Raw genomic sequence first — 174,663 nt, 5'->3', positions numbered from 1 at the left:
CAACGGCTCGATCACCGCCCACGCTTGATCAGTCAGCTCATGACGACGCACCACGAACAGACCAACGACGCCACCACATTGCGGACACGACCTAGGGGGTGGGAGTTGGTAGGGGTGGGAGTTGGTAGGGGTGGGAGTTGGTAGCGGGGCCCGTGGAGGTCACCGCCGGGTGGGAGGAGGAGTGCCGGGGCGTTGGTCGAGGATGTTCAGTACGCCGGCTGCGTGGCCGTAGCTCCCGGACGAGGCGGGGCTCTCGGGCCGTGCGGCGGTCTGAGGCGGGGTGGTGGGCGGTCTGTAGAGGTAGCCCACACCGCGGGCCGAGACGATCGAGGCGCTCCCCAGCGCCGTGGCGTGGAGCTTGAGGCGGATCCTGGACATCGCGAGCGTCACCATCGTTCTGTCATGGCGGGCGTCGCCGCTTCCGACTGCTGCGAGCAGCGTGTCCATGGGCTGGACGGTTCCTCCGTTACGCACCAAACACATGCAGCAGCCGGCATTTCCTGGCGGTCAGGTGCAACGGCGTGCCCGCGACCAGGACTTCGTACTTGAGGGGGTCGAGGTAGAGCAGTCCGTCGTCGTACACCTGATCCGCGAGCCCTTTGGCCGAGCGATGGCGGTGCAGGACGCGGTCCATGCGCGCCAGCAGTTCCGGGGTGGCGCAGGGCTTGGCCAAGTAGTCGTCGGCTCCTGTGGTCAGGCCGATCACGCGCGTGTTGATGTCCGCACGCGCCGTCAGGATGATCACAGGGATGTCGCTGACCACCCGCAGCCGGCGTAGGACCTCGATGCCGTTGATGTCAGGCAGGCCGAGGTCGAGCAGTACCAGATCCGGTCGTTCGTCGAAGATCTCGCGCAGGCCGAGAAGCCCGCTCTCCTGGCCGCTCGTCCGGTAGCCCGACCTCTGGAGCACCACGGTTCACGGGGTGCCCGCTGCCGCTGACGTCGCGCGGCGGGACGACATGTGGATGAGCAGTAGTTTCAAACTACTCGACCCGCAGTAAGCGGAGCGGGCAACCGCATTGACGCCAAGCGGGCAGTACCAGTACCTTCACCGCCACCAAGGCACCCCGCGCGCTCTCCCACCACGACGTCCACCGCGAGGGATGAGCACCGTGGGCCTCTGCCGCAGGCCTCGCATATCTCAACTCGCGTCTCTCGCACCCCTCTTCGAGCCCTTCCGCGCCACGCATCCGGCTCTCCCTTCCACGGCAACGCGATCCGCGCGCTGCGCCACGAGCGATGCGTCCACGATCTGCGCCCCGGCTGCCGGGCTCAACGAAATGCAAGGAAGATAGCCGGACGGACCGGTGGCCCGGTTACGGATCAACGTCGCAGAGACCCCACCGCCAGTACGAGACCGGAAGGGCGCCGGCTAGTACCTCTCCTCGGCCTCTTGGTCGGCCGTTTCGTTGGCGCGGTCGATCTCGGGCATGTGCTCCTCCGCCCACGTCCGCAGGCCCGCGAGCGCGACTTCCAGGGACGAGCCGAGTCCGGTGAGTCGGTAGAAGACCCGTGGCGGTACGGCGGGTTCGACCCGGCGCGACACCAGTCCGTCGCGGGTCAGGCTGCGCAGCGTCACGGACAGCATCTTCTGCGAGACGCCCGGCATCCGGCGTCTCAGCTCGGCGAAGCGCACCTCGTCCGGTGCGGCGTAGGCGAGCGTCTTGACGGCCATGGACGTCCATTTCGTTCCGATGCGGTCCAGCAACTGGCGTGTCGGACACAGGGGATCGAAGAGATCGCCGCGTCTTCCGCGAGCGGCGGCCCCCGCCCTGGCTGTGGCTCCGGCCTCGGACCCTCGGGTGGTCACCTGGAGCTCACCTCCTTCCCTGAAAGTGCCGTCTAGGAAGCGGTATGACAGTTACCTATCGCCAAGTGGTCACCAATGGTAACCACTTGGAGGAGCTGCCGTGAGAGCTACCGTGCCCGCCACCACCGCACACCACCTGCGTCGCATCACGACGAACGGCGTCCAGCTCAATGTCGCCATCGCCGGGGACGGACCCACGGTCCTCCTGCTGCACGGCTTCCCGCACACCTGGCGGCTCTGGAGCCACATCATGGGCCCGCTGTCCGGGCGGTACCGGGTGATCGCCCCGGACCTGCGCGGCCTCGGCGCCAGTACACGTGCCGTCGAGGGTTACGACGCCGGAACCCTCGCCGCCGACGCCGAAGGGCTGCTCGACGCCCTCGACGAACCGTCGGCGGCGGTGGTCGGCATCGATGCGGGCACCGCCCCCGCCGTCCTGCTCGCGCTGCGCCGGCCCGCCCGCGTCCGGCGCCTCGTCGTGATGGAGGCGCTGCTCGGCCGGCTGCCCGGAGCGGAGCAGGCCCTCGCGGGCGGCGCCCCGTGGTGGTTCGGCTTTCATGCCGTGCCCGGTCTCGCCGAGAGCGTCCTGGCCGGCAACGAGGCCGCGTACATCGAGTGGTTCCTGGATTCGGGGACCCTCGGGCGCGGCATGCCCGACGACATTCGTGCGGCCTTCGTCCACGCGTACACCGGAACCGAGGCGCTGCGCTGCGCGTTCTCCTACTACCGGGCCCTGCCCACCAGCGCGCGGCAGATCCAGGAGGCCGTCGCAACTGCTCGGCTGACCATGCCCACCATGGCCGTCGGCTCCCATCCCGTCGGCACCGGGCTGGAGCGCCAACTCTGCCCCATCACCGATGACTTGGTCGCTCACCGCCTTGAGGACTGCGGCCACATCATCCCCCTCGACCGCCCCGACGCGTTGCTCGCGCTCCTGGCTCCCTTCCTCGCCGCCGATCTCCCGGCCCGTTGATCTTCCGGTCCGTTGATCTCCCGGCCCGCTGAAGTGACGGGGAGAGGGACGGGACAGGGACAAGGACTGGGACGGGGGCGAAGAAGCAACGTCGGCGGGGAGGGTGGGGGAGTTGGGCAGGTCGGTTACGCGTACGGGTCAGCTCGCGCCGCCTTGGCCCGCGCTGCCGATCGGGCCGACCTCGACCGAGGAGCCGCCGCCCTCCGTGACGGGCAGCGTGGCGGCGCCCGGCCACTCCAGGGAGAACGACTTCGTCTCGTTGGGCGGGGTCACCACAAGGCCGGTGATCTTGACGCCGGAACCGCCCGACTCGTTCATCGGGTAACTGATGTTGAACGACACCGACTTGCCGTTCTTGAGGGTCATCGGCTGGGCCTGCTGGCCCGAGCGCTTGGCGGACAGGTTCCCCTCGCTGGTCTTCAGGTCGATGCCCGCGTACGCGGCCAGCGTGCAGTCCGCCCCGCCGTTCTCGAACGTCACCGCGACCGAGCCCTTGTCGTCACCATCGATGGTCGTGTCTGACGCGGTGATGTTCAGGTCGTCGGTGTGGCAAGCACCGGACTTGGCGTTCGAACCGGAGCCGCTGCCCGCGCCCGCCGAGGCCTGGCCACCGGAGTCCTTCCCGGTGGAGTCCTGCCCGCCCGAACCCTTGCCGGCCGAGTCCTGGCCGCCGCCCTGGTCCGAACCGCCGCCCGACGAGGATCCGGCGCTCGCGGACGAGGCGTCGCCGTCCGCCGTCACGTCATCGCCGTTGCAGGCCGTGAGCGACAGGCTCGCGGCGACGGCCAGGGCGGCGAAGGTGGTGAGCTTACGAACACGCATCGGATTTCCTCAGTCTCAGTCTTGGTCGTCTTGGGGGTTGGGGGGTCTTGCCGTGGTCTGTGGGGTCTTGCCGTGGTCTTGCGTGGTTACTACTGGTCTTACGTGGTTGTTGCTGGTCTTACGTGGTCTCGGCGGGGCGCCGCCGCTCGGTCGGGCCGGTGCGAGTCGGTACGAGCGAGCGTTGCTGACCTGCAGGAGCGGTCCGGCCGGGAGGGCCGTTCCGCCCAACTCCCCACCAAGACATTCCTGTTACACGCACGGCCAGGCACGCCGAGCACCACCGTCGGCCCGCCACCAGCACCCCGCCCCTGCGCCCCGCCTCCGTCACACCTTCGCCGCACGCCCGCTCGGCCCCCGCCCGGCCTTGGAACACAGGGCTCGAACGCGGGTGCGACCCACCGTGCCTAGCGCACACCGCAAGCCCGCCCGGGACGACGGTTCCCGTGATGCGCGAGCCAGTTCCACACTCGTACGCGCTCGTCGCCCGCTGGGACAGACCCGTGACCCGGCGGATCTTGACCGTGACCGGCGGGGCGCTCTCCCCGTACCCCCATACCCCCGTGAGCGGTGATGGGTGAGCGATGAGTTCCGGCGCCGACTCGGGTCTGTCCTGGTATGACGCGCATCATCAAAGCCAATGACATCGCCCTGGGCACCGAGTCCTTCGGTGCCGAGGACGCGCCGCTCGTCCTGCTCGTGGGCGGGACCACGATGCTTTCGTGGCCCGACGCGCTCTGCGCGCGCCTCGCCGCCGGCGGGCGCCATGTGGTCCGCTACGACCTGCGCGACAGCGGGGAGTCGACGACCACGGGTCCGGAGGCGCCCGCCTACACGCTGCGGGACCTCGCAGCCGACGCGGCGGCCCTCGCGGACGCGCTCGGTGGGGCGCCCGCGCACCTCGCGGGGATCGGCGTCGGCGGGATGGTCGCCCAGGTGGCCGCGCTCGACCACCCGGACGCGTTCTCGGCGCTCACCCTGGTCGGTACCCGCGCGGTGGCCCCCGGCCCGCCCGACGACGACCTCCCCGACCATGACCAGGCGACGATGAGCAAGCTCTTCGCGCAGCCGATGCCCGACTGGGCCGACCGCGCGGCGGTCGCGGAGTTCACCGCCGCCGGGGCGGAACTCCTCGGCGACGACCCCGTCGACGCGCGCGCCACCGCCGCGCGCGTCTGGGACCGTACGCCCGGCACCGAACCCGCCGTACAGATGGCCAACCAGATGGGCATGGTGTTCTCCCGACTCGACTGCACGCCCCGATGGCGCGAGCGCCTGCCGGAGACCGACGTCCCCACACTCGTGGTGCACGGCCGCCGCAACCGATTCTTCCCCGTCGGCAACGGCGAGGCGATCGCGCGCGAGATCCCCGGCGCCCGGCTGCTCGTCCTCGAAGAGGCCGCCACGACGATCCCCGACGGGGCGATCGGCGAGGTCACCGAGGCGATGCTCGCGCTGGGTTAGCCCGTACGTTTCCCGTACGTAGGAGGCGCCCCTAGCTACCCGACCTCAGCACCGCCTGTCCTGTGCCATCGAAGGGGCCCTTACGGAACTCTGGCCCGCCTGGAGGAGGTGGATGTCACCGAGTCGGCTGAGGAAGAGATTGCCGCAGCCCAGGACGGGGTGGCCAAGAACATGAGCTGATAGGTGAGCAGAGGAGATACGGGCAAAACCGCCGCTTCTTCTCCCCCGAGCCTCCTACAGTGGTCTCATGAACATTCGCTGGGGTGGCTCGGTCTGGGAACTGATGCTGGTGAAGCGCGCGGTCGGGACAGCCCTGTCGAACTCGGTGAGCGGCGGGTACAGCACGCTCCTGCGCGACGGCGCCCGGAACTTGGTCGGCCACGCGGACCTGCTCGACGGGAGACGAGCCGTCGCCGGGCTTGCCGCGGTCTCCGCAGTAGCGGGCAGTGCGCTCACCGTCGCCACCATGAAGGTGACGCCGCACCTCAAGACGAAGTTCCGCTCCGCGGCCGAGGACACGGCAGAGCAGGCGGCAGAAGCCACCTCCGACACCCCTGTTGAGGAGCCGGAAGCTCTCCAGAGGCCGCGGCTGCGCGCTGTCTGACCATCGGGCGTATCTCCTCCAACGCCCTGATAGGGATGCCGGTAGCGATCAACCTTCGGTGACACACGCTCAAGGTTCGGTGACATGGGACACCGCCCCCCCCCAGCGAGGCCCCCCGTGACGCCGCGTCAGCCGGGCTGGAAGAACGCGAGCATCTTTCGCGCCGCGTCCGGCGCCATCAGCAATTCCTGTAGGGCCGCGGAGGTCCGGGCGGCGGCGCTGGTGCGGGCGAACATCTCGGCCTCGTACACCTTGACGGCGGCGGCGACGTCCCGGTGTGCGACCAGCGCGAGAGCGAGCTCGGCGCCGTCGAGCAGGGCCATGTTCGCGCCCTCCCCCACCGGCGGCATCAGGTGTGCGGCGTCGCCGAGCAGGGTGACGTCCAGCCTCGACGGCCAGGTCAGGCCGGCCGGAAGCGTGGTGATCGGCCGCGGTACGACCGTGTCGTCGCAGGCCGCGATGAGCGCGGTGAACCGCGGGTGCCAGCCGGGGAGCAGCTCGATCAGCCGCGCCCGCGCGGCGGCCGGGTCGTCGAACGGGATCGCGCTGGTGGCGAACCAGTCCTCGGCGGTCCCGTAGAAGCTGAGGCCGATCCGCACGCGGCCGTCACCGTTGCGCTGCGCCGCCAGGGACCGGCCGTCGCCGAGCACCCAGTAGTTGCCGCGCCCCACCATCGCCGCGAGGTCGGGGTGCGTGCGGTCGACGTCGGGGATGCCGATCTCGACCACGTTCTGGCCGATGTGGGCCGGGCGTGCGTCGGTAAGCAGCGTACGGACCCGGGACTGCGCGCCGTCCGCGCCGACCAGCAGGCCGTACGTCGCGCTGCTGCCGTCGGCGAAGTGCAGCACGCCGTTGTCGACGTCGGCGGAGGCGAACGCGTGCCCCCAGCGCACGGTGCCATCGGGAAGGGAGTCCAGGAGCAGGTCGCGCAGATCGGCGCGGTCGACTTCGGGGCGGTCGAGCGGGGCGTCGTCAGGTGTGTCCTCCTGGAGCAACAGCGTGCCGTCCGGCTCGAGGAGCCGCATGTCCTGGCCCTCGCCACGGGCGATCGCGTGGAACCGGTCGAGCAAACCGGCCTCGCGCAGGGCGCGTTGACCGGAGTGGATGTCGAGCATGCCGCCCTGGCCGCGCGCGTGACGCGACGTCTCGCGTTCGTACACGACGGCGTCGATGCCGTGTACGTGCAGCACACGGGCCAGGGCCAAGCCGCCGAGCCCGGCGCCGACGATGGCGATGGGGGTGGGGTTGCGGTTGGTCAGGGCTCGGGCGTTGGGGTTGGGGTCGGGATTCGGGGCAGGGCTGGACTCGCGCATGGTGTTCCCCCTCCTTGGCGCTGCGCTGCCGTACCGCCTCGATACGGCGTACAGCTCAATACACTGTATCGCTCGATGCTCTGTATGGTGGGCGCCATGTTGGTGTGGGAGAGGCCGGAACCGCCGTATCGACCCGCTCCGGCCCCGTTGGACCGCGAGCGCATCGTGCGGGCGGCGATCCGGTTGGCCGACGCGGACGGGCTCGACGCGGTGTCGGTGCGCAAGGTCGCGGCCGCGTTGGGTGTCGGGCCGATGCGGCTGTACGGGTACATCGACAGCAAGGAGGAGTTGCTCGACCTGATGGTCGACGCCATCCATGCGGAGATCCGGCCGGCCGGGAAGGGCAGGCGCGAGGTGCTCCGGTCCCTCGCGGAATCCACCCGGCAGGCCGTTCACGAGCACGAATGGCTCGCCGACCTGCTCGGCGGGCGACCGCAGCTAGGCCCGCACGCGCTGGCCAGGGGCGAGGCCGTGATGGCAGCGCTGGACGGCGTGGCGGTGGACGACGTCATGCCGGTGGTCACCGCTGTCGACGCGTACGTTATCGGCGCGGTGCGCCGCGAGATCGCCGAGCGTCGCGCCGAACGGGCGACCGGGATGGACGAGCGGCACTGGCAGTCCTCACTCGGGCCCTACCTGGAACGAACCTTCGCCACCGGCCGTTTCCCCGCCCTGTCCACGGTGGTCCGCGACGCCGCACACCTGGACGCCGACCACACCTTCCGCATGGGCCTCGACTTCCTGCTCGACGGCATCGAGGCCCGCGTCACGCGGTGACGTACGACGGCTGGCCCGGCAGCCGACCGGTCCTGGCCGACGCGGCTACGTGCCGCGTAGGCCCATTTCGGGGATCGTGGACGTCGACGTGGCGGAACGTAGGCGTGCGGTGGGCAGCGGGAGGAGTTGCGGATGGGGTCGGTTCGGGAACGAGGGGGCGCCGACGGGATGCGGGACGCCGTTCGTGCGCTGGTGGCCGTGCTCGATCCGGAGCAGGTGCGTGAGCTGTGCGCGGGGCCCGCTCGGCTCGACGCGCCCGAGCTGCGGGAGTGGACGTACCTGCCGGGGTCGCGGCCTGGTCTCTCGACCGAGGGGTTCACCGGGCCGCAGCGCGAGGCCGTCGACGCACTGCTGGTCGCGGCACAGGGCGCCGCCGGGGCCGAACTGGCCCGTGGGGCCATCGAAGTGGAACGCCACCGTCGCGCGTTGGCGGGCGGCACGGGCGGCGACCGCTACTGGCTGCGCCTGCTGGGCGACCCGGACGGCGACGCCCCCTGGAGCTGGCGGATGAACGGCCACCACCTCGCCGTACACGTACTCGTCACGCCCGCAGGCATCCGCGTGACCCCGCACTTCATCGGTGCGGAACCGGCCCGCATCGAGCAGGGCCCGCAGACCGGCCGCCGACTCCTCGGCCTGGAGGAGGACTTGGCCCGGGAACTGGTCACGGACCTGAGCGTCGGACGAGAGCGCGAAGCCGTCTTCGCCGCCGCACCTCCGGACGACATCCTGACCCGCGACGACCCGTTCGCCGACCCGGACCTGCTGCCGGCCGGCCTGTCCCACGGTGACATGACGCCCCATCAACAGTGGCTGCTCGAACGCCTGGTGCGGCGTTACCTCGACCGCGCGCCCGCCGCGTACGCCGAGGAGTGCTGGTCCGACACCCTCGCGCACGGGCTCGACGCCCTCTCCTTCGCCTGGGCCGGTGGCCGCGCACCCGGCGACCGTCACTATTACTGCGTCCGGGCCCCGGACTACCTCATCGAGTACGACAACACCCAGGACGGCGGCAACCACGCCCACTCGGTGTGGCGGCACATCCGCCACGACTGGGGCGCCGATCTGCTGCGCGCGCATTACGCCGAGCTGCACGGGTGACGCCGGCCGCGAACGCCGTGGGTGGGGGCGCCTTCTCGTCCAGGGAGGGCGCCCCCAGCGGCCCGCGTCACCACGCCACCACGCCACCGCGTCACCGCGTCACCGCGAGCTTCAGCCGGTCATCCATATCAGCGCTGCGCGCCCTGCCCCGCCGTCGGCAGATAGCGCGGTGCGCGCCAGGCCTTCAGGCGGTGTTCCACCACCGCCCCCAGGGACAGCAGATCGGCGTCTTGGCGGTTGCCCGCCATCATGAGCAGGCCGACCGGCAGTTCGTCCACGGTTCCCGCCGGGACCGAGAGGGACGGGTATCCGGCGACCGCCGCCGGGGTCGAGGACGGGATGACGTCGTTGTCGCCGCGCGCGCAATCGGTCGTCCACGCGGGCGGATTCGTGGGCGCGGCGATGGCGTCCAGGCGGTGAGCCGTCATGGTCTCGTCGATCGAACGGCGCGACAGGTCCTTCAACTCGGCGCGCATCGCACGGTACTTGGGGTCGGTGGTCGGCGGCGCGGCGAGGGCCTGCTCGAAGAGCTCCTGGCCCGCGAAGCAGGTCCGCTCCTCCGCGTGGGTGCGGTTGAACTCGATCAGCCCGGCGAGATCCTTGGGCCCCTTGCGCGATCCGAGGTAGGCGTCGATGTCCCGGTGGAACTCGCTGAGCAGCGCGGGGAATTCGAGTTCGGCGAGCCGCGCCTGGTACGGGGGCGTCACCTCGACGACCGTCGCCCCGGCCATGCGCAGCTTCTTCGCCGTACGGGTCATCACCGCGTCGACCTCGGGGCCGAGGGACGGCAGCCGCCACAGGCCGATGCGCTTGCCCCGCAGATCACCACCGAAGCCCGCCCCCATAGACGCCCCCGGACCGGCAACTCCGGTCACGCCAGCCCCGTCGGCTCGCGCGCTCTTGTCGCCGCTCAGCACCGCGAGCGTGAGCGCCGTGTCGATGACGTTGCGCGCCATGGGCCCGGCCGTGTCCTGTTCGGCGGAGATCGGCACCACGCCCGACTGGCTGACCAGGCCGAGGCTGGGCTTGTGGCCGACGACGCCGTTCATCCCGGCCGGGCACACGATGGAGCCGTCCGTCTCGGTGCCGATCGCCACCTGCGACAGCGACGCGGCGAGCGCGGCGGCGGAGCCGGCGGACGAACCGCACGGGTTGCGGTCCAGGACGTACGGATTGTTGGTCTGCCCGCCCACCGCCGACCAGCCCGAAGTCGGCTTCACGGCGCGGAAGTTGGCCCACTCGGACAGGTTGGTCTTGCCGAGGATCACCGCACCGGCCTCGCGCAGCCGGGTCACCAGCGGGGCGTCGCTGCGGGGCGGGCTCCCCGCGAGGGCGAGCGACCCGGCCGTCGTCGGCATGTCACGGGTGTCCACGTTGTCCTTGAGCAGGACGGGAATGCCGTCCAGCGGCCCGAGGGACTTGCCGCGCCGGTGCCGGACGTCGCTGGCGGCCGCCTCACGCAGGGCCGTCGGGCTCGTCCGCAGCACCGCGTGGATCTTGGGATCGATCTCCTTGATCCGTCGCAGATACGCCCGGGTCAGCGCCGCCGAGGTCAGCGAACCCTTTCCCATCCGCGCCTGCAGTTCCGGGATCGTCACGGTGTCGAGGTCGACGCCCGCCACCCGAGGTAAGCCGGTCGGCGGCGACGCGTCGTCGCCACCGTGCCCGGCGGCCCGCGCACCCGCGTTCGGTACGCCCGTCAGAAGGGACCCCGCGACGAGGGCGGCGGTCATCACAGCCATGCTCTTCTTGCCCATGCGTGTCAGCCGACTACACCGACCGCGTCCGGAGCAAGGGCGGCACGGGCACACTTGGGGGTCGCTCCGCGCGGGCGTGACGCGTGAGTGACATCGCCATGCCGTTAGGGTGATCGCTCGATGGCATCCACCAGACCCGGGCCGGACTCGGGAACCCAGGCCAGACTCGGAAGGGACAGCAGTGCGGGCTGAACCTCTGCCGATACGTGTCCCCGTCGGGGCCGGGTCCGCACGGTGGACCAGCCGCACGGCGCAGCGGCGGGTCCTGCTGGTGGTCCACAACGTCACCGCCGCGGGCCGCCTGCTGGACGTGCTGCCGCTGTTCCACGACGACTTCCGGGTGCAGCTCCTGGTCACCTCGACGGGGTCCTCCGCCTTTCAGGGCGGAATCGACGAGCTCTTCGCCGAGTTGGGGCTGCCCGTGCTGCCGTGGGAGCAGGCGCTCGCGACGCCGGTGGATCTCGCGGTCTCCGCCAGCTTCGGCGGCCAAATCGCTTCTCTCCAGGGCAAGTTGACGATTATCTCACATGGGGTGGGGTATACTAAGAAACTGCCCCAGCCGGGAGCCGGGAGCCGGGAGCCGGGAGCCGGGAGCCGGGAGCCGGGAGCCGGGAGCCGGGAGCCGGGAGCCGGGAGCCGGGAGCCGGGAGCCTACGTTCGGTCTCTCGGCGGAGTGGCTCCTCGCGGACGGCAAACCGTTCATGGACGGGCTCGTCCTGTCGCACCCGGAACAGCTGGAACGGCTGTGGCGCGTGTGCCCCGAGGCGGTCGACGTCTCCGTACTGGCCGGCGACCCCTGCTTCGACCGCATGCTCGCCGCGCGCCCCTACCGCGACCGCTTCCGGCGCGCCCTGGGCGTACGGCGAGGCCAGCGACTCATCGTCCTGAACTCCACCTGGAACCCCGAGGGATTCTTCGGCAGCGGCAGCGGCGACGGCGGCCGTAACGACAACAGCGGTGACCGTGACGACCTCTTCCCCGGCCTCCTCCCTCGCCTCACCGCCGAGTTGCCGGCCGACGACTACCGGTTCGCCGCCGTCCTGCACCCGAACATCTGGTACGGACACGGCCCCGGCCAGGTCCGCGCCTGGCTGGACCGGGCCCGCCGCGCCGGGCTGACCCTGATCGACCCGGCCCACGCGTGGCGGCAGGCCCTGCTGGCGGCCGACGCGGTGATCGGCGACTTCGGTGCCGTCTCCTACTACGCGGCCGCCCTGGGCCTCCCCGTATCACTGGCCGCCACCGGCGAGCAGCGCCTTGACCCCGAGACGCCGCTCGCCGCGTTCGTCCGGGACGCACCGCGGATCGATCCGCACGGCCCGTTGCGCGCACAGGTGGAACAGCTCTTCGCCGGACACCGTCGACTCGCCGCACCCACCAGCTCTGCCATGAACCCCACCACGTCCCCCGCCGCCCCGGCCGAGTTCGTCACCTCGTCCCCCGGCTCCTCGGCAGCGCTCCTGCGCCGTCACTTCTACGCGCTGATGGACCTCCCCGAGCCGGCCTCCCCCGCCCTGCTGGAACCGCTGCCCCTCCCCCCGTACGACCCGCCGCGCCGCACCGCTCCCCTCCGCGTGCTCACGCGGGTCGACGGCGCGGACGTCGTGATCGAGCGGTCCACCGAACTCGCCTACGACGCGGACGGCGACGTACACCTCGCCGTGCACGAGCAGACCCGGGACCCGGGCACCCTGGAGTCGGCCGACGTGATCGTGGGCGACGGTGCCCCGGACGACCCGCGTCTCGGCGGGCCGGAGGTGTGGGCGGCCGAGGTGCTGCAGCGGCACGCGCACTGCTCGGTAGCCGCGTACGTCGGCGGCCCGGACGTCTGCACCGTGCGCAGCCGGGAGCACGGCCTGTTCCAGCTGTCCGCGGGGCCGGGTGCGGACGCCGATCCGGCGGCGTACGCCTCGTCGCTGTACGCATGGCTGACGGCGGGCGGCAGCGTGCCACCGGGCGGCGTCACGCTCCGCGTGCGCGTGGCGGGCGGCATCCACCCGGTGACCGTGGACCCCTTCCCGGCCCCGTCCGACGGAGGGACAGGGCCTCTCCGACGGGGGCCTCTCCGACGGGACGTCTAGGAACTGTCCGGCCGATGCGGCCGTAGCCGTTCCCACTCGGCATCCGTGAGACCGTCGCGTTCCCCTCGCCGCCCAGGGGTCGCTCTCCCTACCGGCGCGCCAGCCAGGTCGCGATCTCCTCCACCACCGCGGGGTCCACGTGTCCTGGCCGCGCGTACTCGGCCGGGGTGGATCGGCCGCTGCCGGCAAAGAAGAGGTGGTTGGCGTCCTCGTGGATCCGGATCGTCACCTCGGGCCGGCCCGCCAAGGCGCGCTGCCAACCCGTCAGATCGTCGGCGACAGTCACCTGGTAGTCCCTGCCGCCCTGAAGGATCAGCATCGGACAGGCCAGTTGAGCGGCCGTGGTCACCGGGTCGTAGGCACGCAGATCGAGCCAGTATGCGGCGGAGAAGCCCAACGGGAGCAGCCTCGACGGAGTGTCAGGCGTGAGAGCGGGGTCCGCCACCGAGGCGGCCTGCCGGACCAGCGTCGACACCATCTCGTCCGCGCTCGGCCCCGGGGCGAGCTCCGCGAGGTGGCGGGCCACCCGGACGGCCGCCTCGTGCATCGGCTGGGTGTCCGCGGCCAGCATCACCAGTCCCGCGATCGACGGTTCGGCGGCGGCGATGCGGGGCGCCACCTTGCCGCCCATGCTGTGGCCGAGGAGGTGGATCCGGTCCGGCGCCACCTCGGGCTGCTGGCGGAGCAGTCGGACGGCGGCGAGCGCGTGGGGCAGGTACTCATCGGCCATCGTGAAGTCCGACGGCAGCCGATCCGGGTGCGCGAAGGTCACCTTGTCGAAGCGCAGCACGGCCACCTGCCGGGAGGCGAGTCCCCAGGCGAGGTCCTTCAGGGGCTTGTTCGGGCCGCTGCTCCCGTCCCGGTCGAATGCGCCGCCGCCGCCGAGCAGCACCACAGCGGGCCACGGTCCGCGGCCGGCGGGCAGGGTGAGCGTGCCGGGGACTGCGAGCGGCCCGTCACCGAGCAGAACGTCCCGCTCGGTGAAACGGTCCCCATCCGCGTAGTGCGGCGGCCGCCACTCGGCACCGCCGTGCGCATCGAGTCGCAATCCCTGCAGCAGACCGTCGTCGCCGACCGACGTGACCACGACGAATCTGCCGTCGATACAGGTCACTGGTATGCGCACGCGCACCGGGTCGGCCTCCCCGGCCTCGGTCACCGGCTCCCCGATCGCCGTGACGCCACCTTGTCCGGCAGCCTCGGCCGTCCAGGCGAGCCGTAGTGCCTCGGCGGAGACCGCGGCCCGCAGCGGGGGCGCGAACAGCCCCACCGATTCACTGAACCGCTCCGCCCGCAGCAGCGCGGCGAAGCGTCGTGCCACCTCCAGGGCCCCACCCTCATCTATTCTCATACTTGAGAAAGGTAGCAGCTATGAGAAGGTTGGGCATGGACTCCCTGGACCTGCTCGCCCACCCCATCCGGCTGCGGATCGTGCACGCGATGGGCGGTGGAAGGCTGCTGACGACCACTCAGCTCTGCGCGCGCATCCCGGAAGCCTCCAAAGCCACCGTCTACCGGCACATCGATCTCCTGGTGGGCGGCGGGCTCCTGGAGGTGGCCGACGAGCACAGGGTGCGCGGCGCGGTGCAACGGCGCTACCGGCTGCGGCAGGACCGGGCCGTGATCGGCCCCGACGTGGTCCGCACGCTCACCCCGGAGGACCACCGGCGGGCCTTCGCCACCGCGATGACCGCCCTGCTGGCCGAGTTCACCGCCTATATCGACCGTGACACGGCTGACCCCGTGGCCGACCAAGTGGGGTACCGCCAGCATGCACTCTGGCTCAGCCCGGGTGAACTGGAGGAACTGATCGGTGAGTTGCGCGCGGCCATCGCGCCGAAACTTGCCAACCGGCCGAGTCCCGAGCGCACGCAATACCTGCTCAGCCCGGTCCACTTCCCGATGGAAGCCCCTCAGTCGGGGCCTGAACGGCCGGCGGCAGACGCCGAGCACGGGACCGACACATGATCGGCCGGACAGCTCCTAGCCCGCACCCTCACAGCGCTGCCGCACCCCCGCGAGATACCGCAGGTGCGGAGTGGCTGCCGGGGTGAGCAGGGACTCCGCCTCGGTGATCTTCGTCAGCGCCTCGGTCCGCTCGCCCGACTCGACGAGCGTCTCGGCCAGATCCGTGAGCGCGCGGGCCTGGTTGTAAGCCTCACCCCGCTCCTTGAAGAACTCCGCCGCGGACTCCAGAAGGCGTCGCGCCTCCGCCGTCCGCCCCATGCCCCGCAGCGCACGCCCTTGATGGCGTTCGGCCAGCGCCAGGGCGCGCGGCACGTCTGCCGCGCCCTCCTGGCCGGCGTCGATCCGCCGGTAGATGCGTTCGGCCGCGACGAACCTCTCGTACGCGGGCTCGAACCGCCACGCGTAGAGGTTCAGCAGGCCCTGCAGTTCGACGGAGGACGCCTCGCCGCGCAGGTGGCCCGCCGCGCGCTCGCTCTCCACGGCGGCCTGCGCCGCGCGTCCTGCCTCCTCCCACCGCTTGAGCTCGCCCAGGCAGTGGCCGAGCTGGAAGTGGAGGCCCGCCGCCGTGCGGGAGCGCGGCTCGTGCTCGTCGGCGCACCGTGCCGCCGTGCGCAGCGCGGGCAGCACCTCGTCCCAGTGGCCCACCTTCAGCTGCAGCGGCCACAGGGCGCGGGCCAGCCGCAGCGCGGTCGTGACGTGCTGGTACTCCTCCGCCAGGGACACCGCGCGGACCAGGTTGCCCACCTCGGCCGCCAGCGCCGCGACGCCCTCGGCCTCGTCCCGGTACGGGGTTCCGGCCGGCGGTGCGGGCTCGGTGCGCCAGCTCTGGGGCAGCGCCGCGTGGGCCGCGTGCAGGGCACGGTTCAGGAGTGCGTCCAGTACGCGTGCCACGGCGGCGGAGCACTCGGGAACGCCGTGCTCCGGGGCCGCGGTGTCGGCCAAGTACCGCCCCACCTCCGGGCGGAAGCGGTAGCGGCCGTCGGACAGGGGCTCGACGAGCTGGAGGTCGGCGGCCGCCTGGAGCATGCGGTCCGCTTCCTCGGGCGGTACGTCGGCGGCCGCGGCCGCGAGGTGAGCGTCGACGGAGGTCCAGCCACCCAGTGCCGTCAGCCGGACGAGCCGAGCAGCCGTCGGGCCGAGCCGGTCGCAGGCCTGCCGGGCCGCGTGACGCACCGGGTCCGCTCCCGGACCCCCGCCCCGCAGCGCCGCCTCGGCCTCTTCCGCCTCCCGCGCCTCTTGCGCCTCCCGCGCTTCCTCGGCCAGCAGGCCCAGCGCCTCGGTCTTGAGCGCGAAGGCGTTGCCCGCGCAGTGCTCTAACAGCCGGGGCATGCGCGTCTTGGCGCGCTCGACGCCGTCCCGTCCGGCCACCTTCCGCAGCATCTGCACGGCGTAGCGGTCGGTCAGGGCGGGGACGGGTACGCGTTCGGCCTCCAGGGCGAAGGGCCGGCCGGACACGACCACCAACAGGAAGACGTCGGGCGTGGCCGGGACGAGGTGGCGGACCTGGGCCACGGACGAGGCGTGGTCGACGACGACCAGGGCCCGGCGGCCCGCGGTGAGCCGCCGGTAGAGCTCCTCGCGGCCCGAGGCGGTGGGCGGCGTCTGCTCGGAGGTGACGCCCATCTGCCTCAGCAGGAGCAGCAGTACGGTGGCGGGTTCCGGGCCGTGTCCGCCCGGCGCGTCCCGCAGGTCGACGTAGAACTGGCCGTCGGGGAAGTGGGCGTGGAGCTCGGCGCCCAGGCGCAGGGCCACCGCGGTGGTGCCGATGCCCGGCGCCCCGTGGAGCAGGGCGACGCGCGGCCGGCCGGCGGAGGGGCGGGTGGCCTCCCGTTTCAGCTGCCGCAGGACCTGCTGACGGTTGGTGAAGTTCCGTGTGGCGGGCGGCAGTCCGCGGGCCGGGGCCAGGGTCGGGCTCTGCTCCGGGGCGCTGCGGACGAGCAGGGCCCACTCCTCCGCCCGCCGGGGGTCGTCGCCCAACCGCGCGTGCACCTGGCCGGCCAACTCCTGCCATCCTTCGGGCCCCGTCGGCTGCGGCGCTTCCCGCCCCATGGTCCTGCGCGCCAACGCTCCGGTGGAGAGCAGCAGTTGTTTGCCCATCTCGCCCGCGGCGCCGTTCCCCGCGGCGGTGAGAAACGCGGTCAGCGCACTCAGCGCCACCACTTCCAGCACGTCGGCCCCTCCCCTGGTCACCGTTCCGACTTCGCCGGACTGTACCGCCGCGAACGAGGACCACGGAAACATTTGAGTCGGCGTCACATCGGGTGGGGGCGGGAGGGGGGAGCGGGTGCGTGCGTGCGTGCGGGGATTCGTTGGTGGGCGGACGGTCGCCGTTGGCCTCGATGGCGACGAGCGGCGTCACCGACGCGCCCCCATCCGTGGGCGACGCACCCTCACCCCCGTGGGCGACGCACCCCTCACCCGTGGATCAGCGGGCGGAATCCTCCCGCCGCCGACCTCACGCCGCTTCGTCGCGGCGGGTCTCCGTCGCCGGTCCCCGGCGGCCCAAACGTTCCTGCGAGGAGACGAGGCGCAGGTGGCGTCGATGGCGGCCGGAAGGTGGTGATCCATCTCCGTTCAACCGGTCCTCGACCCGGTCCATCCCGATCAGCAGCAGTCCCATGACCGGCAACAACAACAGCGCGACAACTAACATCTGCGGCAACCTCCCCGCGGCGTCCCTCTTCGGCTGCCCCGCTCGCCCGCCTTCACGGGTCCCGACATGTGAAGGTCCCGCAACGTCTCGACCCCCGCTGGACCCCGCCCGGCCGCACCGCACCCGTCCCCCTGAACGTCAACTCCGCGTCAACAGCGCCCCCTTGACATGACCCCGGGTCAAGGTTTCATCGCGGCCCGCGCGGACATGTGGTCCTCACCGCTGGCCGGCGCGGCACACCCACCGCCGACAAGCGACACGCACGACACAAACAACACACGCACCACACGCACCACACGAGACACGCGACGCACACACCGCACGAGACACGGATGCCGCTCGCGACGGAGAGGATCAGAGCGATGACCGACAGCCTCCAGGACGCCGGAACCCCGAACCGGGGCGTCTCCCCCGCCGACCTCGTCGGGTACGAGGTGGAAGCGAGCGACGGCTCGATCGGAGAAGTCGACCCCACCGCCGAGGAAGTGGCGCCCGACCACCTCGTCGTCGACACGGGCGGCGCGTTGCTGAGCAAAAAGGTCCTGCTCCCCCTCTGGGTCGTCGCGCAGGTCGACCACGGCAACCGGACCCTGCACGTGCCCCGTACGAAGGAGCACATCAAGGCCGCGCCACGCTTCGACAGGGACCTGCGCGTCACCGACCCCAGCTACCGGGCAGAGATCGACCGGCATTACCTCGACGAGCCCGGCGACCATCTCGACGAGCCCGGGGACTGACGCACCGGGTTCGGGGCGGGGTCGAGGCCGACACCTCCGATCATCCAAACCCCGGGCGGCGGATGCCTCCCTTTTTGGCCGATCACCCAAGCATCAGCAAGGCACCTATGCGTTCCGGCGCCGCAGATGCAAGATGGATGTCGTCGTTCGGGGTGCGGATGCCGTCGCCCCGGCCAGGCCCGGAAGGCGAGGTCCCCCATGGTCATGCGCACCCACGACGGCACCGTCGCAGCCGCCGGCACCGCAGGTGCCGGTATCGGGCCGGCCGCACCGGGTTCCGGTGCCCGGCGCCGCCCCGACGAGCGCATCGCGCACGTCATCGCGCAGGCCCTCGGTGACGCCCGCAGCGTCCTCAACGTCGGCGCGGGCACGGGCTCGTACGAGAACGCGGCGCACACGATCACCGCGGTCGAGCCCTCTCCGGCCATGCGCGCCCGCCGCCCCGCACGACTCGCCACCGCCGTCGACGCCGTGGCCGAGGACCTCCCCTTCGCCGACGGGCAGTTCGACGCGGCGATGACCCTCTTCAGCGTCCACCAGTGGGCCGACGTCGAGGCCGGGCTGCGCGAGATGCGCCGTGTGACGCGCGGCCCCGTCGCCGTACTGACCTGTGACCCCGCACGCGTGTGCGACTTCTGGCTCTACGAGTACGCACCGGACGTCCTGGAGACCGAGGCCCGCCACCACCCGCCCCTGGACCGGCTCGCGGCCGCACTCGGCGGCGACGTCACCGTGCAGCCGGTCCCGATCCCCCTGGACTGCACGGACGACTTCAACGAGGCGTACTACGGACGCCCCGAACTCCTCCTCGACCCCGCGGCCCGCCAGGCCTGCTCCGCCTGGAGCTTCATCGACGACCGGGCCCGCCAGGACTTCGACACCTCCTTGCGCCGGGCCCTCGGCTCGGGCGCGTGGGACGAGGCCTTCGGCCACCTCCGCGGCCGCGCGGCCTACGAGGGTTCACTGGTCCTGCTGTGCGCCACTCCATGAGCACCCGCCTCATGAGGTGGACGCTCATGAGGCGGGCGCAGGGCGGGACTTGACCCGTCAGCGCTCGTCGTGGCCGGCGTCGGACACGGTCGAGTGGACCGGTCTCGGGCGTTCGGGAGGATGCGCGGCGGTGCTGTCGTGGCCGTCCACGAGCCACGCGCCGACCAGCAGGCCCACGACGAGCAGGACCAGGTGCCGGTTCCTCTTCCACCACGAGGGCGTATTGGGCTTGGAAAGAACGTATTCAACACGCACGGGCTTCGACACAGTGTTCCTCCTTCACTTGTCGACGGGGCAGGGGTGGCAGGCCAATAGGGCTCTGTTAGAGGGGAGTTGGCGGGTGTGAACTCACGCCCCGGAGCGCGAATCCCCCGTAACCGCCTGCACTCAAGTGTGGAATACGAGCGGCGCCGGATTCCACCGGATTACCCGCCCGGGGCCGCCTTCCCTGCCTACGCTCCCCTCCATGGAGTCCACGGAGCACTCGCCGCACCACCCCGACCCCGCCGCGTCCCGCGACCGAACCGTCCCCGGCAATCCACTGCGACAACTCTCCCTGGAGCAGTTGCGGGAGCGTACGAGCATGAAGTGGCGGGCCTATCCGGCCGACGTCCTGCCGCTGTGGGTGGCGGAGATGGACGTGCCGCTCGCCGAGCCCGTGGCGCGGGCGATCCGGGAGGCGGTGGAGCGCGGGGACACGGGGTATCCGGCGGGGACCGGCTACGCCGAGGCCTTCGCGGAGTTCGCCGCGCGGCGCTGGGACTGGGACGGTCTGGACGTCGCCCGCACGGCGATCGTCCCCGATGTGATGCTCGGCGTCATGGAGATGCTGAAGCTGGTCTCCGGACCCGGTGACCCCGTCGTGGTCAACTGCCCTGTGTATCAGCCGTTCTACCTGTTCGTACGCAGCGACAACCGGCCGGTCGTCGAGGCACCCCTCAACGCGGAGGGCCGGATCGACTTCGCCGGCCTGAAGGATGCCTTCGGTGCGGCCGTCGCCCGTGGCGGACGCCCGGTGTATCTGCTCTGCAGCCCGCACAACCCCACCGGCACCGTGCACACCGCCGCCGAGCTCGCCGAAGTCGCCCGGTTGGCGCGGCAGTACGGCGTCCGCGTCGTGGTCGACGAGATCCACGCCCCGATCGTGGCCGAGGGCACCCGGTTCACCCCGTATCTGAGCATGCCGGGCGCCGAGGACGGCCTGGCGCTCCTGTCCGCGTCCAAGGCCTGGAATCTGGCCGGCCTCAAGGCGGCCATCGCCGTCGCGGGACCGGCGTCCGCGGACGACTTGGCCCGCCTCCCCGAGGAGGTCAGCCACGGCCCCAGCCACCTCGGCATCATCGCCCACACCGCGGCCCTGCGGGAGGGCGGCGCCTGGCTCGACGCGCTCCTGGCCGGAGTGGACGAGAACCGCCGCCTCCTGGGCGAACTGCTGCGTGAACACCTGCCCGCCGTACGACACCGCCCCGGCCAGGGCACCTATCTCGCCTGGCTGGACTGCCGCGGACTCGGCCTCGGCGACGATCCCACGGCCATCTTCCTGGAGCGGGGCCGCGTGGCCCTGAGCCCCGGCCCCGACTTCGGCACCGGCGGCGCCGGTTTTGCCCGCCTGAACCTGGCCACCTCCCCGGAACTCCTCACGGAGGCCGTCCAGCGCATGGCATCGGCCGCCCGGACGCAGCGCCCCTGAACCGTGGGACCCACTGCGGCCACGCGCGCGGGACGCGGGGCAAACCGGCTCACTCACCCCAAACGCGCCCCGCGGCCACCACCGTGCGCACCTTCCTCAACGCCTCCAGGTCCGCCAGCGGGTCGCCGTCGACGAGGAGCAGGTCGGCGCTGAGGCCGGGGGCGATGCGGCCGGTGACGTCGGCCAGGCCGAGGGTGCGGGCGGCGCGGTGGGTGGCCATGGCGAGGATGCGGGCGTTCGGGATGCCGATGTGGGCGTAGAAGGAGAGCGCGCCGGGCAAGCCGTCGAAGCCGGTGCGCTGGACGCCCGCGTCCGTGCCGAGGAGGAGGTTCGCCCCGGCGTCGGCCATCTGCCGGATCTGGTCGAACATGGTGGCCGCGCGTTCCTCGCCGAACACCTGCGGCAGCATCCGCCAGTGCGGCGAGACGGTGAGGCCGACCGCGATGTCCTCGTCGACGATGCGTCGCAGGACGTCGGCGCGGAGGTCGAAGCCGCTCTCCGTCATCCACGTGCAGTGCTCCAGGGTCTGCACCCCCGCCCGGACCGCCTCGGCGATGGCGTCCGCGCCGTGCGCGTGCGCGGCGACCGGGAGTCCGGCGGCGTGCGCCTCGTCGACCAGGGCGTGCAGCTCCTCGCGGGAGAACTGGCTCTGCCAACTGCGCGGGCCGTCCTTGGTCAGCCCTCCCCCGCTGGTCATGACCTTGATGACGGCGGCGCCCGCGTCGGCGTTGCGCCGCACCAGGTCGCGCACCTGCTGCTCACCGGCGACCTCGCCGCCGAGGAAGTGGCAGTGGCCGCCGGGCGGTGTCGCCGGGGTGCCGGCCGCGAGGATGCGCGGTCCTGCCCGTCGTCCGTCCGCGGTCTCGGCGGCGACGCGGAAGGCGAGGCCGTTTCGGTCGCCGAGATCACGGGCCGTCGTCACCCCGGCACGCAGCAACTCCTCGGCGCGGCCGCGCATCTGGTCGAGCAGGACCTCGTCGGTGTCGCGCAGGCCGGCCACCGGGTCGGTGGAGCCGTCGAAGATCAGGTGGACGTGCGAGTCGATGAGGCCCGGCATGAGCGTGCCGGTGTGGGCGATGTGCCTGACGCCCGGCTCCGCCACGCGACGGATCTCGTCGTGCGTGCCGACGGCCGCGATCTTCCCGCCGTCGATGAGCACGGCCCCGTTCTCCACGCACGCACCCATGTCCCAGCCGGAGCCGGTGTCCGTGCGCGCGCTTGTGCCCGCGCCTTCGCCCGTGCCCGTGTTCGTACCCGTACCTGTCAGGACTCGGTCCGCGGTGATCAGCATCCACTCATTCTCCCCGCCGGGGCAGGGAGGCAACCGGCAACCTCGGTCCGGGCCGTCGGCGTTATGGAGCACCGGCCTCGATGGTCTAAGATCAATCTTGCCTCCTCGCGCCGGGCTTCCGGCCAGGGGACCGGCGTTGGTCGTCCAAGGAAAGACGCCCCGCTTCCTGCGGGGAAATGCAGGTGCAAGGCCTGCCCAGCGCTCCACACGAGCCCTGGACTCCGTACGCGGAGTCCGGGGCTTCTTGTCTTCCCGCGCCGTCTTCCCGCGCACCTCCGGGTTCACGTCGCGGCGAGCGCGTCACGCCACCCCGTGCCGCGGGTCAAACAGGGGAACACGGACAAGAGAACCCGGGAACAAGGGAACAAGAGGTGGCAGCCCCGCCGCCGACCTGCACGAAGGAGCAGCCCCCATGGACAGTCCCACGCCCCCCGTGCACGGCGTCCCCCTCCAACTCCCGCACGGCCGCGGGCCGGGCTCCTCCCCCGCGGACGAGACCGAGGCCACCTCCGACTCCCCGTCGACCTGGGCCCTGCGGCGTACCGCGCTGCGCCGCACCCCCGTCGCGATGTGGGACGACGACGTGTCGGACTGGGCGGCGGCCCTGACGTACTACGCGATACTCGCCCTCCTCCCGGCCATGCTCGTCAGCGTCAGCCTCATCAGCCTGGTCAGCCCCGCCACCACTCAGGCGCTCATCGCCGAGGTCACCGACTGGGCGCCCGCGGAGTCGGGACGTTCCCTGCACTCGGCACTCAGCGAGATGGCCGACGCGCGCTCCGCGGCCCTCACCGTGGTGATCGCCGGAGGGGTCAGCGCGCTGTGGTCCGCCTCCAGTTACGCGGCCGTGTTCCGGCGCGCGCTGCACGCCATGCACGACGTCGAGGACACCCGGCCCGTCTGGCGCAAGGGCCACCGCGTACTGATGACCGCGGTGTCGCTGCTCGCGTTGCTGCTCGCCAGCGCGCTGCTGCTCGTCGTCAGCGGGCCCTTCGCCGAGAGCGTGGGGCAGCGCATCGGGCTCGGTGACGCGGGGCAGACCGCCTGGGCCGTCCTGAAATGGCCGGCCCTGGTCTGCCTCGTGCTGCTGCTCGTCCTCGTCCTGTTCCGGAACGCACCGCCCGAGGCCCGCGACTGGCACCACATCCTGCCCGGCGGGCTCCTCGCCGCAGTGCTCTGGCTGCTCTCCTCGGGTCTGTTCACGCTGTACGCCTCCTGGTTCGGCACCTACGGCAAGCTGTACGGCTCCCTCGCCGGCGTCGTCGTCTTCCTCGTCTGGTTGTGGGTGTCCAATCTGGCGCTGCTCGCCGGGGCGCAGTTCACGGTGGAGATGGACCGCGCGCGAGCCGCCGTGCGGTGAGCCTCGCCGCGCATGGGGCGTACCGCAGGCATCAGGTCGGCCCGCTCGGGTAACCGGAGCAAGAACCGGACCCTAGAGGCACGGAGTACGGAGTCGGCATGGGCACATCCCTGGAAGCACTGCTCGATCAGGTGCAGGAGCGCGGAGACTTCACCAGTCGTCAGGAGGCGGCGGGCGCCGTCGAGAACGTCCTGGCCATACTGGGCGCCCATCTGGTGGGCGACGACCGCACCGACCTCGCCCGTCTGCTCCCCGAACAGTGCGGTCCTGTGCTGGCCGAGGCCGAGCCCGCCAGCGAGCCGCTCACCCCCTTGGAGTTCGTCGACGCCGTGGCCGCGCGGACCGGCGACGACCCGGCCGAAGCACGCCGCGCCGTCACCGCCGTACTCGGCACGCTCGCCGGGACCGCGGACGACGCACTGCTGCGCCGCATCCTCACCCAGCTCCCGCCCGGGCACGCGGGCCTGTTCGGCCGCACCGAACCGACGTGACCCGGCCCGGCGGCCCTCCGGCGGTCATCGGACGACGCCGCCATCAACCGGCCGATGGGCATGGCCCTTCCTGGAGGCACTGATGGCACGAATACGTCGCTCCAAGTCAGCGCGTCCCACGACGGCGCGTCCCTATGGCTATGGCAGGCGTTCCGCGACGGGGCGTTCCAAGACCGCCGACGAGCGGCTCGACCGGACCCCACCTCCCCGGACGACGCCCTCGCGGGCCGCGCCCCTGTCGCCGCTGGCCCGGGTGGCGACCATGCTGGTGGCGTTCGCCGGCATGGTCGCGTTCGGCGTGGTGCTCGCCCGGCTGACGCTGGAGCCGTCGGCGGCCTCCGAGGCGCTGACCCACAGCAACTTCACCCCCGGTGACTCCATCGGCGACTATCTCTCGGAGCCCGCGTTCCGTGACACGGTCAAGCAGCTCGGCGGGAACATCCTGTTGGGCGTGCCCTTCGGGCTTCTGCTGCCCGTGGTGCTGCCGCGCACCCGTGGCCTCATCCGGGTGGGTCTGGCCACCGCGGTGACCATGGTGCTCGTCGAGCTGGCCCAAGGCGCGTTCGTGACCGGGCGCACCTTCGACATCGACGACGTCATCCTCAACACGGCGGGGGCCCTGCTCGGCTATCTGTTCCTGGGCCGGCGCCTCGGCCGTGCCGTCCACCCCCGCCGGCACCACTGGTGGCACCGCTTCACCCGGCGCGACACCGCGGGCGTCTGACCCCTCATCCGGTGTTCTCCTCATCCGGTCGGCTCCACGGCCGGGCAGGTCGCCCCGCGGGCCGGGACCTTCGACTCGATGAGGTAGTCGTCGACCGTCCGCTGGGCGCAGGGGCTGCTGCTGTAGGTGCCGTGGCCCCAGCCCTCGTAGGTGTGCAGGACGGCGTGGCGACCCAGTTGGCGGGCGACGGAGGTGGCCCAGCTGTAACCGGTCGCCGGATCGTGGATCGAGTTGGTCAGGAGTATGGGGCGGGTGTTCCGCACCTTCAGTCGGTGTTGCGGGTTGTCGGGCCGCGGTGCGCCGAGGCAGGCCGAGACGGACATCAGGGCCCGGGGGTATCGCATGTCCGGCGCCGTCCTGGCGACGCGGCGCAACCCCCGTGCGTACTCCTGGTAGTCGCGCACCGGGAGCCGCCAGTCCTGGCAGAAGATCTCGAACGGGTTGCTCCCCAGGCTGGGTTCGGCTCCCCTGCTCGCGGGCTTGTTCGGTCCCGTGCTCGCCGCCGCGCTCCGTTTCGGTCCCGCGCTCGCCGCCGCGCTCTGTCCCGTGCCCCCGGCCGTCCTCGTACCCTTGTTGCCGTTTCCGTCCTCGCTCAGGCCGTGCAGGAACTCCGCGAGCTTCCGCCACTCGGGGTCGTACAGCCGCTTCATCACCAGGACGTTGAGATCAAATGGCGCCAGCGCCGTGCCGTCCTCCGACAGGTCTCCGCGCTCGGCTCCGGCCAGAAGGTCGGTCCAGAGTGCCCGTACGTCCGAGCCGTGCAGTGCGCAGTCCTCGGACCGGTCGCACCACGCCACGAACTCGTCGAAGGAGTCCTGCAGCGTTGCCGCCTGGGTGGTGAGGAACTCGCGCGTGCCCAGGCTGTGGTCGACCACCGACTCCAGGACCAGGGCGCGGACCCGCTTCGGGTGCTGCTCCGCGTACTGCTCGCCGAGCAGCGTGCCGTACGAACTGCCGTGGAAGGTCAGGGTCCGCTCGCCCAGCGCCGCTCTGATCGCGTCGAGGTCCTTGACCATGCTGAGGGTGTCCACGTGGTCGAAGAGGCCGTGCTCGGTGTTCTTCCGGCAGTCCGCGCGCAGCTCGCGGTTGTACTTCACCGTGGCGTCGAAGGCGGCCTGGTCCTTGATGACCGTCGGCGGGCGGCGGTCGAGGAGCTGCTGCGAGCAGCGCACCGGGTTGCTCAGGCCCACCCCGCGCGGGTCGAAGCTGACGATGTCGAAGCGGCTGCGGAGTCTGTCGCTGAACCGGGTCATGTTGCCCTTGCCCACAATCCGCTCCACGCCCGAGTCCCCGGGTCCGCCGGGGCCGAACACCATGGAGCCGACCCGCGCACCGGGATCGGTGGCCGTGCGCCGGGCCAGCCGGAGATCGAACCGCTCCCCGTCCGGCTTCGCCCAGTTCACCGGCACCGACAGCGCGCCGCACTCCGCCGACGCGTCCTGCTCGCACGGCTGCCACGCGATGCGTGAGCCCGCACCCGCCGGCGGCCCCGGCACCGGCCCCACACCCGCTGCCCCGGCTGCCCCCGCTGCTGCCCCCGCACCCCCGATGCCGACCGCACCGACCATCACCGCGAGCGCCGCGCCCCAGACCAAAGACGGCCGTCCGCCACGTAACAGCGACCGCCGTCGTCGTCGCCGGCCGCGCCGCCACCCGTGACCGTGCCCCTCACTCGCCGCGTGACTCTCCACCACGGTGACCGCCCCCTCGCCTCGTCCGGTCTCGATCTTCGCCCGCCGCGGACGCCGACCGGTATCCGGCAAGACCCTGGAATGCCCCGTAGGGGTCTGGCCCCAACCCCCCGTACGGGCCCACCAGTTGTGCCGTACCGAGAGACGGCCGTCAGACCTTCAGCTCCCCGCTCAGCGCCCCGTGCATCTTGGCGCTGTGTTCGTTCAGGCCGATGATCTCGACGTTCTTCCCGCGCTGTGCGTACTTGCCGGTGATCGCGTCGAGTGCCGCGACCGAGGACGCGTCCCAGATGTGCGCCGAGGTCAGGTCGATGACGACCTTGTCGGGGTCGCCGGCGTAGTCGAAGCGGTGGACGAGGTCGTTGGAGGAGGCGAAGAAGAGCGCGCCGGTGACCGCGTACACGACCTGCGTGCCGTCGGGATCGACGACCGCCGTGACGTCGGCGAGGTGGGCGACGCGGCGGGCGAAGACGACCATCGCGGTGACCGTGCCGACGACGACGCCGATCGCGAGGTTGTGCGTGGCGACCACGACCGCGACGGTGATCACCATGACGGCGATCTCCCCGGCGGGCAGCCGCTTCAGGGTCTTCGGGGCGATGGAGTGCCAGTCGAAGGTCGCGAAGGACACCATCACCATCACGGCGACCAGGGCGGCCATCGGGATGTCCGAGACCACCGGGCCGAAGACGATGCAGAGCACCATCAGGAAGGAGCCCGCCAGGAACGTCGAGAGGCGGGTGCGGGCGCCGGACACCCGTACGTTGATCATCGTCTGGCCGATCATGGCGCAGCCGCCCATGCCGCCGAAGAAGCCGGTGACGATGTTGGCGATGCCCTGCCCGATGGACTCGCGGGTCTTGGAGGAGCGGGTGTCGGTGATGTCGTCGACGAGCTTCGCCGTCATCAGCGACTCCATCAGGCCGACCAGCGCCATCGCGAGGGCGTAGGGGGCGATGGTGGTGAGGGTGTCGAGCGTGAACGGCACGTCGGGCAGGCCCGGCACCGGCAGCGAGGACGGCAGGTCGCCCTTGTCGCCGACGGTCGGCACCGCGATCCCGGCGGCGAGCGTGATGGCGGTCAGGACGACGATGGAGACGAGCGGCGCCGGGACCACCTTCGTGACCTTCGGGAAGAAGACCATGAGCGCGAGCCCGCCGATGATCAGCGGATAGACGGGCCAGGGCACGTCGTGCGTCTCGGGGACCTGCGCCATGAAGATCAGGATCGCCAGGGCGTTGACGAAACCGACCATCACGCTGCGCGGGACGAACCGCATCAGCTTCGCGACGCCGAGCGCGCCGAGGACGATCTGGAAGACACCGGCCAGGATCACCGCGGCCACCAGGTAGCCCAGGCCATGCTCGCGGTTGAGCGGGGCGATGACCAGGGCGACGGCGCCGGTCGCGGCGGAGATCATGGCGCGGCGGCCGCCGACGATCGAGATCGTCACGGCCATCGTGAACGACGCGAAGAGGCCGATCGCGGGATCGACGTCGGCGATGATCGAGAACGAGATCGCCTCGGGGATCAGCGCGAGCGCGACCACCAGGCCGCCGAGGATCTCGGTGCGCCAGACCCTCGGGTCGTTCAGCCAGTCGGGGCGCAGCGCGCGCAGCCGCGCGGCCGGGGACAGTACGGAGGAGGACAAGAGAAGCGGAACCTGTCGTGCTCGGGCACGGCACCGGCGGTGGCGCCTGGACTCGGGGTCACCGGGGGGACGTGCGGAACAGTGCGGAAGACCGGGCGGCGATCCGCGGAGCCCGCTGCGGCGGGCGGAAGATCAGCGGCGGCGCGGTCCGCGGACGGGCGGGCGCACCGCTCACGAACAACAGATCTCGAAGCGGAGGGTCACGGCGGGCAGGCGGCGGCGCTCGGCGTCGGGGGCATGCGCACGCTCACTCCTGCAGGCGTCGGTCCTCGCCGGACACGGCCGGGAAGAGTACGGGGGCGGGGGCGGCGGCGACCCCGACACGACCGTCGGGCGCGGCATCGGGAAACGGAGTAACCGTCCCGATCATGGGCGCGGCATCACGCGATCCACCCCGACGATCACTTAGTCTACCTAACGTTACGGGAGGGATCATCGTCGGCCGGCCTCGGCCCCAGCGGGAGACGAGGCCGTTCGTGGCTTCGGCAACGGATACGGAAGGGCGTCCGCGTGAGCAGTGAGCACATGCAGATCGGCGAGGTCGCCGCACGGACCGAGCTGTCGTTGCGCACCATCCGGTACTACGAGGACACCGGTCTGGTCACCCCCTCCGCCTGTTCCCAGGGCGGTTTCCGGCTCTACACCGAGAGGGATGTCGCACGGCTGATGGTGGTCCGGCGCATGAAGCCGCTCGGTTTCACCCTCGACCAGATGCGGGACCTGCTGCACGCCGCCGACCGGCTCGACGCGCCCGAACCGCCGGAAGGCGCCGAGCTCGAGGCGCTCCTGGTACGCGTACGCCACTTCGAACAGCTCACCGCCGAGTGCGTCGCCGACCTGCGCAAACAGCTGGGCCGGGCCGAGGAGTTCGCCGGCACGCTGCGCGAGCGCCTCGAACGGGTGCCCTGCCCGACGCCCGCCTGACGTACCAGCCCGTAAAGGGCCACCTCACCATCGACCGCGTACGCCGCAGGGTCACGGCCGACCTCGTACGCCCAGGCTCACCGTCGACCGCGTACCAGCAGATAGAGGAAGTACGGCGTTCCGATCACCGCCGTCATCAGCCCGGCGCCGAGCTGTGCCGGTGCGATCACCGTCCGGCCCACCAGATCCGCCGCGCACACGAGGATCGCCCCGAGGAGCACCGCGACCGGCACCACCCGGACGTGACGGCGGCCCACCAGGGCCCTCGCCGCGTGCGGTGCGACGAGCCCGACGAAGCCGATCGTGCCGGCCGCGGCCACCGCCGTGGCGCTGAGCAGCACGCTGAGGACGAGGAAGCCGAGGCGGCCGCGGCTGAGCCGCAGGCCGAGCAGTTTCGGGGTGTCCTCGTCGAGCGACACGATGTCGAGTTCGGTGCGCCGCGCCACCGCGACGGCGAGGCCCGCGGCGAGGACGACGGCGAGGGGTGTCACGTCGGGCAGGGTCCGGCCGTAGGTGGAACCGGTGAGCCAGGTGAGCGCCTTCGTCGCGTTGAACGGGTCGGTGAGGATGATCAGCAGGCTGACGACGGCCGCCGACCCGGTGGCGACGCCGAAGCCGACGAGGACGAGCCGGTTCTGCCGGAACCCGCCACGGGCCGCGAGGCCGAAGACGATGAGCGCGGCAGCGGCGGCGCCCGCGAAGGCGCCGGCGGCGACGCTCCAGGAGCCGGCCAGGGGCACCGTCGTCACGAGCAGCACCGCGCCCACCGCGGCGCCGTTCGTCACGCCGAGGATCCCCGGGTCGGCGAGCGGATTGCGGGTCACCGCCTGGATGAGGGTGCCCGCGAGGGCGAGGGCGGCGCCCGCGAGCAGGGCGGCGAGGACGCGCGGGACGCGGGTGTCGAGGACGAACGAGACGGTTCGGCCGGCCCTTCCCTGCGCCCAGTTGACCACGTCGCCGAGGAGCAGCTTGCTGTCGCCGGTCAGCACGGCGGCGATCGTCAGGCCCACCAGTACCGTCACCAGGACGGCGGCCGTGACGACGAAGACCGTCCTGCTGCGGAGGCGCAGCCGCTCGGCCGGGGCGGCTCCTCCCGTGTCCCGCGCCCGCGCGGCCATGACGACGAGGAAGACGGCGCCGACCAGGCTGGTGACGACGCCGGTCGGTACGGCGACCGCGGTGTCCGAGGGCACGACGGCGCGCAGCAGCACGTCGGAGCCGAGCACCAGGGCCGCGCCGGTGAGGCCCGCGAACGGCAACCGCGCGCGGGACCGCGTGAACGCGCGGAACCTGCGGGCGAGCGGGCGTACGAGGGCGGGCGCGCACAGGCCCACGAAGCCGATGGGTCCGGCGAGGGTGACGGCGGCCGTCGAGAGCAGGGCGGCGAGGACGACAGCGAGGACGCGGGTGGCGCGGACCGGGACCCCGACACCGCGCGCGGCGTCGTCGCCGAGAGCGAGGGCGTCGACGCGGCGGGCCAGGACGATCAGCCCGGCCAGGCCCAGCAGGGCGACCGGCGCCATCTGCAGGACGCCGTCGAAGCCGTTCTGCGCGATGCCGCCCTGGTTCCACTTGTAGAGGCCCTCGGTCTGCTGCGGGAAGAGCAGCAGCAGGCCCTCGGTGACGGCGGTGAGCCCGAAGGTGAGGGCGCTGCCGGCGAGGACGAGGCGGACGGCGCCCGCGCCGGGACCGGAGAGCCCGAGGACGACGGCCGCCGCCCCGAGGCCGCCGGCGAACGCCACGCCCGATGAGGCGAGCACGGGCAGCGAGAGGCCGGTGGTGGCGGCCAGGCCGAGGGCGAGGTAGGAGCCCGCGTTGACGGCGAGGGTGTCGGGCGAGGCGAGGACGTTGCGGCTGACGGCCTGCAGCGCGGCGCCCGCCGTGCCGAGTACGGCGCCGACGAGCAGCCCCGCCGTCATGCGCGGCAGCCGGGAGGCGACGACGACGGACGCGTCGGCGGTGTCGGCCCGTCCGGTGAGCGCCTTCCACACCTGGGAGGGGCCGACGGCGGAGGCGGTGCCCTGGGTGATGTCGACTACGGCGAGGGCGGCGACGAGGAGGACGAGGGCGGCCGTCACCGCGGTCGCCCCCGTGCGGGACGCGGTGGCCGGCGGGCGGGCGGCGGTGGGGGTCGCGGTGACGGCCATGGGGTTACTTCTTCAGCGCCGCGACGACGGAGTCGACATACTGCTTCATCGACTCGGTGCCGCCGAACATCCAGATGCCGTCCGGCAGCCGGTGCACGTTGCCCTGCTTCACGAACGGCAGCGACGTCCACACCTTGTCCTTCTTCAGGACGCCGGAGAACGGGTTGCTGCCCTTGTCGCCGTCGTTGCCGATGTACGCGAACCGCACGTCGTCGTCGAGCTTGGTGAGGCCCTCGACGTCGGTGGCGCCGAGGCCGTACGCCTTGTCGCCCTTGACCTTCCAGTCGTTCTCGAGGCCGAGCTTCTCGTTGACGGCGCCGAGGAGCGAGCCGCTGGTGTACGGGCGGATCGAGGTCTGGTTGCCGGTCACGTACCCGTCGGCGAAGGCGAACTTCGTGCCGTCGTGTCCGGCGGCGGCGAGCTTCTTCCTGCCGTCGGCGAGCTTCGCCTCGAAGTCCTTCTTCAGCTGGCCGGCCCGCTCGGTGGTGCCGGTGGCCTTGGCGAGGAGGTCGAGGTTCTCGGTCATCTGGCCGATCGGGTCCTCGGCGTCGGCGGGACGCAGGTTGAGGACCGGGGCGATCCTGCGCATCTGCTTCACGGCCGCGGCGGGCAGGTCGGTGGTGGCGACGATGAGGTCGGGCTTGAGGGACGCGAGGGTGTCCATGCTCGGCTCGCCGCGGGTGCCGACGTCGGTGGGGTCGTTCGTCAACGGGGCCGCGGTGTCCCACGTCTTGTAGCCCTTGACGTCGGCGACGCCGGTCGGCTGGACGCCCAGGGATATCAGGCTCTCGACGGCGTTCCACTCGGTGCCGACGACCTTCTGGGCGGGCCCGTCGAGGTGCACCTTGGTGCCGGTGCCGTCGGTGAGGGTGAGGGAACCGGCGCTCTTCTTGGCGTCGTCGGCGGCGGGCTCGGTGGTTCCGCAGGCGGACAGGGCGAGGGCCGCGGCGGTGGTGGCCGCCGCGGTGAACAGGAGGCGTCTCATGAGGTGGCGCTGAGCCTTTCGCTTCGCGAGTGGTGGCGGCCGACGGCGCGGGTGCGCAGGCGGCCGGTGAGGGGGTCGGTGTCGACGTCGACGCGGATGCCGTACGTGTCGGTGAGCAGCTCCGGGGTCAGGACGTCCTCTGGTGTGCCGTGCGCGACGATCCGTCCCGCGCGGAGCAGGAGGATCCGGTCGGCGACGGCCGCGGCCTGGTCGAGGTCGTGCAGGACGGCGCCGACGGCGATGCCGTGGTCGTCCGCCAGGTCCCGCATGAGGTCGAGGAGTTCGACCTGGTAGCGCAGGTCGAGGTGGTTGGTGGGTTCGTCGAGCAGGAGCACGCCCGTCTCCTGGGCGAGGCAGCCGGCGAGCCAGACGCGCTGGAGCTGCCCGCCGGACAGGTGCTCGGCGCCGCGCTCGGCGAGCTCCGTCACGCCGGTCAGCGCGAGCGCGCGGTCCACCGCGGCCCGGCCGCCCGGGTCGGCCTTGCCCCATCGCCCCCGGTGCGGGTAGCGCCCGAACTCGACGACGTCCCGCACCGTCAGTCCGCTGGGGGTGGGGCGGCCCTGGGTGAGCAGGGCGACGTGGCGGGAGAACTCGCGGGGGCCGAGCGCGAGTCCGTCGGTCGTGCCGTCGATGACGAGCGAGGCGGTACGGGCGCGCTGCAGCCGCGCGAGGGTGCGCAGGAGCGTCGACTTCCCGCTGCCGTTGGGCCCCACGAGGACGGTGACGTCGCCGGGTCGCAGCGTCATCGAGGCGTCGTGTACGACGTCGACGCCGTCGTACGCCACGGTGACGCCCGTGGCGGACAGTTCGTGGCCTGGGGGGCGCGACGGCTCCTGGCCCGGGGGGCGTGACAGCTCCTGGCCCGGGGGGCTCGGGTTCGCGCCCGTCTCTTCACCTGCCTGACCTTCATGCACGAGGCGAGGTTAGCCTAACCTTACCCTCGCGTGAAACAGGCCCCCAAGGTGCGGACACAAGGGGGTATTCGGCCAGATTTCCCCGGCGGGGATGGAGAGGCCCCTCAGCCGCGACCGAGCCTCCGCGAGCCGCTGTGCGAAACTCCGTCCATGGACAAGGGACGCGAGTCGCGCTGGGAGAAGGACGCGATGACCGTCGAGATCGTCTTCGCGCTCGTGAGCGCGTCGGTCATCGGCCTCCTCGTCTTCGGCGCCGTGCAGGCGCCCGCTCTGATCTGGGAGCTGCCGGGAGGCGTCGACAAGGCGTTGCGCTGGAGCGGCGGCGCACTGGGCGGCGCGGCCGCCGTGTGGCAGCTGGTGCGGGTGCTGCTGCAGCACGACCGGGACCGTGGCTTCGGGCGCTGAGACGGTACGGGGGGGGACGGGGAGGTGGGCGCGCGGAGCCTGGGTACGGGCTCGGCGCCCGGCCGTCGGCGGCAGCGGAAGCGCGCTAGCCCGCGTCGGTGAGGCCGCGCGTCGGTTCAGGCGAGGTACGCCAGTCGGTCGTACGGCACCGGGTGGGCGAAGCCGTCGCCTGCAGCCCAGCGGCGGACCTCGTCGACGGCGCGTTCGGCCAGGCGCCGCCACTCGTTGCCCTGGGAGCCCGCGATGTGCGGGGTGAGGAGGGCGTGGTCGCTCTCCCACAACGGGTGGTCCTGCGGCAGGACTTCGGGGTCGGTCACGTCGAGCACCGAACGGACGCGGCCCGCCGTGACGGCTTCGGTGAGCGCGTCCTGGTCGACGACGGCGCCGCGGGCGGTGTTGATGAGCACGGCGCCGGGCCGCATGGACGCGAGCAGATCGGGGCCGACCAGGCCGTGGGTGGCGGGCAGCAGCGGCGTGTGCACGCTCACCGTGTCGCTGTGGGCGAAGAGTTCGGCGAGCGACACGAGTTCGGCGCCGAGTGCGGCGGCCTCTTCCTCGGTGACGTACGGGTCGTGCAGGAGCACCCGCAGATCGTGCGGGCGCAGCAGTTCGATGACGCGGCGGCCGATCAGCGAGGCGGAGAGGATGCCCACGGTGCGGCGGTAGTTGCCGACGTCGCGAGGCGTGCGCAGCCAGTCCACCTCGGTGCGGGTGACGCGGAAGTCGCGGGCGCTCTCCAGGACTTGCTTTCCGGTGAGCAGGATCATCGCGAGGGTGTACTCGGCGACGGGCAGCGCGTTGGCCGCGGCGGCGGACGACACCTGGATGCCGCGCGCCCAGCACGCGTCGGTGACGTGGGCGCGGATGGAGCCGGCCGTGTGGACGACGGCGCGCAACCGCGGGGCGCCCGCGAGCACCTCGGCGGTGAGCGGCGGGCAGCCCCATCCGGTGACGAGGAGCTCGACGTCGGCGAGCACGGCACGGGTCCGCTCGCTACCGAAGTCGTCGATTACGGGCGGCGGTTCGAGGTCGGTGAGCTCGGCGAGGGTGGCGAGGACGTGCGGCTCCAGAACGGCCTCGGCCGCCCTGCCCGACATGGCGAGCGCGGCGCGAGGCCGGCGGGACGATGACATCTTCCTCCTCGTGGGGCGGAGGGTTTCCTCCTCGCGTCTGCACATTATGGGGGAGCGACGTGCAGTGGGCGCGGATCGAGCCGCTGCTGCCGGAGCGCTTCGGGTCGTGGAAGGGTGCTCACAACCGGCTGCGGATGTGGGCGGTCGACGGGACGTGGATGGTCGACGGGACGTGGGAGAAGGTCTTCACCGCACTGTTGGCCCAGGCCGATGCCGAGGGTGACCTCGAGTGGGTCGACAGCCGCTGCCGGCCACTCGCCTTCGTGCCCGGACAGACCGGACGGCCCAGAATCACCCCGACGTGGTCCTGGCCGACGAGGCCTACTCGTCGCGGGCGATCCGCCGCCACCTGTGACGGCGCGGGATCCGAGCAGTCATCCCGCAACCCGGGGATCAGGCCGCGAACCGCAAGCGTCAGGGCCGGCTCGGCGGGCGGGGCTCGAAACTCTCAGGCAGCGGGATCCCGAACTTCCGGCACAGCAAGGGGACATCGTGGCGGTCGACATCACGAGCCGGGTATCCCGTATGGCAGCGCACCGCCCACTCGGCCGACTCGCAACGCACAGCGGTCCCGGCGATGAAACCGTGTCCGGCGAGTGCTTCGGCCGGAAAGACAGCACCATCCACCACGGATCCGTAGTGCAGCGATCCATCCGCAAGCGACTCGTAGAGGTGCAAGTCGACCCGCAACCCTGCGCCGTCGTGCAGGACGAAGTTCCACGGCCTGTCACCAGGCCACGGGAGGATCCGGTCGACGCCGGCCTCCCCGAACGCGACGAACAGCGGGTCAAGGTGTGCGGCCGGCACCCATAGATCGAGGTCGGAATGATCTCTCGTCTGCTTCCCGAGCAGTGCATCCACGCTCCACCCACCACCCACACACGCGTCTACGCCGTGGGCGTGGAGCCGCTTCAGAAGCGCGAGTGCATCCTCGGCTGACATCGCATAGTGGTTCACCGTGCGAAGGTAGAGGTCGGACCGACGTCGAATCCAGCGATTATCACGACTTCACCGGACCCGGTCTCCCCCGACGGACTTCGGCGTAGCGCGGCGTCGTGACGGGGGGCCGTCGTGCGAGCCGCCGGCCCTCTCGCCTCCAGCACCAGGTCCGGCACCGTGCTCCGGTGGTGGTCCTGGCGTTACGTCAGATGCCGGTCCGCTACGACGATGTGGTCCCACGTCCACGGGGATACGGGGTTGCCGTCGAGGTCCGAGCCGTACGGCAGGCGGGGCTCGTCGGGGAGGCGGCCGGCCGCACGGGACCACCGCGCGAACTCGTCGGCCCGCGGCGACCCGGCCTTGCGCAGGGCCGTCACGAGCGCCAGGTGGCAGGAGTCCGTGGCCCCGCCCCGGTCGACGTGTGCGAGGGGGTCGCGGCGCAGCAGCACGTCGACCGCGTCGGTCTCGCCGGCCGCGAGGAACGCCTCGATCAGCCGGGCGACGCTGTTCATGTGGGTCAGGGCGGCGCCCGTGGCCGCGCGCCGGACGAGGTCCCCGCGCGGGCCGGTCAGGTCGTGGGCGGTGAGGGTGGCGACGAGTTGGCCGACGTCGTGGGTGTCGGTGAGTTCGATCGTGGCGACGGCCTGTCCGGCGATCGACGCCGCCGCCTCGGTCTCCCCCAGCTCGCACAGGGTCTCGATGAGGTCTGCGGGGGTGTACCAGTCCTTGTGGTCGGTCACGTCGAGACGGTCCAGGAGTCCGCGGCCGAGCAGGACGCGCACGGCGTCGGGCGCGTCGGCCCGCAGCAGCGCCCACAGGACCAGGTCCATGGTGTTCACGTCCGGGTTCTCGACGTGCTCGGCGATGTGCCGGGCAAGCCGTGCGCCGGCCTCCGCCGCTCCGGCCCGGCGCAACGAGCCGGTCAGGAAGACCATCTCCTCGCACGGCCGATGGGCGAGCGCCCGCTCCGTCAGCGGGGCGATCCCCCGGTCCTCGCCCGCCTCCCACAGCACCTGGACGACCTCGTCGACGAAGTCCGGATTGGTGATCTCCACGTCGCGGGCGACACAGGCCGCCAGCGCGTCGAACTCCGCCGTCGCGCCGGTACCGAGCAACACGTGCAGAAGCGGGCGCAGTTCCGCCGGGTCGTAGTAGTCGATGCCGGACATCGGGGCGCGGGCCAGCAGCCGGCGTGCGCAGTCCGTCCGGCCGGCGGTGTGGAACAGGTCGAGGAACGCCGCCACCTCGTCCGGGCCCTCCACGTCGACTCCCGCCGCCACGCGCTCGGCGAGCAGCGCGAACTCCCCCACCGCGCCCAGGCCTTGAAGCTCGGTGAGCAGCCGGCAGAGGAGCGTTCCGATGTCGTAGAGGTCCGGGCCGACCACGTCGACGTGCCGGCCGGGTGAGCGGTCGAGCAGGGTGCGTACGCCGTCGTCGTCACCGGCCTCGCGGAGCACGTGGAGCAGCCGTAGGACGACGTCGGCCTCGGTGAGGGCGATCCGGGCGGCGGGGTTGCGGGCGAGAAGGGTGCGGGCGGCGTGTTCGGCGCCGACTTGCAGCAACACGTCGATGAGCCCGGGGAGTTCATCGGGCTGTCCGTGCTCGGCGGAGGCCACGACGCGGGCCACGAGGGTGTCCAGCGCGTCGCTCGCTCCGACCTCCTTCAGCACGCGCAGGAGCTGCCCCAAACGCCAACTGTGCGCTGCATTCCAGCCGTTCGTCAGCGTGGCGTGGGCGGCCGCGTGGTGGGCGAGCGGTTCGACGGCCCGGTGGGCGGGCGAGTCGGCCAGCTCCCGCAGCACCCAGATGACGGCATCGGGGTCGACCCGGTCCACCTGGGCCACCAGGGAGTCGACGAGGGGTGCGACGACTTCGTCCGGTACGCCGTATCCGGCCAGGAGCCGCGTGAGTTCGGCGAGGGCCCTGACGTCCGTGGGGTCGGTCGCCGCGACGGTGCGCCGGGCGAGGGTGGCCACCGCCGCCGGGGACCCCGACCTGTGCAGGGCGGTGAGGAGGCGGGCGGTCGCGTCGCCGTAGGACGGGTGCGGGTGGGCCGACGCCGCCCACGCGGCGGCCTGTGCGGCGTCGGGGTGCCCGGCCATGCGCTCGACGACGCGCGTGCACGCGTCCGGGGCGCCGGCGAGCGCCGCGCGCCGGTCAAGGCGCAGGGCGTATCCGATCAGGCCGCGCCGCCAGGCCGCACCTTGTAGCCGGTGCAGATCCTCGAGGTCGGCCGTATGCCGGACGAGTGCCTCCCACAGCGCCGTGGAGCCCGCGGGGCTCCGGTGGGCGGGGCCGGCGTGCTGGACTAGGTAGTCGGCGGGTTCGTAGCGCGGCGGCGCGCCGGCGAACTCCCGCACCGCGCTCAGCGGTACGAGGGTGCGGCGCACACCGTCCCCGCGTACGGCGCCCGCCAGCGCGTCCAGTTCGGGGCCGGCCCAGTCCGCGGTGGACGCCCGGTCGTACGGGGCGAGGGTGCCGTCGGCCGCTGCGGCAAGGAGGGACGCGGAGGGCGGCGCCTGGTGGCCGAGGCGGCGGGCGTCGAGCGCGGCGGTGACCAGGGCGTGCTCGCGCGGGGTGAAGTGGCCGCCGGGTCCGCTCCGATAGTCGGCCAGCAGCTCGGGCCCGCCGCTCAGGTGCTGGACGACCTGCCCGTCCGCCGCGCCCGCGCGTCCGGCCGAGTGGAGGCGGACGTCCCCGTGGTCGAGGGCCAGTTGGCGCCATCGGGCGCGTTCGGTGTCGGTCAGCGTGCGGGGCGCCCGGAAGCGCCGGGCGTGCGGACCGGTCAGCAGGGTCCGGGTATGCCGTGACGGGTCGCCGGGCCGCCCCTGTGCGGTGAACTCGCGCCAGTACGGGTCCTCCCAGAGCGCCGCGACGGCGACGATGCCGACGCGCTCCTGGAGGGCCGCGGCCAACTCCGAGGCGGCGTCGTCCCCTTCGCGGTCGTGCAGGATCCGCTGGAGCTCGTTGAGCCAAAGCACGCATCCGTCGCCGATCTCGCCGTCGGCCAGCTGGGCGAGGAGGGCGCGGGCAGTCGTCGGCCGCAGCAGGCGGTGGTCCGGGGCGACGTCCAGGACCGCCTCGTACAGAGCCCGCGTCTTCCCGGTCGACGAGTCACCGGTCAGCACGCCGAGCACCGAAGTCCCGCCGTGGAGCGCGGACTTGAGGTGGGCACGCAGGGCGTGGTCGTGGTCGCGGATGAGGTACGGGGTGAGGGGTTCGGCGGTCGGGTCGGGGGCGCCGGGATGCTGGGCGCGGCGGACCTCAAGGTGCCAGGGGGTGACGTCCCGTACCGTCGGATGGTCGCGGGTCGACGGCCGCGCGCCCCCGTCCCCCCGCTCCTCCCACAACCGCTCGCGCGCCTGCTCCTCGCGCGCCTCGTCCAGCAGGTCGCGCAGTCCGCGTCCGGGCGCGGGCTCGCCGGCCCACTCGGCCCAGAGGCCGGCGAGCGCGACGACACGGTCGTCGTTCCGCGCCTGGGGAATGGCCAGGCGCGACGCCTCGGCGGGCACCCAGTCACTGATCCGCTTGCCGGAGAAGCCCCGCGCGCCCGCCGGGTCACGGGCCCTGAGCTCCCGCTCCATCGCGGCCTGCGAGTCGGGCAGCCCCTGGGCGCGCCGGGCCGCCCTCGCGCGCTCGTGCAGTTCGCGCAGCTGGAACCAGAGCCTGTGTTTTGCCGTGCCCATCCCTCCGCGCCCTCCCCCGTCGGCGACCACCCCCTGCCGTCCGCCCCTCCCTGTCCGCCCTGCCCGTTCCCCCCGGAACAGGCGATCCGGGCGGCGGCCCGCAGGGGCGCTGACCAGCAGGATAGTGCGCCGCTCGCCCGGTTCACCCGGGAGTACGGGGTCACGGCGCCGTACGGCCCGAAGGTGAGGTCACCGGCCGCACACCAGGTGCGGTCGAGGGCAACGCGCCCTGGAGCGGAGGAGGTTGGCGTGCGAGACGACCGAGGCGAGGTTCGGGGGGACGGCGAGGCGACGGAGGGCCGGGCTCCGGCGGAGCGGGACGCGGCCCCCGAGGCGCGGGACCGCCCCCTGTGGCGGGCGGCGGGGCGGCGCGCCGTCCTGAGCCTGGCCGAGACGGCGGGCCCGCTTTTGCTGGCGGGCGCCGACTGGTGGGGGCGGGTCCGCTGAGGTGGGGGTGACGGCGTGGGGCCCACGTCGCGGGACCCGCGTCGCGGGCCGCCACCTCGCCGTACGTAGCCGGCCATCGCCTGGCCGTACGCAGCCGGGGGTCACCTGACCGTACGTAGCCGGCCACCACCCGGCCGTCGAACACGGAAAGTGACCGGACGATCAAGCCGGAGTGAGGGTGAGCGGACCGCTATAAACCACGTGTATACATGCTGTGTATAGTGCTGGCATGCCCGCTTTGAACAGCCCTTCTGGCAGCAAGATGACGCGATCGCCCAAGAGGTTCCGTCGTACCGCCTCCGCCCTCGCGACGGGGGCGGCCCTCACCCTCGTGATGACGGGGTGTACACAGCTCCACACCACCTCGCCCAGCACCGTGCGCAACGCGGCGGCTGCCGTGAAGGCGGCCGACCAGGGGAAGACGGGTGCCGTCGACTGCCGCAAGGCGAAGTGCGTGGCGCTGACCTTCGACGCGGGCCCCAGCGAGAACACGCCCAGGCTGCTCAAGATCCTCAAGGAGAAGCAGGTCCACGCCACGTTCTTCACGCTCGGCAAGAACCACATCGAGAAGTACCCCGAGCTCGTGAAGCAGATGGACGCCGAGGGCCACGAGGTCGCCAGCCACACCTGGTCGCACAAGATCCTGACGAAGGTCGACGCCTCGGAGGCGCGCGAGGAGCTGGAGCGCCCCAACAAGGCGATACAGAAGCTCATAGGCAAGAAGCCGACGCTGATGCGGCCGCCGCAGGGCCGCACCAACGACGACGTCAACAAGCTCTCCAAGGAGCTCGGCCTCTCGGAGGTCCTGTGGACCGTCACGGCCAAGGACTACACGACCAATGACTCCAAGCTGATCCAGAAGCGGGTCCTCGACCAGACGAAGCGGGACGGCATCATCCTGCTCCACGACATCTACAAGGGGACCGTGCCGGCCGTCCCCGGCGTCATCGACGAGCTGAAAAAGCGTGGCTACGTCTTCGTGACGGTGCCGCAACTGCTCGCGCCGGGCAAGGCGGAGCCGGGCAAGGTCTACCGCTAGGTCCAGCCGTCACGGGGCTTTGCCGTCACGGGACCCTGCCCCCGTGGCCGAGCCCCGCGATGTGTCAGGTGAGCAGCCCCGCGAACTCGGCCATCTCGGCCTCCGGGTCCACGACGGGCTGGATGATCAGCTCGTCGACCCCCGACTTCTCCAAATCGTTGATACACGCGGTGAGTTCGCCCCTCGTTCCGACCAGGCCGAACCTGTCCACCAGGGACGGCACGATGAGGTCGCGGTCCTCGGGGGCGAGTCGGCCCAGGTAGTCGCGGTAGAGCGTCTGGTGGAACCTGGGGTCGGTGTGAGATCGCGCAGGGCCGCCGTGAACGACTCCAGGTCCGCCGTCTTCGTGGGGCGCATGCCGAGCGTCCGGCGGGCCGTGTTGCCGGTGCCGACCCCGCACACGATGCGGCCGGGGGCGAGGGAGTTGAGGCTGCCGATGGCCGCCGCGGCGGCGGGCGCCGAGCGCAGTGCGGGGGACGTCACGCCGATGCCGAGGCTGATCCGGTGGGTGGCGTTGGCGCAGAGGGCGAGCGTCACGAATGGGTCGCCGTGCAGCATGGGCGTGTCGTACACCCAGAAACTGTCGAAGCCGAGTTCCTCCGCGCGGACGGCCAGACGTTACGCACCCGGCCCCGCTGCCGTGACGCTGCCGGTCCGCATGGCGACTCTCCTCGGGGTGGGGTGAGGGGGGGGTGAGCCGACTGATGGTCGTCGCGCGGAGGCCGGCGTGCCCGGCCGGCCTGGTCCGCGGGCGGACGACGAGCGTGACCTTCCCACCCCCGCCCGCGCCCACACCTCGGGACCCGAAAGCCACGGTCACCGGGACCCGGCGGAGGCGGCCGTCCGCGCGCCGACCTGGCAGGCCCACGGGCCGGCCTGGCAGGCTCGACGCCGTGGCCATCTTCCAGATCACCCGAGACGTGTCCCTGCCCGCCGACGAGGTCTGGCGGCGGCTGACCACCTGGGAGCGGCACGGCGACGTGGTCCCGCTGACCCGCGTCACCGTCCGCACTCCCCCGCCCAGCCACGTGGGCACGGTCTTCGTCGCGCGCAGCGCGCTCGGCCCCGTCGGCTTCGACGACGTGATGGAGGTCGTGGAATGGTGCCCGCCGGACGGCACCGCACCGGGGCGGTGCCGCCTGGAGAAGCGGGCGACGTTCGTGACGGGCTGGGCCGAGATCGAGGTCTACCCCGCGTCCACCGGGTCGGGCTGCACCGTCGTGTGGCGCGAGGACCTCCGCGTACGGTGGCTGCCCGCGCTCTGCGACGGGGCACTGGCGTCAGTGGCCCGCCGCATGTTCGCCCACGCCGCAGACCGCCTCATCGCGACCGGACCGCGCACGTAACAGCCGCGCCTGACGCGGAAGCCGACGAGCCCGGCGGGCCGGTCCCCGGGGCGGACTGCACCGTCGTCTGGCCCCAAGACCTCCGCGTACGGTGGCTGCCCGCGCTCTGCGACGGGGCACTGGCGTCAGTGGCCCGCCGCATGTTCGCCCACGCCGCGGAGCGCCTCCTCGCAACCGGACCTGCACCGGGCGGCGGCACCTGACGCGGAGACGTACGAGCCCCGGGGCGAGGCTGGCCCATCGCCGCGCCACGCGGGGCTGAGCCTGCGGCTTGCGGGGCTGCACCACATCGACGACCGCGGCCGGCTCGGGCAGCACGGGCCCCTGCGAGGGCCGCCAGCCGGCCGACTCCGCGCGCACAGCCGACTCCGCGGGCCGGACCCGCGCGACGCGCACAGCCGACCCCGTCGGACAACCACCCCGCCCCGACCGGCACCGCACGACGACCGCCCCCTGGCAGGAGGGAAACCGACGAGCGCTGCGGGCCTGCCGGCTGGCCGCCTGGTCCCGGCGGCCCCCCGCCTGATCCCGCCCCCCAACCCCCTCAAGCCACCGACCCGATCCGCCCCGAAGGGGACCGCGTTCCGTCGTGGTGGATGGGCGTGTGCGCCCCGGTCAGGGAGACGCCGCTGCCGCCGCGTCGGTGGGCGACGATCTCTGCCGCGATGGACAGGGCCGTCTCCTCGGGCGTGCGCGCGCCCAGGTCGAGGCCGATCGGGGAGCGCAGCCGGGTCAGTTCCAGTTCCGTGACGCCCACCTCACGCAGGCGCTGGTTGCGGTCCTGGTGTGTGCGGCGCGAACCCATCGCGCCGACGTAGGCGACCGGCAGCCGCAGCGCGAGCCGCAGCAGCGGCACGTCGAACTTGGCGTCGTGGGTCAGCACGCACAGCACGGTGCGGCCGTCGACCTCGGTGCTCTCCAGGTAGCGGTGCGGCCACTCGACGACGATCTCGTCGGCGTCGGGGAAGCGCGTCGCCGTCGCGAAGACGGGCCGCGCGTCGCACACGGTCACGCGGTAGCCGAGGAACTTTCCGATGCTGACCAGCGCCGACGCGAAGTCGATCGCGCCGAAGACGATCATGCGGGGCGGCGGGACGCTCGACTCGACGAGCACGACCAGCGGCTGCCCGCACCGCGATCCGTCCTCGCCGATCTCCACGGTCGCGGTGCGCCCCGCGTCGAGCAGGGCGCGCGCCTCCGCCGCCACCGTGCGGTCCAGCTCCGGGTGGCCGCCGAGGCCACCCTCGTACGTCCCCTCCTCGTCCGACGCACGGATGAGGAGGGCGCGCCCGAGGAGATCGGCGGGCCCGGAGGTGACCCGCGCGACCGCCGCCGCCTCCCCCGCGGACGCGGCGGTCAGGGCGGCGGCGAACACCGGCCTGGCCGGGGCGTCCGCGCGGACCGGGGTGACGAGGATGTCGATGATGCCGCCGCAGGTCAGACCCACGGCGAAGGCGTCCTCGTCGCTGTAGCCGAAGGTCTGCAGGACGGTCTCGCCGTCCTCCAGCGCCTGTTGGCAGAGTTCGTAGACGGCGCCCTCCACACATCCGCCGGAGACCGAGCCGATCGCCGTGCCCTCGCTGTCGACGGCGAGCGCGGCGCCCGGTTGCCGGGGTGCGCTCCCGCCGACGGCCACCACGGTGGCGACGGCGAAGTCACGTCCTTGCTCGACCCACCGGCTCAGCTCGTCGGCGATGTCCAGCATCTCGGCCTCCTCAAGGCTCTACGGGTGTGCGGAGGGCACGGCGCCTCAGTGGACGCCCAGCCAGCTCTCGATGGGGTTGAGCGCGAAATAGATGATGAAGACGAGCGTCAGGCCCCACATGAAGGCCCCGATCTCGCGGGCCTTGCCCTGGGCGATCTTGATGGCGACCCAGGAGATGACGCCCGCCGCGACACCGGTGGTGATGGTGTACGTGAAGGGCATGAGCACGACGGTCAGGAAGACCGGGATGGCGGTGGCGCGGTCGGCCCAGTCGACGTGCCGGGCATTCATCATCATCATCGCTCCGATGACGACGAGCGCGGCGGACGCGACCTCCTGGGGCACGATCGCCGTGACCGGCGTGAAGAAGAGACAGGCCGCGAAGAACAGGCCGGTGATCACCGAGGAGAGGCCCGTACGGGCGCCTTCGCCGACGCCGGTCGCGGACTCGACGAAGACGGTCTGGCCGGAGCCGCCCGCCACGCCGCCGATGGCGCCGCCGGCGCCGTCGATGAACAGCGCCTTCGACAGGCCGGGCATGCGGCCCTTCTCGTCGGCGAGGTTGGCCTCGGTGCCGACGCCGATGATGGTGGCCATCGCGTCGAAGAAGCCGGCCAGGACCAGGGTGAAGACGATCATGCCGACGGTCATCGCGCCGACCTCGCCCCAGCCGCCGAACTCGACGTCGCCGAGGAGGGAGAAGTCGGGCGAGGAGACCGCGCTGCCGTGCAGTTCGGGGGCGCCGTTCGCCCACTGCTTGGGGTCGATGACGTCGAACGCGTTGAGTGCGACGGCGACGACGGTGCCGGTGACGATGCCGATCAGGATCGCGCCCGGGGTGTTGCGCGCCTGCAGCATGAAGATCAGGAGCAGGGTGCCGGCGAAGAGCAGCACGGGCCAGCCGGAGAGTTCACCTGCGGGGCCGAGCGAGAGCGGGGTGGCCTTGCCGGGGTGCACGAAGCCGCCCTTGACCAGGCCGATGATGGCGATGAAGAGCCCGATGCCCATGGTGATGCCGTGCTTGAGGGCGAGCGGGATCGCGTTCATGATCATCTCGCGCAGCCCGGTGACCACCAGGAGCATGATCACGGCGCCGTACATGACGCACATGCCCATGGCCTGCGGCCAGGTCATCTCGGGGGCGACCTGCGAGGAGATCACGCCGGACACGGAGAGCCCGGCGGCGAGCGCCAGGGGCACCTTGCCGACGAACCCCATCAGGAGCGTGGTGACCGCCGCGGCGAGCGCCGTCGCGGTGATCAGGGCCTTCTGGCCCATGGTGTCGCCCGCCACGTCCTTGCCGGACAGCAGGACGGGGTTGAGCAGGACGATGTACGCCATCGCCATGAAGGTGGTGATACCGCCGCGCACCTCGCGCGCGACCGTGGATCCCCGCCGGGATATGTGAAAGTACCGGTCGAGCCAAGACCTTCCGGCCGGGACGCGTGAGCCGGGGCCCGCGTCCTCTGCGGTGGTCTTGGGCTCCACTGACGACTGGGTCATGGTGCCTACTCCCAAGGTTCACAGGGGCACCCGCTGGATTGCGGGATTTGGGATGGTGCGTTGGCTGCACGACCCGGGGGACGGCCCGAGACGAACGACGTCTCCCTCGACGAGAGGGGGAGCTGGGGCTCCGAGCGGTGTGGGCGTCGGAAGTGTGACGTTCCTGGGAGGCACACACCGCTCGGAGAGCTGTACTGATCCCTGAGCGGGGGATCGGAGCGAGCGGATCCCCGAGCGGGGGGATCGGATCCCTCAGTGCGGGATCACGTTCCGGTGAGGTGCTCGGGCCGTACCGGCGTCTTGTTGAGCTCCAGACCCGTCGCGTTCCGGATCGCCGCGAGGACGGCCGGGGTGGACGACAGGGTCGGGGCCTCGCCGAGTCCGCGCAGGCCGTACGGCGCGTTCGGGTCGGCGAGTTCGAGCACGTCGACCGGGATGGTCGGGGTGTCGAGGATGGTGGGGATCAGGTAGTCCGTGAAGGAGGGGTTCCTGACCTTGGCGGTCTTGGGGTCGACGATGATCTCCTCCATGACCGCGACGCCCAGGCCCTGGGTGGTGCCACCCTGGATCTGGCCGATCACGGACAGCGGGTTGAGCGCCTTGCCGACGTCCTGGGCGCAGGCCAGTTCGATGACCTTGACCAGGCCGAGCTCGGTGTCGACCTCCACGACCGCGCGGTGCGCGGCGAAGGAGTACTGCACGTGGCCGTTGCCCTGGCCGGTACGCAGGTCGAAGGCCTCGGTGGGGCGGTGGCGCCACTCGGCCTCGATCTCGACCGTCTCGCCCTCCAGGACGTCGACCAGGTCGCCGAGGACCTCGCCGCCGTCGGTGACGACCTTGCCGCCCTCCAGGAGGAGTTCGGCGGTGGCCCACGCCGGGTGGTAGGTGCCGAACTTGCGGCGGCCGATCTCCAGGACCTTCTCGCGGACGAGCTCGCAGGAGTTCTTGACCGCGCCACCGGTGACGTACGTCTGACGCGACGCGGACGTCGAGCCGGCACTGCCCACCTGGGTGTCGGCCGGGTGGATCGTCACCTGGGTGACGCCCAGCTCGGTGCGGGCGATCTGCGCGTGGACGGTGACGCCGCCCTGGCCGACCTCGGCCATCGCCGTGTGAACGGTGGCGACGGGCTCGCCGTTGATGACCTCCATGCGCACCTTGGCGGTGGAGTAGTCGTCGAAGCCCTCGGAGAAGCCGACGTTCTTGATGCCGACCGCGTAGCCCACACCGCGTACGACGCCCTCGCCGTGCGTGGTGTTGGACAGGCCGCCCGGCAGCTGGCGCACGTCGGCGCCCTCGCTGGACTCCCACTGGCGCTCGGGCGGCAGCGGGCGGGCCTTGATGCGGCGCAGGATCTCGGCGACCGGGGCCGGCGAGTCGACCGGCTGCCCGGTCGGCATGATCGTGCCCTGCTCCATGGCGTTGAGCCTGCGGAACTCGACCCGGTCCATGCCCACCTTGTCGGCGAGCTTGTCCATCTGGGCCTCGTAGGCGAAGCACGCCTGGACCGCGCCGAAGCCGCGCATGGCGCCGCAGGGCGGGTTGTTCGAGTAGAGGGCGATGGCCTCGATGTCGACGTCGTCGATCACGTACGGGCCGACCGACAGGGACGAGGCGTTGCCCACGACCGCCGGGGAGGCCGACGCGTAGGCGCCGCCGTCCAGGACGATCTTGCACTTCATATGCGTGAGCTTGCCGTCCTTGGTGGCGCCGTGCTCGTAGTAGAGCTTCGCCGGGTGGCGGTGGACGTGGCCGAAGAAGGACTCGAACCGGTTGTAGACGATCTTGACCGGCTTGCCGGTGCGCAGCGCGAGGAGGCAGGCGTGGATCTGCATCGAGATGTCCTCGCGGCCGCCGAAGGCACCGCCGACGCCGGAGAGCGTCATGCGCACCTTCTCCTCGGGCAGGCCGAGGACGGGGGCGATCTGGCCGAGGTCGGAGTGCAGCCACTGGGTGGCGACGTACAGCTCGACGCCGCCGTCCTCGGAGGGCACCGCGAGGCCGGACTCCGGGCCGAGGAAGGCCTGGTCCTGCATGCCGAAGGTGTACTCGCCCTTGACGATGAAGTCGGCCTTCTTCGCGGCCTCGTCGGCGTTGCCGCGGATGATCGGCTGGCGGTGCACGATGTTCGGGTGCGGCACGTGGCCGATGTGGTGGTCGTCGCGGCCCTCGTGGACCAGGACGGCGTCCGGAGCGGTCGCCGACGCCTCGTCGGTGATGAGCGGCAGCTCGCGGTACTCGATCTTGATCTTGGCGGCGGCGCGGCGCGCGGTCTCCGGGTGGTCGGCGGCCACGATGGCCACCGGCTCGCCGTGGTGGCGGACCTTCTTGTGCGCGAGGACCGGGGTGTCCTGGATCTCCAGGCCGTAGTGCTTCATCTCGGCCGGCAGGTCGTCGTAGGTCATCACCGCGTAGACGCCGGACTGCGCGAGCGCCTCCGAGACGTCGATGGAGACGATCTCGGCGTGTGCGACGGTCGAGCGCAGGGTGTGGCCCCAGAGCATGTCCTCGTGCCACATGTCCGAGGAGTACGCGAACTCGCCGGTGACCTTCAGGGTGCCGTCGGGGCGCAGCGTCGACTCGCCGATGCCGCCCTTGGTCTTGGAACCCTGCGTGATCTTGGTGGGTGTACCTGTGGTTCCCATGGCGTCAGACCCCCTCGGACTGGCGCGCGGCCGCGAGGCGGACCGCGTCAAGGATCTTCTCGTAACCGGTGCAGCGGCAGAGGTTGCCGGAGAGCGCCTCGCGGATGTCGGCGTCGGACGGCTGCGGGTTGCGCTCCAGCATCTCGTCGGCCGCGACGAGCAGGCCGGGGGTGCAGAAGCCGCACTGGACGGCGCCGGCGTCGATGAACGCCTGCTGGATCGGGGAGAGCTCGCCGCCCTCGCCGGTCTGCGAGTCGGTGGCGCCCTTCTCCGGGTTGGCCTGCCACGCCTTGGCGTCCTGGATCGAGGTGCCGCACGCGCCGGAGGCGCAGCCGCCGCCCGGGTGTGCGTTCTCACGGTGCCGGGCGTAGTCGGCGAGGCCCTCGACGGTGGTGACCTCGCGGCCCTCCACCTGACCCGCCGCGACCAGACACGAACAGACCGGCACGCCGTCAAGGCGGACGGTGCAGGAGCCGCACTCGCCCTGCTCGCAGGCGTTCTTGGAGCCGGGGAGCCCCATGCGCTCGCGCAGCACGTAGAGCAGGGACTCGCCCTCCCATACGTCGTCGGCTTCCTGCTGACGGCCGTTGACCTTGAAGTTCACGCGCATTATGCGACTCCCTCAGTGCTGCGGCCCGTGCCGCGGTACGACTCCCAGGTCCAGCCGAGCGTCCGGCGGGCCATGATCCCGACGGCGTGCCGGCGGTAGTTCGCCGTGCCTCGTACGTCGTCGATCGGGTTGGCGGCACCGGAGGCGAGCTCCGCGAACTGCTTGGCGATCGAGGGGGTGATGATCTTCTTGCTGTCCCAGAAGCCGCCCTCTTCGAGCGCCGCGTTCAGGAACTCCTCGGCCGCCCTCGCCCGGATGGGGGTCGGGGCGGCGGAGCCGATGCCGGTCCGCACGGTCCGGGTCTCGGGGTGCAGCGCGATGCCGAAGGCGCACACCGCGATGACCATCGCGTTGCGGGTGCCGACCTTGGAGTACTGCTGCGGGCCGTCCGCCTTCTTGATGTGGACGGCCTTGATGAGCTCGTCCTCGGCGAGCGCGTTGCGCTTCACGCCGGTGTAGAACGCGTCGATCGGGATCAGGCGGGAGCCCCGCACGGACTCCACCTCGACCTCGCAGTCGGCGGCCAGCAGGGCCGGGTGGGCGTCGCCCGCGGGGGACGCGGTGCCCAGGTTGCCGCCGACGCCGCCGCGGTTGCGGATCTGCGGGGAGGCCACGGTGTGCGAGGCGAGCGCCAGACCGGGGAGCTCGGTGCGCAGCTCCTCCATGATCTGGGTGTACGGCACGGAGGCACCGAGCCGGACCGTCTCCTCGCCCACCTCCCACTCGCGCAGCTCGACGATGCGGTTGAGGTCAAGCAGGTATTCCGGACGGCGGTGGTCGAAGTTGATCTCGACCATCACGTCGGTGCCACCCGCAATCGGCACAGCCGTGGGGTGCTCGGCCTTGGCGGCGAGCGCCTCCTCCCAGCTGGCGGGGCGAAGGAAGTCCATGAGGCTCTCTTCTTCGTGTCGAGGGTCTTTCGCTTCGAGGGACCGGAAAATCCGTACTCAGGGATTCCGATTCAGGGATTCCGTTCAAGCCACTCGGGCCGTTGGTCCCTCGACTGCTCGTTCATGTGCTGTTAACGCGGAGTGGGGCAAGTACACCGCTCGCTCGTCCGATGGGGTCAGTCACCGAAACCATGAAGGAGTTGGCTGGCCAAGCCGCGCGTCTTGTAGATTCGTATGAAGAACGGGCCCCGGGAGCCTCGCGGGTTCCCCCCGAAACCCGGAGCCACGCTGCGGCGCAGGGCCCCGGCGTTACAGAGCGCACATGTTTGTACACACCATTCGAGACAGATCGGCGGGCGACTCACCATGCGGCTGCGCGCACTCCTGGACACCGACGCGCTGGGCCTGCGGCTGCTCGGCGGCGAGGACGAGCTCGATCGCACCGTGCGCGGTGTGATGACCACGGACCTGCGGGACCCGAGCCGCTATCTGGCAGGCGGCGAGCTGGTCCTCACCGGCCTCGCCTGGCGCCACGACGCCTCGGACACCGAACCCTTCGTACGGATCCTCGCGAGCGCCGGGGTCGCGGCGCTGGCCGCCGGCGAGGCCGAGCTCGGCGACATCCCCGACGACATCGTGCAGGCCTGCGCCCGGCACCGGCTGCCGCTCTTCGCGGTCAACGAGTCGGTGGCCTTCGCGACCATCACCGAGCACGTGGTGCGGCAGGTCTCCGGCGAGCGCGCAGGGGACCTGGCCGCGGTCGTCGACCGGCACCGCCGCCTGATGACCTCGGGCCCGGCGGGCGGCGGCCCCGACGTCGTCCTCGACCTGCTCGGCACCGACCTGGACCTGCGGGCCTGGGTCCTCTCGCCCGCGGGCCGGGTCATCGCCGGGTCGGCCGCGGCGGGCACCGCCCTGCCCGGACCGCTCTGCGCACGCCTCGCCGGGGAGCACCTGGCGGCCGTCAGGACCGGCCGACGGGGCCCGCACCGCGTGACGGTGGACTCGGTCACGTACTCGCTGTTCCCCGTTCGGACCAGTGGGCGCGGAACAGCCGGCGCCTCGCGCGATGTGCGCGAGTCGGTGCTCTCCGACTGGGTGCTCGCCGTGGAGGCCGACGCGGGCGACTGGCCCGAGGAGCGGCTCGACCTGCTGCAGGGCGTGACGCAGCTGATCGCGGTGGAGCGGGACCGGCGCGACGCGTCGCGCACCGTGCGGCGCCGGCTCGCCCAGGAGGTCCTTGAGCTGGTGCAGACGGGCGCGGCGCCCGCGGAGATCGCGGCCCGGCTGCGCGTCGCCGCCCCGGTGCTGCTGCCCGGCCTCGGCACGGCACCGCACTGGCAGGTCGTGGTGGCCCGGGTGGAGTGGGAGGGCGGCGAGATCGACGGCGGCCCGGTCGCCCAGTCGCTCCTGGAGGAGATCCTCGTCGACCCGCTCTCGGCGGGCCCCGAGCCCTCCGACCGGATCGCGGTCGCGCACACCGGCGACGAGGCCATCGCGCTGGTGCCGCTGCCCGCGGTCTCCGGCGAGCACGACGGCGCGGACACGGGCCTGATCGCGGACGCGCTGCTCGCCTCCGTCCACGACCCGCTCGCCGCGGGCCTGGACGGCGACGGCAGGCTCACCCTGGGCGTCAGCGCGTCCGTGCACTCGGCGGAGGGGCTGCGCGGCGCCCTGGAGGAGGCGCGGCACGCCCGCCGGGTCGCCGCGGCGCGCCCCGGCCGGGTCTGCGCGGCCGGCCACCAGGAGCTGGCCTCGCACGTGCTGCTGCTGCCCTTCGTCCCGGACGACGTGCGCCGGGCGTTCACCGCGCGGCTCCTGGACCCGCTGCGCGAGTACGACTCGCGGCACCGGGCCGAACTCATCCCGACCCTGGAGGCGTTCCTCGACTGCGACGGGTCGTGGACGCGCTGCGCCGCCCGGCTGCACCTGCACGTCAACACGTTGCGCTACCGGGTGGGCCGCATCGAGCAGTTGACGGGCCGTGACCTCTCGCGCCTGGAGGACAAGCTCGACTTCTTCCTCGCGCTGCGCATGAGCTGAGGGAATGCGACGAGGGGCCGGCCAGCGGCACTAGGACGCAGGCCGGCCCCGGCTCGTTTCCTTGCCCGCCCTTTGTGAATTCTTTCACCCGGCCTCTTGGCCCGGCGCCGCGATCCATGCTGAGATTCGCCCACGACTCAACAGCTCAATGGTGTGCTCGGGGAGGGCAACGTGGCGCATACCGCCATGTCTGGTACCGGAACGACCGCAGAGCACGATCCACTCCAGACCGCGGTATGGCGGCTGCGCTCACGCGGCTGCTGGACCGACGCCGCAGCGCTGCTCGCCTCGCGGGCGGGGGCCGCTGCGGCACTCCAGCGGACGGCGCTCCTCGTCGAGCGGTGCCTGTTCACGGGGGACGGCTGGGGCGAGGCCGAGGACGGCCTGCGGACCGCGGAGGCGATCGCCGAGGACGACGACGACCGCGGTGCCGCCGCCTGTGAGCGCGGCCAACTGGCGTACGCGTCCACCGTGTTGGGGGTACGGGACCGGGCCGACGAGGCGCGTACGGCGCTCGGCAGGGCGGCCGCGCTGCTCGCCCCCAACGCCCCCGGACGTCCGCTCCTGGACTTCCGCAGGGGCCTGATCGCGGAGCACATCTCCGACTCGCCGCAGTCCGCGAAGGCGGCGTACCGCAGGGCGCACGCGGGTGCCACCGCCCACTCCGACCCGCTGCTTCTCTCCTTCACCTGGCGCCACCTGGCCGGACTCGCCCTGCGCGACGGCGAGTTGGCGGAGGCGCGGCACGGCTTCGCCGAGTCCCTGCGCATCCGCGAGGAGCTCGGCTACCTGGTCGGCACGGCGCCCGCGCTCGCCGCGCTCGCGGAGACGGAGACGGAGCCGGAGGCCACCCGGCTGCGCGCCGAGGCCACCCGGCTCTTCCGCCTCCTGGGCGGCGTACCGTCCTGGCTCGCCCACCATCTGCAACCGCCGGCCGCCGCGGTCTGACTCCTGGCGGCGGCGCGGCTTCCGGTAGCGCGGCCTGCACTCCCGCCCGCGGGCGCCCTGTTCGTCACCGGGGCGCCCGCGGCGCTCGTCAGTGGGCGGTCCAGCCGCCGTCGAGGACGAGATTGGCGCCGGTCATGTACGAGGAGCGGTCCGAGGCGAGGAACAGCGCCGCCTCCGCGGCCTCTTCCGGGGTGCCGAGCCGGCCCAGCAGGGTGCGTTCCTCGAACTCCCTGCGCCGCTTGTCGGCGTCGCCCGTCGAGTCCAGGGCCGTCTGCAGCAGGTCGGTGAGGATCACGCCGGGGCTGAGGGTGTTGACCCGGACCCCGTCGCCCGCGTGGTCGACGGCGAGCGCCCGGGTCAGCTGGAGGACCCCCGCCTTGGACGCCGAGTAGGCCGCGACCGCCTCCGAACCCACCAGCGCGAGTTCGGACGCGACGTTGACGATGACGCCGCCACCGCCGTCGCGCATCGCGGGCAGCGCGTGCTTGGCACAGAGGAAGACACCCTTGAGGTTGACGTCCATCAGCCGGTCCCACTCCGCGACCGTGGTGTCCTCCACGCGCTTGGCGAACTCCATCCCCGCGTTGTTCACCAGCACGTCGAGCCGCCCGAACCGCTCCACGGCCCGGCGCGCCAGGGCGGCCACGTCCTCCTCGCGGGTGACGTCGCAGCGCACCGCGACCGCCGCACCGCCGTCGCCCTCGATCAGCTCCACCGTCCGCTCCAGCGGCCCTTCCTTGTCGCCCGCGACCACGACGCGCGCGCCGTCCGCCGCCAGACGCCGCGCGATGGCGCGACCGAGACCGCTGCCCGCGCCGGTCACCACCGCGCATCGACCGTCCATGGACATGCCCTGCTCCTCTCGGTCCGGGTCGTCACCCGGCGATGTCACCGGCCCCGGGCCCCGCGTGTCACCCCGTACGACGGGTTCGAAACGGGACCTCCGACACGGGTCCTTGCTGCGAGGTTCAGCTCTCGGAGCCGGTGAAGTGCTCCTTGACCAGAGACGCGACCACGTCGAGCTCCTGGGCCGTGAGGGCTTCGAGGAGGGCCATGTGCTCGGCGGCGTCCGCGAGGAGGTCGGCCCTGCGGCCCGCGACGGGGCCGCTGACCAGGGGCCACTGCGAGCGCCGGTGCAGGTCGTCCGCGACCTGCACCAGCTGCTGGTTGCCGGAGAGGGAGAGGACCGCGCCGTGGAAGGCGCGGTCGGACTCGGCGTAGCGCGCGAGGTCGCCGCCCGCCGCCGCGGTCGCGGTGGCCTCGGCCAGCGGCCGCAGGGCGGCCCAGCGCTCCACGGGCACCGTGCGGGCCAGGCGCAGCATCACCGGCACCTCAAGGAGGGCCCGCACCTCGGCCAGCTCCGCCAGCTCGCGCGTGCTGCGCTCGGCGATCCGGAACCCGCGGTTGGGGACCACCTCGACCGCGCCCTCGACGGCCAGCTGCTGCATGGCCTCGCGCACGGGGGTCGCGGAGACGCCGAAACGCTCGGCGAGGGCCGGCGCCGAGTACACCTCGCCGGGCGCGAGCTCGCCGCCGACGAGGGCGTGCCGCAGGGCGGCGAGTATCTGGCCGCGCACGGAGCTGCGGCGGACCGGGCGGCGGGGCGCCGGCACGGCGTGCGTGCGCTCGGGCCGGGCGGCGCCGCGCCCGCGCGACTCGCCCGTCGCCTGTCCCGGCACCCGGACGCGCGCCGCCCCCGCCGGGGACTCGCCGGCCGGGGACTCGCCCGCCAGGGGCTCCCCTGGCGAGGATGCCGGGGGCTCCCCCGCGCGTGCTCCGGTCTGCTCCACGACGTCCGTTCCTGCCTGTGCCTGTGCTCGCTCGAAAGGTCCGAGAGGCACCATAGGCGGCCACGACCGGAGTTGAAACCTCGATCACGTCGGGTAAGGTAAGGCTTACCTTCTATCGATCGCGATTCGGTGGTCCTCCGCATGTCCGTTCCCACCTTGGCCGCACCCGCCCTGGGCGCCCCCAGTGCCGTAGCGGACTCCTATGCCCGCCTCTCCGAGGTGTACTCCGGACTGCGCGTCACCGAGCTCGCACCCGGGGAACGGACCCCCGAGGGCGGCGGCTGGGTCTCCGCCGCCCGGCTCGCGGAGGGCGGGGCCGACCTCGACGCGTTCCTGGCCTGGGACAACGCCCAGGTCCTGAAGGACTACGGGACGCAGGCGCGGCCGGACGTGGTCGCGAGCTTCGGGCTGCACCGGTACGCCTGGCCGGCCACGCTGCTCATCACGGTCCCCTGGTTCCTGCACCGCCGCGTCCCACGCTTCGCGGTCGCCGACGTCTCCTTCCAGCGCACGCTGGGCCGGATGGCGGTACGTACGGACTCTTTCGCGTGCCTTCCCGGCGACCCGGCCGCCGCGCTGCCCGGCGCCCGGGTGGTGCCGGACGAGGAGGCGCTGCGCGCGGAGGTGCGGGCCGCGGTCGCCGAGCACCTCGGGCCGCTCCTCGACGCGTTCGGCCCCCGGATGCGGCGCCGCTCGCGCGCACTGTGGAGCCTCGCCACGGACGAGATCGTCGAGGGCCTCTGGTACGTCGCCCACCTCTTCGGCGAGGAGGAGCGCGCGGTGACGGAGCTGGAGCGGCTGCTGCCGGGCGCCACCAAGCCGTACGTCGGCACGGCCGGCTTCCGGGAGCTGACGGGGCCCGACGGCGAGGCGCTGCCGACCCGGGACCGGGCGAGCTGCTGCATGTTCTACACGCTGCGCCCCGACGACACGTGCGTCACCTGCCCGCGCACCTGCGACGCGGAGCGCGTCGCGCGCCTGAGTGCGGGCGCGGCGGCGAGCTGAGACGTCGGGTTCCTTCCCCCACCCGGCCGGTTTCCCCCGCCGGCCCGGTCGACCCGGCCATCGAACCGCTCCGGCCGCCACCGATGGGTGGTCCAGCACAGAGCGGTCGGCCGAGGTGCCCGCCCCCGCTGAGCTGCCCCCCTGTCGGACACCTGTCGGTGCCGTCCTCCGCTGTCGGTGGTCTGTAGGTCATCTGTCGCCGGGCCCCGGGAGATTGGAACAGGTCGGAGCCGGGCGGCAACGCCGCCGGACCCGGCCTCGCATCGCCCCGGCCCACCGGCGCGGCGCGCCCGGCGTGACCCGCCGCGTGCCCGCCCCGGGGGCCACGGTCAGGAAGGAAGCCCTCATGACGCATGACTTCACGATCATCGGCGCCGGACTCGGCGGCCTCACACTCGCCCGTGTCCTGCACCTGCACGGCATACCGGCCGCGGTGTACGAGGCGGAGCCCTCCCCCGCCTCGCGTGCCCAGGGCGGCATGCTCGACATCCACGACTACAACGGCCAACTCGCCCTGCGGGCCGCTGACTTGATGGACGGGTTCCGCGAACTCGTCCTGGAGGGCCGCCAGGCCGTGCGGATCCTCGCCTCGGACGGGACCGTCCTGCTCGACGAGGCCGACGACGGCACCGGCGGCCGCCCCGAGGTGCTCCGCGGCGAACTGCGGCAGCTGCTGCTCGACTCGCTGCCGCCCGGCACCGTCCGGTGGGGCCGGAAGGTGACCGGCGCCCGCGGTCTCGGCGACGGCCGCCACGAGGTGACCTTCGCCGACGGCACCACCGTCACCACCGGCCTGCTCGTCGGCGCGGACGGCGCCTGGTCCCGGGTGCGGCCGCTGCTGACCTCCGCCACCCCCGCGTACAGCGGCAAGTCCGTCGTCGAGACCTACCTGTTCGGCTCCGACACCCGGCGCCCGGCCGTCGCGAAGACCGTCGGCGGCGGATCGATGCTGGCGTTCGCGCCGGACCGGGAGATCTTCGCCCACCGGGAACGGGACGACACCCTGCACGCCTACGTGGGACTGACCCGCCCGGAGGACTGGTTCGACGACATCGACTTCGGCGACGGCGCCGCGGCCGCCGCGCGGATCGCCCGCGAGTTCGACGGCTGGGCACCCGAACTCGTCTCGCTGATCACCGACGCCGACGGCGCGCCCACCCTGCGCCGCCTCTACGCCCTGCCGATCGGGCACCGCTGGGCGCGGGTGCCGGGGGTGACCCTGATCGGCGACGCCGCCCACCTTTCGATCCCGAACGGCGAGGGGGCCAACGTCGCCATGCACGACGGCGCCGAACTCGGCGCGGCGCTCGCCGCCCACCCCGACGACGTCGAGACCGCCCTCGCCGCGTACGAGGAGGCCATGTTCCCGCGCAGCGCGGAGGCCGCCACCTTCGGAGGGCCCGACGGCCCCGCGCCCGAGCCCGGGGAGGGCCCGGTCCAGGACATGATCGCCGCGTTCTTCCAGCAACAGCAGCAGTCCTGACCGGTTCGGCAGCGGGTCTACGCGGCCGGTTCACGCACCCGGTTCACGCAGCGCACGATTAATCGAACTCAACGCCCGGCGTTCCTCTGTGAGTTCGAGCAAAAGTGCGCCCTGCACGCTCCCTTGCACCCCCATCGCTGTCTCTTGCCCCGAAACCCCCTGCGGGTCTTCGAGGTTGGGTCAATATGGCGCCCGTTACGCCCTACCGCAATGCAAGGGACCCCCAGATGAGACTGACCGACATATCGCTGGACTGGCTGCTTCCCGGCAGCGTCCTGCTCCTGGGCATGCTGGTGGCGGTGGCGGTGCTCATGCGCGGCAAGCGAGGCCACGACAAGACGGCCAAGGGGACCGCGAGCGACGACTCGTGGGAGCGCAGCGAGGAACGCCGCAGACGCAAGGAAGCCGTCTACGGAACCGCCTCCTATGTGCTGCTGTTCTGCTGCGCGGCCGTCGCCGCGGCGCTGTCGTTCCACGGCCTGGTCGGCTTCGGGCAGCAGAACCTCAGCCTCTCCGGCGGCTGGGAGTACCTGGTGCCGTTCGGCCTCGACGGGGCGGCGATGTTCTGCTCCGTCCTCGCCGTACGCGAGGCCAGCCACGGCGACGCGGCGCTCGGCTCGCGGCTGCTGGTGTGGACGTTCGCGGGCGCGGCCGCCTGGTTCAACTGGGTGCACGCGCCCAGGGGGTTGAACCACGCCGGGGCCCCGCACTTCTTCGCGGGCATGTCGCTGTCGGCCGCGGTGCTCTTCGACCGCGCGCTCAAGCAGACCCGCCGTGCGGCGCTGCGCGAGCAGGGTCTCGTGCCGCGTCCGCTGCCGCAGATCCGCATCGTGCGGTGGCTGCGCGCGCCCCGGGAGACCTTCGGCGCCTGGTCGCTGATGCTCCTCGAAGGCGTCCGCACGCTGGACGAGGCCGTCGAGGAGGTGCGGGAGGACCGGCGCGAGAAGGAGCGCACCCGGCTGCGCAGGCGTGACCAGGAGAAGCTGGAGCGGGCGCAGCTCAAGGCGCTCAGCCGGGGCCACCGCACCTGGCAGGGCCGCGGCGGCGGCCGTCAGGTGGAGGTGCCGGCCGTCGCGTCGGGCGCCGGGTCCGCGCAGGTCGGCGCGGACCCTGCCATACCGGCGCAGGACCAGTTGCCCCTGCGCTCCCGACCCTCCCTCCAGGCCGTCAGGAACGGCCCTGACGGCACCGAACCCGTCGCCCCCCTCACCGTCGACCTGACGGCCGAGGACGACACGCAGGCGCTGCCCCGGCTCGACTCGCTGGAGCGGAAGCTGAAGGACCTGGAGCAGCAGTTCGGCTGACCGCGCCAGGACCGCCTCGTCACCCGAGAGGACCGTCCCGTCACCCGAGGGCGGCGGCAGGGCTCACGCCGTGCCGCCGCCGTCGAGTTCGAACCACACCACCTTTCCCACCCCGTGCGCCCGCACGCCCCACGCGTCGGCGAGGGCCTGCACGAGGACCAGGCCCCGGCCGTTCGTACCGCTGTCGGCGTCCGGTACCCGCGGCTCGGGGCGGCTCCCCGCGAAGTCCCGCACCTCGACGCGCAGACCGCGCGGGCCCACGGTCGCGGTGACGAACGCGTCGTGATCGGTGTGCACCAGCGCGTTGGTGACCAGTTCGCTGGTGAGCAGTTCGGCCGTCTCGGCCCGTCCCGGCTTCCCCCAGGGCCGCAGGAACTCCCTCAGGTCCTTCCTGACCTCGGACACCGCGCGCAGATCCGACCTGCCGAGCCGGCGCGTGAACCGCCCGCCGTCGGGGCCGCCGCGTGCCGCGCCGGTTCTCTCGTCCCGTTCCTTTTGCGGGGTGGCCCCGATGCTCCCGGAGCCTCCCGCCCGTGACTGGCTCGTCATGACCCCCGCCCACCAAGCGATGTCTCTGCCCCCTTGCTCGAACAACTTCACGGGATGCATGCCCTTCGCCGGGGGCGGCACGCTTGTCGAATCGTCAACCAATGGCGGGGGGTGCACCCACGGATCCGGGGGAAGTGAAGCGGAGAGCCCCACCTCCGAGCCTCCCGAGGAGCCCGAGTGCACGACGACCGACTGCTGGTGGAAGGCCGCCTGGAGCGCGCGCTGCGCCAGTTCATCCGCCCCGCCCAGTACGCGCGGCGTACCCCGCTGACCCTCTCCGTCTGGCACGCGCCGGGCGAGCCGGTGCCCGTCGCGACCGCCCTCGATGCGGCGTACGAGCCCTTCGAGACCGGCACCGCATGGGGAAACCCCTGGTCCACCAGCTGGTTCCGGCTTCAAGGACAGGTGCCCGAGGAGTGGAGCGGGCGGCGGGTCGAGGTGGTCATCGACCCGGGCTTCAGCGAGGAGGGACCCGGCTTCCAGGCGGAGGGCCTGGTGTACGACGCGTCGGGCGTACCCCTGAAGGGGATTCACCCCCGCAACCGGCATATCCCGGTGGCCTCCCCCGCCCGGGGCGGCGAGGACGTGCACCTGCTCCTGGAGGCGGCGGCGAATCCTGCCGTTCTGCACGACTTCGTGCCGACGCGGCTCGGCGACGTACTGACCGCAGGCAATAGCCCGATCTACCGATTCGCGTCTGCCGATCTCGCCGTACTGGACGAGGACGTATGGCAGCTGACCCTGGATATCGAGGTCCTCTCCGAGCTCATGCGCGAACTGGACGCCGACCGTCCGCGTCGCCACGAGATCCTGCGCGCCCTGGAGGACATGCTCGACGCGCTCGATCTGCACGACGTCTCCGGCACCGCCGCCGCGGCCCGCGCCGAACTCGCCGACGTCCTCGCGCGCCCCGCCCACGCCAGCGCGCACCGCGTCTCGGCGGCCGGCCACGCGCACATCGACTCGGCGTGGCTGTGGCCGCTGCGCGAGACGGTGCGCAAGGCGTCGCGCACCTTCGCCAATGTGACGGCGCTGGCCGAGGAGTATCCGGAGCTGGTCTTCGCCTGTTCGCAGGCCCAGCAGTACGCCTGGGTGAAGGAGCACCAGCCGCACATCTGGGAGCGCATCAAGAAGGCGGTGGCGGACGGCAACTGGGCGCCGGTGGGCTCGATGTGGGTCGAGTCGGACGCCAACATGCCGGGCGGCGAGGCGCTGGCCCGGCAGATCACGCACGGCATGCGGTTCTTCCGCGAGGAGCTCGGGGTCGAGACGGAGGAGATCTGGCTGCCGGACTCCTTCGGGTACACGGCCGCCTTCCCGCAGCTGGCGAAGCTCGCGGGGGTGCGCTGGTTCCTCACCCAGAAGCTGAGCTGGAACCAGTCCAACAAGATGCCGCACCACACCTTCTGGTGGGAGGGCATCGACGGCACCCGCGTCTTCACCCACTTCCCGCCCGTGGACACCTACAACTCCCAGTTCCACGGCGCCGAACTCGCGCACGCCGAGCGGAACTTCGCCGACAAGGGCCGGGCGTCGCGCTCCCTGGTGCCGTTCGGCTGGGGCGACGGCGGGGGCGGGCCCACCCGCGAGATGATGGAGCGGGCCCGGCGGCTGCGCTCCCTGGAGGGGTCGCCACGCGTCGAGATCGAGAAGCCGTCGGCGTTCTTCGCGGCGGCCGAGGAGGAGTACGGGGCGCAGGCGCCCGTCTGGTCGGGCGAGCTGTACCTGGAGCTGCACCGCGCGACCTACACCACCCAGGCGGCGACCAAGCGCGGCAACCGGCGCAGCGAACACGCCCTGCGCGAGGCGGAGTTGTGGTGCACGGCGGCCGCGGTGCGTGACCCGGCGTACGTCTATCCGTACGACACCCTGGACCGGCTGTGGAAGACGGTGCTCCTGCACCAGTTCCACGACATCCTGCCGGGCTCGTCGATCGCCTGGGTGCACCGGGAGGCGCGCGAGACGTACGAGCGGGTCCTCGCCGAGCTCGACGAGCTGACCGCGGCGGCCGTCCGGTCGCTCGGCGCGGGCGGGCCCGCCGCGCTGAACGCCTCGCCCTACGCCCGCAGCGAGGTCGTCGACGCGGGCGACGGGACGCTGGTGCGCGTCGACGTCCCCGCGCTCGGCACCCGAAGCCTGGACGCCGCGCGGGACGCGGGCGCCGGCGCGGTGGCGCACACCACCGGCGACACCATCCTGCTCACCAACGAGCATCTGAGCGTCACCGTCGACGCCGCGGGACTCCTCACCTCCGTGACGGACCTGGACGCCGGACGCGAGGTCCTCGCGGCCCCCGCCAACCTCCTCCAGCTGCACCCCGACCACCCCACGCACTACGACGCCTGGGACCTGGACCGGCACTACCGGCGCCGGCACACCGACCTCACCGACGCCGAGTCCGTCGAGCTCGTCGAGGACGGGCCGCTGCGGGTCGCGGTGCGCGTGGTGCGGGCCTTCGGGCAGTCGCGGATCACCCAGGAGATCCGGCTCGCGGCGGGCAGCCGGCGTGTGGACGTCGTCACGGACGTCGACTGGCACGAGTCGGAGAAGGTCCTCAAGGCCGCTTTCCCGCTGGACGTGCACGCCGAACGGTCCGCCGCCGAGATCCAGTTCGGGCATGTGCACCGGCCGACGCACGCCAACACCGGCTGGGACGCGGCGCGTTACGAGATCTGCGCGCACCGCTGGCTGCGGGTGGCCGAGGAGGGGTACGGCGTGGCGCTGCTCAACGACTCCACGTACGGCCACGACGTGACGCGCACCGAGCACGACGGCACGCTCGGCACCACCGTGCGGCTGACCCTGCTGCGGGCCCCGCACAGCCCGGACCCGGAGACCGACCAGGGCACGCACCGCTTCACGTACGCGCTGCTGCCCGGGGCGGACACCGGCGACGCCGTCGCGGAGGGGCTCGCGCTCAATCTGCCGCTGCGGGTGGCCGACGCGCCCGTTCTGCCGTCGCTGGTGAGCGTCGACCACCCGGCCGTCACCGTCGAGTCGGTGAAGCTCGCCGACGACCGCAGCGGCGACGTCGTCGTACGTCTCTACGAGTCGCGCGGCGGGCGGGCGGCGGCCGTGCTCGGCACGTCGTTCCCGGTGGCCCGCGCGGAGGTGACCGACCTCCTGGAGCGGCCGCTGCACGAGGCGGAGACCGGCGAGGCCGGACTCGCGCTGGCGCTGCGGCCGTTCCAGATCGTCACGCTGCGGGTGCGGCCCGCCTGACCCGGGCGGATGCCGGGGCCGGTGTCACGGCCTCGGCACGTTCCGCAGGTTGGAGCGCGCCATCTGCAGCATCCGGCCCACCCCGCCGTCGAGCACGATCTTGCTGGCGGAGAGGGCGAAGCCGGTCACCATGTCCGAGCTGATCTTGGGCGGGATGGAGAGGGCGTTCGGGTCGGTGACGATGTCGACGAGGGCGGGGCCCTTGTGCGCGAAGGCGTCCTTGAGGGCGCCCGCGAGCTGCTTCGGCTTCTCCACGCGGACGCCGTAGGCACCCGCGGCGCGGGCGACGGCGGCGAAGTCCGGGTTGTGGTTGCCCGTGCCGTACGAGGGGAGACCGGCGACGAGCATCTCCAACTCCACCATGCCCAAAGAGGAGTTGTTGAACAGGACGACCTTCACCGGCAGGTCGTACTGGACGAGGGTGAGGAAGTCGCCCATCAGCATCGAGAAGCCGCCGTCGCCCGACATGGAGACGACCTGACGCTTGCGGTCGGTGAACTGGGCGCCGATCGCCTGCGGCAGGGCGTTCGCCATCGAGCCGTGACTGAAGGAGCCGATGATGCGGCGCCTGCCGTTGGGCGTGAGGTAGCGGGCTCCCCAGACATTGCACATACCGGTGTCAATGGTGAACACGGCATCGTCCGCGGCGAGTTCGTCGAGGACGGAGGCGACGTACTCGGGGTGGATCGGGACGTGCTTGTCGACCTTGCGCGTGTACGCCTTCACGACCCCTTCGAGGGCGTCCGCGTGCTTCTTGAGCATCTTGTCGAGGAACTTGCGGTTCGTCTTCGGCGTGACCCGCGGGGTCAGACCGCGCAGCGTCTCGCGCACGTCGCCCCAGACCGCGAGGTCCAGCTTGGAGCGCCGCCCGAGGTTCTCCGGCCGCACGTCCACCTGCGCGATCTTCACGTCGTCGGGCAGGAAGGCGGTGTACGGGAAGTCCGTGCCGAGCAGGATCAGCAGATCGCACTCGTGGGTGGCCTCGTACGCGGCGCCGTAGCCGAGCAGGCCGCTCATGCCCACGTCGTACGGGTTGTCGTACTGGATCCACTCCTTGCCGCGCAGCGCGTGGCCCACCGGGGACTTGATCTTCTCGGCGAACTCCATCACCTCGGCGTGTGCGCCCGCCGTGCCGCTGCCGCAGAAGAGCGTGACCTTGTCCGCCTCGTCGATCATGGCGGCTAGCCGCTCGATCTCCGCCTCGCCGGGGCGCACGGAGGGCCGTGAGGTGACCAGGGCGGTCTCGGCGGCCTTCTCCGGGGCCGGCTCGGCCGCGACGTCGCCGGGCAGCGACACGACGCTGACGCCGCTCCGGCCGACGGCGTGCTGGATGGCGGTGTGCAGGAGCCGCGGCATCTGCTTCGGCGTGGAGATCATCTCGCTGTAGTGGCTGCACTCGCGGAACAGCTGGTCCGGATGGGTCTCCTGGAAGAACCCGAGCCCGATCTCGCTCGACGGGATCTGCGCGGCGAGGGCGAGGACCGGGGCCATCGAGCGGTGCGCGTCGTAGAGGCCGTTGATCAGGTGCAGGTTGCCGGGGCCGCAGGAGCCCGCGCAGGCGGCCAGCTTCCCGGTGATCTGAGCCTCGGCGCCGGCCGCGAAGGCGGCGGTCTCCTCGTGCCGCACCTGGATCCAGTCGATCCCCTTGGTGCGGCGGATGGCGTCCACGACCGGGTTGAGGCTGTCGCCGACGACTCCGTACAGGCGCTTGACGCCCGCGCGGACGACGATGTCGACGAACTGCTCGGCGACGTTCTGCTTGGCCATGCTGTACGCACCTCTCGACGCCGGTGAACCGTGGCTCACCCCGTGTGACCCGTGGGTCCGTGGAGTCACCGGTTCCATGAAGTCACAGGTGCGGCGGTCATGCCTCCCAGACCGCGGCGGCGGTGCGGTCGTCGGCGTACCCCTTGACCCTGACCTGGATGTCGGCCAGGAAGGCGGCGAGCCCCGGCGGACCGCTCTTCTCCCATCTGCGGGTGAGGTGTTCGGCCAGCTCGGGCTCGCCGCGCAGCGGTTCGGCGAGGCCGCCGCTGCACAGGACGAGGGCGTCACCCGGGCGGGCGACGGAGGCCCGGAAGCGGAACGGCTCGCGGGGCGGCGCGGGCGCGGGTTCGTACGGGCTGGGCGGGGTGCTGATCCCGAGGTCCATGGTGAGGTGGTCGTCCTCGGGGAGCCGGTCGGGCGGCGAGCCGAAGCCCACCACGGCGTCGCCGGTGGCCTCGGCCACGCGGGGCTCGATGTCCTGCCAGGCACCGTCGCGCAGCCGGAAGAGTCCGCCTCCGCCGACGCCGAAGAAGACGCGGGTACGGCAGCGGGGGTCGGCCGGCAGGAGCAGGCAGCGCAGCGACGCGGCGTACTCCTCCGGCTCCAGGCCCAGGTCGGCGGCGCGGGCGCGGAGCTTGCCGAGGCTGCGGTCGGTGAGCCGGTGCAGCCCCGACTTCAGGTCGCCGCGCCGGGCCGCCCTGAGGTCCTCGGCGAGCCGCCGGTGGCTGCGGCCCACGGCCCGGCCGATCCACTGGCACACCTCGGCGGCGGCGCGGTGCGCTCCTGGGGTCGCGCGGGCGCCGGTGGCCATGGCGACGAGGACGAGGGCGTCCTCGCCGCTCCCGAACCGGGCGGTGAGCAGGGAGTCGCGCCGGGGCTCGCCCCGATACCGGGCGGAATCCCCGCGCACGGAGGCGGCCCGCAGCGTACTGCTCCCGTACCGCGCCCCGTCGAGCACGGTGTCGGCGACGAGATCCCCGAGGTCGTCGGGATCCGTGACAGGCAACTCGGTGGGCTCGGCCTCGTAGGTGGGGGGCCCGTCGCCGACGTAGGGGATGTGAGGGTCGACGGGGGCGGGGACGGGGACGTCCGGAGGCGGAGGGGCGGACCCGCCGGTACGCGGACCTCCGGTGGGGAAGGACACGGGTCCGCCGGGGGCGGAGGGGGGCGGCGCCCAGGGTGGCGGGGCGGTGAAGGTGGGGGTTTCCCTGCCGGGGGCGGGGGGTGAGGGTGCCTGCGGGGGCCGGGGTGGGCGCGCGGCGGGGGCTGGGGCCTGGGGCGGGTCCGGAGGCTCGGACGTCGCGGAAGCCTCAGCCTCAACCGCGCCCGCCGAACCCGGCTCCCCACCCGCCGGATCCGACCCTCGGGGTGGCGTCGACGCCGAACCCGGCTCGGAGGGCCCTGCCTCCGGGGCTGCCGGCGGCCAGGGCTGCCCACTCACCGGGCCCGGTACGTGCGGGGATGTGGACCCCGTGCGCCCCGCCGACGCCACCGAAGGCTCGGGCGGCTCAGCTCCCGGCGAGGGCTTCCGCTCAGCTCCCGGCGAGGCGTCCCGTTCAGCTCCCGGCGAGGGGTCCGCGTCCCGCCCCCCTGGCGCCCCCTCCCGGCGGGGCGGAGGGAGGGGGACGTTCGGCGCGGGGCACCCGACCGTGTCCGCCGCCGAGGCGAATCTGTCGTCCAGGGTGTCCCGCGCGGCCGCGGGCCCCGTGTCCGGCGCCGCGTCGTCGTACAGCTGTCCCCACCAGTCGTCGTCGCGATCGGTGGGCCTCTCCCCCTGCTGGCTCATGCCCCTAATTTTCCACCGCGAGGCCCGTACGAAAACGGTTCTTCCGGAAATTCCGGCCATCACGGAGACCGCCGGGCGGGCCCACCCCCCACAGGAGGACCGCCCGGCGGGGCCGGTGTGACTACCGCACGTCGTAGGCGCGGGCCACGGTCTGAGTGACGGAGTTCCCGTGGGCGTCCGTCAGCCGGGACTTGAGCCAGACCTGTTTGCCGGAGGCGCCCGCGTGGTCCACGGTCGCGCGCCATGTGCCGTCGTGCTCGGCGGTGGTGGCCGCCTGCCACGTCGTGCCCTCGTCGTACGAGTACGACAGCTCCGCCTTCGTGAGCGGGCCCGGCTCGTAGCCCGCGTGCCCGGTGGCGCCGAGTTCAATCCGCAGACCGTCCTTGGCGGGCAGCGTCTTGCGGCCGTCCTCCGGGAGCCGGTAGGTGGGGAACAGCATCGGGATGCCCTGCGAGTAGACGTCCTCGTCCAGGTGCGAGCGGAACGACCAGGTCGTCTCCGTCCCCGTCGACCGGTGCCACACGCGGGAGCCGATCTTCTGCGTGGTGAGGGTCAGTTCGTACGCGGAGTCCTCCGCCGGCACCGTGAACATCCCGGACGGCCAGCCCGAATCGCCCACGATCTCGCCGTTCCGCTTGAGCTGCACGGAACCGATGTCGCCGAAGCTGCCCTGGATGCCCGCGTGTTCGGCGTCCGACCAGAAACCGGGCGCGACCCCGATCAGGTTGCCCTGCCGCTCCCCGGCGAGGGCGGGATCACCCGCGGCGTCCCGGGGGGTGCCGGGCACGAGGACCCCGTCGTACCAGGTCTCCGCGCGCCGTTCGCCCTTCTCGTACGTACGCACCGGGTCGATCATGAACTCGCCGTACGGGAAGCTGCTGGAGACCTGGTGGCCCCAGCCGGTCGTGCCGGTCGAGTAGTACTCGGTGCGCTTGCCTGGTGCCGGGACGGACGCCAGGTCGGCGAAGTAGACCTCGACGCCGCTGGGGCGGACGGCCGACGGCAGGTCCACGTAGTCCGTGGCCTCCCCCATCGCCCGGTACGTCGCCTTGTTCGCGGCGAGGTTTTTGTCCCGCACCCGGTAGGTGCGGTCGTCGCGGATCTGGCCGGTCTCGGGGAACGCCAGGTTGTAGACGTAGGGGCTCTTGGCCGTCGCCTTCCACGTCAACTGGACCTGCCCCGAGTGGAGTCGGGCGAGCAGGGCGTCCGCCTCCGCGGTGGGCAGGCCGAGGACGGGCAGCGGGGAGCCGACGAAGCCCGCGGCGGGGTACCAGCGGCCGGCGGCCTTGCGGTGGGCGACGACCGCGACGGCGCCCGCCTTCTCCGCGTCGTTCGCCACGCCCGCGGCGTCACCGCTGTCCGGGACCTCGACGAGGGCGATCTTGCCCTTGACCCCGGCGGCGGCGAGCTCGTCGGGGGTGCCGGACTTCGCGTCGACGAGGACCGCGCGCCCGGTGCCGTCCAGGTTGGCGGAGCCGGTCGACGCCGTCACCGGGTGCAGCGCCGGGCCGCCCGCGACGGCGAGCCGGGAGATCTGCGGCGCGGCGGCCCGCCAGTAGCTGCCGGACTCGAAGGTGCCCTGGGACGGCTTGCCCTCGACGGACTGGTAGTAGGCGCGGACGGTGCGCGGCCCCGCGGCGGTGCCCGCGTGCAGCCAGTGGTCCTTGCCCCAGCCGCGCGTGAAGGCGAGGGTGGCGCCGCGCACTTCGGAGGCCTTGTCGGTGCGGACCTTCAGGCGGTGCGCCGTGCGGGCGTCGAGCGTGATCGTCGTGTCCTTCTTGATCTCGACCTGGGGGCGGGCGAGATGGGCGAGGGAGTCGACGAGCTTGCCGTCGCCGTGTGCGTCGGGCGTGGCGATGAACCCCGTCAAGAAGTAGGCGCCGGGGCGCACTTGGTACGTCTGGTCGTTGGCGCCCTCGTTGAAGCGCCGCTCGCCGGTCGCCGTGTCCGTGCCGATGAGGTCCACGGACGACGCCCCGTCGGCGGGCTTGCCGTTGCGGTCGACGAGCTTCACGCGGAGGCTGACGGTCTCCGGCTGCACGTAGAGCGAGAAGGGCGTGGAGACGCGACCCCCGCCGCCGGCGGTCTCGGCGAGCACGCGGCCCGTGATGTCGCCGTACTGGGCACGCTTGAGGTCCGCGTCGGGGCTGAGCTCGAGCGGCACCTGGACGGTGGCGCCGGCCGGGAGCGTCACGGAACGCTTGCCGAGCCGCGCCACTTCGGAGCCCACGGCCGAGCCGTCGTTGCCGGTCACTCCCGCCACCGACAGCTTCAACTTCACCGTCTTGTCCGTGGTGTTGGTGTAGGGGACGTCGACCGTGGTGCGGTCGGAGGTGTCCTGCGGCCAGCCGAAGCTGCCGCCCCGCACGGCGGGCGAGCCGAGCACCTGCTGGTCGATCGCGGCCTTGGCGTCGAGCCGTCCGCCGCCGGTCTCGCGCGCGTCGCCGGGAACGCCGCTGTCCGCGGACGAGACGAGGGCCGCCTTGATCTGCTGGGCGCTCCAGCCGGGGTGGCGCTGTTTGACGAGGGCGGCGGCGCCCGCGACGTGCGGGGTCGCCATCGACGTACCGCTCATGGACTGGTACGCGTAGACGCCGCGCCCGCCGGCCGCCGCGGCGGAGATGCCGACGCCGGGGGCGGCGATCTCCGGCTTGAGCGTGTGCGAGCCGTACGCGGGGCCGCGGCTGGAGAAGGAGGCCGTGGTGTCGTCGCGGTCGACGGCGCCGACGGTCAGGACACCGGGCGCGCAGCCGGGCGAGGAGACAGAGTTGAGGGACGGTCCGGTGTTGCCCGCCGCGACGACGAAGAGGGTGTCCTTCGCGGACCGCGCGAGCTCCTCGGTCGCGGTGCTCATCGGGTCGGTGCAGTCGGTCTGCGCCGGGTTGCCGAGGCTCATCGAGACGACGTCGGCCTTCTGGTCGACGGCCCACCCCATGCCCGCGATGATCCACGAAGTGGCGCCGGAACCGCTGTCGTTGAGGACCTTGCCGTGCAGCAGTTCGGTGCCGGGCGCGACGCCCTTCTTCTTGCCGTCGCTCGCCGCGCCGGAGCCGCCGACGGTGGAGGTGGTGTGGGTGCCGTGGCCCTGGCGGTCCTCGCCGTCCGGCGAGTCGGTGAAGTTCTTCGTCGCGCCGACGCGGCCCTTGAGGTCGGGGTGCTCGGCGTCCACCCCGGTGTCGAGCACGGCGACCTTGGTGCCCTTGCCGTCGTAGCTGGCGGCCCACGCCTCGGGGGCGTGCACCTGCTTGGTCGACCGGTCGAGGGTGGCCTCGACCTTGGCGTCAAGCCAGAGCTTCTTGACGTCGGCCGCGGCGCGCGACCTGGGTGACGTGATGTCCGCCCAGAACGCCGCGGCCTTCTTCTTATCGGCCTTCAGGGCGACGCCGTCGACGGGGTCGAGGACGAGTCCGCGCGTGGCGCCGCGCGGGGTGGCGGGCACCTTGCGCGCGACGTCGACCGACGTGTCGTACACGGCGATGAGCGGGAGCTGCTTGGTGTGCGCGTCGTCGTAGCCCTGGCGGACGAGCCCGGTGACGTTGAACAGTTCCTCGTCCACGAGGCCCTCGGCGAGGGCGTGTTCGGCACCCTCGGGGTAGACGTACAGGTCCTTGCCGGACTGCCGCGTCTGGATCAGCGGCGCGGTGCCGTCGGCGCCGGGCAGCGCGACGGCGCCCGATCTCCCCTCGCCGTCCGAGGTCACGAGGACCCGGTCGCCGGTGACGAGGGTGACCACGGAGCCGCCCCCGCCGCGCGCGGCGCCCTGCGGCACGCTCCCCGCCAACGGAGGCCGCTCCGACGACGGATGTGGCTCGGCCACGGACGGGACGGCCGCGGTGACGGCGAGGACGACGGCGGACGCCGCCCCCCATGCCGTACGCGATATCGGGCGCATCGCTCTCCCCAGTGTTGACGGTCGGCGGGCACGCGGAACCACGGGCCGATGGTGCCCAAAGGCCGCATGACCGGACGCGGTTGGTGCTGCGGTGGCGTCACCTTGGCAGAGAGACGGGTGGTGCGGGGATGATGTCCTGGGGCGGGTTTACGCCGTGGCTCTTTCCCGCCACGACACCGTCCGAGCAGAGCCTTTTCGGAAACGGAGCCTGGGGAGGGACGTCGCCGCATGCTGGCAGCGATCGGTCTGGACGAGACGCACGAGTCGGCGTATCGGGCGCTGGTGTCGGTGGGCGCCGCCGACGTCGCCGACCTCGCGCGCAGGCTCACCCTCGGCGAGCCGGAGACCGAGCGGACCCTGCGCCGCCTGGAGCGGCACGGCCTGGCCGCGCAGGCCTCCGGCCGGACCGGCCGCTGGGTGGCGGCGCCGCCCGGGGTCGCGCTCGGCGCGCTCCTCGCCCAGCAGCGCCACGAGCTGGAGAAGGCCGAACTCGCGGCCACGCTGCTCGCCGAGGAGTACCGCGCGCAGGCCGCCGAACCGGCGGTCCACGACCTGGTCGAGGTGGTCACCGGGGCGGCCGCGGTCTCGCAGCGCTTCCTCCAGCTGCAGCTGGGCGCGGGCGACGAGGTGTGCGCCCTGGTGACCGGCAGCCCCGTGGCGATCACCGGCACGGAGAACAGCGCCGAGGAGCAGGCGACGGGCCGCGGGGTGCGCTACCGCGTGGTCGTCGAGCGTGCCGTCCTCGACCTGCCGACGGGCCTCGTCGAGCTGTCGACGGCGATCGGCCGCGACGAGCAGGTGCGGGTGGTCGACCGCGTACCGACCAAGCTGGTGATCGCCGACGGCACGCTCGCGATGGTGCCGCTGACCTCGCGCACGGCCGAGCCCGCCGCGCTCGTCGTGCACGCCAGCGGCCTGCTCGAATCGCTGTCGGGCCTCTTCGAGGCGGTCTGGTCCCAGGCGCTTCCGCTGCGCATCGGCGAGGCCGGCGGCGCGCCCCGCGAGGTCGCCCCCGAGGGCCCGGACGGCACGGACCTGGAGATCCTCTCCCTGCTCCTGGCGGGCCTGACGGACGCGAGCGTCGCCAAACAGCTCGACCTGGGGCTGCGCACGGTGCAGCGCCGGGTGAAGCGCCTGATGGAGCTGACGGGCGTCACGACCCGGCTCCAGCTGGGCTGGCACGCGTACGAGCGCGAGTGGGTCTCGCGGACCGCAAGGCCGCCTCAGGACTGACCTGACCTGCGGTTTCGTCGCGTCTGGTGCAGGCTGGACAGATGGGAGCGTGGGAACTCCTGCTGGTCGGGGTGGTCATGCTGCTCGGCCTGTGCGGAGTGCTGGTACCCGGAGTGCCCGGCTCGTGGCTGGTGTGGGCCGCGGTCCTCTGGTGGACCCTGTACGACCCGAACGGCCTGGCCTGGGGCATCCTCGTCGGCGCGACCCTGGTGCTCCTCGCGGCCCAGGCCGTCCGCTGGCAGCTGCCGCCCCGCCGGCTGCGGGAGAGCGGCGCCACGCCGCGGATGGCGGTCTGCGCCGGGGCCGGCGCGCTGCTCGGCTTCTGCGTGGTGCCGGTGATCGGCGCGATCCCCGGCTTCGTCGGCGGCATCTACGCGGGCGAGCGGCTGCGGCTCGGCCGGCACGGTGAGGCGGCGGCGTCGACGCGGAACGCGATGCGGATGGGCGGGAGCAGCGTGCTGACGGAGCTGTTCGCGTGCCTGTTGATCGTGGGGGCGTGGCTGGGGGCGCTGGTCTGGGGTTGAGAGGTCCGCCCCGGGTGAGGGTGCGGGCGGGCGGGCTCATCGCTCGGCGATCCGGCGCCGCTCCTCGTCGTCCAGGTCGATGTCGATCTGGTCCCGGATGAGCTTGTGGGTGCCGCTTGCGGGATCGTGCGGTGCGGGGGCCTCGCGGACGACCGCGGGAGGCTGCCGCCGGCCGGAGGGGAAGGCGGCCCCGGTGGTCCCGGCCAGCACGGACACCGCGCAGACGGCGACGACGGCTCGGCGGATCCGTGCGCGGACGTGACGCGAGACGCGCACCATGGGCACCTCCACGTGTCGCTCCTGTCGGGTGAGGTGCCGCAGTCTGCCGTACGGGGATGAGAGGGCCTCTTAGATCTGGACGGGCCGCACGGGGGCCGCACGGACCTGGGCGATCAGCTGTCGGCGGGCGGCCGCCAAGCCAGGTGGCGCAGGGCGTACGAGCGCCAGGGGCGCCAGGCGTCGACGGCCGCCTCCGGCTCGCCGGGCAGGGCCACGTCGGGGTCGCCGAGGGCCCGCATGCGGATGACGGCGACGGTCCGCGCGTCCAGGCCGGGCAGGGCGCGGAGCGCCGCCTCCGCGTCGTCGCGGTCCGCCCCCGCGTCGAGGCGCAGGGAGCCGTCGGCGAGCGCCGAGGCAAGGGCGCCCGGGGTGCCGGGTTCGGCGGCCAGGTCGGCCGGGGCGGGGAAGACGTGGGTGAGCGTCCCGCACGCGGCGTCGAGCACCTTGCCGTACCGCGCCACGAGCCGTGCGGCCCCCGCGCGGCCGACGAGGGCGCGCATCGCGAACTCGTCCGGGTCGGCGGCGCCGGGCGAGCGGAGGCCCGGCCGGGCGGCGACGAGCGGGGCGAGCCGGGGATCGGCGCCGAGCCGCTCGTCCACGGCGTACGGGTCGGCGTCGAGGTCGAAGAGCCGGCGCAGCCGCTGGACGGCGGTGGTGAGGTCGCGCAGATCGGTCAGGTGCAGCCGGGCGTCGAGCCAGCCGCCCCGGTGCACGGCCTCGGTGCTCGATCCGCCGCCGGGCGCCGTCGCGGAGTCGTGGTGCGCCTCTTCGACGGCCACGATGCCGGTGCCGTACGGCAGCCGGAGCGTACGCCGGTACGTGCGGGCGCCGCGCTCACCGCCGACCTCCTCGATCCCGGTGACGGCCTCGTCGGCGAGCAGGTCGAAGACGGCATCGGCGCGGTAGGGGCCGCGGTGGGCCAGGCGCAGCGGGATGCCGGCGGCGGGCGTGGGGCGGGCGGTGCCGCGTCGGGGGGCGGCGGCGCGCAGGGCGGTGGGCGTGAGCGCGTACACCGTCTTGATGGTGTCGTTGAACTGCCGGACGCTGGCGAATCCGGCGGCGAAGGCGATCTCGGTGACCGGCAGGTCGGTGGTCTGCAGGAGGACGCGGGCGGTGTGGGCGCGCTGGGCGCGGGCCAGGGCGACCGGGCCCGCGCCGAGCTCGGCGGTGAGCTGGCGCTGCACCTGCCGGGCGCTGTAACCGAGCCGTACGGCGAGGCCGGGCACGCCCTCGCGGTCGACGACGCCGTCGCCGATCATGCGCATGGCGCGGCCGACGACGTCGGCACGCACGTTCCAGTCGGCGGAGCCGGGGACGGCGTCCGGCCTGCACCGCCGGCAGGCCCGGAATCCGGAGGTCTGGGCGGCGGCCGCGGTGGTGTAGTAGCGGACGTTCGCGCGCTTGGGCGTGACGGCGGGACAGCTGGGCCGGCAGTAGATGCCGGTGGTCCGGACGGCGAAGAAGAACTCCCCATCAAACCGAGCGTCCCTGCTGCGCACGGCTTCGTACCTGGTCTCTTCATCGATCACACGACCATTGTGGGCGCGGGACCGGGGACCGGCTGGCGGAATTCGGACACAACGCTCGGTCCGTGGTCTGCGGCCCCCGGCACCCGGGTCCCGGGTCCCGGGTCCCGGGTCCCGGGCTCTGGGACCCGGGACCCAGCAGGATTCGCTCAGATCCCCATCGACTTGGCGACGATGGTGCGCATGATCTCGCTGGTGCCGCCGAAGATCCGGCTCGCCCGGTTGTCGGCGTAGAGCCGGGCGACCGGGCTGTCCGTGGTGAAGCCGAAGCCGCCGTGCAGTTGCAGACACGCGTCGAGCACTCGGGGCGCCGCCTCCGTGCAGTACAGCTTGGTGGCGGCTGCCTCCTCCGCGGTCAGCTCCCCCGCGTCGAAGGCCTCCAGGGCCTGGTCGACGACCGCCTGGAGCGCGTTCACCGTGACCTTGCAGTCGGCGAGCACGAACTTGGTGTTCTGGAAGGCGGCGACCGGCTTGCCGAAGGCGACGCGCCCGCGCACGTACTCGGTGGTGAGGTGGACCGCGGCGGCGGCCTGCGCGTACGCGCCGACGGCGATGCCCAGGCGTTCCTGCGGGAAGATGTCCGTCAGACAGGCGAAGCCGTCACCGAGCCCGCCCACCACGTCGCCGACCGAGACCCGCACGTCGCTGAACGTCATCGTGACGATGTCGGTGGACCGCAGACCGAGCGTGGGCGTCTCGGGCTCGACCCGCACGCCGGGAGCCCGGGTGTCCACGGCGACCAGCGACATGCCTCCGCGCCGGTCCGCCTCGTCCGTGGAGGTCCGGCAGACGACGAGCACCAGGTCGGCCTGCGCGCCTCCGGAGACATAGGCCTTGGACCCATTGAGCACATAGTGGGTGCCGTCCTCGGACAGCGCGGCGGTCGTGCGCAGCCCGGCGACGTCGGAGCCGGTCTCCGGCTCCGTGATGGCGATGGCCGTCATCAGCTCACCGGTGACGAACCCGGGCAGCCAACGCTCCTTCTGCTCGCGGGTCGTGTACCGCACCAGGGTGGCGGGCAGGGCGAGATGGGCGCTGGCGGCGCCGAAGGTGACACCGGCCCGTGCGCACTCCTCCGCGATGACGGCGTTGAACTTGAAGCCCGTTTCGCCGCGCCCGCCGAACTCCTCCGGGATACCGAACCCGAAAATGCCCAATTTTCCCAGTCTGCGATAGAAGTCACGCGGTACCCGACCGGCCGCCTCCCAGTCGGGATATGCGGGTACGACCTCAGTCTCGATTAGGTTCCGCACCACCGCGCGGAACGTCTCGTGCTCGTCCTGGAAAACAGTGCGCCGCACCGTGTCTTCCCCCCGTAGGTCTGATCGGTGTCTGAACCAACGACCGCGACGCTAATACGGAGTTGAGGACCCTGTCCAGACCGAAAGACCTTGTCATGTGCGGTCGCACTGTGCCTAGTATTCAACCATCGGGTCCAGGGCTGCCGGTGCGGCCTGCGACCCTGCTTGCCGATTTTCATGGGGGAGACAGGCATGGAACCAACGGGCAGTGAACCTTTGTTCAATGCGCGTGACCCACGATTGCGGACCGACCCGTACCCGCTCTACAAAAGACTTCGGGATGTGGAACCGGTCCACCGGACACCGTACGGACATTGGGTGGTGTCGGGACACGAGGCCGTCGCTTCGCTCATCCGAAATCCCGGATTGAGCAGTGAATACCCCCGGGACCCCAAATGGGCCGCCCAACGAGGCGGGCAGGACAGCCCGATCGTGCGGGCCACCCGCAGTTGGATGCTCATGCGGGACGGCGCGGCCCACCGTCGGCTGCGCGGGCTGGCCAATCCACTGTTCACCGCCAAAGCGATCCGCGAGTTGACGCCCCGGATCGGCGAAATCGTCAACCGGATCATGGACGACATGGGCGACGGCCGGGACGTCGACCTGATCGGATCACTCGCGGCGCTGGTTCCGGTGACCGTCTTCTGCGGCCTGGGCGGCCTTCCCGTCGAGGACCGCGACCTGTGCAGGAAGTGGACCGATGCCCTGGGCCACGTCATCGACCCGGGTGTCGACGAGAGCACTCGCCGGGCCATGAACGGCGCGGCCGAGGAATTCGGCGCCTATGTCGCCGACCATCTGGCGAAGCGGCGCGCGGACCCGCGCGACGACATCCTGTCCCGGCTGCTGCGGGCGGAGTTCGACGGCGAGAGGCTCTCCGACGAGGAGATCGTCGCCAACGTCATGATGTTCTTCATGGGTGGCCACGAGACCACCGTGAACCTCATCGGCAACGGCATGCTGGCCCTGCTGCGCCACCCCGACCAGCTGCGCGCCCTGCGCGAGGACCCCGGCCTCATCGAGGACGGCGTCGACGAACTGTTGCGCTACGACGCGCCCATCCAGCTGGTGGCACGGATCACGACCGCCGACACCGAGGTCGGGGGCAGGACGATCCCAAGCGGTTCCAAGGTGATGATCCTGCTCGGCGCGGCCAACCGCGATCCGCTGCGCTACCCGGACCCGGACCGCCTCGACCTGCGCCGGCCCGACGTGCGCCCGCTGTCCTTCGGCGGCGGCCCGCACTACTGCATCGGCGCCCAGCTGGCGAAGATCGAGGCCAAGCTCGTCTTCACCGAACTGCTGCGCCGCCACCGCGACATCAGGCCGAGCGGCGAGGACGTCGTCTGGCGCCCCCAGGTCAACATCCGCGGGCTCAGCGAACTCCGCGTCGACCTCTCCTCCTGACGCCGGCCCGACCTCCCGTCCGCCGCACCGCCCGGCGGTTTTCCACAGTGCCCTGCGCGTGACCACATCCGTACGGCATTTCCCTGTGTGTGCACGACGCGTCCGGAATCCAATCGCGTCGTATCCGCGCGCATGCCGTCGTGGCCTCGCAGCCGGTTGCACTGGTCCAACGAGTGGGGATGAAGCGCAGAAACATGAGCACCCAGACGATATCTCCCGATGTACTCGACCACAGTTTCACCAAGAGCTCCGTCGACGACATTCTGATGCACTTCCTGGAGAGCCGGAAAAAAACTCCGGGCGATCTCCGGGTGACCCGCATCGTGCAATTGCTCGAGGATTTCATGGCCGGCGGAAAGAGAATCCGTCCGGTATTGACCGTGATGGGCTGGCAGGCCATTTGCGGTGAAGGCGTTCCGGCGTCAGTCCTGCGCGTCGCGGCGTCCCTTGAGATGTTTCACGCATTCGCCCTCATCCATGACGACGTCATGGATGACAGCGACACCCGACGCGGCCGTCCCACTCTTCACCGGGTCCTGGCCGGACGGCACGGAAACGACCGTGCCGAGCGATTCGGGCTGGGCGCCGCGATACTCCTGGGCGACCTCGCCTTCACATGGTCGGACGAGCTGCTGCACACGGCGGGCCTGACCCCCGCGCAGTCGGCCGCCGTGATGCCGCTCCTCACCGAGATGCGCACCGAGGTGATGCTGGGCCAGTATCTGGACCTCCAGGCCACCGGTGAGCTGACCGACGACGTCGACGCCACCCTCACCGTCAACCGCTACAAGACCGCCAAGTACACCGTCGAACGGCCTCTGCACATCGGCGCCGCCCTCGCGGGCGCCGACGCCCGGGCGCTCGCGGCGTGCACGGCGTTCGCCCTGCCCCTCGGCGAGGCCTTCCAGCTCCGCGACGACCTGCTCGGGGTGTACGGCGACGTCCGTGAGACCGGCAAGTCCCGTCTGGACGACCTGCGGGCCGGCAAGAACACCACGCTGGTCGCGCTCGCCCTGCGCGCGGCCGACCCGGTGCAGCGCGCCCGGCTGCGGACCCTGATCGGCGACCCGTCCCTGGACGAGGCCGGCGCCGAGGAGGTCCGCGCGCTCTTCGCGTCCACCGGGGCCCGGGACACCGTGGAGCGCATGATCGACGACCGTCGCCGGCAGGCCGTCGAAGCCCTGGACGTCGCTCCCTTCACCGCCGACGCGGTGACCGCCCTCAAATACCTCGCCACCACGGCCACCAGGAGGAACTCATGACCGCGGATCTGACCGTACCCACCGCTCCCGCGGGCACCGCACGCTACTGGCAGGAGAGCACCGGACACTTCGCCGCCCTCCTCGACCGGTACGTGGGGTACGAGGCCCAGAAGGTGCCGATGACGGACGCGGAGCTGCGCGAGGTCATCGACGCCTGCAACCGCGCGGTCGCACCGCTGGGCAAGGCCGTCTCGGACAAGCGGTGGATCTCCTACATGGACGTCGTGCGCTGGTCCCAAAGTGCCCGCCACATCAAGGACATGGAAGCCTTCAAGGCCGTCTGCGTGCTCAACTGCGTCACGTTCGTGTGGGACGACATGGACACCGCCCTGCACGACTTCGACCTCTTCCTGCCGCAGTTGCGCGCGGTGTGCGAGCGGTACTACTCCCCCGAGGACGCCGAGTTCGCCTACGAGGGCGCCCGGGCCTTCGTCACCAGCGACAACATGTTCCGCGACACCGAGCTGCGCAAGGTGCTCTGCCGCACCTCCCCCGAACAGTACTTCCGCTTCCGCGTCACCGACGTCGGGGTCGACTTCTGGATGCGGATGTCGTACCCGATCTACCGCCACCGGGCGCTGACCGAGCACGCCAAGACGGGCCTCGCCGCCCGTATGACCACCCGCGGTCTGGCCATCGTCAACGACTTCTACTCCTACGACCGCGAGCGCGCCCTCGGCCAGACGACCAACTGCTTCCACCTGTGCGACATGACGGACGAGGCCGACTTCCGGCGCTTCTTCCGGGACCGCCTCGCCGACATGGCCGAGGACCTGGAGTGCATACGGGCGTTCGACGACATCACCCGGGACGTCCTGCTCGACCTCATCCAGGGCAACTTCGTGTGGACCACCCGGGACCGGCGCTACCAAGCTCCGGTCAACGACGTCAACTCACTCATCCAGTAGGGACATCGGCATGCCCCCCTCGAAGACATCCGTGACGGACCGGAGTTGGCGCACCGGTACCGCGCCCGGCGCCCTGCCCCTGCTGGGACACGTGCCCGCCCTGTGGCGCCGGCCGCTGGAATTCCTCGCCTCGCTCCCCGCCCACGGCGACCTCGTCGAGGTCCGGCTCGGCCCCTCGCGCGCCTACCTCGCCGCCCACCCCGAGCTGGTCCGGCACGTCCTGCTCAACCCGGGCCTGTTCGACAAGGGCGGCGTCTTCGACAAGGCACGCCAGCTCCTCGGCAACAGCCTGTCGGTGTCGCGCGGCGAGGAGCACCGCTTCCAACGGCGGCTGATCCAGCCCGCGTTCCACAAGGCGAAGGTCGCCACCTACACGACGGCGGTCGCCGCGGACACCCGCACCGTCACCGACGGCTGGCGGGACGGGGAGACCCGGGACATCAGCGACGCCATGCACGCCCTGCTCATGCGGGTCGCCGCGCGCACCCTCTTCTCCACCGGCCTCGACGAGGCCACCGTCGAGGAGGCCCGGCAGTGCCTGCGGACCGTCTCGCACGGCATCTACAAACGCACGGTCGCCCCGCTGGGCGTCATGGAGAAGCTGCCCACACCGGGAAACCGTGCCTACGACCACGCCAACGTGCGGCTTCGGGAGATCGTGGCCGACATGATCGCCGTACGGCGGCGGTCCAACGAGGACCACGGCGACCTGCTCTCCACCCTGCTGCGGGCGGAGCACCCAGAGACCGGGGAGAAGCTCGATGACGCCGCACTCCTCGACCAGGTCGTCACCTTCCTCGTCGCCGGCAGCGAGACCACCGCCTCCACCCTGGCCTTCGTCTTCCACCTGATGGGCACGTTGCCCGAGGTGGAGAAGCGCGTGCACGCCGAGGTGGACGCGGCGCTCGGCGGGCGCACCCCCGTCCACGAGGACCTGCCCGCGTTCCCGTTCATCCGCAATGTGATCACGGAGGCGCTTCGCCTCTATCCGCCGTCGTGGATGGCGATGCGGGTCGCCGCGCAGGACGTGGAACTCGGCGGCCGGACCATCCCCTCCGGAACGATGATCCTCTACAGCGCCTACGCCCTGCACCACAACCCCGACCTGTTCCCCGATCCCGAGACCTTCGACGCCGACCGATGGGACGGCGAACGCGCCGCGCAGGTGCCGCGCGGGGCGCTCCTTCCCTTCGGCGCGGGCAGCCACAAGTGCATCGGCGACATCCTCGCGCTGACCGAGACCGCCCTGATCGTCGCCACCGTCGCCGCGCGCTGGCGGCTGCGCCCGGCGCCCGGCAGCACGCTGCGCCCGGAGCCGAAGGCCACCCTCGAAGCCGGCCCGCTGCCCATGGTCCTGGAGCGCCGCTGACCGGCGACGGTCCGCTCGCTCCCGTCACCCCTACCGCTTCTGGAGGCACACCCGGCATGAAGACCGATTCCGAGCAGACCAGCCGCAGTTGGCGGATCGCCAAGGCGCCGGGCGGGCTTCCGTTGGCGGGCCACGCCCTGCAACTCGCGCGCCGCCCGCTTGAGTTCCTGGGTTCGATGCCGCGCATGGGCGACCTGGTGGAGCTGCGGCTGGGCAGCAAGCCCGCGTATCTGCCCTGCCACCCGGAGCTGGTGCAGCAGGTGCTGCGCAACGCCCGGGTCTATGACACCGGGGGGCCGGTCAAGGAGAAGGCCCGCCCCATCCTGGGCAACGGGCTCATCACCTCCGACTGGGCCGACCACCGCCGTCAGCGCCGCCTGGTCCAGCCGGCCTTCCACACCGCGCGCATGGCGACGTACGCCGTGGTGATGCAGGAGGAGTGCGGGGCGCAGGCGGAGAGCTGGCGTGCGGGCCGGCCGCTGGACGTGGCGGACGCGATGCAGGCGCTGACCGCACGGGTGACGGCCCGTGCGCTGTTCTCGACGGAGATGGCGCCGCACTCCGTCTCCGAGATCCAGCGCAGCCTGCCCGTCATGGTGCGCGGTGCCTTCCGCCGCGCGATGGACCCCACCGGTCTGCTGGCCAGACTGCCGCTCCCCGCCAACCGGGAGTTCGACGCGGCGCTCGGTCGGCTGCACCGCCTCATCGCCGGCATCGTCGGGGACTACCGGCGCTCGGGCAAGGACCGCGGTGATCTGCTGTCGGCCCTGCTGGCCGCGCGGGACGAGGAGGACGGCGGCGCGCTGTCCGACCAGGAGGTCCACGACCAGGTGATGACGCTCCTGCTGGCCGGGGTGGAGACCACGGCGAGCGCCCTGACCTGGGCCTGGCACCTGCTGGCGACACACCCCGAGGCCGAGGCGCAGCTGCACGCCGAAGTCGACGAGGTGCTGGGTGGCCGTGTTCCGGAGTACGCCGACGTGCCGCGGCTGGCGCACACCCAGCGGATCTTCACCGAGACCCTGCGGCTCTACCCGCCGGCTTGGATGTACACGAGGATGACCACTGAGTCCACCGAACTGGCCGGCCACCGGCTGCCCGCCGGGACGGACCTGTTGATCAGTCCGTACGTCATCCACCGCATCGCGGAGTTCTTCCCGCGCCCGGACGCCTTCGACCCGGACCGGTGGCTCCCCGAGCGGGCCAAGGAGGTCACGCGCGGGTCGTATCTGCCGTTCGGCGCGGGCAGCCGCAAGTGCATCGGCGATGTCTTCGGGATGACCGAGGCGACCCTGGCGCTGGCCGCGCTCGCCTCCCGATGGCGGCTGCGGCCGGTGGCGGGCACCACGGTGACGCCCCGCGCGGAGATGAGCCTGACCGCCGGGCCGCTGCCCATGGTCCCGGAGCGTCGCTGACGGAGCCCCGGCCGGGGCGGGCCGGGGCAGCCGGCTCGGTCAGCCGAAGGTCACGGGCAGCTGGTGCAGGCCGCGCAGCATCATGCTGGGGCGCCAGGAGAGCGCCTCGGGTTCGGTGTCCAGGGCCAGTCCCGGGCACCGTTCCAGCAGGGTGCGGAAGGCGATGACACCCTGCATCCGGCCCAGTGACGCGCCCAGGCAGTGGTGTATGCCGTAGCCGAAGGCCATGTGGCCGCGGGCGTCCCGGCGGATGTCGAAGCGGTCGGGCGCGTCGAAGCGCCGGGGGTCGCGCGAGGCAAAGGCCGTCACCACGGCCACCGACTCCCCGGCCTCGATCGTCGTGCCGCCGAACTCGAAGGTCTCCTTGGCGTACCGGAACGCCGTGGTCTCCACCGGCCCCTCGTAACGGAGCATCTCCTCCACGGCGTTGTCGAGGAGCGAGGGGTCGGCGCGCAGGGCGGCGAGCTGGTCCGGGTGGCGCAGCAGGGCCAGCGTGCCGCTGGACAGCAGGTTGGCCGCCGTCTCGTAGCCGGCGACCAGCAGCAGGAACGCCATGCCGAGCATCTCTTCGAAGGAGAGCCTGTCCTCCTCTTCGCCCATGCTCCCGGCGAGCGCGCTCAGCAGGTCGTCGCCGGGCTCGCGCTGCTTGACGGCGATGAGTTCGGCGAGGTAGCCCGTCATGGCCTGGGCGGCGGCCGCCGCGGTCTCGGGCCGGGTGAAGTCGGTGCTCTCCAAGTACCAGTCGTGGAAGGTCTTGCGGTAGTTCTCGGGCACCCCGAGCAGTTCGCAGATGACGGCGAGCGGCAGGGGCAGCGCGAACGCCTCGACCAGGTCGACGCGCCCCAACGGCAGCATGGCGTCGACGAGTTCGTCCGCTATGCGCTGGACCTTGGGTCGCAGCGCCTCGATGCGGCCGGGGGTGAAGTTCCTGGCCACCAGCCCGCGCAGCCGGGTGTGCTGCGGGGGATCCGTCTGCACCATGTTCAGCCCGATGGAGTTGCCGCCGTCGTCCTCCCAGGCGGCCGAGTGCCGGATGTCGTTGGACAGCCGCGGATCGGTCAGCGCGGCCCTGCCCTCCGCATGGCCGAGGACGAGCCAGAACTCCCCCGAGGCGTCGGTCCGCACCCGGTGCACCGGGCCCTGAGCGCGCATCCGCTCGTAGACCGGATAGGGGTTGTCCACGAAATCCTGGCCGAGCGCTGACAGATCATCAAAACCGGTCACGTGCACCTGCGTTCCTCGCTCCGAGCGGATCGTACACAGCGAACCGGGGGCAACTCCCCGGTTGACGGCCCGACCCTAGCAGCGGAAACGGGGAGCGGTCCACGGTTGGTGTTAGGGTGCGGCCCATGGTCGACAGCGAGCCCCCGCGGGGCCCACGGCGCAAGGACGCCCGACGCAATCGCGACATGCTGATCGCCACCGCGCGGGAGGTCTACGCCGAGCGCGGCGTGGACGCTCCGCTGGACGACATCGCACGCCGGGCCGGGGTCGGCAACGCCACCCTCTACCGGCACTTCAGCCACCGCACCGAACTGATCGAGACGGTCTTCCACGACGCGCTCGTCCCGATCCTGCGCGTGGCCCACGAGGTCCGGGACAGCCCCGACGCCTGGGACGGCCTCACCTCGTACCTCGACCGTGTCTTCACGCTGCTGGCCGCCGACCGCGGCGCGGGCGACCTCCTGACCACCGCGATCCAGGGGGTCCCCACACTCGACGCGCTGCGCGAGGAGAACCACCGCACGCTCGAGGCCCTGCTGCGGCGCGGCCAGGAGCAGCAGACCGTCCGGGACGACCTGACCGTCGAGGACCTGCTGTTCCTGCTGGCCGCGCTCGGCCGCGCCGTATCCGCCGTACCCGGCAACTGGCGTCGCCATCTGGCCCTGCTGCTGGACGGCCTGCGCCCCGCGGCGGCCCGGCCGCTGCCCGCCCCCGCGCTCCGGCCCGAGCAGTTCGACGCCGCCCTGCACCGCCTCGGCACCGCCCCGCGGACCCCGCAGGGGCAGAAGCCGCACCCTGGCCCACCGACATCGGAGAACCTCACACCATGACGCGTCAGCGCCCGATATCCCCCTTCGAGAGCATCTACTTCGTGGATCTGGGGGCGGCCGCCCTCCCCCTGTACGACATGCCCGAGTTCGTCGAGTCGCTTGTACGCGGACGGCTGGACCCCGGGCTGATGCGGCGGGCCCTCGGCCTGCTCACCGACCGTCACGCGATCCTGCGCTGCGAGGTGGTGGCCAGCGAGGAGGGCCTGCTGCTGCGGGCCCGGGCCCGGGTCGATCCGCCGCTCACCGTCCTCGACGGCGTGGAGGAGACCTACGCCGAGCTCATCAACTCGCGGCCCGACTGGACCGAGAGCCTGGTGCACGCCTGGCTGCTCTCCGACGGCGAGCGCAGCCAGGTGGTGCTCGGCGTCCATCACGGCGTGGCCGACGGCCGGTCGGCCTTCGCTCTGCTCGATGAATTCTGGCGGTACTACACCGCCTTGGCGGCCGGCGCGGATCCCGTGGTCGAGCAACGCGAGGAACTGTCCGCGGCCATCGACACCCGCCTGGCCGGCAGCATCCCGGACGCCGAACTCGACGCCCTGATCGAGGCCGTCGCGCAGGGGACGGGCGACGTCAAGCCCGCCGTCCTGCCCACCGAGGGCGTGGGCCGCCCGGACCGCCCGGCCGTGTCCCGCCGCTTCGTCGTGGAACGGCTGGAGTTCGCCGAGGAGACCACCGACGCGGTCGTCGCGGCGGCCCGGGCCCGCGGGGTGACCGTCAACAGTCTCGTCACGGGGCTGGTACTGACGGCCGTACGCGCACAACTGGCCCCGGAGGAGGGCCCGTTGACGCTAACCTGCGGACACGGTGTCGACCTGCGCACCCGGCTGACGCCCGAGCTGCCCCTGAGCACCGTGCTCAACTGCATCACCGGGCTCCAGACCACGCTGTCCATGAGCCACGACGCCCGGCCGGAGACCGTCGGCCGGGAGGTGGCCGACCAGGTCGCGGCCGCCCTGTCCCGGCGCGACCCCGAGCGCTTCCTGCTCGCCGCGCTCAGAGCGGGTGCGCGGGGCATCGCGATGCCCGTACCGGTCGTCAGCTACGGCATCTCCAACGTCGGCCGGATCCCGGCCCACCCGGTACCCGACGACGTGGAGCTGCTCCGCTTCGGCGGAACGGCCAACGCGCCGGGCATGCCGCCCAAGATAGGCGTCGCCAGCTTCGGCGGCCGCCTGCTCGTCCAGAACGAATACGACAGCTGGACCTACGGCCCGGAACAGATGAACCGCCTACTGGCGACACTGCACACCGCACTCACGGACCTGACCAGGAACTGAGGCCCACGGCGGGGGAGGGACGGGGCGGGGGCCGCAGGCCCCGAAGGGGGACGCGGGGCCGCAGGCCCCCAAGGGGCGCGGGGACCGGCGCACTCAGCCACACCAAACCCGCAGACCCCCACCCACCCCCGGCCCCCGAACCCCAAACCGCCCAAGCTCAGCGCACGCGCCCCCGCTTGAGATCAAGCGCCGCCCGCCCCTCCGCCCCCCGCAACCGCCACTGCCTCCGCATCTCCGCGCGAGCCCGTGCGTCCGTCTTGGCGACGATGCGCTGGTTCTCGCGGATCAGCTTGCGGTAGCTGTCGAGGCGGCGTTCGGCCAGCGTGCCGTCCTCGACGGCGGCGAGCACCGCGCAACCCGGCTCCGCCCCGTGCGCGCAATCGTGGAACCGGCACCGCTCCGCCAGCTCCTCGATCTCGGAGAACACCTGTCCGACGCCGCTCTCGGCGTCCCACAGACCGACCCCGCGCAGCCCCGGCGTGTCGATGAGGACCCCGCCGCCGGGCAGCGGGATGAGGTTGCGGGTCGTCGTGGTGTGCCGGCCCTTGCCGTCGACGTCACGGATCGCCTGGACCTCCATGACGTCGGCCCCGGCCAGCGCGTTGGCCAGCGTGGACTTGCCGGCGCCGGACTGCCCGAGCAGGACCGACGTACCGCCGGAGACGACGGCGGCGAGGACGTCGACGCCGTCCCCGGACGTGGCGCTGACCGGCAGCACCTGCACCCCGGGCGCCGCGGTCTCCACGTCCTCGACGAGATGGCCGAGGGTGACGGCGTCCGGCACGAGGTCGGCCTTGGTGAGCACGACGACGGGCTGCCCGCCCGACTCCCAGCCGAGCGCGAGGAACCGCTCGATGCGGGCGAGGTCGAGCTCCGCGGCGAGCGGGACCGCGATGATCGAGTGGTCGACGTTGGCGGCGAGGATCTGCCCCTCGGACCGCTTGGACGAGGTGGAGCGCACGAAGGACGTACGCCGCGGCAAGTACGCCTGCACGTACCGCGGATCGCCACCCTCCGGATCCACGGCGACCCAGTCGCCGGTGCAGACGACCTTCAGCGGGTCCCGCGGCGTGACGAACTCGGTGTCGGCGCGCACGGTCCCGTCGGCGGTGAGGACATCGCACTGCCCCCGGTCGACCCGGACGACACGTCCGGCAACCAGGCCTTGTGCGGCGTACGAGGCGAACTCGGCCTCCCAGCCCGCGTCCCAGCCGTACGGGGCGAGGGGATGCGCGGAAGAGGAAGGAGAGGAGGGAGAGGAGGGAGAGGAAGAGGAAGACGAGGAAGACAAGGGGTGACCCTTCACAGGGTGGCCCCGGCGTCCGCGCAGATCGGCGCGGGAAGTGAGTCAGGTCAGCCGGAGGCCACGGAGGTGGACTTGATGAACTTCCGGATGCGGGCAGTGCCCATCGCAGCGACAGCCATCGGTCACACCTCCAACTCCTGCTCGGCCGACCCGGACCGCCGTACGGCGATCCGGGAACACGCAAACCCTAGCGACGCCCCGACCCGAAGCGCCACGGCTTTTTCCACGACGCCCCCACCCGCGCGCCGCCTCCCTCCGCCAGGACCGGCCCGTACGACACCGCGAGACGCGGCGGCCCGCAAAGGCTCAACCGTCCGTGGTCGCCCCGGTCTCCGGCCCCGCCGCGCGCACCGCCCGCCACTCCGGCGCCAGCACCGCCCACACCTCCGTGTCCTGCCGCACCCCGCGGTACGGGTCGTCCTCGCGGTGGAGGCCCTCGCGGGTCATTCCCAGGCGTTTCGCCACGTTCACGCTCGGCGTGTTCGCCGGGGCCACGCGCCACTCCACGCGATGCATGCCTCGCGTGTCGATCGCCCAGTCGATGACGGTCCGTACCGCGGCGGTGACCAGGCCGCGCCCCGTGGCGGACGGTTCCAGCCAGCAGCCCGCCTCGCACGTGCCCGCCGACGCGTCGAAGGCCCGCAGGAGCACGCCCCCGACGAGCCGTCCGTCGAGGCGGATCCCGTACAGGCGGCCCGTGTCGGCCGCGGCCTTGTCCGCGTACAGCTGGAGCCACGCGCGCGCCGATCCCAGATCGGACGTGATGTCGGGCAGCCCGACGAAGCGGCCTATGTGGGCGCGGCCGCGGTCCATGTGGGCGAGGAACTCCTCGGCCTGCCACGGCTCCAGCGGCCGCAGCTCGGCCCCCTCGCCCAGCGGTGTCGCGAACATGTGCTTCCTCCACGGTGGCGTCAACAACAAGGGCGGCAACAGCCGCAGCCGACGCGGCTGCGGCACCGGTCCCCCGGATCCTCGCATGGGGCCCGGTCGGCCGAATCCGGTACACGGAGGCCGGAAACCGTGCCCGTAAACCGACCCCATCAGGGACCCGCAACCCCCGTACGGGTGGCACGACGCGGCCTCCGGGCGGGGTGCCGGAGAACGCCCCCCGCCCCGAACGGACCCCACACCGGCCCGCAACGGCCCGCACCGGCCCCCCACCAGCCCCGCGCCCCTCCCCCAGAGCCATAGACGCAGGCAGGTTGCGTGGAGGGGGTGATTCCGGACAGATGCCGGGGGGCCGGGAACTGGCCGGTCTTGCGGTGGACGAAATAGATGCCTCAGGCATCCAATGGGAAGGGAGATAAGCGAAGAACTGCGCTTGCGAGGTAGATCCATGACGGAGTCAATGGAAGCGACGGAAGCGACGGAGACCGTCGCCTTCCCCCAGGACCGCACCTGTCCCTACCACCCGCCGACCGCCTACGCCCCCCTCCGCGAGACCCGGCCGCTCTCCCGCGTCAGCCTCTTCGACGGCCGCTCCGTGTGGGTGGTCACTGGGCAGAAGGAGGCGCGCGAGCTGCTCATCGACCCGCGCCTCTCCTCGGACCGCCGGCACGAGGCGTTCCCCGCGCCCACCGAACGCTTCGCCGGGCTCAACGACCGCCGCATCGCGCTGCTCGGCGTCGACGACCCGGAACACAACACCCAGCGCCGGATGCTGATCCCCAGCTTCTCCGTCAAACGCATCGCGGCCATGCGCCCGCGCATCCAGCAGACGGTCGACGGGCTCCTGGACGCGATGATCGAACAGGGTCCGCCCGCCGAGCTGGTCGGCGCCTTCGCGCTGCCCGTCCCGTCCATGGTGATCTGCGCCCTGCTCGGCGTGCCCTACGCCGACCACGAGTTCTTCGAGGAGCAGTCACGCCGTCTGCTGCGCGGCCCGACCTCCGACGACAGCCGGCAGGCGCGCGACGAACTGGACGCGTACTTCTACGCGTTGATCGACCGCAAGCGCCGGAACCCCGGTGACGGGCTCCTCGACGAGCTCATCCAGCAGCAGCTCGCCTCCGGCGCCGTCGACCGGGAGGAGCTGGTCCGGCTGGCCTCGATCCTGCTGATCGCCGGGCACGAGACCACCGCGAACATGATCTCGCTGGGGACGTTCGCCCTGCTCCAGCACCCCGAGCGGCTCGCCGAACTGCGTGCGGGACTGCGCGCCGACCCGCCCCTGATGCCCGCCGCCGTCGAGGAGTTGCTGCGCTTCCTGTCCATCGCGGACGGCCTGCTGAGGGTGGCCACGGAGGACATCGAGTTCGCCGGGAGCACCATCCGCGCCGACGACGGCGTCGTCTTCTCCACCTCCCTCATCAACCGCGACGACGCCACCTACGAGACCCCCGAGGAGCTGGACTGGCACCGCCCGAACCGGCACCACGTGGCCTTCGGCTTCGGCATCCACCAGTGCCTGGGCCAGAACCTCGCGCGCGCCGAGATGGAGATCGCGCTCGGCACGCTCTTCGAACGGCTGCCGGGGCTGCGACTCGCCGTCCCCGCCCAGGAGATCCCGTTCAAGCCCGGCGACACGATCCAGGGCATGCTCGAACTCCCGGTCACCTGGTAGGTGTTGGGCCACACGGGAAACATTCGAGCAGCAGTCGGGAGGAGTCGACCGTGGCGAACACGATGATCCATGTCGAGAAGGACCGGTGCGTGGGCGCCGGCATGTGCGCGCTCACCGCGCCGAGCGTCTTCACCCAGGACGACGACGGCTTCAGCGAGGTGCTGCCCGGCCGCCGGGACGGCGGCGGCGATCCCCTGGTACGGGAAGCCGCGCGGGCGTGCCCGGTGCAGGCCATCAGCGTCGAGGAGGACGGGGCCGCCTGATCGGCCGTCAGCCACCTTACGCAGGCAGGGGTTTCAGTGGTCCAGCGTGGCCGTGAAGCTCCTGCCGTACGCGTGGTGCGTGTCGACCTCGACGCGGGTGCCGCCCGGCACCCGGTCCACCCGGACCCCCGGATCCGCGGTGACCTTCCGCAGCGGGCGGCCCCGGAGCTGCACCGTCACGGTGTCCCGGTCCATCGTCGGGTCGGACACCGCGAGCGAGAGCGGCGCGCCCGACCGGCCGCGGCGGACGATGACCGAGGCGGGGCCGTGCACGCGCAGGCCCGCGGCCCCGTGCCAGCCCCGCGTGAAGGTGTTGGCCGCCGTCAGGCCGAGCCCGGCATGGCCGATGGCCTGCACGTGGGCCGAATTGGCGAGGACCGTGAGCGGCCCGTGGCGGTGGGCCCGCAGCCGGGCGTCGTCGGCGTTCGGCAGCAGCGCGTACGCGAGCCGGGCGGGGCGGGCGCCCGCGGCCCCGTCGAGGGTGACGCCGAGGACCGAACGGGTCACCTGCGTATCGGGGTTGGCGGTGCGCACGACCCGGCGGCTGCGGGTGACCTCGTCCAGGGTGACCCGCACCGGCGGCCCTTCGAGGAACAGATAGCCCACGGCGGTGCCCCGGGTGGCGTTGGCGTAGCGCAGCCAGCGCAGGGCGGCGGTGCCGGGGCCGGTCCAGGGGCGGCCGTCGCGGCGCAGCCCGGTGAGGGTGATGTGGTCGTCGGGGGCTGCGGTGCGGGCGTCGACGGTGGTGGTGACGGCCCGGCCCGCCGGGTCGCCGACGTCGGCGGCGAGCACCACGATCTCGTCGTCCAGCAGGAACCACGACTTCGTCGCCCTCGCGTTCCGGTAGGTCACGAAGTCGTCGGGCAGCAGCCGCCGGTCGCGGTACGCCACGTCGTCGGACTGCACCATCCCCGCGGCGCCGTACGCGCCGAGGACGGCGCCGCCGGAGTGGCGGGTGGTGCCGCACGGGAAGTAGACGTAGGTGTTCTGCGACTCGGATGACGACGTGAAGTGCAGCGGGTGGTCGGGGTTGTCGTAGTAGGGCGTGCCGTACAACTCCGGTACGGTGCCCCGGTGTTCGACCGGTGCGGTGACGCCCGCGAGGCCGTACGGCGAGACGGTGGTGAAGTAGTCGACGCCGTACGCCTGCGTCTGGTCCTGTCCCGCGAGGTAGAGGTAGTGCGCCCCGTCGCCCTGGAACCAGGGCATGAGGTTCTCGCCGCTCATGTACTCGTACTTGCTGATCCGCGCGGAGCTGCGCGCGAGGGCGAAGGCGTAGCCCGGCCTGCGGTGCACGGTGCGGTCCATGGCGTTGAAGGCGACGCTGCGCGCGGCGGGGTTGAGGTCGGCGGGCGGCACCGCCGCGTCCCCCACGATGTCGGCGTAGCGCACGACGCTGACCGGCGAGACGAAGCGCGCCGGGTCCAGGGGCGCGCGCGAGGTGGCCCGGACGTGTTTGACGTAGCTCTTCAGGGCCGCGGCCTCGGTGCCCGTGGCGAGCGAGGAGAGGTCGACGACGGCCTCGACGACCACCGCCACGTCGGCGTACCCGGAGTCGGGGCGCGACACCGCCCGGCCCTTGACGATCTCCATCATCCAGCCCTCGAAGATCAGCGGGGCGAATCCGTTCCTCACCCAGCCGGACACCGTGGGCACGAGCTGCTCGCCGTGCGCGAAGCCCGTGCCGTCGAGGATCTTGAGGGTCTGTACGACGCGGGTGAGCAGCCCCTTGCCGTACGAGCCGGTGTAGGCGACGGAGGCGTGCTGGATGAACGAGCCGTCCGCGTAATGCCCGTCCGTCACCTGGTGGTTGAGGTGGTAGGGGTCGATGGTGGCGAAGACCGTCAGCTGGTCGGTGAGCGCCTTGCGGATGCGGGCCTCGCCCGGCTCGCCCAGGAGGGCGCCCTGCAGGATCCGGTTGGTGGTGATGTCGGCGAGGTTGGCGCCGGTGTGGAAGCGCGAGTCGAGGTTCACGTCGCCGCCGGTGCCGTTGCGCAGGTAGGCGTCCATCGAGGCGACGTAGGTGGCGATGAGCCCAGGGCGGTGGGCGGCGGTCTCCTCGGCGAGCAGGACGAGAGTCTTGCTGATGTGCTGGGAGATGCCGATCTCCCAGTGGAACCAGTTGCCGTAGTAGCCCTTCGCCTGGTCGCCGTAGTACCGCTCGTGCAGCCATGCCAGGCCGTCGAGGACGCGGCGCTGCACGGCCGTGGCGCCGTACAGGTCCGGGGCGGTGCCCGGGGTGCGGGTGGCGAGGGCGATCTCGTACAGGCGGCGGTAGGCGGTGTTCAGGTTGGCCTCGTCGGCGCCGAGGACCAGGCCGGCGAAGAGCTCGCCCTCGCGCGCGTCGTCCATCGCCTTCAGCCCTGCCCGCGCGGTCTTCTCCACGGCGGCGACCTTGGCGGCCGCCTCCGGGCGGGAGTTGGAGGCGGTGGTCCCGGCGAAGACGGCCACGGTGTTGGCGAGCAGCCGGGCGCGGCCCTCGGCGGACGCGGCGGCGAAGGCGGCGGCGCCCGCCCGGCCCGCGGGACCCGCCGTGAAGAGCGGGACGACCGGGACGACCGCGAGGAGACCGGTGGCCGAGAGGGCGGTCAGCAGGCGTCTGCGGGTGATCTCCATGGCGGCCTCCAACGGCGACGTACGTGGCGTTCCGCGGGCGTTCGGCGAGCGGAGTCAAGCAAACGCCCCCACCGCCGACAAGGGTCCCGGGCCCCGGTCGCGTCCGGACGGATTGATACCGTCCACTCCGATCATGGTGCCGTGCACGGGGGAAGGGGAGCGCCATGCCCGTAACGGGCGCGCCGCGTCGGCCGCGAAAGCGCACCTGGGCGGCGGCCGCACTGGTGGTGGCCCTGCTGGCGGCGGCGTCGGTGGCCTGGGTCGCCGTGTCGCGGGCCGAGGAGCGCGAGGACCGGCTCGACGCCAACCGGGCCTTGGTGGCGCGGGGCTGCGCGGGCCTGTTCCGGGAGGAGCTGTACGCGTCCGTGCCGGACGACGAGCGGGCCGTACTCGACGCGTTCGGGACGCTGCTGCGGCCCGGCGGGGAGAGCCGTGCACTGCTCGACTGCACGCTGGCCTGGGAGGGTGACGGCGCGGCCTCGGGCGTACGGGCCCGGGTGCGGGCCGAGCCGGTGCGCGGCCGTACCGACCCCGACCCCCTGAGCGGCGACTTCGGCCTGCCCCTTCCGGCGGGTGCGGTGGGCGGTGTCGGCACCGCGGGGCGGTGGGACGACAGCGCGGTGTCGGCCTCCCTGCTCGTCGACTGCCCGAAGGGGCTGCACGGGCGTGGCGGGACGGTTCGGGACCTGCTCGTGTCCGTGCAGCTGCCGACCGACGGCGACGCGTACGACGTGCCGAAGGCCGACCGGCTCGCCGCGGCACGGACGGCGGCGAAGGTGACCAACTGGGTGACGCGCAAGCAGGGTTGTGGCGGCGAGCCGCTGCGCACCGAGCCCGGCCACGCCCCCGCGAAGACGCCGGAGCTCTGCGCCTGGCTCGCGCCGAAGGCGCTGCGGCTGACGCCGGGCAGGTGGCGGTTCACCGGGAACGAGACGGTGTACAACCGGCGCTCCGGCGCGTGCGGCGGACAGTGGGACGACACCGCGGGCTCCCCCGGCCACCTCACGGTGCGGGCGGCGGACGCGCAGAGCTGGTCGGGTGTGCTCGCGCGCGGCGCGTACGAGGCGTACGCGCAGGACGGCTCGGCGCCCGACCCCGGGGCGCCGGCCTCGTACGAGAAGCCGGTGACGGTCGAGGAGTCGGGCGACGACCCGCAGCTCACCCTGTGGGCCAGGTCGGAGTGCGTGGCGGGGCCGACGTACCACCGCGTGACGGTGACCCCCGCGCTCGACTTCGACCGCGGGCTGGAGAAGGGCCACGTCGTGCTGGAACCGAAGGACCAGAAGCGCCTCTCGGGCCGGGCGCGCGCGGTGCTCGACCGCTATCTGGCGGCGCCCGACGGGTGGCCCCGGCGCTCGCACTGCGGCCGGACGAAGATTGTGGGAGAGGTGGCTCAGTGGCGCGAGCGGGACTGAGCTGGCGGACGAGGACGGGGCGCGTGGCCCTGTCGTCCCTCGCGGCGCTCGTCGCCCTGGCCCTGGTCGCGGGCGGCTACTACTGGTGGGGCGGCCCGCGCGAACGCCGCGCCGCGCAACAGGTGCTCGACGAGGCCTGCGACGGCGTACTGCCCTCGCGCGAGATGCGGGACGTGCTCGGGGACGGGCCGTACGCGTCCGGTCCCGGCCGCGTCGACCTGCGGGCGGCGCGACGGGGCGGGGAGGGCGGCCGGGTCCGCACGGTCACCTGCGACGTCACCGGGGACGGCGTGCGCGTGGCGGGCGGCGGCACGAACGAGGCCGAGGTCGAGGTGACCGTGCAGCGCGTGCCGCGGCGCGACGGTGACGTCACCGGGAGCGACCGGCGCGAGGAAGTCGGCCCGGACGAGGACCCGTTGTACCCCCGGCTGTCGCCCGAGCTGCCGCCCGTGGGGCTCGGCGGCGGCTGGCGGGGCCTGTTCACGACCGGCGAGAGCCTCACGGACCGGCCCGGCACCGGCACCCGCGCCGGTGCGGCGACCGCGGTGACGCTCCTCGACTGCGCCCGCGGTCGAGGCGGGCTGCTCGTCACCGTCGACGCGAAGGACGACGACGTCACGCTGGACGACCCGAAGCGCCGCACGGCCTTCGCGCGGATCGCCACCGCGACCGCCGCGAAGGCGGCACAGAAGTGGGGCTGCGACGCCGAGTTGGGCTCTCCGCCGCGCTCCGTGGCGCTGCCGGTGAACGTCGACGAGAGCGTGCCGCTCGCCGACGCGTCCGGGACCTGCCGGGGTGTGCCCGGCCGGGCCCGCCAGATCTCCCGGGCCTGGGAGAGCCGAAGCGCGGGCGGTCCCGTCGAGGTGTGCGTCGTGGCGGGCGAGCGGCCCGAACTGCCGGGCCCCGGTACGCCGTTCGGGGTGCGCGGCTACCACCTCGTCGCGTCCTACGGCCCGTACGCGGAGGCCGAACGCCGCGCCTACGCACAGCGCTACGGCCGGTACAGCGAGAAGCCGGGTCCCGGCGAGGCGCCGGCCGGGCGGCTGGAGGGCGGGGGCCAGTGGGCGAGCGCGGTCTGCCGGGACGGGAGCGGCCGGGCGCTGTTCACGGTGCGGGACGACGCGGCGTGGAACCGGGACAGGTCCCGTACGTACGAGGAGCGCCGCACGAAGCCGTCCGCGGCCGACCGGGCGTACGAGCGGGCCGCGCTCGCGCAGTTCGCGCGGCACTCGGCGCGGACCCACGGCTGCGAGACGCCCCGACTGCCCTGAGCGTCGCACGCGCCGGGCGCGGGACACCTCAGAGCCGGTCTTCGCACCCCTGCCGTGTCCCGCTCCGCCCCGCGATGTGCGGCGGCGGCGCGATCCCGGCGGGCAGCAGCGGGTCCGGCACCGGCGCGCCCCATGTGGCGGTGAGCGGCAGGTTCCCGGCCCACACGCCGAGTCCGGCGTCCGGGCCGTCGCCGTCCTCCGGCGGCCCGTCCGCCACCTTGACCGAGGCCTCCGTGAGGGAGAGGGCGAGCAGGGTGGTCGCGGCGAGCTCCTTGCGGCTCGGACGGCGCGCGTAGTCCCACTGGCCGGGCGCCGCGTGCTCGGTGAGCAGGCGCAGGCCGCGCAGCTTCTCCTCGGGGTCGGTCACCGGGCGCGGCACCCCGTGGATCATCACGCTGCGGTACGCGACGCCGTGCTCGAACACGGAACGGGCGAGTATCAGCCCGTCGACGTGCGTGACGGTGACGCAGACGGACGCCTCGGGATCGGCCGCCAGGCTGCGGCTCGCGACGGAGCCGTGCAGGTAGAGCCAGGCGTCGTCGCGGCCGTAGACCGTGGGCACGACCATCGGGTGGCCGTCGACGACGACGCCGAGGTGGCAGACGAAGCCCGCGTCGAGGATCGCCTCCAGGTCGGCGCGCGCCAGACTGCCCTGCTCGCGCAGGCGGCGGTGGCGGGTGCGGTCGGTGACGGGCAGGGTGGCGGGGAGCGCGGCGGGACCGGCACTGGCGCTGGCACTGGCACTGGCACTGGCACTGGCACTGGCAGCTTCGCCGGCCGGCCCCCGCGCGTTCGGCGGCTGTTCATGTCGTTCGTTCACACCACGACAAGTTACCGATACCGCGTGACGGACTCCATGGTTCAACTGAATCCGCCGAAACACGGTCGCCATCGTACGGAATCCGCAGCACCCGCCCCATCCCGTCCAAGCCCGCCCCGAAGAATCCAACGGCTCCCCTCCCGCGACGATGGCGCGCCCGAGCCCCCGCCCTGTCTGATGGAACCCATGGAGCTTCCCCACCACGAGGACGTGTCCCCCGGCACCGGCGGCCTTCCGCCCCGCGCGTGGTACGCGGCGTCGGACGCCGCCACGCTCTCCCTCAACGGCCGCTGGCGCTTCCGCCTCTCCCCCGCCGCCGACACCGAGGACGAGACCTTCGCCGCCGACGGGTACGACGACGGCGCCCGCGGCGGCTGGGGCGAGATCGCGGTCCCCGGCCACTGGGTGCTGCAGGGCCACGGCGCGCCCCACTACACCAACCAGCTCTACCCGTTCCCGGTCGATCCGCCCCGCGTACCCACCGAGAACCCCACCGGCGACCATCGGCGCATTTTCGACCTGCCGGCCGACTGGCCGCGCGACGGCGAGGCCGTGCTGCGCTTCGACGGCGTCGAGTCCTGCGCCCGCGTCTGGCTCAACGGCACGGAGCTCGGCGACTTCAAGGGCTCCCGGCTGCCGCACGAGTTCGCCGTCGGCGCGCTGCTGCGGCCCGAGCGCAACGTCCTCGCGGTCCGCGTCCACCAGTGGTCCGCGGGCTCGTACCTGGAGGACCAGGACCAGTGGTGGCTGCCGGGCATCTTCCGCGACGTCACGCTGCTGCACCGGCCCGAGGGCTGCGCCCGCGACTTCTTCGTGCACGCCGGGTACGACCACCGCACGGGGACGGGCACACTGCGCGTCGACTCCGACGTCCAAGGACGCGTCACCGTACCCGAGTTGGGCGTCGACGTGCCCACCGGCGAACCGGTCACCCTGCCCGTGGAGCCGTGGACGGCGGAGACCCCGCGCCTGTACGACGCGACGCTGGCCACCCCCGGCGAGCGGATCCCGCTCCGCGTCGGCTTCCGCACGGTCGCCCTGCGGGACGGCCGCATCACGGTGAACGGCCGCCCGATCCTCTTCCGGGGCGTCAACCGCCACGAGTTCCACCCGGAGACGGGCCGCGCCCTGGATCCCGAAACCATGCGCGCCGACGTCCTGCTGATGAAGCGTCACAACATCAACGCGGTCCGCACCAGCCACTACCCTCCCCACCCCGCCTTCCTCGACCTCTGCGACGAGCTCGGCCTGTGGGTGATCGACGAGTGCGACCTGGAGACGCACGGGTTCACCGCGGTCGGATGGCGCGGCAACCCCGTCGACGACGACCGCTGGACGCCCGCCCTCCTGGACCGCGCGGCCCGGATGGTCGAGCGCGACAAGAACCACGCCTCGGTCGTCCTCTGGTCGCTCGGCAACGAGTGCGGGACAGGAAGCGGCCTGAGCGCCATGGCCGCGTGGATCCGCGCCCGCGACGACAGCCGCCTGCTCCACTACGAGGGCGACCCGACGTGCAAGGACACCGACGTCTACTCGCGTATGTACGCCGATCACGCCGAGGTCGAACGCATCGGTCGCGGCGCGGACGACGGGCCGCCCGAGCGCGCCCAACTCCCCTTCATCCTCTGCGAGTACGCGCACGCCATGGGCAACGGGCCGGGCGGCCTCGGCGAGTACCAGCGGCTCTTCGAGACGTACGACCGGCTGCAGGGCGGCTTCGTCTGGGAGTGGATCGACCACGGCATCGCGCACCCCGCGTACGGCTTCGCGTACGGCGGCGACTTCGGCGAGCGGCCGCACGACGGGAACTTCGTCTGCGACGGCCTGCTCTTCCCCGACCGGACGCCGTCCCCCGGACTCGTCGAGTACAAGAAGGTGATCGAACCGGTCCGCATCGACGGCGACGGGCCGGGCGGAACGGTCGGGATCACCAACCTCCACGACGTCGCCGACCTCTCCCACCTCGCCTTCACCTGGTCGTTCGAGAAGGACGGCAGGACCGTGGCGGACGGCGTCCTCGCGGTGGGGCCGGTCGGACCCGGCGGGCGTACGCAGGTGAAGCTGCCGCCCCCGCCCCGCCGGGACCCGGACGCCGAGACCCAGTGGACGGTGCGGGCGGTGCTCGCCGACGACACCGCGTGGGCGGCGCGGGGGCACGAGGTGGCGTGGGCCCAACTGCCCGTCGCATCCGGCATGATGCTGCCGGTGCCCGGCGGCGCCGTGCCGGTGCGCGACACCGACGGGCGGCGGATCACCCTCGGCGCCGCGACGTTCGACGCCCGCACCGGCGCGCTCCGGACCTTCCACGGCCGCGAGATCCGGGAGCTGCGGCTCGACGTGTGGCGGGCGCCCACCGACAACGACAACGGCATGCCCTGGCACCCCGAGCCCGCCCTCGCCACCCGCTGGCGCACCCTCGGCCTCGACCGGATGCTGCACCGCGTCGACGCCGTCGAGACGAGCGCCGAGGGGCTCACCGTCCGTACCCGGGTCGCGCCGGCGGCGAGCGACCTGGCGCTGCGCACGGAGTACCGGTGGGCGTCGAACGGCATCGAGCTGCTGCTGCGGATGACCGTGACACCGGAGGGCGACTGGCCGGTGCCGCTGCCCCGCATCGGGATCCGCTTCGGGCTGCCGGGCGCGGGTGACCGGGTGCGGTGGTTCGGCGGCGGGCCCGGCGAGGCCTACCCCGACACCGCGGCCGCCTCCCGGATCGGCGTGTGGGAGTCGGACATCGCGGCCCTGCAGACCCCGTACGTGCGCCCGCAGGAGAACGGGGCGCGCGCGGACGTCCGGTGGGCCGAGGTCGGCGGCGTGCGCGTCGCGAGCGACGACCACCCGGCCTTCACCGCGCGGCGCTGGACGACCGAACAGCTCGACGCGGCCCGGCACCGCACCGACCTGGTGGCCGGCGACACCGTCTGGGTCAACCTCGACGCGGCCCGGCACGGCATCGGTTCCGGTTCGTGCGGCCCCGGCGTCCTGCCCCCGTACGAACTGCGCGCCACCGGCACGACGTCGTTCGCCTGCGTCTTCTCCCCCGCCGCCGGGTGAGGCGCCCCGGGTCGGCCCGCCGGGGTGGTGAGCCGCCGCGATGAGTCACGTTCGCAGACCCCGCACTCCCGGGTGCACCCCGGGGATTTCGGGAACCGGGACCGCGCCGGGGCCTGTCCCCTTCTCATGGACATCGTGCGTGAGACCCGCCCCGGTGAACGGGGACTTGTTCAGCCGGTGAGATCCGCTGTCGGTTCCGGACCGGGCACGGTGCTCACTCCCTTTCGTCACACGTGTCATATGGGTAAGTGAAGGTCATGCCTACAGCACCCCTGCGCGGAAGCACAGACCCCGCCGGGCCCCCCGGGCCGCCCGCGCCGCCGCCCGGACCACCGGCCGGGCGGGTGGTGGCGTGGCTCGGCCGGCTCGGGCCCGTCGCCGTGGGCTACGCCGTGTTCCAGGCCCTGGTGGGCCTGCTCCCCGACGGGCTCTTCGGCGACACGGCCCGCTATTCGCTCGCCGTGGTCAGCGGCCTCGGTACGGGCATCTCCGCGTGGCTGGCCGGCGCGCTGCTGCGGGCCAGGTCGGCGGTGGGCGACGGAACGGACGACGGGACGACGGACGGCGGGGTGGACGGCGAGGGCGGTGGCCTGGACGGCGTGCCCTCGCCCCGTCGCCCGCGGGGGCGCGCCACGGCGCCGGGCGCGGGGGCCCCGGCGCCGGCGCCGGCGCCGCTGCCAGGGCTCTCCGCCGCCACGTACGCCACCCTCGTCGACCGCCTGACGGTCTTCGACGACCCGCTGCGGGGCCGTCTCGTCGGCTGGCCGCACGCCCTCGACGAGCAGCCGGCGCCGGTGCGGCCCACCCCGACCGGCACCGCGTACGGGCTGCACACCGTCCTCGAACTCGGCATGCCCGACGGCCGGTTGCGCGCCTCCGAACTGGTGGAGACGCTCTGGCGGCTGCGGCTGCCCGAGGGCGGCTGGGCGGCCCGCTCGCAGGGCGCGGTGGGGCGCCCCGAGGTGACGGGCCTGGTGCTCGGCGCGCTCGCACGGGCGGGCGCCGACCCGCGCCTGCTCGCCGCCGAGGCGGAACGCTGCACCGAACGGTTCAGCCGCGAACTGGAGCCCGCCGGAACGGAGTTGACCCACGTGGTCACCACCGTGCTGCGCGGCCTGCTGCGGGCCGCGCCCGAATCGCCCGCACTGCCGCTGCTGCGCGACGCGCTCGTCGACGGCGCCGTCACCGATCCGGCGCGCGGCCACCGACGCTGCTGGAGCTCCCGGCTCACGCCGCCGCGCGGCAGGGCGGTGCCCCCGTCGGCGGTGCACACCGCGCAGGCCGTGGTCGCCCTGGACCGCGCGGCACGGGTGCTCGGCGAGGACGCCAACGCCCGCGCCACCCGCGAGGAGGGCATCCGCTGGCTGCTCTCCTGCCCGGGGCCCGCGCACGACGGCTGCGAGGACCTGGAGAGCGGCCACGAGACGGTGCGCCGCCCGCACCCGGTCGACGCGTCGCGCCACGAGGTGCTGTCCGTACGGCACTTCGCGGCGGCCTGGGTGGTCCGGGCGCTGCTCACCCCCGACGCCCCGGCGGTCGCCGCCGACGAGGAGCGCGAGGCGGTCTGGCAGGAGACGCTGGCGGGCGCCGCCGCCTCGGTGTGGCGGCAGCAGGAGAACGGGATCTGGACGTGGGACGGGGTCGATCTCGCCTCCCCGCTGTGGATGACCTATCAAGGCCTTTCGGCGCTGCGGGCACATGCCGTATGGATGTATCAGCCGGGTGGGTGAGCCCCCGGCGCTGCGGCGGGCGCGGACGAGGGGGAGAGTGCATTGGCTGGTCGGCACGTCCACGACGCCAGGCGGCTCCTCGCGGAGCGGCTGGACGGGCCGACCGGGGACGAGCTGGTGCGGGCCGCCCGCGCGGCCGTCACCGAACTGGCCACGCCGGGGCTCCTGTTGCCGCTCATCCGTGAGCTGGCGACGGGCGCGGGCGACCCCTCGGGGTGCGCGCTCCTCTCGTACCGGCACGTGCTCGGCTTCGACAAGCTGCTGCTGATCGACGGCGGGCCGCGGCACATGCTCCGCGCCCACGTGTGGCATCCCGGCCGCGGCACGCAGGAGGACATCCACAACCACCGCTCGCCGCTGGCCTCGTGCGTGGTGCGCGGCGCGCTCGGCATGGAGCTGTACGAGTCCGTGGATCCCGTCGCGGCGGAGGGGCTCGACACGTCCTGGTACCGGGAGTCCCTCGCGGGTGAGGAGGCGGACTGGCTCCTGGAGCCCGCGGGCGCGGCCCGGCTGCGGCTGACCCAGACCGCGCGGTACGCGGCGGGGAGCGGGTACGCGCTGCCGCCGCACGTCCTGCACCGCGCCTGGTGCGCGTCGCCCGGCACGACGGTCACGCTGTTCCTGGAGACGGGGGCGGGGCGGCGGCGGTACACGGACGTGTTCGCCGGGCCCGGCACGGAGGCGGCCCACACGGACCTGGCCGGGCGGGCGGTGGCGAAGAAGCCGCTGGAGGTGCGGGACTACCTGGCGGAGCTCTCGGCGCTGTCCGAGCTGCTCGGCTGACGGCGCCGGCCGGCGATCAGCGGTCAGTGGTCACCAGTCAGCGGCCGGTGGTCAGCCGAAGGCCTGCCGGACGATCTCGCGGTTGTAGTCGTCGATCTCGACCTCGCCGAGCTCGGCGGGGGCGAGCCAGCGGTGCCGTTGGTCGGGCAGCGGCAGCGCCACGTCGAAGGTGAGGGGGCGGACGAGGAAGTTGTCCTGCCAGTTCTTCACCTCGTGCCCTCGGTAGGTGCTGACGAAGGAGGACTCGCCGACCTTGCGGAGCACCTGTCCGAGCAGTCCCGTCTCTTCCTTGAGCTCTCTGAGGACGCCGTCCCGGGAGCTCTCGTCCGGCTCCAGCTTGCCGCACGGTACGCCCCACACACCGGGCAGGAACCGCTCCGTCTCGCTGCGCCGCACGAGCAGCACGCGCCCGCGGTGCGCCACCACGGCCGCCGCGAGCCGGTTGTCGCCGGGATAGTCCATGCCTTCCAACGTAGCGGGGAATCAGGGGGCGTGACAGTCGGGACAGCGGCCCTCGGCCACCGTTTCGCGTTCCCGCTGGTCGAGGCCGAGCGGAACCTAGACGTCCGTCAACCGACTGCCGTAGGCCGTCACCCACACGCGTCGACGGGGCCGGTGTCCGTTTCCTTCAAGACCGGGCGCCGGGCCGCTGCCTACGCTGCCGGACATGAACAGCACACCGACATCACCCACGCCCCGCTTCGACCTGATCGGTCTCGTCGTCTCCGACCTGGCCGCCTCGCTCGCCTTCTACCGCAGGCTCGGCCTGGAGTTCCCCGAGGGCTCCGAGAGCGCGCCGCACGTGGAGGCCGAGCTTCCCGGCGGGCTGCGCATCGCCTTCGACACCGAGGAGACCGTCCGGTCCTTCCACCCGGGCTGGCGGGCACCCTCCGGCGAGGGCCGGATCGGGCTCGCCTTCCACTGCGACTCGGCCGCCGGCGTCGACGCCGTGTACGAGGACCTGACGGCCGCCGGGTACGCGAGTGAGCTCAAGCCGTTCGACGCGCCCTGGGGCCAGCGGTACGCCGTCGTGCTCGACCCGGACGGCAACGGCGTCGACCTCTTCGCTCCGCTGGGGTCAGCCCCCGCCCAGTAGCGCGCCCAGCGGAAGGCCGGTGAACTCCTTGACGTCCCGGGCGAGATGGGCCTGGTCGGCGTAGCCCGCGACGGCCGCGGTCTGCGCGTACGGCAGCCCGTCGCGGGCCAGCGCGAGCGCCCGCTGCAGCCGCAGGACGCGGGCCAGCGTCTTGGCCCCGTACCCGAAGGCCTGGAGCGAACGGCGGTGCAGCATACGGGCGTTGACCCCGACGTCCGCCGCGGTCCGGGCGACCGGGCGGCCCGCGCGCAGCGCGCCGACGACCTCGGCGATGAGCGGGTCGGGCGGGTCGGTGTCGGCGGCCCGCTCCAGCGCGAGCTCCTCCAGGGCGGCCATCGGATCGCGGGCGCCGTCCACCCGGCCGGTGAGTCGGCGGGCCAGGGACGCGGTCCACAGGTCGGCCAACTCCACGCGGCGGTCGCGCAGTTCGTGCGCGGGCACGCCGAGCAGGGCGGGCGCGGTGCCGGGGTAGAAGCGGATGCCGACGTAGGCGGTGCCGGGTCCGGTGGTGTCCGGCAGGTACGCGCGGGTGTCCGGGCCCGCGACGAAGAGCCGGCCCCGGGTCCACAGCAGGTCCATGCACCCGTCGGGCAGCACCGGCCGGGCGCCGTCGGCGGCGCCGGTGGCCCCGCGGGTCCACACGACCGCGCCGGGCAGCCGGGCGGGCCGCTCCCGGTAGCCGCCGCTCCCGCCGGTCCCGGGCGCCTGCGGACTCTCGTGGGCCGCCATGGGAAAAGGCTACGCCGCGCGCGTGCGGTGGTCCTGCGGGCTGACCCCGTACACCCGCTTGAAGGCGCCGGACAGCGCGAACGCGCTGCCGTACCCGACCCGGCGGGCTATCGAGCCGATGGTCAGCTCGCTGTCGCGCAGCAGGTCCGCGGCGAGCGCGAGCCGCCAGTTGGTCAGGTACGTCATCGGGGGCTCCCCCACCAGCTCCGCGAACCGCCGGGCCAGCGCGGCCCGCGAGACGCCCGCCCGGGCGGCCAGCTCCGCGATGGTCCACGGGTGGGCCGGATCGTCCTGGAGCAGCCGCAGCGCGCGGCCGACGACCGGGTCGCCCATCGCCCGGTACCAGGCGGGCGCGGCGGCCTCCGGGCGGGAGAACCAGGCGCGCAGCGCGGCGATCAGGAGGAGGTCGAGGAGCCGGTCGAGGACGACGGCCTGACCGGGCTCGTCCCGGTCCATCTCCGCCGCGACCATCGGCGTGAGCGGGCACTCCCACACGTCGCCGGGCAGGACGAGCAGCGGGGGCAGCGCGTCGAGGAGCCGTCCGGTGATCTCGCCCCGCATCTGGTAGGTGCCGATCAGCATCTCCACCGAGCCGGCGGGCGACTCGCCCCAGGAGCGCAGGCCGAGGTCGCGGTAGCGGGCGACCGGCGCCCCGTCCAGCGGCACGCACCGCTCGCCCGGCCTGATCTCGGCGAACGGCGCCGTGGCGGGCTCGTCGGCGCAGGTGTAGTGGTCGGGGCCGCGGGCGATGGCGAGGTCGCCGGGGCGGATCCGCTGGGCGGGTGCCCCGTTCTCGGGGACGATCCAGGCGGTGCCGCGGACCATGACCATGACCGACAGAGGTGCCTCGTCGGCGATCCGGACGGACCAGGGCGGGTCGAACAGGGCGCGGATCATGAACGCGCCGCGCGCGCGGGGGCCCTCCAGGAGACCTGCCAGTACGTCCATGGCGGCAGCGTAGACGCACACGTATGGCGCTGAGTCTCTCGGCGATGGTCCGGTGATCTGCGGGCCGCTTCACTGAAGCCATGACGACGAACATGACGGTGCTGGTGACGGGCGCGACCGGGCGGGTCGGGCGCAGGGTGGTGGAGTCCGCCGAGGCGGCGGGGCTTGCGGTGCGGGCGGCCTCGCGGTCGGGCGCGGTGCGGTTCGACTGGGCGGACCGGTCGACCTGGGCGGGGGCCCTGCGGGGCGCGGACGCGGCGCACCTCGCGTATCTGCCGGACGTCGGTGCGCCGGGCGCGGCCGAGACGGTCGGCGCGTTCGCCCGGCTCGCGGTCGAGCTCGGCGTGCGGCGGCTCACGCTGCTCTCGGCGCGCGGCGAACCCCAGGCGCACGCGACGGAGCAGGCGGTACGGGAGGCGGGGGCGCGGTGGACGGTCGTGCGGGCCGCGTGGTTCGCGCAGAACCTCAGCGAGGGGCCGCTCCTGGACGGGATGCGCGGCGGGGAGCTGGTGTTCCCGGCCGGTGAGGTCCTCGAACCGTTCATCGACGCGCGGGACATCGCGGACGTGGTGGTGGCGGCGCTGACCGGCGGCGACCGGTTCGCGGGCCGGACCCTCGACCTCACCGGTCCCCGGCTGCTGACGTTCCGGCAGGCGGTGGCGGAGGTCGCGGTGGCCGCGGGGCGGGAGATCGCGTACGTGCCGGTGTCGGCCCGCGACTACGGGGCGGCCCTCGCGGAATTCGGGATACCGGCACAGGAGGTGGAGTTCCTGGTCGACCTCTTCGAGACGAACCTCGACGGCCGCAACGGCGAGCTCTCCGAGGGGGTACGGGAGGTACTGGGCCGGGACCCCAGAGACTTCGCCGACTTCGTCAGGGAGCAGGCCGAGGCGGGCACCTGGAAGAGGTAGGGGCGGGCCCCCGGGGCGAGGTCTCGGGGCTCTGCCCCGGACCCCGCTCCTCAATCGCCGGAGGGGCTGTTTCCCCCGGGCCCCGCTGTTCACTCGCCGGAGGGGCTGTTTCCGCTGTTTCCGCTGCTCCCGCCGCGCCCCGTCCCGTTCCGCTTCGCGTGCTTGGCCTGCTTCGTGGGCTTCGCGGGGGTCCGCAGCCGGGACGACACGTCGTCCGGCGGCAGGAAGCGCGACCAGCGCTCGGGGAACTCGGAGGGCATCTCGGGGTCGTCGGGATCGTCGAGGTCCGCGAGCGCCTCCCGGGCGGCGGCCGCGCGGGCCACCACCTCCGCGGCCTGCGCCTCCCTTATCCGGTCGTTGGCGGCACGGGCCGCCGCCGTGGCGACGGACGGCCAGACCCGGTCGATCGCGGCGTTGACGGCCGCGCCCACCAGGACCGCGAACGCCGACACACCGATCCACAGCAGCACGGCGACCGGGGCCGCCAGCGAGCCGTAGATGGTGGGCCCCTCCACGGTGCTGGTGAGGTAGATGCGGAGCAGGAAGCTGCCGAGCACCCACATGGCGAGCGCGATCAGCGCGCCCGGCATGTCCTCCACCCACGGCGAACGCACCGGCACGGACACGTGGTACAGCGTGGTCAGGAAGACCACGGAGAGGATCACGACGACCGGCCAGTAGAGGATCTGGACGACCGTCGTGGAGCCCGGCAGCAGGTTCACCACCGCGTCCGGGCCCGCCACCATCAGCGGCAGCGCGACCGAGCCGATCAGCAGCGCCACGATGAACAGGCCGAAGGCGAGCATCCGGGTCTTGACGATGCCGCGCACGCCGTCCAGGCCGTACATCACGGTGATGGTGTCGATGAAGACGTTCACCGCGCGCGAGCCGGACCACAGGGCGAAGACGAAGCCGATGGAGATGACGTCGGGCCGGCCGACCCGCAGCACGTCGTCCAGTATCGGCTCCGCGATCTGCCTGACGCCCTTGTCGGAGAGGACCGTGCGGGACGCCTCCAGGATGTTGTTCTGGAGGCTGGCGATGGTGTCCGCGCCCGTCCACCGGTCCACGTAGGCGAGCAGCCCGATCAGGCTGAGCAGCAGCGGCGGCACGGAGAGCAGCGTGAAGAACGCCGCCTCGGCCGCGAGCCCCAGGATGCGGTACTCGACGCACGAGTTGACGGTGTCCTTGAGCAGCAGCCAGGCGGTCCTGCGCTTGGAGACGTTCCGGTAGAGAGCGCGGGCCCGTTTCCAACGGCCCGACGGCCGCCCGGGTGTTTCTTTTGCCTGGTGCACCTCCTTACCGTAGCGGCATGGCAGCCAGCACCCACACAGTGACCAACCAGGCTCCGCCCCTGGTGGGATATGACGTATTCGCGTCCGACCGCGCCCTCGTGGAGGGCGTCGAGCGGCACCTGGATCCGGCGCTCCTCGATTCCGCATCCGAGGAGCTCTCCCTGCTCGGCCGCTCGGCGGGGTCCGCGCAGGCCCAGAGGTGGGGCGAGCAGGCCAACGCGCACCCTCCCGTCCTGCTCACCCATGACCGCTACGGGAACCGGATCGACGAGGTCGACTTCCACCCGGCGTGGCACCGGCTGCTCGGTAAGGCCGTGTCCGGCGGGCTGACCGCGGCCTGGTCGCGGCCCGGCGGACATCTGCGGCGGGCCGCGGGCTTCCTGGTGTGGACGCAGGCCGAAGGGGGGCACGGCTGCCCGGTCTCGATGACGCACGCCGCGGTGCCCGCCCTGCGCGCCGACCCGGAACTCGCCGCCGAGTGGGAGCCGCGGCTCACCTCGACGGTCTACGACGAGGGGCTGCGCCCGGCGTCGCAGAAGGCCGGCGTCCTCTTCGGGATGGGGATGACGGAGAAGCAGGGCGGCAGCGACGTGCGGGCCAACACGACGCGCGCGCAGGCCCTCGCCGAGGACGGGACGTACACGCTCACCGGCCACAAGTGGTTCTGCTCGGCGCCCATGTCGGACGGGTTCCTGGTGCTCGCCCAGGCCGAGCAGGGGCTGACCTGCTTCCTGGTGCCGCGGGTCCTGGAGGACGGCACGCGCAACGTCTTCGCCATCCAGCGCCTCAAGGACAAGCTGGGCAACAAGTCCAACGCGTCGAGCGAGGTCGAGTTCGACGGGACGTGGGCGCGCCGGGTGGGCGACGAGGGGCGCGGGGTGCGCACCATCATCGAGATGGTGGCGGCGACCCGGCTCGACTGTGTGATCGGGTCCGCGGCGCTGATGCGGCAGGCCGTGGTGCAGGCGGTGCACCACGCCACGTACCGGGAGGCGTTCGGCGGCAAGCTGATCGACAAGCCGCTGATGCGCAACGTACTGGCCGATCTGGCCCTGGAGTCCGAGGCGGCGACGACACTGGCGCTGCGGCTCGCGGCGGCGTACGACGACGGGAGCGAGCAGGAGCGGGCGTTCCTGCGGCTCGCGGTGCCGGCCGCGAAGTACTGGGTGACCAAGCGCTGTACGCCGATGGTCGGCGAGGCCCTGGAGTGCCTGGGCGGCAACGGCTACGTGGAGGAGTCCGGCATGCCGCGGCTGCTGCGCGAGGCGCCGCTCAACTCCATCTGGGAGGGCTCGGGCAACGTCCAGGCCCTCGACGTGCTGCGGGCGCTGCAGCGCGAACCACAGGCGCTCAACGCGTTCCTGCAGGAGGTCGGCCGGGCTCGCGGCGCCGACCACCGCCTGGACGGCGCGATCAAGAACCTGCTGACCGAACTGGCCGATCTGGACGGCATCGAGGGCCGGGCGCGGCGGCTGGTGGAGCGGATGGCGCTGGTGCTCCAGGGGTCGCTGCTCGTGCGGTACGCGCCACCGGAGGTGGCCGACGCGTTCTGCGCCTCGCGGCTCGGCGGGGACTGGGGCGCGGCGTTCGGCACACTGCCGCACAGTCTGGACCTGGCCGCCGTGGTGGCGCGAACCGCGGTGTCGGTCTAGCCCGGCGCCCGTCCGCCGGGACGGGGGTGGTGCTGCGCCGACACGGCACCACCCCCGCCTCTCGGGCCCCCTGAGGAGCGAGAACACCGCACGGGCGGTGCGCTGTCCACCCTCGGACAGCGCCCGGCCCTTGGCCAGAGTTGCAAGAGGTTGCAACGGGCCACCGGGTCGGCCTGACCGGCCCGGGAGCCGGTCGCGGCTACTTGAGGTCGCGCTGCTTGGGGACCACGACGCCGAAGCGGTCCTGGATCGTGGCGAGGGCGGACTCGTGCACCTGTCGGGCGGGGATGCCGCGGGGGTTGCCGTTGACCGGGAGCGGGCGGGTGGCCGAGGCGTCGCCGATCACGGTCGGGTGGTAGCCGTGGTAGACGGCGCCCTCGGTGGTGAAGAGGGTGCACATGTGGGTCATGAAGCCGGAGATGATGACGTTCTTGCGGCCGGTCTTCTTGAGCTGGGCGGCGAGGTCGGTGTCGTGGAAGCCGTTGGGGACGGCCTTTTCGACGACGGTTTCTCCCTTGGCCGGCTTGAGTGCCGGGATGATCTGGCCGGCCTTCGACGTGAGGTCGTAGCCCTTTTCCACGATGTGGATGACGGGCGTGTGCACCTTGCGGGCCCGCTCCAGGAGGGTCCTGGTGTTCCTGACCGCCTCGCGCCAGCCGGTGAGCTCCATCGTGCCGCCGGTGTAGACGTTCTGGTAGTCGACGAGGACCAGCGTCGCGTCGGACAGCTTCGCGGGCGTCTCGTCCAGCTTCATCAACTGCCGCAGCGTCGTGGTGTCCTTGGCGTGGTTCGTCTCGTGGCGCCGGTCGCGGCCGTCGGTGCGGGTGGCGGCCTCGGAGCTGCCGCCGCAGGCGGTCATGGTGGTGGCGAGCACGGCGGCGGCGCCCAGGGCGGCGGCCGAACGGAGCAGCGTGGTCCTCATCGGACGATCTCCTTGTGGGTGGGAACCACGACCCCGTACAGGTCGGCGATGGTGGCGAGCGCGCCGTCCTGCACCTGGCGGGCGTCGATGTCGGTGCCCGCGACCGGGAGCGAGCGGGTCGCGGTGGCGTCGGCGACGACGGTGGGACGGTTGCCGTTGAGGAAGGCGCCCTGGGCGGTGAACGCCACGCACATGTGGGTCATCCAGCCCGCGATGACGACGTCCTGGCCCTCGGTGAGGTGGCCGGCCAGGTCGGTGCCCACGAAGGCGTTCGGGACCTGCTTGACGACGACCGGCTCGCCCTCCAGGGGGGCGACCTTGGGGTGGATGGCGCCGATCTCGGCACGGATGTCGTACGGGGTGCCCTCGCCGCCGTCGTTGATGACATGCACGACGCGGGTGCCGGCCTCGCGGGCCCGCTCCAGCAGCTGCGCGGCGGCGTCCAGGGACTCCTCCCAGCCGTCGAGTTCCATGACGCCCTGGGTGTAGGTGTTCTGGAAGTCGATCAGGATCAGCGTCGAGTCGGCCAGCTTCGCGGGCTCCTGGTCGAAGCCGTTGAGTTCGCGCAGCGTCGTTCGGGACATGGGTGTACCGCCTTCGGTGATCCGTGGGAGAGGTGCAGTTCGCGGTGGTCCGCCGCGCTGTGTCTCTCACGCTAGGACCGGGCGGGAGCGTCGGCAATGACATGTAACCTGCAGATCCGGACATGGCCCGGGGCATGCTCCAGACAGGCCCAGACATACCCGCAGCCCGGCTGACCAGGGAGCGTTCCGTGCCGGACACCGCCGCCCGACGGCTCATCGTCATCGTGCTCTTCGAGGGCGTCGACCTGCTCGACGTCACCGGGCCGCCCGAGGTGTTCTCCCTCGCCCTGCGCGAGACGGACGAGGCGGCGGGCTACCAGGTCGTGCTCGCCGCCGCGTGCATGGACCCGGTCACCACGGGGGCGGGCGTGCGCATCCTGCCCGACCTCACCTTCGAGGAGGCCGCGCGCCGCAGCATCGACACCCTGCTGGTGCCCGGCGCCGTGGAGGTGGACGAGGAGCGCCGCGTGCACCCGCTCGTCGACCCGGGCCTCGTCGCGTGGGTGAAGGTGCTCGCCGCGCGTTCGCACCGGATCACCTCCGTGTGCGTGGGCGCCCATCTGCTCGCCGCGGCGGGGTTGCTGGACGGCAAGCGGGCGACCACGCACTGGTCGACCGCGCAGCGACTGGCGGCCGACCACCCGGCGGTGGAGGTCGACGCCGACCCGATCTTCATCCGTGCGGACAACGTATGGACCGGGGCCGGCATCAGCGCCTGCCTCGACCTCTCGCTGGCACTGATCGCCGACGATCTCGGCGAGGCGGTCGCGCTGCGGGTGGCCCGCCAGCTGGTGATGTACCTCAAACGCCCCAGTGGGCAGAGCCAGTTCAGCGTGCCGCTGACCCAGCTCTCCACGACACGGCGCATCGAGGACCTGCGCCACCACATCCTGCGCCGCATCGCCGAGCCGCTGACCGTCACCGAACTCGCCGAGTACGCGCATGTCAGCGACCGGCATCTGACGCGCCTGTTCAAGACCGAACTGGGCGTCACCCCGCACGCGTACATCGAGTCGGTGCGCGTGGAGAAGGCACGCCACGACCTGGAATCCTCGGACGCCACGCTCGAACGGATCGCGTCCGCCTGCGGTTTCGGCACGGTGGACACGCTGGTACGGGCGTTCCGGCGCCGCCTGAACACGACGCCCGGCGAGTACCGGCGCAGGTTCCGGGTGCCGCAGCTGCCCTGAACCCCCGTCCGCCGACCGGCGCCACCGTCCCCGAGCGGTAGCGCAGGTCAGCGCGGCGGGCGGCTCCGGGTCACGCGGCGGAGGCCTTGTCGGCGATGACCCGCTCCTCGCCCGCCGGGTGGGTCACGTGGTGCACGAGCGCCGCGATGACGCCGCCCACCAGGGGGGCCACGATGAACAGCCACAGTTGGGAGAGCGCGGCTCCCCCGGCGAACAGGGCGGGGCCCAGGCTCCGGGCGGGGTTGACCGAGGTGCCGGTCAGCGGGATGCCGACCAGGTGGATGACGGCCAGCGCGATGCCGATCGGCAGTCCGTCGAAGCCGGTCACCGCCACCCGGTGCGTCACGCCGAGGACGACGAAGACGAGGAGGAAGGTCAGGACCACTTCCGTGAGGAAGGCGCCGCCCAGATTGATGCCGACATCGGAGCGGTCGTCGTAGCCGTTGCTGCCGAACGTCCCGCTCGTCTTCAGGCCCGGCACCTGCTTGGCGAGCAGGAAGAGCAGGGCCGCGCCCGCGATGCCGCCGAGGAACTGCGCGATCCAGTACGTGACGGCGGTGCGGCCGTCGATGCGACGCGCGACGAGCATGCCGAGCGTCACCGCCGGATTGACGTGACAGCCGGAGATCGGGCCGAGGGTGTACGCGAGGGCCAGCAGCACGAACCCGAACGCCAGCGCGATGCCGAGCGTGCCGATGAACTCCGCGCCGAGCACCGCCGACCCCACGGCGAAGAAGACGAGGAGCAACGTTCCGAGGAATTCCGATACCACCGCTCTGATCTGCACAGCGACCACCTCGCAGACGTGCCGGACCCCCTGGTCATCGTCCGCCCGCCCGCGCGTTCCCACCTGTTCTGCCGGGGCCGAAGCCCGTAACGTACGCCCATTCGAGTGATGGACCGGCGCGCAGCCTCGTTGTCGGCGCGGGAGCGGACAGTGCGATGACAGTGCTCCCTCTCCGGGGCACGCCGTTCACACCCACGGCATGTTCCCGCCACGATGGACCCCTGCCCCCCGCACCGGTCTGGCCGGAAAGGACCCCGTGGCCATGAACGCCCCGCCGACGATCGACCTCGCGCGGATATCCGCCATGGACCAAGCACAGGCCGCGCGGCTCCTGAAGGGGGTGCGCGACGCCGCCCTCTCCGGGCGGCGGCCGCACCTCCTGCCGCGCCCCGTGATCGGCGACTCGTGGGGGCGGATGCTGCTCGGCGGGGTCGACCCGGACCACGACGTGCGGGCCAGGCCGCTCGGCGAGGAGGAGGTGGCGGAGCGGCGCAGGGCCTCGCCGCTCGCGGACGTCCTGCCCGACCTGCGCGACATCCTGGTCTCGGTGGCGGACGCGGCGCAGCACATCATGGTCGTCTGCGACGCCGACGGGCGGGTGCTGTGGCGCGAGGGCAGCGCCGCGGTGCTGCGCCGGGCGGACGCGCTCGGGTTCGAGCTGGGCGCGGACTGGTCGGAGGGCGTCGTCGGCACCAACGGCGTCGGCACCTCGCTGGTGGTGCGCCGTCCCGTGCAGGTCTTCTCCGCCGAGCACTTCGTGCAGACCCACCACGCGTGGACGTGCACGGGCGCGCCGGTGACCGATCCGCGCGACGGGAGGCTGCTGGGGGTGGTCGACGTGAGCGGTCCGCTGCAGACCGTCCATCCCGCCATGGTGGCCCTGGTCGACTCGGTGGCCAAGCTCGCCGAGGCGCGGCTGCGGGACCGGCACGTGACGGCCCTGGACCGGCTGCGCGCGGTGGCGGCCCCGGTCCTCGCCCGGCTCGACGGGCGGGCGTGCGCGGTCGACGCGCACGGCTGGACGGCCGCGGTGACGGGCATGCCGCCGGTCGACCGTCTCGCGCTGCCCAAGTCCCTGGCGGCGGGCCGCACCTGGCTGCCCTCGCTGGGGCCCTGCCTGGTGGAGCCGTTGCCCGGCGGCTGGCTGCTGCGTCCGGACGATCCCGGTGGCACGCCGCAGCCGGTCACCGCGACCCGGCTCGTCCTGGACGTGAGCCGCCCGCGCCGGTGGACGCTCTCGGTGCTCGGCGGCGCCCGGGACTGGACCCACGACCTGAGCCCGCGCCACGCCGAGCTGCTCTATCTGCTCTGCACCTCCCGCGCCGGGCGCACCGCGTCGGACCTCGCCGAGGACATGTTCGGCGACCCTGCGCGCACGGTGACGGTCCGCGCGGAACTCTCCCGCGTACGACGCTATCTGGGCGGACTGCTCGCCCACCGCCCCTACCGCTTCCCCGAGGACGTCGACGTCGACGTGATCATGCCGGAGCGATCGGCGGACCTGCTGCCCCACTCGACGGCGCCGACGGTGCGCGCGGCGCGGCAGGGGGCGGAGCCCTGAGCGGGGCCCGGACTCGGCGCGGCCACCGGCCCGTGGTTCGCTGAGCCCCATGAGCATCACTGTCACCACTTGGTCCCTCGAACAGACGTCCCCCCGGGACCTGCTGCCGGCCGCCGCGCCCGACGGCGACCTCACGATCGCCCGCGCGGAGGTGCCCTCGCCCGAGTTCAGCCGGTTCCTGTACGCGTCCGTCGGCGGGGACATCCGCTGGACCGACCGGCTCTCCCTCACCTACGCCGAGTGGCAGAAGCTGCTGGACCGGCCGGGCGTGGAGACCTGGGTCGCGTACGACAGGGGCACGCCCGCCGGATATGTGGAGCTGGCCGCGCGCGGCGAGCAGGGGGACGCGGCGGAGGGCGTCGTGGAGATCGTCTACTTCGGGCTGCTCCCGGCCTTCCGGGGGCGGCGCATCGGCGGCCATCTGCTGTCGGTGGGCGTGGCGCGCGCCTGGGACCTGGCCGAGCGGTGGCCGGGGCTCGCGCCGACCGAGCGGGTCTGGCTGCACACCTGCTCCAAGGACGGCGAGCACGCGATGGACAACTACCTGCGGCGCGGCTTCACGCTCTTCGACACCAAGGTGGACCAGGAGGCGGACGTGCCCGCGCCGGGCCCGTGGCCGGGAGCCGCGCGCGACTGACACCGCACGCCTCGCGCGCGCACCCCTCGCGCGCACCCCTCGCGCGCACCCCTCGCGCGCGCCTCGCGGTGCCCCGCGCCGTGTGACCGACGACACCCTTGTCCATGATGCGGGACAAGGGTGTCCGCATGCTGGATAATGCTGGACTGGGTCGAAAGTCCCATGACACGCTTCCGGCATGGATCGCACTGGAACAGCCTTGGTGAGTCGACGTCACGTCGATCTCGGCCGCATGTCCAGCGCCATGTGTCCGGCTCGCTGATCGACTCAGCACCGCCGCATCCCTGATCTCTGATCTTTCCTGCTCCCCTCCCTGCGCAGCGCCGCGCGCACATTTCCGCATGTGCCCATCCCCGCAGGTCAGAGCCGCATTCCCGCTGCCCCGAAGGAAGTACGACTATGGCCGCCACGCCAGAAAAGCCTGCCCCAGCAACGCCCCGCCGCAAGGTGAGCCGTCACCGCGGCGAGGGCCAGTGGGCCGTTGGTCACTTCACGCCGCTCAACGGGAACGAGCAGTTCAAGAAGGACGACGACGGTCTCAATGTGCGGACACGCATTGAGACGATCTATTCGAAGCGTGGATTCGACTCCATCGACCCCAACGACCTGCGCGGACGGATGCGCTGGTGGGGCCTGTACACCCAGCGCAAGCCCGGCATCGACGGCGGCAAGACCGCGGTCCTGGAGCCGGAGGAGCTGGACGACGAGTACTTCATGCTCCGGGTGCGCGTCGACGGAGGCCGGCTGACCACCGAGCAGCTGCGCGTCATCGGCGAGGTCTCGCAGGAGTTCGCGCGCGGCACCGCCGACCTCACCGACCGGCAGAACATCCAGTACCACTGGATCCGCATCGAGGACGTCCCCGAGATCTGGCGGCGCCTGGAGGGCGTCGGGCTCTCGACGACCGAGGCCTGCGGTGACACCCCCCGCGTCATCCTCGGCTCGCCCGTCGCCGGTGTCGCCGAGAACGAGATCATCGACGGCTCCCCCGCCATCGACGAGATACAGCGCCGCTTCATCGGCAACCCCGACTTCTCCAACCTGCCGCGCAAGTTCAAGACCGCGATCTCCGGATCGCCGCAGCTGGACGTCGCGCACGAGATCAACGACGTCGCCTTCGTCGGCGTGAACCACCCCGAGCACGGCCCCGGCTTCGACCTGTGGGTGGGCGGCGGCCTGTCCACCAACCCCAAGCTGGGCGTGCGCCTGGGCGCCTGGGTGCCGCTCGACGAGGTGCCGGACGTGTTCGGCGGCGTGATCGGCATCTTCCGCGACTACGGCTACCGCAGGCTGCGCAACCGCGCCCGCCTGAAGTTCCTCGTCGCCGACTGGGGCCCGGAGAAGTTCCGGCAGGTCCTTCAGGACGAGTACCTGCGGCGCAAGCTCGTCGACGGACCCGCGCCCGAGCAGCCCCCGGGCACCTGGCGCGACCACCTCGGCGTCCACCGGCAGAAGGACGGCCGCTTCTACGTGGGATTCGCCCCCCGCGTCGGACGCGTGGACGGCGCCACCCTCACCAAGATCGCCGAGGTCGCCGAGGCGCACGGCTCGGGGCGGCTGCGCACCACCGCCGAGCAGAAGATGATCGTGCTCGACGTCGAGCAGGACCAGGTCGACTCGCTCGTCTCCGCCCTGGAGGCGCTCGACCTGCGGGTCAACGCCTCGCCGTTCCGGCGCGGCACCATGGCCTGCACCGGCATCGAGTTCTGCAAGCTCGCCATCGTCGAGACCAAGGCGCGCGGCGCCTCGCTCATCGACGAACTGGAGCGCCGCATCCCGGAGTTCGACGAGCCGATCACCATCAACATCAACGGCTGCCCGAACGCCTGCGCCCGCATCCAGGTCGCCGACATCGGCCTCAAGGGCCAGCTCGTCCTGGACGACGACGGCAACCAGGTGGAGGGCTACCAGGTGCACCTGGGCGGCGCCCTCGGCCTCGACGCCGGCTTCGGCCGCAAGGTCCGCGGCCTCAAGGTCACCGCCACCGAACTCCCCGACTACATCGAGCGCGTCCTGCGGCACTTCCAGGACGAGCGCGAGGACGGCGAGCGGTTCGCGACCTGGACGGCCCGCGCGTCCGAGGAGGCCCTCAAGTGACCGAGCGTGCCGCCCCGTTCCACTGCCCCTACTGCGGCGACGAGGACCTGCGCCCGAACGAGGCCGGTCACGGCGCCTGGGAATGCGCGGCCTGCAACCGCGCCTTTCAGCTGAAGTTCCTCGGGCTGCTCGCCCGGGGCGTTCGGCACACCAGCGGTGGAGGGGACCAGATATGACGACTGCTCAGGACCAGCAGCGGTTCACCGACGAGGCGTTGAAGGACCTCGCCGAGCAGGCGGGCCGCGAGCTGGAGGACGCCTCCGCCCTGGAGATCCTCCAGTGGGCCGCCGACACCTTCGGCCGGCGGTTCTGCGTGACCTCCTCGATGGAGGACGCGGTGGTCGCCCACCTCGCCGCGCGGGCCATGCCCGGCGTCGACGTCGTCTTCCTCGACACCGGCTACCACTTCCCCGAGACCATCGGCACCCGCGACGCCGTCGAGGCCGTGATGGACGTCAACGTCATCACCCTGACCCCGCGGCAGACCGTGGCCGAGCAGGACGCCGAGCACGGCCCGAAGCTGCACGACCGCAACCCCGACCTGTGCTGCGCCCTGCGCAAGGTGCAGCCCCTGGAGGACGGCCTCAAGGGGTACGTCGCCTGGGCCACCGGACTGCGCCGCGACGAGTCGCCGACCCGGGCGAACACCCCGGTCGTCGGCTGGGACGAGAAGCGCCGCAAGATCAAGATCTCGCCGATCGCGCGCTGGACGCAGGACGACGTCGACGCCTACGTCACCGAGCACGGCGTGCTCACCAACCCGCTCCTGATGGACGGCTACGGCTCGGTGGGCTGCGCCCCCTGCACCCGCCGCCTGCTGGCGGGCGAGGACGCGCGGGCCGGCCGCTGGGCCGGGAACGCCAAGACCGAGTGCGGGATCCACGGATGACCGCGCCGCACGAGACACCGCAGCAAGAACCCCGGGAGAACCACGTGACCACCGGAGCCACCGTCTGGCTCACCGGCCTGCCGAGCGCGGGCAAGACCACCATCGCGTACGAGCTCGCGGGCCGGCTGCGCGCCGAGGGCCGCCGGGTCGAGGTGCTCGACGGCGACGAGATCCGCGAGTTCCTCTCGGCGGGCCTGGGCTTCAGCCGCGAGGACCGGCACACCAATGTGCAGCGCATCGGTTTCGTCGCCGAACTCCTCGCCCGCAACGGGGTGTTGGCCCTGGTGCCGGTCATCGCGCCGTTCGCCGACAGCCGTGAGGCGGTCCGCAAGCGCCACCAGGCGGCCGGGACCGGATACCTGGAGGTGCACGTCGCGACGCCGGTCGAGGTGTGCTCCGTACGCGATGTGAAGGGTCTGTACGCCAAGCAGGCGGCGGGCGAGATATCCGGTCTGACCGGTGTCGACGACCCGTACGAGGCGCCCGCGTCGCCCGATCTGCGCATCGAGTCGCAGGACCAGACCGTGCAGGAGTCAGCGGCAGCCCTCCACGCGCTGCTCACCGAGAGGGGTCTCGCATGACGACCGTCGCAGGCGTCTCCGAGGAGACGGACAGCCCGTACGCGCTCAGCCACCTGGACGCCCTGGAGTCCGAGGCGGTGCACATCTTCCGTGAGGTGGCGGGGGAGTTCGAGCGGCCGGTGATCCTCTTCTCCGGCGGCAAGGACTCCATCCTCATGCTGCACCTGGCGCTGAAGGCCTTCGCCCCCGCGGCGATCCCCTTCTCGCTGCTCCACGTGGACACCGGGCACAACTTCCCCGAGGTCATCGAGTACCGCGACCGCGTCGTCGCCGAGCACGGGCTGCGGCTGCACGTCGCCTCCGTGCAGGAGTACATCGACGCCGGCAAGCTGCGCGAACGCCCCGACGGCACCCGCAACCCGCTGCAGACCGTACCGCTCACCGAGAAGATCCAGAGCGAGCGGTTCGACGCCGTCTTCGGCGGCGGACGCCGCGACGAGGAGAAGGCGCGCGCCAAGGAGCGGGTCTTCTCGCTGCGCGACGAGTTCTCCCAGTGGGACCCGCGCCGCCAGCGCCCCGAGCTGTGGCAGCTCTACAACGGCCGGCACGCCCCCGGCGAGCACGTGCGCGTCTTCCCGCTCTCCAACTGGACCGAGCTGGACGTCTGGCAGTACATCGCCCGCGAGGACATCGACCTGCCGCAGATCTACTTCGCCCACGAGCGCGACGTCTTCCGGCGCTCGGGGATGTGGCTCACCGCCGGCGACTGGGGCGGGCCCAAGGAGGGCGAGAGCGTCGAACGGCGCCTGGTGCGCTACCGGACCGTGGGCGACATGTCCTGCACCGGCGCCGTCGACTCCGACGCCACGACGCTGGACGCCGTCATCACCGAGATCGCCGCCTCCCGGCTGACCGAGCGCGGCGCCACCCGCGCCGACGACAAGATGTCCGAGGCCGCGATGGAAGACCGCAAGCGCGAGGGGTACTTCTAACCATGAGCAACAGCACCACCGAGCCGGTCCAGCCGCTCTCCACCGAGCAGCTCTCGGCCACCACCCTGCTGCGGTTCGCCACCGCCGGTTCCGTCGACGACGGCAAGTCCACCCTGGTGGGCCGCCTCCTGCACGACTCCAAGTCGGTCCTCACCGACCAGCTGGAGGCGGTGGAGCGGGTCTCGCAGGACCGCGGCCAGGACGCCCCCGACCTCGCGCTGCTCACCGACGGCCTGCGCGCCGAGCGGGAGCAGGGCATCACCATCGACGTCGCGTACCGCTACTTCGCCACCCCCCGGCGCCGGTTCATCCTCGCCGACACCCCCGGCCATGTGCAGTACACCCGCAACATGGTCACCGGCGCCTCCACCGCGGACCTCGCCGTGGTCCTCGTCGACGCCCGCAACGGCGTCATCGAACAGACCCGCCGGCACGCCGCGGTCGCCGCCCTGCTGCGCGTCCCGCACGTCGTCCTCGCCGTCAACAAGATGGACCTCGTCGACTACCGGGAGAGCGTCTTCGCCGCCATCGCCGAGGAGTTCACCGCCTACGCGGGCGAGCTGGGCGTCCCCGAGATCACCGCCATCCCGATCTCGGCGCTGGCCGGCGACAACGTGGTCGAGGCCTCCTCCAACATGGACTGGTACGGCGGCCCCACCGTCCTGGAACACCTGGAGACCGTCCCGGTCAGCCACGACCTCGCCTCCTGCCACGCGCGGCTGCCCGTGCAGTACGTGATCCGCCCGCAGACGCCCGAGCACCCCGACTACCGGGGTTACGCGGGCCAGATCGCGGCCGGCACCTTCCGCGTCGGCCAGTCCGTGACGGTGCTGCCCTCCGGCCGCACCTCGAAGATCGCCGGGATCGACCTGCTCGGCAAGCCGGTGGACGTGGCCTGGACGCCGCAGTCCGTCACCCTGCTCCTGGCGGACGACATCGACATCTCGCGCGGCGACCTGATCGTGCCGAGCGGCGACACCCCGCCGACCACGCAGGACGTCGAGGCCACGGTCTGCCACGTCGCGGACTCCGCCCTCACCGTCGGCCAGCGGGTGCTGCTCAAGCACACCACCCGTACGGTCAAGGCGATCGTCAAGGAGATCCCCTCGCGGCTCACCCTCGACGACCTCTCCCAGCACCCGGAGCCCGGTCAGCTCGTCGCCAACGACATCGGCCGCGTGAAGGTCCGCACCGCCGAGCCGCTCGCGCTCGACGCGTACGCCGACTCGCGCCGCACCGGTTCCTTCCTGCTGATCGACCCGGTGGACGGCACGACGCTCGCGGCCGGCATGGCGGGCGACGCGTTCGCCGCCTCCGCCGACGACGCCGCGCAGGCGGGCGCCGCCGCGGACGACGAGGGCTGGGACTTCTGACATGGGTTACGTCGACATTTACGCGACGTTCGCGAAGGAGGGCGGCCGCATCGGCAGCGGCGCCCTCGGCAGCGGACAGGGCGGGGTCGCGCGATGTGTGAGGTGACGCCTCCGGCGTGGGCCGCGCACGCACACCGCACGCGCGCCCACGCCCTGCCCGTACGACACCCGCGAAGACGAAGACCTGCCGACCTCCCGGCCACGACCTGACGGCGTGCGACCGGGCCAACGAGGGGACCACCTCCCGTGCCTGCTTCACGTACCCGACTCGCCGCCCTGGCGGCCCTGCCCCTGCTGGCCCTCGCGCTGAGCGCCTGCGGCTACGGCTCCGCGTCCGACGACACGGACGACGGCTCCAAGGTCGCCGCCGGTGCCGAGAAGATCGACGGCCTGGACAGCGTGAAGATCGGGTACTTCCCGAACCTCACCCACGCCACCGCCCTGGTGGGCAACCAGGAAGGCCTGTTCCAGAAGGAACTCGGCGGCACTGAGGCGAAGTACTCCCAGTTCAACGCGGGCCCCTCGGAGATCGAGGCGCTCAACGCCGGCTCGATCGACATCGGCTGGATCGGCCCGTCCCCCGCCATCAACGGGTACACCAAGTCGCAGGGCAAGAACCTGCGGATCATCGGCGGTTCGGCCTCCGGCGGCGTGAAGCTGGTGGTGAACCCCGACAGGATCAAGTCCCTGGACGACGTCAAGGGCAAGAAGATCGCGACGCCGCAGCTCGGCAACACCCAGGACGTGGCCTTCCTCAACTGGATCGCCGAGAAGGGCTGGGACGTCGACGCGCAGAGCGGCAAGGGGGACGTGTCGGTGCTCCGCACCGACAACAAGATCACCCCGGACGCCTACAAGTCCGGTTCCCTGGACGGCGCCTGGGTGCCGGAGCCGACCGCGTCCAAGCTGGTCGCGCAGGGCGGCAAGGTGCTGCTCGACGAGGCCGACCTGTGGCCGGACAAGAAGTTCGTGATCACCAACATCATCGTGCGGCAGGAGTTCCTGAAGGAGCACCCGAAGGTCGTCGAGGCCGTGCTGCGCGGCTCGGTGAAGACCAACGCGTGGATCGCGAAGAACCCGGCGAGGGCCAAGGCCGCCGCCAACGCCCGGCTGAAGGCCGACGCCGGCAAGCCGCTGCCCGCCGAGGTGCTCGACCCGGCGTGGAAGTCCATCACGACCACCGACGACCCGCTGGCCGCCACCCTCGACGCGGAGGCGGACCACGCGGTCAAGGCCGGCCTCCTGGACAAGCCCGACCTCAAGGGCATCTACGACCTGCGCCCGTTGAACAAGGTCCTCAAGGCCGCGGGGAAGTCCCCGGTCGACGACGCCGGCCTCGGCGTCAAGTAACCCCGGATCCAGCCGAGTTCCCAGGAGGTGACGACCATGGCAACCACCCTCGCCAAGGCCGCGGAGGACATCCGCACCACGGCCGCGCACGCCGCACGCATCGAGCACGTCTCGAAGTCCTTCAACGGCCCCGCCGGGCCCCAGCTGGTCCTGGACGACATCACGCTCGACGTCGCGCCCGGCGAGTTCGTCACCCTCCTGGGCGCCTCGGGATGCGGCAAGTCGACGCTGCTCAATCTGGTCGCCGGGCTCGACAAGCCGTCCGCGGGCGCCATCGCGACGGACGGCAGGCCCGCCCTGATGTTCCAGGAGCACGCGCTCTTCCCGTGGCTGACCGCGGGCAAGAACATCGAACTGGCCCTCAAGCTGCGCGGCGTGCCGAAGCCGGAGCGCCGCCCGAAGGCCGAGGAACTGCTCGAACTCGTCCGGCTGCAGGGCGCGTACGGCAAGCGCGTGCACGAGCTGTCCGGCGGCATGCGCCAGCGCGTCGCGCTGGCCCGCGCGCTCGCCCAGGACAGCCGGCTGCTCCTGATGGACGAGCCGTTCGCGGCGCTCGACGCGATCACCCGTGACGTGCTGCACGACGAGCTGACCCGGATCTGGCGCGAGACGGACGTCTCCGTCCTCTTCGTCACGCACAACGTCCGCGAGGCCGTGCGCCTCGCCCAGCGCGTCGTGCTCCTCTCGTCGCGCCCCGGCCGGGTGGCGCACGAGTGGCGGGTCGACATCGACCACCCGCGCCGCATCGAGGACACCGCCGTGGCGGAACTGTCCGTCGAGATCACCGAACAACTGCGTGGGGAGATCCGCCGCCATGGCCAGCACTGACACGTCGGCACAACCGGCCAAGGAGGCCGGGGACGGCCAGGACCTCGCCGGTCTGGAGGCGGGCCTCGACGCGCTGGAGACGCACGCGGGCCCCACCCGGCCGCCCGTCCGCGAGGTCCTGGTCCAGAAGGTGCTGCCGCCGGTCACCGCCGTCCTGCTGGTCCTGCTGGTCTGGCAGGCGCTGGTCTCCTTCGGCGTCGTGGACGACCCGACCAAGCTGCCGCCGCCGTCCGCGGTCTGGGACGAGGTCCGCGAGGCCTGGCTGCAGGGCACGCTCCTCGACTACATCTGGACCTCCGTCTCGCGCGGGCTGCTCGGCTTCCTGCTCGCCCTGGTGATCGGCACGCCGCTCGGCCTGATCGTCGCGCGGGTGCGCTTCATCAGGGCCGCGATCGGCCCGATCCTCTCCGGTCTGCAGTCGCTGCCGTCCGTGGCCTGGGTGCCGCCGGCGGTGATCTGGCTGGGCCTGGACAACCGGATGATGTACGCGGTGATCCTGCTCGGCGCCGTGCCGTCCATCGCCAACGGGCTGGTCGCGGGCGTCGACCAGGTGCCGCCGCTGTTCCTGCGCGCGGGCCGCACGCTCGGCGCGACCGGGATGCGGCACACCTGGCACATCGTGCTGCCCGCGGCGCTGCCCGGCTATCTCGCGGGCCTCAAACAGGGCTGGGCGTTCTCCTGGCGCTCGCTGATGGCCGCGGAGATCATCGCGTCCTCGCCCGACCTCGGCGTGGGCCTCGGCAAGCTCCTGGAGAACGGCCGCAACGCCAGCTCCATGCCGATGGTCTTCCTCGCCATCTTCCTCATCCTGATCGTCGGCATCGCCATCGATCTGCTCATCTTCAGCCCGCTCGAGCGGCGCGTCCTGCGCAGCCGCGGCCTCCTGGTGAGGAGCTGAACCACCGTGCACACCCCGCACCGCCCCGCCGCGAGCCGTCCCGTCCTCCTCGTCGTCGCCCACGGCAGCCGCGATCCGCGGCACGCCGCGACCGTGCGCGCCCTGGTGCGCCGGGTGCGCGCGCTGCGTCCGGGGCTGCGGGTGGAGACCGCTTTCCTGGACTTCAACGCCCCCACCGTTTCGGGGGTGTTGGAGCGCCTCGACGCCGAGGGGGTACGGGACGTGGTGGCGCTGCCGCTGCTGCTGACCCGCGCCTTCCACGCCAAGTCGGACATCCCGGCGGTGCTGCGCGCGGCGCCGGCCCGGCTCCGCGTCACCCAGGCCGCGGTCCTCGGCCCGTCGCCGCTGCTCCTGTCCGCCCTGGAGCGGCGGCTGTACGAGGCGGGGCTCGACCCCGCCGACAAGTCCTCGACCGGGGTCGTGCTGGCCTCGGCGGGGTCGTCCGACCCGGAGGCGATCGCAGTGATCGCTGACATCGCGCGGGAGTGGCGGCACACCGGTTGGTGCGCCGTGCGGCCTGCGTTCGCCTCCGCCTCACTGCCCCGCACGGAGGACGCCGTGCGGGCACTGCGGGCCACCGCCGGGGTGCGGCGGGTGGCCGTCGCGCCCTACGTCCTCGCCCCGGGCTTCCTGCCGGACCGCATCGCGCGGGGCGCGGCCGGCGCGGACCTGCTCGCGGACGTGCTCGGCCCGGCCCCTGAGGTGGCCCGGCTCCTCGTACGGCGCTATGACGAGGCGTATGCGCCTGGCACCTGCCCCGTTGCTCCCCTGGCGCGGATTCCCGCACTGGCCTAGCTTGTGGGTTCATGACCCCGAGCCGAACCCGCACACTGTGGCTGCGGACCGAACCCCTGCACGCGGTGGTCTACTTCGAGGAGCGCTGCCGCGGCCTCGGCCGGGCGGTGGGCCTCAAAGGCTTCTGGATGGGGTACTTCGCCGCCCGCACCGCTCCGATGGGCCGGGTGGGCCCGGGAGTTGCGTCCGCGGCACTCGGTGTCTTCGCCCCGGCCATGGTGGCCAGGGCCCTGCCCTCGGCCTGGGAGTACGCCTCGCCCGACCGGGTCGTGGAGGAACGTGCCCGGCTGACGGCCGCCGCCCTGCGCCAACTGGTGCCCTCCGTCGACGCGTTGGCGGCCGCCGTGAACGAGCCGCTGACGGCCATGGTCGCGGACGCGCCCGCGCTCGCCCGCCCGCTGTTCGCCGCCAACCGCGATCTGGCGCGCCGCGCGGACCCGGTGGAGCGGCTGTGGCACCTCGCCACCTGTATCCGGGAGTTCCGGGGCGACGCGCATGTGGCGGTGCTCGCCGATCACGGCCTGGACGCCTGCGAGAGCCTCGTCCTGGCCGCCGCGACCGACCGGGTGGATCCGGCCGCGATCCGGCAGGACCGGGGCTGGAGCGAGGAGGAGTGGGCGGTGTCCGCGGACCGAATGCGCGCCGCCGGGCTGCTCGACGCGTCCGGCCGAGTCACCGAAAGCGGTGTCACCGAGCGGGAGTTGATCGAGGACGACACGGACCGCCTCGCGGAACGGCTGCTGCGCCCGCTGTCCAAGGGCGAGGTGGACGAGCTCCTCGCCGCCCTGGAACCGGCCTCCCGCCGCATCGTCGACTCCCGCCTGCTGCCGTTCCCCAATCCCATCGGGCTGCCGCGTCCGGTGGGGTGAGACGGACCGACCGGGACCAGCACGGCGAACGGCGACGGCACGGTGAACGGCGCTCGGCGCGGTGAACGGCGCTCGGCGCGGCGATGGGCACCCTCACCGTGAAAACGCTTGCCGCGGGAGGTGCCGCCCCTTTACCGTCACGCGGATGACTCCCGAACTGCGGTCCGAACGCCTTGTCCTCTCGCCCTACGTCGCCGCCGACGAGGCGGACTTCGTCGCGCTCTTCCAGGACGAACCGGTGGGCCGCTGGTTCGGCGACGGCATGCAGAGCGCGGCGGAGGACCGCGCCCTGTTCGGCCGGATATTCACCCTGATCTACGCGGAGGAACGCTTCCCCGTCTGGGCCGTCCGGCACGAGGGGCGCTATGTCGGGCACGCCGAGGTCAAGCCCTCCCCCGAGTCCTGGCTCGACGGCCACGAGATCGTCTACGGCCTGAACCGGGCCAGCTGGGGCCTCGGGCTCGGCACCGAGCTCGCGCGGCTGCTCACCTCGTACGGGCACGAGACCCTGGGCCTGAGCGAGGTGCACGCGACCGTGGACTCGGAGAACGCGCCCTCCCTCTCCGTACTCAAGCGCCTCGGGTACACGCAGGGCCGCCAGATCACCGAGGAGAACGGCCGGATCACCCTGCAGCTCACCTCACGGCTGCCCACGCCGCCCACCGGGGGCTGAGCCTCCGGCACGGGGCGTCAGGCGCCGACGCGGGTGTTCAGGGACGCTCGTGAGGGCTCGCGTCGACCTCGCGTGCCAGTTCCGCCACCGTCATGGAACCGGCGGGCCTGCGCTCGCGCGCGAGGGTGTTCGCCACCCGCCGCAGGGCGTCGTTCACCGGGGTCGGGACCCCGTGCACCCGTCCGAGCAGGGAGATCTCGCCGTTGAGGTAGTCGGCCTCGATGCTGCCCGTGCCGCGGTCCAGGCTCTGCCAGGAGGAGCCTCCGCCGCGCGGGGAGCCGTCGAGGGGCAGGAGGCGGATGCGGTCGCCGCGGGCCTTCCGCTGCTCCGCCTCGTCCGCCCAGGCGATCCCGGCCGCGGTGAAGGCGGCCTCGCCCTCGGCGCGGGCCCGCGCGTACAGGTCCTTGGCCCGTTCGTCGGTGAGCGGCCCGGTGGCCGCCTCGACGGCGTTGGCCAGGTTGGACAGGAGCTTCGCGTACTTCCAGCGCAGCACGTCGGGGACGACGGGGGCGAGGATCCGGGACTTCTCCAGGTCGGCGGCGATCCGGGCCGCGGTCTCGTCGGTGCCCGCCGGGTAGCGGCCCAGGTGCAGGATGCCGGTCCAGGGGGCGCAGGGCGCGGAGACCGCGCCCGGTTCCGTGTGGGAGGCGGGCAGCCAGACGCAGACGCCGTACACGTGCCGGAAGCGGCGCAGTGCGATGCGTTCGCTCTCGACGCCGTTCTGCGCGCAGACCAGCGGGAGGGTCTCGGCCGCCGTGCCGCCGCCGGCCACCGGGCGGCCGCCCCAGGCGTCCAGGGCCGCCACCACGTCCTGCGTCTTGACGGCCAGGAACAGCACGTCGTCGGCGCGCAACTCCCCCAGTTCCTCGGGGTGTTCGACGACGGGGACGCGGTGGACGCCGATGCCCTCGGGGGTGTGCAGGCGCAGTCCGCCGCTGCGCAGTGCCGCCGCGTGAGCGCCTCGCGCGACGAGCACCACGTCGTGTCCGGCCTCGGCGAGCCGTCCGCCCACGCTGCCGCCGACCGCCCCTGCTCCGATGATGATGTAGCGCACGGGTCCGAGCCTCGCACATCGGGGCCCCGCTGACCAGGAACGTCAGTCGTCGTGGAAGAGCGTGCCCTGATGGAACCAGAGCCGCCAGCCGTCCTCGGTACGCCGCCACAGCGAACTGCGGTGCGCGCGGCGGCCGTTGTCGTCCGTGTCGAAGGTCAGCTGGACCAGGTCGTCGGCGAGCTGGACGCCCCGCATCCGGGAGGTCGTGGTGGGGCGGCCGACGGGGTCCGCCGTGAGGACCTCGACGATCGAGGCGCGGTCCCATCGCCTGCCGGAGGCGCCGATCTCGGTGAACTCCGGGTGCAGGAGCGCCCCGAAGAGCTCGGGCGAGGCCCGCACCTCGGGGTCGAGGAGGCGCAGTTCGCCCTCGACGGCCGCATCGACGGCGGGGGTGCGGGTGGGGTCCGTGGGCGCGCGGTCAGTCACGGGTCATCTCCACGAGCCGGGTGACGGTGTTCCAGTTGCGGCTGGTGGCGACGATGCCCTTGTTCAGGCCGGGCCTGGCCAGCTGCTCGGCGAGTTTGGAGCGTCCGAGTCCGTCGGGTGCGTACAGGTAGAGGACGCGGTCGCCTAGCCTGAACTCCTCGGGCAGATACGCCTCTTGGTCGAGGGAGGCGAAGCGGTCGGGGTCGACGGGGGCGGAGAAGTAGGTGGCGTGCAGCTGCTTCGCCGCCAGGTCGGCGGCGGGGAACGGGCAGGCGTCCACCACCGCCCGCAGATAGGCGCCGTCGCGCACCAGCACGTCGACGGCGAAGCCGAAGCTCTCCTCGATCGCCGCCCGCACCTCGGCGGCCAGCGACTCCTCGTCGCCGTGGGCCGCGGTGAAGACGGCGTTGCCGCTCTGCAGATACGTCCGCACGCCGCCGTGGCCGAGGCCTTCCAGGAGGGTCCGCAGCTGGGCCATCGGCACCTTCTTGTGGCCGCCCACATTGATGCCGCGCAGCAGCGCCGCGTATGTCTTGATCGCCATGCGGACACGATAAAGCGGCCGTCGTGCCCCGTGGGGGTGGGCACGACGGCCGCGGCTCAGCGGGTCGCGAGGACTACTCGACGACCTTCAGGAGCTTGTTGGGCGTGCCCTCGCTCGGGTTGGAGATCTTGTCCGGGGTGGCGCCGTCGGTCAGCGCCTTGGCGACGTCCGCGGGCTTGGCGTCCGGGTGGCCCGCGACGTAGACGGCGGCGGCGCCCACGACGTGCGGGGTGGCCATCGACGTACCGGAGATGGTGTTCGTGGCGTCGTCGCCGGTGTTCCAGTCGGACGTGATGTCCGAGCCGGGGGCGTAGATGTCCACGACGGAGCCGTAGTTGGAGAAGTCCGACTGCTCGTCGTCCTTGGTGGAGGAGGCGACGGTGATGGCGTCCTTCACGCGGGCCGGGGAGCCCTTCGAGGCGTCGGTCGACTCGTTGCCCGCGGCCACCGCGAAGGTGACGCCCGCGTCGATGGCCTTCTGGACCGCCGCGTCGAGGGCTTCGTCCGCGCCGCCGCCGAGGCTCATGTTGGCGACGGAGGGGCCCTTGTGGTTCTTGGTGACCCAGTCGATGCCCGCGACGACCTGCTCGGTGGTGCCGGAGCCCTGGTCGTCCAGGACGCGGACGGCGACGATCTTCGCCTTCTTGGCGACGCCGTGCGCCTCACCGGCGATGGTGCCGGCGACGTGCGTGCCGTGGCCGTTGCCGTCGTCGGCGTTGTCGTCGTTGTCGATGGCGTCGAAGCCGGAGGTGGCGCGGCCGCCGAAGTCCTTGTGGCTGACCCGGACACCGGTGTCGATGACGTACGCGGTGGCGCCCTCACCGGCGGCGTCGGGGTAGGTGTACTTCTTGTCGCCGGCGGTGTCCGCCTGGTCGATGCGGTCCAGGCCCCAGGACGGCGGGTTGTCCTGGGTGGCGTCGATGGAGAACTTCTTCGACTGGACGACCTTGCCGACGGCCGGGTCGGCGGCGAGGCGCTTGGCCTCGGTCTCACTCAGGCCCTTGGCGGAGAAGCCGTTGATGGCGGAGGAGTAGTTGCGCTTGAGCGCGCCGCCGTACTCCTCGGCCAGGTCGGACTTGGTGTCCTTGTCGGCCTTCTCGTCGAGCATCACGATGTAGCTGCCTGCGACGGCGCCCTTGGCGTCGGCGCCGAAGACCTTGCCCTCGGCGGGGGTGGCCGCACCGGCGAAGGAGGTGGCGAAGACGGTCACGCCGACCGCGGTCGCGGCGGTGGCTATCGCCGCGGTGAGCTTCACCGTGCGGGCACGCTTGTGAGTTGCCATGAAGAGGGGTCTCCTCGTGGTGAATGTGGGGGGATGTGGGGGGTATTCAGCTGTTCCGCCGAAGGTTCGCCGCGGCAACAAGTTCCTTGCGACGTCCCTTGACGGCCGGAAGATCTCCGGGTGTTGGGACGAAACCCTGTCTGATTGACGGGCGCAGATCAATACCTACATACAGCTGTGACTTGTTCAACAAGGTTCCGTAATAACAAACCGGATCTGTCGCACCGGAAGTGGACATCCTGCCCCACAAACCCCCCAACTCCCGGTAACAGCAAGCATCTTGTGCCCCACACGCACCACGGGGCGGGCCGGAGAATTCCGGCCCGCCCCGTGGTGCGTGCTGCGTCGCTCAGGCCGCGGTGACGACCTGCTGCTCCGCCTCGAAGGAGTCGATGGTCCGGGTGAAATCCCGGGTCGAAAGCAACAGTTTGTAGATGATGGCGAGTTCGAAGACCAGAAGGAGCGCGCCGGAGACGATCGTCGCGGGCATCACCACGTCGAAGAGCGGGCCAATCATGAAAACGCCCATCTGGAATTCGATGCCGCTCACCAGGTGCGCGCGGATGCGGTGGCGCAGCAGGAAGGAACGGGCCCGCAGATACGCGGGGAACTTCCGGCGGAACTCCTGGTGCAGGTCGATCACCTGCGGCTTGGGGGCCGGGGCGGGCTCGCCCTCGACCGCCGCCCCTTCCAGCACCTCGTCGACCTCGCCCGGCTGCGCGTACGGCGCCTCGCCCGCGGCCCGCTGCAGGTCCTGCTCGATGTCCGCCGACGGGTTGTCCCGGAGCAGGTCCTCCATGAAGGCGAGCTCGGCCTGGTTCTGCGCGCGGCGCGCGGCCCGCATGCGGGCCTTGATCTGCTTGCGCATGGTGTGCCGGATCTTGAAGATCTCCAGCGAGTTGATGTAGCGCAGGGTGTCGAGCGCGACGACGGCGAGCGCGAGCCAGATGTAGAGGGTGTCGCCGGTGCGGTCGTACTGGCCCCACATCAGGGCGACGCCGCAGACCATGACGCGGATCCGGTCGAAGACGAAGTCCAGCCACGCGCCGAAGACGGAGCCCTGCCCGGTGAGGCGGGCGAGCTTGCCGTCCATGCAGTCGAAGATGAAGCTGAAGTGGTAGACGACCGCGCCGAGCGCGAGCCACTTCCAGTCCCCGAGGGCGAAGCACGCCGCCGAGCCGAGGCCGAGAAGGAACGCTCCCCAGGTGATCTGGTTGGGCGTGACCCGCGTCCGCATCGCGGTGAACCGCACGAGCGGCGTGGCGACCGGATCGACGAGCAACACGGTCCACCACGCGTCGCGCTTCTTCTCGGTGATGCGGCGCACCTCGGCGAGGGGCGGTATGTCTCGGCGCATGGGGGTCAACTTCCTGGCGTTCGGCGAAAGTTCATCTCACGCTAGGGAGGGCTTCGCCCAAGGAACAAGATCTGGCCCGTGCAACCTTTGGCCGGGGGTAACGGTCACCCTTTCAGGACGAGTCAATGGCTCTCTCAGCTTGATGGTGCGTTACCTGAGCGTTATGCAATGACCGGGACGTTACCTAAACGCGTCACTGAGCGTTACTTGGTGCCCCTTCGGGCAGCCGTTCGGCCCACGACCCCTGCCCTCCTCGGGCGGCCGGCTACTTTTCCCCCGAAACCGCGCTCTCCCCGGCCTCGGCCGCCTCGTTGTAGCGCAGCAGGTATCCGGCGAAGCGCGTCAGGTCCTCCTCACTCCACCCCCCGAGCCGATCACGGAAAGCGACGCGACGGGCGTCACCGACCTGGGCCAGGACCTCGTTGCCCCGATCGGTGAGGTGCAGCACGTGCACCCGGTGATCGGCCAGATCCCGCCGTCGTTCGACCAGGCCGGCCTTCTCCAGCGCGCCCACCTGGCGGCTGATCGTCGACTTGTCGAGCGTGTAGTGCGCGGCCAGGTCCGTGGCCCGGCAGCCTCCCTGGTCCTCCAGGTGGCTGAGCAGCGTGAAGGACACCAGCGAGAGCTCGGGGTGCATCCGGGCGGCGGTGGCGCGCGCCCGCCGGGCGAACGCGGTCATCTCCCGCTGGATGACGTCGACGACGACGTCCCGCTCCGCGGGCCGGGGCCCGCTTCGATCGCTCACGATTTCTCCCTCGTCCGGAATGGTTGTACAGTACAACATTGAAAAGAGTTGTATATGCCAACCATCTCGGTGGACGCCGCCCCGAAGGCCGGTCCGCCCACCTCTCGAACCCCCGGAGTACCCCATGTCCGCCCCCGCGGAACCCGCCGCCGGCCCGCGTGACGCCCTGCGTCACGTGCTGCTCCACCTCGTCACGTCCCTGCTGATGTGCCTCGGCATGGGCCTCGCCTACATGGGCGCCTTCGTCACGCCCGCACCGAACGACATGCCGATCGCCGTCGTCGGGGCGGGTCCGCAGACCCAGGTCCTCGCCCAGACCGTCAAGGACAAGGCGGGCGACGCCCTGGACGTGCGCACCCTCCCCTCGCGCGCGCAGGCCGTCGACGCGCTCAAGGCGCAGGACATCGCCGGTGCCTTCGTGCCGGACGCGAAGGCACCCGAGCTGATCGTCGCCACCGCCGGGTCCGACATGAGCGCGACCGCCGCCCAGAAGATCTTCACGCCGGTCGCGGCGGAACAGGGCGCGCCGCTGAAGGTCACCGACGTGGCGCCGCCGGTCGGCGACGACCCCACGGGACAGGGCCTCTTCTTCCTGCTCGTCGCCGTGAGCATCGGCAGTTACGCGTCGGTGGCGGTGCTCGGTGCGGCGGGCGCGGGGCTGCGGATGCGGGCCAGGGCGGGTCTCGTCGTCGGGGTGTCCTTCGCCGTCAGCCTGATCGGGGCGGCGCTCGCGGGACCGATCTTCCACCTGGTCCACCAGGGCCTGTGGGGCGTGTGGGCCATGGCGTGGCTGTACGCGGCCGGCATCCTCTTCGTCGGCGTCGGACTGCACACCTTCCTGAAGCGGTGGACGACGCTGGCCATGATGGTCCTCTTCGTGATGCTCAACTTCACGACGTCCGGCGGCCTCTTCCGGCCCGAGCTGCAGAACGGCTTCTTCGGCTCCCTGCACGCGTTCTGGAACGGCGCGGGCTTCGTCGAGGGCATCCGCAGCCACCTCTACTTCGGCGGCCACGGGCTCGCCCCGCACGTCTGGACGCTGGCCGGCTGGCTGCTCGTCGGGCTCCTGGCCGTCGGTGTCGCGGGGCTGTGGGAGCGGCGCCGGCGGGAGTCCGGAGAGGGGCGGGACTCCGCAGCGGAGCGGGCCCACGGCACCGGCGGCGGCGCCGAACTGGCCGCCGAGGAAGAGGAGATGGAGGAGTCGGTGGCGGTCTGACGCCACCACGCGGCGGCCGACGAACCCAGGGGCGAATCAGGACCCGACTTGTCGAATATCGATATGCTCGCCTACGGTGGGCATATCGAAAAACGATGGGGGGGAACATCATGGACACCCGGCTCACGAGGACCCTGGCCTCGCTCACCTTCGCCCTGGCGGTGCTCTGCGGGCTCGCGGGCCTCGGCAAGGCGGTCACGCACCTGCTCGACGACGGGGCCGTCTGCGTGAAGACGGAATTCTGGGCCAACGCCACCCTGGCCGACCGCCTGCCCGTCGCCCACGGAGTGACGGCCACCGGCAGCACCACCCGGCTCTGCCAGGACGACCCCTCCATGGGCCAGCGGATCGCCGAACTCGGGGACGCGGTACCCCTGCTGCTGTTCGGCGCCCTCGCGCTGCTGCTCTTCTCCGTACTCCTGAAGACCGTGCTGCGGCAGGGCCCGTTCACGGAGGCGGTCGCGTACCGGCTCTCCCTGCTCGGCTGGTTCGTCACCGTGGGCACGCCGCTGTGCGGCCTCGTCGTCGGCTGGTCCCGGTCCTGGCTCGTCGGGAGCATGGCGCCGACGGTGGGCTCCGGGCCGGAGGTAGCCGGGTCGATGGTGCTGGTCCTCGCGGGTCTCGCCGCGGTCGTCATGGGTAAGGTCATGCGCGAGGGTGTGCGCATGCGAGAGGACCTCGAAGGGACCATCTGATGCCCGATGAGGAGCCCCACGCGATCCGGATCCACCTCGACCGGCTGCTCGCCGAGCGCGGCATGACCCTGACCGAGCTGTCCGCGCGGGTCGGCATCACCGTCGTGAACCTCTCCGTGCTCAAGAACGGGCGGGCCAAGGCCATCCGCTTCTCGACCCTGTCGAGGATCTGCGACGTCCTGGAGTGCCGGCCGGGGGACCTGATCACGCACGAACCAGAAGGGCCCGCGTGAGCAGCCCGGGTGCGGAGCTCTACCGCTGGTACCGCGCGAGCACCAGGTTGCCGTCCTTCACCAGCCGTTCGCGCAGCTCGTCGAGGTCGATCGCGCCGCTGTAGTACTCCTGCAGCGCCGGGGTCGCGACCTTGTCCTTCCACTCCGGGTAGCCCCGCACGGTCTGCGCGGGGGCCGGGCGCAGGTGCGCGGCGAGGGCGGTGCCCACCGCCCAGTCGTCCTTGTCGGTGCGCAGGGCCGGGTCCTTCAGCGCCTCCTTGCCGGTCGGCAGCATCCAGTCGCCGCGCGCGAGCTTCACCATGTTCTTCGGCCGCAGGAAGAAGTCGATGAACTCGACGGCCTCCTTCTTGTGCGGGCTGTCCTCGGCGACGGACAGGGTCTGCGGGCTGACGCCCTGGGTGGGCCCGTCCTCGCCGGCCGGCGCCGGAAGCACCTGCCAGTCGAAGCCCTTGGGTGCCTGCTGGACGATCTGCTGGCGGTACGAGAAGCCGAGCGGGACCATCGCGTACTTGCCGCCGAAGAAGCCGGGCAGGGTGTCGGCGCCGCCCATGCCGAGCGTGCTGCCCGACGCGCTCTTGTCGGTGTTGACCTGGTCGTGGACCGTGCGCGGCATGACCTGGTCGGCCGCGTCGAAGCGCACGTCGACCTTGCCGTCCGCGTCCCGGTGGAACATCCGGCCGCCGGCCGACATCGAGAGGTTGAGCGTCGCGGAGACCGGCTCCTTGAGCGGCCAGGCGACGCCGTACTTCCCGTCCTCGCCGTCACCGAGCTCCTTGGCGACGGTACGGAACTCCGGCCAGCTCCACGGCTTCTCGGGCGTCGGGACGCGCACCCCCGACTTCTTCAGCCACGTCGCGTTGGCGATCAGGACGCGCGGCTCCTGGAGGAACGGCACGCCGTAGATCCCGTCGTCGAACGTGGCCGTCTGCCAGCTCCGCCCCGGGATGTCGGACTTCAGGCGCTCCGGGAGCAGGTCGCCGATGTCCGCGAGATACCCGCCGTACGCGAAGTCGGCGAGGTCGTCCGAGGCGTCGTGGATGATGTCCGGCGCCTCGCCGCCCTCGAAGGAGGTGAGCAGCTGGTCGTGGACGCTGTCCCAACTGCCCTGGATGAACTCGACCTTGACGTCGGGGTGGGTGGCGTTCCACTCCGCGACGAGTTTCTTGTTGGCGTCGACGGACTCCTTCTGCCAGGCCAGCGACTGGAACTGGAGGGTGATCCTTCCGTCGTCGTCGCCGGAGTCGCCGCTGCAGCCGGCGACCAGCAGGACGAGGGCCGCGGCCGCGGCGGTCACCAGGCGGGGGCGCGTACGCATCAGGCCTTCACCGCCCCGGCCAGCATGCCGCCGGTGATCCGCTTCTGGATGATCGCGAAGATGACCAGCGAGGGGATGGTGGCGAGGAACACGGCGGCGGCGAGCGGACCGAGGTCGGCGACGCCCTCCGTGCCGATGAAACGGTTGAGGATGACCGGCAAGGTCTGCTTCTCCGGGGTCTTGAGCAGGACGAGGGCGAAGAAGAACTCGTTCCACGCGGTGATGAAGGAGAACATCACGGTGGCCACGATGCCGGGCGCGAGCAGCGGCGCGACGACCGAGACGAAGGTGCGCGCCTTGCTCGCGCCGTCCACCGCCGCGGCCTCCTCCAGCTCGGCGGGGACCGCGCGGACGTACCCGACGAGCATCCACAGCGCGAACGGCAGCGACCACACCACGTACACCAGGATCAGGCCGACCAGCGAGTTGATCAGGTGCAGGTTCTTCAGGACCAGGAAGAGCGGAATGATGATGAGGACGAACGGGAACGCCTGGCTGATCACCACCCAGCCCGTCGCGGCCTTCGCGACGCGGCTGCGGTGCCGGGCGATGACGTAGGCCATGGGGGTCGCGATGACGACCGCGATCAGGGCGGCGCTGAGGGCGGCGATCAGGGAGTTGCCGGCGGCCCGCAGGAGCGGTTGCTCGTCGAAGGCCTGCCGGAAGTTCTCCAGCGTCGGGTCCTCGGGGATCCAGGTCGGGTGCAGGCTGCCCAGTTCCCGCGCGGGCTTGAAGGCCGTGGAGATCAGCCAGAGGAACGGGAAGGCGAGGAAGACGAGATAGCCGGCGAGCGCCAGGTACTGCGCGGCGCGCGTCGACTTCTTCGTGCGCATCATGCCTCGTCGCCTCCCTTCAGACGCCCTACGAGGTAGACGGCGAGGATCACCGAGATCACTGCGACCATGACACAGCCCATCGCCGCCGCGTAGCCGAACTGGCCGTAGCGGAAGGCCTCTTCGTAGGCGAAGAGCATGGGCAGGCGGGTGCGGCCGCCGGGACCGCCCTGGGTGAGCACGTAGACCAGGGCGAAGGAGTTGAAGTTCCAGATGAAGTTGAGCGCCGTGATGGCGAGCGCGACCGGTTTGATCGCGGGCCAGGTGACGGTGCGAAAGCGCCGCCAGGCGCCCGCGCCGTCCATCGCGGCGGCCTCGTGCAGCTCGCGCGGGGTGTTCTGCAGTCCGGCGAGGAGCGCGACGGTGGTCTGCGGCATGCCGGCCCACACCCCGACGACGATCACCGCGAGGAGCGCGGTGCCCGTGCCGGTCAGCCAGTCCTTGCCGTCGCCGAGCCCGAGGTTGCCGAGGGTCTCGTTCAGGACGCCCGCGTCCGGGTGGTAGACGAGCCGCCACATGATGCCGACGACGACCTCGGGCATGGCCCACGGGATGATCGCCAGCGCCCGCGCCAGCCAGCGGAAACGCAGCTCCTGGTTGAGCAGCAGCGCGAGGCCGAGCGCGAGCAGGAACTGCGGCACGGTGACGCCGAACGCCCAGATCAGCCCGATCCGGAACGAGTCCCAGAAGAGCGTGTCGTGCAGCAGGTCCTGGAAGTTGAGGGCGCCGACCCACTGGGTGGGCCGGGTGCGGCCCGACTGGGAGTCGGTGAAGGCCAGCGCGATGCCGTAGAGCAGCGGTCCGACGCTGAGGACGAGGATCGGGATCAGCGCGGGCAGCACGAGGAACCACGCGCCGTGGTCCGCGGCTCCGCGGCCCGGCCCGCCTCTCGCTGACCGCTTCGTCGCGGTCGCCACAGTCACAGAATCGGCTCCTTCGGGCGGCACGGTTGGGATGCGGCCGCCCGGGCGGCCTCCGTCATCGTGCTGATGTGCTCCTGATACGTCAAGCAGCCGGGCGCCCACGCACGCCGGTTGGCCTGTGCGAATGGGAGACTGTCGGCCGAACAGGGCACCAGGTGCGGGAGGCACGGGATGGATGAGGCACGGGCGCGGGACGTGCTGGAGGCGGCGGAGCTGACGGTTCCGGCGGGCGGGGCGCGGTTGCTGGCCCTCGGCGAGAACGCGGTGTTCGCCCTCGACGACCTCGTCGTCAAGGTCGGCCGTGCCGCCCCCGAACTCCTCGCCCGGGCACGGCGCGAACTGGCCGTCGCCGACTGGCTGGAGAACGCCGGCGTCCCCGCGGTGCGGGCCGCCGAGTCCGAGGCCCGGCTGGTCGACGGCCACCCGGTGACGCTCTGGCACCGGCTCCCGGAGGCCGTACGCCCCGCCGAGCCGCGCGATCTCGCCGCGCTGATCCGCCAGGTGCACGCACTGGACTCCCCTTCCTTCGCACTGCCGCGCCGCGAACTGCTCGGCGGCGTGGAGCGGTGGCTGCGGCTCGCGGGCGACGCCGTCGACCCGGCGGACGCGGAGTATCTGCGGACGCGCAGGGACGGGTTCGCGGCGGCCGCGGCCGCGCTGACCCCGCACCTCGCGCCGGGCCCCATCCACGGCGACGCGCTCCCCCGCAACGTCCTGATCGGCCCGGACGGCCCGGTCCTCGTCGACCTGGAGACCTTCTCCGCCGATCTGCGCGAGCACGACCTGGTCGTCATGGCGCTCTCCCGCGACCGGTACGGGCTCGCGCCCGAGGCGTACGACGGGTTCGTGTCGGTCTACGGGTGGGATGTGCGGGAGTGGGAGGGGTGCGCGGTGTTGCGGGGCGCCCGGGAGACGGCCAGCTGCGCGTGGGTCGCCCAGCACGCGCCGTCCAACCCCAAGGCACTGGCGGAGTTCCGGCGCCGCGTGGCGTCCCTGCGGGACGGTGACACGGCGGTCCGGTGGTACCCCTTCTGAGGGCCACCTTCCGATTCCGCCGCCGCCGTCCGACGGCCCGCGCTCACTGGGGCCTGAGCGGCCACACCCCGTCCACCACCGCCTCCGCGTTCCCCTTCTTGCGCAGGAAGTTCTGGAAGTCCGCCGCCCAGGCCGCGTACCACTCGATCTGACGGCGGTGCAGCTCCGCCGGGCCGAGGGAGGCGACCTTCGGGTGGCGGTCGGCTATCGCTCCGGCGAGCCGGGCCGCCGCCTGGGCGTCGGACGCGGCGTCATGGGCCGACTCCAGGGCCACGCCGTACTCCGTGCAGACCGCCTCCAGGTTCCGCTTGCCCCTGCGGTAACGGTCCACGGAGCGGTCGATGGTGTACGGATCGATCACCGGGGCGGGGTCGGCGCCGCCCAGGCGGGCGCGCAGTGACGGCAGTCCGTGCCGGCGCAGCTCCGCGGAGAGCAGGCTCAGGTCGAAGACCGCGTTGTACGCCACGACCGGGACGCCCGCCTGCCAGTACGAGGTGAGGACGTCCGCGAGCGCGTCCGCCACCTCGGCGGCGGGCCGGCCCTCGGCGGCCGCCCGCTCGTCGGTGATGCCGTGCACGGCGACCGCATCGGCGGGGATCGGGACGCCCGGATCCGCCAGCCAGGTGCGGTGGCCGAGCGTCTCGCCGGCCTTGACCTCGATCACCGCGCCGCTGACGATGCGCGCGTCGCTCGGGTCCGTCCCCGTGGTCTCCAGGTCGAAACCGATCAGCAGCTCTTGGTGCCAGCCCATGGCCCGCCCCCTTCTTCGTGGTGCTTTCCCCCAATGACCACCACGATCCCACGCGCCACTGACAATCCGGCCGTGGCCTCCGGAGCCGGTCAGGAGACCGGGCGCGAGTCCGCCCAGGCCAGTTCGAACTCCTCGCGGTATGTCGTGAAAAGCCCGCCCTCGCCCGGATCGCCCGACTTGACCACCCGGCTGCCGCCCCGCAGCACGAGCACCGGCGCCTCCATCCCGCGCGTCCCGCGCAGGTACGACTGGACGACCGCGATGCCGTCCGCGCCGTCCCCGTCGACCAGATAGGCGGTGAAGCGCGGCGTCTCGTCGAAGACCTGGATCTCGAAGGCGTCCGGGTCGCGAAGGCGCGCCCTGACCCGGCGCATGTGCAGGATGTTCATCTCCACGGAGCGGCTCAACTCGCCCTTCTTGAGCCCCAGTTCCCGCTCCCGGCGCTTGACCGCGCTGCTCGCCGGGTTGATGAAGAGCAGCCGCACCCGGCACCCGGACTCGGCGAGCCGGACCAGGCGGCGCCCGGAGAAGTTCTGCACCAGGAGGTTGAGGCCTATCCCGATCGCGTCGAGGCGGCGGGCGCCGCCGAAGATGTCCTCGGCGGGGAACTGCCGCAGGAGCCGCACCCGGTCCGGGTGCACGCCCACCACGTCCGCGTACCGGTCGCCGACCAGGTCCTCCACGGCGTCGACGGGCAGCCGCCGCGCGGAGGGCGTGTCGGTGCCGGAGCCGAGCATGTCGAGGAGCCGGGCCGAGGCCCGCTCGGCCTGGGCGAGGACCGCCTGGGACAGGGCGCGGTTGCGGGAGACGACGTTCCGGGTGACCTCCAGCTCGTCCAGGGCCAGCTCCACGTCGCGCCGGTCGTCCAGGTACGGCTCGAAGCACGGCCAGTGCTGCACCATCAGCTCGCGCAGCTGCGGCAGCGTGAGGAAGCTGAGGACGTTGTCGTCGGCCGGGTCGAGGAGATAGCCCTTGCGGCGGCTCACCTCGCGCACGGCGACGGCCCGCTGGACCCACTCCTGCCCGGCCGGGCCCGCGGCCGCGACCACCCAGTCGTCGGCGTGCACCGGCTCGTAGACGGGACGCAGGACGGCGGCCACGACCGCGCGCAGCCGCTGTTCCACCAGATTCAGCCAGATGTAGGCCCGCCCGGCACGCTGTGCGCGCGTACGGACCTCACGCCAGGCGTCGGCGTCCCAGTCCAGTTCGGGTCCGATCTGAGATCCCATCTCCATCGGCCGCGCCAGAGACACCGCTCCGGGAGGTACGTCGGCGGAGCTCCCCTCGTGACCGTCGTCACCAGGGGGCAGCTCCCGACCACCCGAGCTCACCCGCGCACCGCCTTCCGCCCCCGGACTCTCCCCCAGTCAACGATCAAGGAAGGGTACTCCGGGAGCGGCGGGCGGTGCAGCCCGATGGGCCGGGTGTTTTCTCAACCGCCCAGCGGCGGCTGGCCGTTCTGGTCGGCGAGGTCCTGCGGAGTGAGCGGGCTCATGGCGGTGACATCACGCGCGGCCAGCGAGAAGCCCTGCCAGTGGACCGGCATGGGCTGCTGGTCCTCGTCCCGCGCGATGTGGTGGAAGCCGATGTGCACCCAGGTGACGGGGTGGTCCATCGCCTGGCCGTTCACCCACTTGTCGACACTGGTCGGTGTGCCGTTCGGGCACCCCGGGTTGTTGCTCGCGTACTGCTCGCACGCCTTGTACTGGGTGAAGTACACGTCGTGCTTGGTGAACTCGCGGCCGGCGTGCTTGTTGCTGGGGCCGGGCACGATCTCGTACGAGCGCGGGTGGCCGTCCTTGTTCTTGCCGGTGTTGCTGACCACGCGCCACCAGCGCATGTCCTTGTGGTCGCCGGTGAGCTCCTTGGTGACCTTGGTGCGGGTGGTCTTCGTGGTGGGGCTGCCGTCGCCGGTGGGCGGGGTGACCTTGGAGTCGTACTGCTCGACCTTGGCCTTCGGGGAGCCGTCCAGGCCGAAGTTGAGCCGCCAGAAGACGTTGTGGGCGTGGCTCTCGGCCTTGGCCTGGTCGCCCTTGCCGATGGGCCAGCCGCGGCTGTCGCCGCCGTCGTAGTCGTACGGCGAGAGGCTGCCGGTCGCGCCGACGTTGGACGTGATGGTGCCGTCGGAGGAGAACCGCCACTCGGTGATGTACTCGTACCAGGAGGCCTTGTTCACCGTGTAGACGAGCAGGTCCTTGCCCTGGCCGGTGTAGAGCTTGCCGTTGCCGCCGGTGGAGGCGTCGTCGTTGAGGCGGTACGCGTGCCCACGCGCGCGCGTGGTGGCGCACAGGCCCTTGACGTCGCCCCGGTGCGGGACCTTGACGGTCTTGATGGTGCCGCCGGGACACTCGCCCGGGTTGAGGTTCTGCAGCGCCTGGCCGAAGTCGGTGCCGGTGACGTCGTCGTACTCGGCCTGGCCGTCGTCGTAGGGGACGTGCACCTGGGCGAGGCGCGCGCTGGTCAGCACGGGTATCGGCTTCGGCTCGCCCTTCGGCTGGTAGCTGATCTTGTCGAGGATCAGCCCGGAGAGCGTGTTGTAGTGCCAGCACATGCGCCAGGTCGTGCCGCCGTCGACGGTCTGCTCGATCTTGTAGGCGTCACTGCAGTCGGCCGCGGCCGCGGGAGCGGCGGGCGGTGCCTGGGGCGTGGCGGACGCGGACGGGGCGACGGCCATGACGCCGCCGAGGAGCGCGGGGACCGCGAGGGCCGTGACGGCTCGTCTGCGGGCGCGCGAGACTCTGTTGACGTGCATTGCGGAGTGAACTCCCTCGTACGAGGAGAAGCTGGTGTGTGGTGTCGTGCGCGGGCGGCCGGATCAGCCGAGGCGGCCCACGGTGCGGGTGCTCAGGTCGACGACGAGGGCCCGGGTGTCGATCCACGGACCGTTCTTGACCTTGGTGACGACCTGCAGACACCGGTGCTCGCCGCACTGGGTGAGGTCGGACGGCACGCGCTTCACGGTCTCCTTGCGGAAGACCATGCCGCTCAGCTGCAGCTGTCCCGGGCCGGTCAGCGCCTTGCCCGTGGCGTGCTTGAAGTCCTGCTTCAGGCCCTTGCCGAGCGGGTCGGCGATCAGCAGCCTGGCGCCCTCGGCGAGCTCCTCCTGGCTGGGCGGCGGCTGGACGTTCCGCGTGGTGACGGTGTCGGCCACCGTGCCGGACTTCAGGTCGACGGTCTTGGTGATGACCGCGTCCTTCTTGTAGTCGTAGTAGACGACCTCGGCCCGGCGCGGCGGCGCGGCGCCGCTGTCGGCCGGCTCCGGCTCGCTGAGGTTGGTGGACAGCAGCTGCGGGCCGCGGTCCCCTTCGACGTCCCGGGCGCTGGAGCGCATCTGGCCCGAAACCGATGCCTTCTCCGCGCGGGCTATCTCGGCGTCGGTCAGCGGGTCGCTGCCGACTCCGCTTTTGCCCTCGTCGGGCGCCGCCTCCACGACGCCGTCCTTGGCCACGGCGTCCTGTTGTGCCGCCGCGGCGTTGGCCTGGCGGTCCCCCGAGCCGCCCGACCCCGATCCCGGCAGAGCGACGCCCACCAGCACGGCGGTGGCGGCCGCCGCGACCGCCGCGCCCGCCACCACCTTCCCCAGATGGCGTCTGACTGTCTCTCGCACTTACTCCCCCTACTCCCCTGGCGCCCCACCGCGGGGCATGCCGAGTATGTGGTCGGACGGTTAGACGGGTACAACTCCGGGGTGGTTGCCCCACTTTCGGGCAGACTCTGGCCAAAGTGGCCCCGAGTCGAGGGGGCGTGAGTGGAAGAGTCGTATACATGCAGGTCTGGCCTGGGCAGGCGTATCCCTTAGGTGCCACGTACGACGGAGCCGGTACCAATTTCGCGGTCTTCTCCGAGGCCGCAGAGCGCGTGGAGCTGTGTCTGCTGCACGACGACGGCTCGGAGACAGCCATCGAGCTGCGCGAGTCCGACGCGTTTGTGCGGCACGCGTATCTGCCCGGCATCATGCCGGGACAGCGCTACGGCTTCCGGGTGCACGGCCCCTACGCACCGGAGCAGGGGCACCGTTGCAACTCCGCGAAGCTGCTGCTCGATCCGTACGCGCGCGCGGTCAGCGGGCGCATCGACTGGGGGGAGGAGGTGTACGGCTACCACTTCGACGAGCCCGACGCGCGCAACGACCTGGACTCGGCGCCGCACATGATGACGTCGGTCGTGGTCAACCCGTACTTCGACTGGGGCGACGACCGCCCGCCGCGCACGCCGTACCACGAGACGGTGATCTACGAGGCCCATGTGAAGGGCCTGACCATGCTGCATCCGGACCTCCCGGACGAGCTGCGTGGTTCGTACGCGGCGCTCGGCCACCCGGCGATCGTCGAGCACCTCTCGGAACTGGGGGTCACGGCGCTGGAGTTGATGCCGGTGCACCAGTTCGTGAACGACCACCGCCTGGTGGACATGGGCCTCAACAACTACTGGGGCTACAACACCATCGGCTTCTTCGCCCCGCACAACGCGTACGCCTCCTGGGGCGACCGGGGCGAGCAGGTCCTGGAGTTCAAGCAGGCCGTGAAGGCGCTGCACGAGGCGAACATCGAGGTGATCCTCGACGTCGTCTACAACCACACGGCCGAGGGCAACCACCTGGGCCCGACGCTCTCCTACAAGGGCCTCGACAACGCCTCGTACTACCGCCTGACGGACGATCCCCGCTACTACATGGACACCACGGGGACCGGCAACTCCCTCCTGATGCGCTCGCCGCACGTGCTGCAGATGATCATGGATTCGCTGCGGCACTGGGTGACGGACATGCATGTGGACGGGTTCCGCTTCGATCTCGCGGCGACGCTGGCGCGGCAGTTCCACGAGGTGGACCGGCTCTCGTCGTTCTTCGACCTCGTGCAGCAGGACCCGGTGGTCAGCCAGGTGAAGCTGATCGCCGAGCCCTGGGACGTCGGCGAGGGCGGCTACCAAGTGGGCAACTTCCCGCCGCTGTGGACCGAGTGGAACGGCATGTACCGCGACACGGTGCGCGATCTGTGGCGGGGCGAGCCGCGCACCCTGGCGGAGTTCGCGTCCCGGCTCACCGGCTCGTCCGACCTCTACCAGGACGACGGCCGGCGTCCCCTGGCGTCCATCAACTTCACCACCTGCCACGACGGGTTCACGCTGCACGATCTCGTCTCGTACAACGAGAAGCGCAACGAGGCCAACGGCGAGGACAACCGGGACGGCGAGAGCCACAACCGGTCGTGGAACTGCGGGGCCGAGGGCGAGACGGAGGACGAGGGCGTCCTGGCCCTGCGGGCCCGGCAGATGCGCAACTTCATCGCCACCCTGATGCTCTCCCAGGGCGTGCCGATGCTCAGCCACGGGGATGAGTTCGCGCGCACCCAGAAGGGCAACAACAACGCCTACTGCCAGGACAACGAACTGGCCTGGGTGCGCTGGCCGGACGGCGAGAACTCGCTGCTCGCCTTCACCCGCACCATGGCGATGCTGCGGCGCGACCATCCGGTCTTCCGCAGGCGCCGGTTCTTCCACGGGCGCCCGGTGCAGGGCACCCGCGACGAACTGTCCGACATCGCATGGTTCACGCCCGAGGGCACCGAGATGGAGCAGAGCGACTGGGACTCCTCGCAGGCGCGGGCGCTCAGCGTGTTCATGAACGGCAACGCCATCTCGGAGCCGAGCCCGCGCGGTGAGCGGATCTCCGACGACTCGTTCCTGCTGCTGTTCAACGCGTCGCCGGAGCCCACGGAGTTCGTGGTGCCGGTCAACCACGGCCGGCAGTGGCAGATCGTCGTCGACACGGCGCTGGAGGAGGGGGTGCCGGTGGGCGGCGGCCCGAAGGTGCGGGCCGGCGACCGGCTCACCCTGGCGGACCGGAGCCTCACGGTGCTGCAGCGTCCGGCGTGACGGCGGCGCGGGGCGGCTGAGCGGGGGCCGTGGCGACGGGCGGGGCGCTGTGCGGCGTCCCGCCCTCGCCCGGCTCCTGGCGGGGTGTCTCGTGGTGGGGTGTCTCGTGGCGGGGTGTCTCGTGGCGGGCGATCAGGGCCACCACGAACGCCACCGCCGCGGCCGCGCTGCCGAGGGCGAAGGCCGCCCCCGCGCCGTGCGACTCCGCGAGGCGCCCGGCCACCGCGAGCGTCACCGCCTGGCCGCCGACGAAGGCGCTCGCCGCGAAGGTCATGCCCTCGGCCAGCCGCCGCGTGGGCACGGCGCGCTCCGTCAGCGCGAAGCCCGTGATGAGGTTCGGGGCGTAGACCGCACCGAAGAGAGTGACCACTACGTAGAGGCCCACCAGGCTGTCGGTCCACACCAGGGGCAGCGACAGGAGCGTCGCGGCGGCCGTCGCCACCCGCCACCGCGCGAGCAGCCCGAACCGCTCGGGCACCGCGGCCATGGAGAGGCCCACCACGGCGCTCATGACGCCCATCGCCGCGTAGACCAGTCCGGCCTGTCCCGGCTGCCCCAACTCCTCGGTGAGCGCGGTGATCCCCGCCCCACAGGCGCCGAGCAGCACGCCCAGGAAGAGCAGGCCGACCCGCACCACGTACACCGAGCGCGGCAGCCGCGGACGTCCGCCCCGCGCGCGTACGGGCGCGTCGGTCACCGCGTGGCCGGTCACCGTCGGGTCGGTCACCGCGGCCGTACGGCCGGTCGGGTGGAGTGCGAAGGCGGTGCCGCAGCAGGCGACCAGGAGCGCGGCGAGCCCGAACGCGTACGCCGGACGGCCCGCCACCGACGCGAGGCCCACCAGGGCGGGCCCGAGCACGAAGGACAGCTCGTCCATGGTGCTCTCCAGGGACAGGACGGTGCTCGCGAGCCGATCGTCGCCGCCCTTGGCGCGGACCAGCGGGACGACGCGCGCCCTGGCCAGCGGGCCGATGCCCGGGATCGTCGCGCCCGCGAGGACGCCCAGGACGACGAGGGCGGGCGTGGGCAGGTCGGCGACGGCGCCCAGGGTGTACGCGGCGATCGCCACGGCGTTGAGCAGCGAGAAGACGAGGACGACGGGCCGCTGGCCCCGCCGGTCGGCGAGCCGGCCGACGAACGGGCCGAGCGTCACCTGGCCGAGCGCCAGCGCGCAGGCGACGATCCCGCCGGTGGCCAGCGATCCGCTCGTCTCGGTCACCAGGAGCACGCTGCCGAACTGGATCATCGCCACGGGCAGCCTGCCGAAGAAGGACACCACGGCCAGCAGCGGCCCCGTCATGCGAAGCACCGTGCGGTACGCGTCCCGACTGTTCTGAGCCATCGTCCGACGCTAACGACGCGGTGGCGCGCACACGCATGAGTCGATGACACGAAAGCCCTCGACGGGGGTACGTACGTTCACATGACGCGTATGACGCCGGAACGCCACGGGGTCGCGGTCCCGCCGCCGCCCACCGCCACCTACCGCCTCCAGCTGCAGCCGGACTTCCCCTTCGCCGCCGCCGAGGCGGCCGTCCCCCACCTGGCCTCCCTCGGTGTCTCGCATCTGCACCTGTCGCCGGTGCTGGAGGCGGTCCCCGGGTCGACGCACGGTTACGACGTGGTGGACCACGCGCGCGTGCGCGCGGAGCTGGGCGGCGAGGAGGGGCTGCGGTCGCTCTCCCGCACCGCCCGCGGCGCCGGGCTCGGCCTCGTCGTGGACATCGTGCCGAACCACATGGCGGCCGTCCCCCGGCACAACCGCGCGCTCTGGGAGGTGCTGCGCGAGGGCCCCGCGTCGCCGTACGCACACTGGTTCGACATCGACTGGCAGGCGGGCGACGGGCGGGTCCTGCTGCCCGTCCTCGGCGGCAGGCTCGGCGACGAGCTCGCGCACTTCCACGTCGACGGGACCACCCTGCGCTACCACGAACACGAGTTCCCCCTGCGGGACGGCACGGAGAAGCTGCCGCTCCCCGAGCTCCTCGACGCGCAGTGGTACCGCCCCGCCTGGTGGCGCCTCGCCCGTACGGAACTCAACTACCGGCGCTTCTTCACCATCTCGGACCTCATCGGCGTGCGCGTCGAGGAACCGGACGTCTTCGAGGCCACCCACGCCACGATCCTGCGGCTGCTGGACGAGGGCGTCGTCGAGGGCCTCAGGATCGACCACCCCGACGGCCTCGCGGACCCCGGCGCCTACCTCCGGCGGCTGCACGAGGCGACCGGCGGACGCTGGACGGTGGTGGAGAAGATCCTCGCCGACGGCGAACACCTGCCCGCAGCCTGGCCCGTGGCGGGCACCACCGGCTACGACGCGCTGCGCCACCTCGACGGCGTCTTCGCCGACCCGGCGGGCGCCGGTGAACTCCTCGGCCAGTACCGGCGCTTCGCGGCGGCCCCCGCGGACCGGGGCGGCGACTGGGACGCCACGGTGCGGCGCGCCGCGTACAAGGTCGTCACGCACGAGCTGGCCGCCGAGGTCGACCGGCTCACACGCGTGGCCGCCGCGGTCTGCGCGGCCGAGCCCGCCCTGCGCGACCACGCCCCGTGGACCCTGCGCACCGCGCTCCGTGAGCTGCTCGTGCGGCTCCCCGTCTACCGGCCGTACGTCTCCGGGGGCGACGCCCCCGAGTCGGTCCTCACCCCTGAGGCGGCCGAGGAGGCCAGGGCGGCCTTCTCCGTGCCCGAGGAGGCCGGCGCGGTCGACGTCGTACGGGACCTGGCCCTCGGACGGCTCGGCGCGGCGCGGTCCCGGTCCGCGCGGGAGGGCATGGCGGAGTTCCGGGTGCGGTTCGCGCAGACCGCGTCCGCGCTGCGCGCCAAGGCCGTCGAGGACACCGCGTTCTACCGGCACGCGCCGCTCCTGTCGGCGGCGGAGGTGGGCGGCGCGCCCGAGCGGCCCGCGGTGCCGGTCGAGGAGTTCCACGCGTACTGCGCGCGCGTGCAGCGCGACTGGCCCTACTCGGGGACGGTCCTGACGACCCACGACACCAAGCGCAGCGCCGACGTGCGGGCGGGCATCTCCGTCCTGACCCAGTGCCCCGACCGGTGGGCCGACCTGCTCGTCGAGGTGACCGAGCGCACCGCGCGGGCGGGCGGCACCGGCGCGCCCGACCCCCAGCTGGCCTGGGCGGCCTGGCAGACGGCGGTCGGCTTCGGTCCCCCCGACGAGACGCGGCTGCGGAACGCGCTCCTGAAGCACGTGCGCGAGGCGGGCCTGCACACCAGCTGGACCGAGCCCGACGAGGCGTACGAGAAGGCGGTGGCCGCCTTCGTGACGGCGGGGCCGTGCGGCCCGCCGCAGGACGCGGTGGCGGCCCTCGCGCGCGAGCTCGGCCCGCACGTGCGGGCGAACGTCCTGGGGGCGGCGCTCCTGCAGCTGACGATGCCGGGGGTGCCCGACGTCTACCAGGGCTCGGAGGTCGAGTACCGCGCCCTCGTCGATCCGGACAACCGGCGGCCCGCGCGCTTCGAGCCGGACGCCCTGGAGCGGCTCGACCCGCACCCGGAGCACCGGGACCTCTCGGCGGAGAAGCTGGCCCTCACCTCGGCGGCGCTGTGGCTGCGCGGGCGGCGCCCGGAGGTGTTCGGGGGCACGGCGACGTACGAGCCGTTGGCCGCGGAGGGTCCCGGCGCCGCGCACTGTGTGGCGTTCACCCGGTCCGGCGAGGTCGTGGCGGCGGCGACGCGGCTGTCCCTGCGGCTCGCCGACGCGGGCGGCTGGCGCGACACGGAACTGGCGCTTCCGGCGGGCCGGTGGTCCGATCTGCTCGCCCCTGAGCGGGAGTTCGAGGGGCACGCGCGCGTGGCGGAGCTTTTCGCCTCGTCCCCCGTGGCGCTCCTGGAACGGGTGCCGGTGGCTCAGGGCGAGCGGCCCATGTGACTCACCCGGGACGTACCAGTAGGGTCCGCGGGCCGCGGGTCAGCAGCCCCCGCGGCTCCGGCCTGAACCCCGGTGCCAGGGCCATCCCGGGCAGGGCGTCGAGCAGGGCGCGCAGCCCGTACTCGGCGATGTGGCGGGCGAGTTCGGCGCCGAGGCACGCGTGGCGCCCGGTGCCGGTCGCGAGGTGGCCCGGGTCCGTGCGGAGGACGTCGTAGCGGTCCGGGTCGGCGAACCGCGCGGGGTCGCGGCCCGCGGCGCCGACCAGGCAGGCCACGACCGCCCCGGCCGGCAGCGGCGTGCCCGCCACGACGACCGGGCGGACCGCGCGGCGCAGCACGACGGGGGCGGGCGGGTCGCGGCGCAGGGACTCCGCCCAGGCCGCGGGGATCAGCTCGGGCCGCTCGCGGACCAGCGCGAGTTGGCCCGGGTGCTCCAGGAGGTTGGCGAGGAAGGAGGCGAGCGCCAGGGCGGTGGCGTCGCCTCCCCCGCCGAGCAGCGCGCCGACGATCCCGGTCACGGTCCCGTCGGACAGCGGGCGGCCCCCGACCTCGGCGGCGCACAGCACGGAGAGCAGGTCGTCGCCGGGGCGGGTGCGGCGGCGTACCAGATGGGGCCGCAGGCGGGCGTCCAGCTCGTGGTGGTGGCCCGCGAGGTGGGTGAGGCCGCCCCGGCACCACCTCTGGACGTACGCGGCGTCCTCGGGCGGCAGGCCGAGCGCGGTGACCACGGCTGCGGCCGGCAGCCACCGGCAGAACTCGGCGACGAGGTCGGCCTCTTGGCGGGCGGCGATGCGGTGGGCGAGCACATGGGCGGTGCGCGAGGCCCCCGCGGCCAGGGCGGCCAGCGCGTCGCCGCGCAGGCCCGGTTCGAGCAGGGCGCGGTGCGCGCGGTGCGTGGCGCCCTCCATGTGGCTGAGGGTGCGGCCCGGTGGCAGCGCCACGAGCCACGGCCGGGCCAGCGCGCCGCGCACGTCGCCGTACCGGCTGACCAGCCACGCGCCGAGGAGCTCGTCGCGCACCACGGGGTACCGCTCGCGCAGGACGCGGAAGACGGGGTACGGGTCGCGCGCCACCGCGGGCGACACGAGACTCGGCGCCATTGCGGGCGACACGGGACTCGGCGCCATTGCGGGCGATACGGGACTCGGGGGCCCCGCAGGCCACACGGGACTCGGAGGCCCCGCAGGCGACACGGGACTCGGCGGCCCCTCTCGGCGCCGACCGGCGGACGCGGCGGGCTCGCACGGCGCCCGGGACGCCGTGACCGGGGTGGGACCGCCCCCTGCGGCCGGCGTGCACCGACCGGGCGAGGGCTGCGCGGGAGGCTCCGCGGGGGCCGCGGACGGGGCCGGTTCCGCGGCCGGTATCGGGCCGTCGGACGGGACGGACGGGCAGCGCACCACGGGCTCCGACCTGTGCTTCGGCGCGGCGAACGGCCGCGCGGGTGTGTTCAGCGGACCACCGGGAGGCCCGCGTCGCAGTCCGCGTACGCCCGTACGGGTGACGGAAGGTGGGGCGCCGGCGCCCTGAGGTGTTCTTGACACCTTCTCCGGGGCGTGGCGTACTGCGATTGCCTCAGTGGTGGACCGGGACGGGGGGCCAACCGGCGGTGCGGCACTATCCCAGCGTTCCTGAACTCGTCCTTGCCGCCTCTCAGTTGGCGGCCCACCGGCCCGAACTGAGCACCCTGCGCGAAGTGGGCATGTCGCGCGCGGGGCGGCCGTTGCACCTGCTCTCCGTGGGGCGCTCGCCGCGGGCGGTCCTCGTCGTCGCGGGGGCGCACGCCAACGAGCCGGCCGGCGGCTCCACGCTGCTGCACCTCGCCGAGTGGACGCTGCGCGATCCGCGGCTGCGCGCCGCCGCCTCCTGGCACTTCCTGCTCTGCGCGGATCCGGACGGCGCGAGCCTGCACCGCACGCCCGCGCCCCGCACGCTCCTGGAGTACCACCGGAACTTCTTCCGCCCGGCCGGGCCCGAGCAGCCCGAGTGGTCGCCCTCCGTGCTGCCGCCGGACCGGCTGCCGCCCGAGACGCGCGCGCTGACCGCCGTCATCGACGAACTCCGGCCGTATCTGCAGGTGTCCCTGCACGCCACCGACCTCGGCGGCAGCTGGGTGCAGTTGACCAAGGACATCCCCGGGCTCGCGGAGCCGTTCGCCAAGTCGGCGGCGGAGTTGCACATTCCGGTGGAGACGGGGGCGTCGGACGCGGCCGGCTGGCCGGTCTCGGGCCCCGGCGTCCACGTACTGCCGGAACCCGGCGCGCGAGCGGCGTACCCGAGCCTGCCCGAGGACGCCCGGCTCACCACCTGGCACCGCACCCACCGCTACGGCGGGCGCACCGCGATCGTCGAGGTGCCCATGTGGGCGAGCGACCTCGTCGACGACCCGGCCGTGCACCCGGCGCCGGTCCGGGCGATGCGGGCGCTGGCGCGGCGGCTGCGGCGGGACGCGCGGCTCGTGGAGGAGATCCTCGCTGACGCGCTGCCCCGGCTGCCGCACGCCGAGGGGCCGCTGCTGCGGGCGGCGTGCTGGGCGCTCGCCCTGGTGCCGGGGCTCGCCGACGACTGGGGGCGGCTGCCGCCCGCGGGCACGTCGATGGCGTACATCGGCAGCGTCGACGCCTTCGGCAGGCGGCTGCCGCTGCGGTCGGCCGCGATGCTGCTGCGGGTGCTCGACGCGGCCGGCGACCGGGCGGCGCCGCGCCTGGAACGCCTGGTGACCCAGTGGAGCGAGGCGTTCGCGGAACGGTTCAGGGCGCGCTGGGTGCCCCTGGAGGACCAGGTGGAGCATCAGTCCCGGACGACGGTCGCGGCCGCGCTGCACGCGCGCGTACCGGGCGACGGCGACCGCGCGGGGCGGTGACTCAGCTTGTGGCGAGGCGGAACGACATCCGGCCGAAGCTCACGAGGTCACCGTCCTGGACGAGGGCGGCGCCGGTCACCCTGCGGCCGTTGACGGACGTGCCGTTGGTGGAGCCGAGGTCGCGCAGCACCCACATGCCGCCCTGCCGGCACAGCTCGGCGTGCACCCGGGAGACCGTGTCGTGGCTGAGCCGCAGGCCGTTGGCGGGGTCGCGGCCTATCCGCAGCGGGTAGAGGCCGTCGGGCGAGGGCAGCAGCAGCTTCGGGAGCCGCTCGGCCTGCCAGGCCCTGCGCAGCTTCATCGTGAACCCGGAGACCGCGCCGACGCCGTCGAGCACCCGGCGCGTCCAGCGGCCCTCGGTCCGCAGGTCCGCGGTGAGCACGGCCAGCTCGTCGGGCCTGCGGGCGGCGAGCACCAGCTCCATGCGCCGCACGAACGTGTCGTGGGAGAGCCTGCCCGCGGCCGCGCCCTCCTTGAGTGCGTCCAACGCCCGGTCCCGCTCGACGTCCGTCACCCTCGCGGGGTACGTGGAGAACTCGAAAGAGGATGTCACCAGGCGATTGTCCGGCAATCGCGCCCCGGGTGTCCAGGAGGGCGGGGACGGGGCCCGATCGGCCGCTTCCCGCACGCACAGCCGGTTTCTGACGCACCATGGGACGCACGGGTGCGGACAGCGGATGTGGCGGACAGCGGACGAAGGGGAACCGTCGGTGAGGTTCGAAGTGTGGGCGCCGGAGGCCGAGCGGGTCGTACTGGAGTGTGCGGGCGCGACGCACGCGCTGGAGCGCGACGGCGACCGCGCGGGATGGTGGTCGGGCGAGGCCCCGGCCGAGGACGGGACGCGGTACGGCTTCTCGGTGGACGGCGGTCCCGTCCTGCCCGACCCGCGCTCGCGGCGTCAGCCCGACGGCCCCGACGGGCTCAGCGCGGTCGTCGACCACGGCCGGTACGCGTGGCGCACGCCCTGGCCCGGGCGCGGGGTGCGGGACGCCGTCCTGTACGAGCTGCACGTGGGCACGTACACGCGCGAGGGCACCCTCGACGCGGCGGCCGGCCGGCTCGGACACCTCGCGGACCTCGGCGTCACCCACGTGGAGCTGATGCCGCTGTGCCCCTTCCCCGGGCGGCACGGCTGGGGGTACGAGGGGGTGTCGCTGTGGGCGGTGCACGAACCGTACGGCGGGCCGGAGGCGTTGAAGCGATTTGTCGACGCGGCGCACGCGCACGGCCTCGGTGTCGTCCTGGACGTGGTCCACAACCACCTCGGCCCGTCCGGCAACTACCTGCCCGCCTTCGGCCCCTACTTCACGGAGACCCATCAGACGCCCTGGGGCGCCGCGGTCAACCTGGACGCGCCCGGCTCGGACGACGTACGGGCATATCTGCTCGGCAGCGCACTGGCCTGGCTGCGCGACTACCGGCTCGACGGGCTGCGGCTCGACGCGGTGCACGCGCTGGCGGACACGCGCGCGTGCCACTTCCTTGAGGAACTCTCCACGGCCGTCGACGCGCTGGCGGACGAACTCGGCAGGCCCCTGTCCCTGATCGCCGAGTCCGACCTCGGAGACCCGCGCACCGTCACCCCGCGCGCGAGCGGCGGTCTCGGTCTGCACGCGCAATGGAACGACGACTTCCACCACGCGCTGCACACCGCGCTCACCGGTGAGGCGCAGGGGTACTACGAGGACTTCGCACGCGCCCCGCTGGCCGCGCTCGCCAAGACGATGACCCGGGCGTTCTTCCACGACGGGACGTACTCGACGTTCCGGGGCCGCGCCCACGGCCGCCCCGTCGACCGCGCGCGGACGCCCGCGTACCGCTTCCTCGGGTACAGCCAGACGCACGACCAGATCGGCAACCGCGCGCAGGGGGACCGGCTTTCGGCCGACCTCTCCCCCGGCCTGCTCGCCTGCGCGGCCGCGCTCACCCTCACCGGCCCGTTCACGCCGATGCTGTTCATGGGCGAGGAGTGGGGCGCGTCGACGCCCTGGCAGTTCTTCACCGACCACACCGACCCCGAGCTCGCCGATGCCGTACGCCGGGGCAGGCGGCGGGAGTTCGCGGCGCACGGCTGGGCCGAGGAGGACATCCCCGACCCGCAGGACCACGGCACCCGGGACCGCTCCTGCCTCGACTGGTCCGAGCCCGGGTCCGGCCACCACGCGCGCCTGCTCGCCTGGTACCGCGAGCTGATCGCCCTGCGGCGCACCCGCGGTGACCTGACCGACCCCGATCTGGCGGCGGTGCGGGTCGCGTTCGACGAGGAGGCGCACTGGTTCGCGTTCCGGCGCGGGGACCTGCGGATCGCGGTGAACCTCGGCGCGGAGCCCGTCGTGCTGCCGCTCGACGGGCGCCACGCGCGCGTGCTCGCCGCGTGGGAGCCGGTCGCCGCGCCCGGGGCGGACGGGGTGGTGCGGGTGCCCGCGGAGTCGTGCGTGATCCTGGCGGCGTCGTAGCGTCAGTCGACGACGGCCATCTCGCGGGCGGTGGTGTTCAGCCGCCGCCCGCCCTCCTCGGTGACGGTCACGATGTCCTCGATGCGCACCCCGAAGCGGCCGGGCAGATAGATGCCGGGCTCCACGGAGAAGCACATGCCGGGCACCAGCGGCTGCTCCTCGCCCTCGATCATGTACGGCGGTTCGTGGGTGGTGACGCCGATGCCGTGGCCGGTGCGGTGGATGAACCGCTCCCCGTAGCCGAACTCCGTGATCACCGCGCGGGCCGCGCGGTCGACGTCCTGGCAGGCGGCGCCGGGCCGCACCGCCGCACACCCCGCCGCCTGCGCCTCGCGCACCACGTCGTGCACGCGCTGCTCCTCCGCCGTCGGCTCGCCGACGTGCACCGTGCGGGAGGTGTCCGAGCCGTAGCCGTGCAGCAGGCCGCCGAAGTCGAGGACGACCATGTCGCCGTGCTCGATGACCCGCCCGCCCGCCTCGTGGTGCGGATTGGCGCCGTTGGGGCCCGATCCGACGACGGTGAAGTCGACCTGGGAGTGCCCGAACTGCCGTAGCAGGTCGGCGAGATCGGCGGCGACGTCCGTCTCCTTGCGCCCGGCGAAGCGGACCTTCTGGATCTCCTCGTACGTGGCGTCGGCAGCGGCCCCCGCCGCGGCGAGGCGCTCCAGCTCGGCGTCGTCCTTGACGGCGCGGAGCATCGGCAGCCCCTCGGTGAGGGACACGTAGGAGGTGCCGGGCAGCGTGCGCTGGAAGCCGAGCAGATGCATCGCCCAGGCGTTGTCGCTCACCCCGAAACGTCCGGAGGCGTCGAGGAGCGGGGCGGTGACGGCGTACGGGTCCTTGCCGTCGGTCCAGTCCCGCAGCGTGAGCGCGGGCGCACCCGCGGCACGCTCGGCGTCCGGCGCCTCCAGGGTGGGCACGACGAGGACGGGGTCCTGTCCGGCCGCGAGCACGAGCATCGTCAGGCGCTCGGTCGCCGCGGTGGGCCGGTAGCCGGTGAGCCACACGAGATCGGGCCCCGGGGCCACGAGAAGCCCGGCGAGCCCCGCCTCCGCGGCCTGGGCGGCGGCCCGCTCCATGCGGGCGCGGTAGTCGTCGGCGGTGAAGGGCGCGGGGGCGGCGGGACTGGGCACGGGGTCGGGCGCGGGGGTGGACGCGGGCGCGGGGCTCATGGGGACCTCCTGTTGGCTACGCCTGCATCTTGCCCCTGGCGGGGGGCGACCGCGAACGGGTTGTCGGGGGATCTCGGGGGGGGCTGGGAGTGGGTGCCTCGTGCCGAGCGGGGTCATGTCACGATGCCCGGCCTGATCGTCAGAGACTGGCGGGCGCCGCTCGCATGGCGCACCGTCAGGACGGCCTCCTTGCCGGGGCGGGCGGCACGGACCGCCGTGGCGAGCTCGGCCGCCGAGTCCAGGTGCCGCTTGCCGAAGGTGAGCACGGTGTCGCCACGGATCATGCCCGCGGTGTACCCGGGGCCGGGGATGTGCACGCCTACGAGCAGGGCGCCCGCGCCGCCGGGGGCGTCGACGGCCTCGACGCCGAGGGTGGCGGTCCTGGCCGGGGCCACGGGATCCGCGTGCGGCGCGGGGGCGGCCTGGGGCTTCGCGGGAAGGGGGCCGGGGCCGGGGGCGGTGGGCCCGGTGGCCGTCGGCGGGGTGGGGCCGGCGACGGACGCTCCCGGGGCGTGCGGGGCGATGTGCGGGCCCGGTGCGTTTGGGGCGATGTGCGGGCCGGTGTTCGGGGCACCCGGCGCCTTGGGGTCACCCGGCCCCCGCCCCGCCGCCGCCTTCTGCATCTCGGCCAGCTTGCTCATGCCGATGACGGTGGCGCCCACCGTGCCGAGGCCGACGCCCGCGAGGACCAGGACGGCCGCGAGGAGCAGCCCGGACAGCAACGTCATCAGACGGCGACCGCGCCGGCGCGCGGCATGCGGACGACGGCCTCGACCCGACCGCTTGCCCGAACGTTCGTCTGGGGCTACGCCCTGCTCCTGACCCGGGTTCTGGCCCTGATCCTGGCCCTGAACCTGGCTCTGGTTCCGGTCGGACGGCCCGCCGGGGCGCCGCCCCGGCATCGGCTTGGGACGCAACGTGGTCTGATCCATGGCTCGCCTCCGGCCACAGCCCTACCCTGAGCCACCCCGCGGCGACGCCTCACGAACGGGTGACGTCCAGCTGTGCGGCCAGCACCGCCGCGGGCCGGCGCAGGGCGCCGGCGTATATGAGCTCGGTGCGGTGGACCACGCGGGGCGCGGTCAGCGGCACGGCGACGGTACCGGGCGCCTCCTCGGCGGCGGACCGGGGCAGCAGGGCGAGACCGCGCCCCGCGGCGGCCAGCGCGGCGAGGGTACGCAGGTCCGTGCCGTCGTAGCGCAGCGCGGGCCGGAACCCCGATGTGCCATTGGCCGGGCGGAGTTGGGGCAGCGGAAGACCGGTGCCCGGCGCGTCGAGCCACCGCGCGTCGACGAGATCACCGAGGCGCAGGCCGGCCCGACGGCTCAGCGGATGGTGCTCGGGAAGCAGCACGGAGACGGGTTCCTCGGCGACGCCGCGCGCGGTCAGCGGCGCGACGTCCGGCAGCCGCAGGGGGTCGCTGGGCGCGGCGAGGCCGTCGACGAGGCCGAGGTCGGCGGCGCCGGTCGCGACGGCGGCGGGGATCTCGTCGCGGGGCAGCACGGTCAGGGTGACGCCCGTCGCGGGCAGGGCCCGGACCGCTCGCCGGGTCAGGGCGGTCGGCGTGGTGGCGAGCGTCAGGGTCTGCTCGGGACCGGCGGCCGCCATGCGGACGACCTCGGCGCGGGCGGCGTCCAGGCGCAGCAGCAGGGGTGCCGCGTGCTCCAGGAGGCGGACGCCCGCCGGCGTGGGCATCACCGGGCGGCGGGTCAACAGGGCGGCGCCGAGGTCCTGTTCGAGGGCGGCGATGTGCTGGGAGACGGCGGACTGGGTGTAGCCGAGCTCGCGGGCGGCCTCGGAGAACGAGGCGAGGCGGGCCACCGTCACGTACGTGCGCAGGAGGTGCGGGTCCATGGCCCAAGGGTCGCCCACCCCATCAGAGACGCTCATGGAGGCCCCATCAGAGACGCTTATGGCGGGAGCAGACTTCGTCGTTGGACGTGAACCTCGGGGCGCGGTCAGGATCACAGGCATGACGACCCACGCCCCCGCGACGACCCCGCATGCGCCCTCCCCCACCGCCCGCCTCGCCCTGATCGGCGACCGCTCGCCGAACGTGACCGCCCACACCCGCATCCCCCTCCTCCTGGACGCCCTCGCCGCCCAGGACCATCTCGTCCTCGACGCGTACTGGATCCCGACCACGGACGCCGAAGAGCCGGGCGCCGTACGCGGCTTCGACGCGGTCTGGGTGGTGCCGGGCAGCCCGTACCGCAGCGAGGCGGGCGCGCTGGCCGCGATCCGCACGGCGCGCGAGGACGGCGTGCCCTTCCTCGGCACCTGCGGCGGCTTCCAGCACACGCTCCTGGAGTACGCGCGGAACGTGTGCGGACTGACCGGCGTCGCGCACGCCGAGAACGACCCCGACGCCGACGATCTGCTCATCGCGCCGCTCGCCTGCTCGCTGGTCGGCCACGAGGGCACGGTGACGATCACGCCGGGCTCCCTCGCCGAGTCGGTGCTCGGCGCCGACCGGACCGTCGAGCGCTACCACTGCTCGTACGGCCCGGGCGCTCACCTCGACACGCTGCGGGCGCACGGCCTGCGCTTCACCGGTCAGGACGAGGAAGGCCGGGTGCGGATAGCCGAACTCCCCGGCCACCCCTTCTTCCTGGCCACCCTCTTCCAGCCCGAACTGTCCGGCGACGGCTCCCGACCGCACCCGGTCGTGCGCGCACTGGCCCGTGCCGCCGTACGGCACGCGCTGGTGACCGCCTAGCCGGCCGAACCCCCGTGCCCCCCGTGGCCGCCGTGCCCCGCGCCGTGGTCGAACTTCAGGGCCTCCTTCGGCATCACGACGAAGGGCCGCATCATGCCCATGTCCTCGTGCTCCAGGAAGTGGCAGTGGTACATGAACCGGCCGTACGCCCCGTCGAACCGGCCCATGACGCGCAGCATCTGCCCGCCGGGGACCCGGAAGACGTCCTTCCAGCCGTGCTCGTTCGGGGCCAGGGGGATCGGCCGCCGCGGGTCGGGGGCGACCGGGGCGCGGGTGCCGCCGAGCGTGACGTCGAAGCCCGAGACGTCGTACGTGTCGCGGCCGAGGAGCTGGAAGTCCGCCAGGTGGATGTGCATGGGGTGGGTCACCGGCGGGTTCACGGCGAGGTTCAGGAAGCTCCACTGTTCGTGGCTGCCCTCGGCGATGGTGATGCCCAGGCCGTCGTTGAAGGTTCGGGCGATCCGGCGGTAGGTGGTGACCTTGCCGTCCGCGCCGCGCAGCTGGATGATCCCCTCGGTCGGGACCTGGAGGTCGACCGGCTCCTCGACCTGGGCCATCTCCCAGATCTCCGGGTGTCCGCCGCCACCCTTGGTGGCGGGCGGGGTCAGCACGATCAACCGGTGGCCGTGCTCGACGTCGTGCGTGAGCGGGCGGAACGAACCCGAGAGGATCTCCGGCAGCTCGAATCCGTCCGGCTCGCCGCACTCGCCCACCCGGAACTCCATGACCTGGGGGTAGCGCACGTCCCCCGGCACGTCGGGCACCCCGGGTGCCTGGTCCCGCCCCTTGTTGACCAGCCGCAGCCGCCGCCCGGCGAGCCCCCTGAAGTCGATGAGCAGGTCCATGCGCTCGGCGGGCGCGACGGTGAGGGTGGTGAGCGCGCCCTCGAAGTCGACCGGCACCGGGCGCGGCAGGAGTCCGCCGTCGCTGCCGATCTGGTGGAGGACGCCGGGCACGGGCTGGTCGTCCTCGTCGATCAGCACGAGGTCGTAGATGCGCGCGTTCGACGCGTTGAGCAGCCGGAAGCGGTACCACGCCGCGTCCACGTCCGCGTACGGCCAGATGCGGCCGTTGACGGTGGTGTAAGGGCCCGTGAAGGGCAGCGTGACCGGCTTGCCCGTCTCGGGGTTCTTGGGGTCGATGATGGTGGTCTTGTGCAGGAGGCGGCCGTTCAGCCGGTCGTCGCCCTCGTCGGTGTCCAGGTTGCGATCGGCGATGATCAGCGGGATCTCCCGCTCACCGCACGGGAGTTGGAGGGCGCCCTCCTCGTCGTCACGGACCAGGTAGGCGCCGTAGAGGCCCGCCATCACGTTCCACCGCGTGATGTTCATGGCGTGGTCGTGGTACCACCACTGGACCGCCTGGTGGTCGTTCGGGTACTCGGAGAGCTGGGCGTCGCCGTATCCCACGGCGTTGTCCGCCCAGCCGTCGTTGCCGCCGCCGGTCTGCGCGCCGTGCAGGTGCGTCACCGCCCAGGCGGGCAGGTCCGCCACGTCCTTGTCGGGCTCGACGCCCGCGCGGCCGGGCTCGGTGCTGGGCGGCGGGTCCCGCCGCGGGTCGCCGAGCGGCACCTCGACGGCCGTGACGGGATACTCGCCGCGCGGGATGCGGTTGGTCCAGGCGACACGGATCCGCTGCCCGCGCCGCACCTCGATGGTGGGTCCCGGCACGCAGCCGTCGTACCCCCACATCAGGGTCGGCGGGAGCTGCGGGTGCAGGCGCACCCAGGTCGGCCGCAGCGCGATCTCCGTCTCCTCGCGCACGTCCGCGGAGTCGGGCCGCAGGACGGGCGGCACCGTCAACGGCGCGACGAACGGCGTCAGTTCGCCCTCGGCGGGCGCGTTGGTCGCGGATGCCTGGGGCGCGGACGTCTGAGCCGCGGACGCCCCGGCTGCGGGCGCCCGGACGGCGGACGCATTGGCCGCCGCCCCTTCCTCCGCCAGTTGTTCCGTGATGCGGTCGATGATCTCGGTCACGATCGAACACCCCCGTGTTCTTCCCCCGTGTCGCGGCCGGGTCAGCGGCCGCCTTCACTTCAGATGACTCCCGGCGCCTCAGCGAAGTTCCACGAACCCAGCATTCCGGATGAAACCATCCGAAGGGGTGATCCCTGCGGGGACCCTCGGCATCTGGTCGGGCACGAAACCGTGGGCGCGCCGGGCCAGGTCCGCCGCGCCGTAACGCCGGCAGCCCCGGTGCCAGTTCACGATGCCGGCCATCCAGTTCCGCAGGTCCTCGACGTAACCGTCCAGCGCCGTCCGCGCCTCCCGGGACAGCCCGAAGTCCTCGTACAGGGCGGGGAATTCGTGCGCGGCGACGTGCTCGAACTGCTGCATGCGCTGCGTGGTCAAGTCGTGGATGACGCGCAGGCCGTCGGCGTAGTCGCAGCCGAAGAAGTTCTGCACCACCAGGATGCCGTTGTGGATCTCGCCCTCGTACTCGATCTCCTTCTGGTACGAGAAGATGTCGTTCACGAGCATGCCGTAGTCGATCGCCGCGTTCTCCAGGGAGCGCACGGGGCCGCTGCGGTAGATCTCGGGCGGCACGGAGGGGCCGTGGCCCATCCGGCACAGGCTCAGGGTGAGGTCGGAGCCGAAGGTGGCACGGCGCATCTCCAGGTAGTCGACGGGGTCGGGGACGCGGTTGTGCAGCTGGTTGAAGACCTCCCACACCCAGCTCTCCACCATGATCCGTACGGCGTGCCGCAGCGGCTCGCGCTGCTCGTCCGTCATCGCGCGGGTCGTGCGCACCCAGAGGTCGACGAGGCCGCGCTCCATGGCGTTCGCGGGCACCTGCGCCGGCTCCCCCTCCAGAGGCATGCACGCGACGAGCCGCTCCGTGCTGAGCCGCGCCGCGGCGAGGTCGCGCCGGTGGCCGAAGACCAGGGGGTAGTAGTCGTCTCCGTACGTGCCCCAGGCCAGCCACTGCGAGCTGAGGTCGAGGGCCTCCTGAGTGCCGTCCGGGTCAAGCCCCGCGGAGCACAGCGGGAGGTCGTTCGCGGCGAGTTTGTCCTCGTCCCAGACGCCCTCCGAGAGGATGCCCATGGCGTGCGACCAGCCGACGAGCTGCTCGCGCGCGGCGTCCAGACCGGGGTTGAGCCGCAACGGGAACGGCATGTAGAGGTCGGGGATCCGGGACGGGCCCACCTTCTGGAAGGGCACGTGCGTGAAGGCCCGCAGGCGTTCCGCCCCGGCGGACGCGAGCAGCGCGCCCACGTCCGCGCCGGACGTCCCGATGCCCGTCGGCCCGGACAGCGGGGAGGAGTCCAGCGCCCCCTCGTTCATGTAGCGGCTGGAGCGCAGATGCCAGGCGTGGCCGCCGGACTGCCAGTCCTGCAGCCCCCTGGTGTACGCGGCGACGGCGGCGACCTCGGGCGGCGTGAGGCCCTTCTCCAGGGCGAGGGCGGGCACTTCGGTGACCGCGGTGTGCTCGAACTGGTGCAGCCGTGAGGTCAGGACGTCGTTGACGGTGTCGGCGGCCTCCTGGGTGGTGCAGTCGAAGAAGGTCTCCAGAACGAGCACTCCATTGCTGAGCTCGCCCTCCTCCTGGACCTCGCGCTGGTACGAGAACAGGTCGTTCCTGAGGTGGACGCCGTCGGCGAACGTCTCCATGAGGACGCGCAGCGGCCTCGACTCGGCCACGGCGGCGGGCACTTCGGCGGTCGCGTACTCGATGAGCCCCGCCGACCAGGGGGCGCCGCCCACCTTGCGGCGCATCTCGATGTACTCGACGGGGTTGGCGATCCGCCCTTCGTTGATGTTGGACAGCTCCCACATCGACTCGTTGAGCAGATGCTCCGTCGACAGCGCGAAGCGGCGGCGCCAGTCGAGGGACATCGCGGGCACGGTGCGGGCCCACAGGTCGGCCAGGCCCGCCTCCACGGGGTTCCGCGGCTCGGGCACGGGCGTCGCCAGGTCCATCGGCATGAAGAGCGGCAGACGGTCCAGGTGGGCCTTGCCGGCCGCGCGGTCCTGGGTGCGCTTGTACATGTCCAGGAAGTGGTCGTCGAAGAAGAAGACCCACACGTACCAGTCGGTGATCAGCGACAGCGCGGGGCCGTCGCAGTCCGGGTGGGTGTACGCGCACAACAGGCCGTAGTCGTGCGCGTCGAGGTCGCTCTGCTCCCAGATGCCGGAACCTTCCAGCATGCCCATGTCCCGCGCCCACCGCGCGGAGTGTGTGCGGGCCTCCTCCAGGTGGGGGTTGAGCCGCGCGGTGTACGGCATGTAGAAGTGCGGAAGTTCGAACGGCTTCGTCATGGCCCGGCCCTACCCGGGGGCTCCGGTCGCCATCCGCGGCGGGGCACATGATCGCACCATCGCGTGAATCGGGGGCGCGACGGGGAGTGCGGGGGCGTGCGCGGAGGTATGGCGCCCCGGACCGCCCGCGATGCCCCTGGTGGGGCCCCGTGGGCGGCCCGGGACGGCGCCCCGGGCCCGCGCCCTGTGTGCGTGCCCCGGATCCTCTCCCTGGATCGCCCGTACCGAATCCCCGGTTTCCCCGCGTGCGCACGACGTACGGCCCTAGGCTGCCGTCCACGCCCCCCGGAAGGAACCCATCTCCATGACCGATGCGTATGCGCTGCCGCGCGCGGTGCGGATCCTGGACCGTGCGGCCTCCGAAGGCTCGCGTCAGGCGCGGGCCGCCGTGTTCGCCCGGCCCGGCGCCGGCGCCCCGGTACGCGGGCGGCGTCCGGACCTTGACGAGACCGCCGGCTGACCGCCGCCGACCGGAGGACGCGGCGGACCGGCTGCCACGGAACGGGGGCTGACTGTGACTGCGCAGACCGCGCGTGCGGGCGATACGGGTGGCGTGTACGACTCGGGTGCTTCGGGTGGCTCGAGTGCTTCGGGTGGCTCGGGTGGCTCGGGTGACATGCGGGACTCGGGTGACATGCGGGACTCAGGTGAGGTGGACGGGCTGACCCGCGCCGAACAGGCGTGCGTTGACGGGGAGTCGGCGCTGGAGCGCGGCGACACGGTGGCGGCGGAGAAGCACTTTGGCGTGGCCTTGGGGTTGGTCTCGGGGATGGACTCGGCGTCGATGTCGGCGTCGCCACGCGAGCACGGCCCCGCGGAGGGCGACGAGGGCGAGGGTGGAGCCTCGGAGGGTGGGGCGCGCGTGGTCGCGCGGGCGCGGACCGGGGCGGGGCGGGTGCTGCTCGCGCGTGGGGATATCGGCGCGGCCGAGGCGGAGTTCGCACGGGCGAGCGAGTTGCGTCCTTCGGCGGCGGGGCCGTTGCACTGGCTGGGCTGCGCGGCAGCGCACCGCGGTGACTTCGGTGCGGCCGAGCGCCACTTCACGGCGGCGCTCGCGTGCGCGGTGCCGCATCGCCGTAGCCGCGTACAGCGCGCGTACGTGCGGGCCCGCGCGGGCGACGCGCAGGCCGCGCTGAACGACCTCCGCGCGGCGGCCCTGACGGGCCCCCTGGACGACGAGGCCCGCTGGGTCCTGGCCACCCTGTCGACCCGCTCCCCGCGCGAGATCTCCCTACGCCTCCGAAGGGCGGCCCTCACCGCACTGTCGAACGTGACGTCGGATGGGTCGGGCAGCGGCGGTGGGGGGTGGGAGCGGGCCGGTGAGTTGATTGAGGCTGCGTTGGTGGTTGAGGGGGGTGTTGGGGCCCACGAGGCCAATGGGGTCCAGGGGCCTGTTGAGGTCGAGGGGGCGCCGGGGGGCGAGAGGGTGCGGGGCACTGATGGGACGCACGGTGCTGGAGGGGCTCAGAGGGCGCGTGCGGGTGGGGGCGCGAGGGATACCGGTGGTGCACTGGCGGCTGAGGGTGCGCAACGGGCGACGGGACCTCTCAGAGGCGAGCAGGAACCCTACGGAGCCGGGGAGTTCGGAGGCCCCACCGGAGCCGAGGGCGCGGGGCGGGTGGAGGGCGGCGCCCATGCGGTGGAGGGCGGCGGCGCCCATGCGGTGGAGGGCGCTTACGGCGACTACGGCGCCGTAAACAGCGGCGGCGCTCACGGTCCACTAGGGGCCCATGCCTCGACCGGCCACCCGCAGGGCGTCCCCACCCAGTGGGACAACGACGCGGGGCGCCCCGGGGGCGTGCCGAGCGACCTCGATGCGACGACGCCCAACCACGCACACGAACCCAACGACCCCCAGCAAGCCCACAGCCCGCAAAATGCACCCGCCCCACGGCACGATGAGGCCGGACAGCCCGGGCGCGGGCCGAGTGGAGTCGGTGGAGGCGACGCCCCCGATACGCACGGGACCGACGTCGCCCGGGGGTCCGACCGTTCAGGTCAGACCGACGCCCCCCACGCCTACGAGGTCGACGTCACGCAGCGAACCCCTGGCTCGGGACGCGCCGGGCGGGCCGCGGCTACGGCGAGCACCCATGACGCGTACGGCGGTGACGACGCCACCCGGCGTGTCCACGGGCCGGAGCAGGCAGCCGACGACGTGCGAGCAGCCGGCAATGCCGCAAGGTCCCGCACTCTGGGCGCAGTTGGTGGTGGGAGCGGCGGGCCCGGAGCGGCCGACACACTCGGTGTTCAGAACGCGCCGGGAGCCGGGGGCCTCCCCGGACATGAGGACCTCGACGCCGGGCGCGTGCCGCGCGACGCTCACGGGCTGCGAGAAGACGACCGTACGCACGGTGGTGTCGACGGCGCCCCCTCGGGCGGCTGTGACGGACTACCCGGCGACCATCCCCGTACAAGCGGACGCGCCCCGGCGAGAGGCTGGGCTCCGGGCGGTGACCTCACCCCAGAGGTCTGGGACTTCGCCCCGCTCTACGCCGTCGCCCTGGTACGCAGCAGGCGGCGTGCCGCCGCCGTCGCGTTGCTCGGGGACGCCGTCCGGCACGACCCCGCCGACCACCGCGTCACCCACGCCCTCGCCCTCGCGCTTCTCCACTCCCCCGCGCACGCCCCCGTAGAGGCCGCCATGGAGGTGGCGGAGCCAGCCTCCACGGACGGGCCGGGCCCCGCCACGTATCCCGCGGACACCGCGCCCGCGCCCGCCCCCATGCCGACCACCTCGGTCGCGGAGCCGTCCGGCCCCTCCCCCGACTGGGCCCAGTGCATCGCCGCCTGGGCCGCCCTGCTCCACGACGACAGGTTCTGGACGCACGTCCTGGACGGCGCCGGGGGGCGGTACGGCGTGGCCGTCGAGGGGGACCTCGTGCCCGTGCTCCGGGCCGGGCTGCGTGAGGAGTTGGAGCGGCGCATGCCCGGCGACGACGTCGGTATGCGTGTCGCGCCCGGCCCGCTGCTCCAGCGTGAGGCCGACGCCGCGAAGCTGCTCGCGGCAGTCGGTGGCTTCCCCTCCCCCGGCCGAGAGAACGGGGAGAAGGGGGACGACGGCGTGCCACTGGTCTGTGGGCCCCTGCGCATCGCCCAGCTCGACCGGACCGCCGAGTTCGGTGCGTTCGCCGCCGCGCAGGACGCCGCCTCCCCGCACCCCTCCCTCACGTACGCCTTCTCCGAACTCGGCTTCGCTCAGCCTCTGTTGGGCCAGCACAAGGCACGCGACGCCCTCGCCGCCCTCAGCGAGCTGCGCTGCTCCGCGTGTCGGGCCGCGCGCGGCGGTCCCGGGGGCGCAGCCGTGTGCGAGCCGGGGTGCGCCCGCTTCGACGAGCTGAACCCCGGGTACGCCGGGCTCCCCGACAAACATCGCCGACTCGCCCTGGACGCGCGGGGACTCGCCCTGGAGGCGCGGCTCAGCATGGGGATCGGTGAACTGACCTCGCCGCGACCGGACTTCGCGGCCGCGGCCGCGTACTGGTGTCGCGCGCTGGTGCACAGCAGGGAGCTCGACCGGTACCGCGAGACGCAGACCGCCATCGTCGACATGGCGCTCGGCGCCGCGCGCGCGGCGCACCGGCAGGGGCTGCTGAGCCTCGCCGTGTCGACGCTCGACGCGACGCGTTCCGTCATCGGGGCCAATGAACGGCCGCGCCTGGAAGGCCAGTTGGCGCGCGTCCTCGCCGATCGCGGGATCTCGGTGGCCAACGACGAGGAGGCGTTGCTCGACCAGCCCGCCGCGGATCTGCGCCGCTCCGTCGCGTTCAACCCGCACCTGCTGCGGACGCAGGTCAGCCTCGGCATCGTGCTGCGCGGGCTCGCCGCGGCCCGCTGGGGCTCCGGCAGCCTGTCGGGCGCCGCGGCGCTCCTGCGGGAGGCCATCGACCAACTCACCGCCGCGCTCGTCCACTTCCCCGACGACCCCGACCTGGAGGAGCAGCGGGAAGCCGCCGTCGCCGACCTCAACCACGTCATGTGGCAGCCCGACGAGAGCGAGCAGTGAGGGCCGTGCTCGCCTACGAGGAGCTGCGCATCCGGATCCGCCGCGTCGGCGCGGCCCGCTATCTGATGACCGCCAACGGCCCGGCCCGCGCGGCCGAGGTGATCGCGGTCGGCTCGGAGCCGGCCGCCTTCCGCGACCAGTGGGACCGGCTGATCGCGACGGAGCTCGGGTACGGGCCGCCGGACGGGCTGTGGGACGGGGCGTCGGACGGGCCTCCGAACGGATCGCCGGACGGTCCGCACGCAACCGTGCCCCGGCTGCGCGCGCTGGGGCGCGATGTGTTCCGGCTGCTGTTCGGCGACGGGCGGCCGGCGGCGGAGGGTGACGCCGGGCAGACCGGCGAGGGGGGCCGCGAGGGGGTGGGGTCGCGTGTCGGTGTGTGCGTCGACGCCGCGTTCGACCGGGCCCAGCGGATGAGTCCGCCGCGCGGGCTGCGGATTCGCTTCGACCTGCCGCCCGAGCTGCGCGATCTGCCCCTGGAGTCGTTGTGCGCGCCCGCGGACAATCCGCAGCAGACGTTCGCCCTCAACCACGGCTATTCGCTGGTCCGTTCGCTGACGGGCGGGCCCGTGGGGAAGCAGCGGCTGCCGGAAGCGGGCGACGAGCCGAGTGTGATCCGGCTCCTGGTGGCCTGCGCGTCGCCCCGCGGGCTCGAACGGCTGCGGGCCGCCGAGGAGGTGGCCACACTCCGCCGTGACCTGTCCGAAGTGGCCGTACACCTCACCGTGTTGGAGCAGACGACGCGTGCACGCCTCGACCGGGCCCTCGCCACCCATCCCGAACTGCCCACGGCCGTCCTGCTGATCGCACACGGGACGTACGACGAGAAGATCGGCAAGGGCGTGGTGGCCCTGGAGACGGAGAGCGGCGGCATCGACCGGGTGCCCGCGGATCTGCTCAGCTCGACCCTGCTGAACGCCCGGCGGCTCAGGCTCGTGGTCCTCAACCTCTGTTCCGGGGCGGACAGTTCGCACCTCGAACCCTTCTCGGGTCTCGCCCAGTCCCTGATCGGTGGCGGGGTGCCCGCGGTGGTGGCGATGCGGGGGCGGGTCAGCGATGTGTCGGCGGGCGCGTTCAGCCCCGAGCTGCTGAAGGGCATCGCGGCGAACAAGACCGTCGACGAGGCCATGGCCGCGGCGCGGCTGCGCATCTACCACCAGCCGCAGCACACGGCGGTCGAGTGGGCGACCCCCACGCTGTTCCTGCACGAGGAGTGCCGGCAGGGCTGGTTGTTCAAGGCCCGCGAGGTGCAGGACGACGCCTTCGAGGCGCAGGACGCCGGGAGCGGAGGCGGGGGCGGGAGCGGGGGTGGGGGCCGGGCGGTGGCGGATCCGCTGCGGGAGGGTGCGGAGGCGCTGCGGACCCTGAAGAGCCATGTGGGGCACGTCCGTTCGGCGGATCTGATCGTCGCGGCCCGCTTCCAGCGTGACCTCGGGAACTGGGAACAGGTCCAGCGGACCCTGATGGCGCCCACCCAGGTCTACGCGGACGAGCGGCGCCGGATGCAGGCAGAGGCGGCCTTCGAGCAGGCCTGGCCCGAGCTGGACAAGCTGTGCGCGCTGCTCGCGGGCGAGCGGGATGCGCGGGGCGCCGAGGCGCAGCTCGACGTGGTGCGCGAGCGGCTGCCGGGTGCCCTGCCGGGCGCGCTGGAGGCGGAGGTCGCCGGGCTGCGGCGGCTCGCCGCGCTCGTCGACGAGGCGCGGGCGGCGGAGGCGGCGGCCGACTGGGCGACGGCGATCGACCGCTACGAGGACGTGCTCGCCGCGCGGCCGGGTGGGCTGCGGGACGTGGCCGAGCGGCTCGCCGCGGCGCGCGACGAGCTGCACGTCGCACGGACCTGCGAGGCCGCGGAGTCGGCGCGGCGGGCGGGCGACTGGGGGGCGGCGGCCCAGTCGTACGCGGCCGTCCTGACCCTGCGCCCGGGCCACCGGACGGCGACGGCGTGGGTCTCCTACGTGGCCGGAAGGACCGCAGAGGCGAACGAGGACTGGCCGACGGCACAGTCCGCGTACGCCGCGTGCACGGAGGTCGAGGGCGCGGCACAACGAGCGGCGTACGCGCGGGGCCGGGCGGCCGCGGAGTCGGGGGCGTGGGCGGCGGCGCGGGATGCGTTTGCGGAGGCGGGGGGTGGGTCCGTGGCCGCGGCCGAAGCCGGGACCGTAACCGAGGCCGAAGTCGGGTCCCAGGTCGACTGCCGTAACTGGTACGGGTACTGCGCGGGCCGGGCCGCCGATGCTGCGGGGCTGTGGGACGCGGCGGTGGCGGGGTACGCGGCGGCTGGTGGGTTCGAGGACAGCTCGGTACGGCTGTTGTACGCGCGCGGGCGGGGCGCGGCGGAGGCGGGCCGCTTCGCCGACGCCCTCACGGACCTCGCGGCGGCGGCCGCGCGGGACTGGGACACGGAACCGTTCCTCGGCGAACTGCGTCGGCGCGTGTACGAGGCCGCGCTGACCGCCACGGAGGCGGCCGACTGGCCGGCCGCCCTCACCCATCTGACTCCGCTCCCCGAGGACTACCGCGCGGTGCGTGCGCTGCGGCGGTACGCGGAGGGGAAGTTGGCGGCGGGGGCGGGCGAGTGGGGGGCCGCTGCGGAGGCTTTCGGGAAGTGTGTGGCCGCCGGGGGCGCGGGCCGGGGTGGGCGTGCGGCCTCTGGCCAGGGCCCGTTCGGGAGTCGGGTCGGGGCTCGCGGGGCCGAGGCCGAAGTCGAGCCTGCGGGTGGTGGGGACGGGTCGTTCGGGATCGGGGCCGCCAACCAGACCAGCGCCGGGGCCACCGGCCAGGGCTCGTTCACCAACGGGGCCGGGGCCGGGGGGACGGGCCTCGCCACCGAGTCCGGGACCGAGCCCGAGGCCGCGCCCGCATCCACCGACGAGCGTCCCTCCGGAACCAAGCCCCGCACCCCTGCCAAGGGCACCCCCGGCAACGGACCTGGCGCCCACGGAACCGATACCCATGCCGAGTCCGGGACCGAGCCCGACGCCGCATCCGCATCCGCATCCGCATCCGCATCCGCCGACGAGCGTCCCTCCGGAACCGAGCCCCGTACCCCTGCCGAGGACACCCCCGGCAACGGTCCCCGGGCCCACGGGGCCCACGGAACCGATACCCATGCCGAGTCCGAGCCCGGCGCCAGACCTGCGCCCGCGGACGAAGGCCCCTCCCGTAACGGGACCGAACCCCGCACCGGCAGCAGCGCCAACCCCACCTCCGACGCCGCAACCGGCCCCGCCCACCACCCGTACAGCGTCCGGGACGGCGACCACGTTCAGGCCGCCGTAGGCGCGCCGCACACCTGCGCCGGGCATCCCCTCGCCCAGGGCGGCGATCGAGCCGCCGCCGGCGTGGTCGATCGCGTGCTCGCGGACGCCGCGAACCTGTGGCGGTACGCCCGCGGGCGGCTGTGTCAGGCGCGGGGGCAGTGGGACGACGCGCTCGCCCTGTTCGTGGGGCTGCCGTCCGAGGTCGCCGACGTGCCCGACCGCGTGCTGTACGCGCGGGGGCGGGCCGCGGACGCGCGGGGCGAGTGGAACGGAGTCATCGACGGGTTCGGCCGGCTGCCCGACACATACGCGGACGGCGAGGTCGGCGTCCGCCGCCTGTACGCACGCGCGCGCGTGGCCGCCGATCTGCGCGACGACTGGCCGGCGGTCCTCAGCCTGCTCACCGGCGTACCGGACGGGGCCCGCGAGGGAGCGGTGGGAGCCCTGCGCCGCAAGGCCGCCGGCCGCCGCGCGGAGGCGACCGGCGACTGGGCCGCCGCCTGCGAGATCTACGCCCGCGCCTTCCCCGACGGCCCCCCGGACCCATCGACCCCACCGGTCCCCTCGATCCCTCCAGCCCCGGCCCCACCGCCCCCACCGCCCCCGGCGCCCGGCCGGACCCCCACCACCCCCAAGCCCGCGGACCCTGACACCCCCGCACCCCGACCCCACCCTCATCCCACCCCAACCCCCGACCCCGAAGCCCTCCCCCTCTACCGCTACGCCCTCGCCCGCTCCCACGAAGCCTGCGGGCAATGGCAGGAGGCGCTCAAGCTCTACCTGCACCTGGACGACGCGTGGGGCGACGTCCCGCTGCGGCGGCGCTACGTGCGGGCCCGCGTCGAGGAAGAGCGCGCCGAGGGGCGCGAGGCCTGGCAGCGCGTGGCCGACGCCTACGCCGCGTTGGAGCAAGACCACGTGCGGGCGGACGGCCCGGACTCCGACATCGCCGCCCGCGGCCGCTACGCACGCGTGCGTGCCGCCGAGGCCGACGCCGACTGGGCCGGGGTCGCCGCCGAGGCCGACGCCCTCGGCCCGCACCGGGACGCCCCCGCCGTCGCCGCCTACGCGCGCGGCCGCCTCGCCGACGCGCACCAGGAGTGGCAGAGCGCCGCCGACGCGTTCCGGCAGTGCCCCGGCCACCGGGACGCCGACGCCCATCTGGCGTACGCCGAGGGCAGGTTGCTGGAGGCGGCGGGCCGCTGGAGCGACGCCGTCGCCGCGTACGAGCGGGCGGGCGGCGCCCTCGACCGGGCCGACGTGCGCTGTCGCCGGCTGCGGCGGCTCATCGGGCTGCTCCCGTGGGCGGACGGCCTCATCGCCGCCCCGCTCGTCGCCGATCCGTTCGCCGTGCGGGACCAGGCGTTCCCGTACCTCGCCCTGCGGGACGCGGGCGTCGACCCGGGTGCCTCGATGGACGTGGTCAAGAACGCCTCGTACGCCCTGTTGGAGCGCGGCACCATGTCGTGGCACGAGCGGGTCGCGCTGGAGCGGCTGCGGCTGCCGGGCCGGCGCCTCCAGCTCGACGCGCTGCTCTACCGCTGGCACGCCCCCGACGCCCTGCGCGAGGCCCTCGCCTCCCTCTCGCCGGACGAAGGGCCCGGCCTCCTGGACGCCCTGTGCGCCCGCTCGCCGCAGGACGCGCCGCTGCTGCTCCTGCTCGCCCGGGACCGCGAGACGGCCGCCGCCGAATGGGAGCGGCGATTGAAGCAGGCGCCCGGTGACATGGCCGTGGTGCACGGGCTCGCCGCCGCCCGGCTGTGGCAGGCGCAGGAGCTGGAGCAGAGCGGGGCGTGGGAACACGCGGTGCGGGCCTGGGAGTCGGCGCTCGCGTACTGGGCGACGCTGCTCAGCGACGACGAGTACTGGGACGGGTGGCGGGTCGAGCGGGCCGCCGCGTACCGGCGCGATCTGACGCACGACGACATGGCCTCGCTGCGCTGGGAGCTCAGCCAGCACCTCTTCGAGCAGCTGTCGGCCTACGAGCAGCGCCACTCCGAGCAGGACCGCCCGCAACAGGCGGCCGCCTACCAGGAGTTGGGGGCGCTGCTTGAGTCGGAGCTGGGGGGTGCGCGGGTACTGAAGGACGTCGGCGGTCTGCCGTCCGTGCCGGGCGCGGGCGCCACCCTCGCCTGCGGTCCGCGCTATCTGCGGCTGCTCTGTCTGCAGGAGCCGTTCGCCGCGCTGGCCGCCGAACTCGACGCGGCGGCCCTGCAGGGCAAGGACCCCGGCGAGTACGCGGTACGGGAACTGCGCTGGGCCTTCTCGGAGTTGGCGCGGAGCTTCGCCCTGTGTGAGGTGCGCAAGTTCGGGTCCGCGCTGCGCGCGCTGCCCGCGTTCCGCACCCTGACCACGCTGCCGGACGACTGCGCGGGACCGGCCGCGGAGGCGGGCCACGCCGAGGAGTGCGGGCACTGCCAGGATTTCCTGCGCCGCAACCCCGCCTACGTACGGCTGCCCAGGCGCCACGCCCGGCTGCTCCAGGACGGCGTCGAACTCGCCGTGCACATCCGTCTCGCACTGGCCAAGACCGCGCTGACGCGTGGCGACGGCGGGCTCGGCGAGGCCCTGGAGCAGTGGGGCGAGCTGGTGAAGGTGTCCCGCAACGCCGGGATGCAGGCCCGCTCCAAGAAGGCGGTGATCCGCACCGTGCTCGGCCGGGTCGAGGCGCTCACCGACGAGGACGGCGTGCACCTCGGCGGCTGCCTGGACGAGGCCGTCACGCTCGTCGAGTCGGTCATCGAGGTGCTGCACCCGCTCGACCGCGAGCTCTTCAGCCAACTCAACGCCAAACTCTCGGCGTTGCTCTCCATGCGCGGCGTGTGGCGCGGCTACACCCGTACCAAGCACGGCATGTGGTCCGACATGCACGGCGCCGAGGCCGACCTGCGCCGCGCCCTCGCCCTCAACCCGGAGTCGAGCCACGCCCGCGACAACCTGGCCCGCGCCCTCGTCTTCACCCTCGACGAGCGGACCCGCGAGGTGCCGACGCGGCTCAAGCTGCTCCACGAGGCGCTCGGCCTCCTGGACGTGGGCCTCGGCCAGGCGCTGACGCACCGCTACCGCGAGACGCTCGGCGAGGCACTCGACGAGCTGGAGAAGCTGATCACCCGGCACCTCGGGGTGGTGGGCATGGGCGACCTGATCCGCAGCGACAGCCAGGAGACACCGCCCGACGACGACGATCTGCCCGCCTGGGCCGCGGAGTTGACCGGTCGGGCCGAACGGGCGCTGCTCGGCGGCGACATCCTGTGGGCGCTGCACCACCTGATCCGCGCCACCCGCGCGGAACCCACCGACCACCGCATCAGACGGGCCCTGCTCGGCGCGGCCCACCGCTGGCTCGCCGAACTCGGGCCCGGCACCACGGCACCCCGGAACCAACAAGGAGGCGGCGTCGCGTGATCAAGGACCCCTGCGCGGACGGGGACGGACCTCTTCCCTACGATGTGCTCGCCCCGGCGGGCGTGACCCCCTGGACGACCCACCGGGACATGCAGGAGGTCTCCTTCGAGCTGCTCGCCCGGCATCTGATGACGCCCGCCACCCAGCAGGCGTGGGACGCGCTGCGCAGTGTGCGCCGCAGAATCCTGGTCGATCTGCTCCTGTACGACGTGGACCTCGCGGCCGAAGTCCCGCGTGCCCTCGCGGACGTCGACCGCGCGCTGGCGGCCGAGCCCGCCCCGCAGGACCCGCCGCCGAGCACCCTCCCGGAGGCCTCGGCGCGGCTCCTGGACGACCTGATCCGGTTCGATGTCTGACCCGACGGCCCGGCTCGTCTACGAGCACGCCCGCGCGCTCGCCGCCCGTGACGCCGCCCACCAGGCGCTCACCGAACGGCTGTTGCTGCGCTGTGCCGACGCCATCGACTCGTTCGACCGGCTCCTCGCCGACGGCGCGGCGAGCGATGTGGAGACGTACCGCGGGAGCCTGGCCCTGATCGCCGGGCAGCTGGAGCGGGACCTCGCCGAGGAGGGCCTCGAACGCGTCGGCCGTGTCGGCGAGCGGGCCGAGCCCGCCACGCACCACATCGCCGACGTGCGGCCCGCGCCGCCCGGCGGGCGCGGCGACGAGGTCCTGGAGGTCCTGCGGCGCGGATACCGCTACCGGGGGCACCTGCTGCGCGCCGCCCGGGTGGTCGTCGCCGTCGAGGACGGCACGGAACAAGACGGCACGGAACGAGACGGCACGGAGCACGGCGGCACGGAGCACGGCGACACGGAACGGCGCGGCAGCGAACGACGCGGCACCGAACAAGGGACGGAGCGAGAATGAAGGCCATCGGCATCGACCTCGGCACCACCAACAGCGTGGTCGCCGCCCACGATCCGCACCGCGCGGACATCGCGGTGCTGACCAACAGCAAGGGCGAGCGGCTCACCCCGTCCGTCGTCGGCGTCGTGCACCGCGACGGCAAGGACCAGCCGCTGGTCGGTGAGGACGCGCTGAACTGGGCGGTCCGCCAGCCCAAGGAGACCATCGTCTCCGTGAAGCGGCTGATGGGCCGGGACTTCGCGGACGCGCCGGTGGCCAAGGCGCGCGACCGGATGAGCTACGACATCGTCGAGGGCCCCGACGAGGACCCGCGCGCGTACGTGCTCCTCGGCGGGCGGGCCCGCACCCCGGCGGAGATCTCCAGCGTGATCCTGGACAAGCTGGTCAGGGACGCCTCCCGGGTGCTCGGCGAGCCGGTGACGCACGCCGTGATCACCGTGCCCGCGTACTTCCGCGACGCGCAGCGGGCCGCCACCCGGGAGGCCGCCGAGAAGGCGGGCCTGGTGGTGAAGAAGATCGTCGACGAGCCGACGGCCGCCGCGGTCGCCTTCGGCCTGCACAAGCCGGGCGGCGAGCGCAGCCGGGTGCTCGTCTACGACCTGGGCGGCGGCACCTTCGACATCTCGATCCTCAACACGGTCAAGGACAAGGAGGGCCACAGCCAGTTCCAGGTGCTGCGCGCGGCCGGTGACATCTGGCTGGGCGGCGACGACTTCGACCTGGCCATCGTGGAGCGGATCATCGCGTGGATGCGCGAGGAGCACCACGTCGACCCGTCCGGCGACAAGGCGTTCCTGTTCCAGGCGAAGAAGGCCGCCGAGCGCGCCAAGCGGGAGCTGAACGACCTGCCCGAGACGTACATCGTGATCCCGGCCGCGTACCGCAGCGAGAACGGCGTCCTCGACGTCGAGATGAAGCTGACCCGCGGCGAGTTCCAGTCGATGATCGCGCCGCTGGTGACCCGGACGATGGAGCTGGTCCAGGAGTCCCTGGCCCGGTACGAGCTGTCCACGGACGACATCTCCGACGTGCTGCTGGTGGGCGGTGGCACGCTCACCCGGCCCGTGTACGAGGCGGTCGAGGCGTTCTTCGGCGCCGCCAAGGTGCGCAGGAACATCAACCCCATGGAGTGCGTGGCCTTCGGCGCGGGCGTTCTCGCGGAGACGCTGCGCGGCGTGGAGTGCTCGGACGCGGAGTGCGCGAAGGTCAACGACTACGGTGCGGACTCCTGTACGGCCTGTGGCCGCAGCCTCGCCGACGGGCGCTCCAAGGGCGACACGGGCCTGTACGAGTCGACGCCGATGGCCATGGGCATCGCCGCGATCAAGGGCAGCCAGCGCGACGTGTTCGTCGAGATCATCGAGGCGGGCTCGCCGTACCCGCTCTCCGAGCCCCGCAGGCGCACCTTCCACGCCACGGACAGCCGGCGCATCCGGGTGCCGGTCTACGAGGGCGACAGCAAGGTGGCCAGCGAGAACCACGAACAGGGCGTGGTCGAGTTCGAACTGCCGCAGGAGATCGAGATCAACCGGCAGGTGGACGTCTCCTTCAACTACTCGGCGGACCGCATCATCACGGTGAAGATCTCCGTGCGCGGCACCGACATGGTCCTGGAGGCCACACCCAACCGCGAGAAGCCGCGCACGCCCCCGCCGGAGCCGGTGGAGGAGCTGGACAGCGCGGTGCTGCGCGAGCAGCTGGGCTACGCCGAGCGGGAGGCCGACCACTTCCTGAAACGGTACGGGCCCTACATCGAGCCGGTACAGGCGATGAAGGTGCGGCGCGACATCGAGCAGGCGCAGCGGGCGGCGGCGATGGGCGACAGCGGCGAGTACAAGCGCCTGACCGAACTGCTGCTCGACGACATGTACCGGCAGTGCGGTCTGGCGAGCCAGTTCCGCCAGGCGGAGCTCGCCTCGGAGGGCGCGCCGCCGGAGACCGTCCGGCAGATCAACGAGGCGGTCGAGTTCGTCAAGCAGGCCCACCGGCAGGGCAACCGGGTGACGACGGCCCAACAGGCCCGCAACCTGGTCAACCTGGTGGCGGTCGCCCAGTCCGAGCGCGCCGTGCCCGCCCTGCCCGACCGGCCGGACTACGAGGGCATCCTGCGGTTCGCCGAAGAGACGGCCGGCGGATGACGCGACCGCGGCAGACGGCCCGGCCCGCGCCGGGTCCGGGCGCGGAACCGGGAGCAGGACCGGGGGCGGGATCGGACACCCGGGCGACACCGGTCAGCCTCGGCATCGACTTCGGCGCCACGGGCATCCGCGCGCTCTACGCCGCGCAGGACGGCGCAGCCCACCGTCTCGCGGCGGAGTGGGGCGACGGGCCGTGGCTGCTGTGCGAGCCGGCCGCCGCCGGTGAGCTGCCGGTGACGTTCCCGAGCCTCAAGAGCCGTCTGGGCAGCGGCCGTCCGGTGCATCTCGGGGGCAAGGCGGTGGACGCGGACCGGATCGTGGCGCGGCTGCTGCGGTCGGTGCGCGAGCGGGTGGAGGCGGTGGCGCAGGGGCGGGTGGCGCAGACCGTGATCAGCGTGCCCGCGTACTTCGGTTCGGCGCAGCGGGCCGCGCTGCGCGACGCGGCGCGCGAGGCGGGCCTGGAACCCGCCCGGCTCGTCAACGACTCCATGGCCGCGGTGATCGGCCACATGACGGAGCGGGACAGCGGCACGTGCCTGGTCTACGGCATGGGGTACGAGGGGTTCGAGCTCGGTCTGATCCGCAGCGTGCGCGGCCACTTCCGCTCGCTCGGCTACGAGGGCGGGGCGACGTCGGGCGGCCGTTCCTTCGACGCGGAGACGCTCTCGTCGGCGGTACGGCTGCTGCGCAGACACCGCGGGGCGAGTGCGGTCACCGGGGTGGACGCCGCGGTGTGGCAGGAGCTGCGGGCGCGCGGTCAGGAGGTGCGGGAGGCGCTCAGCGCGCCGGACGGCCCGGCGGCGGCACGGCTCGATCTGGACCTGGGCGCCGGGCCCGCGCTGTGGGTGCGCATCGCGCGGCCCGATCTGGACACGTACCTGGAGCGCCATGTGGGGCGCACGGTGGACCGGGCGCGGTCGCTGCTCGACCAGTCGGGGATGACGCCGATGGACGTCGACACGGTGCTGCTGGTGGGCGGCAACACCCGGATGGAGCAGGTGCGTTCGCGGGTGGCGGTGCTCGGTGCGCGGAGCGTGCAGGCGCCGCCGGAGGTCCTCGCGCTCGGCGCGCTGCGGCACGCGGTGCGGCTCGCGGGCGGCGCGGCGTCCTCGGGCCCCGCCGCCCTGGAGGAGGGCCCGCTGGAGCCCGACTCGTCGGCCCAGGACACCCTCTCGGACGCCCCGCCGCTCGCGGCGACGCTGGTGGGCGCGGAGGAGGAACGGGACACGGGCGGTGCGGTACGGGAGGGGGGCGCCGGACACCGGCCGGGCCTCGTCCCCGATCCGCGGACCACGCCGCCACCTGGCACCACCCTCACCCCCGGCGCCGCGCTCACCCCCGGCACCCCCCTCACCCCCGGCGTCGCGCTCGCCTTCGGCACCGCAGCCGGGCCCGGTCCCTCGCCCGACACCCACCTCACGGACGACGACGGCGCGGCGGGCCGGGGCGTGGCGCACGCCAGGCTGCTCGCCCGGCAGGGGCGCGCGGGCGAGGCGGTCACGCTGCTGCACGAGATCATCGCCGAGGCCCAGGAACTGCTCGACGCCCTGCACCGCCCGGCGGAACCCCCGGTGTCCGGCGCCCCGCCGCCCAATGGCCCCACCCCCGCCCCGACCCTGGACCCCGCCTCCCGACGCCAACTCGCCCGCGCGCAGGCCTTGTTGTCGCTCGGACGGTACGACCACGCCGTTCAGGCCGCGCACATCGCCTGGCAGGACGCGGCGACCCGGCCGGCCGGCGCCGACATGCTGGACGCGATGATCGACGTGCACTGCGCCGCCGCGATGGCCGACATGGCGCCCGAACACTTCGCCGACGCCGAACGCTGGCTCAACTGCGCCTACGGCCACGATCCGACGAACGTGCGCGTCCGCGGCCTGCTCGCCGAACGCACCTACCGCCACGCGGTGGAACTCGACCGGCGCGGGGAGCGGGATGAGGCGATTGAGGCCCTGCGGAAGTGTCTGACATGGGATCCTGAACACGCCGACGCGGGAGCCCTGTTGCGGCGTCTTGCCCGTGGTGGCAGGAACCGGCGCGGCAGAGGGGACGTCCTCGGACAGAGGCCCCTCGAACCGCCGCCGTGAGGCACCCCGCAAGCCAGGGAGGGAACCGCTTGACGCCCGCACAACTGCTCGACAAGGCCTTGATCGTCAAGGAGTTGCGGCGCCTCGCGACACTGCCCGCGCTCGCCCCGCGCTCCGCCGAACTGACCGTGCTCCACCAGGACCTGGCCGGCTCCCACCAGCTCGACCGGTGGGCGGAGATCGACCTCGTCCAGACCTACGTACGTCCCGAGAGCGTGCGGGCGGTCGGCGG

General features: G+C 72.8%; 143 protein-coding genes and 2 pseudogenes (1 of these 145 running past the window's edge). 77 read left to right on the top strand and 68 right to left on the bottom strand.

The genetic code is table 11. The annotated features are described in order from the left end of the window. Window positions 1-159: 159 nt before the first annotated feature. The 3 genes from ACZ6CV_RS22175 to ACZ6CV_RS22165 form a co-directional block, all read right to left on the bottom strand. Window positions 160-447, bottom strand: coding sequence for a hypothetical protein (locus tag ACZ6CV_RS22175; protein WP_469252447.1), 288 nt, complete (start codon window positions 445-447; stop codon window positions 160-162). A 19-nt stretch (window positions 448-466) separates the two neighbouring features. Then, complete coding sequence (locus ACZ6CV_RS22170) at window positions 467-913, bottom strand: response regulator transcription factor (RefSeq protein WP_469252446.1); 447 nt, start codon at window positions 911-913, stop codon at window positions 467-469. Window positions 914-1,372: 459 nt separating this feature from the next. Further along, window positions 1,373-1,726, bottom strand: a complete 354-nt coding sequence (locus ACZ6CV_RS22165; protein WP_469252476.1) for a winged helix-turn-helix transcriptional regulator — start codon at window positions 1,724-1,726, stop codon at window positions 1,373-1,375. 196 nt (window positions 1,727-1,922) lie between these two features. Here ACZ6CV_RS22165 and ACZ6CV_RS22160 point away from each other — a divergent pair, with 196 nt between their 5' ends. Then, a complete protein-coding gene (locus tag ACZ6CV_RS22160) occupies window positions 1,923-2,783 on the top strand; it encodes an alpha/beta fold hydrolase (protein ID WP_469252475.1) in 861 nt (286 codons plus the stop codon). Window positions 2,784-2,921: 138 nt separating this feature from the next. Here ACZ6CV_RS22160 and ACZ6CV_RS22155 read toward each other — a convergent pair whose 3' ends face one another. After that, entirely contained in the window at window positions 2,922-3,605 is a 684-nt protein-coding gene (locus tag ACZ6CV_RS22155; protein ID WP_469252445.1) for a DUF4232 domain-containing protein, read from the bottom strand. Between the two features lie 615 nt (window positions 3,606-4,220). Between ACZ6CV_RS22155 and ACZ6CV_RS22150 the strand changes: the two genes are divergently transcribed. Together ACZ6CV_RS22150 and ACZ6CV_RS22145 are read left to right on the top strand one after the other, a co-directional pair. Then, on the top strand, window positions 4,221-5,066 hold the full coding sequence (locus tag ACZ6CV_RS22150; protein WP_469252444.1) for an alpha/beta fold hydrolase: 846 nt from the start codon (window positions 4,221-4,223) through the stop codon (window positions 5,064-5,066). Window positions 5,067-5,313: 247 nt separating this feature from the next. Beyond that, window positions 5,314-5,670: a hypothetical protein gene (locus ACZ6CV_RS22145; RefSeq protein ID WP_469252443.1), complete on the top strand. Its 357-nt coding sequence runs from the start codon at window positions 5,314-5,316 to the stop codon at window positions 5,668-5,670. Window positions 5,671-5,798: 128 nt separating this feature from the next. On the opposite strand, the gene ACZ6CV_RS22140 is transcribed toward ACZ6CV_RS22145, so the two are convergent. After that, window positions 5,799-6,983: an FAD-dependent oxidoreductase gene (locus tag ACZ6CV_RS22140; RefSeq protein WP_469252442.1), complete on the bottom strand. Its 1,185-nt coding sequence runs from the start codon at window positions 6,981-6,983 to the stop codon at window positions 5,799-5,801. 96 nt (window positions 6,984-7,079) lie between these two features. Between ACZ6CV_RS22140 and ACZ6CV_RS22135 the strand changes: the two genes are divergently transcribed. Both ACZ6CV_RS22135 and ACZ6CV_RS22130 read left to right on the top strand, forming a co-directional pair. Continuing rightward, complete coding sequence (locus tag ACZ6CV_RS22135; RefSeq protein ID WP_469252441.1) at window positions 7,080-7,760, top strand: TetR/AcrR family transcriptional regulator; 681 nt, start codon at window positions 7,080-7,082, stop codon at window positions 7,758-7,760. 132 nt (window positions 7,761-7,892) lie between these two features. Continuing rightward, complete coding sequence (locus ACZ6CV_RS22130) at window positions 7,893-8,861, top strand: DUF3500 domain-containing protein (protein ID WP_469252440.1); 969 nt, start codon at window positions 7,893-7,895, stop codon at window positions 8,859-8,861. Between the two features lie 128 nt (window positions 8,862-8,989). Here ACZ6CV_RS22130 and ACZ6CV_RS22125 read toward each other — a convergent pair whose 3' ends face one another. Further along, window positions 8,990-10,603: an amidase gene (locus tag ACZ6CV_RS22125; RefSeq protein WP_469252439.1), complete on the bottom strand. Its 1,614-nt coding sequence runs from the start codon at window positions 10,601-10,603 to the stop codon at window positions 8,990-8,992. Window positions 10,604-11,319: 716 nt separating this feature from the next. Between ACZ6CV_RS22125 and ACZ6CV_RS22120 the strand changes: the two genes are divergently transcribed. Next, window positions 11,320-12,699 carry a hypothetical protein gene (locus ACZ6CV_RS22120; RefSeq protein WP_469252437.1) on the top strand — a complete coding sequence of 460 codons (1,380 nt, stop codon included), beginning with the start codon at window positions 11,320-11,322 and terminating at the stop codon, window positions 12,697-12,699. 88 nt (window positions 12,700-12,787) lie between these two features. Here ACZ6CV_RS22120 and ACZ6CV_RS22115 read toward each other — a convergent pair whose 3' ends face one another. Then, a complete protein-coding gene (locus ACZ6CV_RS22115; RefSeq protein ID WP_469252436.1) occupies window positions 12,788-14,050 on the bottom strand; it encodes an alpha/beta hydrolase family protein in 1,263 nt (420 codons plus the stop codon). A 35-nt stretch (window positions 14,051-14,085) separates the two neighbouring features. Between ACZ6CV_RS22115 and ACZ6CV_RS22110 the strand changes: the two genes are divergently transcribed. Beyond that, window positions 14,086-14,667, top strand: a complete 582-nt coding sequence (locus tag ACZ6CV_RS22110; protein WP_469252435.1) for a helix-turn-helix domain-containing protein — start codon at window positions 14,086-14,088, stop codon at window positions 14,665-14,667. Window positions 14,668-14,682: 15 nt separating this feature from the next. On the opposite strand, the gene ACZ6CV_RS22105 is transcribed toward ACZ6CV_RS22110, so the two are convergent. Both ACZ6CV_RS22105 and ACZ6CV_RS22100 read right to left on the bottom strand, forming a co-directional pair. Then, entirely contained in the window at window positions 14,683-16,836 is a 2,154-nt protein-coding gene (locus ACZ6CV_RS22105; RefSeq protein ID WP_469252434.1) for an ATP-binding protein, read from the bottom strand. A 286-nt stretch (window positions 16,837-17,122) separates the two neighbouring features. After that, on the bottom strand, window positions 17,123-17,320 hold the full coding sequence (locus ACZ6CV_RS22100; protein WP_469252433.1) for a hypothetical protein: 198 nt from the start codon (window positions 17,318-17,320) through the stop codon (window positions 17,123-17,125). A 362-nt stretch (window positions 17,321-17,682) separates the two neighbouring features. On the opposite strand from ACZ6CV_RS22100, the gene ACZ6CV_RS22095 reads away from it, so the two are divergent. Together ACZ6CV_RS22095 and ACZ6CV_RS22090 are read left to right on the top strand one after the other, a co-directional pair. Beyond that, entirely contained in the window at window positions 17,683-18,057 is a 375-nt protein-coding gene (locus ACZ6CV_RS22095; RefSeq protein ID WP_469252432.1) for a PRC-barrel domain-containing protein, read from the top strand. A gap of 198 nt (window positions 18,058-18,255) precedes the next feature. Beyond that, window positions 18,256-19,047 (top strand): class I SAM-dependent methyltransferase, encoded by a 792-nt coding sequence (locus ACZ6CV_RS22090; RefSeq protein ID WP_469252431.1) that lies wholly within the window; start codon window positions 18,256-18,258, stop codon window positions 19,045-19,047. Window positions 19,048-19,104: 57 nt separating this feature from the next. Here the strand turns inward: ACZ6CV_RS22090 and ACZ6CV_RS22085 are convergent, their stop codons facing one another. Further along, window positions 19,105-19,314 carry a hypothetical protein gene (locus ACZ6CV_RS22085; RefSeq protein WP_469252430.1) on the bottom strand — a complete coding sequence of 70 codons (210 nt, stop codon included), beginning with the start codon at window positions 19,312-19,314 and terminating at the stop codon, window positions 19,105-19,107. Between the two features lie 199 nt (window positions 19,315-19,513). Between ACZ6CV_RS22085 and ACZ6CV_RS22080 the strand changes: the two genes are divergently transcribed. Further along, window positions 19,514-20,737, top strand: coding sequence for a MalY/PatB family protein (locus ACZ6CV_RS22080; protein WP_469252429.1), 1,224 nt, complete (start codon window positions 19,514-19,516; stop codon window positions 20,735-20,737). A 49-nt stretch (window positions 20,738-20,786) separates the two neighbouring features. Here the strand turns inward: ACZ6CV_RS22080 and ACZ6CV_RS22075 are convergent, their stop codons facing one another. After that, a complete protein-coding gene (locus ACZ6CV_RS22075) occupies window positions 20,787-22,028 on the bottom strand; it encodes an amidohydrolase family protein (RefSeq protein ID WP_469252428.1) in 1,242 nt (413 codons plus the stop codon). A 412-nt stretch (window positions 22,029-22,440) separates the two neighbouring features. Here ACZ6CV_RS22075 and ACZ6CV_RS22070 point away from each other — a divergent pair, with 412 nt between their 5' ends. The 3 genes from ACZ6CV_RS22070 (at window position 22,441) to ACZ6CV_RS22060 (ending at window position 24,603) form a co-directional block, all read left to right on the top strand. After that, window positions 22,441-23,388: a YihY/virulence factor BrkB family protein gene (locus ACZ6CV_RS22070; protein ID WP_469252427.1), complete on the top strand. Its 948-nt coding sequence runs from the start codon at window positions 22,441-22,443 to the stop codon at window positions 23,386-23,388. Between the two features lie 98 nt (window positions 23,389-23,486). Then, the gene (locus ACZ6CV_RS22065; protein ID WP_469252426.1) at window positions 23,487-23,879 is read left to right on the top strand and encodes a DUF2267 domain-containing protein; all 393 of its coding nucleotides are present in this window, start codon (window positions 23,487-23,489) and stop codon (window positions 23,877-23,879) included. 82 nt (window positions 23,880-23,961) lie between these two features. After that, window positions 23,962-24,603 (top strand): VanZ family protein, encoded by a 642-nt coding sequence (locus tag ACZ6CV_RS22060; RefSeq protein WP_469252425.1) that lies wholly within the window; start codon window positions 23,962-23,964, stop codon window positions 24,601-24,603. Window positions 24,604-24,623: 20 nt separating this feature from the next. Here ACZ6CV_RS22060 and ACZ6CV_RS22055 read toward each other — a convergent pair whose 3' ends face one another. Then, window positions 24,624-26,099 carry an alpha/beta hydrolase gene (locus tag ACZ6CV_RS22055; protein WP_469252424.1) on the bottom strand — a complete coding sequence of 492 codons (1,476 nt, stop codon included), beginning with the start codon at window positions 26,097-26,099 and terminating at the stop codon, window positions 24,624-24,626. Window positions 26,100-26,445: 346 nt separating this feature from the next. Next, window positions 26,446-27,945 (bottom strand): SulP family inorganic anion transporter, encoded by a 1,500-nt coding sequence (locus tag ACZ6CV_RS22050; protein ID WP_469252423.1) that lies wholly within the window; start codon window positions 27,943-27,945, stop codon window positions 26,446-26,448. 510 nt (window positions 27,946-28,455) lie between these two features. Between ACZ6CV_RS22050 and ACZ6CV_RS22045 the strand changes: the two genes are divergently transcribed. After that, complete coding sequence (locus ACZ6CV_RS22045; RefSeq protein ID WP_469252422.1) at window positions 28,456-28,869, top strand: MerR family transcriptional regulator; 414 nt, start codon at window positions 28,456-28,458, stop codon at window positions 28,867-28,869. A gap of 77 nt (window positions 28,870-28,946) precedes the next feature. Here the strand turns inward: ACZ6CV_RS22045 and ACZ6CV_RS22040 are convergent, their stop codons facing one another. The 3 genes from ACZ6CV_RS22040 to ACZ6CV_RS22030 are packed head-to-tail and all read right to left on the bottom strand — an operon-like array spanning window position 28,947 to window position 32,855. Further along, on the bottom strand, window positions 28,947-31,016 hold the full coding sequence (locus tag ACZ6CV_RS22040) for an iron ABC transporter permease (RefSeq protein WP_469252421.1): 2,070 nt from the start codon (window positions 31,014-31,016) through the stop codon (window positions 28,947-28,949). A 4-nt stretch (window positions 31,017-31,020) separates the two neighbouring features. Further along, on the bottom strand, window positions 31,021-32,001 hold the full coding sequence (locus ACZ6CV_RS22035; protein ID WP_469252419.1) for an ABC transporter substrate-binding protein: 981 nt from the start codon (window positions 31,999-32,001) through the stop codon (window positions 31,021-31,023). Continuing rightward, window positions 31,998-32,855 carry an ABC transporter ATP-binding protein gene (locus ACZ6CV_RS22030; RefSeq protein ID WP_469252474.1) on the bottom strand — a complete coding sequence of 286 codons (858 nt, stop codon included), beginning with the start codon at window positions 32,853-32,855 and terminating at the stop codon, window positions 31,998-32,000. The genes ACZ6CV_RS22035 and ACZ6CV_RS22030 overlap by 4 nt, the downstream gene beginning before the upstream one ends. A gap of 210 nt (window positions 32,856-33,065) precedes the next feature. Here ACZ6CV_RS22030 and ACZ6CV_RS22025 point away from each other — a divergent pair, with 210 nt between their 5' ends. Then, on the top strand, window positions 33,066-33,320 hold the full coding sequence (locus ACZ6CV_RS22025; protein WP_469252418.1) for a DUF6332 family protein: 255 nt from the start codon (window positions 33,066-33,068) through the stop codon (window positions 33,318-33,320). A 116-nt stretch (window positions 33,321-33,436) separates the two neighbouring features. Here the strand turns inward: ACZ6CV_RS22025 and ACZ6CV_RS22020 are convergent, their stop codons facing one another. Next, a complete protein-coding gene (locus ACZ6CV_RS22020; protein ID WP_469252416.1) occupies window positions 33,437-34,453 on the bottom strand; it encodes a hydroxyacid dehydrogenase in 1,017 nt (338 codons plus the stop codon). Between the two features lie 236 nt (window positions 34,454-34,689). Here ACZ6CV_RS22020 and ACZ6CV_RS22015 point away from each other — a divergent pair. Continuing rightward, window positions 34,690-34,889, top strand: a pseudogene (locus ACZ6CV_RS22015) (IS5/IS1182 family transposase); the annotation flags it as partial. On the opposite strand, the gene ACZ6CV_RS22010 reads toward ACZ6CV_RS22015, so the two are convergent. Both ACZ6CV_RS22010 and ACZ6CV_RS22005 read right to left on the bottom strand, forming a co-directional pair. Then, window positions 34,868-35,410: a nucleotidyltransferase domain-containing protein gene (locus tag ACZ6CV_RS22010; RefSeq protein WP_469252415.1), complete on the bottom strand. Its 543-nt coding sequence runs from the start codon at window positions 35,408-35,410 to the stop codon at window positions 34,868-34,870. The pseudogene ACZ6CV_RS22015 and the gene ACZ6CV_RS22010 sit on opposite strands and share 22 nt — an antisense overlap. 182 nt (window positions 35,411-35,592) lie before the next feature. Continuing rightward, window positions 35,593-39,078: a hypothetical protein gene (locus ACZ6CV_RS22005; RefSeq protein WP_469252414.1), complete on the bottom strand. Its 3,486-nt coding sequence runs from the start codon at window positions 39,076-39,078 to the stop codon at window positions 35,593-35,595. Between the two features lie 249 nt (window positions 39,079-39,327). Between ACZ6CV_RS22005 and ACZ6CV_RS22000 the strand changes: the two genes are divergently transcribed. Together ACZ6CV_RS22000 and ACZ6CV_RS21995 are read left to right on the top strand one after the other, a co-directional pair. Then, on the top strand, window positions 39,328-39,525 hold the full coding sequence (locus ACZ6CV_RS22000) for a hypothetical protein (RefSeq protein WP_469252413.1): 198 nt from the start codon (window positions 39,328-39,330) through the stop codon (window positions 39,523-39,525). Window positions 39,526-39,754: 229 nt separating this feature from the next. Then, entirely contained in the window at window positions 39,755-40,564 is an 810-nt protein-coding gene (locus ACZ6CV_RS21995; protein WP_469252412.1) for a polysaccharide deacetylase family protein, read from the top strand. Window positions 40,565-40,628: 64 nt separating this feature from the next. On the opposite strand, the gene ACZ6CV_RS21990 is transcribed toward ACZ6CV_RS21995, so the two are convergent. Next, entirely contained in the window at window positions 40,629-40,787 is a 159-nt protein-coding gene (locus ACZ6CV_RS21990; protein WP_469252478.1) for a hypothetical protein, read from the bottom strand. Window positions 40,788-40,915: 128 nt separating this feature from the next. Further along, window positions 40,916-41,122: pseudogene (locus ACZ6CV_RS21985) on the bottom strand (LLM class flavin-dependent oxidoreductase); the annotation flags it as partial. A 335-nt stretch (window positions 41,123-41,457) separates the two neighbouring features. Between ACZ6CV_RS21985 and ACZ6CV_RS21980 the strand changes: the two are divergent. Continuing rightward, window positions 41,458-41,910 (top strand): SRPBCC family protein, encoded by a 453-nt coding sequence (locus tag ACZ6CV_RS21980; protein ID WP_469252411.1) that lies wholly within the window; start codon window positions 41,458-41,460, stop codon window positions 41,908-41,910. 544 nt (window positions 41,911-42,454) lie between these two features. On the opposite strand, the gene ACZ6CV_RS21975 is transcribed toward ACZ6CV_RS21980, so the two are convergent. The 5 genes from ACZ6CV_RS21975 to ACZ6CV_RS21955 all read right to left on the bottom strand — a co-directional run bounded on the left by ACZ6CV_RS21975 (window position 42,455) and on the right by ACZ6CV_RS21955 (window position 49,263). Beyond that, on the bottom strand, window positions 42,455-43,615 hold the full coding sequence (locus tag ACZ6CV_RS21975) for an XdhC family protein (RefSeq protein ID WP_469252410.1): 1,161 nt from the start codon (window positions 43,613-43,615) through the stop codon (window positions 42,455-42,457). Between the two features lie 45 nt (window positions 43,616-43,660). Continuing rightward, window positions 43,661-45,118: an NCS2 family permease gene (locus ACZ6CV_RS21970; protein WP_362366392.1), complete on the bottom strand. Its 1,458-nt coding sequence runs from the start codon at window positions 45,116-45,118 to the stop codon at window positions 43,661-43,663. 263 nt (window positions 45,119-45,381) lie between these two features. Then, the gene (locus ACZ6CV_RS21965) at window positions 45,382-47,763 is read right to left on the bottom strand and encodes a xanthine dehydrogenase family protein molybdopterin-binding subunit (RefSeq protein ID WP_469252409.1); all 2,382 of its coding nucleotides are present in this window, start codon (window positions 47,761-47,763) and stop codon (window positions 45,382-45,384) included. Between the two features lie 4 nt (window positions 47,764-47,767). Then, window positions 47,768-48,373, bottom strand: a complete 606-nt coding sequence (locus ACZ6CV_RS21960) for a (2Fe-2S)-binding protein (RefSeq protein ID WP_469252408.1) — start codon at window positions 48,371-48,373, stop codon at window positions 47,768-47,770. Continuing rightward, window positions 48,373-49,263 (bottom strand): FAD binding domain-containing protein, encoded by an 891-nt coding sequence (locus ACZ6CV_RS21955; RefSeq protein WP_469252407.1) that lies wholly within the window; start codon window positions 49,261-49,263, stop codon window positions 48,373-48,375. The genes ACZ6CV_RS21960 and ACZ6CV_RS21955 overlap by 1 nt, the downstream gene beginning before the upstream one ends. 366 nt (window positions 49,264-49,629) lie before the next feature. On the opposite strand from ACZ6CV_RS21955, the gene ACZ6CV_RS21950 reads away from it, so the two are divergent. Next, complete coding sequence (locus ACZ6CV_RS21950; protein WP_469252406.1) at window positions 49,630-51,306, top strand: PucR family transcriptional regulator; 1,677 nt, start codon at window positions 49,630-49,632, stop codon at window positions 51,304-51,306. A 186-nt stretch (window positions 51,307-51,492) separates the two neighbouring features. Next, window positions 51,493-52,254, top strand: coding sequence for a hypothetical protein (locus ACZ6CV_RS21945; protein ID WP_469252405.1), 762 nt, complete (start codon window positions 51,493-51,495; stop codon window positions 52,252-52,254). An 88-nt stretch (window positions 52,255-52,342) separates the two neighbouring features. On the opposite strand, the gene ACZ6CV_RS21940 is transcribed toward ACZ6CV_RS21945, so the two are convergent. Beyond that, a complete protein-coding gene (locus ACZ6CV_RS21940; RefSeq protein WP_469252404.1) occupies window positions 52,343-53,104 on the bottom strand; it encodes an SDR family NAD(P)-dependent oxidoreductase in 762 nt (253 codons plus the stop codon). 118 nt (window positions 53,105-53,222) lie between these two features. Continuing rightward, a complete protein-coding gene (locus ACZ6CV_RS21935; RefSeq protein WP_469252403.1) occupies window positions 53,223-54,044 on the bottom strand; it encodes a GntR family transcriptional regulator in 822 nt (273 codons plus the stop codon). Window positions 54,045-54,185: 141 nt separating this feature from the next. Here ACZ6CV_RS21935 and ACZ6CV_RS21930 point away from each other — a divergent pair, with 141 nt between their 5' ends. From ACZ6CV_RS21930 to ACZ6CV_RS21920, 3 genes are all read left to right on the top strand, one after another. After that, window positions 54,186-55,049: a (2Fe-2S)-binding protein gene (locus ACZ6CV_RS21930; protein WP_469252402.1), complete on the top strand. Its 864-nt coding sequence runs from the start codon at window positions 54,186-54,188 to the stop codon at window positions 55,047-55,049. Window positions 55,050-55,395: 346 nt separating this feature from the next. After that, entirely contained in the window at window positions 55,396-56,532 is a 1,137-nt protein-coding gene (locus ACZ6CV_RS21925; protein ID WP_469252401.1) for an FAD-dependent oxidoreductase, read from the top strand. Between the two features lie 227 nt (window positions 56,533-56,759). Then, entirely contained in the window at window positions 56,760-57,836 is a 1,077-nt protein-coding gene (locus tag ACZ6CV_RS21920) for a DUF2637 domain-containing protein (RefSeq protein WP_469252400.1), read from the top strand. Between the two features lie 63 nt (window positions 57,837-57,899). On the opposite strand, the gene ACZ6CV_RS21915 is transcribed toward ACZ6CV_RS21920, so the two are convergent. After that, window positions 57,900-58,385, bottom strand: coding sequence for an ATP-binding protein (locus tag ACZ6CV_RS21915; RefSeq protein WP_469252399.1), 486 nt, complete (start codon window positions 58,383-58,385; stop codon window positions 57,900-57,902). 177 nt (window positions 58,386-58,562) lie between these two features. On the opposite strand from ACZ6CV_RS21915, the gene ACZ6CV_RS21910 reads away from it, so the two are divergent. Continuing rightward, window positions 58,563-61,607, top strand: coding sequence for an alpha-mannosidase (locus ACZ6CV_RS21910; protein WP_469252398.1), 3,045 nt, complete (start codon window positions 58,563-58,565; stop codon window positions 61,605-61,607). 24 nt (window positions 61,608-61,631) lie between these two features. Here the strand turns inward: ACZ6CV_RS21910 and ACZ6CV_RS21905 are convergent, their stop codons facing one another. The 3 genes from ACZ6CV_RS21905 to ACZ6CV_RS21895 form a co-directional block, all read right to left on the bottom strand. Next, window positions 61,632-63,374, bottom strand: a complete 1,743-nt coding sequence (locus tag ACZ6CV_RS21905) for a pyruvate dehydrogenase (protein ID WP_362366422.1) — start codon at window positions 63,372-63,374, stop codon at window positions 61,632-61,634. Window positions 63,375-63,471: 97 nt separating this feature from the next. Beyond that, on the bottom strand, window positions 63,472-64,380 hold the full coding sequence (locus ACZ6CV_RS21900; RefSeq protein ID WP_469252397.1) for a protein phosphatase 2C domain-containing protein: 909 nt from the start codon (window positions 64,378-64,380) through the stop codon (window positions 63,472-63,474). A gap of 901 nt (window positions 64,381-65,281) precedes the next feature. After that, the gene (locus ACZ6CV_RS21895; RefSeq protein WP_469252396.1) at window positions 65,282-69,052 is read right to left on the bottom strand and encodes a S8 family peptidase; all 3,771 of its coding nucleotides are present in this window, start codon (window positions 69,050-69,052) and stop codon (window positions 65,282-65,284) included. Window positions 69,053-69,280: 228 nt separating this feature from the next. Between ACZ6CV_RS21895 and ACZ6CV_RS21890 the strand changes: the two genes are divergently transcribed. Next, the gene (locus tag ACZ6CV_RS21890) at window positions 69,281-70,285 is read left to right on the top strand and encodes a helix-turn-helix domain-containing protein (RefSeq protein WP_469252395.1); all 1,005 of its coding nucleotides are present in this window, start codon (window positions 69,281-69,283) and stop codon (window positions 70,283-70,285) included. A gap of 41 nt (window positions 70,286-70,326) precedes the next feature. After that, on the top strand, window positions 70,327-70,809 hold the full coding sequence (locus tag ACZ6CV_RS21885; protein ID WP_362366433.1) for a DUF456 domain-containing protein: 483 nt from the start codon (window positions 70,327-70,329) through the stop codon (window positions 70,807-70,809). A 36-nt stretch (window positions 70,810-70,845) separates the two neighbouring features. Here ACZ6CV_RS21885 and ACZ6CV_RS21880 read toward each other — a convergent pair whose 3' ends face one another. The 3 genes from ACZ6CV_RS21880 to ACZ6CV_RS21870 form a co-directional block, all read right to left on the bottom strand. After that, window positions 70,846-71,100 (bottom strand): hypothetical protein, encoded by a 255-nt coding sequence (locus ACZ6CV_RS21880; RefSeq protein WP_469252394.1) that lies wholly within the window; start codon window positions 71,098-71,100, stop codon window positions 70,846-70,848. A gap of 101 nt (window positions 71,101-71,201) precedes the next feature. After that, complete coding sequence (locus tag ACZ6CV_RS21875; RefSeq protein ID WP_469252473.1) at window positions 71,202-72,614, bottom strand: DNA-3-methyladenine glycosylase 2 family protein; 1,413 nt, start codon at window positions 72,612-72,614, stop codon at window positions 71,202-71,204. A 149-nt stretch (window positions 72,615-72,763) separates the two neighbouring features. Continuing rightward, window positions 72,764-73,915 (bottom strand): acyl-CoA dehydrogenase family protein, encoded by a 1,152-nt coding sequence (locus ACZ6CV_RS21870; protein ID WP_469252393.1) that lies wholly within the window; start codon window positions 73,913-73,915, stop codon window positions 72,764-72,766. A 366-nt stretch (window positions 73,916-74,281) separates the two neighbouring features. Between ACZ6CV_RS21870 and ACZ6CV_RS21865 the strand changes: the two genes are divergently transcribed. The 5 genes from ACZ6CV_RS21865 (at window position 74,282) to ACZ6CV_RS21845 (ending at window position 80,276) form a co-directional block, all read left to right on the top strand. After that, window positions 74,282-75,322: a cytochrome P450 gene (locus ACZ6CV_RS21865; protein ID WP_469252392.1), complete on the top strand. Its 1,041-nt coding sequence runs from the start codon at window positions 74,282-74,284 to the stop codon at window positions 75,320-75,322. A gap of 194 nt (window positions 75,323-75,516) precedes the next feature. Next, the gene (locus ACZ6CV_RS21860) at window positions 75,517-76,584 is read left to right on the top strand and encodes a polyprenyl synthetase family protein (RefSeq protein WP_469252391.1); all 1,068 of its coding nucleotides are present in this window, start codon (window positions 75,517-75,519) and stop codon (window positions 76,582-76,584) included. Next, window positions 76,581-77,492, top strand: a complete 912-nt coding sequence (locus ACZ6CV_RS21855) for a terpene synthase family protein (RefSeq protein ID WP_469252390.1) — start codon at window positions 76,581-76,583, stop codon at window positions 77,490-77,492. Before ACZ6CV_RS21860 ends, ACZ6CV_RS21855 begins: the two co-directional genes overlap by 4 nt. A gap of 10 nt (window positions 77,493-77,502) precedes the next feature. Further along, complete coding sequence (locus tag ACZ6CV_RS21850) at window positions 77,503-78,861, top strand: cytochrome P450 (protein WP_469252389.1); 1,359 nt, start codon at window positions 77,503-77,505, stop codon at window positions 78,859-78,861. Between the two features lie 56 nt (window positions 78,862-78,917). Continuing rightward, window positions 78,918-80,276, top strand: a complete 1,359-nt coding sequence (locus tag ACZ6CV_RS21845) for a cytochrome P450 (protein WP_469252388.1) — start codon at window positions 78,918-78,920, stop codon at window positions 80,274-80,276. Between the two features lie 39 nt (window positions 80,277-80,315). Here ACZ6CV_RS21845 and ACZ6CV_RS21840 read toward each other — a convergent pair whose 3' ends face one another. Beyond that, window positions 80,316-81,500: a cytochrome P450 family protein gene (locus ACZ6CV_RS21840; protein WP_469252387.1), complete on the bottom strand. Its 1,185-nt coding sequence runs from the start codon at window positions 81,498-81,500 to the stop codon at window positions 80,316-80,318. A gap of 125 nt (window positions 81,501-81,625) precedes the next feature. Between ACZ6CV_RS21840 and ACZ6CV_RS21835 the strand changes: the two genes are divergently transcribed. Both ACZ6CV_RS21835 and ACZ6CV_RS21830 read left to right on the top strand, forming a co-directional pair. After that, window positions 81,626-82,330, top strand: a complete 705-nt coding sequence (locus tag ACZ6CV_RS21835) for a TetR/AcrR family transcriptional regulator (RefSeq protein WP_469252386.1) — start codon at window positions 81,626-81,628, stop codon at window positions 82,328-82,330. Continuing rightward, complete coding sequence (locus ACZ6CV_RS21830) at window positions 82,327-83,610, top strand: phthiocerol/phthiodiolone dimycocerosyl transferase family protein (protein ID WP_469252385.1); 1,284 nt, start codon at window positions 82,327-82,329, stop codon at window positions 83,608-83,610. Before ACZ6CV_RS21835 ends, ACZ6CV_RS21830 begins: the two co-directional genes overlap by 4 nt. A gap of 157 nt (window positions 83,611-83,767) precedes the next feature. Here the strand turns inward: ACZ6CV_RS21830 and rsgA are convergent, their stop codons facing one another. Further along, a complete protein-coding gene (rsgA, locus tag ACZ6CV_RS21825; RefSeq protein WP_469252384.1) occupies window positions 83,768-84,901 on the bottom strand; it encodes a ribosome small subunit-dependent GTPase A in 1,134 nt (377 codons plus the stop codon). Between the two features lie 321 nt (window positions 84,902-85,222). Next, a complete protein-coding gene (locus ACZ6CV_RS21820; protein ID WP_469252383.1) occupies window positions 85,223-85,807 on the bottom strand; it encodes a GNAT family N-acetyltransferase in 585 nt (194 codons plus the stop codon). A 445-nt stretch (window positions 85,808-86,252) separates the two neighbouring features. Between ACZ6CV_RS21820 and ACZ6CV_RS21815 the strand changes: the two genes are divergently transcribed. Together ACZ6CV_RS21815 and ACZ6CV_RS21810 are read left to right on the top strand one after the other, a co-directional pair. Next, entirely contained in the window at window positions 86,253-87,479 is a 1,227-nt protein-coding gene (locus tag ACZ6CV_RS21815) for a cytochrome P450 (RefSeq protein ID WP_469252382.1), read from the top strand. 62 nt (window positions 87,480-87,541) lie between these two features. Then, complete coding sequence (locus ACZ6CV_RS21810; protein WP_469252472.1) at window positions 87,542-87,742, top strand: ferredoxin; 201 nt, start codon at window positions 87,542-87,544, stop codon at window positions 87,740-87,742. 33 nt (window positions 87,743-87,775) lie between these two features. Here the strand turns inward: ACZ6CV_RS21810 and ACZ6CV_RS21805 are convergent, their stop codons facing one another. Next, window positions 87,776-90,358, bottom strand: a complete 2,583-nt coding sequence (locus tag ACZ6CV_RS21805) for a polysaccharide lyase family 8 super-sandwich domain-containing protein (RefSeq protein ID WP_469252381.1) — start codon at window positions 90,356-90,358, stop codon at window positions 87,776-87,778. Window positions 90,359-90,522: 164 nt separating this feature from the next. On the opposite strand from ACZ6CV_RS21805, the gene ACZ6CV_RS21800 reads away from it, so the two are divergent. After that, on the top strand, window positions 90,523-91,773 hold the full coding sequence (locus tag ACZ6CV_RS21800) for a hypothetical protein (RefSeq protein ID WP_469252380.1): 1,251 nt from the start codon (window positions 90,523-90,525) through the stop codon (window positions 91,771-91,773). A gap of 23 nt (window positions 91,774-91,796) precedes the next feature. After that, window positions 91,797-93,044, top strand: a complete 1,248-nt coding sequence (locus ACZ6CV_RS21795) for a hypothetical protein (RefSeq protein WP_469252379.1) — start codon at window positions 91,797-91,799, stop codon at window positions 93,042-93,044. Window positions 93,045-93,072: 28 nt separating this feature from the next. Here ACZ6CV_RS21795 and ACZ6CV_RS21790 read toward each other — a convergent pair whose 3' ends face one another. Then, a complete protein-coding gene (locus tag ACZ6CV_RS21790; RefSeq protein ID WP_469252471.1) occupies window positions 93,073-93,741 on the bottom strand; it encodes a pyridoxamine 5'-phosphate oxidase family protein in 669 nt (222 codons plus the stop codon). Between the two features lie 309 nt (window positions 93,742-94,050). Between ACZ6CV_RS21790 and ACZ6CV_RS21785 the strand changes: the two genes are divergently transcribed. The 3 genes from ACZ6CV_RS21785 to ACZ6CV_RS21775 all read left to right on the top strand — a co-directional run bounded on the left by ACZ6CV_RS21785 (window position 94,051) and on the right by ACZ6CV_RS21775 (window position 99,431). After that, a complete protein-coding gene (locus ACZ6CV_RS21785; RefSeq protein ID WP_469252378.1) occupies window positions 94,051-96,918 on the top strand; it encodes a glycoside hydrolase family 2 TIM barrel-domain containing protein in 2,868 nt (955 codons plus the stop codon). 257 nt (window positions 96,919-97,175) lie between these two features. After that, complete coding sequence (locus ACZ6CV_RS21780; protein ID WP_469252377.1) at window positions 97,176-98,648, top strand: hypothetical protein; 1,473 nt, start codon at window positions 97,176-97,178, stop codon at window positions 98,646-98,648. Between the two features lie 42 nt (window positions 98,649-98,690). Then, window positions 98,691-99,431 carry a hypothetical protein gene (locus tag ACZ6CV_RS21775; RefSeq protein WP_469252376.1) on the top strand — a complete coding sequence of 247 codons (741 nt, stop codon included), beginning with the start codon at window positions 98,691-98,693 and terminating at the stop codon, window positions 99,429-99,431. 51 nt (window positions 99,432-99,482) lie between these two features. On the opposite strand, the gene ACZ6CV_RS21770 is transcribed toward ACZ6CV_RS21775, so the two are convergent. Next, window positions 99,483-99,893 carry an NUDIX hydrolase gene (locus ACZ6CV_RS21770; RefSeq protein WP_469252375.1) on the bottom strand — a complete coding sequence of 137 codons (411 nt, stop codon included), beginning with the start codon at window positions 99,891-99,893 and terminating at the stop codon, window positions 99,483-99,485. 205 nt (window positions 99,894-100,098) lie between these two features. On the opposite strand from ACZ6CV_RS21770, the gene ACZ6CV_RS21765 reads away from it, so the two are divergent. Continuing rightward, on the top strand, window positions 100,099-100,527 hold the full coding sequence (locus tag ACZ6CV_RS21765) for a VOC family protein (RefSeq protein ID WP_469252374.1): 429 nt from the start codon (window positions 100,099-100,101) through the stop codon (window positions 100,525-100,527). On the opposite strand, the gene ACZ6CV_RS21760 is transcribed toward ACZ6CV_RS21765, so the two are convergent. Together ACZ6CV_RS21760 and ACZ6CV_RS21755 are read right to left on the bottom strand one after the other, a co-directional pair. Then, entirely contained in the window at window positions 100,510-101,256 is a 747-nt protein-coding gene (locus ACZ6CV_RS21760; RefSeq protein WP_469252373.1) for an AraC family transcriptional regulator, read from the bottom strand. The two genes, ACZ6CV_RS21765 and ACZ6CV_RS21760, sit on opposite strands and share 18 nt — an antisense overlap. A 9-nt stretch (window positions 101,257-101,265) precedes the next feature. Continuing rightward, complete coding sequence (locus ACZ6CV_RS21755; protein WP_469252372.1) at window positions 101,266-102,204, bottom strand: AraC family transcriptional regulator; 939 nt, start codon at window positions 102,202-102,204, stop codon at window positions 101,266-101,268. Between the two features lie 80 nt (window positions 102,205-102,284). On the opposite strand from ACZ6CV_RS21755, the gene ACZ6CV_RS21750 reads away from it, so the two are divergent. Continuing rightward, on the top strand, window positions 102,285-103,115 hold the full coding sequence (locus ACZ6CV_RS21750) for an SDR family oxidoreductase (protein ID WP_469252371.1): 831 nt from the start codon (window positions 102,285-102,287) through the stop codon (window positions 103,113-103,115). A gap of 89 nt (window positions 103,116-103,204) precedes the next feature. On the opposite strand, the gene ACZ6CV_RS21745 is transcribed toward ACZ6CV_RS21750, so the two are convergent. Next, the gene (locus ACZ6CV_RS21745; RefSeq protein ID WP_469252370.1) at window positions 103,205-104,410 is read right to left on the bottom strand and encodes a YihY/virulence factor BrkB family protein; all 1,206 of its coding nucleotides are present in this window, start codon (window positions 104,408-104,410) and stop codon (window positions 103,205-103,207) included. 17 nt (window positions 104,411-104,427) lie between these two features. Here ACZ6CV_RS21745 and ACZ6CV_RS21740 point away from each other — a divergent pair, with 17 nt between their 5' ends. Then, window positions 104,428-106,062 carry an acyl-CoA dehydrogenase family protein gene (locus tag ACZ6CV_RS21740; protein WP_469252369.1) on the top strand — a complete coding sequence of 545 codons (1,635 nt, stop codon included), beginning with the start codon at window positions 104,428-104,430 and terminating at the stop codon, window positions 106,060-106,062. Between the two features lie 199 nt (window positions 106,063-106,261). Here ACZ6CV_RS21740 and ACZ6CV_RS21735 read toward each other — a convergent pair whose 3' ends face one another. Beyond that, window positions 106,262-106,984, bottom strand: a complete 723-nt coding sequence (locus ACZ6CV_RS21735; RefSeq protein WP_469252368.1) for a cysteine hydrolase family protein — start codon at window positions 106,982-106,984, stop codon at window positions 106,262-106,264. Beyond that, window positions 106,981-107,568: a cysteine hydrolase family protein gene (locus tag ACZ6CV_RS21730; RefSeq protein ID WP_469252367.1), complete on the bottom strand. Its 588-nt coding sequence runs from the start codon at window positions 107,566-107,568 to the stop codon at window positions 106,981-106,983. The genes ACZ6CV_RS21735 and ACZ6CV_RS21730 overlap by 4 nt, the downstream gene beginning before the upstream one ends. Before the next feature lie 188 nt (window positions 107,569-107,756). On the opposite strand from ACZ6CV_RS21730, the gene ACZ6CV_RS21725 reads away from it, so the two are divergent. Then, window positions 107,757-108,758: a GlxA family transcriptional regulator gene (locus ACZ6CV_RS21725; protein WP_469252366.1), complete on the top strand. Its 1,002-nt coding sequence runs from the start codon at window positions 107,757-107,759 to the stop codon at window positions 108,756-108,758. 70 nt (window positions 108,759-108,828) lie between these two features. On the opposite strand, the gene ACZ6CV_RS21720 is transcribed toward ACZ6CV_RS21725, so the two are convergent. Further along, entirely contained in the window at window positions 108,829-109,545 is a 717-nt protein-coding gene (locus ACZ6CV_RS21720) for an MIP family channel protein (RefSeq protein WP_469252365.1), read from the bottom strand. A 262-nt stretch (window positions 109,546-109,807) separates the two neighbouring features. On the opposite strand from ACZ6CV_RS21720, the gene ACZ6CV_RS21715 reads away from it, so the two are divergent. From ACZ6CV_RS21715 to ACZ6CV_RS21645, 15 genes are all read left to right on the top strand, one after another. Continuing rightward, the gene (locus tag ACZ6CV_RS21715; RefSeq protein WP_469252364.1) at window positions 109,808-111,106 is read left to right on the top strand and encodes a GAF domain-containing protein; all 1,299 of its coding nucleotides are present in this window, start codon (window positions 109,808-109,810) and stop codon (window positions 111,104-111,106) included. 49 nt (window positions 111,107-111,155) lie between these two features. Continuing rightward, on the top strand, window positions 111,156-111,743 hold the full coding sequence (locus tag ACZ6CV_RS21710; protein ID WP_469252363.1) for a GNAT family N-acetyltransferase: 588 nt from the start codon (window positions 111,156-111,158) through the stop codon (window positions 111,741-111,743). 178 nt (window positions 111,744-111,921) lie between these two features. Then, the gene (locus tag ACZ6CV_RS21705; RefSeq protein ID WP_355806261.1) at window positions 111,922-112,005 is read left to right on the top strand and encodes a putative leader peptide; all 84 of its coding nucleotides are present in this window, start codon (window positions 111,922-111,924) and stop codon (window positions 112,003-112,005) included. Window positions 112,006-112,142: 137 nt separating this feature from the next. After that, window positions 112,143-113,840 (top strand): nitrite/sulfite reductase, encoded by a 1,698-nt coding sequence (locus tag ACZ6CV_RS21700; RefSeq protein ID WP_362366501.1) that lies wholly within the window; start codon window positions 112,143-112,145, stop codon window positions 113,838-113,840. Then, the gene (locus ACZ6CV_RS21695; protein ID WP_469252362.1) at window positions 113,837-114,016 is read left to right on the top strand and encodes a hypothetical protein; all 180 of its coding nucleotides are present in this window, start codon (window positions 113,837-113,839) and stop codon (window positions 114,014-114,016) included. Before ACZ6CV_RS21700 ends, ACZ6CV_RS21695 begins: the two co-directional genes overlap by 4 nt. Next, window positions 114,013-114,729, top strand: coding sequence for a phosphoadenylyl-sulfate reductase (locus ACZ6CV_RS21690; RefSeq protein ID WP_469252361.1), 717 nt, complete (start codon window positions 114,013-114,015; stop codon window positions 114,727-114,729). The genes ACZ6CV_RS21695 and ACZ6CV_RS21690 overlap by 4 nt, the downstream gene beginning before the upstream one ends. After that, window positions 114,726-115,310: an adenylyl-sulfate kinase gene (gene cysC, locus ACZ6CV_RS21685; protein ID WP_362366510.1), complete on the top strand. Its 585-nt coding sequence runs from the start codon at window positions 114,726-114,728 to the stop codon at window positions 115,308-115,310. The genes ACZ6CV_RS21690 and cysC overlap by 4 nt, the downstream gene beginning before the upstream one ends. Further along, entirely contained in the window at window positions 115,307-116,242 is a 936-nt protein-coding gene (cysD, locus tag ACZ6CV_RS21680) for a sulfate adenylyltransferase subunit CysD (RefSeq protein ID WP_469252360.1), read from the top strand. Before cysC ends, cysD begins: the two co-directional genes overlap by 4 nt. A gap of 2 nt (window positions 116,243-116,244) precedes the next feature. Beyond that, on the top strand, window positions 116,245-117,615 hold the full coding sequence (locus ACZ6CV_RS21675; RefSeq protein WP_469252359.1) for a sulfate adenylyltransferase subunit 1: 1,371 nt from the start codon (window positions 116,245-116,247) through the stop codon (window positions 117,613-117,615). A gap of 246 nt (window positions 117,616-117,861) precedes the next feature. Next, the gene (locus ACZ6CV_RS21670; protein ID WP_469252358.1) at window positions 117,862-118,965 is read left to right on the top strand and encodes an ABC transporter substrate-binding protein; all 1,104 of its coding nucleotides are present in this window, start codon (window positions 117,862-117,864) and stop codon (window positions 118,963-118,965) included. A gap of 36 nt (window positions 118,966-119,001) precedes the next feature. Then, window positions 119,002-119,793, top strand: coding sequence for an ABC transporter ATP-binding protein (locus ACZ6CV_RS21665; protein WP_362366522.1), 792 nt, complete (start codon window positions 119,002-119,004; stop codon window positions 119,791-119,793). Next, window positions 119,780-120,691: an ABC transporter permease gene (locus ACZ6CV_RS21660; RefSeq protein WP_362366525.1), complete on the top strand. Its 912-nt coding sequence runs from the start codon at window positions 119,780-119,782 to the stop codon at window positions 120,689-120,691. Before ACZ6CV_RS21665 ends, ACZ6CV_RS21660 begins: the two co-directional genes overlap by 14 nt. 6 nt (window positions 120,692-120,697) lie before the next feature. Then, a complete protein-coding gene (locus ACZ6CV_RS21655) occupies window positions 120,698-121,486 on the top strand; it encodes a sirohydrochlorin chelatase (RefSeq protein ID WP_469252357.1) in 789 nt (262 codons plus the stop codon). A gap of 11 nt (window positions 121,487-121,497) precedes the next feature. Then, complete coding sequence (locus ACZ6CV_RS21650) at window positions 121,498-122,355, top strand: SCO6745 family protein (protein WP_469252356.1); 858 nt, start codon at window positions 121,498-121,500, stop codon at window positions 122,353-122,355. 145 nt (window positions 122,356-122,500) lie between these two features. Next, window positions 122,501-123,028, top strand: coding sequence for a GNAT family N-acetyltransferase (locus tag ACZ6CV_RS21645; protein WP_362366533.1), 528 nt, complete (start codon window positions 122,501-122,503; stop codon window positions 123,026-123,028). 37 nt (window positions 123,029-123,065) lie between these two features. Here ACZ6CV_RS21645 and ACZ6CV_RS21640 read toward each other — a convergent pair whose 3' ends face one another. From ACZ6CV_RS21640 to ACZ6CV_RS21615, 6 genes are all read right to left on the bottom strand, one after another. Beyond that, the gene (locus ACZ6CV_RS21640; RefSeq protein ID WP_469252355.1) at window positions 123,066-124,082 is read right to left on the bottom strand and encodes a ketopantoate reductase family protein; all 1,017 of its coding nucleotides are present in this window, start codon (window positions 124,080-124,082) and stop codon (window positions 123,066-123,068) included. A 42-nt stretch (window positions 124,083-124,124) separates the two neighbouring features. Further along, a complete protein-coding gene (locus ACZ6CV_RS21635; protein ID WP_469252354.1) occupies window positions 124,125-124,508 on the bottom strand; it encodes a nuclear transport factor 2 family protein in 384 nt (127 codons plus the stop codon). Beyond that, window positions 124,501-125,052, bottom strand: coding sequence for a DUF1697 domain-containing protein (locus ACZ6CV_RS21630; protein ID WP_469252353.1), 552 nt, complete (start codon window positions 125,050-125,052; stop codon window positions 124,501-124,503). The genes ACZ6CV_RS21635 and ACZ6CV_RS21630 overlap by 8 nt, the downstream gene beginning before the upstream one ends. Window positions 125,053-125,125: 73 nt before the next feature. After that, entirely contained in the window at window positions 125,126-126,334 is a 1,209-nt protein-coding gene (locus ACZ6CV_RS21625; protein WP_362366545.1) for a S8 family peptidase, read from the bottom strand. 349 nt (window positions 126,335-126,683) lie between these two features. After that, window positions 126,684-127,691 carry a CDP-alcohol phosphatidyltransferase family protein gene (locus tag ACZ6CV_RS21620; RefSeq protein WP_469252352.1) on the bottom strand — a complete coding sequence of 336 codons (1,008 nt, stop codon included), beginning with the start codon at window positions 127,689-127,691 and terminating at the stop codon, window positions 126,684-126,686. Window positions 127,692-127,956: 265 nt separating this feature from the next. Beyond that, on the bottom strand, window positions 127,957-128,370 hold the full coding sequence (locus tag ACZ6CV_RS21615) for a MarR family winged helix-turn-helix transcriptional regulator (RefSeq protein ID WP_469252470.1): 414 nt from the start codon (window positions 128,368-128,370) through the stop codon (window positions 127,957-127,959). A gap of 190 nt (window positions 128,371-128,560) precedes the next feature. Between ACZ6CV_RS21615 and ACZ6CV_RS21610 the strand changes: the two genes are divergently transcribed. The 3 genes from ACZ6CV_RS21610 to ACZ6CV_RS21600 all read left to right on the top strand — a co-directional run bounded on the left by ACZ6CV_RS21610 (window position 128,561) and on the right by ACZ6CV_RS21600 (window position 130,580). After that, window positions 128,561-129,652 carry an ABC-2 transporter permease gene (locus ACZ6CV_RS21610; protein WP_469252351.1) on the top strand — a complete coding sequence of 364 codons (1,092 nt, stop codon included), beginning with the start codon at window positions 128,561-128,563 and terminating at the stop codon, window positions 129,650-129,652. Between the two features lie 95 nt (window positions 129,653-129,747). Beyond that, complete coding sequence (locus ACZ6CV_RS21605; RefSeq protein ID WP_469252350.1) at window positions 129,748-130,347, top strand: DUF2975 domain-containing protein; 600 nt, start codon at window positions 129,748-129,750, stop codon at window positions 130,345-130,347. Further along, window positions 130,347-130,580: a helix-turn-helix domain-containing protein gene (locus ACZ6CV_RS21600; RefSeq protein WP_469252349.1), complete on the top strand. Its 234-nt coding sequence runs from the start codon at window positions 130,347-130,349 to the stop codon at window positions 130,578-130,580. Before ACZ6CV_RS21605 ends, ACZ6CV_RS21600 begins: the two co-directional genes overlap by 1 nt. A gap of 19 nt (window positions 130,581-130,599) precedes the next feature. Here ACZ6CV_RS21600 and ACZ6CV_RS21595 read toward each other — a convergent pair whose 3' ends face one another. Genes ACZ6CV_RS21595 through ACZ6CV_RS21585 form a run of 3 tightly spaced genes read right to left on the bottom strand, consistent with a single transcriptional unit; the run spans window position 130,600 to window position 133,651 of the window. Beyond that, window positions 130,600-131,895, bottom strand: a complete 1,296-nt coding sequence (locus tag ACZ6CV_RS21595) for an ABC transporter substrate-binding protein (protein WP_469252348.1) — start codon at window positions 131,893-131,895, stop codon at window positions 130,600-130,602. Continuing rightward, a complete protein-coding gene (locus ACZ6CV_RS21590; RefSeq protein WP_469252347.1) occupies window positions 131,895-132,731 on the bottom strand; it encodes a carbohydrate ABC transporter permease in 837 nt (278 codons plus the stop codon). The genes ACZ6CV_RS21595 and ACZ6CV_RS21590 overlap by 1 nt, the downstream gene beginning before the upstream one ends. Then, window positions 132,728-133,651: a carbohydrate ABC transporter permease gene (locus ACZ6CV_RS21585; RefSeq protein WP_469252346.1), complete on the bottom strand. Its 924-nt coding sequence runs from the start codon at window positions 133,649-133,651 to the stop codon at window positions 132,728-132,730. Before ACZ6CV_RS21585 ends, ACZ6CV_RS21590 begins: the two co-directional genes overlap by 4 nt. Before the next feature lie 171 nt (window positions 133,652-133,822). Here ACZ6CV_RS21585 and ACZ6CV_RS21580 point away from each other — a divergent pair, with 171 nt between their 5' ends. After that, on the top strand, window positions 133,823-134,686 hold the full coding sequence (locus tag ACZ6CV_RS21580) for a phosphotransferase enzyme family protein (RefSeq protein ID WP_469252345.1): 864 nt from the start codon (window positions 133,823-133,825) through the stop codon (window positions 134,684-134,686). Window positions 134,687-134,729: 43 nt separating this feature from the next. On the opposite strand, the gene ACZ6CV_RS21575 is transcribed toward ACZ6CV_RS21580, so the two are convergent. The 4 genes from ACZ6CV_RS21575 to ACZ6CV_RS21560 all read right to left on the bottom strand — a co-directional run bounded on the left by ACZ6CV_RS21575 (window position 134,730) and on the right by ACZ6CV_RS21560 (window position 139,044). Then, window positions 134,730-135,437 (bottom strand): exonuclease domain-containing protein, encoded by a 708-nt coding sequence (locus ACZ6CV_RS21575; protein WP_469252344.1) that lies wholly within the window; start codon window positions 135,435-135,437, stop codon window positions 134,730-134,732. A gap of 89 nt (window positions 135,438-135,526) precedes the next feature. Then, on the bottom strand, window positions 135,527-136,768 hold the full coding sequence (locus ACZ6CV_RS21570; RefSeq protein WP_469252343.1) for an SAV2148 family HEPN domain-containing protein: 1,242 nt from the start codon (window positions 136,766-136,768) through the stop codon (window positions 135,527-135,529). A 101-nt stretch (window positions 136,769-136,869) separates the two neighbouring features. Beyond that, on the bottom strand, window positions 136,870-138,189 hold the full coding sequence (locus tag ACZ6CV_RS21565) for a copper amine oxidase (protein WP_469252342.1): 1,320 nt from the start codon (window positions 138,187-138,189) through the stop codon (window positions 136,870-136,872). 63 nt (window positions 138,190-138,252) lie between these two features. Continuing rightward, the gene (locus ACZ6CV_RS21560) at window positions 138,253-139,044 is read right to left on the bottom strand and encodes a Tat pathway signal sequence domain protein (RefSeq protein ID WP_469252341.1); all 792 of its coding nucleotides are present in this window, start codon (window positions 139,042-139,044) and stop codon (window positions 138,253-138,255) included. A 158-nt stretch (window positions 139,045-139,202) separates the two neighbouring features. Between ACZ6CV_RS21560 and glgX the strand changes: the two genes are divergently transcribed. Continuing rightward, window positions 139,203-141,311, top strand: a complete 2,109-nt coding sequence (gene glgX / locus ACZ6CV_RS21555; protein ID WP_469252340.1) for a glycogen debranching protein GlgX — start codon at window positions 139,203-139,205, stop codon at window positions 141,309-141,311. Here the strand turns inward: glgX and ACZ6CV_RS21550 are convergent. Then, a complete protein-coding gene (locus ACZ6CV_RS21550) occupies window positions 141,286-142,653 on the bottom strand; it encodes an MFS transporter (RefSeq protein WP_469252339.1) in 1,368 nt (455 codons plus the stop codon). The two genes, glgX and ACZ6CV_RS21550, sit on opposite strands and share 26 nt — an antisense overlap. A gap of 90 nt (window positions 142,654-142,743) precedes the next feature. Here ACZ6CV_RS21550 and treY point away from each other — a divergent pair, with 90 nt between their 5' ends. Next, window positions 142,744-145,197, top strand: coding sequence for a malto-oligosyltrehalose synthase (gene treY / locus ACZ6CV_RS21545; RefSeq protein ID WP_469252469.1), 2,454 nt, complete (start codon window positions 142,744-142,746; stop codon window positions 145,195-145,197). 1 nt (window position 145,198) lies between these two features. On the opposite strand, the gene ACZ6CV_RS21540 is transcribed toward treY, so the two are convergent. Next, window positions 145,199-146,296, bottom strand: coding sequence for a cytochrome P450 (locus ACZ6CV_RS21540; protein ID WP_469252338.1), 1,098 nt, complete (start codon window positions 146,294-146,296; stop codon window positions 145,199-145,201). A gap of 509 nt (window positions 146,297-146,805) precedes the next feature. Here ACZ6CV_RS21540 and ACZ6CV_RS21535 point away from each other — a divergent pair. Continuing rightward, window positions 146,806-148,059 carry a M14 family zinc carboxypeptidase gene (locus ACZ6CV_RS21535; RefSeq protein ID WP_469252337.1) on the top strand — a complete coding sequence of 418 codons (1,254 nt, stop codon included), beginning with the start codon at window positions 146,806-146,808 and terminating at the stop codon, window positions 148,057-148,059. 1 nt (window position 148,060) lies between these two features. On the opposite strand, the gene ACZ6CV_RS21530 is transcribed toward ACZ6CV_RS21535, so the two are convergent. Beyond that, on the bottom strand, window positions 148,061-148,612 hold the full coding sequence (locus tag ACZ6CV_RS21530; RefSeq protein ID WP_355805218.1) for a DUF1707 and FHA domain-containing protein: 552 nt from the start codon (window positions 148,610-148,612) through the stop codon (window positions 148,061-148,063). Window positions 148,613-148,769: 157 nt separating this feature from the next. Here ACZ6CV_RS21530 and treZ point away from each other — a divergent pair, with 157 nt between their 5' ends. Then, entirely contained in the window at window positions 148,770-150,515 is a 1,746-nt protein-coding gene (gene treZ, locus ACZ6CV_RS21525; protein WP_469252336.1) for a malto-oligosyltrehalose trehalohydrolase, read from the top strand. 2 nt (window positions 150,516-150,517) lie between these two features. Here treZ and ACZ6CV_RS21520 read toward each other — a convergent pair whose 3' ends face one another. The 3 genes from ACZ6CV_RS21520 to ACZ6CV_RS21510 form a co-directional block, all read right to left on the bottom strand. Beyond that, entirely contained in the window at window positions 150,518-151,687 is a 1,170-nt protein-coding gene (locus ACZ6CV_RS21520) for an aminopeptidase P family protein (RefSeq protein ID WP_469252335.1), read from the bottom strand. Window positions 151,688-151,800: 113 nt separating this feature from the next. Further along, complete coding sequence (locus ACZ6CV_RS21515) at window positions 151,801-152,415, bottom strand: PDZ domain-containing protein (protein WP_469252334.1); 615 nt, start codon at window positions 152,413-152,415, stop codon at window positions 151,801-151,803. A gap of 253 nt (window positions 152,416-152,668) precedes the next feature. Next, the gene (locus ACZ6CV_RS21510; RefSeq protein ID WP_469252333.1) at window positions 152,669-153,541 is read right to left on the bottom strand and encodes a LysR family transcriptional regulator; all 873 of its coding nucleotides are present in this window, start codon (window positions 153,539-153,541) and stop codon (window positions 152,669-152,671) included. A 118-nt stretch (window positions 153,542-153,659) separates the two neighbouring features. On the opposite strand from ACZ6CV_RS21510, the gene ACZ6CV_RS21505 reads away from it, so the two are divergent. Then, window positions 153,660-154,406: a CTP synthase C-terminal region-related (seleno)protein gene (locus ACZ6CV_RS21505; protein ID WP_469252332.1), complete on the top strand. Its 747-nt coding sequence runs from the start codon at window positions 153,660-153,662 to the stop codon at window positions 154,404-154,406. On the opposite strand, the gene phsA is transcribed toward ACZ6CV_RS21505, so the two are convergent. Both phsA and cyc2 read right to left on the bottom strand, forming a co-directional pair. Further along, complete coding sequence (gene phsA, locus ACZ6CV_RS21500) at window positions 154,403-156,229, bottom strand: O-aminophenol oxidase PhsA (protein ID WP_469252468.1); 1,827 nt, start codon at window positions 156,227-156,229, stop codon at window positions 154,403-154,405. The genes ACZ6CV_RS21505 and phsA overlap by 4 nt on opposite strands. A gap of 231 nt (window positions 156,230-156,460) precedes the next feature. Beyond that, the gene (cyc2, locus tag ACZ6CV_RS21495) at window positions 156,461-158,665 is read right to left on the bottom strand and encodes a germacradienol/geosmin synthase Cyc2 (protein WP_469252331.1); all 2,205 of its coding nucleotides are present in this window, start codon (window positions 158,663-158,665) and stop codon (window positions 156,461-156,463) included. 304 nt (window positions 158,666-158,969) lie between these two features. On the opposite strand from cyc2, the gene ACZ6CV_RS21490 reads away from it, so the two are divergent. The 8 genes from ACZ6CV_RS21490 to ACZ6CV_RS21455 all read left to right on the top strand — a co-directional run. After that, window positions 158,970-159,125 carry a hypothetical protein gene (locus ACZ6CV_RS21490; RefSeq protein WP_469252330.1) on the top strand — a complete coding sequence of 52 codons (156 nt, stop codon included), beginning with the start codon at window positions 158,970-158,972 and terminating at the stop codon, window positions 159,123-159,125. Window positions 159,126-160,973: 1,848 nt separating this feature from the next. Beyond that, entirely contained in the window at window positions 160,974-162,671 is a 1,698-nt protein-coding gene (locus ACZ6CV_RS21485) for a hypothetical protein (RefSeq protein WP_469252329.1), read from the top strand. Beyond that, a complete protein-coding gene (locus tag ACZ6CV_RS21480) occupies window positions 162,644-169,336 on the top strand; it encodes a CHAT domain-containing protein (protein ID WP_469252328.1) in 6,693 nt (2,230 codons plus the stop codon). Before ACZ6CV_RS21485 ends, ACZ6CV_RS21480 begins: the two co-directional genes overlap by 28 nt. Then, window positions 169,333-169,692 carry a hypothetical protein gene (locus ACZ6CV_RS21475; protein ID WP_469252327.1) on the top strand — a complete coding sequence of 120 codons (360 nt, stop codon included), beginning with the start codon at window positions 169,333-169,335 and terminating at the stop codon, window positions 169,690-169,692. The genes ACZ6CV_RS21480 and ACZ6CV_RS21475 overlap by 4 nt, the downstream gene beginning before the upstream one ends. Continuing rightward, entirely contained in the window at window positions 169,685-170,206 is a 522-nt protein-coding gene (locus ACZ6CV_RS21470; RefSeq protein ID WP_469252326.1) for a nucleotide exchange factor GrpE, read from the top strand. Before ACZ6CV_RS21475 ends, ACZ6CV_RS21470 begins: the two co-directional genes overlap by 8 nt. After that, a complete protein-coding gene (locus ACZ6CV_RS21465) occupies window positions 170,203-172,344 on the top strand; it encodes an Hsp70 family protein (protein WP_362366620.1) in 2,142 nt (713 codons plus the stop codon). The genes ACZ6CV_RS21470 and ACZ6CV_RS21465 overlap by 4 nt, the downstream gene beginning before the upstream one ends. Continuing rightward, window positions 172,341-174,431 carry an Hsp70 family protein gene (locus tag ACZ6CV_RS21460; protein ID WP_469252325.1) on the top strand — a complete coding sequence of 697 codons (2,091 nt, stop codon included), beginning with the start codon at window positions 172,341-172,343 and terminating at the stop codon, window positions 174,429-174,431. Before ACZ6CV_RS21465 ends, ACZ6CV_RS21460 begins: the two co-directional genes overlap by 4 nt. A gap of 29 nt (window positions 174,432-174,460) precedes the next feature. After that, window positions 174,461-174,663: the 5' end (the start) of a hypothetical protein gene (locus ACZ6CV_RS21455; RefSeq protein WP_469252324.1), read on the top strand. Its footprint extends 1,303 nt past the window's final position; only the first 203 of its 1,506 coding nucleotides appear in the window; its start codon is at window positions 174,461-174,463; its stop codon lies off the right edge, out of view.

The organism is Streptomyces sp. NPDC041713, assembly GCF_055591085.1.
The sequence above is the reverse complement of the archived record's forward strand: the minus strand, read 5'-3'. Positions and strand labels throughout refer to the sequence as shown.

What these genes read in the sequence shown, in the direction of transcription:
- ACZ6CV_RS21710 (WP_469252363.1), top strand. Translation starts at nt 111,156, where the DNA reads ATGAGCATCACTGTCACCACTTGGTCCCTCGAACAGACGTCCCCCCGG.
- ACZ6CV_RS21750 (WP_469252371.1), top strand. Translation starts at nt 102,285, where the DNA reads ATGACGACGAACATGACGGTGCTGGTGACGGGCGCGACCGGGCGGGTC.
- ACZ6CV_RS21995 (WP_469252412.1), top strand. Translation starts at nt 39,755, where the DNA reads ATGCCCGCTTTGAACAGCCCTTCTGGCAGCAAGATGACGCGATCGCCC.
- ACZ6CV_RS21575 (WP_469252344.1), bottom strand. Translation starts at nt 135,437, where the DNA reads ATGGGCTGGCACCAAGAGCTGCTGATCGGTTTCGACCTGGAGACCACG.
- ACZ6CV_RS21605 (WP_469252350.1), top strand. Translation starts at nt 129,748, where the DNA reads ATGGGGGGGAACATCATGGACACCCGGCTCACGAGGACCCTGGCCTCG.
- ACZ6CV_RS21735 (WP_469252368.1), bottom strand. Translation starts at nt 106,984, where the DNA reads ATGAGGACCACGCTGCTCCGTTCGGCCGCCGCCCTGGGCGCCGCCGCC.
- ACZ6CV_RS21625 (WP_362366545.1), bottom strand. Translation starts at nt 126,334, where the DNA reads ATGGCAACTCACAAGCGTGCCCGCACGGTGAAGCTCACCGCGGCGATA.
- ACZ6CV_RS21465 (WP_362366620.1), top strand. Translation starts at nt 170,203, where the DNA reads ATGAAGGCCATCGGCATCGACCTCGGCACCACCAACAGCGTGGTCGCC.
- ACZ6CV_RS21580 (WP_469252345.1), top strand. Translation starts at nt 133,823, where the DNA reads ATGGATGAGGCACGGGCGCGGGACGTGCTGGAGGCGGCGGAGCTGACG.
- ACZ6CV_RS22040 (WP_469252421.1), bottom strand. Translation starts at nt 31,016, where the DNA reads ATGGCCGTCACCGCGACCCCCACCGCCGCCCGCCCGCCGGCCACCGCG.
- ACZ6CV_RS21895 (WP_469252396.1), bottom strand. Translation starts at nt 69,052, where the DNA reads ATGCGCCCGATATCGCGTACGGCATGGGGGGCGGCGTCCGCCGTCGTC.
- ACZ6CV_RS22100 (WP_469252433.1), bottom strand. Translation starts at nt 17,320, where the DNA reads ATGTTAGTTGTCGCGCTGTTGTTGTTGCCGGTCATGGGACTGCTGCTG.
- ACZ6CV_RS22115 (WP_469252436.1), bottom strand. Translation starts at nt 14,050, where the DNA reads ATGAGAATAGATGAGGGTGGGGCCCTGGAGGTGGCACGACGCTTCGCC.
- ACZ6CV_RS21755 (WP_469252372.1), bottom strand. Translation starts at nt 102,204, where the DNA reads ATGGACGTACTGGCAGGTCTCCTGGAGGGCCCCCGCGCGCGCGGCGCG.
- ACZ6CV_RS21650 (WP_469252356.1), top strand. Translation starts at nt 121,498, where the DNA reads ATGACCCCGAGCCGAACCCGCACACTGTGGCTGCGGACCGAACCCCTG.
- cysD (WP_469252360.1), top strand. Translation starts at nt 115,307, where the DNA reads ATGACGACCGTCGCAGGCGTCTCCGAGGAGACGGACAGCCCGTACGCG.
- cysC (WP_362366510.1), top strand. Translation starts at nt 114,726, where the DNA reads ATGACCGCGCCGCACGAGACACCGCAGCAAGAACCCCGGGAGAACCAC.
- ACZ6CV_RS21730 (WP_469252367.1), bottom strand. Translation starts at nt 107,568, where the DNA reads ATGTCCCGAACGACGCTGCGCGAACTCAACGGCTTCGACCAGGAGCCC.
- ACZ6CV_RS21965 (WP_469252409.1), bottom strand. Translation starts at nt 47,763, where the DNA reads ATGGGAACCACAGGTACACCCACCAAGATCACGCAGGGTTCCAAGACC.
- ACZ6CV_RS21610 (WP_469252351.1), top strand. Translation starts at nt 128,561, where the DNA reads ATGTCCGCCCCCGCGGAACCCGCCGCCGGCCCGCGTGACGCCCTGCGT.
- ACZ6CV_RS22135 (WP_469252441.1), top strand. Translation starts at nt 7,080, where the DNA reads ATGTTGGTGTGGGAGAGGCCGGAACCGCCGTATCGACCCGCTCCGGCC.
- ACZ6CV_RS22090 (WP_469252431.1), top strand. Translation starts at nt 18,256, where the DNA reads ATGGTCATGCGCACCCACGACGGCACCGTCGCAGCCGCCGGCACCGCA.
- ACZ6CV_RS21845 (WP_469252388.1), top strand. Translation starts at nt 78,918, where the DNA reads ATGAAGACCGATTCCGAGCAGACCAGCCGCAGTTGGCGGATCGCCAAG.
- ACZ6CV_RS21850 (WP_469252389.1), top strand. Translation starts at nt 77,503, where the DNA reads ATGCCCCCCTCGAAGACATCCGTGACGGACCGGAGTTGGCGCACCGGT.
- cyc2 (WP_469252331.1), bottom strand. Translation starts at nt 158,665, where the DNA reads ATGACGAAGCCGTTCGAACTTCCGCACTTCTACATGCCGTACACCGCG.
- ACZ6CV_RS22025 (WP_469252418.1), top strand. Translation starts at nt 33,066, where the DNA reads ATGGACAAGGGACGCGAGTCGCGCTGGGAGAAGGACGCGATGACCGTC.
- ACZ6CV_RS21835 (WP_469252386.1), top strand. Translation starts at nt 81,626, where the DNA reads ATGGTCGACAGCGAGCCCCCGCGGGGCCCACGGCGCAAGGACGCCCGA.
- ACZ6CV_RS21800 (WP_469252380.1), top strand. Translation starts at nt 90,523, where the DNA reads ATGCCCGTAACGGGCGCGCCGCGTCGGCCGCGAAAGCGCACCTGGGCG.
- ACZ6CV_RS22075 (WP_469252428.1), bottom strand. Translation starts at nt 22,028, where the DNA reads ATGCTGATCACCGCGGACCGAGTCCTGACAGGTACGGGTACGAACACG.
- ACZ6CV_RS22080 (WP_469252429.1), top strand. Translation starts at nt 19,514, where the DNA reads ATGGAGTCCACGGAGCACTCGCCGCACCACCCCGACCCCGCCGCGTCC.
- ACZ6CV_RS21860 (WP_469252391.1), top strand. Translation starts at nt 75,517, where the DNA reads ATGAGCACCCAGACGATATCTCCCGATGTACTCGACCACAGTTTCACC.
- ACZ6CV_RS21550 (WP_469252339.1), bottom strand. Translation starts at nt 142,653, where the DNA reads ATGGCTCAGAACAGTCGGGACGCGTACCGCACGGTGCTTCGCATGACG.
- ACZ6CV_RS21630 (WP_469252353.1), bottom strand. Translation starts at nt 125,052, where the DNA reads ATGGCGATCAAGACATACGCGGCGCTGCTGCGCGGCATCAATGTGGGC.
- ACZ6CV_RS21540 (WP_469252338.1), bottom strand. Translation starts at nt 146,296, where the DNA reads ATGGCGCCGAGTCTCGTGTCGCCCGCGGTGGCGCGCGACCCGTACCCC.
- ACZ6CV_RS21620 (WP_469252352.1), bottom strand. Translation starts at nt 127,691, where the DNA reads ATGCGCCGAGACATACCGCCCCTCGCCGAGGTGCGCCGCATCACCGAG.
- ACZ6CV_RS21565 (WP_469252342.1), bottom strand. Translation starts at nt 138,189, where the DNA reads ATGCACGTCAACAGAGTCTCGCGCGCCCGCAGACGAGCCGTCACGGCC.
- ACZ6CV_RS21665 (WP_362366522.1), top strand. Translation starts at nt 119,002, where the DNA reads ATGGCAACCACCCTCGCCAAGGCCGCGGAGGACATCCGCACCACGGCC.
- ACZ6CV_RS22155 (WP_469252445.1), bottom strand. Translation starts at nt 3,605, where the DNA reads ATGCGTGTTCGTAAGCTCACCACCTTCGCCGCCCTGGCCGTCGCCGCG.
- ACZ6CV_RS21515 (WP_469252334.1), bottom strand. Translation starts at nt 152,415, where the DNA reads ATGACGTTGCTGTCCGGGCTGCTCCTCGCGGCCGTCCTGGTCCTCGCG.
- ACZ6CV_RS22110 (WP_469252435.1), top strand. Translation starts at nt 14,086, where the DNA reads ATGGACTCCCTGGACCTGCTCGCCCACCCCATCCGGCTGCGGATCGTG.
- ACZ6CV_RS21590 (WP_469252347.1), bottom strand. Translation starts at nt 132,731, where the DNA reads ATGATGCGCACGAAGAAGTCGACGCGCGCCGCGCAGTACCTGGCGCTC.
- ACZ6CV_RS21975 (WP_469252410.1), bottom strand. Translation starts at nt 43,615, where the DNA reads ATGCTGGACATCGCCGACGAGCTGAGCCGGTGGGTCGAGCAAGGACGT.
- ACZ6CV_RS21715 (WP_469252364.1), top strand. Translation starts at nt 109,808, where the DNA reads ATGAACGCCCCGCCGACGATCGACCTCGCGCGGATATCCGCCATGGAC.
- ACZ6CV_RS21820 (WP_469252383.1), bottom strand. Translation starts at nt 85,807, where the DNA reads ATGTTCGCGACACCGCTGGGCGAGGGGGCCGAGCTGCGGCCGCTGGAG.
- treY (WP_469252469.1), top strand. Translation starts at nt 142,744, where the DNA reads ATGACGCCGGAACGCCACGGGGTCGCGGTCCCGCCGCCGCCCACCGCC.
- ACZ6CV_RS22070 (WP_469252427.1), top strand. Translation starts at nt 22,441, where the DNA reads ATGGACAGTCCCACGCCCCCCGTGCACGGCGTCCCCCTCCAACTCCCG.
- ACZ6CV_RS21675 (WP_469252359.1), top strand. Translation starts at nt 116,245, where the DNA reads ATGAGCAACAGCACCACCGAGCCGGTCCAGCCGCTCTCCACCGAGCAG.
- ACZ6CV_RS21890 (WP_469252395.1), top strand. Translation starts at nt 69,281, where the DNA reads ATGCTGGCAGCGATCGGTCTGGACGAGACGCACGAGTCGGCGTATCGG.
- ACZ6CV_RS22125 (WP_469252439.1), bottom strand. Translation starts at nt 10,603, where the DNA reads ATGGCTGTGATGACCGCCGCCCTCGTCGCGGGGTCCCTTCTGACGGGC.
- ACZ6CV_RS21780 (WP_469252377.1), top strand. Translation starts at nt 97,176, where the DNA reads ATGCCTACAGCACCCCTGCGCGGAAGCACAGACCCCGCCGGGCCCCCC.
- ACZ6CV_RS21785 (WP_469252378.1), top strand. Translation starts at nt 94,051, where the DNA reads ATGGAGCTTCCCCACCACGAGGACGTGTCCCCCGGCACCGGCGGCCTT.
- ACZ6CV_RS21770 (WP_469252375.1), bottom strand. Translation starts at nt 99,893, where the DNA reads ATGGACTATCCCGGCGACAACCGGCTCGCGGCGGCCGTGGTGGCGCAC.
- ACZ6CV_RS21615 (WP_469252470.1), bottom strand. Translation starts at nt 128,370, where the DNA reads ATGACCGCGTTCGCCCGGCGGGCGCGCGCCACCGCCGCCCGGATGCAC.
- ACZ6CV_RS22150 (WP_469252444.1), top strand. Translation starts at nt 4,221, where the DNA reads ATGACGCGCATCATCAAAGCCAATGACATCGCCCTGGGCACCGAGTCC.
- ACZ6CV_RS21940 (WP_469252404.1), bottom strand. Translation starts at nt 53,104, where the DNA reads ATGTCCATGGACGGTCGATGCGCGGTGGTGACCGGCGCGGGCAGCGGT.
- ACZ6CV_RS22175 (WP_469252447.1), bottom strand. Translation starts at nt 447, where the DNA reads ATGGACACGCTGCTCGCAGCAGTCGGAAGCGGCGACGCCCGCCATGAC.
- ACZ6CV_RS21520 (WP_469252335.1), bottom strand. Translation starts at nt 151,687, where the DNA reads ATGAGCCCCGCGCCCGCGTCCACCCCCGCGCCCGACCCCGTGCCCAGT.
- ACZ6CV_RS21510 (WP_469252333.1), bottom strand. Translation starts at nt 153,541, where the DNA reads ATGGACCCGCACCTCCTGCGCACGTACGTGACGGTGGCCCGCCTCGCC.
- ACZ6CV_RS21765 (WP_469252374.1), top strand. Translation starts at nt 100,099, where the DNA reads ATGAACAGCACACCGACATCACCCACGCCCCGCTTCGACCTGATCGGT.
- ACZ6CV_RS21970 (WP_362366392.1), bottom strand. Translation starts at nt 45,118, where the DNA reads ATGACCCAGTCGTCAGTGGAGCCCAAGACCACCGCAGAGGACGCGGGC.
- ACZ6CV_RS21600 (WP_469252349.1), top strand. Translation starts at nt 130,347, where the DNA reads ATGCCCGATGAGGAGCCCCACGCGATCCGGATCCACCTCGACCGGCTG.
- ACZ6CV_RS22035 (WP_469252419.1), bottom strand. Translation starts at nt 32,001, where the DNA reads ATGAGACGCCTCCTGTTCACCGCGGCGGCCACCACCGCCGCGGCCCTC.
- ACZ6CV_RS21960 (WP_469252408.1), bottom strand. Translation starts at nt 48,373, where the DNA reads ATGCGCGTGAACTTCAAGGTCAACGGCCGTCAGCAGGAAGCCGACGAC.
- ACZ6CV_RS21595 (WP_469252348.1), bottom strand. Translation starts at nt 131,895, where the DNA reads ATGCGTACGCGCCCCCGCCTGGTGACCGCCGCGGCCGCGGCCCTCGTC.
- ACZ6CV_RS21805 (WP_469252381.1), bottom strand. Translation starts at nt 90,358, where the DNA reads ATGGAGATCACCCGCAGACGCCTGCTGACCGCCCTCTCGGCCACCGGT.
- ACZ6CV_RS21915 (WP_469252399.1), bottom strand. Translation starts at nt 58,385, where the DNA reads ATGACGAGCCAGTCACGGGCGGGAGGCTCCGGGAGCATCGGGGCCACC.
- ACZ6CV_RS21905 (WP_362366422.1), bottom strand. Translation starts at nt 63,374, where the DNA reads ATGGCCAAGCAGAACGTCGCCGAGCAGTTCGTCGACATCGTCGTCCGC.
- ACZ6CV_RS21700 (WP_362366501.1), top strand. Translation starts at nt 112,143, where the DNA reads ATGGCCGCCACGCCAGAAAAGCCTGCCCCAGCAACGCCCCGCCGCAAG.
- ACZ6CV_RS21660 (WP_362366525.1), top strand. Translation starts at nt 119,780, where the DNA reads ATGGCCAGCACTGACACGTCGGCACAACCGGCCAAGGAGGCCGGGGAC.
- ACZ6CV_RS21950 (WP_469252406.1), top strand. Translation starts at nt 49,630, where the DNA reads ATGCGGCTGCGCGCACTCCTGGACACCGACGCGCTGGGCCTGCGGCTG.
- ACZ6CV_RS21740 (WP_469252369.1), top strand. Translation starts at nt 104,428, where the DNA reads ATGGCAGCCAGCACCCACACAGTGACCAACCAGGCTCCGCCCCTGGTG.
- ACZ6CV_RS21705 (WP_355806261.1), top strand. Translation starts at nt 111,922, where the DNA reads ATGGATCGCACTGGAACAGCCTTGGTGAGTCGACGTCACGTCGATCTC.
- ACZ6CV_RS21920 (WP_469252400.1), top strand. Translation starts at nt 56,760, where the DNA reads ATGAGACTGACCGACATATCGCTGGACTGGCTGCTTCCCGGCAGCGTC.
- ACZ6CV_RS22005 (WP_469252414.1), bottom strand. Translation starts at nt 39,078, where the DNA reads ATGGGCACGGCAAAACACAGGCTCTGGTTCCAGCTGCGCGAACTGCAC.
- ACZ6CV_RS22020 (WP_469252416.1), bottom strand. Translation starts at nt 34,453, where the DNA reads ATGTCATCGTCCCGCCGGCCTCGCGCCGCGCTCGCCATGTCGGGCAGG.
- ACZ6CV_RS21885 (WP_362366433.1), top strand. Translation starts at nt 70,327, where the DNA reads ATGGGAGCGTGGGAACTCCTGCTGGTCGGGGTGGTCATGCTGCTCGGC.
- ACZ6CV_RS22060 (WP_469252425.1), top strand. Translation starts at nt 23,962, where the DNA reads ATGGCACGAATACGTCGCTCCAAGTCAGCGCGTCCCACGACGGCGCGT.
- ACZ6CV_RS22095 (WP_469252432.1), top strand. Translation starts at nt 17,683, where the DNA reads ATGACCGACAGCCTCCAGGACGCCGGAACCCCGAACCGGGGCGTCTCC.
- ACZ6CV_RS21945 (WP_469252405.1), top strand. Translation starts at nt 51,493, where the DNA reads ATGTCTGGTACCGGAACGACCGCAGAGCACGATCCACTCCAGACCGCG.
- ACZ6CV_RS21490 (WP_469252330.1), top strand. Translation starts at nt 158,970, where the DNA reads ATGACCGATGCGTATGCGCTGCCGCGCGCGGTGCGGATCCTGGACCGT.
- ACZ6CV_RS22120 (WP_469252437.1), top strand. Translation starts at nt 11,320, where the DNA reads ATGGACGGGCTCGTCCTGTCGCACCCGGAACAGCTGGAACGGCTGTGG.
- ACZ6CV_RS21460 (WP_469252325.1), top strand. Translation starts at nt 172,341, where the DNA reads ATGACGCGACCGCGGCAGACGGCCCGGCCCGCGCCGGGTCCGGGCGCG.
- ACZ6CV_RS22140 (WP_469252442.1), bottom strand. Translation starts at nt 6,983, where the DNA reads ATGCGCGAGTCCAGCCCTGCCCCGAATCCCGACCCCAACCCCAACGCC.
- ACZ6CV_RS22065 (WP_469252426.1), top strand. Translation starts at nt 23,487, where the DNA reads ATGGGCACATCCCTGGAAGCACTGCTCGATCAGGTGCAGGAGCGCGGA.
- ACZ6CV_RS21930 (WP_469252402.1), top strand. Translation starts at nt 54,186, where the DNA reads ATGTCCGTTCCCACCTTGGCCGCACCCGCCCTGGGCGCCCCCAGTGCC.
- ACZ6CV_RS21830 (WP_469252385.1), top strand. Translation starts at nt 82,327, where the DNA reads ATGACGCGTCAGCGCCCGATATCCCCCTTCGAGAGCATCTACTTCGTG.
- ACZ6CV_RS21925 (WP_469252401.1), top strand. Translation starts at nt 55,396, where the DNA reads ATGACGCATGACTTCACGATCATCGGCGCCGGACTCGGCGGCCTCACA.
- ACZ6CV_RS21505 (WP_469252332.1), top strand. Translation starts at nt 153,660, where the DNA reads ATGACGACCCACGCCCCCGCGACGACCCCGCATGCGCCCTCCCCCACC.
- ACZ6CV_RS21645 (WP_362366533.1), top strand. Translation starts at nt 122,501, where the DNA reads ATGACTCCCGAACTGCGGTCCGAACGCCTTGTCCTCTCGCCCTACGTC.
- glgX (WP_469252340.1), top strand. Translation starts at nt 139,203, where the DNA reads ATGCAGGTCTGGCCTGGGCAGGCGTATCCCTTAGGTGCCACGTACGAC.
- ACZ6CV_RS21815 (WP_469252382.1), top strand. Translation starts at nt 86,253, where the DNA reads ATGACGGAGTCAATGGAAGCGACGGAAGCGACGGAGACCGTCGCCTTC.
- ACZ6CV_RS22130 (WP_469252440.1), top strand. Translation starts at nt 7,893, where the DNA reads ATGGGGTCGGTTCGGGAACGAGGGGGCGCCGACGGGATGCGGGACGCC.
- ACZ6CV_RS21810 (WP_469252472.1), top strand. Translation starts at nt 87,542, where the DNA reads ATGATCCATGTCGAGAAGGACCGGTGCGTGGGCGCCGGCATGTGCGCG.
- ACZ6CV_RS21470 (WP_469252326.1), top strand. Translation starts at nt 169,685, where the DNA reads ATGTCTGACCCGACGGCCCGGCTCGTCTACGAGCACGCCCGCGCGCTC.
- ACZ6CV_RS22145 (WP_469252443.1), top strand. Translation starts at nt 5,314, where the DNA reads ATGAACATTCGCTGGGGTGGCTCGGTCTGGGAACTGATGCTGGTGAAG.
- ACZ6CV_RS21690 (WP_469252361.1), top strand. Translation starts at nt 114,013, where the DNA reads ATGACGACTGCTCAGGACCAGCAGCGGTTCACCGACGAGGCGTTGAAG.
- ACZ6CV_RS21855 (WP_469252390.1), top strand. Translation starts at nt 76,581, where the DNA reads ATGACCGCGGATCTGACCGTACCCACCGCTCCCGCGGGCACCGCACGC.
- ACZ6CV_RS21760 (WP_469252373.1), bottom strand. Translation starts at nt 101,256, where the DNA reads ATGGCGGCCCACGAGAGTCCGCAGGCGCCCGGGACCGGCGGGAGCGGC.
- ACZ6CV_RS21955 (WP_469252407.1), bottom strand. Translation starts at nt 49,263, where the DNA reads ATGGACTTCCTTCGCCCCGCCAGCTGGGAGGAGGCGCTCGCCGCCAAG.